141 protein-coding genes and 1 pseudogene (1 of these 142 only partly in view) are annotated in these 164303 nt (G+C 71.5%); 54 read left to right on the top strand and 88 right to left on the bottom strand.

The window, feature by feature from the left end; all coding sequences use genetic code 11:
- The 6 genes from V6V89_RS01530 to V6V89_RS01555 form a co-directional block, all read right to left on the bottom strand.
- Window positions 1–2057, bottom strand: the 5' portion of a protein-coding gene (locus V6V89_RS01530; RefSeq protein WP_334617050.1) for a discoidin domain-containing protein. It extends 2674 nt beyond the left edge of the window; the window shows 2057 of its 4731 coding nt (coding positions 1–2057); it begins with the start codon at window positions 2055–2057; its stop codon lies off the left edge, out of view.
- Between the two features lie 60 nt (window positions 2058–2117).
- The gene (locus V6V89_RS01535; protein WP_334617051.1) at window positions 2118–4055 is read right to left on the bottom strand and encodes a glycoside hydrolase family 127 protein; all 1938 of its coding nucleotides are present in this window, start codon (window positions 4053–4055) and stop codon (window positions 2118–2120) included.
- 2 nt (window positions 4056–4057) lie between these two features.
- Window positions 4058–4972, bottom strand: coding sequence for a carbohydrate ABC transporter permease (locus V6V89_RS01540; RefSeq protein ID WP_334617052.1), 915 nt, complete (start codon window positions 4970–4972; stop codon window positions 4058–4060).
- Between the two features lie 4 nt (window positions 4973–4976).
- Window positions 4977–5894, bottom strand: a complete 918-nt coding sequence (locus V6V89_RS01545; RefSeq protein ID WP_334617053.1) for a carbohydrate ABC transporter permease — start codon at window positions 5892–5894, stop codon at window positions 4977–4979.
- A gap of 82 nt (window positions 5895–5976) precedes the next feature.
- Window positions 5977–7224 carry an ABC transporter substrate-binding protein gene (locus V6V89_RS01550; RefSeq protein WP_334617055.1) on the bottom strand — a complete coding sequence of 416 codons (1248 nt, stop codon included), beginning with the start codon at window positions 7222–7224 and terminating at the stop codon, window positions 5977–5979.
- A gap of 359 nt (window positions 7225–7583) precedes the next feature.
- Entirely contained in the window at window positions 7584–8615 is a 1032-nt protein-coding gene (locus V6V89_RS01555) for a LacI family DNA-binding transcriptional regulator (protein WP_334617056.1), read from the bottom strand.
- Window positions 8616–9063: 448 nt separating this feature from the next.
- On the opposite strand from V6V89_RS01555, the gene V6V89_RS01560 reads away from it, so the two are divergent.
- The 5 genes from V6V89_RS01560 to V6V89_RS01580 all read left to right on the top strand — a co-directional run bounded on the left by V6V89_RS01560 (window position 9064) and on the right by V6V89_RS01580 (window position 16765).
- Window positions 9064–9477 (top strand): hypothetical protein, encoded by a 414-nt coding sequence (locus V6V89_RS01560; RefSeq protein ID WP_334617057.1) that lies wholly within the window; start codon window positions 9064–9066, stop codon window positions 9475–9477.
- A 106-nt stretch (window positions 9478–9583) separates the two neighbouring features.
- Complete coding sequence (locus tag V6V89_RS01565; RefSeq protein WP_334617058.1) at window positions 9584–10312, top strand: GAF domain-containing protein; 729 nt, start codon at window positions 9584–9586, stop codon at window positions 10310–10312.
- A gap of 43 nt (window positions 10313–10355) precedes the next feature.
- Window positions 10356–11087: a GAF and ANTAR domain-containing protein gene (locus tag V6V89_RS01570; protein WP_334617059.1), complete on the top strand. Its 732-nt coding sequence runs from the start codon at window positions 10356–10358 to the stop codon at window positions 11085–11087.
- Window positions 11088–11094: 7 nt separating this feature from the next.
- Window positions 11095–13500, top strand: a complete 2406-nt coding sequence (gene hrpB / locus V6V89_RS01575; RefSeq protein WP_334617060.1) for an ATP-dependent helicase HrpB — start codon at window positions 11095–11097, stop codon at window positions 13498–13500.
- 127 nt (window positions 13501–13627) lie between these two features.
- Window positions 13628–16765, top strand: a complete 3138-nt coding sequence (locus V6V89_RS01580; protein WP_334617061.1) for an ATP-binding protein — start codon at window positions 13628–13630, stop codon at window positions 16763–16765.
- Here the strand turns inward: V6V89_RS01580 and V6V89_RS01585 are convergent.
- The 3 genes from V6V89_RS01585 to V6V89_RS01595 are packed head-to-tail and all read right to left on the bottom strand — an operon-like array spanning window position 16756 to window position 19845.
- The gene (locus V6V89_RS01585; protein WP_334617062.1) at window positions 16756–17541 is read right to left on the bottom strand and encodes an ABC transporter permease; all 786 of its coding nucleotides are present in this window, start codon (window positions 17539–17541) and stop codon (window positions 16756–16758) included. The two genes, V6V89_RS01580 and V6V89_RS01585, sit on opposite strands and share 10 nt — an antisense overlap.
- Window positions 17538–18527 (bottom strand): ATP-binding cassette domain-containing protein, encoded by a 990-nt coding sequence (locus tag V6V89_RS01590; RefSeq protein ID WP_334617063.1) that lies wholly within the window; start codon window positions 18525–18527, stop codon window positions 17538–17540. Before V6V89_RS01590 ends, V6V89_RS01585 begins: the two co-directional genes overlap by 4 nt.
- A gap of 46 nt (window positions 18528–18573) precedes the next feature.
- On the bottom strand, window positions 18574–19845 hold the full coding sequence (locus V6V89_RS01595) for an MFS transporter (RefSeq protein ID WP_334617064.1): 1272 nt from the start codon (window positions 19843–19845) through the stop codon (window positions 18574–18576).
- A 200-nt stretch (window positions 19846–20045) separates the two neighbouring features.
- Here V6V89_RS01595 and V6V89_RS01600 point away from each other — a divergent pair, with 200 nt between their 5' ends.
- Complete coding sequence (locus V6V89_RS01600; protein WP_334617065.1) at window positions 20046–21062, top strand: 2-dehydropantoate 2-reductase; 1017 nt, start codon at window positions 20046–20048, stop codon at window positions 21060–21062.
- Window positions 21063–21142: 80 nt separating this feature from the next.
- Complete coding sequence (locus V6V89_RS01605) at window positions 21143–21430, top strand: DUF4193 domain-containing protein (RefSeq protein WP_334617066.1); 288 nt, start codon at window positions 21143–21145, stop codon at window positions 21428–21430.
- Window positions 21431–21480: 50 nt separating this feature from the next.
- Here V6V89_RS01605 and V6V89_RS01610 read toward each other — a convergent pair whose 3' ends face one another.
- Window positions 21481–21690 carry a hypothetical protein gene (locus tag V6V89_RS01610; RefSeq protein ID WP_334617067.1) on the bottom strand — a complete coding sequence of 70 codons (210 nt, stop codon included), beginning with the start codon at window positions 21688–21690 and terminating at the stop codon, window positions 21481–21483.
- 251 nt (window positions 21691–21941) lie between these two features.
- On the opposite strand from V6V89_RS01610, the gene V6V89_RS01615 reads away from it, so the two are divergent.
- Window positions 21942–22307, top strand: a complete 366-nt coding sequence (locus tag V6V89_RS01615) for a hypothetical protein (protein WP_334617068.1) — start codon at window positions 21942–21944, stop codon at window positions 22305–22307.
- 370 nt (window positions 22308–22677) lie between these two features.
- On the opposite strand, the gene V6V89_RS01620 is transcribed toward V6V89_RS01615, so the two are convergent.
- From V6V89_RS01620 to V6V89_RS01640, 5 genes are all read right to left on the bottom strand, one after another.
- Window positions 22678–22893: a LuxR C-terminal-related transcriptional regulator gene (locus V6V89_RS01620; protein ID WP_334617069.1), complete on the bottom strand. Its 216-nt coding sequence runs from the start codon at window positions 22891–22893 to the stop codon at window positions 22678–22680.
- Between the two features lie 68 nt (window positions 22894–22961).
- The gene (gene rhaS / locus V6V89_RS01625) at window positions 22962–24011 is read right to left on the bottom strand and encodes a rhamnose ABC transporter substrate-binding protein (protein WP_334617070.1); all 1050 of its coding nucleotides are present in this window, start codon (window positions 24009–24011) and stop codon (window positions 22962–22964) included.
- Window positions 24012–24095: 84 nt separating this feature from the next.
- A complete protein-coding gene (locus V6V89_RS01630) occupies window positions 24096–25082 on the bottom strand; it encodes an ABC transporter permease (protein ID WP_334617071.1) in 987 nt (328 codons plus the stop codon).
- Window positions 25075–26118: an ABC transporter permease gene (locus V6V89_RS01635; RefSeq protein WP_334617072.1), complete on the bottom strand. Its 1044-nt coding sequence runs from the start codon at window positions 26116–26118 to the stop codon at window positions 25075–25077. The genes V6V89_RS01630 and V6V89_RS01635 overlap by 8 nt, the downstream gene beginning before the upstream one ends.
- Complete coding sequence (locus V6V89_RS01640) at window positions 26115–27632, bottom strand: sugar ABC transporter ATP-binding protein (protein ID WP_334617073.1); 1518 nt, start codon at window positions 27630–27632, stop codon at window positions 26115–26117. The genes V6V89_RS01635 and V6V89_RS01640 overlap by 4 nt, the downstream gene beginning before the upstream one ends.
- Before the next feature lie 182 nt (window positions 27633–27814).
- Here V6V89_RS01640 and V6V89_RS01645 point away from each other — a divergent pair, with 182 nt between their 5' ends.
- Complete coding sequence (locus V6V89_RS01645; RefSeq protein ID WP_334617074.1) at window positions 27815–28861, top strand: LacI family DNA-binding transcriptional regulator; 1047 nt, start codon at window positions 27815–27817, stop codon at window positions 28859–28861.
- Here V6V89_RS01645 and V6V89_RS01650 read toward each other — a convergent pair.
- Window positions 28838–29020: a family 1 glycosylhydrolase gene (locus V6V89_RS01650; RefSeq protein WP_334617075.1), complete on the bottom strand. Its 183-nt coding sequence runs from the start codon at window positions 29018–29020 to the stop codon at window positions 28838–28840. The two genes, V6V89_RS01645 and V6V89_RS01650, sit on opposite strands and share 24 nt — an antisense overlap.
- 160 nt (window positions 29021–29180) lie before the next feature.
- Here V6V89_RS01650 and V6V89_RS01655 point away from each other — a divergent pair, with 160 nt between their 5' ends.
- The 8 genes from V6V89_RS01655 to V6V89_RS01690 all read left to right on the top strand — a co-directional run bounded on the left by V6V89_RS01655 (window position 29181) and on the right by V6V89_RS01690 (window position 35849).
- Window positions 29181–30218, top strand: coding sequence for a LacI family DNA-binding transcriptional regulator (locus tag V6V89_RS01655; RefSeq protein ID WP_334617077.1), 1038 nt, complete (start codon window positions 29181–29183; stop codon window positions 30216–30218).
- 29 nt (window positions 30219–30247) lie between these two features.
- Complete coding sequence (locus tag V6V89_RS01660; RefSeq protein ID WP_334617078.1) at window positions 30248–30730, top strand: MarR family winged helix-turn-helix transcriptional regulator; 483 nt, start codon at window positions 30248–30250, stop codon at window positions 30728–30730.
- A gap of 100 nt (window positions 30731–30830) precedes the next feature.
- Window positions 30831–31637, top strand: coding sequence for an MBL fold metallo-hydrolase (locus V6V89_RS01665; protein ID WP_334617079.1), 807 nt, complete (start codon window positions 30831–30833; stop codon window positions 31635–31637).
- 3 nt (window positions 31638–31640) lie between these two features.
- Window positions 31641–32051, top strand: coding sequence for a nuclear transport factor 2 family protein (locus V6V89_RS01670; protein WP_334617080.1), 411 nt, complete (start codon window positions 31641–31643; stop codon window positions 32049–32051).
- 166 nt (window positions 32052–32217) lie between these two features.
- The gene (locus V6V89_RS01675) at window positions 32218–33006 is read left to right on the top strand and encodes an SDR family NAD(P)-dependent oxidoreductase (protein WP_334617082.1); all 789 of its coding nucleotides are present in this window, start codon (window positions 32218–32220) and stop codon (window positions 33004–33006) included.
- A gap of 10 nt (window positions 33007–33016) precedes the next feature.
- Window positions 33017–33763, top strand: coding sequence for a FadR/GntR family transcriptional regulator (locus V6V89_RS01680; protein ID WP_334617083.1), 747 nt, complete (start codon window positions 33017–33019; stop codon window positions 33761–33763).
- Window positions 33760–34908: a galactonate dehydratase gene (gene dgoD / locus V6V89_RS01685; protein WP_334617084.1), complete on the top strand. Its 1149-nt coding sequence runs from the start codon at window positions 33760–33762 to the stop codon at window positions 34906–34908. Before V6V89_RS01680 ends, dgoD begins: the two co-directional genes overlap by 4 nt.
- Window positions 34902–35849 carry a sugar kinase gene (locus tag V6V89_RS01690; RefSeq protein WP_334617085.1) on the top strand — a complete coding sequence of 316 codons (948 nt, stop codon included), beginning with the start codon at window positions 34902–34904 and terminating at the stop codon, window positions 35847–35849. The genes dgoD and V6V89_RS01690 overlap by 7 nt, the downstream gene beginning before the upstream one ends.
- Before the next feature lie 99 nt (window positions 35850–35948).
- Here V6V89_RS01690 and V6V89_RS01695 read toward each other — a convergent pair whose 3' ends face one another.
- Entirely contained in the window at window positions 35949–38117 is a 2169-nt protein-coding gene (locus V6V89_RS01695) for a CBM35 domain-containing protein (protein WP_334617086.1), read from the bottom strand.
- 252 nt (window positions 38118–38369) lie between these two features.
- Between V6V89_RS01695 and V6V89_RS01700 the strand changes: the two genes are divergently transcribed.
- Window positions 38370–39461 (top strand): Lcl C-terminal domain-containing protein, encoded by a 1092-nt coding sequence (locus V6V89_RS01700; protein ID WP_334617087.1) that lies wholly within the window; start codon window positions 38370–38372, stop codon window positions 39459–39461.
- Window positions 39462–39568: 107 nt separating this feature from the next.
- On the opposite strand, the gene V6V89_RS01705 is transcribed toward V6V89_RS01700, so the two are convergent.
- Both V6V89_RS01705 and V6V89_RS01710 read right to left on the bottom strand, forming a co-directional pair.
- On the bottom strand, window positions 39569–42376 hold the full coding sequence (locus tag V6V89_RS01705; RefSeq protein ID WP_334617088.1) for an AfsR/SARP family transcriptional regulator: 2808 nt from the start codon (window positions 42374–42376) through the stop codon (window positions 39569–39571).
- Window positions 42377–42578: 202 nt separating this feature from the next.
- Window positions 42579–43568 (bottom strand): pirin family protein, encoded by a 990-nt coding sequence (locus tag V6V89_RS01710; RefSeq protein WP_334617089.1) that lies wholly within the window; start codon window positions 43566–43568, stop codon window positions 42579–42581.
- A 145-nt stretch (window positions 43569–43713) separates the two neighbouring features.
- Here V6V89_RS01710 and V6V89_RS01715 point away from each other — a divergent pair, with 145 nt between their 5' ends.
- Complete coding sequence (locus tag V6V89_RS01715; RefSeq protein ID WP_334617090.1) at window positions 43714–44181, top strand: MarR family winged helix-turn-helix transcriptional regulator; 468 nt, start codon at window positions 43714–43716, stop codon at window positions 44179–44181.
- A gap of 27 nt (window positions 44182–44208) precedes the next feature.
- Here V6V89_RS01715 and V6V89_RS01720 read toward each other — a convergent pair whose 3' ends face one another.
- The 5 genes from V6V89_RS01720 to V6V89_RS01740 form a co-directional block, all read right to left on the bottom strand.
- Window positions 44209–46446 (bottom strand): beta-galactosidase, encoded by a 2238-nt coding sequence (locus V6V89_RS01720; RefSeq protein WP_334617091.1) that lies wholly within the window; start codon window positions 46444–46446, stop codon window positions 44209–44211.
- Between the two features lie 177 nt (window positions 46447–46623).
- Window positions 46624–47643 carry a hypothetical protein gene (locus V6V89_RS01725; protein ID WP_334617092.1) on the bottom strand — a complete coding sequence of 340 codons (1020 nt, stop codon included), beginning with the start codon at window positions 47641–47643 and terminating at the stop codon, window positions 46624–46626.
- Between the two features lie 529 nt (window positions 47644–48172).
- Window positions 48173–49798 carry a LuxR C-terminal-related transcriptional regulator gene (locus V6V89_RS01730; protein WP_334617093.1) on the bottom strand — a complete coding sequence of 542 codons (1626 nt, stop codon included), beginning with the start codon at window positions 49796–49798 and terminating at the stop codon, window positions 48173–48175.
- Window positions 49799–49813: 15 nt separating this feature from the next.
- Window positions 49814–50938, bottom strand: a complete 1125-nt coding sequence (locus V6V89_RS01735) for a flavin-containing monooxygenase (RefSeq protein WP_334617094.1) — start codon at window positions 50936–50938, stop codon at window positions 49814–49816.
- 114 nt (window positions 50939–51052) lie between these two features.
- Complete coding sequence (locus V6V89_RS01740) at window positions 51053–52042, bottom strand: hypothetical protein (protein WP_334617095.1); 990 nt, start codon at window positions 52040–52042, stop codon at window positions 51053–51055.
- A gap of 88 nt (window positions 52043–52130) precedes the next feature.
- On the opposite strand from V6V89_RS01740, the gene V6V89_RS01745 reads away from it, so the two are divergent.
- From V6V89_RS01745 to V6V89_RS01765, 5 genes are all read left to right on the top strand, one after another.
- Entirely contained in the window at window positions 52131–52874 is a 744-nt protein-coding gene (locus V6V89_RS01745; RefSeq protein WP_334617096.1) for a bestrophin-like domain, read from the top strand.
- 34 nt (window positions 52875–52908) lie between these two features.
- Window positions 52909–53364 carry a protein-tyrosine phosphatase family protein gene (locus tag V6V89_RS01750; protein ID WP_334617097.1) on the top strand — a complete coding sequence of 152 codons (456 nt, stop codon included), beginning with the start codon at window positions 52909–52911 and terminating at the stop codon, window positions 53362–53364.
- 57 nt (window positions 53365–53421) lie between these two features.
- Window positions 53422–54300 (top strand): LLM class flavin-dependent oxidoreductase, encoded by an 879-nt coding sequence (locus V6V89_RS01755; protein WP_334617098.1) that lies wholly within the window; start codon window positions 53422–53424, stop codon window positions 54298–54300.
- 222 nt (window positions 54301–54522) lie between these two features.
- Window positions 54523–55572 (top strand): TerC/Alx family metal homeostasis membrane protein, encoded by a 1050-nt coding sequence (locus tag V6V89_RS01760; protein WP_334617099.1) that lies wholly within the window; start codon window positions 54523–54525, stop codon window positions 55570–55572.
- Window positions 55573–55653: 81 nt separating this feature from the next.
- Window positions 55654–56010, top strand: a complete 357-nt coding sequence (locus V6V89_RS01765; protein WP_334617100.1) for a VOC family protein — start codon at window positions 55654–55656, stop codon at window positions 56008–56010.
- Window positions 56011–56023: 13 nt separating this feature from the next.
- On the opposite strand, the gene V6V89_RS01770 is transcribed toward V6V89_RS01765, so the two are convergent.
- The 4 genes from V6V89_RS01770 to V6V89_RS01785 form a co-directional block, all read right to left on the bottom strand.
- Window positions 56024–57229, bottom strand: coding sequence for a glycoside hydrolase family 3 N-terminal domain-containing protein (locus tag V6V89_RS01770; RefSeq protein ID WP_334617101.1), 1206 nt, complete (start codon window positions 57227–57229; stop codon window positions 56024–56026).
- A gap of 178 nt (window positions 57230–57407) precedes the next feature.
- Window positions 57408–59492 (bottom strand): family 43 glycosylhydrolase, encoded by a 2085-nt coding sequence (locus tag V6V89_RS01775; protein WP_334617102.1) that lies wholly within the window; start codon window positions 59490–59492, stop codon window positions 57408–57410.
- Between the two features lie 126 nt (window positions 59493–59618).
- A complete protein-coding gene (locus V6V89_RS01780; RefSeq protein ID WP_334617103.1) occupies window positions 59619–60101 on the bottom strand; it encodes a hypothetical protein in 483 nt (160 codons plus the stop codon).
- The gene (locus V6V89_RS01785; protein WP_334617104.1) at window positions 60098–60451 is read right to left on the bottom strand and encodes a winged helix-turn-helix transcriptional regulator; all 354 of its coding nucleotides are present in this window, start codon (window positions 60449–60451) and stop codon (window positions 60098–60100) included. Before V6V89_RS01785 ends, V6V89_RS01780 begins: the two co-directional genes overlap by 4 nt.
- A 75-nt stretch (window positions 60452–60526) precedes the next feature.
- Between V6V89_RS01785 and V6V89_RS01790 the strand changes: the two genes are divergently transcribed.
- From V6V89_RS01790 to V6V89_RS01805, 4 genes are read left to right on the top strand one after another with little or no spacing between them, the layout of a single operon-like run.
- Complete coding sequence (locus V6V89_RS01790) at window positions 60527–61489, top strand: NAD(P)-dependent oxidoreductase (RefSeq protein ID WP_334617105.1); 963 nt, start codon at window positions 60527–60529, stop codon at window positions 61487–61489.
- Window positions 61490–61500: 11 nt separating this feature from the next.
- Window positions 61501–62583, top strand: coding sequence for an S-(hydroxymethyl)mycothiol dehydrogenase (locus tag V6V89_RS01795; protein ID WP_334617106.1), 1083 nt, complete (start codon window positions 61501–61503; stop codon window positions 62581–62583).
- Window positions 62583–63212, top strand: a complete 630-nt coding sequence (locus V6V89_RS01800; RefSeq protein WP_334617107.1) for an MBL fold metallo-hydrolase — start codon at window positions 62583–62585, stop codon at window positions 63210–63212. The genes V6V89_RS01795 and V6V89_RS01800 overlap by 1 nt, the downstream gene beginning before the upstream one ends.
- A gap of 47 nt (window positions 63213–63259) precedes the next feature.
- Window positions 63260–63928, top strand: a complete 669-nt coding sequence (locus V6V89_RS01805; RefSeq protein WP_334617108.1) for a hypothetical protein — start codon at window positions 63260–63262, stop codon at window positions 63926–63928.
- Between the two features lie 55 nt (window positions 63929–63983).
- On the opposite strand, the gene V6V89_RS01810 is transcribed toward V6V89_RS01805, so the two are convergent.
- A complete protein-coding gene (locus V6V89_RS01810; protein ID WP_334617109.1) occupies window positions 63984–64811 on the bottom strand; it encodes a SigB/SigF/SigG family RNA polymerase sigma factor in 828 nt (275 codons plus the stop codon).
- A gap of 590 nt (window positions 64812–65401) precedes the next feature.
- Between V6V89_RS01810 and V6V89_RS01815 the strand changes: the two genes are divergently transcribed.
- Entirely contained in the window at window positions 65402–66472 is a 1071-nt protein-coding gene (locus tag V6V89_RS01815) for a hypothetical protein (protein WP_334617110.1), read from the top strand.
- 21 nt (window positions 66473–66493) lie between these two features.
- Here V6V89_RS01815 and V6V89_RS01820 read toward each other — a convergent pair whose 3' ends face one another.
- Complete coding sequence (locus V6V89_RS01820; RefSeq protein WP_334617111.1) at window positions 66494–66661, bottom strand: hypothetical protein; 168 nt, start codon at window positions 66659–66661, stop codon at window positions 66494–66496.
- Window positions 66662–66688: 27 nt separating this feature from the next.
- Complete coding sequence (locus V6V89_RS01825; protein WP_334617112.1) at window positions 66689–67165, bottom strand: hypothetical protein; 477 nt, start codon at window positions 67163–67165, stop codon at window positions 66689–66691.
- Here V6V89_RS01825 and V6V89_RS01830 point away from each other — a divergent pair.
- Window positions 67155–67412: a hypothetical protein gene (locus V6V89_RS01830; protein WP_334617113.1), complete on the top strand. Its 258-nt coding sequence runs from the start codon at window positions 67155–67157 to the stop codon at window positions 67410–67412. The two genes, V6V89_RS01825 and V6V89_RS01830, sit on opposite strands and share 11 nt — an antisense overlap.
- Window positions 67409–67672, top strand: coding sequence for a dTMP kinase (locus V6V89_RS01835; protein ID WP_334617114.1), 264 nt, complete (start codon window positions 67409–67411; stop codon window positions 67670–67672). Before V6V89_RS01830 ends, V6V89_RS01835 begins: the two co-directional genes overlap by 4 nt.
- Window positions 67673–67781: 109 nt before the next feature.
- Here V6V89_RS01835 and V6V89_RS01840 read toward each other — a convergent pair whose 3' ends face one another.
- Window positions 67782–68420 carry a cutinase family protein gene (locus V6V89_RS01840; RefSeq protein WP_334617115.1) on the bottom strand — a complete coding sequence of 213 codons (639 nt, stop codon included), beginning with the start codon at window positions 68418–68420 and terminating at the stop codon, window positions 67782–67784.
- A gap of 148 nt (window positions 68421–68568) precedes the next feature.
- Between V6V89_RS01840 and V6V89_RS01845 the strand changes: the two genes are divergently transcribed.
- The 3 genes from V6V89_RS01845 to V6V89_RS01855 all read left to right on the top strand — a co-directional run bounded on the left by V6V89_RS01845 (window position 68569) and on the right by V6V89_RS01855 (window position 74772).
- The gene (locus tag V6V89_RS01845) at window positions 68569–69783 is read left to right on the top strand and encodes a helix-turn-helix domain-containing protein (protein WP_334617116.1); all 1215 of its coding nucleotides are present in this window, start codon (window positions 68569–68571) and stop codon (window positions 69781–69783) included.
- 287 nt (window positions 69784–70070) lie between these two features.
- Window positions 70071–72917, top strand: coding sequence for a helix-turn-helix transcriptional regulator (locus V6V89_RS01850; protein WP_334617117.1), 2847 nt, complete (start codon window positions 70071–70073; stop codon window positions 72915–72917).
- Between the two features lie 262 nt (window positions 72918–73179).
- The gene (locus tag V6V89_RS01855) at window positions 73180–74772 is read left to right on the top strand and encodes a discoidin domain-containing protein (RefSeq protein ID WP_334617118.1); all 1593 of its coding nucleotides are present in this window, start codon (window positions 73180–73182) and stop codon (window positions 74770–74772) included.
- Window positions 74773–74966: 194 nt separating this feature from the next.
- On the opposite strand, the gene V6V89_RS01860 is transcribed toward V6V89_RS01855, so the two are convergent.
- The 4 genes from V6V89_RS01860 to V6V89_RS01875 all read right to left on the bottom strand — a co-directional run bounded on the left by V6V89_RS01860 (window position 74967) and on the right by V6V89_RS01875 (window position 77319).
- Window positions 74967–75677 carry a VOC family protein gene (locus tag V6V89_RS01860; RefSeq protein ID WP_334617119.1) on the bottom strand — a complete coding sequence of 237 codons (711 nt, stop codon included), beginning with the start codon at window positions 75675–75677 and terminating at the stop codon, window positions 74967–74969.
- Window positions 75678–75706: 29 nt separating this feature from the next.
- Window positions 75707–76843: an alpha/beta hydrolase family protein gene (locus V6V89_RS01865; protein ID WP_334617120.1), complete on the bottom strand. Its 1137-nt coding sequence runs from the start codon at window positions 76841–76843 to the stop codon at window positions 75707–75709.
- A gap of 135 nt (window positions 76844–76978) precedes the next feature.
- Window positions 76979–77149, bottom strand: a complete 171-nt coding sequence (locus V6V89_RS01870; RefSeq protein ID WP_334617121.1) for a hypothetical protein — start codon at window positions 77147–77149, stop codon at window positions 76979–76981.
- Window positions 77146–77319, bottom strand: coding sequence for a hypothetical protein (locus tag V6V89_RS01875; RefSeq protein WP_334617122.1), 174 nt, complete (start codon window positions 77317–77319; stop codon window positions 77146–77148). Before V6V89_RS01875 ends, V6V89_RS01870 begins: the two co-directional genes overlap by 4 nt.
- A gap of 285 nt (window positions 77320–77604) precedes the next feature.
- Here V6V89_RS01875 and V6V89_RS01880 point away from each other — a divergent pair, with 285 nt between their 5' ends.
- Entirely contained in the window at window positions 77605–78624 is a 1020-nt protein-coding gene (locus tag V6V89_RS01880) for an acyl-CoA dehydrogenase family protein (RefSeq protein ID WP_334617123.1), read from the top strand.
- Window positions 78625–78838: 214 nt separating this feature from the next.
- Entirely contained in the window at window positions 78839–79450 is a 612-nt protein-coding gene (locus V6V89_RS01885) for a hypothetical protein (RefSeq protein ID WP_334617124.1), read from the top strand.
- On the opposite strand, the gene V6V89_RS01890 is transcribed toward V6V89_RS01885, so the two are convergent.
- From V6V89_RS01890 to V6V89_RS01930, 10 genes and pseudogenes are all read right to left on the bottom strand, one after another.
- Entirely contained in the window at window positions 79415–80563 is a 1149-nt protein-coding gene (locus V6V89_RS01890; protein WP_334617125.1) for a DegT/DnrJ/EryC1/StrS family aminotransferase, read from the bottom strand. The two genes, V6V89_RS01885 and V6V89_RS01890, sit on opposite strands and share 36 nt — an antisense overlap.
- Before the next feature lie 9 nt (window positions 80564–80572).
- A complete protein-coding gene (locus V6V89_RS01895) occupies window positions 80573–81604 on the bottom strand; it encodes an NAD-dependent epimerase/dehydratase family protein (RefSeq protein ID WP_334617126.1) in 1032 nt (343 codons plus the stop codon).
- On the bottom strand, window positions 81601–82128 hold the full coding sequence (locus V6V89_RS01900) for an adenylyltransferase/cytidyltransferase family protein (protein WP_334617127.1): 528 nt from the start codon (window positions 82126–82128) through the stop codon (window positions 81601–81603). The genes V6V89_RS01895 and V6V89_RS01900 overlap by 4 nt, the downstream gene beginning before the upstream one ends.
- Complete coding sequence (locus tag V6V89_RS01905) at window positions 82125–83471, bottom strand: hypothetical protein (RefSeq protein WP_334617128.1); 1347 nt, start codon at window positions 83469–83471, stop codon at window positions 82125–82127. Before V6V89_RS01905 ends, V6V89_RS01900 begins: the two co-directional genes overlap by 4 nt.
- An 11-nt stretch (window positions 83472–83482) precedes the next feature.
- On the bottom strand, window positions 83483–85735 hold the full coding sequence (locus V6V89_RS01910) for an ROK family protein (protein ID WP_334617129.1): 2253 nt from the start codon (window positions 85733–85735) through the stop codon (window positions 83483–83485).
- Window positions 85736–85739: 4 nt separating this feature from the next.
- Complete coding sequence (locus V6V89_RS01915) at window positions 85740–87641, bottom strand: 3-dehydroquinate synthase family protein (RefSeq protein WP_334617130.1); 1902 nt, start codon at window positions 87639–87641, stop codon at window positions 85740–85742.
- Entirely contained in the window at window positions 87641–88285 is a 645-nt protein-coding gene (locus V6V89_RS01920) for a hypothetical protein (protein WP_334617131.1), read from the bottom strand. The genes V6V89_RS01915 and V6V89_RS01920 overlap by 1 nt, the downstream gene beginning before the upstream one ends.
- Before the next feature lie 3 nt (window positions 88286–88288).
- Window positions 88289–88693: pseudogene (locus V6V89_RS41585) on the bottom strand (alcohol dehydrogenase catalytic domain-containing protein); the annotation flags it as partial.
- A gap of 101 nt (window positions 88694–88794) precedes the next feature.
- On the bottom strand, window positions 88795–89436 hold the full coding sequence (locus V6V89_RS01925; protein WP_334617132.1) for a DUF402 domain-containing protein: 642 nt from the start codon (window positions 89434–89436) through the stop codon (window positions 88795–88797).
- A gap of 50 nt (window positions 89437–89486) precedes the next feature.
- Window positions 89487–90305 (bottom strand): HAD-IA family hydrolase, encoded by an 819-nt coding sequence (locus tag V6V89_RS01930; RefSeq protein WP_334617133.1) that lies wholly within the window; start codon window positions 90303–90305, stop codon window positions 89487–89489.
- On the opposite strand from V6V89_RS01930, the gene V6V89_RS01935 reads away from it, so the two are divergent.
- The 4 genes from V6V89_RS01935 to gntD all read left to right on the top strand — a co-directional run bounded on the left by V6V89_RS01935 (window position 90248) and on the right by gntD (window position 94779).
- Window positions 90248–91420, top strand: a complete 1173-nt coding sequence (locus V6V89_RS01935) for a glycosyltransferase family 2 protein (RefSeq protein ID WP_334617134.1) — start codon at window positions 90248–90250, stop codon at window positions 91418–91420. The genes V6V89_RS01930 and V6V89_RS01935 overlap by 58 nt on opposite strands.
- 36 nt (window positions 91421–91456) lie before the next feature.
- Window positions 91457–92359 carry a glycosyltransferase family 8 protein gene (locus V6V89_RS01940; RefSeq protein WP_334617135.1) on the top strand — a complete coding sequence of 301 codons (903 nt, stop codon included), beginning with the start codon at window positions 91457–91459 and terminating at the stop codon, window positions 92357–92359.
- Window positions 92356–93630 carry an MFS transporter gene (locus V6V89_RS01945; protein WP_334617136.1) on the top strand — a complete coding sequence of 425 codons (1275 nt, stop codon included), beginning with the start codon at window positions 92356–92358 and terminating at the stop codon, window positions 93628–93630. Before V6V89_RS01940 ends, V6V89_RS01945 begins: the two co-directional genes overlap by 4 nt.
- Before the next feature lie 114 nt (window positions 93631–93744).
- On the top strand, window positions 93745–94779 hold the full coding sequence (gene gntD, locus V6V89_RS01950; protein ID WP_334617137.1) for a guanitoxin biosynthesis L-enduracididine beta-hydroxylase GntD: 1035 nt from the start codon (window positions 93745–93747) through the stop codon (window positions 94777–94779).
- A 47-nt stretch (window positions 94780–94826) separates the two neighbouring features.
- Here gntD and V6V89_RS01955 read toward each other — a convergent pair whose 3' ends face one another.
- The 17 genes from V6V89_RS01955 to V6V89_RS02035 all read right to left on the bottom strand — a co-directional run bounded on the left by V6V89_RS01955 (window position 94827) and on the right by V6V89_RS02035 (window position 109910).
- Window positions 94827–96101 carry a cytochrome P450 gene (locus V6V89_RS01955; protein ID WP_334617138.1) on the bottom strand — a complete coding sequence of 425 codons (1275 nt, stop codon included), beginning with the start codon at window positions 96099–96101 and terminating at the stop codon, window positions 94827–94829.
- A gap of 10 nt (window positions 96102–96111) precedes the next feature.
- Window positions 96112–97662, bottom strand: coding sequence for an AMP-binding protein (locus V6V89_RS01960; protein ID WP_334617139.1), 1551 nt, complete (start codon window positions 97660–97662; stop codon window positions 96112–96114).
- 8 nt (window positions 97663–97670) lie between these two features.
- Entirely contained in the window at window positions 97671–98447 is a 777-nt protein-coding gene (locus tag V6V89_RS01965; RefSeq protein WP_334617140.1) for a class II aldolase/adducin family protein, read from the bottom strand.
- Window positions 98448–98465: 18 nt separating this feature from the next.
- Window positions 98466–99179 carry a 2-hydroxychromene-2-carboxylate isomerase gene (locus tag V6V89_RS01970; RefSeq protein ID WP_334617141.1) on the bottom strand — a complete coding sequence of 238 codons (714 nt, stop codon included), beginning with the start codon at window positions 99177–99179 and terminating at the stop codon, window positions 98466–98468.
- Window positions 99176–100096 (bottom strand): thioesterase, encoded by a 921-nt coding sequence (locus tag V6V89_RS01975; protein WP_334617142.1) that lies wholly within the window; start codon window positions 100094–100096, stop codon window positions 99176–99178. Before V6V89_RS01975 ends, V6V89_RS01970 begins: the two co-directional genes overlap by 4 nt.
- Window positions 100093–100899 carry an alpha/beta fold hydrolase gene (locus V6V89_RS01980; RefSeq protein ID WP_334617143.1) on the bottom strand — a complete coding sequence of 269 codons (807 nt, stop codon included), beginning with the start codon at window positions 100897–100899 and terminating at the stop codon, window positions 100093–100095. The genes V6V89_RS01975 and V6V89_RS01980 overlap by 4 nt, the downstream gene beginning before the upstream one ends.
- Window positions 100892–101725 (bottom strand): beta-ketoacyl synthase N-terminal-like domain-containing protein, encoded by an 834-nt coding sequence (locus V6V89_RS01985; protein ID WP_334617144.1) that lies wholly within the window; start codon window positions 101723–101725, stop codon window positions 100892–100894. The genes V6V89_RS01980 and V6V89_RS01985 overlap by 8 nt, the downstream gene beginning before the upstream one ends.
- Window positions 101707–102846, bottom strand: a complete 1140-nt coding sequence (locus V6V89_RS01990) for a beta-ketoacyl synthase N-terminal-like domain-containing protein (RefSeq protein ID WP_334617145.1) — start codon at window positions 102844–102846, stop codon at window positions 101707–101709. Before V6V89_RS01990 ends, V6V89_RS01985 begins: the two co-directional genes overlap by 19 nt.
- A complete protein-coding gene (locus V6V89_RS01995) occupies window positions 102824–103924 on the bottom strand; it encodes a beta-ketoacyl synthase N-terminal-like domain-containing protein (protein ID WP_334617146.1) in 1101 nt (366 codons plus the stop codon). Before V6V89_RS01995 ends, V6V89_RS01990 begins: the two co-directional genes overlap by 23 nt.
- On the bottom strand, window positions 103921–105126 hold the full coding sequence (locus V6V89_RS02000; protein WP_334617147.1) for a beta-ketoacyl-[acyl-carrier-protein] synthase family protein: 1206 nt from the start codon (window positions 105124–105126) through the stop codon (window positions 103921–103923). The genes V6V89_RS01995 and V6V89_RS02000 overlap by 4 nt, the downstream gene beginning before the upstream one ends.
- Before the next feature lie 3 nt (window positions 105127–105129).
- The gene (locus V6V89_RS02005; protein ID WP_334617148.1) at window positions 105130–105384 is read right to left on the bottom strand and encodes an acyl carrier protein; all 255 of its coding nucleotides are present in this window, start codon (window positions 105382–105384) and stop codon (window positions 105130–105132) included.
- 37 nt (window positions 105385–105421) lie between these two features.
- On the bottom strand, window positions 105422–105904 hold the full coding sequence (locus tag V6V89_RS02010; RefSeq protein WP_334617149.1) for a 3-hydroxyacyl-ACP dehydratase FabZ family protein: 483 nt from the start codon (window positions 105902–105904) through the stop codon (window positions 105422–105424).
- Window positions 105897–106379: a 3-hydroxyacyl-ACP dehydratase FabZ family protein gene (locus V6V89_RS02015; RefSeq protein ID WP_334617150.1), complete on the bottom strand. Its 483-nt coding sequence runs from the start codon at window positions 106377–106379 to the stop codon at window positions 105897–105899. The genes V6V89_RS02010 and V6V89_RS02015 overlap by 8 nt, the downstream gene beginning before the upstream one ends.
- On the bottom strand, window positions 106376–107107 hold the full coding sequence (fabG, locus tag V6V89_RS02020; protein WP_334617151.1) for a 3-oxoacyl-[acyl-carrier-protein] reductase: 732 nt from the start codon (window positions 107105–107107) through the stop codon (window positions 106376–106378). Before fabG ends, V6V89_RS02015 begins: the two co-directional genes overlap by 4 nt.
- 140 nt (window positions 107108–107247) lie before the next feature.
- Window positions 107248–107442 carry a ferredoxin gene (locus V6V89_RS02025; protein ID WP_334617152.1) on the bottom strand — a complete coding sequence of 65 codons (195 nt, stop codon included), beginning with the start codon at window positions 107440–107442 and terminating at the stop codon, window positions 107248–107250.
- Between the two features lie 17 nt (window positions 107443–107459).
- Window positions 107460–108719, bottom strand: a complete 1260-nt coding sequence (locus V6V89_RS02030; RefSeq protein ID WP_334617153.1) for a CaiB/BaiF CoA transferase family protein — start codon at window positions 108717–108719, stop codon at window positions 107460–107462.
- Between the two features lie 9 nt (window positions 108720–108728).
- The gene (locus V6V89_RS02035) at window positions 108729–109910 is read right to left on the bottom strand and encodes a steroid 3-ketoacyl-CoA thiolase (protein WP_334617154.1); all 1182 of its coding nucleotides are present in this window, start codon (window positions 109908–109910) and stop codon (window positions 108729–108731) included.
- Between the two features lie 161 nt (window positions 109911–110071).
- On the opposite strand from V6V89_RS02035, the gene V6V89_RS02040 reads away from it, so the two are divergent.
- Genes V6V89_RS02040 through V6V89_RS02050 form a run of 3 tightly spaced genes read left to right on the top strand, consistent with a single transcriptional unit; the run spans window position 110072 to window position 113212 of the window.
- Window positions 110072–111292, top strand: a complete 1221-nt coding sequence (locus V6V89_RS02040) for a cytochrome P450 (RefSeq protein WP_334617155.1) — start codon at window positions 110072–110074, stop codon at window positions 111290–111292.
- Window positions 111285–112538, top strand: coding sequence for a cytochrome P450 (locus V6V89_RS02045; RefSeq protein WP_334617156.1), 1254 nt, complete (start codon window positions 111285–111287; stop codon window positions 112536–112538). Before V6V89_RS02040 ends, V6V89_RS02045 begins: the two co-directional genes overlap by 8 nt.
- Before the next feature lie 2 nt (window positions 112539–112540).
- Window positions 112541–113212 (top strand): PIG-L deacetylase family protein, encoded by a 672-nt coding sequence (locus tag V6V89_RS02050; protein WP_334617157.1) that lies wholly within the window; start codon window positions 112541–112543, stop codon window positions 113210–113212.
- Window positions 113213–113252: 40 nt separating this feature from the next.
- Here V6V89_RS02050 and V6V89_RS02055 read toward each other — a convergent pair whose 3' ends face one another.
- From V6V89_RS02055 to V6V89_RS02065, 3 genes are read right to left on the bottom strand one after another with little or no spacing between them, the layout of a single operon-like run.
- The gene (locus V6V89_RS02055; protein ID WP_334617158.1) at window positions 113253–114485 is read right to left on the bottom strand and encodes a nucleotide disphospho-sugar-binding domain-containing protein; all 1233 of its coding nucleotides are present in this window, start codon (window positions 114483–114485) and stop codon (window positions 113253–113255) included.
- Window positions 114482–116023, bottom strand: a complete 1542-nt coding sequence (locus V6V89_RS02060) for a carboxylesterase/lipase family protein (RefSeq protein ID WP_334617159.1) — start codon at window positions 116021–116023, stop codon at window positions 114482–114484. Before V6V89_RS02060 ends, V6V89_RS02055 begins: the two co-directional genes overlap by 4 nt.
- A complete protein-coding gene (locus V6V89_RS02065) occupies window positions 116017–116817 on the bottom strand; it encodes an alpha/beta fold hydrolase (protein ID WP_334617160.1) in 801 nt (266 codons plus the stop codon). Before V6V89_RS02065 ends, V6V89_RS02060 begins: the two co-directional genes overlap by 7 nt.
- A 192-nt stretch (window positions 116818–117009) precedes the next feature.
- Here V6V89_RS02065 and V6V89_RS02070 point away from each other — a divergent pair, with 192 nt between their 5' ends.
- Genes V6V89_RS02070 through V6V89_RS02080 form a run of 3 tightly spaced genes read left to right on the top strand, consistent with a single transcriptional unit; the run spans window position 117010 to window position 120688 of the window.
- The gene (locus tag V6V89_RS02070; protein ID WP_334617161.1) at window positions 117010–118728 is read left to right on the top strand and encodes a carbamoyltransferase family protein; all 1719 of its coding nucleotides are present in this window, start codon (window positions 117010–117012) and stop codon (window positions 118726–118728) included.
- Window positions 118725–120401 (top strand): AMP-binding protein, encoded by a 1677-nt coding sequence (locus V6V89_RS02075; protein ID WP_334617162.1) that lies wholly within the window; start codon window positions 118725–118727, stop codon window positions 120399–120401. Before V6V89_RS02070 ends, V6V89_RS02075 begins: the two co-directional genes overlap by 4 nt.
- Complete coding sequence (locus V6V89_RS02080) at window positions 120398–120688, top strand: acyl carrier protein (protein WP_334617163.1); 291 nt, start codon at window positions 120398–120400, stop codon at window positions 120686–120688. The genes V6V89_RS02075 and V6V89_RS02080 overlap by 4 nt, the downstream gene beginning before the upstream one ends.
- Before the next feature lie 18 nt (window positions 120689–120706).
- On the opposite strand, the gene V6V89_RS02085 is transcribed toward V6V89_RS02080, so the two are convergent.
- From V6V89_RS02085 to V6V89_RS02130, 10 genes are all read right to left on the bottom strand, one after another.
- Window positions 120707–121792: a class I SAM-dependent methyltransferase gene (locus V6V89_RS02085; protein ID WP_334617164.1), complete on the bottom strand. Its 1086-nt coding sequence runs from the start codon at window positions 121790–121792 to the stop codon at window positions 120707–120709.
- Entirely contained in the window at window positions 121789–122805 is a 1017-nt protein-coding gene (locus V6V89_RS02090; protein ID WP_334617165.1) for a methyltransferase, read from the bottom strand. Before V6V89_RS02090 ends, V6V89_RS02085 begins: the two co-directional genes overlap by 4 nt.
- Window positions 122802–123566, bottom strand: coding sequence for a thioesterase II family protein (locus V6V89_RS02095; protein ID WP_334617166.1), 765 nt, complete (start codon window positions 123564–123566; stop codon window positions 122802–122804). The genes V6V89_RS02090 and V6V89_RS02095 overlap by 4 nt, the downstream gene beginning before the upstream one ends.
- The gene (locus tag V6V89_RS02100) at window positions 123563–124723 is read right to left on the bottom strand and encodes a Gfo/Idh/MocA family oxidoreductase (RefSeq protein ID WP_334617167.1); all 1161 of its coding nucleotides are present in this window, start codon (window positions 124721–124723) and stop codon (window positions 123563–123565) included. Before V6V89_RS02100 ends, V6V89_RS02095 begins: the two co-directional genes overlap by 4 nt.
- Window positions 124720–125823, bottom strand: a complete 1104-nt coding sequence (locus V6V89_RS02105; protein WP_334617168.1) for a saccharopine dehydrogenase NADP-binding domain-containing protein — start codon at window positions 125821–125823, stop codon at window positions 124720–124722. The genes V6V89_RS02100 and V6V89_RS02105 overlap by 4 nt, the downstream gene beginning before the upstream one ends.
- Window positions 125820–130994, bottom strand: coding sequence for a non-ribosomal peptide synthetase (locus V6V89_RS02110; protein ID WP_334617169.1), 5175 nt, complete (start codon window positions 130992–130994; stop codon window positions 125820–125822). The genes V6V89_RS02105 and V6V89_RS02110 overlap by 4 nt, the downstream gene beginning before the upstream one ends.
- Entirely contained in the window at window positions 130991–137497 is a 6507-nt protein-coding gene (locus V6V89_RS02115; protein WP_334617170.1) for an amino acid adenylation domain-containing protein, read from the bottom strand. Before V6V89_RS02115 ends, V6V89_RS02110 begins: the two co-directional genes overlap by 4 nt.
- A gap of 197 nt (window positions 137498–137694) precedes the next feature.
- Window positions 137695–138648, bottom strand: coding sequence for a ferritin-like domain-containing protein (locus V6V89_RS02120; RefSeq protein WP_334617171.1), 954 nt, complete (start codon window positions 138646–138648; stop codon window positions 137695–137697).
- A 13-nt stretch (window positions 138649–138661) separates the two neighbouring features.
- Window positions 138662–139114: a VOC family protein gene (locus V6V89_RS02125; RefSeq protein WP_334617172.1), complete on the bottom strand. Its 453-nt coding sequence runs from the start codon at window positions 139112–139114 to the stop codon at window positions 138662–138664.
- A 5-nt stretch (window positions 139115–139119) separates the two neighbouring features.
- On the bottom strand, window positions 139120–140532 hold the full coding sequence (locus tag V6V89_RS02130) for an NtaA/DmoA family FMN-dependent monooxygenase (protein WP_334617173.1): 1413 nt from the start codon (window positions 140530–140532) through the stop codon (window positions 139120–139122).
- Between the two features lie 152 nt (window positions 140533–140684).
- Between V6V89_RS02130 and V6V89_RS02135 the strand changes: the two genes are divergently transcribed.
- Window positions 140685–141839 (top strand): acyl-CoA dehydrogenase family protein, encoded by a 1155-nt coding sequence (locus V6V89_RS02135; protein ID WP_334617174.1) that lies wholly within the window; start codon window positions 140685–140687, stop codon window positions 141837–141839.
- Between the two features lie 7 nt (window positions 141840–141846).
- On the opposite strand, the gene V6V89_RS02140 is transcribed toward V6V89_RS02135, so the two are convergent.
- The 3 genes from V6V89_RS02140 to V6V89_RS02150 form a co-directional block, all read right to left on the bottom strand.
- Window positions 141847–143313: an aldehyde dehydrogenase family protein gene (locus V6V89_RS02140; RefSeq protein WP_334617175.1), complete on the bottom strand. Its 1467-nt coding sequence runs from the start codon at window positions 143311–143313 to the stop codon at window positions 141847–141849.
- 27 nt (window positions 143314–143340) lie between these two features.
- A complete protein-coding gene (locus V6V89_RS02145; RefSeq protein ID WP_334617176.1) occupies window positions 143341–144774 on the bottom strand; it encodes an NAD(P)/FAD-dependent oxidoreductase in 1434 nt (477 codons plus the stop codon).
- Window positions 144775–144888: 114 nt separating this feature from the next.
- Complete coding sequence (locus tag V6V89_RS02150) at window positions 144889–146181, bottom strand: glycosyltransferase family 2 protein (RefSeq protein ID WP_334617177.1); 1293 nt, start codon at window positions 146179–146181, stop codon at window positions 144889–144891.
- Between the two features lie 134 nt (window positions 146182–146315).
- Here V6V89_RS02150 and V6V89_RS02155 point away from each other — a divergent pair, with 134 nt between their 5' ends.
- Window positions 146316–147515 (top strand): cytochrome P450, encoded by a 1200-nt coding sequence (locus V6V89_RS02155; protein WP_334617178.1) that lies wholly within the window; start codon window positions 146316–146318, stop codon window positions 147513–147515.
- On the opposite strand, the gene V6V89_RS02160 is transcribed toward V6V89_RS02155, so the two are convergent.
- From V6V89_RS02160 to V6V89_RS02170, 3 genes are read right to left on the bottom strand one after another with little or no spacing between them, the layout of a single operon-like run.
- Window positions 147411–148520: a methyltransferase gene (locus tag V6V89_RS02160; protein WP_334617179.1), complete on the bottom strand. Its 1110-nt coding sequence runs from the start codon at window positions 148518–148520 to the stop codon at window positions 147411–147413. The two genes, V6V89_RS02155 and V6V89_RS02160, sit on opposite strands and share 105 nt — an antisense overlap.
- Window positions 148521–148522: 2 nt before the next feature.
- Window positions 148523–149056 (bottom strand): NADPH-dependent FMN reductase, encoded by a 534-nt coding sequence (locus V6V89_RS02165; protein WP_334617180.1) that lies wholly within the window; start codon window positions 149054–149056, stop codon window positions 148523–148525.
- A gap of 5 nt (window positions 149057–149061) precedes the next feature.
- Window positions 149062–150159 carry an LLM class flavin-dependent oxidoreductase gene (locus V6V89_RS02170; RefSeq protein WP_334617181.1) on the bottom strand — a complete coding sequence of 366 codons (1098 nt, stop codon included), beginning with the start codon at window positions 150157–150159 and terminating at the stop codon, window positions 149062–149064.
- Between the two features lie 202 nt (window positions 150160–150361).
- Here V6V89_RS02170 and V6V89_RS02175 point away from each other — a divergent pair, with 202 nt between their 5' ends.
- From V6V89_RS02175 to V6V89_RS02190, 4 genes are read left to right on the top strand one after another with little or no spacing between them, the layout of a single operon-like run.
- Complete coding sequence (locus V6V89_RS02175) at window positions 150362–152743, top strand: TIM-barrel domain-containing protein (protein ID WP_334617182.1); 2382 nt, start codon at window positions 150362–150364, stop codon at window positions 152741–152743.
- Window positions 152730–153893: an acyl-CoA dehydrogenase family protein gene (locus tag V6V89_RS02180; RefSeq protein ID WP_334617183.1), complete on the top strand. Its 1164-nt coding sequence runs from the start codon at window positions 152730–152732 to the stop codon at window positions 153891–153893. The genes V6V89_RS02175 and V6V89_RS02180 overlap by 14 nt, the downstream gene beginning before the upstream one ends.
- A gap of 13 nt (window positions 153894–153906) precedes the next feature.
- Entirely contained in the window at window positions 153907–154941 is a 1035-nt protein-coding gene (locus V6V89_RS02185) for an acyl-CoA dehydrogenase family protein (protein ID WP_334617184.1), read from the top strand.
- Complete coding sequence (locus V6V89_RS02190; protein ID WP_334617185.1) at window positions 154935–156206, top strand: condensation domain-containing protein; 1272 nt, start codon at window positions 154935–154937, stop codon at window positions 156204–156206. The genes V6V89_RS02185 and V6V89_RS02190 overlap by 7 nt, the downstream gene beginning before the upstream one ends.
- A gap of 8 nt (window positions 156207–156214) precedes the next feature.
- Here the strand turns inward: V6V89_RS02190 and V6V89_RS02195 are convergent, their stop codons facing one another.
- The 6 genes from V6V89_RS02195 to V6V89_RS02220 form a co-directional block, all read right to left on the bottom strand.
- Complete coding sequence (locus tag V6V89_RS02195) at window positions 156215–157861, bottom strand: (2,3-dihydroxybenzoyl)adenylate synthase (RefSeq protein ID WP_334617186.1); 1647 nt, start codon at window positions 157859–157861, stop codon at window positions 156215–156217.
- A 15-nt stretch (window positions 157862–157876) separates the two neighbouring features.
- Window positions 157877–158686: an ABC transporter permease gene (locus V6V89_RS02200; protein WP_334617187.1), complete on the bottom strand. Its 810-nt coding sequence runs from the start codon at window positions 158684–158686 to the stop codon at window positions 157877–157879.
- Window position 158687: 1 nt separating this feature from the next.
- Window positions 158688–159476 carry an ABC transporter permease gene (locus V6V89_RS02205; RefSeq protein ID WP_334617188.1) on the bottom strand — a complete coding sequence of 263 codons (789 nt, stop codon included), beginning with the start codon at window positions 159474–159476 and terminating at the stop codon, window positions 158688–158690.
- The gene (locus V6V89_RS02210; protein ID WP_334617190.1) at window positions 159473–160486 is read right to left on the bottom strand and encodes an ABC transporter ATP-binding protein; all 1014 of its coding nucleotides are present in this window, start codon (window positions 160484–160486) and stop codon (window positions 159473–159475) included. The genes V6V89_RS02205 and V6V89_RS02210 overlap by 4 nt, the downstream gene beginning before the upstream one ends.
- Before the next feature lie 33 nt (window positions 160487–160519).
- Window positions 160520–161785 (bottom strand): glycosyltransferase, encoded by a 1266-nt coding sequence (locus tag V6V89_RS02215; RefSeq protein WP_334617191.1) that lies wholly within the window; start codon window positions 161783–161785, stop codon window positions 160520–160522.
- Between the two features lie 105 nt (window positions 161786–161890).
- Window positions 161891–162892: a GHMP family kinase ATP-binding protein gene (locus tag V6V89_RS02220; protein WP_334617192.1), complete on the bottom strand. Its 1002-nt coding sequence runs from the start codon at window positions 162890–162892 to the stop codon at window positions 161891–161893.
- A 193-nt stretch (window positions 162893–163085) separates the two neighbouring features.
- On the opposite strand from V6V89_RS02220, the gene V6V89_RS02225 reads away from it, so the two are divergent.
- On the top strand, window positions 163086–163703 hold the full coding sequence (locus tag V6V89_RS02225; protein WP_334617193.1) for an SIS domain-containing protein: 618 nt from the start codon (window positions 163086–163088) through the stop codon (window positions 163701–163703).
- A gap of 10 nt (window positions 163704–163713) precedes the next feature.
- A partial coding sequence (locus V6V89_RS02230; RefSeq protein ID WP_334617194.1) for a D-glycero-alpha-D-manno-heptose-1,7-bisphosphate 7-phosphatase occupies window positions 163714–164303 on the top strand: 590 nt, incomplete at its 3' end.

Here is a 164303-nt window from a genome sequence, read left to right on the forward strand (position 1 = left end):
GGGGTGATGTACTTCTGGCCCGGGTCGTAGTGGCGCAGCGCCGAGCGGACGCCGCGGTACTGCACGGTGAAGTTGATGTTGGAGAAGTTGTTCGAGCCGCCGATCCCGTAGGCGGCCCGGTCGTACTGGTTCGCGGTGTAGAACGGGAAGATCGGGAAGTTGTCGCCATAGGTCAGGAAGCGGAACCCGTCCACGTACTTCTGCCACTGGTCGAACGGGATGAGGTTCTGGGCGTAGACGTCGTAGAGGTTCGACTCCTTGGCCGGGATCAGGTCGCGAGCCGACTCGGGAAGCGGGTTGGCGCGGCCGTTGGAGGTGGCCGCGCTGGTCGCGCCGTGCGACGTCCCAGCCAGGAACATCCGGGTGTCGGGGCTCCACAGGCGGCCGAGGACCGCGTCGCGGATGCCATTCGCCTCGGCCGCCATCTGGTCCACCTTGGACTGATCGGCGCCGGAGATCTGGTACAGCTGCCGGGCCGCGTCGAACGCGCCCCACACGTACGCCGACTCGGGGCGTTCGATCGTTTCCGCCCCGGGCGCTCCGGCGTTGTCCTTGGGGAAGCCGAAGGTGATCGCGTCGGCGTCGTTGCCCGGCATGAAGTTCGTGTCGTACGCGATGAGCTTGTCGTCGTTGCCGTCGTAGTGTTCGAGCTGGCCGACACCGTCGCCCTCGAAGTAGTGCGCGAACTTCCGGGCGATCTGCGCACCACCACCGTGCACGTTGTACGCCTCGAGCCCCGCCGTGCCGATGTACTGCGAGTAGTGGTTGTTCCAGCTCGTGTGGCCGGGACTGTCCAGGAAGGCCGATGAGCCGGACAGCTCGCCGATGTTGAGGATCTGGCCGTACGGCAGATAGGGCGTGCGTAGCCACTTGGTGTCCTGCAGGTGCATCGGCTGGGTCAGCGCGACGGCGTTCTGGTAGAGGTTCACCCCCTCGATCGTCGTCGGGTACTGGTAGACGTGGCCGGTCGCGTTGGCGTCGAGACTGTTGTAACGCTCGCCCCACCAGCGGTAGACGATGGCCTTCTCCAGCGCCGGGTCGGGGACGTTGATGTACGGGACGTCCTGGGCCCAGCGGCGGTTGAAGGCGGTGATGCCGGTGCGCTTCGCGTCGGCTGGCGACAGTCCGGCGTACTCGCGGTAGCTGGCCACGCTCTGCGGCAGCGTGTCCGAGGAGACCGCGCCGACGACCGACAGCGACACCGCGCCGCCGGCGGGCACGGTGACCTCGCGGTCGAGGTTGGTCCCGGTACGCGTGAAGCCGGCGCCGGTGAGGTGCGTCCTGATCGTGTCCCACGGGGTGTCGATGGTGCCGTTGTTGGAGCCACTGGTGATGACACGGGCGCCGGTGAGCTCGGCCGGGCCCTCGCCGGCCTGGGTGGCCAGGGGCGAGGCGGCGCGGACGGTGAAGGTGGCCGCCGAGCCGCCCGGGTTGTTGAAGGTGAGGGCGGTGACCGCGACGTTGTCGTACGTGATGAACTTCGTCAGGTCGGCGGTGACACCCGTGCCGCCGATCGTGTACCGGCTCTTGGCGTGACTCGGAGCGTTGAACCGATTCGCGCTGACCTCCGTGACCGTCTGCCCAGGAACGGTCACGGTGTACAGGTTGCCGAGGTTGTTGGGGCCGCCCACGTACGCGTTGCCGGCGAAGCCCATCACCGTGAAGTTGTTGTTGCTCGCGCCGCGCATGTACAGCGAGCGGCCCCGGGTCATCAGCACCGGTGAGCCGAGCGCGCCGGGCACACCCAGGATGTGGTCGAGGTAGTAGTCGGTGCCGCCGGCGGCCAGGTCCTTGTCGAATATGGACTGGTGCATGTTTCCGGCGGTGAACGGCACGCCGGGCTTGAGCTGGTTGGCGACGTCGCCGGTGTTGCTGTAGGTCGGGTCTCCGATCTCCATGACGTGGCTTTGCCCGTCGGTGTAGACCCCGACGTCACCCTCGTTTCCGGGCAGGATCGGACTGTCGGCCTGGGCCGCGGACGGCATGGCGACCGCTCCTCCCACCACAAGCGCGGTCAGGGCGGCCCACAGAGGCACCCGCCTCACGCGTCTGGTCATGCTTCCTCCTTGCTATATGGAGTGCGTATGGGTGTGAGCGCTAACACAGCGGGCGGCGCGTCAGGCCGTTGTGGGCAGCCAGACTCGCATCGTCGAGGGCCCACGGTTGGCCCAGGCGTGGTACTCCACCAGCGGCACCTCGTCGAACTGCTCGTCCGCCACCGGAGCGGATCCGTCGGGGTCGGTCCGATATGGCCAGTCAGGCTCGTCCGCGCGCACGCGTTCGCAGCGCACGGTGACCCGACCGTCGACCAGGCGGGGCGCCTGGCTGGTGTCGACGCGGAGCTCGTCGACCGTCTCCACGCCCGGCACGTCCACGGATTCCAGGGCGAACACGAGCGGGCCGCGTTCGACGGCGACGCAGCCGCGGGCCGCGTCGATGCGGGTGTGGGGGTAGGTGAACCGGGGCGCCATCGGCAGGCACAGCACGACCTCGTCACCGCGTCGCCAGGCACGGCGTTCGGTGACGACGCCCGGGCCGACCGGACGGGTCTGCCCCGCTACGGTCAGCGTCGCGCCTTCGGCCGCCCAACCGGGCACCCGCAACGACAGCGACCATGGGTCATCAGCGTCACTGCCTGGTCCATCCGTATCGATACGGACCCGGATCTCACCGTCGTAGGGATAATTGGTCGCGACGCTCACGCCCAGGTCTCGCCCGTCGGCGCGCCGGTGCACGACGGCGCCCGGCATGTACTGGTGCAGTTGCAGGCCCTCGTCGTCGGACGTGGCGACGTATGCCGTCAGGCTGGCGAGGGTGCGGGCGACGTTGGTCGGGCAGCAGGACACCTCGAACCAGGGCGCCCGCAGCGAGGCCGCCGCCCGCAGGCTTGGCCGGTCGGCGTCGGGAAGGGTGCCGAGCTCGCGGCGGTGCAGGGTGTTGGTGTAGAAGAAGCTTCGCCCGTCCGCCGAGGGCGAGGTCGACACGACGTTGAACAGGGTCCGCTCGATGAGGTCGGCGTACCGGGGGTCACCGTCGGCGAGAAGCAGCCGCCACGCCAGCATCACCGAGCCGATACCCGCGCAGGTCTCGGAGTAGGCGCGGTCGGGAGGCAGCACCCAGTCTTCGCCGAACGCCTCGTCCTGGTGCCGGGATCCCTGCCCGCCGGTGACGTACGTACGCCGGGCGACCGCGTTCTGCCACTGGTTGCGGACGGCGTCGAGCAGGCTGGCGTCCTTCAGCTCCACCGCGACGTCGGCGGCGCCGGCGGCAAGGTAGTTCGCCCGCACGGCATGTCCACGAAGGACGGTCGCATGCCGCACCGGGAGCTCGTCCTGGAAGTACTCCCGGCCGAACTCCACGTCGCTGAGCCGGCCGTGGCCCCGCCGGTCGACGAAGAGGGCGGCCTGGGCGAGGTAGCGGTCGTCGTCGGTGACCCGGGCGAACTCCACCAGGGCGGTCTCGATCCCCGCGTGCCCGCAGAGCCCGTCGATGCCGCCGGGCCCGAACGTCTCGCACACGTTGTCGGCGGCCCGGCGCGCGACCTCGACCAGCCCGTCGTCCGCGCCTGGACGGGTGCGGGCACGGGCCACCGCGGCCTGCAGGAGGTGGCCGACGCAGTAGAGCTCGTGGCCCCATTCGAGGTCGGACCAGCGCGGCGCCTGCCCCGGACGCCCGAACTTGGTGTTGAGGTAACCGTCCGGCTCCTGCGCCGCGGCCACCCGTTCCACAATGGAGCGAAACCTCGACTCGAGCCCTTCGTCGCCGGTGCGGCCGATCTCCCACGCCATCGCTTCGAGGAGCTTGTAGACCTCCGAGTCGGAGAACTCGCGCCCGCGGCGCTCGCGGGCGATGTCACCGCTCGCGGCGAGGTCGAAGTTTCGGGTCCAGCCTGCCCGTTCGAGCCAGTACTCGACGTGCGCCAGGGTCGCCTCGGCGTTGACCGACTGCCGCTCTGCCCAGAATCCGCCCGTGATCCGGACGTCGCCCAACCCGAGCGGCCGCAGCCGGCCACGGATCGGCAGGACGGGCGCGGCCGTAGAGGCGGTGCGGCTCATGGTCATCCCTTCAGCGCGCCGGACATGAAGCCGCGCACGTAGTGTCGTTGAAGCAGCAGGAACAGGACGATGCACGGCAGGGCGAGAATGACCACGCCCGCTTCGGTCGCCCCGTAGTCGACGACACCTTGGACCTGGCCGCGCAGGTTCGACACCGCGAGCGGGAGGGTCATGCGCTCGGTGTCGTTGATGAGGATCAGCGGTGCCATGAAGTCGTTCCACGCGGCGAGGAACGAAAACAGCCCGACGGTGATCAGGCCCGGCTTTACCGCGGGCAGCAACACCCGCCACAGCGCGCCGAACGACGAGCATCCGTCGACCGTCGCGGCCTCGTCGAGCTCGCGCGGCACCGCCTCGAAGGAGATACGCATCAGGAAGGTGGAGAACGGCAGCTGGAACATCGTGAGCACGAGAGCCACGCCCACCAGCGAGTTCTGCAGCCCCACCTCGTTGAGCAGCACGTACAGCGGGATGAGCAACGTCGCGTACGGCACCATGAGGATGGCGAGGGTGAGCAGGAACAGCGCGTTCTTGCCGGGGAAGCGGAACCGTGCGAACGCGTAGCCGCCGAAGAACGAGATAGCCAGCGTCAGCGCGACCGTCAGCAGGGAGACGAACGCGGAGTTGAAAAGGTAGCGCCAGATGCCGGCCTGGTAACGGGCGAGCGTCTCGTAGTTGCCCAAACCCCAGCCGTCGACCTGGTTGGTGCCGGCCTGCGGGGAGACTGAGGCGACCGCGGTCCAGACGAGCGGCGCCAGGAAGATCACCGCAAGCGCGCCGGTGAACACCCAGTACGGCGTCCGCAACGCGATGCCGGCAATGGTGACACCACGTGGTTTGGCCCGGCGGACCGGTCCTCCGCCCGGTGTCCGCGCGCCTCCGGCGGCCGTCGAGGTGGTACGGGAAACGACGGTCATCGGGTCAGCTCTCCTCGGACCGGAAGGCGCGCAGTTGCAGCGCGTTGATGACGACCAGCGCGACGAGCACGATGACCGAGATGGCCGCGGCGACACCGAGGTCGTTCTGTCCCTGGAACGCCACGCTGTAGATGAGCTGGACGACGGTGATCGTGCTGTTGTCCGGGCCGCCCTTGGTGAGGATGTAGAACTGCTCGAAGGCGAGCAGGGAGCCGGTCACGCAGAGCACGGTCGTGAGCGCCAGCGTGGGGCGCAGCAACGGCAGCGTGACCCGCCAGAAGGTCTGAGCGCGGGTGGCACCGTCGGAGCGTGCGGCTTCGAACACGTCCGCCGGGATGCCCTGCAAGCCGACCAGCATGAGCACCATGTAGAACCCCGCGTAGCGCCACACGATGAGGAACGTCGTCGAGAACAGCGCCGCGTTCGGTGAGCCGAGGAACGTGAAGCCCCAGCTGTCCATCAGGGGTTTCAGGGGGCTCGCGTACGGCGAGTAGAACACGTAGAACAACAGCGACGCCGAGGCCAACCCGAGCGCGCTGGGGATCAGGAACGACGCCCGGAGCAGGTTGTTCCACCGGCTCGACTCCTGCACCAGTAGGGCCAGACCCAACCCCAGGACCAGCAGCAGTACGGTCGCGAGCACCGTGTACTTGATGGTGAAGACGACGGAATCGGTGAAGAAGCGGTGGTCGACCGCCTTCTCGAAGTTGGCGGGGGCGTTGACGCCCTGGTCGCCGGTGAGCAGCGGCCATCTCGACACCGACATCTTGATCACGAGCAGCAGCGGGATGGCGAACAGCGCCACCACGAAGACCGCCGTCGGTGTCGCGTAGAGCCAACCGAGCAGAGCATGCCGGCCACGGGGACGCGCGCGGCCTCGCATCGCCGCCCGGGGCGGGCGCGACGGCGCGTTGACGCTCATGGGAAGGGACCTTTCATCTCGTGCCGCAGGCGTGTGCCGGCCTCAGGAACCGGATCGGCCGGCACACGCCCGCGACGCACGTCTACTGCTTCAGGACAGCGGTGATCTCTTCGTTGTCCTTCTGCAGGTCGCCGGTCTTGCCTGCCAGCACCTGGTTACGCACGAGGGTCAGCCACGGGCTGTTCGGCGCGTTGAACGCCTGCTGGAAGTTCATCGCTACAGGCGTGTCACCCTTGCCGGCCACCTCGTTGATGGTGACCAGCCGCGGGTCGGCGGTGGCGTACTTGTTGCCTGCGAGGTCGGAACGGGACACCACGTCCTTGTTCTTCGCCAAAACCTCCACCTGGGCATCCTCGGACATCATCCAGCTCAGGAAGTTCCAGGCCTGGGCCGCCTTCTTCGAGTCCTTCGAGACACCGATGCCGTCACCACCGACGAACGTGGAGGCGCCGCCGCTGGGACCGGGGATGCCGGCGACACCGGCGTCGAACGGCGTCGAGGACAGCAGCGTGGCCGGGTAGAGCATCAGACCGACCTTGCCTTCGGTGAACGCGGCGGTCCACGTCGGACCCGTCTCGGCCGACGAGGAAGGCAGCACGGCGCCGGACTTCCACAGGTCCTGCCAGGTGCCGTAGACCTTCTGGGCGGTGTCACTGGCCAGCTCGGACTGCTTGCCGTCGGCGCTCAGCACCTCGCCACCGCTGGCCCAGATGGACGGGAACCAGGTGAAGACCAGGCAGCCGCCGCAGTTGAGGCCGGTCGCCGTGCCGTAGACACCGGGCTTCTTCAGCGCCTGGATCTTCTTGGCCGCGGCGGCGTACTCGTCGAGCGTCGCCGGCGCCTTCTCCGGGTCCAGACCAGCGTCCTTGAACAGCTGCTTGTTCCAGAACAGCATCGACAGGTCAAGCACGAACGGCAGCACGTGTGCCTTGCCGTCCACTGTGCCGGCCGAGAGGTGCCCCTTGTTGATGGTGTCCTTAAAGGAGAGACCGTCGATGTTCTTGCTGATGTCCTGGAACAACCCCTGGTTCACCCAGTTCGGCACGTACACGATGTCGGCGGCGAACAGGTCCGGCAGGCTACCCGAGCCGGCCGCCGCACCCACCTTCGCGACGTAGTCGTCGTTGGGGACCACGGTCAGTTTGACCTGGTTCTTGTGGCTGGCGTTGTAGGCGTCGACCAGGAGCTTGGCCTGTTTCTCAAGTGGTGCGCGGGTCCACAACGTGAGCTCGCTGCCGTCGTCGACGCCGTTGGGTCCGGCCTGCGCCGCGTCCGTGCCGCTCGTGTCGTCGCCGCCACACGCCGCCACGCCGATAGTCAACGTCGCCACGAGGACCCCTGCCAATGAACGCAGGGCGGTGCGCCTGCCCAAGATTGCTCTCATTGATTGTCCTCCCAGGTTTATCGCGTCTTCAGTTCATCCAAACCGGTCCATGCCTTAGGGCACCGAAAGGCGACGGCGGGCACACGACCCGCAGCCTCACCCCGGCACTCCGAAAACCTTTTCGGAATTCTGGCCGCCTGTTACGGTTGTGTCAACAGTTGATTCCAACGCCTGGCTGGGAGCCCATCGAGAGCGGCCGGCGGTGCCCGTACCGCGACGGCGCGCGCCGAAAATGTTTTCGGGATGAACGAATAGTCAGGCGGCTAAAAGCCGCGACCCGCGGCCTCATCTGGTGAGCGCGGGACTCAGCTGACGGGCGCGGTCGAGTCGCGCACCACGAGGCGGCCGGGATACTGGTCCGAGGTGGACCGTTCGCCGCCGTCGATGGCCGCGAAGAGGCGCCGGCCAGCCGCGGCGCCGAGGTGTTCGAGGTTCATGTCGATACTGGTCAGACGCGGCCGGGAGTGCGCGGCGACAGCCTCCCAGTTGTCGAAGCCGGTCACGGATATGCTGCCCGGCACGTCGCGGCCGAGGTCGCGCAGGGTTTCCAGGACGCCCCGGGCGATCTGGTCGCTGCCACAGAAGATCGCGTCGACCTCGGGGTGCGCCTCGACGACGATGTGCGTCGCGGCCCGCCCCCACGTCTCGTCCCAGGACCCGAAGTACGGCTTGCCGCCCAACATGGTCCGGCCCGCGTCGGCGAGCGCGGCCCGGGCACCGTCAGCGCGGTCCCGGGCCGCCTGATAGCCAGCCTCGCCGGTGATGTGCGCGACGTTGCGCCGGCCGCACGCCAGCAGATGCTCGACGGCGAGCCGCCCGCCGCCCACGTTGTCGACCGTGATCGAGATGTCGTCGGGGTTCGCGGAGGGGGCGTAGACGTACACGACCGGCACGGGGATCGGGCCCGCCAGCGGCGGTCGGGGGTCGGTGCGGGAGCCAACGACGATCAAGCCGTCGACGCGCCGGGACAGCAGGGCACGGACGTGGTACCGCTCCCGGATCGAGTCGCCGCGCGCGTCGCACAGGAAGACCGAGACCTGCCCGGCCCCGAAGGCGTCCTCCGCCCCCATGAGAATGGGGATCGAGAAGCGCCCCTCCAGGTCGCTGGTCAGCAGGCCGACGGTGCCGGTCCGCCCGCCGAGCAGCCCACGAGCGAGGGCGTTGGGCGCGAAGGACAGCAGCTCGGCGGCCTCCAGGACCCGTTGCCGCGTGGTCGCCCGGACGTCGTCCCGCCCGTTGATGGCCTTGGACGCGGTCGCCACCGACACCCCGGCGAGCTTCGCGACGTCGGTCAGCGTCGCCGCCCGGTTGAGGGGGATCTCCGGCTCAGTGCTCATGTGACGCTCCCTCGGCTACCGGCATGTGCGGTGCGCTGCGACAAGCCGTGGCCGGAAGCGTCCTGACGTCCACTCCTTACGGCGATGCAAACCTGAAAACCTTTTCGCCAGATTTCAGCATGATGTGCGGCCTTGCTGGAGCGCCCTCCAGTCTCTAGCTTGCAGGGAAGACTACACCGAAGGGCCCTGCCCGCCCTCGGCCACGGACGGGACCTCGACCCACTCCCCGAAACCCGCCTCGAAAGCGCAGGCGGCAGAAGATACTGCGCCGCTGGTGAGGTACGCCGGTAGGACGTCCCGACGATCCAACACACAGATTTCCGTTCGAGTGAACCGTAGTTCGGCAGCCGTCAACTCCGTACCGGACAGGTACGCTGACAATCGTCTAATCGTTGCCGCTCCGGCCCTTGGCGGCGCGTCCGCATGGTCGAGACGCACCGGAGCGAATATGTCGACCCGCTTGATCCCGGCGACGAAACACGCCAGGCACGTCCACAGCGACCGGCTACATGTCCTCGTCACCCGGATCGCGGCCGGCGACTGCGCGGCGTTCCGAACCCTCTACGCCTTCCTGGCCATGCGGGTCTGGCGCGATGCCATCCGGCTGCTTCCACCGGTCGATGCGCGAGCCGTGACGCGGTCGACGTTCGTCGAGGTGTGGCACCTTGCCCGGCACCACCGCGACCACGAAGCGCAGGAGACGTGTGCCTGGATCTTGGGGATCACCGCCCGTCGCACCGACGACCGGATCCGCTCCGCCGCCGCACCGTCCCTCGGCCGTGCCGGCTACGACGACCACACACACCGCGAACTCGCCGCGCTGCTGAGCAGAGTCACGATCGATCTCCACCTTGATCGCTGAGGCATGCGTCCGCCGCGCCCCCCGCGGCGCGGTAAGGTCTAATGCGAACGTCGACCCGCGGCTGCTCTGGCCTCCGGCAGCACCTGACCTGCGGAAGGGTGCAGCCATGATGGATGACCTTGCCGCTCGCACCAAGGCGCTCATCGCGCGGCAGCCGGCAGGCCCCCACGTGGAAACCAGCATCGTGGGTTTCCTGCAACGGCTGTGTGCGGCCGCCACCCGTGCGCTGGCCGTGTCCGGGGCCGGCGTGACCCTGATGGCCGAAGACGGTGTGCGTGGCCTGGTAACCGCCTCTGATCCGGCGACCGAGCGGATCGAGGACGTGCAGTTCGTGTTGGGCGAAGGGCCCTGCATCGACGCTTTCGAAGCCCGCCGCCCCGTTCTGGTGCCCGATCTCGCGGACGGCGCGCTGAGCCGGTGGCCGGTCTATACGCCCACCATCCACGACAGCGGAGTACGTGCGGTGTTCGCGTTCCCGTTGCAGGTCGGCGCGGGCCGCCTCGGTGTACTGGACCTGTTTCGGACCCGGCCGGGGCCGTTGACCGCCGAGGATCTGGCACAGGCGTTGGTTTTCGCCGATGTCGCGGTGGGCACCCTACTGGATGGGCAGGAACGCGCCGGCGCTGGCGCGGCCGCCGACGGGTTGGTCGAGGCGATGGACAGCCGCGCTGAGCTGTTCCAGGCTCAAGGCATGGTCATGGTCCAGCTCGGCGTTCCGCTGATCGCGGCGCTGGCCCGGCTACGGGCCTACGCCTATGCCGAAAACCGCCCGCTGGCCGAGGTGGCCCGCGACGTGGTCGCCCGCCGGCTACGGTTCGACCGGGACCAGCCATGAAGGCACGCACCAACCCACATCTGGAAGGGGCCGTGAGGCAGTCATGACCACCGTTTCCGCTGAACGGCTCGCGCAAGTCTTCGTCGAGGTCGCCGACACCATGATCGACGAGTTCGACCTCATCGACTTCCTGCACATGCTCACCGATCGCACCAGCACCCTTGTCGACGCCGCCGCCGTCGGGTTGCTGCTGGCCGACCAGCGCGGCCAGTTGGAGTTCCTGGCCGCGTCCGACGAAAACACCAAGCTCCTCGAGCTCTTCCAGGTGCAAAACAGTGAAGGCCCGTGCCTGGACGCGTTCCGCACCGGGACGCCCGTGGTCAACGCCGACCTCGCTGAGGCCGCCGGCAGGTGGCCACGGTTCGCGCCCCGCGCCACCGCGGCCGGGTTCCGCTCGGTGCACGCCTTCCCGCTGCGGCTACGCAGCCAGGTGATCGGCGCGCTCAACGTCTTCGGCAGCCAGCCCGGGCCGAGCCTCGACGACGCCGACGTGCCCATCGTGCAGGCGTTGGCGGACATCGCCGCGATCGGCCTGCTCCAGGAGCGCGCCATCCGCCGCGGCGAACTGCTCACCGAGCAACTGCAGGGAGCGCTCAACAGCCGGATCGTCATCGAACAGGCCAAAGGCGTGATCGCCCAGGCCCGAGGAGTGAGCGTCGACGAGGCGTTCACCCTCATCCGCGACTACTCCCGGGCCGGAAACCACCGCATCAGCAACGTCGCCCGCGCGATCCTCACCGACCCGGCCCAGTTATCCGAGCTGGTCAACCCCTAAGCCCGCTGTGCTGCCCATCGAGAAGGTTCTGCCCGCGATCGGCGATGCCCTGCGGAACGCGGGGGCCGCCGTTCTGGTGGCGCCGCCGGGTACCGGAAAGACGACGATCGTGCCGCTCGCCCTCATGGAACGCATACCTGGCCGCATCGTGGTCGCCGAGCCGCGCCGGGTCGCCGCCCGTGCCGCGGCGCGCCGGATGGCGGCCCTGCTCGGCGAGCGGGTCGGCGACCGCGTCGGATACGCCGTAAGGGGCGATCGCCGGGTCAGCGCGTCCACCCGGGTAGAGGTCGTCACGACCGGCGTGCTGGTGCGGCGGCTGCAACGCGACCCGGAGTTGCCCGGCACCGGCGCCGTGATCCTGGACGAGTGCCACGAGCGGCACCTGGACTCGGACCTCGCGCTCGCGTTCTGTGTCGACGTACGCGCCACCCTCCGGCCCGACCTGCGGCTGCTCGCCACCTCGGCGACCGCCGACACCTCCGTGCTGGCGCGAGCGCTCGCGACCAAGGAGATCGTCACCGCCGACGAGGCGCTGCATCCGGTCGAGGTGGTGTGGGCACCGCCGCCCCGGCCGGTAAACGCGGCACACGGCCTGCGAGTCGACCCGCGCCTTCTCGACCACGTTGCCGCCACCGTGCGGCGGGCGCTGGCCGAACACGACGGCGACGTACTGGTCTTCCTGCCCGGAGCCGGCGAGATCACCGCGGTCGCGTCCAGGCTGGGCGAGGCCACCGTACTGACCCTGCACGGTCGCCAGGACGCCGCCTCCCAGGACGCCGTCCTTCGCCCCGGCACCGGCCGGCGGGTCGTGCTGGCCAGTGCGGTCGCGGAAAGCAGCTTGACCGTGCCCGGCGTCCGGGTCGTCGTCGACGCCGGCCTCAGCCGGGTGCCGCGCACCGACCACGCCCGCGGGTTGGGCACGCTGGTCACCGTGCCGGTGTCGCGGTCGACCGCGGACCAGCGTGCTGGCCGGGCCGGGCGGGAGGCGCCGGGCGTGGTCTACCGCTGCTGGTCGGCGGCTGCGCACGACCGGCTGCCGGCCCAGCCCGAGCCTGAGATCGCGGTGGCCGACCTGACCGGCTTCACGCTCGACCTCGCCTGCTGGGGTTACCCGGACGGCGCCGGGCTGGCGCTACCGGACCCGCCCCCAGCCGGCGCGCTGCAGGTCGCGACCCAGGTGCTGCGCGCGCTCGGCGCCGTCGACGCCGGCGGGCGGGTAACCGCGCGCGGACGCGCCATCGCCGCCGTCGGCGCACACCCGCGGCTGGCCCGGGCACTGCTTGACGGCGCACCCGCCGTCGGCACGGACCGCGCCGCGCAGGTCATCGCGTTGCTCACCGAGCAGACGCCCGGTGAGGACCTGGTCGCGGCGTGGCGCCGGCAGCGCTCCAGCACCGACCGCCACTGGACGACGGAGGTACGCCGGCTGCGTGCCGAGGCCGGCGACGTGGCGAAGACCGACCTGCCCGACGATCTGGCCGCCGGGCTGGTGGTCGGTCTGGCGTACCCGGAGAGGCTGGCCCGGGCCCGGCAACCGGGCGGCACGGCGTACCTGATGGTCAACGGGACCGCGGCGGACCTGCCGCCAGGGTCCGTGCTGGCGGGCGCGGCGTGGCTGGCGATCGCCGCCGCGGACCGCGACCCGAGCCGGCCCGCGGCCCGAATCCGGGTGGCCGCCGCGATCGACGAGGCGACGGCCCGGGCGGCGGGCGCCGACCACCTGACGCGTGGTCAGGAGGTGGCCTGGTCCGGCGGCGATGTGGTGGCCCGCGCGTTCGAGCGGCTCGGCGCGGTGACGCTGGTCGAACGACCGCTGCGCGAGCCGGACCGCGACGCGCTCGAGCGTGCCCTGCTGGAGGGCCTACGCCGCGAGGGTCTGGCGCTGCTGCGGTGGGACCGCGACGCGCGTTCGCTGCGCGAGCGGCTGGCGTTCTGCCGGCACGCGCTGGGTGCGCCGTGGCCGGACGTGTCCGACGACGCCCTGCTCGACACGGCTGAGCAGTGGCTCGGTCCGGAGCTTCACGCGGCGCGGCGCCGGGCCGACCTGGAACGCGCCGACGTCGCCACCGCGCTGCGCCGGCTGCTGCCCTGGCCGCAGGCCGCGGCGCTGGACCGTGTGGCGCCGGAGCGCCTGCCGGTGCCGGGCGGGTCGCGGCTGCGGGTGGACTACGCCGATCCGCAGGCGCCCGTGCTGGCGCTGCGGGTGCAGGAGGCGTTCGGCTTGCGGGAGGCGCCGGTGGTGGCGGACGGACGGGTGCCTGTCCTGCTGCACCTCCTGTCCCCCGCACGCCGCCCGGTCGCGGTCACCAACGACCTGCCGTCCTTCTGGCGTACGGGATATCAGCGGGTACGCGCCGAGCTGCGCGGCCGATACCCACGTCACCCGTGGCCCGAGGACCCGAACACGCCCTGAGGTTGTTGCCGTTTGCCGGCACTTGGCCGCCCGCACGGTAGGTGGCCTCCGCGCTGGGCGCACCAACCCTGGCCAGGGCGAAGGCCGCGATCGGACTCATACCCGGCCGGTTGCCTAACCTGGTGGGGTGAGCGTTGATCTGGTCCTCCTCGACGGGGTGTCCTATCGGGGGCAGGAGGTCACCGGGCAGCGCATGCGGGGCCTGCTCGCGCTGCTGGCCGGCGATTTGCGGACCGGCTGCAGCATCGCCCGGCTCGTGGACGGACTGTGGCCGGACGAGCAGCCGGGAAACCCGGTCAAGGCGCTTCAGGTGCTCGTGTCGCGGGCCCGGGCGCAGCTGGGCTCGGGCGTGATCGCCAGTACGGCCACGGGGTACCGGCTGGCTCTGGACGAGGACCAGATCGACAGCAGCGCCGTGCTGCTGCGCGCGGCGGCGAGTACCCGGCAGTTGCGCGCCGGGGACCACGAGGCGGCGCTGGCGCACGGGGAGGCGGGCCTGGCGTTGTGGGACGGCACACCGCCCGGTGGTGTCGGGTCGGCTGACCCGGTGGAGGCGCTGCGAGCCGAGCGGGTGGCGGCGCACCGGTCGCTGCTGCGCACCCGGGCATTGGCCCTTGCCCGGCTGGGGCGGCAGGGCGAGGCGGTCGAGCCGCTCACAGCGCTCGCCGGCGAGCTGCCGCGGGACGAGGAGGTGCTGCTGGAGCTGCTGCGCTGCGAGGCGGCCACCGTCGGGCCCGCGGCGGCGCTGGCCCGCTACGAGGCGTACCGGCGGTCGCTGCGCGACGAGCTGGGCACCGATCCCGGCGCGGAGTTGCGGGCCGTGCACCAGCGGCTGTTGCAGGGCGACACGCCGACGGTCCGGCACGGTGTCGCGTCCGAGCCGAATCCGCTGCTGGGCCGCGCCGAGGACGTGACCGCGGTGGCCGCGATGGTGCGCCGGTCCCGGGTCACGTCGATCGTCGGGCCGGGCGGTCTGGGCAAGACCCGGCTGGCGAACGTCGTCAGCCGGGACGCCGAGCAGCGGGTGGTCCATGTCGTCGCGCTGGCCGGCGTCACCGCCGACGACGATGTCGTCCGGCAGGTGGCGACCGTCGTCGGCACCGGCGAGCCACGGCTGTCGCCGCCGGCCGTCCCGCCGGACGCGCTTGCCGGTATCGCCGCCGCGATGGGCTCGGGTCCGGCCCTGCTGGTCCTGGACAACTGCGAGCATGTGATCGGCGGCGCCGCGCAGCTGACACAGGCGCTGGTGTCGGTGCTGCCGCAGCTGCGCGTGCTGACCACCAGCCGCACGCCGCTGGGTCTGTCGTCAGAGTCGGTGTACGCGTTGCCGGAGCTGAGCCTGCCGACCATGGTGGAGCTGTTCACCGAGCGGGCCAGAGCCGCCCGCCCGGGCGTCGAGCTGCCCGCCGACACGGTCGCCGAGCTGTGCGGCCACCTGGATGGGCTGCCGCTGGCGGCGGAGCTGGCGGCGGCGCGGGTGCGGGTGATGACGGTGGCCGAGATCGCCGGCCACCTGACCGACCGGTTCGGACTGCTGCGGGGCGGTCCGCGCGACGCGCCCGCGCGGCACCAGACCCTGGACGCCGTCGTCGGCTGGAGCTGGAACCTGCTCGATCCGGCCGGCCAGACGGCGATGCGGGCGCTGTCGGTCTTTCCCGGCGGGTTCGCCGCCGACGCCGCCCGGCGCCTGCTGGACGGGGACGTCCTGCGGACCCTGGAGGACCTGGTCGACCAGTCGCTGCTGAAGGTGGTCGACACCGCTTTCGGCGCGCGGTTCTCGATGCTGGAGACGGTACGCGAGTTCAGCGCGGCGCAGCTGGCGAAGGCCGGCGAGGAGCATCGGGTCGCCGACGGGTTCCTGGCCTGGGCGCGGGACTTCGGGCTGGCGTACCACGAGGCGACGTTCGGGCCCGACCCCGTCCCCGCTTTGGAGCGGATCAGGGCCGAGCAGGACAACCTCGTACAGGCGCTGCACCAGGCAGTTGCCCGCGCGGACGGCGCCACGGTCGCGGCGACGACCGCGGTCGTGGCGGGCCTGTGGATGACCGAATCGGACTACGCCCGGATGGTGGCGTTGGTCGGCGAGTGCGGCTGGGTCCTGTCGCACTACCGGCCCGAGCCGGACTTCGTGGAGGTGACGCGGACCGCGGCCGCGCTGTGCACCGGGTTCCTGTTCACGACCGAGAAGCCGCGGGCCGTACGTTCGCTGGTCACGCTGCGCCGGCTCCCGCCCGCGCCACCGGACACCCTGATCCGTGCCACGGCGGCCGTGCTGGGGGCGGTGCCGGAGCTGCTGGCGGCGGACGGCGCGGGGCTGCTCCAGCTGTGCGATAGCGACGAGCCCTTGCTGGCAGGAGTCGCCAACGCTGTCGCCACCTACTTCTGGGAGTACCAGGGCCAGCCTGACCGTGCCCTCGCCACCGCCGGACGCATGCTCGCGACGGTCCGGGACCAGCCGGTGCCGTGGGCGCGGCTGCTCTCCCATGCCCGGATCGCCGACCTGCACCTGCAGGCCGGGCGCGGCGCGGCGGCTCTGCCCCACCTCGAGGCCGCGATGCGGGTCCTTACCGAGGCCGGTGTCCGGGACGAGACGCTGGGCGTCCGGCTCGGCATGGTGCTGGCGAACCTGCAGGTCGGCGACGTCGACGTGGCCGAGCGGCAGCTGGGCCTGCTGGAGCCGGATCAGCCCGAGGACGCGGTGGAGCTGCGCTCCTTCACCGCCGCCGTACGCGCGGAGATCCTGCTCGCCCGCGGCCAGGTCGAGGCCGGCCTGCGGACGTGGCGGCGGGTGGCCGGGCTGATGCGCGAGGCGGTGGACCGCGGCGACACGCCCGGCCTCGATGGGTGGGCCCTGGAGGTCGAGGCGGCGACCGTGATCGCCCACGTCCACCACGACCGGCTCGACCTCGTCGCCCCGCTCGCCGCCGCGCTGCCCGAGCGGCTGTCGGCGCTGCTGACCACGCTCACCGCGAACCGCACGTACCTGATGGGGTTTCCGGTCGGCGGCGCGCTGCTGCTGGCACTGGCCACAGTGGACCTGGCGCGGGGCGCGGCAACCTCCGGTACGCGGTTGACCGCACTGGCCGAGCGGTTCTACTTCATCCGCAACTACCGGCCCACCATGTCACCCGACGACGCCCGGCGGGCCGCGGAGGAGGCCGACAAGGCGGCGTACCTGGCAGCCGTGTCCAGGTACGCCGCCCTCAGCAGTGACGAGCTGCCCGAAGCCGCGCTGGCGGCACTGCGCGAACGGGCTCAGTTCTGACGGTTGTACAGCTTCCTCGCCCACAGGTAGCCGATCAGCGCGATACCGGCCGACCAGGCGACGGCGGCGATCCCGCTGGCGCCGATCCCGGTGCCCAGAAGCAGCCCGCGGAGCGTCTCGATGACCGGTGTGAACGGCTGGTACTCGGCGAACCAGCGCAGGCCGACCGGCATCGAGTCGGTGGGTACGAACCCGCTGCCCAGGAACGGCAGGAACATCAGCGGCTGCGGCGTATTACTGGCGCTCTCGACGGTCTTGGCCGCCAGGCCCAGCGCCACGGTCAGCCAGGTGAGGGCGAAGGCGAGCAGCCCCAGGACGCCGGCCGCGGCGATCCACTCCACCACGCTCGCGTCGGGCCGGAACCCGATGGCCAGCGCGACCGCGACGACCACCGCCACCGCTAGGAAGGTCTGCGCCATCGCACCGACGACGTGGCCGGTCAGCACCGATACCCGAGCGATGGCCATGGTCCGGAACCGGGCCACGATGCCCTCCGTCATGTCCATCGCGACCGATATCGCGGTCCCCATCGCCACGGCGGCCACCGCCATCAGCATGATGCCCGGCGTCACGTAGTCGACGTACTCGCCGCGACCGCCCGAGCCGGAGCCCAGCCCGTCGCCCAGCGTGGCGCCGAAGACGTAGACGAACAGCAGCAGGAACACCACCGGCGTGCCCAGCAGTTGCAGGGTCAGCGACGGGTATCGCCGCATGTGCTTGATCTGGCGGCGCACCATGGTGGTCGAGTCCCGCAGCGCGAGTGGCATGGTGCTCATCGCACGGCCTCCAGCTTGTTCTCGTCGGTCAGGGCGCTCTCGTCGGTCAGGGCGCTCTTGTCGGTCAGGGCGAGGAACACGTCGTCCAGGTCCGGTGTGTGCACGGTCAGCTCCTCGACCTCGATCGAGGCGTCGTCCAGCCGGGCGAGCAGCCCGCGCAGCGAGTGGACCCCGCCGTCGTGCGGCACCTGCAGCACGAGCGCCTCGTCGTCGCGGCCCGTGCCACCGAACGCCCGGGCGGCCAGGTCGAGCTCGGCCGGGTCGGTGAACCGCAGGTTGACGTGCCCGCCCGGGATGCGGCGCTTGAGCTCCGCCGGCGTGCCCTCGGCCACCAGCCGGCCCTGGTCCAGCAGCGCGATCCGGTCGGCGAGCTGGTCCGCCTCCTCCAGGTACTGGGTGGTCAGGAAGATCGTCACTCCGCCGGCCACGAGCTCGCGGATGATCTGCCACATGCCGCGGCGGCTGCGTGGGTCCAGGCCCGTGGTCGGTTCATCCAGGAAGATCACCTGCGGGGCGCCGACCAGCGTCATCGCCAGGTCCAGCCGGCGCTGCATGCCACCGGAGTAGGTAGCGGCCATCGTGCCGCCCGCCTCCACCAGGTCGAACCGCTCCAGCAGCTCCGCGGCCCGCCGGCGACCGTCCCGCCGGTCCAGGCGATGCAGGTCCGCCATCAGCAGCAGGTTCTCCTCACCGGTCAGCAGCTTGTCCACCGCCGAGAACTGCCCGGTCACGCCGATGGCGGCGCGTACCGCGTCCGGCTCCCGGACCGGATCGTGCCCGGCCACCTGTATTTCCCCGCCGTCGGCGCGGATCAGGGTGGACAGGATCTTCACCATCGTGGTCTTGCCGGCACCGTTCGGGCCCAGCAGCGAGAAGATCGTCCCCTTCGCGACGGACAGGTCGATGCCGTCGAGCACGACCTTCTCGCCGTACGACCTACGCAGCCCACGCACCGCGATCGCCGGCTGGTTGATGTTTGCTGTCATGCCCCGGACCATCCCCGGAGCCGGTTTCACCGCGGCAACCTGACGGCTACACCGGCTGCCGGTCCGGCGTTACCTGGGCGCCGCGGGACTGCTCGTCGGTGTGGATGATGTGGGTCAGTTGCCGCCAGAGCATGACGACGAAGATGGCAGAGCCGGCGAACGCGAACCAGAACGGTGCCGTGACTCCGTAGTGGGTGGCCAGGCTGCCGCCGGCAGCCGAACCGATCACCAGACCGCCGTACACGCAGATGGTGTTGACACTGGTGACGCGGCCTTGCAGGTGCGTCGGGACCGCGCGCTGCCGGACGGTGATCGAGGTCGTGTGCCAGACGAACGCGTGGGCGCCGAAGACGAAGAAGATCAGCATGGCGACCCACGCCGAGGTGGTCACGGCGAGGGCGCCGTGGGTGAGGGTTTCGATGATGAGTCCCGCACGCATCACGTTGCCCAGGCTCACCCGGCGGGTGAGCCAGCCGTAGATACCGGTCCCGAGCAGGCCGCCGACCGCCGAGACCGTGGTGAGCAGGCCGAACCCGATGGCGCCGAGGCTGAGCCGCTGCGTGGCATAGAGCACCAGGACGGACCAGGCCGCCCCGAACGTGAGATTGAAGATCAGGATGGTCAGCACCAGCGTACGGACCGCCGGGTTGTGCACCACCCACCGGAAACCCTCGGCGATGTCTCGGCGTACCCCGTTCCGCACCTTCGACCTGTCGCGGCCATGTGCGGGTAGCGCGACTCTCGATACCAGGATCACGCCAGCGGTGACCAGGACGAGCTCGGTCGCGAACGGCCACACGACGCCGGCGGCGAACAGGACGGCTCCGATGGACGGGCCGAGCAGTTGGTTGAGGGTTATGAACCCGGTCTGTAGGCGGGAGTTGGCGGTCGCGAGGTCGTCGCGGTGGACGAGCATCGGCGTAAGAGTCGTGACCGTGTTGTCGGCGAACACCTCGGCGGTGGCGAGCAACCCCAACGCCACCAGCGCGCCGGTCACCGAGACGGTGCCGGTGACCAACGCGATGGTCAGCCCGCTAAGCACCACGGCACGGACGAGATTCGCGGCGATCACGACCCGACGGCGGTCGCGTCGGTCGGCCAACACTCCGGCGTAGAGGCCGAACGCCAATGGCGGCGCCCATCGCATCATGGCGGCCAACGAGATCAGGAACGGGTCGTGGGTCAGCGACGCGACCAGCAGCGGGCCGGCCGCGGCCGCGACACCATCGCCGAGATTCGTCGACCATGACGACGCCAGCAGCCACCGGAAGCCTGTCCCGAGACGGGCCGGCACCAGGATCTCGGCCGCTCTGCTCACAAGCAGAGGACCCTACTTTCGCGGGCCGTCGAGCCGCACCCCGTTTAAGCCCTGTCCTGTCGATCATGTCGAGCCGCATGGCTGGAACGCCGCGAGCCGCTGCCGGGTAGGTCCACACCTGGCGGCAGCCGATCGACCAGGCGCACGCGCCCGCTCAGGTTGCACGCGATTCGGCGTCGGTGCACTACCATGCCCGTCAAATGGTGATCTGTGTTTACGGTGCCGGGAGCATCGGCTGCTACGTCGGCGGCCGGCTCGCCGCGACCGGCAGCGAGGTGGTCTTCGTCGGCCGGGAGCGGCTGGCGCGGCAGATCGCTGGGCACGGGCTCACCCTCACCGACTGGCGCGGCGCCGCACTGCGTGTGCCTGCGCCGCGATACGAAACCGTTTCGGACCCGGTCGCGGACGCGAACCTGGTGCTCGTCACCGTGAAGTCCGCGGCCACCGCGGAGGCGGGCGCCGAGCTGGCGGGGCGCCTGAAGCCGGGCGCGGTCGTCATCAGCTTCCAGAACGGGTTGCACAACGCCGACCTGCTGCGCGAACGGCTACCCAGCGTAACCGTCCTGCCGGGAATGGTCGCCTTCAACGTGGTCAACCAAGGTGACGGTAGACTCCATGGTGCCACCGAGGGCGGGCTCGAAGTGCAACGGCACGCCGCTCTGGCCGGATACACCGCGGCGTTCCAACGGGCTGGCCTGCCACTATTGCAGCACGACGACATGACGGGGGTGCAGGCGGCGAAGCTGCTGCTCAACCTCAACAACGCGGTCAACGCCCTGTCTGGCCTGCCGCTGAAGGCGCAGCTGTCGCGGCGACCGTACCGGCGGTGTCTGGCGATGGCACAGCGGGAGGCGCTGGCGGCGTACGCCGCAGCCGGTCTCAGCCCGGCGAAGCTGACGCCGTTGCCGCCGAGCTGGATACCGTCGCTGCTCACCATGCCCGACGCGGTGTTCACCCGGGTGGCCGGCCGGATGCTCGCCGTCGACCCGCTGGCACGCTCCTCGATGTGGGAGGACCTGGAGGCGGGGCGCACCACAGAGGTGGACTACCTCAACGGTGAGATCGTGGCGCTGGCCCGCGGCCACGGCACCCTGGCACCGGTCAACGAACGGCTGGTCTCCCTGGTCCGTGACGCCGAGGGCGGCGGGCGGCGAAACTGGACGGGTGAGGAACTGCTCACCGAGCTCAACGACGCTGCTCGACAGTGGCCCGGGTGACAAAAAACCGACCATCCGTAGGCGAGCGGAATAAGCCCGGTAGGGCGGTTGTTCCCCTACCGCCCAGAGGAGATGAGTAAATGGCAACGACAGATTACGACGCGCCGCGAACCGCCGCCGTCGAGGAAGACAGCCTGGAGGAGCTTCAGGCCCGGCGTGCCGCTCCGCGTTCCGGCGCGGTGGACGTGGACGAGGCCGAGTTGGCGGAGGCCTTCGAGCTACCCGGCGCCGAGCAGCTCGACGACGAGCTGTCCGTCACGGTGATCCCGATGCAGGTCGACGAGTTCCGCTGCTCGCGCTGCTATCTGGTACGCCACCGCAACCAGCGGGCGGCAGCCGGGATCGACGTGTGCCACGACTGCGCCTGATCGCGGCACTCTAGGTCGACAAGACGATGCTCGGTGGCGGCGCTCGAAGGTCAACGACCGGCGAACCGGTAGGCCAGGCGGGCGTGTAGCAGCCGCGTCACCGGCGCGGCCGACTCGTGCCCGCCGCGGGAAAGCGCCTGCTCGACCCGTGACAGGTCGGCGGCGCGCAGCTGGTGTGGTGGTCGTTCGACGAGGGCGCGTAACCGCGCCGGGACGGCCAGCCGCCGCATCCCGTGCGGGCTCAGGTCAGCCGGGCGCACGGCGGCGAGGCCCTCGAAGAGGGCACGGTCGCGCTAGCTGGCACAGTTCGTCCAGACTCAGGCGCGCTTGCCGCAACGCAACGCAACCAGCTCGGCGAGGCGCGAAGCCAGTCAGCCAGCAGGAGGCCGGCTCCCGAGAAGACCCAGATGGCCACCCGTTCGGAATCCACGCGCGGGTCCGCTCGCACGATCTGGACCGCCGCGGTCAGGTCGTCGGCGGCCTGCGGGTAGCCGGCCAGGGCGTGTAGCCGGTGGTCGACGACGACGCCGACGACGCCGCGGGCCGCGGCGATCGACCCATATCCGCGATAGACGGGCCAGTCGCGAGGTGTCGGACGTGCGTCCGGCGGGACGAGGCCGTGGGCGAACACGAGCGCCGGGCGAGGCTGCGACGCCTCCGGCAAATACAGGTCTACGGCGCCGCGGCGTTCAGCGGCTCGAACGTCGACTGGCAGAACGAACGGCCTCAGATGCGCGGCATCAGCCATTCCGGAAGCATACCGATCGATGCCGCAGAGCCTTCCTGGATCTGGCGCGGGTGCAACCCTGGGCGGCTGTGGGTCACCGCTCGCGGCTGGCGGGACATCATGTCCGCCGGCTCCCCGGTGTACGCGTGATCGTCCGGCCTGAGGCGGAATGCGCAGCCCCGTCCACTTGTTGTATGAAGTGGTGGAGCGTATCCGCGTACGCGGTTTTCGGGCTTCACGATCGTCAATCGCGCTGGGGTGCCAGCGTTCCTCGCATGGAGATGGCGCGGTGCCACCGCTGCCACAACTGGCCGGCGGACCGCGATGCGGTTCACGTCCATCTCGACACGGAGACCCGGGTACGATCCCCCAACGGCGCGGGGTCGTACCCGCCCCAGCCTGCAGCCCCTCATACGGCAACCCGTTCGGGGGGCTGCAGCCGTCCCGTCGGAAGGCGACACGAAACTCCCAACTAGGGAAACTGATCTCGATCGAGCGGGCAGGGTCTCGATGACGACGGTCAGAGCATTCCCCGACGCACCGCCCAGACCACGGCTGGCACGATCCCGGGCACACCGAGCCGGTCGCAGATGGCACGTGTGCGGCGGCGGACGGTGCGCTTGGATACTTCGAGCCGGCGTGCCATCGCCTCTACCGGCAGTCCCTGCGCGACGAAGCTGAGCAGCACCAGGTCATCGGCGCTCAGCACCGGCCATGGACCGGGAGGTGAGCTCACGGGACTCACTCCTGTTCTTGCCAACCCCGGTGCCGGCCCGGCTCGGCGGGCTGGCACCGGGCGATGGATCAGAAGTCGAACTGGTCGATGTTGGAGGTGTCGAAGACGGTGGGTGGGCCGAGCACGACCACGCTGTCCGCGCCGATCGTGTACTCGCCGAGCTTGCCCGCGGTGAACTTCTCACCCTCCTTGCCGGTGATCATCCCGGAGGCGAGGGCGGCGCCGGCGTACGCGGCCAGGTAGCCCAGGTCGGCCGGGTTCCACAGCGCGAAGTTCTTCACCGTGCCGTCCTTGACGAACTCACGCATCTGGTTCGGGGTGCCCAGCCCGGTCAGCGCCACCTTGCCCTTGTACTGCGACCCGGACAGGTACCGGGCCGCCGCGGCCACGCCCACGGTGGTCGGCGAGATGATGCCCTTCAGGTCCGGGTACGAGGAGAGCAGGCCTTGTGTCTCCTGGAACGACTTCTGGTCGTCGTCGTTGCCGTACGCAACCGTGACCAGCTCGATCTTGCTGTACTCGGGCTTTTTCAGCTCGGTCTTCATCAGCTCGATCCAGGCGTTCTGGTTGGTCGCGTTCGCCGTCGCCGACAGGATCGCGATCTTCCCCGCCCCGCCGATCTGGTCGGAGATCAGCTTGACCTGGTTTTCCGCGATGCCCTGCGCGGTGACCTGGTTGACGAACAGGTCCCGGCAGTCCTTGTTGGTGTCGGAGTCGAACGTGACCACCTTCGCGCCGCCCTGCCGGGCCTGGTTGATGGCGCCGCAGATGGCGTTCGGGTCGTTGGCGGACACGACGATGACGTCCGAACCCTGCTGGGTCAGCGTGTTCAGATAGGACACCTGCGAGGACGCCGACGCCTCCGACGGGCCGACCTCCTTGTACTCCCCCTTGAACTCCTCGACCGCGGCCTTGCCGCCGTTGTCGGACGTCGTGAAGTACGGGTTGTTGACCTGCTTGGGCAGGAACGCGACGCTCAGCCCTTCCTTGATCTTTCCGGACGCTCCGGCGCTGGCGTCGCCGCCGGTGGCTGGGCTGTCGTCGTCACTGGCGCAGGCGGCGGTCGCTAGCAGCGTCATCAGGGTGAGGAGGGATACGCCGTTCCTTATGGTTCGCATGGTTGGTCCTTTCTTCGCATTTCGGGCGGCTCATGGGATGCGGGTCGGGGAACCGAACTATCTGTGTGGCGTACCGGTGGCGACTCAGGCGCCAGCCGCTGGGGTTGTTGCGGGTCGTCGCCGGCGCAGTCGGGCGCGCAGCATGCTGGCGGCGTTGGGACCGACGACCGAGATGATCAGTAGGGTGCCGGTGACCACGGTGAGCGTGTCGGCCGGCACGTCGGCCAGTTGCAGGGCGTTGCGCAAGGTGATCAGCAGCAGCACGCCGGCCAGGACACCGCCCAGCGTGCCGCGGCCGCCGAAGATGGACACGCCGCCGAGCAGCACGGCGGCCACGACCGACAGTTCCAGGCCGGCGCCGTTGTCGGCGCGGGCGGAGGCGTACCGCATCGTCCAGAAGAACCCGGCGAGGGCGGCGACCGCGCCGGTGACCACGAACAGCCAGAACTTCGTCTTGGCCACGGAGATCCCGGAGAACGTGGCGGCCTGGTCGTTGTTGCCGATGGCGAACAGCGCCCGCCCGATCGGGGTCGCGTGCAGAACGACGCCGAAGCCGACCGCGAGCGCCGCGACCACGAGGGCGACCCACGGGACGGTGGTGCCCGGCAGGGCCTCGATCATGTTGCCCGTCCAGCTAAAGGGAAAGTCCGCCACGGCCCGGTCGCCGAGGACCACGTAGGCCAGGCCGCGATACAGCGCGAGGGTGCCGATCGTAACGGCCAGCGACGGCAGGCCGAAGCCAGCGACGAACAGCCCATTTACCGCCCCGAGGACGGCGCCGAGCACGAGGACGATGGGCAGGATCAGCGGCAGCGGCACGCCGGACAGCCACATCTGCCCCATGACCGCGCTGGACAGACCGAGGACGCTGGCCACCGACAGGTCGATCTCCCCGGTGATGATGACCAGGGTCATCGGCAGGGCGATCAACGCGATCGGGATGACGTCGAGCAGCAGGAAACCCCAGAAGCGGGAGGTGGCGAAGCCTTCCACCAGTACCGACGAGGCCACGACCACCAGGGCCAGCACGACGATGACCAGCACGTCCCACGTGCCCAGGCGCTTAGGCACCACGAGCCCTCCTTCCCCTCAGCCGGCTGGCGATCCGGGCGTTAAGCGCCCGGTCCAGGCCGATCGCGGCCAGGATCAGCGCGCCGACGACGGCCTGCTGCCAGAACGGGTCGATGCGCAGCACCGGCAACGCGGCGCCCATTGTGGACAGCAACACCGCGCCCAATGCAGCCCCGTACACCGAGCCGCTACCGCCGAAGATGGCGACCCCACCCACCACGACCGCCGCGACGACGTTGAGCTCGATGCCGGTGCCGGCGGCGGCGTCGAGGGTGCCGAAGCGGGCCGCGTACAGCACGCCCGCCAGCCCGGCCAGGGCACCGGAGACGGTCATGGCGGTGAAGACCCGCCACCCGACCGGGATCCCGGACAGGCGGGCGGCGGCCGGGTCCGAGCCGATCGCGTACAGTTCCCGGCCCGACCGGTACGAGCGCAGGTAGAAGCCGGCTATCACCAGCACGGCGACCGCGAACAGGGCCAGGACGGGCACGCCGAGCACGACGGCGGTGCCCATCCGCTTGAAACCGCTGGGCATGTCGGCCGCGTTGATCTGCTGGCCGGCCGCCCACGAGTAGTCGATGCCCCGAAACACGTACAGGGTGCCGAGGGTGACCACGAGCGCAGGCACCCGGGCGAGTGCGATCAGGGCGCCGTTGACGGCGCCGCACAGCACACCGAGCCCCACCCCGGCGGCCAGGGCCAGGACGATGGGCGCGTCCGGCATCGCCAGAAACAGCTTCCCGGTCGCGAACGCCGACAGCCCGAGCACCGAACCCACGGACAGGTCGACGTTGCGCGTGATCACCACGATCGTCTGGCCGACGGCAAGGACCACCAGGATGGTGGCCCCGAGCATCAGGTCCTTGCGGGACTGCGCGTTCAAGAACCTCGGGTTCGAGATCGTCGTGACCGCGACCAACAACACCAGGGCGAGGGCGATGCCGAGCTCTCGGATCACGAACAACCTGTGAGCCCCGCGCACGTCGCCGCGCGTGCGGGGCGGCGACGCCTCGGGAGCCGGCTTGGTCGTGGTCATGCGCCGCCTCCGTGACCGGTGGCGGCGAGCATCACCGACTCCTCGTCGGCCCGCTCCCGGCTTATCTCGTCGACGAGCCGGCCCTCGTGCATGACCAGCACCCGGTCGGCCATGCCGAGCACCTCGGGCAGTTCGCTGGAGACCATCAGCACCGCGACGCCCTCACCGGCCAGTCGCGACATCAGCCGGTGCACCTCGGCCTTCGTTCCCACGTCGATCCCGCGGGTCGGCTCGTCGACGATCAGCACCTTCGGGTCGGTGGACAGCCACTTGGCGAGAACCACCTTCTGCTGGTTGCCACCGGACAATGTGGACACGGGATCGGACAGGTGGCCGACCTTCACCTGTAACAGCCGCGTCCACCGGTGCGCGTCCGCGCGCTCCGCCCGGCGCCCGAGCAGCCCCAGCTTCGACAGCGACCACCGGCGGGTGAGGGTGACGTTTCGCTCGATGGGCAGCTCCATCACCAGGCCCTGCTGCCGGCGGTCTTCCGGTACGAGCGCCACACCCGCCGCCATCGCGGCTGCCGGCCGGCCGCGCGGCAGCCGCTGGCCGTCGACCAGAACCTCGCCGGAGTCGTACCGGTCGACGCCGAACACCGCACGCACCACCTCGCTGCGACCAGCGCCGACCAGGCCCGCGAGGGCGACGATCTCCCCGCCGCGCACGTCGAAGCTGACGGCGTCGAACACGCCGGCACGGGTCAGCTCGCGCACGCTCAGGACCACGTCGCCGACCTGGGTGTCCTGCTTGGGGTACAGCTGAGAGACCTCCCGCCCGACCATGCGGCGCACCACCTGGCCGACGGATAGCTCGGAGACCGGATCGGTGGACACCCAGCGCCCGTCGCGCATGACGGTGACCCGCTCGCACAGCGCGAACACCTCGTCGAACCGGTGCGAGATGAACAGGATCGCGGCACCGGACTCGCGCAGCGACCGGACGACCGCGAACAGCCGCTCGACCTCCACACCGGACAGGGCGGCGGTCGGCTCGTCCATGATCAGGACTCGGGCATCGAACGACAACGCCTTGGCGATCTCGACGAGCTGCTGGTCGGCGATGGACAGCCCCCGCGCCGGACGGTCGGGGTCCAGCTGCACGCCGAGCTGGGTGAACAGCTCCCGGGTACGTCGCCGCATCGCCGCGGTGTCGATGCGGCGCAGGCCGCGCAGCGGCTGCCGGCCCATGAAGATGTTCTCCGCGACCGACAGGTCCGGAAACAGCGTCGGCTCCTGGTAGATCACCGCGATCCCGGCCGCGCGCGCGTCCGCCGGTCCGCTCAGCCAGAGCGGCTGCCCGTCCAGCGTGAGCGCGCCCTCGTCCGGTGCGTGCACGCCCGCGAGGACCTTCACCAGCGTCGACTTTCCGGCCCCGTTTTCACCGACGAGCCCGTGCACCTCGCCCGCGCAAAGCTCCAGCCGAGCCTCGGTGAGGGCCTGCACGGCGCCGAAGGACTTCCGTACCGCGGCAAGAGCCAGCACCGGCGTGTCGTTCGTGGTCTGCTCGGGCATCCAGCCTCCAAGCGGTGATGAAACGATTCATCGACCCTGCGCGTAGAACGTTAAACACGCACCTCCGGTCGGGTCAAGAGTTTCGTGCGGGTTACCGAATCGTTAGGCAGACACCCGGCATTGGCCACATGGGGACACGCCTCTAAAAGGAGCCCCGACGCACGACTACCCTTGAACGATTCATGGAGCTGCGGGACAGACACTTGCCCAAGCCGGCCGCCAGCGTGCGCGATGTCGCCATTCGCGCCGGCGTGTCGGTCGGCACCGTGTCCAACGTCCTCAACCGGCCCGACATCGTCACACCGACGACCCGCTCGCGCGTCCTGGCGGCGATCCAGGAGCTGGGTTTCGTGCGCAACGACGCCGCCCGGCACCTACGGCGAGGCCGGGGCCGCACGCTCGGCCTCGTGGTACTGGACGTGGCCAACCCGTTCTTCACGGATGTCGCCAAAGGCGTGGAGTACACGACGGCCAGGGCCGGGATGGCGGTCATCTTCTGCAACAGCGACGGCGACCGGGCGAAGGAGGACGCGTATCTGGACCTGCTCGAAGAGCAACGGGTCCGGGGCGTCCTGATCACGCCGATCGACGATGCCAGCGAACGCCTGCACCGGTTGCGTGAACGCGGGGTGTGCGTGGTCGTGCTGGACCGCACCTCAACCAACGCCGACGTGTGCTCGGTCTCGGTCGATGATCACCTCGGCGGGCAGCTGGCCCTCAGGCACCTGATCGAAAGCGGGCACCGGCGGATCGCCTTCGTCGGCGGCTCCACCCTGCAACAGGTTCGGGACCGGCACCGCGGCGCCCAGCAGGCACTCGCCGACGCCGGTCTGGGGCCACGGTCGCTACAGCGGATCGACACCCCCGCCCTTACCGTGGCCGCCGGTCGCGACGCCGCTGCCCGCATCCTCGGGTTGCCTCGACAGGCTCGCGCCACCGCGGTGTTCTGCGCCAACGACCTACTGGCGCTGGGCGTGTTGCAGGGCCTGACCCACCGGCGCGTTCGCGTACCCGATGACGTCGCCCTCGTCGGCTATGACGACATCGACTTCGCCGGGGCCGCCGCCGTTCCACTGACCTCGGTGCGTCAGCCTCGCCAGCGCCTTGGCCAGACGGCCGCGACGCTGTTGCTGGAGGAGGCCGACAACGCGGATGCGCACCGCCATCAGCAGGTGGTCTTCGAACCGGAGCTCGTCGTACGCGAGTCAAGCCTGCGCAGGCTCCCTTGAGGACAGTCGCCCGGTGGCCGCGATCCTGGCGAAGGCGCGGGCGCTCGGCTTGGCAACCCGGGTGAAGTCGGACTCCACGGCGACGAGACCGAACTTCGGGCGGTAGCCCTCGCTCCACTCGAAGTTGTCGGAGGCGGACCAGTGCAGATAACCGTGCACGAAGCCGGGGAGTCTTGTGGGTAACGTTTTACAGAAATGTTGCGCCCGACCCTAGGAGGTCATCGTGGCGTCGTCGAGAGCTCACGCTGTCCACCCAGCCGAAAGGCGGTCTAGACTCGCGGGCAACGTTGCACGTGCGCCCGCACCGATGAGGTAGCCGATGGAGAAACCGTCACCGCCGTCTCGACGCATCACCATCGTCGACGTCGCGCGGCACGCCCAGGTCTCCACGACCGCGGTGTCGAAGGTGCTGCGCAACGCGTACGGCGTCAGCCCGAGGATGCAGACCAAGGTGCGCCAGGCCATCGCGGAGCTCGGCTACCGACCCAACGCCACCGCTCGCGGGATGCGCGGGCAGACATACACGATCGGCGTGATGCTACCCAACATTCGCAACCCGTTCTTCGCGCAGATCCTCGACGGCCTCACCGACCAGCTCGCCGACACCGACTACCAAGTGCTACTCGGCCCTGCCTGCAACGGCGAGGCCGAGGAAGCCCGCGTCACGCACGCAATGATCGACCGCAGCATGGACGGGATGATCCTCATCGCGCCCATCTCCCCCCGCACGCACCTCGAAGCCGTCGCCGCCACCGTGCCGACCGTCGTCGTCGGCCGCCACGGCCACTCCCCCGCGTACGACACCGTGGCCGACGACGACCTCACCGGTGGCGCCCTGGTCGTCAACCACCTCGCCGATCTCGGCCACCGGCGGATCGCTCACATCGAGCACCACGAGACCGACCCCGACCGCCTCGCCGAGATGCCCAACGCCATCCGCGCCGTCGGCTACCGGCACGCCATGCGGGCCCGCGGGCTGGCCGACTACATCGACATCGCGTCCACCACCTACACGCAGGAAGGCGGCTATCTCGGCGCTCAACAGCTCCTTGCCCGGCCGACCCGACCCACCGCGATCTTCGCCGGCGCGGACATCGTCGCCATGGGCGCCCTCGACGCCATCGCCGAGGCCGGGCTGCGCGTGCCAGAGGACATCTCCGTCGCCGGATACGACAACACCACCTTCGCCGCCTTCCGGCCGATCTCCCTGACCAGCGTCGACCAGGCGGGCTACCAGATCGGCGCCAACGCCGCCCGCCTGCTGCTCGACCGCATCGCCGACCGAGACCGACCCACCGCGCAGATCAAGTTGTCTCCCACTCTCGTCCCCCGGCGCAGCACCGCATCGCCACAATGAGATGACTGCCCGTCGTGCATCATCGAGGCGTGGAGATCTCGACGGCTAAGGACGCTGGGGAGCATGAGCTGATCCTGGCCTTCGGCCGGCTGCAAGGCGCGGCCAACCGGCTGGAGTACATCCTGGGACGAGCGATCGAACAGGAGTGCGGCATCAGCCACCTGATGTACGAGGTGCTGTTGATTCTGGGGCGGGCCGGCGGTCCCGGGCTGTCGATGCGGGCGATCAGCCAGGAGCAGGTGCTCACCACCGGTGGCGTGACGCGGTTGATCGACCGGATGGAGGCTGCCGGGCTGGTGGAACGCACCGAGGCTCCCGGCGACCGGCGGGGCCGGCTCGTGCGGCTCACCGCTCTGGGCGAGCAGACGGTCGTGCACGCCTCCCGGGTGCACCTGGAAAACATCGAGCGGTACTTCCTCGAACCACTGCCCGCGGGTGACAGAAAGCGATTCATGGAGAACCTGCGGATTCTCAGCCACGCGGCCCGCGACATGCTGCCGCGCCTTCGCTGAGGTCTGCGATCCAGGTCACTTGGTCCAGCGAAACCGCGCCATATATCTGACTGATCAGATACTGTTCCGTCAGATAGATCGGATATCGCGAGGAGGACCCATGAGCACGCTCGACTTCACCGTCCTGGATCTGGACTTCCCGGCTGGCAGCAAGAACAAGACCGCCACCCTGGTCACCGGCGACAACGACGCGCTCCTGGTCGACGCCGGCTTCACCCGCGCCGACGGCCACCGGCTGGTCGCACAGATCCTCGACAGCGGCAAGCGGCTGACCACGCTGTTCGTCAGCCACGGCGACCCCGACTTCTACTTCGGCGCCGAGGTCGTGGCCGACGCCTTCCCCGACGCTGCGGTCGTCGCCACCCCGCAAACCATCGAGCACATCCACCACTCGTACGAGGGCAAGCTGAAGGCCTGGGCCGCGCTCGGTGCGAACCTGCCCACGCGGCTGGTCGGCCTCGCCCCGCTGACCGGCGACCTCACCCTCGAAGGGCACCGGTTCGAGCTGCGCGGCGGCCCGGCGGCGCTGCCCGACCGGCACTACCTGTGGCAGTCCGAGCACCGCGCCATCCTCGGCGGCGTCGCGCTGTTCCAGCGCGAGCACGTGTGGGTCGCCGATACCGCCAAGCCGGAGCAGCGCGCCGCCTGGATCGCCCAGCTGGACGAGATGTCCACCCTCGAACCGCAGCTCGTGGTGCCCGGTCACCGGCTGCCCGACACGCCCGCCGACGCCAGCGCCATCGCCGCCACGCGCGAGTACCTGACGGCGTTCGAGGAAGAACTCGGCAAGGCCGCCGATGGCGCCGCGCTCACCGCCGCGCTCATCCGGCGGTACCCCGACCACGGCATGCAGATCGCCGCGCAGATCGGCGCCAAGGTCGCCAAGGGCGAGATGGCCTGGGGCTGACCGATGACCGACTTCGCTACCTCCACCGCACCCGGCGACGTGGTACGCCGCCAGTACCTCGCCTCCGCCACCGGCGATCTGGAAGCCCTGCGCGCCACCCTCGCTCCGGACGTGGAGTGGACCGAGATGGCCGGCTTCCCGCTCGCCGGCACCTACCGAACGCCGGCAGGTGTCACCGCCAACGTGATGGAGCAGCTCGCCGCCGACTGGGACGACTGGATCGCCCACGACGACACCTACATCGTCGACGGGGAGAACGTCGCCGTCCTGGCCCGATACACCGCCACCAACAAGGCCACCGGCAAGGCCATCGACGTCCGCGTCGCGCACCATTTCGTCGTACGCGGCGGCCAGATCGTGCGCTTCGAACAGTTCGTCGACACCGCCAAGATCCGCGAAGCCATGACGTCGTGAGTGCGTGCTCGGCGACCTGGATGACCGGCAGACCCTGCGTGGTGTCTGCCGCATCCGCCACCTGCGGCAGCCCGTAACCAACCAAACCAGTGGCCGTCGGCCGCGGCGACCGCGCCGCGGCCCGGCAGCAATTGTCATAAAAAATGCATTAATCTAAGATGAGCGCGTGACAGCGGGTACGGACACGACCGCCACGACCAGCCGATTCGCCAATCGGGTCGCCGTGGTCACCGGAGCGGCCTCGGGGATCGGCGCGGCCACAGCCCGGCGGCTCGCTGACGAGGGTGCGACGGTCGTTCTGACCGACATCGACGCCGGGGTCGAGCGGGTCGCGGCCGAGATCCGAGCGGCCGGCGGCCGAGCTGACGCCCTACACGCCGACGCCTCAGACGAGCGGCGCTGGATCGATGTCGTCGCGCACGCCGAGCGTTCCGGCCCAGTCGACGTGCTGGTGAGCAACGCCTTCGCGGTCGACATCGCGCCCGCCGGTGAACTCAGCCCCGCCTCGTGGAACCGGCAGCTCGCGGTCAATCTCAGCGCGGCCTTTCTGGGCTTCCGCGCTTGCCTGCCTGGCCTGCGGAAGTCGGCCGCAACCGGTGGCGGCGCTGTCGTCCTGGTCTCCTCCGTGCACGCCACCGTCGGCGTGCCCGGCCACCCCGCCTATGCGGCGGCGAAGGGTGGACTGACCGCCCTGGCCCGCCAGCTCGCGGTCGAATACGGCCCGGCCGTGCGGGTGAACAGCGTGCTGCCAGGGCCGGTGATGAGCCGCGCGTGGGACAGGGTGCGGGAGGCCGACCGGCGCAAGAGTGTCGCTGCCACAGTGGTCAAACGCTTCGGTGATCCGGCCGAGGTCGCGGCCGGTATCGCGTTCCTCGCCTCCGGTGAGGCGTCCTTCGTCACCGGCGCCAGCCTCGTGATGGATGGCGGTTGGAGCGTCGTGAAGGATTCGGCATGAACGGGCAGCCATGATCGGGAGAAGGACGGCCGGCAGCTACCAGGGACGCGGCCTGAACGGCGATGTGGTCGAGGTGCTTGGCCGACGCATCCTTTCCGGGGAGTTCGCCGACGGGCAGACCCTCGACGTACCGGGGCTGGAGCGCGAACTCGACATCAGCCGGACCGTGCTGCGCGAGGCACTGCGGGTGCTCAAGGCCAAGGGCCTGGTCGACGCGCGGCCGAAACGAGGCACGTTCGTGCTGCCACGTTCCGAGTGGCGGCTGCTCGATCCCGACGTCGTGCGGTGGCAGTTCGAGGGGCGCGACGACAGCCAGTTCCTCGACGACCTGGCCGAGGTGCGGGGCATCATCGAACCGGCCAGCGCCCGCCTCGCCGCGCTCCGGCGTACCGACGAGGATGTCGCCGCGCTGGAGCTGGCGATCGGCCGGATGGCCGCCGCGGCGCGCGGCGACGGAAACGCCGTCGACGCCGATGTCGCGTTCCACCGGGCCCTGCTCGCCGCGACCCACAACGAGCTGCTGGTCCGCATGGAGGTGGTGCTGGAGACCGGCCTGGCCGCCCGGGACCGCCTGGTCCACGGCGCGGTGCAGGACGACGACCCGACGCCGGCACACGCGGCGGTGTTGAGTGCGGTCCGCGACCGTGACCCGGAGGCTGCGGGCGCCGCCGCCAGCACGCTGCTCGCGAAGTCTCTGCTCGACATCGAGAAGGTCCGCGCCGCGAATTCCGGGGTGCCCGTCGGAGACCACCTATGAAGATCACCTCAGTCGAAACGTTCCTCGTCCCGCCCCGCTGGCTGTTCTGTCGGATTGGCACCGACGTGGGAGTCGTCGGGTGGGGTGAGCCCGTGGTCGAGGGCCGCGCCGCGACCGTGCGCACCGCCGTCGAGGAGCTCGCCGAGCTGCTCATCGGCGCCGACCCGCTGCGGATCGAGGATCACTGGCAGGTGCTGACCAAGGGCGGTTTCTACCGGGGTGGTCCGGTGCTGTCCAGCGCCGTCGCCGGCCTCGACCAGGCGTTGTGGGACATCGCCGGCAAGGTTCGCGGGGCACCGGTGCACGAGTTGCTGGGCGGGCCGGTGCGCGATCGTGCCCGGATCTACTCGTGGATCGGCGGCGACGAGCCCGCCGAGCTGGAGCAAGCCGCACGGGCGCAGGTCGAGGCGGGCTTCACCGCGGTGAAGATGAACGCGTCCGGCCGGCTCGGCCCGATCGCCACCCCCGCTGAGATCGACGCTATCGTCCAGCGGGTGACCAGCGTCCGCGCGGTGCTCGGCCCGGACCGCGACGTGGCTGTCGACTTCCACGGCCGGGTCAGCCTCGCCAACGCCCGGCGGTTGTTGCCGCTGTTGGAGCCGCTCTGCCCGCTCTTCGTCGAAGAGCCGCTGCTACCGGACGAACGACACCAGTTGCACCACGTCGTGTCCGCCTCCTCGGTGCCGATCGCGACCGGCGAGCGGATGTACTCGCGGTGGGACTTCCGGTCGGTGCTGGACCGCGGGATCGCGGTGGCACAGCCCGACATCAGCCACGCCGGTGGCATCTCCGAAGTCCGCCGGATCGCGGCGATGGCCGAGGTTTACGGGGTCAGCATGGCACCGCACTGTCCACTGGGGCCGATCGCGCTGGCGGCAAGCCTGCAGATCGCCTTTTCCACGCCGAACTTCCTCATCCAGGAACAGAGCCTCGGCATCCACTACAACAACGCCGGCAACGATCTGCTCGACTACCTCGTCGACTCGTCGGTCTTCACGTTCGTCGACGGCCACGTGACCCGCACTACCCGCCCCGGCCTGGGTATCGAAGTCGACGAGAAGGCCGTTCGCAGGGCTGACGAACTCGGTCACGCGTGGCGTTCGCCGGTCTGGCGGCACGACGACGGCAGCTTCGCCGAGTGGTGACGGTGGACCTACTCACCCTCGGCGAGGCGATGGCCGCGCTGCGCAGCGGCGGTCCGCTCAAGCTCGGCGGCGACCTTCGGCTCTCCGTGGCCGGCGCCGAGTCCAACGTCGCGATCGGCCTGGCCCGCCTGGGTCACCGGGCCCGTTGGATCGGCCGGGTCGGTGACGACGAACTCGGCGCCCTGGTGCTGCGGACCCTGCGCGCCGAGGGCGTCGACGTGGCCGACGCCGTGGTGGCGCCCGGGGAGCTCACTGGAATGCTGCTGTTCGACCGGGCGCCGGGCGGCACGATCCGGGTGCACTACCGGCGTGCGGGCTGCGCCGGCGCACGACTCACGCCGGCGGACGTCGCCCCCGCCGTGGCGCGGGGTGCCCGCGTCCTGCACGTCACCGGCATCACCCCGGCCCTCGGCGACGACGCGGCCGCCGCGGTCCGGTACGCGGTCGAAGGGGTACGGGCCACTGGCGCGACCATCTGCTTCGACGTCAACCACCGGCCGAAGCTGTGGGGGCGGGCGCAGGCAAGCGCCACGCTGCGTCCCCTGGCCGCCGAAGCCCACATCGTCGTCGCCTCCGAAGACGAGTTACCCCTGGTCTGCGACGGACCGGACGAGACCACCCGCGTGCGGGCGCTGCTCGACCTCGGCGCCCGCGAGGTCGTGATCAAGCGCGGCGCACGGGGCGCGTCGGCGTACACCGGCACCGGGCGGTACGACGAGCCGGCCCTGACGGTCAGGGTGGTGGATTCCGTCGGTGCCGGCGACGCCTTCACCGCCGGCTACCTCTCCGCGCTCCTGGACGGGTTGCCCGTCCAGGAGCGGCTGCGGCGCGGCGTGACGCTCGGCGCGGCAGCGGTCGCCGCGCACGGCGACTGGGAAGGCCTGCCGACCAGAGCGGAACTCGACCAGGTCGGACACGCCCCGGACGAAACACTGCGATGAGCGTCGCGTCCCTCCAGGCAGGTCACCGTCGAGGTGATCGGGTTAGCAGGGCGGCGGAGCGGGAATCGTCCATGTCACGTCCTTGCTGGTGACGGTGTCTCAGCCGATGGGTGCGGATATGCGGATCAGGTCGAGGTCCGGTGCGTAGCCGCTGGAGGCGTTGCCGAAGGTGATGGTGTTGGCGCCGGCCGCCAGGTCCACGTCGACGACGGTGGTGCGGAATGTGGTCCAGCTCAGCGTGTTGCGGAAGTAGACCCGCCGCGAAGCGCCGCCGTTGACGCTGATGTCGGCCCCGCGGTCGACGATGTTGTTGTTGTACTGGTGGTCTCCGACCACCTCGGCGTTGGCGTACGCGACGACCATCCGGTACCGGCCGGCGGTGGGCACGGTGATGTTGTTGAACCGGAGGGTGTTGCCGGCACCCGCGCCGACGAAACCGACGTGCTGGCCGCCGGAGGCACCGGAGTTGCTCGCCCGGGCCGCGGTGCCGGACAGCGTGTTGCCGCTCGCCTCGGCCTCGTACGAGGTGATCGTGCCGGTGGTGGCCGCGACGTCGAGGTAGTCGACGTTGACCGCGTCGCGGTCGTCACCGGCGTACGCGTTGACCTCGATGCGGCTGATGCCGGCCGGTAGGAACACCTTGGTAGTGACGGTGTTCCAGGTGTTCCAGTCCGCGGTTCCGGGCAGCGCCAGGTCGGTCAGGTCCGATCCGTTGAGCCGCAACCGGATCGACCGGTTGGCGGGCGCGCCTGAGAACGGGCCGGCCGAGTAGCGCAGCCCGACGCTGTAGTAGCCGTCCGACGGCACGGTGACGACGAACTTGGTGCTGGCGGTGGTGCTGGCGCCGTAGCCCTCGACGAAGTAGGTGCCGGAGTAGCCGGTGTTGCTGCCGTAGGTGACGCGCGCGCCGCCGTCGAGGCCCGCGTACTCGGCCTGGTATCGGGAGGCGCCGCCGACCGTGGACAGATCCTTGTTCGGCGTGATGATCACGTGGTAGGCGGCCGAGCCGCGCAGCCCGGTCAGCGGGACCGTCACCTGCCCGCCGCTCGCGGTGTAGTCGCCCTCGGCCACGACGAACGGCCCGGTTGACGGGTTGAGACCGGACGAGTCCACACCCCACACCGTCGCGTGCACGGTGTTGCCGAGGAACGGCGTTGAACCCAGACCGCGTACGACGACATTCGTGTCGTACGTACCGGACACGGAGTTGTTGCCACCGAAGACGACCCGGGCCTGTTGCTTTGTCGCGTCCAAGGCGGCGAGCCCCTGCAACGAGCCACCGGCCGAGGGCGGCGTGACGGCCACGGTGTTGCCGGTCAGCTCGCCGTACCACTTGTACAGCCACCAGCCGCCGGTGGCCTGGTTGTTGCGGGTCACCAGGTCGTTGAGTCCACCGGCGGTGGTCCAGTAGGCCAGGCAGGCGTCGACCTTGCTGGCCTCGAACTTGGCCACGTACTGCACCAGGTTGCCCGGTACCCCGAGATCGCCGCTCTGCCGTGCGTACTCGTCAATGGTGATCGGTCGCGGGCCGATGCCGAGGCTGCTCTCGATCGCACGGAAGTCGTTGTAGTGGTTGTTCCAGTCGGTGAAGAAGTCGTTTCCCAGCTCGTGCCAGGTCGCCACGTCCGGCAGCACGTTGTTGTTCTTGGCGAAGGTGAAGAACGCGCGCATGTCGCCCGAGCGGTAGTGGGAGAAGCCCGGCCCGGCGATACGCGCACTCGGGTCGATGGACTTGATCCGCTGGTACACGGTGCGCCAGTCGTTGAGGAATCGTCCCTGGAGCTGTCCGCTGTACCAGATCCAGTCGGGTTCGTTGAACGGGACGTACACGAAGAAGCCGCGATTGGGGTCGGCGACCACCTTGCGGGCGATGGTGTCGACCTTGGCGAGGTAGTCGTTGAGGCCCAGGTTGTCGTACGGCCAGTTCGGATAGATGTCCTGCATGTAGATCTCGATCTGGCGTCCGCCGGCCCGCTTGAACATCGGCGCGACCTTGAGGGCGTCGCCGTTGGGATGCTGAAGGCCGTCCGGGGCTTTCTGCGCGGCGACCTGCGGCTTGATCGCGGCCAGCATCGTCTCGTTCGGTATGCCCTCGTCGCCGAGGCCATACAGGAATCCAGTCGCGCCGTAGCGCAGGGCACCCGTGTTCGCCGACAGGTCCACGGTGAGCTGTGAGGGTGCGGCGCTTGCCGTTCCGACCGGCAGCACCGACGCGAGTGCCAGCGTCAGCACGGCGACGCCGATGATCTTTCGACTTGTCGATCTCATGTGGGGAGCTACCTCCAGGGGTGCGAGCAGCGGTCAGCCGCACAGCGGTGCGCCAGACCGCGGAGCCATGGGGAGATGGGCTACCCGGCGCCCAACGGCATCCGGTGTGCTCGATGCCGCGAGAGATAGTGTGACCGGTCACACGAATCGACAGAAGCCGCTGTGATCGTTTCGTTATAACTCTCTGGGTACGTTCACTCGGATCGATCACGCCGCCGTCTGGCGTTAACACGATGAGGGAGCCACGCCGCCGTGCCTCGTGCCATCCGGGACAGCCTTCCCGTCACCATCCACCTGCTCGCGGTGATGGGCCTTGCCCTGGCCGGTTGCGCCGCGCAGCGACCAGCCGAGACGCCACACGCCGACGCCTTGGTCGCCGCCGAGACCCCGACCGTCACGAGCAGCCCGACGGCTGATCCGACCGCCGCCCCGACGCCGGCGAAGTCGAGCCCGGCGAGCGCGTCAGTCCGGCCCGGCACCCGGAAGCAGACCACCACGCGATCCGGCGCGACGGCCAAGTGCGGTCCTGCGCTCAGTCAGGCGTGGGCGAGCTGGCCCATGCCCAACCCGAAGGGTACCGGTTTACCGAACGCGGCCAGCTACACCGACCTCGGCGACGGCAGCGTCCGCGACAACGTCACCTGCCTGGTCTGGCAGAAGGCGTACTCCGCCGAGAAGCTCACCTGGTCGTCGGCGAAGTCATACTGCGCCGGGCTGTCGATCGGCGACAGCGGCTGGCGCCTGCCCAGCCGCATCGAGTTGACATCGATCATGGACTTCACGCGCAGCGGGCCCGCCATCGACACGACCGCCTTCAAAGGACTGGCGAACTTCTTCTGGACAGGCTCGCCATGGGCCGTCGCACACGACCCGCCCTACGCCTGGGTGATGAACTTCTACGAGGGCCTGGCCAGCAACGCCGGCAACACCACCGCGACATACCATGCGCGCTGCGTCCGCGCAGCGACCGGCACGGGCGCCGCCACATACACCACCGTGGCCGCCGGCGAGGTTCGGGACGACCACACCGGGCTGATCTGGCAGCGGGCCACCTCGGCCACGACGATGTCCGCCACGGCGGCGGCGAGCTACTGCGCCGCACTCGCCCTGGGCGGTCACGCGTGGCGACTGCCCAGCATCAAGGAACTGGCAACCACGGTCGACGAATCGCGGGTAGCCCCCGCCATCAATCCTTCCGTGTTCCCCAACACGGCAAAAAAGACGTACTACTGGTCGGCCTCGAAATCCCATCCACAGCCCGACAAGACGTGGGGCCTCAGCTACGACGACGGCTACACCAACTACCGGAACATCCCCCAGGGATACGCACGCTGCGTGCGCTGACCGCGAGTCGAAATACATGCATCTGGACCACGCCCTCGTCCACCCTCGTGGCAGCGCGGCGCGGTGACCAGTGCTCACCGGCGATGCTCACTTTCTGGCCCGGACGACTACGCCAGGCGTTTCCGTAGGTTGCCGGCCTCCGGGTGGCCGACGTCCGCGAAGATCTCCAGCGCCTGCTGCCAGGACTGACGAGCGGCCTCGATGTCGCCGACGGTCTCGTGGACCTCGCCCAGCCGGGTGAGCCGGTTAGCCTCGTTGATGCCCCCGCCGAACCTCCGGTTCCAGTCGATGGCCTGTTGATAGCAGTCGATGGCCCGCTGGTACTGCCCGAGGCCGCGGTGGGCGTGGGCGAGGGTGTCCCAGACGTCGGCCATGCTTGCGGCGTCGCCGATCTCGGTCATCTCGGCGATGGCCTGCTCGCCGTGGGTGATGGCCAGTGCGTGGTTCCCGAGCCGCGTATGGCACCAGCCGATGGCGTTGTGGGCGAGCGCCCGCATGAGTTGGCTGTTCCCCGCGTGGGCCGCGTCGAGGCAGCCCTCGGCGTGCGCCAGCCCGTCCTGGTAGCGGTCCTCCCGCGTGGACAGCCATGCCAGGGTCATGTGCCCCCGCGCCTCGCCAGCGTGGTCACCGATCTCGCGGTAGATGGCCAGAGCCCGCTGGGCGTGGGAATGCGCATCGTCGCGTCGGCCGAGCAAGGCACACGCGACAGCCACGCGACGATGGATCTCCGCCTGCCCGAACGCGTCCGCGCACCGGCTGGCCGCGCGCAGCCCGATGGCCTGGACGGTGACCTGGTGGTGCCAGAGCCCGCGCCAGAGCAGGTAGGTGCTGAGCGCCCGGGTCAGGTGGTGGATGTGGTGGTCGAACCCGGCCTCGGCGTTCTGATCCAGCACGGCCAGCAGAACGGGAAACTCGATGGTCAGCCACGCCCGCGCCGCGGCGTTGCCGGAGAAGGCTTCGGGAACCACCTCGGGCTGGGGCAGGTCGAGCACTGGGTGATGCTGGCTGGCGGGCAGCCATCGGTCCGCGGCGTGGGCGGAGTGCAGGTAATAGTCGAGCATCCGCTCCAGTGCGGCGCGCCGTTCGGGCTCGGTGTCGACGCCGCCGGCCAGTTCGGCGGCGTAGACGCGCACCAGGTCGTGGAACGCGTACCGGCCAGGCGTGTGCTCGATGATCAGGTGGGCCGCGATCAGCTCGGCCAGCTGTCGCCGTGTTCGCGCCGCCGTCAGGCCGGCGAGGCTGGCCGCGGCGGCGAGCCCGAGGTCCGGACCGGGGTGCAGCCCCAACAGCCGGTACAGGCGGGCCGCCGGCGGGCTCAGGGCCTCGTACGACCCGGAGAAGACCGCTCGCAGGTCAGTGGCCGCATCCGGGCCCGCCAGCGCGTCGAGCCGGCCGCGGGCATCGGCCAGCTCGCCAGCGAACACCGACAGCGGGAACCCGGGATTGGTGGCCGCGCGGGCGGCGACGATGGCCAGCGCAAGGGGCAGCCCGGCACACGCCGCCACGATCCCGTCCACCGCCGCCGACTCGGCGGCCACCCGCGCGGCGCCGAGCCGGCCGGCCAGCAACTGCCGTGCCTCGCTCGCGTCGAGCGCGTCGAGCCGCACCGGCTGCGCGCCGTCGCTGGCGACGAGTCCGGCGAGCTGGTCACGGCTGGTCACCAGCACCAGCACACCGGGCGTACCGGGCAGCAGCGGCCGCACCTGTTCAGCGTCGCGGGCGTTGTCCAGCAGAACCAACATCCGGGCACCGGCGAGCCGGCTACGGTACAGGCCGGCCCGAGCCTCCACAGTGGTCGGTATCCGCTCCGCTGGCACGCCCAGTAGCTCCAGCAACCTGGGCAACGCCTCCGCCGGGCTCATCACCTGACCGGCGGGATCGAAGCCACGCAGGTTCAGGTACAGCTGCCCGTCCGGGAAACGGTCGCGTACCCGATGCGCCCAGTGCACCGCCAGCGCGGTCTTTCCCACCCCTGCGCTGCCGCCGATAGCCGTCACCACCACCGTCGACGATGCGTCACCGGAGGCGGCCAGCAGTTCGTCGAGCTGCGCCAGCGACCGCCCACGGCCGCTGAAACCGGGGCTGTCGGCCGGCAACTGCGCGGGCCGGTCGGCCGGCGGCCCGGACGCGCCGGCTGACCGCGCGGGCGAGCCCCCGTCCCGGCTCCCAGCCGGGGCCACGGCGGCGAGCGTGGGGTCGTGGCGCAGGACCCGTTCGTGCAGCTGGCGCAGCGCCGGGCCGGGTTCGCTGCCCGACTCGTCGATGAGCCGGTCACGCAGCGACCGGTAATGTGCATGCGCGTCCACCTGCCGGCCGCACGCGTACAGGGCGAGCATCAACTGTCCGGCCAGCCGTTCGTCCAACGGGTACGCCGCGGCCGCGGCCGACAGCTCTGGCAGCAGCCGCGCATACTCACCACGGCGCAGCAACACCTCGTTGCGGTCCAGCACGGCGGCTAGCCGCTCCCCCTCCAACCCGGTCGCGACCGCGCGCAGCCAATCGCTGTCAACGTCGGCGAACGGCGTACCCCGCCACAGGTCCAACGCATCACACCAGATACGCGCGGCCTCCCCGTCGCCGGCCGACCTGGCCTGGCCCACCAACGCCCGGAAGCGGTGCAGATCCACCGCCGCCGGCGCCACCTGCAGCACGTAACACGACGAACGGCGCACCAGCACCGGCCCGCCCGCCCCGTCGAAGACCGTGCGCAGCCGCGACAGGTATGCATGCAACGTCCCCCGGGCCCGCTGCGGCGGCCGCTCGCCCCAAACCCGGTCCATCAATTGATCGAGCGAGACCGGAGCACCTGGCTCGACCAACAACACGGCCAACACCGTGCGCTGCCGCGCCGGCCCCAACCCGACCGGACCATCCGGCCCGTACGCCGTCACCGGCCCCAACACCTGGAACCGCAACAACGACCCCTTCCCAGCGCCCCAGCCCAGCACGCTCGGGCGCGGCGGGCTGGCCCGGATCGCCGGAGTTGTCGCGCCGTTGAGTAGGTGGATCAGGATACCGGTCGGCTACGCGCTGGGCGAACGCGGCGAGGGTTGGACGCCCTCACCGCGTGGATAGGTTCGGATCATGTCCACGCCCCACCCGCTGCCCGCGGGTGGGCTACGAACGCGGCCGATTCCCGCGGGGCATGATGGTGGCGTTGGGCAGACCGGGTGCCCGAAGCCGGTTCCCCGGGTATCCCTCGACGCCGCCGAAGCGGCCCGAGGAGGCCTCCCAGTCCTCTCTGGCCCGGACGATGTCCTCATGGGTGCGGCCGATGAAGTTCCACCACATGACGATCTGCTCCTCGAACGCGGGGCCGCCGAGCAGGATCGTCCGTGCCGGCCCGTCCGACGGGTTCGCCAGCGACAACGCGCCCAGACCGGCGGGGACATAGCCGAGTTCCGCCGGGCGTAGCAGGGTGTCGGCCACGCGGACCTGACCGCTGTCCACGAGAACGCCGTGCTCGAACGCGGTGTCCGTGGCGAGTGTGATCGCCGCACCGGGCTGGAGGGTGATCTCGGCGCCGAGCAGCGGTGTGAACGTGCGTACCGGCGAGACGTCTCCGGCCAGCGCGCCCAGGAACACCCGGATCTCGGCGCCGTCGATCCGCACGGGTTCGGGCACATGATGCTGGAAGTCCCGTCCCGCGTTGCGGTGCTCTTCGGGCAGCGCCACCCACAGCTGCACGCCGTGCAGGACCGTGGTGCGCGGCGTGGAGACCTCCGAGTGGGCGATGCCGTAGCCGCCCGTCATCAGGTTCAGCTCGCCGGGCCGGATGAAGGCGTGACTGCCCAGACTGTCGCGGTGTTCGACCTCCCCGCTGAACAGCCAGCTCACCGTCTGCAGGCCGGTGTGCGGATGCGGCGGCACATCCATACCGCCGGTCCCGGCGACGTCGTCGGGACCGTAGTGATCGGCGAAGCACCAGGCCCCGATGAGCGTGCGGGCCCGCTGCGGCAGCGTCCGCCGCACCGACATCGCCCGCGGCCCGCCCAGGGGCACCTCGCGTGGGGAAAGCACCTCGACCCGCGGCGTTTCAGGCGGCGGCCGGTCGCCTACCGGCTCGCCACACCTCATTTCGACCGGCGCGGCCTCCACGTTGCTCACCCAAACCACCTCCACCCATCCGTTCAACTATCCAGGTCGCCGACCGGCGGGGGAACAGTTACCGCTCCCGGGCGAACATGACGCGCCATGTACATTGGAAGGGCAGGTGTATGACATGTCAAGAGCCTTGCTAGACTCGTCGCGTATGAAGGACGAACCGCACTGGCTGAGCCCGGAGGAACAGCGCGCCTGGCGCGCCTTCATCCGCCTGCACCAGAAGCTCACCGCCGCCCTGGGGCGCGATCTTCAGGCGCACGCGAAGCTGTCCGGCGCCGACTTCGAGATCCTCGTCGCCCTCACCGATATCCCGGAGGGCCGGCAGCGCTTCCAGGATCTGGCCAAGACGATCGACTGGGAACAGAGCCGCCTGTCCCACCAGATCGCCCGCATGACCAAGCGTGGCCTGGTAGCCCGCGAGGAGTGTGCCGAAGACGGCCGCGGCGCCTTCGTCGTCATTACCGCGGCCGGCCGCAAGACCATCGAAGCCGCCGCGCCCCACCACGTCGCCACCGTCCGACGCCTGGTCATCGATCGTCTGAGCCCGGACGACCTCGCCGCCCTCGGCCGGATCTCCGACCACATCCTCGAACAACTCGACAACATCGCACCCTGAGCACCGTCGTGAGCGCTGGATGCCGGCCTACGTCCAGGCCGCCCTCGGCGTCGGCTCAGTGACCTCGCGCCAGGTCCGCTGCGCTTGGACCCGTACGGCATCGACGGCGAGGAGCTGCCCAGGGCTACCGGCGGCGCGCTCGCCCGCGTCGGCGGGCAGGCGCACGGGCGAGTCCGTCGACAGCGGCAGGATGTGCAGGGTAAGCGTGGAGGCTGGCTCGTAGCCGGCGTCGCGGAGGCTGACGAACCATGGTGAGCCGTCCCAGAAACGGTCGGTGACGGTGCGGCCGTCCAGGCACAACCGCGCCACGTCACCGGCCCAGTCGACGCGCAGCAGGGCATCCTGATCCGGCTCCCCCGCCCAAGCCGGCAACCGCAGCTCGTAGACCGCGGCCAGCTCATCGAACACGGCAGTCGAGGGTGCGGACTGCCGCGTGTCCCGCTTGCCGTAGCCGGCCGGAACGGCACTGTGCGCCGGCCGGTGCGGCGTCACGGACACCTCAGCGGCGGCGGGGCGGGCGTCACCCCGCAATGGCAGTGGGCGGAACCCGCGGCCCGCCGGGTCGTAGACCCGCACATCCGGGGCGGGCCGGGTGGTTCGGGCAACGACGCGTCCGTCCGCGCCCCAGGCCAGATCGTCCTCGGACAGCAGCAGCCGGCGACCGTCGGTCCCCTCACTCACCCAGGCAGCACGGGCGTCGGTCGCCGACAGGACGAGCACATCGAGTACGTCAGAGCCGCGGGCCAGCCGGAGTGGCTCCCGGCCGGGCTGGATGGTCCGCACGGCTTGACCGGGGACGGCGAGCTCGACCGGAATTCCCGGTTCAGCGCAGAGCACCAGGGTCGGAACCGCGCCCGGCAGCAGGGTCAGTACGGAGGCGGTGGCCCAGTCGACGCGTACGCCCCCCACGTCAAGTGCGACGGGCCACCAGGCCAGCGTGCCGGCGGGGATGTCGACGGGCTTGGAGGGAAGCAGGAGCTGATCGGTCTCGAGCGTCACCTGGAACTGGGCTCCCCGGTACGTCGGCAGCGTGACGTACGGCTGGTGCCAGGCCAGGAACAGGAAGCCGCCGCTGCCGTCGCTGCGCAGCGCCCAGCGCAGCGTCGTGGTGTCGTCCACGCCCTCCGGCCGCACCTCCGGCAGGCTGCTGGGCATGTCCGCCAGGCGCGAGCCGAAGGCGGACAGAAAGGCGTGCTGCCGGCGCAGCTCGGCGTGGGTCGAAGAGAGCGTGCCGGCCTCGCCGATCGGGGCGTGGAAGTCGTATCCCAGCTCCGGTAGGTCGTTCGGGTAGCCAGTGAGGTGCGACTCCTGCGTGCCATGCTCACCAGGCGGGTTCGTGCCGCCGGCGTACATGTAGTAGCCCTGCCAGGCCGAACCGTTGCCGATCTTGCAGTGGGCCACGGCGGCGATGTCCAGGGCCGAGGGGCGAGGCCTGCGGTGGTACGCGGTGGCCATGCCGCCGCCGAGCTCGCAGGTGGCCGGCGGAAACAGCTCTGAGGTGCGCGCCGCTGGCGACACGACACCGTCGGAACGTAGGTCCGCGCCGATGCCCGGGTCGTCCCACGTGTGCGAGAAGAAGAAGTGTTCCCGGAAGGAGGGGTCCCAGGGTGCGTCGGCTTCGACCCAGAAGCCGTCGCCGTAGCCGCCGTACAGCGGCATGATCTGCTCTGGAGGCAGCTGCGCGCCGCCCCAAGCCGTGGCAGTCCACAGTGGAGCGGACATCCCGGCCTCACGCGCCAAGCGTTTGAGGGTCAGCAGGTGGCCCGGCTGGTCGTAGAGCTCGTTGTCCAGCTGGATCGCGAGGATGTTTGCTGGCGTACACCGCCCGGCGAGCGCCGCGCCGAGCTGGCCGAACCACTCCCGCACCAGTTCCAGGTACGCGGGATCGTCGCTGCGGTGGGCGACCGGCGCCTGCTGCACCCAGTCGGGGAAGCCACCGTTGCGGATCTCGGCGTGGACCCAGGGTCCTATGCGCAGCGCGACCTCCATGCCGGTCGCGCGGCAGAGGTCGACGAACGCGGCGACGTCGAGGTTGCCGTCGAAGCGCGGGGCGCCCCGGCGCCGCACGTGATGGATCCAGGGCACATAGCTGGAGACCACCGTGATGCCACCCGAGCGCATGAGCCGCAGCCGCTGCTCCCACCGATCCCTGGGCACCCGGCTGTAGTGCAGCTCTCCGGAGATCGGGATCCACGGTTGCCCGTCTCGGCACAGGAACCGGCTCGTCAGCGACAGGCCCGCCCGCACGTCATCGTGGTTGCACATCTGTGGCGCCCGCTGCGGTGCCGGCCACGTGCGCGATCGGATGGCAAGCGGAGCGACGCGCGCCTGCGCAGCGGCCGGGGGCATGGCACTCCTCGTGGTCGGGCTCACCGTACGACCTTACAAAGTTCCGAAACAGGGCTCGAAACCTTCCGCGGCGATGCGCGGCCGGCGAACCACTCAGCGTGTCGGACCGAGGCGGGACCAGCTCCGCTCGTCGGACCAGCGTGAGGCCGGATCGACATAGGCGCGCAGCAACCCACCGAGTTCCGCGTCGCCGCGGCCGCGAAGTTCGTCGGCCGCGAGCCTGCGGGCGACTCCGGCCAGCACGTCGGCCACCTGGACCCGCGGATCCGTGCGCGAGTCCACCTGCCTGAACCGCAGGAAGCGGCCCGGTGGCAGCAGTTGCCGCTCGAGCCGCCTGATGCGCCCCTCGGTCAGGGCGGACTGCTCGTCGTGAACGATCGACACATCGGCCTCGCCGTCCCGGCTCCAATGCAGGATGGTCCTGGCGAGGGCTGGGATCAAGGGTTCCAGGGTCGGTTGCAGGACGTGGTGCTCGAGGATTCGGGTCCGCGCCGCGTAGGCAACCGGCCTGGCGCGTCGAAGCTCGTCGAGGATCGCGCCCAGCCGGCTACCCGCGTCGAGTTCCGCGAGCGTCTCGACCAGATTCAGGAACGCGTCCACGGGCTCACGCACGGTACGGCGTTTCCGCGTCCGGAGCACGGCATTGGACGCCGCCAGGAACGCTTGCCACCGGTCACGGCCGAACGCTTCGGGGCCTTCCCGGCTGAGTGTGGTCGCCAGTTCGGTGAGCCGCCGGTCGACGACCAGGCCGGCGCTGGTCGCGTCCGCGGACTGCCCGAGGACGAGGTCGAGGACTCTGCCGACGACGAAGTAGGACTTGTCGGTGAGGTGGACGAAGGCGTTGCCGTGGATGGGGCTGGCCGGGCCGAGCAGGCTGGTCACCGTAGACCGTGGATCCGAGCGGAGCACATGTGACGCCTTGTATTCCCGCGCCAGGTGCCCGGCGCGACCGCCGAGCTCGCGCAGGCACTCCGCGGCCGCGTCGACGCTCAGCCGCACACTGGCGTACGCGATGATGTCCGAGCTCCCGGCCACGAGGTTGGCGCCCTCCCAGCCCGACTCGTCGCAGGCGATCTCGGGAGCTGGCGTGATGGTGCGGTCATCCGTCTGCACGATGTCCGCATCATCGACCCTTGATCCCCACTTCCGCTACCGGGTTACCGCCGGTCCCGCAGGTCGGCTACCTCTGCGTGTGGTTCCTGGATGGCACCGCGCCCTGGATCGCGGCCGACCGGGGGCAATCACACCGCTGGGGTGGCGAATGCCTTGCCGGTGAGCCGCACATCCCGTTCTAGCCGCCGAGCTCGTCGATCTGGGACTTGTCGTGGATATCGCGTCCGATTCATACCCACGACAAGTCCTAAATCGACAGCGACGGCCACCGCATCGCCGAGCGGGACCGCGTCGAACACCGCAGCCACCGGCCCTACGTCGGCCAGATCCGCGGAGCGAGAGAGCACTTCCTGGGCGGCGAGACCGCGCGGACCCGGACGACCACCTGCCCAGGCTGCGCCTCAGGCTCAGGCAGCTCAGTCACCTGCAACACCTCAGGGCCGCCGAGCGCGGCGGCGATGACCCCCAGCACGTTGCCCGGTCAGCGTCGGCCGGCGGCGAGGTCGTCGCGATCGGCACGCCGAAAGGCTTATACGAGGCGGTGTTCGAAGGCGAAGGCCGCGGCGGCCGTGCGGGTGGTGACGTCGATCTTGGCGAAGATGTTGCTGAGGTGGCGGCCTACGGTCTTCTCGCTGAGCACCAGCTGCTTGGCGATCTCCGGGTTTGTCTTCCCGGCCGCTACCAGTCGCAGAACCTCGACCTCGCGTTCGGTCAGCCCGCGGGGCAGGGTGGGGTGGATGAGTGCCGCTACCTCGTCTTCGGCGGGCTTCGCGCCGAGGTCCGCGAAGGCGCGGCGTGCGGCTGCGAGTTCGGCGAGTGCGGATTGGTGGTCGCCGAGGGCGTGCAGGCATCGTCCGAGCAGGACGCGGCAGCGCGCGGTGTCGTACCGCGCGCCGAGTCGTTCCCACACGGCTCGCTCGCGCCGAAGCAGCGGCAGTGCCGCCGCTGGGTCCTGGGCGGCGAGTGCCGCGGCGGCGCAGGCGTGGTCGGCGCGGGCCTGCACCGACGGGCAGCCGAAGGCCGCGGCGATCGACCGGAGCTCGTCGGCCAACCCCGCCGCCTCGTCGTGGTGGCCGGCGACGAGCAGGATCTCGACCGCGGCGGGCAGCAGCCGGGACCGGTGCACCGGGTCGCCCGCCTCGCTGAGCGTCCGTCGCACCGCAGCGACAGCCGCCGCGACGCGGCCCTGGGCGAGCCACAACAGTGCCAGCCCTGGCTGCGGTTCGTGACCGAAGGCGGACGCCTGCTCGTACGCCGTCGCGGCCGCGTCGAGGCCTCCGCGCAGGCGCAGCACGTCGCCGCGTTCGGTCATCGCCAGCCCGGCGGCGTCCATCGTGTCAGCCTGCCGGTAGCGCCGCACCGCGAGATCAAACTCGGTGAGGGCCTCGTCGAAGGCGCCCTGGGCGCGCATGATCTGTCCGCGGTGTACCGCGCACTGGCCGGTGAACGCGACCATGCCATGCTGCTCGTCACACCAGGCCGTCAGCGCGGAGGTCCATCGGGCCGCCCGGTCGAAGTCGGCGATCTCCTGGCATCCTTCGATCATGGTGCAGTAGACGTTGCCGGCGAAGATGGTGGAGACCTCGCCGGCAGCGACGCCGACCATGGCTTCGTCCAGCAGCGCCAGACCCTCCGGTACGTGTCCGCCGTAGAGCAGGATCCGCCCCTGGCTGACCAATCCCATGGCGACCAGGTCGGGGTCCGTGAAGCGGCGGCCGTAGTCGGCCACCTGTTGCGCCAGCTCCAGCGCGGTGCCGAAGTCACCGGTGAAGATGTGCCGGAACATGACGTGGATGAGCACGTAGCCACGCTCGACGACGTCGCCCGGGACGTCGGTCAACAGGCGCTCCGCGCGGCCGATCCATCCGCCGCCGACCGCGGCCTCGCCGCTTGTCAGCAGCACCAGGGCCAGCCAGAACGCCACCCGCACGGCCGCGGTCACGTCACCGGTGTCGATGTGCAACTGGTAGGCGCGCTGCAGCGCCTGGACGCAGTCGTTGCGCTGGCCCACGAGGTACGCGGCCGTGGCCAGCCGCGTGAAGTCGTCGGCGCCGAGCGAATCGCCGCTGGCCTGGGACAGGCCGCCGTAGGCGGCCAGCCACTCCCGGCGGTCGTAGGCCGCCCTGGCCCGCAGGAGATCATCGACCACGCCCATCGCCGCCTCCATGGATCAGCGTAGGCCCTTCGCGTCCGCCACGGCGGCGCCTTCCACCGCGCCGTCCGCGCGGGCGACGATCTGGCGGGCGACATAGTCCGCGTCGCGGCCGATCCCCGGGAACACCATCGAGGCGAACGCGTACTGGAACGACAGGCCGCAGAAGAACAGCCCCGGTGCCACGTCGACGACGCCCCGGTACTCCACCGGCCAGCCGCGCTCGTCCAGAATCGGTACCCGGATCCAGTCGAAGACCTGCCGGAACCCGGTGCACCAGACGATGTTGCTGACAATCAGGACGCTTCCGTCGCCCAGCACCGGCTGGCCGTCGACCACCCCGGTCATCCGCGCCTCCGTCCGGATGACACCGCGACGTTCGAGGTCTGACGGCTTGACCCGCAGGTTCGGCCCGCCGTGAAACCGCACTTCCGGCATCGCCTTGCGTCCCATCGGCGTCCGGCGTGTCAACACGTGCCGGAATGCGAAGATTACGACCGGCAGCAACAGATGCGCGCGCCGCGACTCGGGCCGGAACGGGATGTTGCCGCGACCGGGTCCGCACAGAGTCGTCTCATGCGTCGGTGCGAGCTCGTAGGCGATGTCCTGCCCGGAGTGCGAGGCCCCCACCACCAGCACCGGTCCCGGCTGTAGCTGCGAAGGCCGCCGGTACTGGCTTGAGTGCAGCTGCTTGATCGCTGGCGCTAGCTCGCCTGCGAACTCGGGCACGTTCGGCGTACGCCCGAAGCTGCCGGTCGCCACGACGACGTTGTCGCAGCTGATCGTCGCATCGCCCACCGTCGCGTCGTACCCGCCGTCGGGCCGCCGCTGTAGGAGGTCGACGCGGGTATTGGTGCGCACCGGCAGGTCGAACTGCAGCGCATACCGCTCCAGGTAGTCGCCGACCTCGTCCTTTCCCGGAAAGTGCCAGCGCGCCGCCGGGAATGGCAGGCCCGGCAGCCCGTCGTACTTCGCTGGCGTATACAACCGCAGCGTGTCCCACTGCTGCCGCCAGTTGTCCCCGATCCTCTGGTTGCCGTCCACAATCAGGAACGACCGGCCGCGCCGCTTGAGGTGGTAGCCGGTGGACAAGCCGGCCTGCCCGGCACCGATGATCAGAGTTTCGACATGTTGGGATTTCATGGCTGGCCTCCTAGCCTGCGTTGAGCTGACGCTAGGAGTCCGGCAGGGGGCGCCGCGTCGGGCGATCCACCCATCCGTCGACCAGTCGCCGGTGCGGCAAACACCCCACTGACCTCAGCGGCCTCTGGCCACGGGCCTGGCGAACGCCACACCGCCGAGTCCGAGCACGAGCAGCACGATCCCGAAGCGGACCGTGGTCGTCCGATGGTCCTCTTGCGGCTTGACTGCGGCGGGGCTCTTGCGTGGCGCGTGCACGACCTCGACCGGCGGGGGTGGGGGCGGTGTCGTGGCTGGCGGCCTGCGGGAGGTCGACCGGATCGGACGCCGCAGCACGGGTGGCGGCCCGGGTGGCGGCACGGCGGCGCTCTGGCGGTCGGCAGCGGGTGTCGGGCTTGCCGGAGGGCTGGTGGTCGCGCTGGGCGACGGCGCGGGCGGACGCGGCAGGGCGCGGCACCACGCCGCGTCCGAGCCGAGCAGGCCGGGGCTGCGGGCGAGACGGGTAGCGGCGCCGTCCACCGTGATCCGGTAGAGCGCGCCATCGCCCGGCCGGACGTCCCAATCGCCGAAGCTCGGCAGGCGCGGCAGGTCCGTGCGGCGGATCACCCGAAGGAACGAGGTGCTCCCCGGGCGTACGTCCACCGCCACCAGGTCGCCGTCGAGCAGGAGCAGGAGACGACCATCGGCGATGGCAGCCACGTACGCCCCGGCGACCGGGATGGTCCTCTTGCTGCCCGAACCGGCCCGGACCGGACCGAGGTCCCGGGTTTCACCCTCAGGTGTGATGGCGACGATGTGCCCGCCGTCCCCGATCGGGTGACCATTTCGCCGGGTCGCCACGCCGATGAAGAGGTGCTGCGTCGCGTCGTACCCGATGGCGTTGACCGTGTGGTCGAGGCCGGTGTCCCACCTGGTCCGGCCGGTATCCGGATCGACGGCGACGAGCCGTGACGAGTGGTGTCTGCGCACTGTGTGGACCTGATGGAGCCCGCCGGAGCAGCGGGTCGTGTTCGCCTCGACGGTGGGGCGCGGGCGCGTCACGGCGGCCGGTGCGACGAGTGCGAGAGCACCCCCGGCTGGCAGCAACACGGTCAGGGACGCGATCATTCGAAAGCCGACATGTCGCTTTCGCACAGAAGACCTCATCTACCCTAGAAGTCCAAAGAGCGTCGTTTCATCCTAAGTGGAAAGCCTGATGAATACATACCTGGTTGGCACGCTCTGGCTGGTCGGCGTATCCATCGCCACCCTCGCGGTCGTGGTAGCCCTGCGGCGCTGGCGCCGCGACTCCGGCCCGCACGTCGACATCAGCGCGCTGAGTGCGATCTTCTCCCTCGCGGGAATGCTGTTCGCGATCGTGGCCGCGTTCGTCTTCATCGACGTGTGGAGCAACGCCGCGAAAGCTCGCGACGCCACCTATTCCGAGGCACAGGCCGTGCAGCTGGTGGCCTGGTCGGCGAACGGCATGCCGGAGCCCGACCGCGCCGAGATGGTGACGCTCAGCCGGGACTACCTGCGCGAGGTCGTCGGCCAGGAGTGGCCCCGGCAGGCCGCGACAGGCGTGGACGAGAACGCCCGGGGCTGGCACCTGGTGCAGCAGATGCACGAGGTGGTGGCCCGTAACGCCGAGCGGGCAGAGGACGCGCCGGCCGCCGTGGAGTCCCTACTCCAGGCCCGCCAGGAACGGCTGGCACTGGCCGACGCGCACATTGGGGAGGCCACCTGGTTCGCGCTGCTGGTTGGCGCGGTGCTGGCGGCACTGCCGATATTCTTCTTCCCGTTCGATCGGGCACTTCCGCAGCTCGCGCTGACCGCCACGGTGGCCAGTGTGATCACGTTGCTGCTGTTCACGATCCAGCAGATCGAGCGACCGTTCGCGCACGGCAGGGTGCCCGCGACCGCGTACGAGCAGACGCTGACCCGGATCACGCCGCCATAGAACGGACCACATCGCCCGCAGTTAGGCTGGCGTCATGATCCAGGAGCCGAATCCTGCTTGGGGCCCCACCGCCGCCGGCGTGCTCCGGCTGCCCTCGGGGCGCCTGGTGCGGGGCCGCGGCCTGCGGCGGCCACTACCACCCGGCGCCCCGCCGACCTTCGGCGTCTACCTGCTGGGCCGCACGCCACCACCCGTCGCGTGGGAGAGCCGGTGGCTGCGCTGGCCCGACTTCTGGCTGCCCAGCGACCGGCAGCAGGCGCGCGAAACACTGCACGAGGCGTGGGAGCGTGCCGCGACCGAACGCGTCGAGGTCGCCTGCGGCGGCGGCCGCGGCCGCACCGGCACCGCCCTGGCCTGCCTCGCCGTACTCGACGGCGTCTCACCCGCCGAGGCGGTCGCGTTCGTCCGGGAGCACTACGACAAGCACGCCGTCGAGACACCCTGGCAACGCCGGTACATCCAACGCTTCACCGCCCCAGCCATCCCGTGACTGACGGCACGTCTTCAGACCGTCTCCGCCGCGCTGTGACAGGTAGCGTCGTTGTCCATGCGGGTGGGAATTTTGATCCTCCCGGATCAGCGGTGGTCGATTGCCGCGGATCGGTGGCGGCGTGCCGAGGCGTACGGCTTCGCGCACGCCTGGACGTACGACCACATCGGCTGGCGTAGCCTGATCGACGGGCCCTGGTTCGACGCGATACCGATCTTGACGGGGGCAGCCCTCGCCACCTCCCGGATCCGGCTGGGCACGATGGTCGCCTCCCCTAACTTCCGGCACCCTGCCCACTTCGTCCGGGAGATCACCGCGTTGGACGACATTTCTGGCGGCCGGCTCGTGATCGGTGTCGGTGCCGGTGGCATTGCCGGCTACGACAACCACGTTCTTGGCCAGAGACCACTGACAGCCCGCGCCCGGGTCGACCGATTCGCCGAGTTCGTGGACCTGCTCGACGCGATCCTGCGCGGCGAGCACGTTAGCCGGCTCGGCGAGTACTACACGGTCGTCGACGCTCGTAGCACCCCCGGCTGCGTACAGACGCCACGCGTCCCGTTCGTGGTGGCCGCGACCGGAGCACGCTCCATGCACCTGGCCGCCCGCTATGGCGCCGGCTGGGTAACCACCGGCAGCCGCGCCGACAGCGTGGACGGCTGGTGGCGCACCGTATCGGAAATGGCGCACCGCTTCGACGACGTGCTCGAATCGACCGGGCGGGATCCGTCCACCGTGGACCGCTATCTGATGCTCGACCCGGCGTCACCGGTCTACTCGCTGTCGAACATCGACTATTTCGCTGAGGCGGTCGGGCGGGCCGCCGAGCACGGCTTCACCGACGCCGTCACCTACTGGCCTCGCACGACGGGTTGGTACGCAGGAGACGAAGCCATCCTCGACGCCGTCGCCACCAGCATCCTGCCGCGCCTCTGATCGCTGTCGGAAACGCTCCCACGCCACGCGGCGGCGTCCAGCGCGGCGGCCATCGGGTTCTCAGGAAACGTTCAGCGGCGGCTCATATCCTGTCCGGGAGGGGAGTACCTCACGAAGGATCGTCCGGTCAGTACGGGCACCGCCACCGCGCCCCCGGACGATCGCCCACCGATGGTGGGTGAGGGAGACCTCGGACGGTCTGACGCGTTCGAGGAGGCCCCGATGCCCGATGGCATGGTCATGTCCGCCCCACTGGAGTCGATCGGCTCACCGCTGCTGTGGACGGTTACCATCGCCGTGCTGCTCGTCTTGCTGGCGGTCGATTTTGTGATCACACGCCGGCCGCATGACGTGCCGATGCGGGAGGCCGTCGGCTGGACGGTGTTCTACCTGGCCCTGCCGATGGCGTTCGGTCTGTTCGTCTGGGCGTCGTACGGAGGCACGGCGTCGGTGGAGTTCTTCACCGGCTATGTGGTGGAAAAGTCGCTGTCGGTCGACAACCTGTTCGTGTTCATGCTGCTGTTGGCCGCGTTCGCGGTGCCACCGGTGCTGGCCCAGCGCGTGCTGCTGTACGGCATCGTCGGCGCGCTGGTGTTGCGGGCCATCTTCATCGCCGCCGGAGCCGCCGTGATCAGCACCGGCACGTGGGCGTTCCTGCTCTTCGGTGCCGTGCTGCTGGCAACCGCGATCAAGGTCATCCGGGACGCGGTCCGCGGCACCGAACGCCAGGTGGACATCGACGGCATGCGAACGGTTCGACTGCTGCGCCGGCTGATGCCGGTCACCCGCGACTACCACGGCGCCAAGCTCGTCACCCGGATCGACGGCCGGCGGGCATTGACGCCGATGGCCCTGGTCGTGGCCGCGGTCTTCATGACCGATGTGGTCTTCGCTGTCGATTCGGTGCCCGCGGTGTACGGGGTGACCGAGGACCCTTACCTTGTGTTCGCCACGAACGCGTTCGCCCTGTTGGGTTTGCGGGCGCTGTACTTCGTGCTGCGCAACGCCCTGGCCGCGTTGCGGCACCTCAACCACGGCCTCGGAATCATCCTGGCGTTCATCGGCGTCAAACTGATCCTGCACTGGGCGCACGGCGTCTGGACCTGGGTACCTGAGATACCGACGTTGCTTTCACTCGGCGTCATCATCGCCACCCTCGCCGTCGTCACCGCCACCAGCACGCGGGCCAACCGCCGCGAGGCCAGGGCGACCGCAGCGGCTGGCCGTACCTCGCCAGTCGCGGTCACGCGAGGACCGGGAACCACACCGTAGGCGAGCACGCCGGCCACATCGGCGCACGCCGCCCGCGCGATCCGGAAGTGGATCGTCCGGAACCGCCCATACGATGCCGGCATGGCCATCGCTCGCTTCCCCAGCATCGTCATCGACTGTCCTGATCCTGGCGCGCTCGCACGGTTCTACGGCGCGATGCTGGATTGGAAGGTCGACGCTTCAGCCAGCTGGGCCGAGGTTCGCGCGGACTACGGGCAGAGCATCTCCTTCCAGCAGGTGGATGGATACACCCCGCCGGTATGGCCGACCCAGGAGTTGCCCCAGCAGATGCACCTCGACGTAATCGTCGACGACCTCGATGCCGCCGAGGCGGCAGTGCTCGAGCTGGGCGCGACCAAGCACCCACACCAGCCCGGAACCTCGTTCCGGGTCTTCCTCGACCCAGCAGGTCACCCCTTCTGCCTCTGCGTCAACTGATCCAGACTGGGTACTACCTGGGCGGCCACAGCGTGTCGATGCGGGCAACCGACCGGTCGATCTGCGCGGTGGCGATCTGGCGGGTCTTGACCATCGACAGGACCTTGTCGACTGTCTTCTCGACGACCGCGGTGTCGTAGACGGCCTGGTTGCACAGGACCAGCTGGTCCACACCGGCCTGCAACGCGTACTGGATGGCCTCGTCCGGGTCGTAGCGGCTGGTGATCGCCACCGCCTGCATGTCGTCGGTAACGACGACGCCGTCCCAGCCCAACTCGCCACGCAACAGGTCGGTGACCACCGCGCGTGACAGCGACACCGGCCGGTCCCGGTCGAGCTGCTTGTTGAGGAAGTGGGTGACCATGACCGTGTCCACGGTGCCGGCGCGGATCAGTTTCTGGAACGGCTCGATCTCGGTGCGCGTCCAGGTGCCGGTCACATCGACCGCCTCGAAGTCGGTGTTGCCGGTGGCGCTGCCCAGCCCGGGAAAGTGTTTGATCGACGTCCGTACGCCAGATCGGCGGTACGCGTCGATGGTCTCGGTCGCGCGTGCGACCACGACGTCCGGGTCGGCGGAGAATCCCCTGTCGAGCAGCGCGACCGCCGGGTTGGTCGGGTTGACCGCCAGGTCGACTACCGGGGCGAAGTTGAGATTCACCCCGATCCGCACGAGGGTCTGCGCCATGCCCTCTGCCCAGCCACGGGTGACCGCCGGCGAGTTGAGCGCGCCGATCTCGGCCTGCGACCGGGTTGCCGGAAACCCGTTGGACGGCCCGAGCCTCGCGACCTTGCCGCCCTCCTGGTCGACGGACACGATCAGCTTGGCGGGCGCTGCCTCGGTCAGTGTTCTGATCAAGGCAGTTACCTGCCGCGGGGAGTTGATGTTCCGCCTGCCGCCGGACTGCTGATCACGGTCGAACAGGATGACACCGCCCAGACCCTGCTCACTGATCGCCCGCATGATCCAGTCGTTGGCTGCGACCTGAGCACCACGGAAACCCACGATCAGCATCCTGGCGATCTTCTTGCGCAGCGCCGCCTCGTCGAGTGCGGGCGACGCGGCCGGCGTGCTCGCAGACCCGGCCGGCGTGCCCGCAGACGTGGACACCGGCCCGGGAACTGGATCGTTCCCGGCGCCGCACGCGTTCAACCCGGTGGCCACCACGACCGAACCGACGCCCGTGAGCAGCCCGCGGCGCGTGACCTCACGCCCCGTCATCGCATTCACGCTACGCCCACCGGCGCCAGCGGGTTCCGATACCGGCGATCCCGCTACTGCGTCGCGGTCTGGACCGGATGGTCAAAGGAGCGCGGTCACCAGTAGTTGTCCTGCGGCGTGTAGCTGCCCATGGTCAAGGCGTCCTTCGAGTCGTTGACACGGCTTGAAGGACGCCTGCCTACATGCGGGTCGGCTTCGTGAAGGCCCATGAGTCGATCTCGAAGAGGTCCGTGCCATCGGGCCCCGTGTACGTGAAGTACACGTCGTGCACGCCCGTGATGCCATCGAGCGGAGCGGTCACCTCGGTCCACTCGCCCACTGGCGCGTCGACGGGGATGGTCGCGACCACGGGTGCGGTGCGGTCGTCGAGGCGAAGCTGGATCTTTCCGCCTTCTACGAGCGGGAGTACCTTCGCCGTGACGCCGGCGGCGCCCTTTCGGAAGTCGACCGACGCGAGCGACGTCCAATCGCCGTTGTCGACGTCGTGTACCACGAGGTTCGGCGCTCGTGCGCCGAACTCCACCGATGCGCCGTTGACCTTCTTCGTCGCGATGCCCTGCTGCCACGCGATGGTCTCGGCCTCGATCACGCGGAACGGGTTGAGGTTTCGGACGCTGTCCACCCCGTCGTAGGTGCCGGTCACCTCCTGGATCGTGCCGTCCTCGTTGAACGCCAGCTTGGCGATGTGCGGGCTACGGAAGCCCTGCCCGGTGCCGCCCGTGGCGCGGACGTTGAGCGTCTGGGCGTGATAGGTGAAGTAGAAGTGTCCCTCGAATTTAAAGACCGATTGATGATTGTTTCCGCCGACTCCGAAGTAGTTGCCGGGGTTGCGGAAGATCACGCCGGCGTACTTGTCGGGCGTCCACGGGCCCATCGGGTTGTCGGCCATGAGGTACGCGATTGCTCCGGTCGGTGGACCGTTGGGGTCGACCGGGCCCGAGAACCCGAAGTTCGTCGAGTACGAGTAGTAGTACTTGCCCCCGCGCTTGAACATGTGGCTGGCCTCGAACATGAGCGGCGCGTCGATGACCTCCGCCGAGCCGACGGTGCTGATCATGTCGTCTCCGAGCCTGATCACCCGCGTGGACTTCGGGTGGTTCGTGTTCTCGTAGCTGCCCGAACGGTCGTCCCCGCCGCCACCGAAGTAGAGGTAGCTCTGCCCGTCGTTATCGATCAGCACACCGGGGTCGAAGAGCCAGTTCCGGCCGTTCGACGCACCCGGCGTCGCACTCGTGATGAGCAGGCTGCCGCGCTCGTCGTGCCACGGGCCGAGCGGCGAATCGCCGACCAGGACACCCGTGGCGCCGCCGCTGTTGGCGAAGTAGAGGAAGAACCGTTCCCTGCCGTCGATGACCTTGCGCGCGACCGCCGGAGCCCAGGACTGGTTCGCGTAGCGGGCGATCCCGTCCGGGCCCGCGACGGGGATTTCACCGTGGTCGACCCAGTTGACGAGGTCGTTCGAGGAGATGACCGTGAGCGTGTTGATGCCGCCGTAGGTGTTCGTCGGGGAGATCCCGTCTGGACCCGGGTAGTACACCTGCGTGTCGTTCGTCATGTACAGGTACACGCGACCGCCGTGCACGAAACCGTTGGCGTCGGCTCCGAACTTGTGCGAGATGAGCGGGTTCCCCTCGCCGGGGACCTTGCCGAGCACCTCGAAGGTCCTCGACCTCGTGTACTCCTCGAGCGTCACGTCGTCCACCTTGAAGTCCATCAGGTGGGCCTCCGGAGGCGTCGGCGTCGCCGTCCACTGTGTCTCGACGAAGATTCTCGCGGTCGTGGCGTTCTGCGCCGCGGGAACCGCGAACGTGCCCTTGATGAGCCCCCACTGTCCACGCGGCACCGTCACCGAGCCGAGATTCGTGTAGGACGAGCCTCCGTAGTGCATGGTGACGACGAATGCCTTGGTCGCAGGGCTGTTCGGGTCCTCGTACTTCACCCGCGCCGTGACCGAGTAGATCTTGCCGGCCTGTACCTTGCCGGACACATCCTGCATGGGACCGGAGCTGGTGTTCGTCCGGTTCGTGACGAGCGCGGCACCGGAGCCGGAGCAGGCATCCGGCGTGGGCGACAACGTGGCGCTGCCGGCCGTGTTGGAGAACCAGTTGGCGAGGCCGTCCTCGAACCCGCCGTTCGCGATGAGATTCACGCCGTCCGCCTGGACCGGCGCCGGCGTGGCGACCAGCCCCGCGGCCAGCACGACGCCGGTCGCCACGAGCGCGGCGACCCGTCGCCGGATCCCTCTTTGCGAGCGCTGCTCCACGAGATGGTCCTCCTTGACGCTGGTGACACCCGCATCGACACGAATTACATCGACGCCTATCGTCGTCCGTAGCGGTAGGGTACCCGGCGCAGCCGATGCTGGAGACGTCCGCGGTCCCGGCGGTCGTCAGTCCAGTAGTTCGGTGCGTTCGATCTCGGTGAACGCCGCCGCGAGGTAGCCCGCGAGGGGACGCGGCGTCGGGGTCAACAGGTGTGCCACCAGTAGCGCCGCGTGCCGGGCCAGTATGTCCGGACTCGGCGGCGCCTCTTCACTCTGATCGTGAACGCCCAGTGCCCCGGCCAGCAGGACGAGCAGCACGTGGGGATCGATGGCAGGCTCCCACGCCACGACGTCACGCGCACAGCCTTCGATGATCCGGCGGATATCGTCGCCGCCCAGCCCATCCGGGTGCGTCTGCTCAAGCAGGAGCCGGACCACCGCGCCTAGCACCAGGCCGGCTCCCTCGGTGACGGCGAGGGGCGCGACGGCAGCCTCAAGCCGGTCCCGGTCCCGCTCCTGCGCGGCGGCGACAGCCTCCGAGGCCGCGACCGCGACCGCCTGGGCGGGTGGGGGCAGGTGGCGCCAGGCCTTACGATCCGAGCCGGTCACCCGACCCGCTCCCAGGAGATGGCCTCGATGCGCTCGATGTTCTCCTCGCCCCACTCCCCCAGCGGTGCCATCGCGGTGTTGAGCGAGTGACCGAACTCAGTGAGTGAGTACTCCACCTTCGGCGGGACCTGGTGATAGACCTCGCGATGCAGGAGCCCGGTGGTCTCCATCTCCCGAAGCTGGAGAATCAGCACCCGCTCGCTGACGCCAGGGACCGCGCGCCGCAGCTCCCCGAAGCGCAGGGGGCCATCCTGAAGCGCGAACAGGATCAGCCCCTTCCACTTGCCTCCCATGACGGCGATGGCAGCGTCCAGCCCGCAGGTGAACGTCCGCTCCTTGGTCTTCCTCATCGACCAATACTTACATTTTTGGCAGTACCTGGCAAAAATGTAGGTACTTGAAGGAATGTCTGTACGCGTCCCAGGATGGATCAGCCGTCGCACAAGACCACCAACGGCATCCAAGACTGGAGTACGCACGTGACTGGCAATCACCCGACCGCGGTGACCATCATCGGACTTGGCTCGATGGGCACGGCACTGGCCGAAGCGTTCGTCAAGGCCGGGCACCCGACCACCGTCTGGAACAGAACCGCCGCCAAAGCCGCACCCCTGATCGCCAAGGGGGCCACGCATGCGGAAGCCATCGAGGACGCGCTGGCGGCAAGTCCCCTGATCATCACCTGCTTGACCACGTTCGAGGACACTCGGCTGGCTCTGGAGCCGGCCGTCACATCGCTGCCTGGGCGGGTCCTCGTCACCCTGAACAGTGGATCGCCGGCCGGCGCCCGCCAGATGGGCGCCTGGGTCATCGACCACGGCGCGAGGTTTCTCGCCGGGGCCGTCAAGAATGTGCCCTCGGCCGTAGGAGCGCCGGACACCCTGCTGTACTACAGCGGTGACAAGACCGTCTTCGAGGAGTTTGAGACGACCTTGAAGGTACTGGGCGGCGACACCGTGCACCTGGGCGACGAGCCCGACCTCGCCGCCCTGTACGAGATGGCCGTGGGCGCCATCCTGCTGCCCGCACTCGTCGGTTTCTTCCAGGGCGCCGCCGTCGTTCAGTCGCGCGGGCTTACGGCAAGCTCTATGGTGCGGTTCGCCGGCAAGTGGCTGGATATGATCAAGTCTCTGCTGCCGGTTTATGCCAAGGAGATCGACAGTGGGGACTACGCCGATGCCGCCTCCTCCGTGAACCTCTTTCTCGCCGGCGCGGCCCACGACGATGACCTGGCCAAGGAGGCGAACGTCGACACGACATGGCTAGCCCCCTTGAATGACCTGGTGAGGCGGGCGGCTGAGGCGGGCCATGGCGATCACAGCATCTCGGCCCTCACCGAAGTGCTCAGAAAGTCGGTGCCGGTCCAGGGCCGCCGACTGACGGACTAAGGAGAACTGTGATGGAGCATGAGGTCCGCGGGGTGGTGGCCCGCACCAAGGGCGCGCCGGTCTCGATCGAGACGATCCTGGTCCCTGACCCCGGACCGGGTGAGGCGCTGGTGCAGGTCCAGGCGTGCGGCGTCTGCCACACCGACCTGCACTACCGCGAGGGCGGGATCAACGACGACTTCCCGTTTCTGCTCGGTCACGAGGCGGCCGGCGTCGTGGAGGCGGTGGGTGCCGGCGTCACGGGGGTCCAACCCGGCGACTTCGTCATCCTGAACTGGCGCGCGGTGTGCGGGCAGTGCCGGGCCTGCCTGCGCGGCCGGCCGTGGTATTGCTTCGCCACCCACAACGCGACGCAGAAGATGACGCTCGCCGACGGCACCGTGCTGTCACCGGCGCTGGGGATCGGCGCGTTCGCCGAGAAGACCCTGGTCGCGGCCGGCCAGTGCACCAAGGTGCCGCAGGTGCGCGCGGCGGCGGTCGGGCTGCTCGGCTGCGGCGTGATGGCCGGGCTCGGCGCGGCGATGAACACCGGCGGGGTGAGCCGCGGCGACTCGGTCGCGGTGATCGGCTGCGGTGGCGTCGGCGACGCGGCCATCGCGGGCGCCCGGCTGGCCGGCGCCTCAAAGATCATCGCCATCGACGTGGACGACCGCAAGCTGCGGTGGGCCAAGCAGTTCGGCGCCACCGACATCGTGAACGCCAAGCAGACCGACCCGGTGGACGCGATCCGCGGGCTGACCGGCGGGTTCGGTGCCGACGTGGTCATCGACGCGGTCGGCCGGCCAGAAACCTGGAAACAGGCCTTCTACGCACGCGACCTGGCCGGCACCGTCGTGCTGGTCGGCGTACCCACGCCGGAGATGACGCTGGAGATACCGCTGCTCGACGTCTTCGGCCGTGGCGGCTCGCTGAAGTCCTCCTGGTACGGCGACTGCCTGCCCTCCCGAGACTTCCCCATCCTCGTCGACCTGTACCAGCAGGGGCGGCTCGACCTGGACGCCTTCGTCTCCGAGACGATCCCACTGGACGATGTCGAGAAGGCGTTCGAACGGATGCACGCCGGCGGCGTCCTGCGCTCGGTGGTGTTGTTCTGATGAGCGCCCGCATCGAACGGATCGTCACCTCCGGCACGTTCGCCCTCGACGGCGGCGTATGGGAGGTGGACAACAATGTCTGGCTGGTCGGCGACGACCGGGAGGTCCTCGTCATCGACGCCGCGCACGACGCCACCGCGATCGCCGCGGCCGTTGGTGACCGCCGCGTCGTCGCGATCGTCTGCACGCACGCGCACAACGACCACGTCAACGCCGCGATAGATCTGGCCCGGGCCACCGGCGGCAAGATCTACCTGCACCCGGATGACGAGGTGCTGTGGAAGCTGGTCCACCCCGGCCAGGTGCCCGACCTGCCGCTGGCCGACGCAGACACCTTCACCGTCGCCGGCACCCAGTTGCGCGTCCTGCACACACCCGGCCACGCGCCCGGCGCGGTCTGCCTGTACGCCCCCGAACTCGACGCGCTGTTCTCCGGTGACACGCTCTTCGCCGGCGGGCCCGGCGCCACCGGCAGATCGCACAGCGACTTCGGCACGATCATCGGCTCCATCCGGGACCGGTTGCTCGGCCTGCCCGCCGGCACGGTCGTGCACACCGGCCACGGCGACACCACCACCATCGGCGCCGAGGCACCGCACCTGGACGAGTGGATCGCGCGCGGTAGCTGACTCCTGGGCCGTCTCGACGGGCGCGGCGAGCCGGTACGGTGTTCCGGATGATCACTCCTGCGCAGACGACGAGCCGGCTGAACAAGGACATCGGCGCCGTCGTGCGGCCGCTGGGCTTCCAGGGCACTCGCGGAAACTGGTCGGTCGTCACGACCGACGGCGTCGCACAGGTCAATGTCGGGCGGAGTGTGATGCGCAGCGTCGGCGACGGCACAATCTTCGTCTACGTGAGCATCGGTGTGGTGCCGCTCGCGTGGTGGGAGTACGTGAACTGGCGTGCCGCCCGCTGGGGTCAGCCTCCGATCGCGTTGGACAAGAACGCCACCTCCCACGCGATCGGTTTCGTCGAGCTACGCCAACGCCCGAAAGGCAGCCACTACCATCTGCGGATGGCCCCCGACAGGTACACGGCGGCCGTGACGACGACCGAGGAGCTCGACCACGCCGCGGCGCTGCTGGTCCCCGCGGCCGACAAGCTCGCACACACCGCCCTCGACCTGCTCCGGCCGGGCCGCTACCTCAAGGCGCTGCGCGCCATACCCGATCTCGGCGGTGCGATGTGGGAGCCGCTGGTCGTGCTGCTCGCCGAGCGCGGGCCGTCGGCCGAGCTCGACGCCGCGATCCAGGACATGCGTGCCGACTACGCCAACTGCGGCTTCAGCCCGCCCGACATGGAGGTCGAGTACGCCCGCACGCAGGCCGCGGCGGCGGCGTGAGCGGCAGGGTGCGCGAGGTTCGTTCGGCGGCCGGCAGGATGCCGGCCGCCTCACGTTAGAGCGTGTCGCTGAGGTGGGCTCGCAGGTGCGCGAAGGCTCTGCTGAGCAGCCGAGAGACGTGCATCTGGGAAATGCCGACCTGCTCGGCGATCTGGACCTGTGTCAGGTTGCCGTAAAAGCGGAGGATGACAATCCGCCTTTCCCGGTCCGGCAAGGTGGTCATCGCCTCGCTGAGCGCCATGCGGGCTTCGGTGGCCTCGTAGCCTGGATCGTCGGATCCGATGAGGTCGCCGAGCGACAGGGCGTGGTCCTCGCCGGTCTCGCGGGACGATAGCGACCTGGCGGCGTAGGCACGTGCGCCTTCGATGCCGTCGAGGACGTCTTCCTCCGTCACATTCAGATGGGCGGCCACTTCAGCGACGGTCGGCGAGCGTCCCAGCGTTTGATTGAGAGTGGCGTTGGCGTCGCTGATGGCCATCCGAAGTTCTTGCAGGCGGCGCGGGACACGGACCGTCCATGCCTTGTCCCGGAAGTGGCGTTTGAGTTCCCCGAGGATGGTGGGGATCGCGAAGGCGGCGAAGTCCACGCCGCGGTCCGGATCGAACCGGTCCACGGCCTTGATGAGACCTAGCGTGGCGGTCTGGACGAGGTCGTCGATCGATTCGCCGCGGTCGCGGTACCGGCGAGCCAGGTGACGAGCCAGCGGCAGCAAGTACTCGATGACCTCGCGGCGCGCTGCCGGCCGGGACGGATCGTCGGCCGGCAACGCCGCCAGAGCAACCAGGAGACCGGCGGCGGTCTCCTGGTTTCGATCGGTATAGGTTTGATCGGTATATATGGGCGTCGCGCCGCTGTTGGGCTGCGCGGCGATTGTCGTTGTCATGCTTGGCCCCCAGATCATGCGACCGCTAAGGCGGCTAGTTCCGAGGCAACGTGCCCACACCTGGATGCTTCAAACGCAGCCGCGACGGTGCGCGTCGGCGGCCGCCCTGCTGACGTGCGCGACCGCGGACCTGTCATCGGTGCGCCGGGGGCGTACGAAGCTGCCCGCGACAGGCCGTACCTCGACGCCCCCGCCTGTTGGGATGACAGGGTTGCGTCCAGCGATCCGCAAAACGGCGTCCCCGGTCAGCAGGCATGCCGTGCGGGACAGCGCCGGACTGCGGGCGAGCACGAACTCGCGCAGCCCTTCGTACCGAAGCGTGGCGCGTCTCTACCGGCGAAGGCCCTCAAGCCCAGGAGGATCAACAGTTGTCGACGACATCGAGGCGCGGATCAGATTCGGGTCGCTGTAAAGCGGCCACAGCTGCGCGATCCCAGAGCGGCAGCGTCAGGTCGAAGGACATGCTCCGATCCCGCCGCTGAGCGATAGGTGCGGCGACGCTTAGCCGAGATCGCGGGAGATCGAGAGCGGCCATCCACACATGCTACTGAGACGCCCGCGTACACCCCGGTCAAAGATAGCGTGACGCCGTGGATGACATCGCGGCTGCTGAGCCGGCTCGAAGCGTGCGCCGAGCCATCTCCGCCGGGGTCGTTGCCGCCGTCTCAGGGGCCGTGCTCGGGGCGTGTGCACTCGTCGTCGCCGTGCTTTCTGTCATCGCCGGTGAGGACCGGGCCGTCTTCTGGATGTGCGCGGCGCTCCTCTTCCCGACGTCGGGATGCGCGATCGCCTGGTCTCGACTGGACGCGGGCTGGTCGAGGTCGTCCGTGCGGGTGCGTTACTACGCCCTCAGGTCCTCGCGGTCCTTCACGCTCGTCCGCACGGTCTGCGGCTTTTGGACGCTGCTGTCGCAGATCATCGTCGTCGGCGCTCTCGTGTGGCTGGTGATTCGGCTCGTCGACGGAGCGACCGGATGGCTCTGGCTTGCGATCGCGTTCGTGGTCGGCGCCGGACTGGCCGCGCTCTCCGTCACCCTGACCGTGCTCTTCGACGGTCGTGAACAGGCGTTCCATACATTCGACATGGTCAAGTGGGTCACTGACGGATTCGTCGAGAAGGAGCTGGCGAACAGCCCCTACCGCGGCGGCTCTCCCGACTGGAACTCGTTCTGGCTGCACCGAATCAGGTACTACAAGGAGGACCCGCCCGTCGATCGCCCCGCCAGTGACTGCGTCGACTACATCATCGCTGCTCGCGCGGCCGCGGGTCTCCCGCCACTCTACGGTGCGCGCGGCGTATTCCTCGTTGATGGCCACGACCTCGGCGTCGCTGTCGACTCCGTGATCACGGTGCGCGGTCGGGTGCTGGATGCCGACCTCATCGCCGCAGAAGTTCCCGCCCGGGCCGAGGCGTGGGCACTCGCGCCGCCCCGGCTGTACTTCCACGGGCTGGACATCTCGGACAGCGACCCACACGGTCGGATCGTCATCGACGACGCGCGCCTGGAGGACTTCGATATCGCGTTCTACCTGGGTGAGCACCTCGACGTGTACGGCACTCTCGTCGTCGAGGAGACGCGGCTTCACTTCAGCGGCGAGGTCGTTCTCGCGATTGGCGATCGCTGGCCGGTCGAGATCGAGGTGGCTTTCGAGCCGGCGTGACGTGCGAGTGCCGGTGCGGGGTCATTCGAGGCTGTAGACGCCGGAGCCGGTCCTGACTGCGCCGAGCTCCCGACCGGTGTCCGCATGGTGCACATGAGCGACGGACTGGCGAGCACGCAGGAGCCTGCTTCCGTCCGGCGAGAAGGACACCTCATAAGCCGGCCCCAGATCGCTGACAAGCTCCGCCATCCGCGCAGTCTAGTAAAACCGTCGCTTCTAATTGCCGGGTAGAGGTGGCGGAGTCGGGTTCGGGCGTCGCTGGTCGTGAAGTGCCAGTCGACCTGCCGCTGGTCGGTGTTCGTCGCGTCCTGCCCCACGCGGTGAGCTCGGCGTTGAGCGTGTCGAGTTCGCCGATGCGGCGGTCGAGGCACTGCCGGGCCAGCCGGCGATGTCGAGAAGGCGGCGGACCTGGTGGGCCCAGTCCACACGGGTGCGCTGCGGCAGAGCCTGGACGCGCCGCCACCCGGCCAGAGGCTGGGTGAACACGAAGATCGCGCAGGTGCCCTGGCGGACGTACTCGTTGTCGTGCCGGGCCGCACGCCCCGGGCCAACCGGCAGCGGGTCGCGGACCTCGTCCAGGAGCTGGTACGGCTTCTCGTCCATGCACACCACCGGGAATCGGTCGTCCAGCTCGCGGACGTAGACCCCCAGCACGTCCTCCATCCGCGCGACGAACTCGCCGTTGGCGCGCATCGCACAGACCACCCAACTGGTCAACGAGCTGGCACCGCAGTGGGCCGGATTCAACCTCCTCGCTCCGACGTACGAGATCAGCGCCCGCATCGCCGCCAGCCTCGACCCGGCCATCAACATCATGGTCGGCGGCCATCAGGCAAAAGCCATGCCCACCGAGACGCTGACCGATCCCCGCTTCGCCCGCTGCCAGGCTCTCGTGCTGGGCGAGGCCGAGACCCGCGTCACCCGCACGGTGACAGCATGACCACCCGCCACGGGTTGTTCGTCGTCATCGACGGCCCCAGCGGCGTCGGCAAGACCACGGTCACCCGCCTGATTCAAGCCGAGCTGACCTGCCACGGTCTGGCCGTGGCGGCGACCCGGGAACCATCCGACTCAGCCCTGGGCGTGCTGACCCGGCACGGCACCAACGACTACCGGGTCTGTCCTGGCCTGCCTGGTCGCCGCCGACCGCTATCTCCACCTCGAACGCGACGTCCGCCCAGTCGTCCGAGGTCGCCATGACGCCGCTGTCGTAGCCCACGCATCCCTCACACCGCTGATCGGTCCCGCCGCACCGCACGCCGAAACGGCTCCCCGACCCTGCTTCGGGGAGCCGTTTGGCGCTTTCCGGCTAGACGCGGGAGGCGGCGAACTCCGCCGCCTCGTCGGCGTCACCGCGGTAGCTCAGGTGCGCGAGGACGCTGGTGCCCGTGGGGTCGCAGACCACGTCATTGTTCGCGCAGTTGTCCAGCGTCCGCTCGGCGAACTCGCCCTCGATGCCCCGGCCCAGCTTCCGCAGCGGGTACCCGAACACCAGTATCGCCGCGATCCGGGGCTGGACCGACTCCGGGATGGTGGCCACGACCGGGCCGCCGACGGCGGCGCCCGCGGAACTGACCCCGATGGAGTTGCCTACCACGTTCGCGCCCTGGGAGTAGCCGACCAGGATGAACCGCTGGTCGGGACAGGCCCGTGCCTGGCTCGACACGTGCTGGACCAGGGCGCGGTTGCCCTGGGTCGGCGACGTCGGACTGACGCTCGCCGGGTAGTCGACGGCGTGGCTGGTCAGGGTCGTGCCGACCAGCCGGTCATCGAGCGCGTCGAACACCGGATCACCCACGATGATCCCGAGCCGGCCCGGCTCGCCGGTACCCCGGGCGACGACGACCTCGACGTCGGAGCACGCGGCAGCGGACGCCGCCGGGGCGTTCACCACCGCCACGCCGCCGGCAGCGAGCAGCACACCGGCGAGCAAGACACGGGTACGCATGACAGATCACCTCAGCTCCTGCTGGTGGTTGGGACCGCACGAAGCTAACGAACAGCCCAATCTGGGCGGTACTCAATGAAATGCCAGTATTGGCGACGAGGAATATCACTCCCCTGCGCCCCGGGCAGAGCGATTGGCGGTGAGGCGGATGAGGATCACGGTGCAGACCGCGCAGTTGCTGCGCGCCGACATCCTCGAGTCGGCTGGCGAGATGGTGTCCGAGATCGACGCCCACGTTCCCGAGTACGCCGACCGGGACGGCGCGCTCCGGGTCGGCGTCGAACTCGCCCTGCGCCGCTATGTCGACCTTCTCGACCAGCAGGTCCGGTCGAACGGGTCGACGACTTCCCGCGAGTCCGGCGGTCGTGCGGTCGACTGGCGCGAGGTCTACCGCCAGGTCGGCGCGGCCGAAATGCGCGCCGGTCGCAGCCTCGACAGCCTGCACGCGGCGGTGCGTATCTGCGCGCGGGTGGCCAACCGCCGGCTGCACCTGTTCGCCGAACGCCACGCGCTCCCGTCGGATGCCCTGGCGTGGCTCGGCGAAATGATCTTCGACAACATCGACGACATCTCCGCCGCGTCCGCCGAAGGCTACGCGGCGGCGCGGGAGGCCGAAGCCGGCGAACTCGACCGGCGCCGGCGCCACCTGCTCGACCTGCTCGTCGCCGACCCGCCGCCGTCGGCACGCGCGGTCGCCGCGGCGGCTGCCGCGGCCCACTGGCGGCTGCCGCGCCGGCTGGCGGCGGTGGCAATCGCCACGCCCGGACCAGTCCTTCGGCCACCGGTCCTGCCGCCGCAGATCCTAAGTGGATTCCACCACATCAGGCCGTGCCTCATCGCGCCCGAACCGCAGAGCCCGGCCCAAGCACGGACGCTCGTGAACGGTCTGGCCGGCCACCAGGCGGCGGTCGGGCTACCGGTGTCCCCTGTGGACGCTGACAGATCGCTGCGCTGGGCGCGCCTCGCGCTCGACCTGACCGTGAAGGGACGCCTCCCGCGCCAGGATGTCGTGTGGTGCGCCGACCACCTGACCGATCTGGTCATCCTCCAGGACCAGGCGCTGACCGCCGCGCTCGTCGAGCGACGGCTGGCGCCGCTCGCCAATCTGCCGGAAGACAAGCGCGAACGGCTCGCCGACACCCTGCAGGCCTGGCTCAAACTCAACATGAACGCCAACGAGGTGGCCACCTACCTCCACCTCCACCCGCAGACCGTGCGACAGCGCCTCCGCCAGCTCACGCCGTTGTTCCGTGACCAGATCCGCGATCCCGAACAGCGCTTCCACCTGGCGATCGCGCTACGAGCCCGCCAGACGCGGACACGGCCACCCGCTACCCCAAAGGTGGTAGGTGTCGAGGAGTGACCTGGTCACTGTCGCAGCCACACCCTGGCACAGCGTCGCCTGGCGCTGCGCTTCGACCTGCTGGCCGACGCAAGCCGCTGACGGCGGCGCTTGCGCGGCGCCACCCCGGACGGGACACTGTCGGCCATCCGCGGGTCAATGTCCTGGACGAGGTCGACGCGTTCGGCGGTGTGGGGCGAAAGCCCTGAGCGGACCGATGGCGCCGGTTGGACCGAAAGGAACGAATTCCGGTTCTTCGATAGAGTGGGCGGCGAGGACTCCGGGACGGCGTGCACCTGAGGACTGTGGTGGCTGCTTTGCTGACGGATGGCGTGGTGGGCCGTGAGCAGGAGCTCAGCAGCGTCGACGCAGTGCTGTCCGCGATGGGTCGCGGCGAGTTCCGGGCACTGGTGGTCCACGGCCAGGCCGGGATCGGCAAGACGAGACTGCTTTCGGAGCTGGCTCACCGCGCATCGGCACTCGACGCACTCGTGTGCTGGGGAAGCGCCACCGAGTTCGAGCGACATGTGCCTTTCGCCGTCTACCAGGACGCGTTCGCGGGCGTGGCCGATGTGACCGGGATCGACCCCGCGACGCTCCTGGCGCTGGATGGCGAGGCCAGCGGCCCAATCCAGGACGTGGACCGGTACCGGCTCTTCCAGCAGGTTCGCCGCCTCCTCAAAGGACTGGCCGCGGCGCGACCCACGGTGCTCGTACTCGACGACCTTCACTGGGCCGACCAATCGGCGGTGGAGCTGACCGGATATCTGCTGCGCCGCCCGCCCGCCGGTGGTCTGTTGATCGCCATGGCGTACCGGCCGACGCCGGCGCCGGCCGGCGTGGCCGACGCCGCGTTTCACCTGGGGCCGGCCGCGACCGTCATCGGCCTCGGGCCGCTGACCACGGCCGACGTTGACGTGCTGCTGCCGGGCGAGCCGGAGCGGCGGCGGCGCCTGCTCTACCTCGGCAGCGGCGGCAACCCGCTGTACCTGCGTGCGCTGGCGGGCGCCGGCGACGAGACCCTGGCGCAACTGGCCGGCACCGGCGATGGCCAGGCCGCGCCCGAACGCGCGTTGCTCGACGTCTTCTGCGCCGAGCTGGACAGACTGGACCAGGAACTGCAGCACGTCGCGCGGTCGGCCGCTGTCGCCGGCGACCCCGCCGCCCTCGATCTGGTCGCCTGGATCGCCGAGCGTTCAGAGCCGCAGGTGGCCTCCGCGGTAGACGACCTTGATCGGCTCGGCGTCCTGACGACGGCCGTCGACTCCGGGCTGCGCTTCCAGCACCCGCTGGTCCGTACGGCGGCGTACTGGAAGGCCGGTGGCGGCTGGCGTAGCCAGGCCCACGCACGGGCCGCGGAGTTCCTGCGGATGCGGCACGGGCCGCTGCAGGTCGTGGCGCACCACACCGAACGCTCCGCCCACCCCGGCGACGGCCGGGCGGCGAGCACCCTCGCCGAGGCGGGAACCGCTTGTCTGCACACCGCCCCGACGACCGCCGCGCGCCTGCTCCGCGCCGCCCTGCGGATCATGCCGGAAGCACCCGAACTGGCCGGCCGGCGCGTCGACCTCCAGCTGGCGCTCGCCCGCGCCGTGGGAATGACCGGCCAGCTCGCCGAAAGCCGGTCGCTGCTGCAGGAAGTGATACGAATCGACGGCCGCCGTCGGGTGGAGGCGGTCACGTTCGCGTCGGTGGTGTGCCGGCTGCTCGGCCAGTTCGACGAGGCCAAGGCTCTGCTCGCCGGCGAGCTGGCCCGCTGTCGCGACGACGGCCGGGCCGCGGCCCACGCGCTGGTCGAGCTGGTCGCCGTCGAGCTGGCCCGCAACGACCCGGTGAGCGCGCAGCGCTACGGCCACCGAGCCCTGCTGGTCACTGCCGCGACCGGCGACCTGGCGCTGGAAGCCGCCGCGTGCGCCCTGCTCGCGTTGGGGCACCTCCAACTCGGGCGCATAGCCGACGCCGAGCGTTGTGTGGAGCGCAGCGCCTGGTTGGTCGACGGGTGCGGTGACGCCGTCGTGTTGCCGTACATCGAGCTCGTCGCGCCGCTGGCGTGGGTGGAGTGGCACCTGCAACGCAACGACGCGGCCCGCCGCCACCTCGACCGCGGCATGGCGCTGGCGTACCGGCACGGACGCAGTCACAGCCTCCCCTACCTGCTGATCACGGCGGCGGCCCTTGACATCCGGTGTGGGCAACCCGCTACGGCGTTCAGCATGGCAGCCGAGGCGCGTGAGCTGTCCCGGCTGATCCACGGCGTCGAGACGGCAGCCATGGCGACAGCCGTTACGCTCAAGCCGGTGCTCTGGCGTGACGGTCCCCACGCCGCCGTGAAACTCGCGCGCGAAATCTCTGGTGGTCGCCAGCCCCGCTCGGGCTGGTGGTCCGGGATCGTCAAGCTCGACCTCGCGACTGTCTACCTTGCCGCCGAGGACCCCGCGCGGTGCCTGGCCGAACTGTCCGAGCCGGACCCGGAGCGCGATCCCTGGCGCGCCGAGGCCGCCGCCTACCGGTCGGCGTTGTGCGCCGTGGCCAATGCGGATCTGGACCGCCTCGAGCCGGCGCGCGAGCTGGCGGATCGAGCACTGGACCAGGCCCGCGGGATCGGCCTGTCCCATCATGTCGCCGCCGCACGCGACGCCCGCGCACGGGTGCTGGCCCGCGCCGGGCTGGTGGACGAGGCGGCCGGCGAGGCCACGGCCGCCGCGGTCGGTTACGCGGACGCCGGTGCGCCGGCCGAGGAGGGCAGAGCGCGCCACCTGGCGGCCGAACTGTATGCCCAGGCCGGCCGGTCGGAGCGCGCCCGCAGCGAGCTCGGCCAGGCCAAGAACCTGTTCGCGGCGTGCGATGCCGACTGGCTCAACGCCTGCCTCGCCCGCACCGAACGGCGGCTCGCCGCGATGGGGCCGCGACGCCCCGGCCCGGCCCGGCGGCAGCCTTCGGCCGACGGCGGCATCGACCTGCTCACCGGCCGGGAGCGCGAGGTGGTCGAGCTCGCCGTGGCCGGTATGACCAACCGGGAGATCGCCGCGCGGCTCTACCTGAGCCAGAAGACGGTCGAGGCGCACATCTCCCGGTCCTTCGAGAAGCTCGGAGTGCGATCCAGGGTCGCGCTGGCACGCCGGGTGTTCGGCGCCGAGCCGGGCGAGGCCGTCTGAGGCTGCCATACACCCTCGGTTCGCGGGTGGGCGTTGCGGGTGTCTCCCGATGCTGCCGCGCGGGCGGTCGGACATTCTGCTGACGGCCGCCGGGCCGTGACGTCCGGCGGGCATCCCTCCCCACTACGGCGTCGGCCGGAGCCGTCCGCGCCCGTGGCGGAAGCGCCTCACGATCCTGAAAGGACCGTCTGTGAGTCTTCTCCCCGGTTCCCCACCCCCTCACCGTCGCGGTCGCCGACCGCGAGCCATCTGGCGGATAGCCATGGCCGCGATCGTCGGCGCGCCCCTGCTGGCCGTCGCGGTCAGCGGCCCGGTCGCGGCCGCGCCGGGAGTGCCGGCAGCGGCGCCCGCGCCGGTGCCGGCGCTGGAGCTCGCGATCGAAAGCCGACTCGATCAGCTGCTGCGGCCCGCCTTGTGGGTCGGTGCCGACGCCAACCTGCGCTGGTTGGTGCGCAATATGGCCGCACGGCAGGTCGACGGCGACACCGAGGCCCTGCTGTCGAGCGTCATCGCGGAGGCCGAGGCGAGCCACCTCGTCGACCCGAACCAGCCGTTGTGGCTGGAGCTCAAGTATCAGGTGGCCAACTTCGTGGTCGACGGCTTCCGGTACGAGCCGCAGATCTACATCCCTAACCAGGACGACGGGGTGCTCGCCACGGACCGAATCGAGATGGCCATCCGGCCAGCCGACCGGTCGGCGCAGGCGGCGCAGACCTACTGGTTCGACACCTACCTTTCCGTCGCGCCGTTGAACGTCATCGACGAGGCGTATGTGGAGGCCCACGAGGTGTGGGTGCTGTCCGTCCACGAGCGGGCCGACTACGGGAGCGGCACCCGGGCCGAGCCCGCCACCAAGCCGGCTCCTAAGCCCGCCGAGCCCGCCGCCAAGCCCGCCGCGCCCGGCAAGCCGGCCCCGATGGCCGCCCCGAAGGTCATGGGCGCACTCGCCTGCAACCCCACCGGCATCCGCAACAACCGGGGTGAGGAGTACATGCACGTCTGGAAGGCGACCGCCAGGGACACCTTCGACACGTTCCTGGGCGGCAAGCGGGAGATGAGACTGGTCGTGATCAGCAGGTCGGGCCAGGTCGCCAACGTCTTCTTCCCGAAGGTGAAGCGCAAGCACCTGACCACGTGGCAGATCGTCGACCGGTTCCTGACCACCTGGGACGAGGCCGTGTGGGGCGACGCGCTGGGATACCAGTGGTACGAGGTGAACGGTGGTGAGACGAAGTCCCACGAGATCAGCTATACGGTGCCGAATGGCGGCCCCACGCTCAAGACCACCGTCTCTTACCAGGAGCGCGACTCCGACGGCGGGATGATGCACGTCCTGCACACCGATTCGACCTACAAGGAGTACAACACCGGAAAGGTGCAGTTCCAGACGTGCAGCGTGGGCGGCGACGGCGGCACCGGGATCGACAACCTGGCCTGCGGGGCGCTCGCGGCCGCGTCCAGCACCTACGCGCGCGAAGGCTACGCGCCTGGGCGGGCAACCGACTGCGACTCCAACACCGCCCTCGGTGGCTCGCACAGTTGGGCCAACTCCGCCGGCGTGTACCCGCCGACCAACCCGCAATGGCTACAGGTCGACCTCGGGGTCAACAAGACCTTCCGCCGCATGGTCCTGTACACGAGCCAGGGCTATCCGATCCGGGACTTCGACGTGCAGGTCTGGAACGGCGCCACGTTCCTGACGGTCGGTGGCGCGCGGGGCAATACCAACACATCGGTTGAGCTCCGCTTCGGCAACGCGCAGACGACCCGGCTCGTGCGCGTCATCGGCATCCACGGACCCGACCATCAGCCCGGCTTCGTTCGGATCAACGAAGTGGAACTGTACGCGGGGTAACGCCCGCCGGCACGTGCGGCCCTGACCAGGTTCTGGCTGGTCAGGGCCGCACGTACGTCGGGACGGCGGAACGGCGCGCGGGGAGGCCGTCGCGATCCTCGGCCCGCCCGACGCCGGACCGCGCGACCTTGCGAGGGTGATCTCGTCGCCGGCGTGAGCATGACCTACCCGGAGCGGGCTATTTACCGGGCTCTTTAGTCCCAGCAGAGGCAGAAGGGTTTGCCTGCGGGGTCGGCGTAGACGCGCCAGTTCTCGCCGTCGCCGGGCAGGCGGGTGGCGCCGATCGCCAGCGTGGCCCGCTCGGCCGCGTCGACGTCGTCGACGGTGACGTCGATGTGGAACTGCTGCGGGTGCTCCGGATCCCGCCAGCGCGGCGGCACATACCGCTCGACCTGCTGAAACAGCACCGGCTGCGCGCCGTCCTCGCCGATCATGGCCATGCCGTCGCCCTCGTAGGTGACCGGCTTGCTGAGCAACTCGCTGTAGAACGCGCTCAGCTCCTTCGCGTCCGGGCAGTCGAGCATCACACCCATCAGAGTGGTACCCGGGTTGTCGGCCTTGAGGCACAGGTCGAACGGGTGTCCGGCCGGGTCGGCCAGCGTGTGCCAGGTCTCGGTCCGGCGCAGCAGTGTCGCGCCGAGCGCGATGGCGCGCTCGGTCGACGGCTCCAGCTCGGGTACCCGCAGGTCGAGGTGCGCCTGCTGCGGGTGGTCCGGGTCAGGCCACTGTGGGGGTGCGTCTTCCGGCGCGTGCTGCATGCAGATCCGCCAGCCGTCATCGGTGGTGAGGGCGACCCACTCGTCGTCGGCGCGGTACTCGGCCCAGCCGGCCAACTCACGGTAGAACGTGGAGAGGCCGACGATGTCGCTCGTGTCGAGCACGACGTTCCGCAACGTCCCAATCATTCCCCCATCATGTCCCACTCCCTTCATGATCATGGCGTGTGCCGGATGACTTCCGGGTAGCGAGGATCGGCACCGTCCAGGATCGGTCGTGGGATGCCGCGCAGGTGCGTGTCGAAGAACGCGGCGACGTACGCCCGCGTGATCTGGTCAATGCGGTCACCGTCCAGTGGGGCAGACGGCAGCCCAAACCGCTTGCCTAGCGGGGCGAAGTCAGAGAACGACATGTGCGCGGTGCCGGTGACGGTGAACCACCGGCGCCACCCGGTCAGAAGCTGCCATGCGGTGTCCCAGGAGGTGTCGTGCGCGTCGCCGGGCGTGTGTAGCCCGGGTTCGCCGAGCATCAGGAACGGCCGGTCCAGCCCACCTGGCGGCAGGTCGGTGTAGAACGAGCCGTCCATGTTCACGCCGGCGTCGACGCGCGGGTCGGTGCGCATTGTCTCGGCCGCGGAGTTGCCGCCGATCGAGTGCCCGGCCATCCCGATCCGGTGCGGGTCGATCATCCAGCTGCCCCGCCACGTTCGCGACCGTGTACGGGTCAGTTGATCGATGACGAACGAGGTGTCCGCGGCGCGCACCGGCGGCACCTGGACGGGCTTCGCCTTCTCGCACGCGACGCAGGTGGCGAGCCGGCCGCCGGGCAGCTCGACGCCGCTGGACTCGTAGGTGTGGTCGATGCCCGCCACTACGTAGCCGCGGCTGGCCAACTCCTCGGCCAGACCGGTCAGGGTGGCCGCCGGCAGCGAGAACCCCGGCGACAGCACCACCAGCGGGTGGCGGCGCGGCGCGGGCCGCGGCGGGCTGTCCAGCCCCGCGCTGGTCCGGATCGCGGCCACGTCGGCCGGATCCAGCGGCAACCGCCGAGCCGCCGCCAGGGCGGCGGCCTCACGCTCGGTCAGGTACGCCGCCGGCCGGCCGATGGGTAGTGACGCCGGGTACCACACGGACACCATCAACTCGCGATGACCGGCCGGCGGCACCCACGGATCGGTCCGGGAGGCATCGATCATGTGCAGCCGGCTCATCCCCACCGGGAACGGGCCAGAAGGCGCTGGCAACGCGACCGGTCTGGTGGCGGCGACGGCGGAATCAGAGGCGGGAACCGTTACGGCGACGGCAGCCAGCACGCTCGCCAGTACACCTACAGCCAGCCGGAGAGGTCGGATCATGTCGAAAACGCTAGGCAGCCAGCAAAGCCGCCACTACTGCCGATCGTCAGCCTCCAGCCGCCACTTTCGTCACTCCCCCATGTCCGTGAGCAGCGCTCCGATCCCGAAGGCTGACGGGCGCCACACTCTGCGTGATCAGGCCACGCCGGCGAGCCAGTGCGGCAGCCGCAGCAGCAGGCTGACGGCGAGCAGCGCCGCGCCAGCGTAGATCAAGACGCGGGGTAGGGACCGGGTGTCGGCCGCTGCGGCGCGCGCGGCCGCGCGGAGCTGATCGACTGTACGTTCGGAGACACCGCAGGCCCTCATCGTCCGCCCCAGCATCGTCTTGTGTCCGGTCCACTGTGGCTGGCAGCCTTTGCCAGTGTGTGGCGGTGCAGGGCGACCAGAAGCAGCACGCAACCGAGCGCCAGCGCCCCGATCGCCGGCAGGGTCATCGCGGAACCGACAGCGAAAATGGCCCGCAGCGGGTCGTCCACGCCCAGGATGATAGCGTCGAGCTGACCACATTGGACGGCTCGTTCTCCGGCGATGTTTCCGTGGTGCGTCCGGTAGATCGTGCGGACGCGGCACGCGAAGCCACAACACCGACGCCCGCGCCGGAAAGACGCCATCCACAGCAAAGACGTTGCCTGATGCGGACCGAGCGTCGCAGACCGTGCCTGTAGTATGGCCGGGTTACTGAGGACGGTGATCAATGAAGGCTCATGCTTATCAGACAGCCACCAGCCCAGCACCAGCCCCGATCCGCGATGGCGGGATAGATGCCTGACGCGGCGTGGTTTCTAGCCCGGACCGACGAGATCGTCGAGGATGTGCTGTTTCCGTCGGCCGCCCAGGTCGACCGGGCCGATCGGATCCCGGAGGAGCACCTCGACCTCCTGGCCAGCGAGGGTTTCTACGGTGTCGCGGCGCCGCCTGAGGAGGGCGGGCTAGGTCCGGACATGACGACGGCGGCATACCAACTCGAGGCGCTCGCCAGCGGCTGCCTGGCCACGACGTTCGTGTGGATGCAGCATCACGGCGCCGTGCTCGCCGCCGCCTTCAGCGACCGGCCGGGGGTGCAAGAGCGCTGGTTGCGACCGCTGGCGCGTGGTGAACGGCGGGGCGGGATCGCACTCACTGGGCTGCGGCCGGGTGCGGCCTTGCTCAAGGTGCGGCCTGTAACGGGCGGCTATCTGCTTGACGGGCAGGCGCCGTGGGTCACCGGCTGGGGAATGATCGACGTCCTGTACCTGGGCGCTCGTGATGACGCCGACCTTGTCCATTTCTTCCTGATGGACGCGGCGCCCGCCGACACCCTCTCCGTCGTGCGCCAACAGCTGACCGCGGCGCATGCCAGCAGCACCGTGACGCTGCGATTCACGGGCCATTTCGTTCCCGAGGACCGATTGGTCGCTACGCAGCCACATGAGGCGTGGGTAGGTGACGATGCCGCGGGCTCGGCGCTCAACGGCTTTCTCGCGCTAGGTGTGGTTCGCCGCTGTTGCCGGCTGCTGGGGCCAGGCCCGCTGGACGAGGAGCTGCCAGCCGCGCGCGCGGCGCTTCTCGCCGCCGACGCCGCCACGACGGCGGTCGCCCGAGCGGCCGCGTCGGAGCTTGCGCTGCGGGCGTCTGCGATGTTGAGCGTGCGCCGGGGCAGCCGGTCGGTGCTCGCCGACGACCCGGCGTCACGGTCGATCCGGGAAGCCGCTTTCCTCCTTGTCTTCGGAACGCGGCCGACGATCCGCGACGCGCTGCTCGACCGTTTCGGCGCGTCCACCATCTCGTCGGGGACGGGATGACGCATAGAGACGGGCGGTGCCCTCGGCATCACACGGCGACTTGACCGCGAGCCAAGAATGTTCATGCCTTTCCTGGCTACACGGGGGTCACCGCCCGTAGGTACTTGCGGTTTCGGTCGCGTAATCTCACACTGCTCAACATGCGGATGGTGATTGGTGCTCGTTGCGTGGAGCGACGAGCCGGCGATACAGGGCCTCAGGGCCAGGAGGACCGATGAATAGATACGTCATCACGATCACGGCGGACAACGACGGCGCGGCCGGTCCGGGCGTGTCACACACGACGATCCGCATCGACACCTCCAGCGGCCAGGCACGCATCACCGAAGTGACCATCTCCGCGCCGAGCGGCGGTGGTCTCGCTCCCACGGACCTGCCCGCCATGGATCTCAACCTGCTCGTCCGGGCCCTCACGGCGGCCGAGCCCCGCGCTGTCAACCGTGGACAGTCCCAGCAGCAGCGCCGCGCGGCGGGCGCCGAACCGGACGGCGCGGCGCCAGCGCCCTCAGCGCCACCGCGGGTGCCGGAGTCAACGGCGCCATCGTCGCGTTCGCGAGTGCGACAGCCGTCGAGTGGAAGGGCCGCCGCGCGCACTTCCCGCACCGTGAAGAGCACCGCCAGCGGTGCGACGCGTACCCGCGCCGCGACGGCGGGCTCCGGCGTGCGGGCGTACCGCCGGATGCCGGCCCCCGAGCAGGTCATGGATGTGTACCGCGAGGCCGGCACGATCACCGGCGTCGCCGAGCATTTCGAGGTGCCCCGGCACACCGCCGCCGGCTGGGCCCGCCGCCTACGTGCGCTCGGATACACCATCGGCCGCCAGTGACCAGGCCGCGGCGGCGGCCCGATAGTGCTCACGTACGGCGTCGATCACGATGCGGACCTGCTCGTCCGACAGCGCCGGGCTGCACGGCAGCGAGACGATCCGGCCGGCCTGCTCCTCAGTGCGGCGCAGCTCACCGGCCAGCGTCACGGCACCGGTGAAGGCGGGCTGCTGGTGTGCCGGCACCGGGTAGTGAATCCGCACGTCCACACCGGCGGCGCTCATCGATTCGAGGAAGGGCGTCCGGTCCGAAACCTGCATGACGTAGTGGTGATAGACGCTCTCCACGCCGTCGGTGCGGGCCGGAAGGACCACGGGCAGTTCCGTGAAAGCCTCGTTGTAGGCGTCCGCGATCGAGCGCCGGCGGGCGTTGTCCCGGTCCAACCGGCGCAGCCGCACGCGGAGGGTGGCCGCGTGCACCGTGTCGAGGCGGGCGTTGTCGCCGAGGGCAACCGCGAACCCGCGATCGGCCAGCCCGTGGTTGCGCAGTGTCCGCAGCCGCTCGGCCAGATCGGCGTGGTTGGTGACGATGACGCCCGCGTCACCGGGCGCCGGCAGGTTCTTCAGTGGGTGCAGCGAGAAACACCCCAGGTCACCGAGGATGGTGGCGCGCTCCGCGTCGATCCGGGCGCCCTGCGCCTGTGAGCAGTCGGCCACCACATGAAGGTCATGCTCGCGTGCGAGATCGATCAGCTCCGCCATGCGCGCCGGTCGCCCGCGCAGGTGTACGGGGAAGATCGCCTTGGTCCGCGGCGAAATCGCCTGCCGTACGGCGTCGACATCGATGTTCTCGTCGTCGGCGACGTCCACCAGGACCGGCCGCGCCCCCACCAACAATATGGACGACACGGTGGACAGGAACGAATTGGCCACAGTGATCACTTCGGCGCCTGGTCCGACACCCAGCGCGCGCAGTGCGAGCACCAACGCGGACGTACCGGAGGACACACCGACCGCGAAACGGGCTCCACAGTAGGCGGCGAACTCCTGCTCGAACGCCGTCACCTCGGCACCGAGGATGTAGTCTCCCCGGTCCAGTACAGCGCCGATGGCGGACAACAACTCGGCATGCAGGGTCTGGTCACGTACGGCAAGGTCGACGAAGGGTACGCGCACATTGGCCTCCTAGTCGGTGGTGCCTTGGGCGGCGTCGGGCGGCGGATCGCTCAGCCGCTTGAGCCGACGCACGTTGTAGTAGCGGTCGTCGACGAGCGGATCGGGCACCAGACCGCGGTCGAAGGCGTCGCACAGGTCGTGCACCCCGTGTTCCAGGGACAGCCGGGGCGCGAAGCCGAACATGCGGCTCACCTTCCTGGCGTCGATGGTGTACGAGCGCCGGTCGGCGGGCGGCGTCGCGGCGAACTCCCTGACGGCGCGGCCATCGCCGTACCGCTTGTTGACCAGTTGGGTGACGCGGTCCGCGATCTCCGAGACGGTGAGGTTGTCGCGGACGGCGTTGAAGGCCTCGAAGCCCGACCACGGCCATGGCCGGTCCACCAACTCGGCGCACAGCCGGGCGGCGTCGGTGACGTGCAGGACCGGCCGCCGCTGCTCGCCGCCGAACACGGTCACCCGGCCGGCGGCGAGGGCCTGGGCGGTGAACAGGTTGACGGTCAGGTCCAGGCGCAGTCGGGGTGAGTAGCCGCACAACGCCGCTGGACGCACCGAGACCGCGCGGAACCGCTCGTCAGCCACAGCGCGCAGGTGCTCTTCCGCGCGGCACTTCGTGACGCCGTATTGGGTGATCGGGTCGGTGGGCGTCGTCTCGTCGACCGGTTCACCGCCGGCGATGCCGTACACGCTGGCCGAGGAGACGAACACGATCCGGCGAGCGCCCGCGGCCCGGGCGGCGTCCACCACTGTCCGGGAACCCGCCACGTTCGTGGACTCCGCCAGGTCGGGTGCGAGGTCGCAGCTCGGGTCGTTGGCGATCGCGGCGAGGTGTACGACCGCCTCCGTGCCGGCGACGCACCGGGCGACCGCTTCCGGGTCCCGCACGTCGCCGTCGAGCAGGGTGAGCCCATCACGCGGCGACAGGGCGGTCCGGCCGTACACGAACAGGTCCAGCACGCGTATCTGGTGGCCGCGCGCGAGCAGCATGGGCACCAGCATCGCGCCGATGTAGCCGGCGCCTCCGGTGACCGCCACCGTGGTCATGACAGGCTTTTCTGCAGTCGCGTGGACGAAAGCACGAGCGGGTCATGGGAGAACGCGACGGCGCCGCCGTACCGCGCGACGACTTCCTGCTCGGCGAGGAACCTAGGGTCCGCGGCGCCGCGCGTTTCGTACTCCGCGCCGCGCACGTAGACATCTGGCCGCAGCGCGCGCAGCACCGGTATCGCCGTGGCCGTAGGGCTTGGTATGACGAAGTCGACGCACTCCAGCTCTGCCAGGAACTCCATGCGCTGGGCCAGCGGAAACAGCGGCCGGTCCGGCCCTTTGGTGACGTACCGGTCTTCGGTCACCGCGACGACGAGCAGGTCACCCATCGCCCGCGCCTCCCGGAAGTGCCGGACGTGTCCAAGGTGGACCAGGTCGAAGCACCCCTGGCTCAGCACGACCCGACGGCCCGCCGCGCGCGGCGGCGCCACGCGTGCCCTGATCGCGTCGAGGTGGCAGATCTTCTCCTGTCGGGTCGGCGCGGCCCATCGGGACGCCGTCTCCCGCGGGTGGACGCTCATGATGCCCGTGCCTCTCCAGCGCCGACCGCCGGCGCCAGTCGTAGTAGCAGTGCCCGCTCACCGAGCGAGGCGCACGTGGCCGCGGCGATGTTCGCCTGTGCGCGTGTCAAGGGGTCCAGGGCCGCTGGCGGTGCGATCGCGACCACTCCCAGGTCGGCCGCGGGATACGCGGCCTGGTAGCTATGGTGGTTCCAGGTACTTCCGCGATGCACCTCCCAGCCACCGCGGGAGAGGGTCGCCAGCCGGGGCACCGCGCCGGCCAGCCGGGGCCAGGCCGCCGGGTCGTAGCAGACGAGGTGGGCGCGGGCCAGCTCCGGGCGGCGCCGTAGCCACGCCGCGGCGTGTGGCAGGAGCTCGCCAGCGGGCACCGGCAGGGGATCCGGCAGCGCACCCCCGAGCAGTTCCTTGTAGTGGCGGACTGCCGGATGGTCCGCGAAGCGGATCCCGCGTTGCAGCCCGACGCACGCCACGAGTGCGGCGGCGGCGTGGCAGTGGGTCATGAGCCGGGTCAGCGTCGGCACCCGGCCGCGCGGGGCGGGCAGGCGCAGCGTGACCGCGCCTTCGGCCGGGGCCGTCCCGACCTCCCACCACGGCTCTTCACGCGTCGAGGCCACTTTCCCGCCCAGGCCCTGCCTGATGGACTGGAGCACGAACAGGACAAGTCCGGCTCCGCTGCCGTGCGGCAGCACCAGGCGTACCCGCGAGGGCGTCTCGGGTATCCGGCGAGAGGCTGCGGCCGCCCACCGGCCGGTGGCCCACGCGAGGCCGAGGAATCCGCGGTACGCCTCCCCCAGCGCGCTGAGATCGCCGCCCGCCAGCGCGGCGGCCAGGAGGAACGGGCGGCTCACCGGGGCTCCGAACAGCGCCACCGTCGGCCGGCGCGGGTCGATCGGAATGTCGGCGCCGCGCAGCCACCGTGGCGCCAACGCGAACCGGTCGCGCAGCGCCTCCGCGAGCAGCGCGGTCTCCGTCGTACGCCCCGACTCGGACACCGCGACGACGACGGTGGCCGCGGGCGCGTCGTTGAGGGCCTCGGCGACCGCCGCCGGGTCAAGGCGGTCCACAATTCTGAGTCGCCCCGCCGGATCGGCGGTCTCGGCGACAGCGCGGAGGCCGAACGCCCACCCGCCGGTGCCGACGAACACCACGCGGTCGGCCCGCAGCAGATCGCCGAACGGCAGTAGGGCGCGGCGGACCGCTCGCCACGGCGGCGGCGCCGCCCACCCGAGCCGCGGTACACCGTCCACTGTGGCGAGTTCGGCGGCGGCGCCGGCCGTGCCCCGCCGGTGGCCCGCCGCGGCTGCGCACACCGCGTCCCAGAGCGCCGTACCACGCCGGTTCACCGCCACCGCCGCTACCCGCCGATCGCCGGAAGCGTGCCGGTGGCGGGGCGTACGACCTCACCGTCGAGGCGGAGGTCGACCACCACTCGCAGCGCCGGTGTGCCGCGAACGGTGCCGGTGCCGGCCAGCTCCGCCGCCACCCCGGGCAGCGCGGGCAGCGAGACGACGTGGCTGACGAGCTGGTCGAGGCGCAACCGGTGCGGTTTTTCCAGGTCGCACAGCGCGGCCGCCGCCAGGAAGTCCGCTCGCCGCCCGCCACGGCTGCCGGTCACCAGGGCCTTGCGCCCGGCCGGTGTGGTCACGATCTCGCTGCCGGCGCTCGCGCGAAGGGAGCCTACGGCCAGCTCTCGCCCAGCTGCCAGGGGCAGGCGGCAGCCCGGGGGAAAGCCTCCGAACAGGTGCATGGCAGCGCCGTCGGCCAGGCCCTGCCAGACCAGGGCGGCCACCGCCGGGCCGGCACCCGCGCCGACCGCGACGAACGCGACGTCCGCGCCGGCACCGCCTGTCGCCTTCCGGACGGCGGGCGCGAGACCATCGTCGAGCGGAAGCACGTGCTCGGGCTGACACAAACCCAGCTGGACGGCGCGCCGCCGGGTCTGCGGAGAACGGGTCGCGAGCAGGACGGTGCGGGCTCCGCGATGCCGCGCCAGGAGCATGTGCAGCAGGCCGGCGACGCCGCCTCCCACGACCAGCGTGTCCAGGCCGGGCGACGCCTGGGCGGTCAGATCCTGGGCACGTATCACTCCAGCCAGCGGCTCCAGCAGGACCAGTTCGGCCCCGGCCGGCCGGGGCAGCTGGACGACCTGCCCCCGCAGCGCGACGGCCGCGTCCAGCACGAGCAGCTCCGCGAACACGCCAGGCCGGTTGTGCCCTATCTTGTCGTCGTCGTCGCGCGGGCTGTTCGGGTTGATGCCGACCACGTCGCCGGGTGCCAGGTCCGGCACGTCCGCCCCGACCTCGACCACCTCGGCGACGCACTCGTGCCCGGGTACGCCGGGCTCGCAGCCGCGTTCGCCGCGCAGGATTTGCAGGTCGGTGCCGCAGACGCCGACGAACGCGGGGCGCAGCAGGAACTGCTCGCGGCCGCACCGAGGGCGGCCGCCATGGCGCAGGACGAGCCGCCCTTCGCCGACGGGCTTGACCACGGTGACGCTCTGCGCGTTCCGCTCGGCCATGTACGCGGCCATGCCGGCGAGCGACGCGTCCTCGGCATCGGCCGGCACGTGCACCAGTCGCTCCTTGTCGGCTGCCGTCCAGCCCGCGTACCAGCCGGTGCTCGGCATCAGTGCGGCGATGTTGCGCCGGAGGGCGGCGAACCATGGCGGCCCTACGCCGTGGGCGAAGCCGCCCACCACGACGGCGGTACACAGGCCCAGGTCTGCGCAGATGTGGATGAGGCGCGCGGCGAGCGCGCGTGTACCCCGGCGCAACACCTCGGCGGTGAACGGGTCCGCGTCGGCGGCCGACCGCGCCAGCAGCTCGGCGGTTATCCGGTTTGGGTCGCCCTGGCACAGTTGGGCCAGTAGACCGCCAGCGAAACGTCCCGGCGCCCGCCGCGCCAGCGCGGCCGCGTCACGGATCACGGCCGGTCCGCTGGTGTAGGAGCAGAGGTCCGCTACCGCGCCGCACTCGCACCACGGGACGCCACGGGCCTCGAGTTCGGCGCGCGCGGCGGCGTCGCCCGCCGCGGCCGCTGGTCCGAGGCCGGCCGGTACCGACTGGAGCAGCGACGGCTCGACGACGGTGTGCCCGCTCTCGCCGCCCAGCCCATCCGGGTCCAGCAGCAGCCGCTGGCCGGCTGGCAGCGCGGCGTCGAACGCCTTTACCGCCACCCCGGTGCTGACCGTGACGAGCGCGTAGCGGCCAAGTCGCCGGTAGTGCCACGCCGACGCCGCGACATCGTTCAGTACCCGGATCCGCGCCCACGGCAGCCGCGCGCCGAGCGCGCCCACGACGTCGTAGCCGGCGCTCGGCGAGAGCCACAACACGCTCGCGTCGCGCACGACACCCGCGGTGGTGATCACCGCTCCGAACGCGACCCCGATATCGTCGACCGGCTCGGCGGCCTCTGCCCGCATGCGGTCGACGTGGCGCGCTACCCGGTCGAACAGCTCCTCCCGGAGGGTGTCAAGCCCACGGAACCGGTCTCTGCGCGGCGACGGGGTCGGGAAACGCGTCACCGCACCGGCGAGGTGGCCGCCGCGGTGGAACGCGACCCGCGTGGTCGTGCCCCCCACGTCGACGACGATGCCCACACCGCTCATCCGGTCACGCTCGAAGCTCGGCGCACGCCCGGCGGACCGTGTCGAATGTGAGGCCGTCGTCGGGTTCCAGGAAGCCGCCGGCGCCCGTGCCCGTGGGCGCGACGAGCACTGGAACGCCTCCCTTGTGCGATTTGATGTCCACGCACAGCCATCGCCACAGCCGTTCCGGCTCGCACAGCCGGTCGAACGTTGGCAGTCCGACCCGGTTGAGCAGCCGGATCATCCGCTCGTGGACCGACGGTGAGAGCCGGCCGGCCAACACCGCGAGCTGACTGGCGAGCGCCATGCCGATCGACACCGCCTCGCCGTGGCGCAGCCGGTATCCCGACTCTGCCTCAAGCAGGTGGCCGTACTCGTGCCCGAAGTCGGGCAACCGCCGCAGCTCCCGCTCGAACGGATTGGTGGACAGCTCGCCGAGCATCGCGGCGATCGCCCCTTCCATCACGCGCCGGCTCTCCGGACTCTGCCGGCGGGTGAGGACGCTCTCGTGGTGCCGCTCGATGAGCCCGAAGAGCTCGCCATCGGTGACCATGGCGATCTTGATCGCCTCCGCCAGCCCGCAGCGCACCTCCTGCGACGGCAGTGTGGCGAGGAACGCCGGGTCGCACAGGCAGGCCAGCGGCGCATGATACCCGCCCAGCAGGTTCTTTCGCGTGCCGACGTTGACCGCGACCTTGAGGCCGATGCCCGCGTCGATCATGCCAACCAGGGTGGTCGGGACGCGAAGGTACGGCGTGCCGCCGCGGTACATCAACGCCGCCGTGCCGACGAGGTCCAGCACGGTGCCGCCGCCGACACCGAGCAGCACGTCCGTGGGGCCGAAATCCATCCGATCAGCGGTGCGGACCAGGCGATCCAGCCGTCCCAACGTCTTGACCGCCGGGGAACTTTCGACGCAGAAGATCTCGAATCCAGCGATCAGGCTCCGCTCCTGGCAGGAGGACAGGTAGCGGCGCACGTCGTCGACGATCCGCGGCGCGTACGCGTCCACCACGGCAAGGACGCGACCGCCGCGCGGCAGCCATTCGGCGAGCCGTCCCGCGCCGGGCTCGGTGTCCGCCGTGTCGCGCTGGCCCCGCCCGTCCGGGCGGCTGGTCGTGCGGAACACGTCGTGGACCGCCTCCACCTGATACGACACAGCGCGTCCAGTTGGCGCGCCGGCGTACCGGGCGGATCGGGTCGTCCAGGCGCGACCGAACCACCGGAACATGGCGGCCAGCGCCGCACGCCGCACGGCCGTCAGGGCCTCGCCTTCAAGCGGCGAGCCGAGGAGCGCCTCCGCCACCCCGGAGTCCATTGTGGCCAGTTCCTCGAGCGCCGCCTCCTCTTCGGGTGTGCACGCCGCGGCCAGCAGCACATCCTCGTCGACGACCACCGTGACCTGCTGGCGCCGCACGGCGAAGGGTCCCGGCAACGGCACGCTCGCGGCCGTGCGCACCGCCGCGAGCAGCGCCGGCAGGTCGGACACCACCTGAACCGCCATGGTCTGCCGGCGCAGCAGCGCCGCGGTGGCCACAGCGGTGAGGACCTCGCTGTCGTGCCCGTACACGAGGATCGCGTCGCGGCGGCCCAGCCCGCTCGTGACCGCCGCGTCCGCCAGCCCGGCGATCGCGCTGAGCGGCGAAGCGGCGACCAGCTTCGCCTCGGGCGCGAGGCAGTAGCCGTCGAGTAGTCCACCGGCCTGCTGGCGGTCGAGGTAGCGCACCAGGCGCTCACGCTCCGGCGCGCCGGCGACGACCAGAACCCGCCGTACCCCGGCGAGGTGACCGAGCAGCGCCCGGTTGTCCGGGTCGAGCAGGCCCGGTACGACAGCCAGTCGCCACTCCGCTTCATTGTGCGCGGCGAGTCGGCCCAGGACGACAGGAGATGAAGAGGCGGGCGTCACCACCCGGATGACCCGCGCCATCAGGCGGCCGTGGTGAGGTCGACGACCACTTTGACGTCGTCCGGGCCTCGCCGTAAGGCGTCCGGCCAGGTGGGCAGCGGCACCCGTCGGGTGATGAGCCTCGCCAACCAGTCGGGGTCCGCGCCGGCCAGCGCCGACGCCGCTTGCTCGTAGTGATGGCGGGCGGCGTTCACCGTGCCCATCAGGACCAGGTTGCCGCTCACCAGCCGGTCGATCAGTGCCGCTAGTGGCGCGGGATCAGCCGCTCCGGCCGCGAAACCGGCGAGGCACACCACGCCGTTTCGGGCGACGAGGCGCACCAACTCGGCAACCACGGCGGGCGCACCGGTCGTGTCCAGCACCACGTCGGGCGCCGGGAGGCCGCCAGCGCGCGCCGGCTCGACCGGAACCGCGCCCAGCTCGCCGACGAGCGCCTCGCGACGCTCGGTCCACCGTCGGGCCAGAACGTACGTCTGGTAGCCGCGCCGCACCGCGAGCAGCGCCGCCAGCAGGCCGAGCGCTCCGGCGCCGGAGATGAGCGCGGTCGGCCGGCCAGCCGGTACGCCAGTTTCCGCGATCCGGACGATCCGCTCCCACGCCTTGACCAGCACGCTGGTCGGCTCGACGAGGACACCTGACACGCCCAGCCGGGCGGTGACGGGCACGGCGTACTCCAGCGGGACGCACCACCGCTGTGCACCGTACCCGTCCGCACCGGTGATGCCACACGATGTGTAGTCACCGTTACGGCACGAATCCCACCTCCCGGCGGCACAGCTCACGCATGGCTGAGGGTCTGGCCGCCGCACGACTCCGACCACCAGGTCGCCGGCACGGAATGTGCCGTTTCCGGGAGTCTGGAGCACCCTCCCGAGCGATTCATGACCCACGACGATCCGGTCCGCGCCCCGCGGCGAACGTCCGCGGCGGCCCTCCACGACTTCTCGATCGGTGCCACAGATTCCGACGTACAGCCCTTCGACCAAGAGATGGTCTTTTAACGGCTGTGGATCATGTCGAATTTCGACAGTCGCTGACCTGGGCTCACCTGGACGCACTGACATGACCAGCATTCACACACCCCCGAATGGTCTTTCTCCACGGGGAGGGAACACGCGCTGGATTCCCCCGTTACGGGGAGATAGAAACATCCCATTACGGCGGTGTCAACCCTTCACTGGGCACGCTCGCGGTCCCATCCAGCAGGGAGATCGACCGGCACAGTCCACAGTGGATCGGGGCGGAACTTACACCACGAGCCGTCGAACGGGAACGCTCCGGACTCGACCAACTCGATGGCTCGCGCGCCGGCCGCGCGGACCGCCGTCTCATCATCCACCCAGTAGTGGCTATAGCGCATGTGGCGGGCGAACTGCTCCTCGTCCTTGTACTCCCACGAGCGGTCGGGGCGCACCACGATGTCGATATCATGATCCACAGTGTCGATCCCGGCGAGGTCGCCGTCGACCCACCTGACCGCCGGATACTCCAGGTTCACATACCAACCCCGGAAGTCGCAATCTTCTCCAAAGAACCACCACAGCGAGTAACGCTCACCCGGCGGATGGAGCATCAGGGCGTCACCCGCCCACCGCATCTCGGCCAGCTTCTTGGGGATCCTTCCCCAGTCTTCGAACGGCACCTCGTGGAACAGGCGCCCATCAGCGGCGATGACGTCTCGCGCGGGGCTGCCATCGGCGATCCAGATCAGCAGGCCACGTTCGTCGTCGGCGGCGACCCGCCCCACCCACACCCGGCTCAATTCGTCGTGCTCGAACTGGCGACGCAACACGACACTTCCGACCTTCAGCGACATGCCGGTTGACTGTAGCCCGCGACCGCCAGAAGCGACACCCTCGCGCCGGATCAGCGGTGACCAGAAACGACATCCACGCCTCCGGACGCCGCGTCCGGGACGAATGTCACCGCGGAAAGGTCGGCGATCCAGGGCAAGCCGTCGGCTGGCACACCGACGGCCACGGCGGCGGCGCCGGCGGTTCGGGCCGCCTCGATCCCGGCCGGCGCGTCCTCGAAAACCACCACCCGGCTGGGCGGCACACCGAGCCGCGCGCAGCCCGCCCGATACCCGTCCGGCGCCGGCTTCGGGCGCGCGACGTCGTCGGCGCTCACCAGCACGGCCGGAGCCTTGAGGCCGGCCGCGTCGAGCCGGTCGAGGGCCGCCGGCCGCGGGCAGGAGGTGACGACTCCCCACGGTAGCCCGGCGGCGGCTAGCGCGGCTAGCGCGGTGACCGCGCCGGGCTGTGCGGTCACCGCCTCGACGTAGGCGTCCTCGAGTGCGGCCACGGCGCCGGCGTGCGCGGTCGTGGCAAGCTCGGGCGCGGCCAGCCGCAGGTGATCGAGTGTCGTGCGTCCGAGGCCAAGGGGGTATGTCGCCCTCCCGTCGACGCCGTGCCGTGCGGCCCACTCGTACCACGCCCGACGCACGCACTCTGTGCTGTCCACGAGGACTCCGTCGAGATCAAACAGAACGCCGAGCGCCGGCAAACGCCACATGCTGATCAACATCCTCGCGAGTGAAGATTCATTGACTGCCCTCAGCGACGGGTGGCAGACTTCCAACGGACGGGGGTGCGGTTGTCGCATCCCCCCACGGGGGAGTGTCACACATGGTCCGCGACAAAAGCACCATGCCGCGTGGGCGGCGGCCGTCGCCACATGAACCATCCCCCGGCCACGACGACGGCCGGGAGCCGGACGGGATCAGCGTCGTGACACCCACGCTGGGGAACCCGGCGCGGGTGCGGGCACTTCTGGAGTCGACCCAGGTAGCGGGCGAGAAGGCGGCGATACCGTGGGAGCACATCGTCGTGGACTCCACGCCCGGTGCGCAGGGCCGCGCGATCGCCGAGACCTGCCGGGCACATGGGGCGCGATACGTGCGTGGCCCTGACCGGGTCGGCGCCAAGCGCAATGCCGGCGCCCGGCGGGCACGGCACCCAGTGGTGTTGTTCGTCGACTCCGACTGCGTGGCCGATCCGCAGCTGTTCATCGAGCACCTGCATGGCTACGCCGACCAGCCTGACGTCGGCGGTGTCGGCGGCCCGCACGATCTGCTCGGCGAGGTGGACACATTCGCCCTGTGGGTGCTCGACCGCGCCAAGCGCTACGACTTCCGCAACAACCTCCCACGCCGGTACCGCGAACTGGGCTGGAACCTGACGGCGAACCTCTCGGTGCGTGCCGCGGTGTTCCGCGAGATCGGCGGGTTCGACGAGCGCACCCTCACGGTGGTCGGAGGCGAAGACGTCGACCTGGGCATCCGGATCCGCAAGGCCGGATACCGCATCGTGGCCAACCCCGGCGCGCTGGTCCGGCACGATCCGGACGTGGCCAGCGGGCTGCGCCGGGCCGCGCGGCGGGTCTTCGTGTACGGCCAGGCATCCAGCTGGCTGTGCGGGCGGCATAGCGAGTTCGCGGTACGGCACGCCAACCCTGTGCTGGTCGCCGCCGCGGCGGGGTTGGCCGGGTCGTTGCTGCGCCGGCTTCCGGCCGCGGTCCGCGTCGGCGCGGGACCGGCTGCGCTCGCCGCGCTCGTGTTGCGCGAGGCCGTCACCCGTCACGAGCCGGGCTCCGGCCGCCGAGGTGCGTTGCGGGATGTGCTCTCCGCTCTGGTCGACATCGGCTTCGACGCCGGCCAGGTGTATGGGGCGTTGCGGTCCCGCCAGCTCTGGACCGCCGCCCGGACCTTCGAGTTCATCCAGCCCGGATGGTTCACCCGCTACCCCGATGCCACCGGAGGATGCGGTCGCGCCGGCTGCCTCTGCGTCTCCTGCGACTAAAGACCGCGCCGGCGCACCGCAGCGAAGGAGGAGAACGTGGAACAGCTGCCACCCTTGGTCTGCGCCGTGGATGACGGGTACGCCGGCACCCTCTGCGTGCTGATGGAGTCCTTGGCCGCCGCGCACGGCACCGAGTTGCCGGCATTGCGCATGATCGTGCTGCACCACGGACTCAACGGCGACAGCGACCGGCGCATCCGCACCCACGCCGAGCGGATGGGCCTGCCCATCGAGTTGCGAGTGGTCCCGCGCCCATCGGCCGACTTCCCGGTCTCCGAGTGGGTCAGTGACGCGGTGTACCTTCGGCTGGCCGCGGGTGAGGCGATCACGGACCACCCGGTCGTGCTCTACCTGGACGCCGACCTGCTGGTGCTGGACGACCTTCGGCCACTGCTGCGTACTCCGGTGGCCCCCGTGCTGCTGGCGGCGGTCCGCGACGCCCAGCATCCGGTGATCGGACGCGGCATCTCGCTGCCCGGCTGGCGCGAGCTCGGAGTGCCCGCCGGCCGAGACTACTTCAACAGCGGCGTGATGCTGCTCGACCTGGATGGCTGCCGCCGCGAGGGGTTGTTCGAGGCCTGCCGGCGGTTCCTCGCCGAGACTCCCCAGCACGCCCGGTTCTGGGACCAGGACGCGCTCAACTGGGCGGCCCACGACCGGTGGCTGCGGCTGGATCGGCGGTGGAACACCTTCCCGCTGTCCGCACTCATGCGGATGCCGGACTACGAGAACTACGCCGAGGACATCATCCCGGTGCGGCAGCTCATCGCCGACGAGGACACCGCGGCGATCCTGCACTTCGCCGGGCCGGACAAGCCCTGGCGGCCGGGGTACGCGCCGAGCCGCGCCCTCGACCTCTACCGTTCCTTCGCGGCGGCGGCACGGGCCCGGCAGGACGGCGTGCTGACCGGGCCGCCGCAGGGAGCCGCCGCCCAATGACCGCGGCCGCGAGGTTCCAGGCGCGCTCCCCCGGGCCGCCACTGATCGCCGTCGGCGGCGCCTGGGGCGCCTTCTGGGGAGTCTGGGGCGGGCTGCTGCCGGCCATACCGGAACGGATCGGAAGCCCGCTCAGTGACCTCGGAATCGCGCTGGTGGCGGTGCCGGTGGGGGCGATTCCCGCGATGGCGCTCACCGGACGCCTCGCCCGCGGCCGGGAACGGCTGTCGCTGGCCGCCGCGACGCTGGCCTTCGCCGCCAGCATCGCCGCCCTGGCGACGGTGTCTTCGGCCGTGGCGCTGGGCGTCGTGCTGATGGCGGTCGGAATGACCAGCGGCGCGCTGGACGTGTGCCTCAACATGGCGGCCGGACGGGCCGAGCGGGAGACCGGCCGCCGTCTCTTCCAGCCGGTGCACGCGGCTTTCCCCGTCGGGGTTGTGGTTTTCGCCCCGCTCGCCGGGCTGGCCCGCCAGGTCGGGGTGGGCGTGCCCATCATCCTGGGAATCACCACTGTCCTGGTGCTTGCCGCGGCCGCCGCGTCCCTCACGCTCCCGTTGGGCGCCGCGCCGGAGCCCGCCACCGTGGACGCCCCCGTGCGAGACGGCCGGGGAAACGCCGCGTGGCGCGCCGCCGGGCGGCGACTCGGGCTGGGCATCGGCCTGCTGGGCGCCTGCATGCTCATCGTGGAGAACGGCGTCGAGCACTGGTCGGCGCTGCTACTGGAGGACTTCCGGGACGCGCCGCCGGTTCTGGCCAGCAGCGCGCCCGCCCTGTACTACCTGGCGCTCACCGGTGGCAGGCTGCTCGCTCAGGCGGTGCCAGGGTTTCCGGTGCGGGCGATCGTCGGCATCGGCGCGGTCGGCGGGGGCGCTGGCATCGTCCTCGCGGCGTTGGTGCCCTCGGCCTCGATGACGCTGCTCTGCCTCGCGGTGACGGGCCTCGCGTTCGGCCCGCTGATTCCGGCCCTGCTCAGCCACGCGGCGCGGCACGACCCGGACGGCCGGCTGGTGGCACTGGTGACGACCACCTCCTACGGCGGTTTCGTCGCCAGCCCGCTCTTCGTAGCGACCTTGAACCGGTGGCTCTCACTGCCGGCCGCGGTCGCTTGCCTCGGCCTGCTGACCGTGCCGCTGCTGGCCGCCGCGGTGTTCGGCCGGTTCGCCGTGCCGGCGGGAAGTGTGCCTGACGCCGTCCACGCTCGTCGAGAACGAGCACACGCAAATGGTGAATCGTCAGTGAGCGGGATAGACATTGACCGGCGAATTGACCAATGAAATCATCATTCCTCGGATGCTCAATCGAGAGCGCTGGCGTATCTGGCATCGAGAGACCTCGCGACGCCACACCGTGCCGGTTCCGCCGCGCAGGACGGGGGAAGACGATCCATCATGGCAGTATTCGAGATCACGCTCGGGCCGGCCGACCGCAGGCAGATCGATGACGTTCTCGAGCCCCTCACCAAGCAGTACCAGTCCGTGGAAGACGCCGAGTTCCAGCGGAGGGCGGCCGTCGCCGCGCACGAGCTGCCCAGCGGGCTGCGTGACGCGCTCATCGAGTTCAAGCTGACCGAGCCGGCCGGCGCGTGCCTGGTACGCGGGTTCGACGTCGACGACGCGGCAATCGGTCCGACTCCGAAGCATTGGAACGACCGTTCCACGGTGTCGTCGGCGCTGCGCGAGGAGATCTTCTTCTGCCTCTGCGCCCAGTTGCTCGGCGACCCGGTGGCCTGGGCCACCGAGCAGAACGGCTACGTGATGCACGACATCCTGCCGATCATCGGTCACGAGCGGGAGCACATCGACTCCGGCTCCGAGATCCTGCTCACCTGGCACACCGAGGTGGCCTTCCACCCGTATCGCGCGGACTACATCGGCCTCATGTGCCTGCGGAACCTGGACGCGGTGGAAACCACCTACGCGGATGTGGGCGACCTGTCCCTCGACGAGAACGACCGGGAGGTCCTCCGGAGGGACCTGTTCGTCACCAGGCCGGACGAGATCCACCTGAACCCGGAAAGGTCCAGTGTGGACCGCCAGTCGGACGAGCTGAGCACCCTGATCCAGGACAGCTACCAGTGGGTGCGCGGGATGAACGACAATCCGGTGCCGCGGCCGGTGTTGTTCGGCAGCAAGCAGAAGCCGTACATCTGCCTCGACCCGTACTCGATGGACGAGCCGGGCACACCGGAGGCGCGTGCGGCCTTCGAGAAGATCTGCGCCGAGGTGGAACGGAAGATCACCGGCATCGCACTACGCCCCGGCGACATCCTGTTCATCGACAACTTCATGTCGGTACACGGGCGTAAGCCTTTCCAGGCCCGGTTCGACGGCACAGACCGCTGGCTGAAGCGGCTGAACCTCGTTCGCGACCTGCGCAAGTCGCGCAGCGTGCGGGTCGGCTCAGACAGCCGGGTCATCTACTGAGGCGGCGGGGTGGCGGGCGGCGCCCAGCGCACCGCCGGCCACCCCCGTCAGGCGCGAACGCGGACCGGCATCGACTTGATTCCGTTGACGAAGTTCGACTCCAGCCGCACCTGTGGCCCGTCCAGCTCCACGGCGGGCAGGTGCGGCAGCAGCTCAGTCAGCACCGCGCTGAGCTCCAGCCGCGCGAGATGGGCGCCGAGGCAGAAATGCGGCCCGATGCCGAATGACAGGTGCGGGTTGGGATCGCGCGCCAGGTCCAGCCGGTCGGCGCCGGGGATGGCGTGGCCGTCGCGGTTGGCGGAGGCGTAGTACAGGACGACCTTGTCCCCCTCCGCGATCGGCTGCCCGGCGAGCTCGGTATCGCCGGTCGCGGTCCGGCGGAACTGCATGATCGGCGTCACCCACCGCACCAGCTCCTCGACGGCCGTCGGCAGCGCGTCCTGGCCAGCGGCGTGCAGGCGATCGCGCTCGCCAGGGTGCTCGACCAGGGCCTGCACGCTGCCCGAGATCAGGTGCCGGGTGGTCTCGTTTCCGGCCACGACGAGCAGCAGCCAGAACTGGCAGAACTCCCGATCGGACAGCCGGCGGCCGGCCACCTCCGCGGTGGCGAGCCGCGTCACCAGATCGTCCCGGGGCGCCCGCCGGCGCTCCTCCGCCACCCGCAAGGCGTACTGGAAGGCCTCGGCGAACGCCTGCCGGTACGCCTCGACGTCCCCGCCACCGTACTCAGGGTCGTCGAAGCCGACCAGCCGGTTGCTCCAGCCGTACAGCAGATGACGGTCGGCGCGCGGTATGCCGAGCAGGTCGGCCAGGACCAGCAACGGCACCTCGGCGGCCAGGTCCGTGACCACGTCGAAGCGGTCCTTCTCCAGGCACCCGCGGATCACCGTCCGGGCGTGGTCGGTCACCTGGTCACGCAGCCGCCCAACGGCGCGTGGCGTGAACACCGCCGAGACCACTCGGCGGACCGCGGTGTGCTCGGGTGCGTCCATGTTGATCAGTAGCTGCCGGACGAACTCCAGATCCGCCTTGGTGCGCGGATCGTTGAGGAACGCTCCGCGCCGGCCCGACGAGAAGGTGCCGGGCTCGCGGGACGCGGCCACGACGGCGGCGTGGGTGGTCACCGCCCAGTACCCGCTGCCGCTGTCTACGATCGGCCCGGCCGAGCTGGGACGGACGCGGGGTTGCTCGGCCACCCAGCTCACCGGCGCCTCCCGCCGGCGGCGGGCGAACTCGGCGTGCGGTACGCCGACCCGGTAGGTCGCCGGGTCCGCGAGCTGGACCGGAGCGGCGCGGGCCGTCCGGTCGGGAGCGATAGCCATTGTCGGCTCCTCAGGTGGGGTGTCGGCCGTACTGCTCGCGCAGCAGGCGTTTGCTCAACTTCCCGCTGGGGTCGCGCGGCAGCGCCGCGGTGACGCGGTACACGCGGGGGACCTTGAACCCGGCCAGGCTTTCGCGGCAGTGCCGCTCCAGCGCCGCCGGCGCGTCGACCTCGGCCAGCGCTCCCGGGCGCAGCTCGACGACCGCGAGCGGGCGCTCACCGAACACCTCGTCGGGCACGCCGACGACCGCCGCGTCGCGCACCGCGGGATGGCTGAGCAGTACCGCCTCCAACTCAGCCGGGTAGATGTTCACGCTGCCCGAGACGATCATGTCCTTGGCGCGTCCGGTGAGGAACAGGTAGCCGTCCTCGTCCAGGTAGCCCAACTCGCCGTACGTGAAGACCCCCGGCGCCAGGTGGGCCCGCCTGGTCTCGTCGGGCGCGTTGTGGTACTCGAACCCGGCCCGGGAAGCGCGCCGGAGGAAGACCCGCCCGACCACGCCCGGCGGTACCGGCCGGTCGTTGTCGTCGACCACCAGGATCTCGGTCGCGGTGGCCGCGCGGCCCACACTGCCCGGCCGGCGCAGCCACTCAGCGGAGTCGATGAGCGTGGCCACACCGCCCTCCGTGGCACCGTAGTACTCCAGGAACACCGGGCCCCACCAGTCGATCATGCGGCGCTTGGCGGCGGCGGGACAGGGACCGCCGCCATGCCAGACCAATTCGAGACGCGAGCCGTCGAAGGCGCGCCGGACTGGCTCGGGCAGCGCCAGGAGCCGAACCATCTGCGCCGGCACGAGGTGGCAGACCGCGATGTTCTCCCCCTCGATCGCCGCCAGCGTGGCGGCCGGGTCGAAGCGCTCGTGCAGCAGCACGGGGCAGCCGCGCAGCAGCGGCATCACGAGGAAGAACAGCTGCGCCGAGTGGTACCAGGGGCCGACGTGGAGCACCGGTCGACGGCGGGGCACCCGCAGTGCGGCGCCGGCGTACTCCAGCAACCCGCTGACGCGCCGCAGCGGCGCCCCGAGGCGGAACAGATTGTTCCGCACGCCCTTCGGGCTGCCGGTCGAGCCCGACGTGTACATCATGACCGTGCCGCAGTGCTGGTCGGCGGGCTCCGCCGGGTCGGCGCCGGCGAGCAGCGGCTCCACCGGCACGAGGCCACTGCGGCTTACGTCGCCGGTGACCAACCCGAACCGCGGCGGAGCCGGGCAGAGCTGCCGCGCGGCGGCGACCGCTGGGGCGGTGCCATCGTCGGCGAGCACACCCACGCTGCCACTGTCGGCGAGGATCGCCGCCATCTCGCGCGGGGTCAGGTGCCAGTTGACCGGTACCGCGACCACGCCGGCGTGCAGGCAGGCGAGTAAGGCCTCGACGGTCTCCCGGCGGTTGCCCAGCGCCATGGCTAGACAGTCCCCTGTGGACAGGCCCAACCCGCGCAACACGGCGATCCACCGGTTGACCCGCTCGTCCAGCTGAGCCCAGGTGCGGGCGCCACGCGCGTCGCGCAGGGCAGGCTCCCCGCCGTACTCGCGCGCCGTACCGGCCAGCAGTCCCGCCATCGTCCACCTCAGTCGAGCAGGTCGGGTTGGCTGCGCGTGATGTCGGCGTACAGCACGCGGAAGTTGACCCGCCCCATGCCCGGAGTGCCGATCTGCGCACGCGTCGCGCGGGCGCTGTCGGGCTCGATCAGCAGCGCCTTGCCGGCCGCCTCGGCGAGCAGCTGCACCTGGCAGCAGCGGTCCATCGAGATGAACCACCACGCCGCCTCCCCCACCGAGTGCCCGACCGTGAGCAGGCCGTGATTGCGCAGCACCACCGCCTTGTGCCCGCCGAGGGTGCGCGCGATGTGCTTGCCTTCCTCGCTTTCCAGCACCACGCCGCCGTAGTGGTCGAACACCTCGTGGTCCTCGTAGAAGGCGCAGGCATCCTGGGTCAGTGGGTCGAGCCGCCGCCCGGTCGTCGACCACGCCCGGCCGTACACCGAGTGCGCGTGTGCGGCGGCGACCACATCCGGCCGGGCCTCGTGAATCTGCGAGTGGATGGCGAACCCGGCCGGGTTCACCGTGCCGGCGCCGGACAGCACCTCGCCGGCGCGGTCCACCAGCAACAGGTCGCTGGCGCGCACCTGGGAGAACGGCTGGCCGAACCGATTGACCCAGAAACAGTCGGGGCGTTCGGTATCGCGAGCGGTGATGTGCCCGCCCGCGCCCTCGTCGAACCCGTAGCGCGCGAAGACGCGCAACGCGGCGGCGAGCTGCCGCTTGCGGTGCAGCCGCTCCTGTTCCGGGCTCCGCTCCTGTTCCGGGCTCCGGCGGGGGGCGGTTCTGGTGTCCTGGTCGCTCACACGTCCTCCTCTGTGCGGTCAGCCGCAGCCGCCCGCGGTGTCGGTGTCGTAGCCGGCCAGCACCTGGCCCGGCGCGGCGGGGCGCGGCTCGGCCAGCGGTGGCTCCGGCGGCGACCAGACAGCCAGGAAGTCGGCCAGCCGGTCGAGCCCCCAGAACCGGTGCTGGCCCCACCGCAGGTACGGCACGCCGAAGACGTCGTCGTGGTACGCCTGTACCAGCCCCGCGACGGCCGCCTCACGGACCTCCGGATCGTGCGGCGCGGCCAGCGCCGCCTCCGGGTCGACACCGGCATCGAGGGCGACTTGCCGCAGCACCCGCGGCGTGCAGATGTCTTCGCCGCGCTGCCACCGCGCCGCCGTCACCGCGTCGTAGAACTCCAGCGCGCGGCCCTGCTCCCGGGCCGCGAGCCAGGCCAGGTGCGGCAGTTCCCACCAGGGGTCCACGTCGACCGGCCAGGCCATCCGCAGGCCGTGCCGCTCCGCCTGCCGCCGCGTGTCCATCAGGATGTACCGGTGCTTGGCGCGGCTCATCTGCACGTAGTGGAACTCGGCCCCGCGCTCAGTCAGCATCCGTTCGGTCGTCTGATCCGGATCGAAGTACGGCACCCAGTCGATCCGCCGCATCGCGTCGGGCACCGCTGCCCGCAACCGCAGCACGGTCATCCAGCTGTACGGGCTACGGAACGAGAAGTACAGCCGAGCCCGCGACTTCGGGCGACGCAAACCAGTCATGCCGACACTCCCACGCCGACCGGGGCAACCGCTCGGGTGCCGGTCAAGGCGGCGATGACCCCGTCGTCCAGGGTGGCCAGGCTCCCGGCCGCCGGTCCCGCGCTCACCGCGTAGGCGTGCAGGATCGACGCGGTCGCCACCGGCACCCATGCTCCCCGGCGCTCGACGTGGCAGGTCATCCGGCCGCCGAACATCATGTCGCGCACCATGTCGTCGACCGCGAACGTGGTGTGGACGGTCTCCTCCATGCGGGCGGGTGCCAGCATGCGCACCCGGGCCCGCGACACCACCGGGATCCACGACCGTTCGGCGAGCATCCGACCGACCGAGATGCCCACGCTGGCCAGGAAGCGGTCGACGGTCACCTCGAGGGCGCGTACGTAGCCGGAGTGCTGCACCCGATCCGAGAAGTGGCACAAGACGTAGCTCGCCGGCCAGGACCACCGGAACGCGCCCGGCGACGGCGCTCCGACGCCATCGACGCTCGCGTCGAGACCGGGCGGGACCCGCGCGGTCGTCACCAGTGCGGCCAGCTCCGGTGGCGGGGCCGGCGGTACGCCCGCGGTGCGCTCGGGAATCAGGGCCACCGCGACCTTGCCCCGCAACACGGTGACCGGCTGCCCGTCCCGCTCGACCCGCAGGCGGACCGCGAACAGCCGGTCCGCCACCCGGTCGACCTCGGCCTCGACCTCGTCGTCGACCTCGAGCACCGCCGGCAGCTGCACCGACTCGTCAACGATCTCCAAGCCGAGGCCGTGTTCGTGGTACAGCCGCTGCGGGCCGTAGCCCCGGCTGCGGAACCAGTGCAGCACGGCCTCTTCCACCAGGTACATGAAGTGCTTGAAGCCCACCCAGGTGCGGATGTTCGCGCCCTCGTAGCGAGGCCGGCACCGCAGCACGGCCGCGTCCCTCGTCATCGGTCCTCCCCTTCGAGTGCCGGCACTGGTCGCAGCCCGGCGGTCATGGCGAACGAGCTGACGTCGGCCGCGACCTGGCCTGCGCGCCGGACATGGCAGAAGTGGTCGTATCCCTCGTGCACGCGTACGGTCGCCGCGGGCATATCCCGCGCGAGAGCGGCGGCCGCCGCCCGCGGCAAGGTGTGGTCGGCGGCGCCGGCGAGCACCAGCACTGGTACCTCTACTGTGGACAGTGTCAGCCCGCCGCTGGCCACGAAGTGCTCGAAGACGGTGAGGAAGCCGCCCGGCCCGATCCGGTCCACCGCTTTTGCGGTCACCACCTCGAGCAGTTCGGCGTCCATGACCTCGGCGCGCCGGCCGAGCCGCGCCCGAACACCGTCCCGCACGTGCCGCACGAACCCGCTGCGGGACCGCTCGAACACGCGCCACGTCACCGGCAGCTCAGGAGGCCGGTAGAGCGGGCACAACAGCACCGCACCTCGTCTCGGCGCCGCCCCACCGGCGACCAGCTCCAGGGTCGCGTTGGCGCCGAACGAGTGCGCGACGACGAGGTCGGGGCGTGCGCCCACCAGGTCCAGGGCCGCGGCCAGCCAGGCGCGCGCCGGCCGGCCGCGCCGCCACCGGTAGTCGTTGCCCGCTCGCCAAGGGAGGTCGAGGGCGACCACCCGCCACGCCGGGTCGAGCCGCGCGGCCACGGCGCGCCAGCTTTGCCAGGAGTCCTCCAGGCCGTGGACGAGCACGGCGAGCGGGCCGCCCGGGACGCCCGCCCCAAGCACGCGCACCGCGCCGGCCAGCTCATCCATCGCCGCTCCCGGCGACCGTCACGGCCCGCCAGCCGTCGGCTGGATCGCCGCAGACCACGCCGACCGGCCCGGCGCCGCCTTCGGCGAGCCAACGCGCGGCCGTGGCGAGCCCCACCACGCCCTGCGCGCCGTAGCAGTCGCCCCACGGTGGCGGCCCGTCCGCGCCGCCGAACACCAGCGCCGGCCGGTCCGGCTGATCCGGCCACTTCGGATAGCCGGGCGCCTCGCGCACCCGGATCGCCGGCCGTCCGGGCGCGAGGGCGAGCACCACGCAAGCGGCTCCGGCGCGCAACGGAGTCGCCGGCGCGCCGCACCGGTACAGCCGCGTGGCGACCTCGTCGGCGGGCTCGGCGCCCACCAGAACCACCCGCCGCGCCCGGCCGGAGCGCAGCAACAGGCCGCCCAGCGCGAAGCCATCGAGCCCGGCGGTGGCACCGGAGCACACCATCAGGTTCGGGCCGCCGAACCTGAACCACCTCGCCACCGTGCTGGCCACCACGTTGCTGGAAGCGTTCGGGGCAGCGAGCGGGCTTACCTCGCGCGCCTGGCCGGCCGCCACCGCTCGCGCCGCCTGCGCCACCGTCTCGACGTTGCCCAGGTTGCCGCACGCCACCACGGCGGTGTCCGGGCGCACCGCGCCCTCCGGGCGCACCTTGGCAGGCAGTCCGAGCGCCCGGTGTACCGCGCAGAGCGCGAGCCGGGTCGCCGGTTCCTTGTACAGCAGGCCCCGGCGGCCGAGCAGTTCCATGGCCCGGTCGGCGGGCACCGCCTCGGCGCATTCGCCGGGCAGGTGCACGCTCCAGCCGGTCAGGTAGACGCCGGCCATCGGGCACCTCCCGGCAGCGGTTCGAGCAGCGTCACCGCGTTGACGCCGCCGAAGCCGAACGCGTCGACCTGCACCAACCGCGGCGACACGCGTACCGGCTGCAGTGCGAATCGCAGGCCGTCGCCCTCCGGCAGCACGGTACGCAGACCCACGACGGGCGGCACCACGCCGCTGGCCAGGCAGCGCACCGCCACGTCGAGGCTGACCAGGCCGGCGCTGCCCGAGGTGTGGCCGACCGCACCCTTGATGGCGGTGATCAGCGGATCCCCGCCGCCATCGCGGAGAACCTGGCGCAGCGCGGCGCACTCGGTCGGGTCGTTGAGGGCGGTGCCGGTGCCATGCGCCACCACGAGGTCGACGTCGGCGGCGGACCGGTCCCCCCGCGACAGCGCGTCCCGCATCGCGCGGCAGATGCCCGCCACGTCCGGTGCCGTCTCGTGGTACGCGTCGCAGGACAGGCCGGTGGCCAACAGCCGTGCGAGGCCGGAGCGGGCGGTCGTCTCGGAAACCACCACGGCCGCGGCCGCGCCCTCGCCGAGCAGGACTCCCTGCCGGGCGGCGTCGAAGGGCCGCACGCGCTCGGTCGGTACGTCCGCCACACGGCCGATCATCGCGAGCATCGAGGAGGTCATACCGTCGGCGGCGGCGGCCACCACCGCGTCCGCCTCACCCATCTCGACCAGATCCTGCGCCAGCGCCAGCGCGTGGCCACCCGCGCTGCACGCGTTCGCGATCGTGATGATGTCGGCCAGCCCCGGCACCGCCTCGGCGAGCGCGTCCCGGAAATGCAGCCGGTGCCGCGGCACCTCTCGGCCGGCCACCGCCCACTCCTCCACCGCCGCGAGCTCACGCAACCCGGTGCCCACGAGCGCGACCACCCGCTGCCGCCCAGGGCGCAGGTCAGCCTCGGCCACCGCCCGGCGTACGCAGTCGACAAGCCACCGGCTGGCCAGGAACGGGCCGCCGCCGTCCCCGTGGTAGCCGTACCGCACGTTGATTCCCGCCGGGTCGGGGTGCCGCAGCGGCGCCACCCCGCTGTCGCCACGGCACAGCGCCGCGAACGTCTGGTCCCCGTCGCCGAAGCAGGTGCGTACCTGACTAGCCGCGAGAACGACCGCCACGCCCCCACCCCCGAACCAGCGCGGCGGCCGCCGCGCCATCGCCACCGCGCGCGGTCAGCAGCGTTACCGTGCCGTCCCGCTCCGGCTCCGCCCGGTGCAGGCCCAGCAGGACGGCGAGCCCTAGGGCGCCATGCGCGGCGTCGCACTCGCCGAACAGCGACTTGGGCAGCAGCCGGCGCGGCCGCCTGCCGAGCACCGATACCACGGCGTCGTACTCGCTGCGATCGCCGGTCTCCCACTCGCCCGAGACCACGAGGCTCGGCTCGCCCTCGGGCAGCCGCACCCGGGCGAGTACCCGGCGGACGCAGGCGGCCAGCGCGTCCGCGCCGCCGCCCGGTCCAGGGCCGAACCCGGTCGCCACGGCGAGCACCTCGGCATCGTGGTGCGCACCGCGCCGCGGCACACCCGACCGCTCGATCGTGAACACCGCGGCGCCTTCGCCGGCGGCCCGGCTCGACCCGTCCGGCCCGGTCAGGTGGACCGTCCAGGCTCGGTGGGCGCTGAACTCCTCGACCGCGCCGACGAGGATCGCGTCGGCGTAGCCGCGGGTGAGCGCGTTGTCGGCGTACCGGAGGGCGCTGAGGAACGCCGTCGGTCCGCCGGCGATGGTGGCGTTGACGCCGCGCAGGCCGTGCCGGATGGCCGCCTGACCGGCCGCGCAGTTCATCACGGTATTGGGAAACAGGACCGGGTTGACCAGGTAGGGCTTGTCCTGCACCAGCGTCTCGCGCGTGAAGTCGCTGGTGGACTTGAAGCTGCCGAGCGTGGTGCCCAGCACCAGGCCGACCCGGGACCGGTCGCCGTCGTCGGTGAGCGGCAGCGCGCTGTCCCGCAGCGCCTCGCCGCACGCGACCGCCGCAAGCGCGGTCGCTCGGTCGTAGAAGCTGGTGCCCTTGCGGCCGAGCTCGCGGCGCGGGTCGAAGCCGGCGTACGCGTATCCGCTGGGCTCGGGCGGATCGCCGGCGGGCGTCAGGGCCGGCGGCGTCCCGGCGGCGTGCCGGTCGACCAGGGCCGGCACGCCGATACCGTCCGGGCTTACGGCCCCCCAGCCGCTGATCACCAGTCCGCCCGTGGTCACCGCACCGCTCCCAGCATGACGATCGCGTTGTTCCCGCCGAACGCGAAGCCGTTGTTCTGGGCGATCCGGACCGTGGCGGGACGAGGTTGGTTGGGCACGACGTCAAGGTCGCCGAGGGCCGGATCCGCCACGGTGAGGTTGACGGTGGGTGGCAGGAACCCGCGGTCGATCGCGATGGTGGTGGCGATCGCGCCGAACCCGCTCGCCGCGCCCATGGTGTGGCCGATCATCGACTTGATCGAGCTGACGGGAGGCATCCGGGCGCCGAACACCTCGCGGATGGCCTGCGCCTCGGTCGCGTCGTTGGCCGGCGTGCCGGTGCCGTGTGCGCAGATATAGTCCACTTCGGACGGTTTGACGGCGGCATTGCGATGCGCGATACGGATGCATTCGGCCACGCTCGCCCGGTCTGGCGCCACCGGATGGCTGGCGTCGCAGTTGAGGCCGTAACCGAGGACCTCCGCGTAGGCGCGGGCGCCGCGCGACTGGGCATGCTCCAGCGTCTCCATCAGCAGCACCGCACCGCCTTCGCCGGTCAGGATGCCCGCCCGGTCGCGGTCGAACGGCGTGCAGCGATCCGGCGCCAGCGCGCCGAGGCGGAAGAAGCCGGCGTGCGCCCAGCGGCACACCGAGTCGGCCCCGCCGGCCAACATCACGTCGGCCTCTCCGCTGGCGAGCAGGTCGTACGCGTACCCGATGGCGTAGTTGCTGGCCGAACAGGCGGTGGCGATGGTCAGCGACTCGCCGGCAAGGCCGAGCTCGGCGCTGACCGCATGGGCGAGCCGGCTGGCCGGCACCTGGCGGAGCAGGTCGGGCGCCACGGCAGAGAAGCCCTCGGCCACCAGCTGCGCGGTCACCGCCTCGACGGCGACCGACTCGCCGCTGGTGGTGCCGATCACCGCGCCGGCGCGCTCCGGCGACAGCTGGGCAAGGTCGAGCCGGCCGTCCGCCACCGCCAGGCGCCCCGCCGCCGCGGCGAACTGGCTGGACCGGCCCCACCGCCCTGGGGCGATCCGGCGCAGAATGGCGCCGGGCTCGAAGTCACGCACCTCCCCGCCGCGGTCGTGGGGGAAGCCGGTGGTGTCGAAGCTGGTGATGGGCGAGATTCCGGAACGGCCGGCGCGGAGCGCGGCGGCGAACGCCTCCGCGCCCACGCCGATGCTCGACACCGGACCGAGCCCGGTCACCACCACCCGTGGCATCTCTCAGCCCTGCCCGCCCGCGTACCGGACCAGCGCGTCATGTACCAGCTTGAGATTGCGCAGGGTAGCCAGTTCCGACTGCGGGATCTCGACCTTGTAGACCTTGTCGATGCGGGCCAGGATCTCGATCGCGCGCAACGAGTCCGCCTCGTACTCGTCGATGAAGTCGCCGGTGTCGGTGAGCTCCTCGGGCTCCACTTCCAGTACCTCGGCGACGATCGCGCGAAGCTCTTCCAGGCGCGGGTCGGTCTGCGTCATGGCGTCCTCCTCGGCTCGGTTCGGTCAGGGTGGTCAGTCAGGTCGGGCGTGCGGCGCGTCCGGCCAGGTCGGCGCGCGGCCGGCGGGCCGCGATCAACGTGTCGACCTGGGCGACCCTGCGGTCGCCGATCCAGGTCTCGCCACGGGCGAACGCGGTCTCCGCCACCACGCGTTCGATCTCGACGTGATGGCGCAGCACGTCGCCGGGGAAGGCCCCGCCCTCCACGCGGTAGTCACGCACTCCGGCGAACAGCAGAACCGAGGCGGTGGCGGCGGGTTCCTGTCCGCGCAGCCACAACAGTGCGGCGGTCTGGCCCAGGGACTCGAGCATGAGCGAGACGGGGTAGGCGTAGTCGGCAGGCGCGGCGCCGTCGCCCATTCCGGCGTAGCAGGGCTCGTTGACGGTGACCGCCTTCAGGGCGCAGATCGAGAGCTCCGGCACCAGGCTCACCACTCGATCAACCAGCAGCAGCGGGTAGCGCTGCGGCAGCAGGGTCCGGATCCAGCTCTGCTCACTCATCCGGCACGACCTCGTCGAACATGGCCACCGCGCGCGCCACCACGACGCCGTCGCGGCGCCGCCACTCGGCGGCAACCCGCCACCGGCCGGGAGCCTCGGCCGTGGCCCCGGCCACCAGGCTCAGCTCGTCGCCAGGCAGCGCCGGCGCCAGGAACCGGGCGGACCGCACGACCCGCAGCAAGGCCGCCCGGCCCTCCTGCCGGCTGAACGCGGCGTCGACCGCCTGCCGGAGGCACTCCACCAGGAACACGCCGGGAAACACCGGGAAGCCTGGAAAGTGGCCGGCCAGGTTGGGGTCGCCGGCCCGGACCGCGGTGCGGGCGTGGATCTCGATCCCGTACGTCGAGTGGCGCACCCGCAACGCGTCCAGCGCAGGCAGCGGAGCGGCGAACGCCGGCACCGGCACTGGCGCCCAGCCGGTGTCTGTCTGGGCGGTCTCGGCGGCCTCGGCGGTCTGGGCGGCCTCGGCGCTCACAGCGTCATACCCCCGTCCACGCCGAAGACCTGGCCGGTGACGTACGCGGCGCGCTCGGACAGCAGGAACGCCACCATCTCGGCAACGTCGTCGGGTTGGCCGAACCGCCGCAGTGGAACCTGGTCGAGGGCTCGGGCCCGCTGCTTGGCGGTAAGGGCGCCGGTCATGTCGGTCTCGACGAAACCGGGAGCCACCACGTTGACTCGGATGCCGTAGCGCGCGACCTCCTTGGCGAGCGCCTTGCTGAGCCCGATGATCCCGGCTTTGCTCGCGGCGTACGCGGTCTGGCCGGCGTTGCCGTAGATGCCGGCGATCGAGGACATGTTGACCACCGCGCCGGCGTGCCGCTTGATGAAGCGAAAGGTGACCGCGCGCGAGACGTTCCAGGTGCCGGTGAGGTTCACCTCGTGCACCGCACGCCAGTCGGCGGGCGCGGTCAGCACGAGCGGCGCGTCCCGGGTGACGCCGGCGTTGTTAACCAGGCAGTCCAACGGACCGAGCCGCTCCTCCACATCGCGCACGAACGCGTCGACCGCGGCCTCGTCGGCCACGTCGCAGGCGGCGAAGTGGCACGGCACCCCGAACGATCGCACTTCGGCCTCGGTCTTGCTCGCGGTCTCCGAGGGGGTCGCGTAGCACCCGGCGACGGCGTAGCCCTCCCTGGCCAGGCGCAGCGCGACCGCCCGGCCGATGCCGCGCGACGCTCCGGTGACCAACGCACGGTGCATGTTTCAGCAGTCCCCCGTCCAGCTACCCCAGCCTCGATGCGAAGCAGAATCACCATTCCCGTACCCGTCCATGGTGTATGACATGGCGCGATTCAGCAAGAGGCCGCATTCACAAATGTTTGTCCATTGAGGACAGCACATCAGTCGTCGACCAGCGTGATGGCCAGCTTCGGGCAGGCGCGAGCGGCTGCCTCCACGTCCGGCCAAAGCCGCCGTTCTGGCTCCTTCGTGAGCACGTGCAGCATGTCGTCGTCACCGACCCGGAAGACCTCCGGCGCGACGCTCGCACACATGGCGTTGCTTTCGCACAGGTCGAAGTCGACCTCCACGCGCATGGCTACTCCCTCCTTCGCTATCCCCCACCGGCCGCACCGCCCGCCGGCGCGGTGGGCGACCCGGTGGCGCCCGCGGCGTGCAGCGCACCCCGCTCGTCAGCACCGATCCCGATCTCCGCCAGCACCTCGTCGGTGTGCTGGCCGGGCGCCGGGGCGCCCATACGCACCCTCGTCGGCGTCCGGGCGAACTTGGCCGCCGGGCCGACCAGCGGAGCCCTCGTGCCGTTCCAGAGCACGGTCTGCTGGAGCATGTCCCGCTCGCGGATGTGCGGATCCGCGGCCACGTCCGCCAGCTCCCGCACCTGGCCGGCCACCACGCCCGCGCGCTCCAGCGCGGCGAGCACCTCCGCCACGGGGCGCTCCCGGCACCACTGGGCGACCAGCCGGTTGACCTCGTCCCGGTTGGCGCGCCGCTCGTCGTTGCGGGCGAACCCCGGCGCGCGGGCCAGGCGCGGGCAGCCCATCGTCTCGGCCAGCGCCCGCCACTGGCGGTCCAGCGCGACCACGAGGTAGACCCGCCCGTCGGCGCAGTCGTAGGCGTTGCTAGGCACCACGAACTCCGTCTCATCACCGAGCCGGCGCGGCGCCGCGCCGGTGGCTGCGAGCGTCAGGTACCCGTTGCTGGAGTAGAGCAGCGCGTCGAGCATCGCGACGTCGACGTGCTGGCCCTCGCCGGTGCGATCCCGGTGGCGCAAAGCCGCGAGCGCCGCGATCGCGCCGTGCAGGCCGGCCATATCGTCAGCGAGGAAGGTCGGCGCCTTGACCGGATCGTCGCCGCGCCCGCCGTTGAGCGCCATCCACCCGCTCTCGGCCTGCACGACCGGGTCGTACCCGCGCCGTGCCGCCGCCGGACCGAACTGCCCCCATCCCGAGATGGAGACCACGACGATGTCCCGCTTGACCGCGCGGCAGTCCTGGTAGCCCACCCCCCAGCCGTCCAGCGTGCCCGGGCGGAAGTTCTCCACCACGAGGTCTGCGGTCGCGACGAGGGCCAGGAACACCCGCCGGGCCGGCGGCTGGCGCAGGTCGAGGCAGATGCCGCGCTTGTTGCGGTTGACCGTCTGGTGAAACCAGGACAGCCCGGTGCCGGGAATCTCCGGCGGCGGCTGGCCGCGCCCGCCCGGCAGCTCCACCCGGATGACGTCGGCGCCGAGGTCGGCCAGCACGCAGTTGGCCATCGGTCCGGACCAGACGGTGGTGACATCGAGGACGCGCAGGCCGTGCAGCGGGCCGTCGACGTCGTCGCGTGCCTCGCGGTAGAACTCGGCCTTGTCCACCCGTCCTCCTCACAGCCGCTGGAGCAGGGACGCGGTGCCCAGCGAGCCGCCGCAGCACATCGTCACGAGCGCGTACTCGCCGCCGCAGCGCTCCAGCTCGTGCAGAGCGGTGGCGATGAGGCGGGTACCGGTAGCGCCCAGCGGATGCCCCAGCGCGATGGCACCGCCCGAGACGTTCAGCCGCTCGGCGTCCGCGCGGTACCGGCGGGACCAGGCCAGCACCACGGCGGCGAACGCCTCGTTCACCTCGTACCGGTCGATGTCGCCAAGCGCCATCCCGGACCGGTCGAGGAGCTTGGCGGTGGCCTCGATCGGCCCGTCCAGCAGGTAGTACGGGTCGGCGCCGGTGACGACCTGGTGCACCAGGCGAGCGCGCGGGCGCAGCCCTTCGGCGCGCGCGCGGTCCTCCGACATCCACAGCACCGCAGCCGCCCCGTCGGAGATCTGGGAGATCGTGGCGGCGGTGTGCAGACCATCCGGAAGCACCGGCGCGAGCGCCGTGAGGCCTGTGGCCGTGCTCGGCCGCACCCCCTCGTCGCGGGTCACCTCGACCTGGCGCGGCTCGCCGGGCTCGCTGGGCTCGGCCTCAGGGCCCGGCACGGGCCCCTTGAGCGGGACGACCTCGCGGTCGAACCGCCCCTGCGCCCAGGCTGCCGCCGCCCGGTCCTGAGACAGCAACCCGTACTCGTCCAGCTGCGCCCGGCTGACGCCCTCCCGGCGGGCGATCCGCTCCGCGCCGCCGAACTGGCTCTTCGGCGGATCCTGCCACGGATAGTCCGCGGTCTTGTAGTGGCCCGGTCCATTGTAGAGGTTGACGCCGATGGGTACGCGGCTCATGGACTCCACGCCACACGCGATGCCGACCTCGATGACGCCAGCGGTGATGAGCGCGGCCACGAGGTGGTTCGCCTGCTGCCCACTGCCGCAGGACGCGTCCACCGTGGTGGCCGGTACTCGGTAGTCCAGGCCGGTGCTCAACCAGGCGTTGCGCGTGACGTTGAGGCTCTGCTCGCCGGCCTGGGTGACGCATCCCCCGATGATCTGATCCACCTCGCCGGGCGCCACACCGGCCCTTTCGATCACCGCGCGCTGCACCGCCCGCAGCAGCTCGACCGCCTTGAGCCCGGACAGTGAGCCGCCGCGCCTGCCGATCGGCGTGCGTACCGCCTCGACGATCACCGGTGTCGCCATACGCTCCCCCGCCGATGTCGACTTCCACCAATGGTCTCTTTCACTCTCCACGGCTGCGGCCAGAAAAACAACACTCTTCGACCACGGGAGAATCCACCATGATGGTGTATCGTCGCGGTCGAGTCGCAGTCGCTTCGCCGGGGCGTGATCGGGGGGTCTCGATGCCCGAAGCCGTCACGGTCCTGCCGCCCCGATTCGACGGCACGGACCCCGCCACAATGTCCAACCCGTATCCGGTCTACGCCAAGCTGCGCGCGGCGGGGCCGCTGTGCCGCTTCGGGCCGATGCAGTACGGCGTGACCCGCTACGCGGACGTCAACGCGCTGATGCGCGATCCGCGGCTGCACAAGCACCTGATGCCGGAGGCCTTCTACCAGTTGGTGACCGGCCGGGGCCCGGCCAGCGAGTTCGTCGGCCAGATGGACAGCGTCCGTGGCGGCCCCGCCATCCAGCAGGCGATCGCCCACGAGTTCGGGCCCGCGGCGATACGGGCCCGCGCCGTCCGGATCGCCGCGGTGGTCGACGATCTGGTGGCGGCCATGCTGGCCGCGGGCCGCGCGGACACGGTGGCGGCCCTTGCCCGGCCGCTGCCGGTGGCGGTGCTCGGCGAGTTGCTGGGCGTACCGCCGGCCGAGCGCAGCGAGGTGGCGGCGCGGGTGGCGCCCCTGTCGGTCCTCGGCGACGCGCCGACCGCCGCCGGCCGGGCGATGGAGGCGGCCGACGCCGCCGTGCTGTGGCTGCGCGACTACTTCCGGGCGCTGCTGCGCGATCGGGCGCGGGCGCCACGCGATGACCTGCTGAGCGGGATCGCCGCGGCGGCCGACGACGCCGCGGCACGCGACCGTGGCGCCGACGACGCCATCCGGCTGCTCTACGCCGGGCTGGACACCACGACCAGCCTGATCGCCAGTGGGTGCGCGGCGCTCGCGGCGCACCCGGACCAGTACGCGCGGCTGCGCGCCGATCCATCCCTGGCGGCCACGGCGGTGGAGGAGTTCCTGCGCTACGACGCGCCGATCCAGACGACGGTGCGGATGGCCCGCGAGCCGGTGCAGGTCGGCGGCCGGTCGGTGCGCGCCGGTCGGGTACTCGTGCTCATGCTCGGCTGCGCCAATCACGACGACCGGCGGTTCCACCGGCCAGACCGGCTGGATGTCGGCCGGCGCCCCAACCCCCATCTGAGCTTCGGCGGCGGCCCTTACTTCTGCGTCGGCGCCGCGCTGGCCCGCGCGCAGGCCACCGCGGTGTTCGACCGGCTGGCCCGCGGCTGCGCGGCGCTGGAGCCGGACGGCGAGCCGATCCGCGCGCCACAGTTCAACTTCCGCTCGCACCAGCGCGTCCCGGTCCGGCTCACGCCGAGCGCGGGAGGTACGCGTGCCTGAGCCGACCATGCTTGCGCTGACCGGCGATCCGCTGTACACCTTCGCGACCTCGCGGCAGTACCGGGTGGACCCATACCCGTTCCTCGCCGGACTGCGGCGCACATCACCGGTGCACCGCTCGACCGCCGGCTTCTGCCTGCTGACCCGGTACGAGGATGTCGCGCGGGCATTGCGCGACCCTGCGCTGGGCACCGCCAGCGTCACCGACTCGCCGCAGGACGGCGCGGTGGCCGGGATCGCCGAGGCGATCCGGCGCGGCGTCACCCGGCCGGTCAGCGCCCTCGATCCGCCGGAGCACGGCCGGGTCCGCCGCGCGCTCGCCGGCGCCTTTCCCCGCGACCTTTTCGAGACGCTGCGCGAGCCCGTGGAGCGGCGGGTCGACGAGTTGCTCGACGGCCTGCCCGCTGGCGAGGTGGTCGACGCGGTAAGCGCCTTGGCACTGCCGCTGCCGCTGGCGGTCGTCTGCGACCTGCTCGGTGTGCCCGACCGGGACCGCGAGGCGCTGGCTAGCTGGGGCAGCGCGCTCGCGGCCAACGGCGACCCGGGCTTCCTGCTGGCCGAGGAGCACCGCGGCGCGGCCCTGCGTGCGGAGCGCGACCTCGGCGCCTACTTCGGACGGCTGCTGGTGCGCCGGCGGCACCGCCCGGACGGCGGCCCCTTGGCCGCGCTGATCGCCGCCGGCGACGGCACCGACCGGCTGGCCTTCCACGAACTGATGGCCAACAGCGCGTTCCTGTTCGTCAACGGGTATCACAACACGGTCAACCTGATCTCTCTCGGGCTGCTGGCTCTGCTGCGCAATCCCGACCAGTACGCGCGGCTGGGCGCCGAGCCGGACCTGGCGCCGGCCGCGGTGGAGGAGTTGCTGCGCTTCGACAGCCCGATCCAGTCCATCGCCCGGGTAGCGCGCGAGCGGTACGAGGTGGGCGGCGCGGTGCTGCCACCGGGTACCCAGGTCATGGCCATGGTCGGCGCGGCCCACCGCGATCCGGAGGCGTTCGAGGAGCCGGACCGGCTGGATCTCGGGCGCCGGTCGTCGCGGCGGGCGCTGTCCTTCGGCGGCGGCGTGCACTACTGCCTCGGCGCGGCGGTCGCGCGGATGGAGGTCGAGGTGCTGCTGCGGGAGACGGCCCGCAGGTTTCCCGACCTGGCGCTCGCGGGGGCGCCGGAGTGGTCGTCGACGTTCACGCTGCGCGGGTTGGACCTGCTGCCGGTGCGCCTGGGCAAGCGGAGGCGGGAGGGCTGACGGTGACGCTGCTGGTGCTCTCGCCGCATCTCGACGATGCCGTGCTGTCCGCCGGCCAGTTCGTCGCCGCGCATCCGGACGCGGTCGTGGCGACGGTCTTCGCCGGCGTACCGGACGCCGGGGAGAACGGCGGGTACGACCGGCGTACCGGCTTCGCGAGCGCCGCCGAGGCGATGGCTCGCCGGCGCGACGAGGACGCCATCGCGCTCGCGCTGCTGCGCGCCCGCCCGGCACACCTGGATTTCCTCGACCGGCAGTACCGGCGGCCGAGCCCGGACGAGGCGATAGCGGATCGGCTGCGAGCGCTCATCGTGGCGCACCGCCCGGCTACCGTGCTGGGGCCCATCGGCCTGATCCACCCGGACCACCGGCAGGTTGGCCGGGTGTGGCCAGCGGTGGCGCGCGAGTTTCCGGCGATGACCGTGCTCGCGTACGAGGACCTGCCGTACCGGGTGCAGTTTCCGCTGCGCGCCGCGGACGTGGTGCGGGCGTTCGCGGCGGCCCACGGTGCGGTCGAGATGGCGCCGGACGGCGGCCCGTTGGGTGTCAAGGCGCAGGCGATGCTCGCATACGCGTCGCAGCTCGCCACGGTCCAGCCGCTGGCCTGCCTGGCGCCGGAGCGGCTGTGGCGCCTGTTCGCGCGGCGCGACCGCGACCCGTCACCGACGCCATGATCGAAACGCGTGATCGAGACTTCAGCCCGCGGATCCTCGATCACCGGGCGGCCCCGGCCGCCATCGCCAGCAGCTCACCGGCCGCCACGCGGTAGCCGTCCTCGGCCCGCAGCCGGGTGCCGAGCGCACTGGCCGAGTCGGCGAGCGTCAGGGCCCGCACCAGCGCCGACTCCAGCCGTCGCGCGGAGAGCCGGTGCCAGTCCAGCCGGACACCGGCCCCGTGCGCGGCGACCACCTCAGCACTCTCGAACTGGTCCACAATGGAGGGCGTCACGACGGCTGGCACGCCGGCCGCCGCGAAAGCGGTCGACGTGCCCAGACCGCCATAGTGGACGGCGGCGCGAGCGCGGGGCGCGATCACCGATAGGGGGATGTAACGGTCCACGTAGCAGCCGCCGTCGGCACCCACCCGGTCGGCGCTGTAGTCGATGACCACAGACCGCAGGCCGAGCCGGCGGCAGACCTCGGCCGCCGCCGCCCGGAAGCCGCCGGTGGGCAGGTGCGGCGGCGCCCGGAAGACCAACGGCGGCTCGCCGTCGTCAAGGAAACGCTCCAGCGGCCGCCGGTTGCGCCACATGCGTGTGGTGTCCCAGCTGGCCAGGCCGGTGGCGACCACGGCCGGGGCGAGCCGGCGGGAGTCCAGAAACAGCGGGGAGGTCAGCAGCAGCGTCCGCTGCGCCGACCGGTTGAGGTCGAGGAAGGAGCTCGGCTCGCCGGGCAGCCCGCAGCGCTGCCACACCGCGCGCACCGCCGGCAGGAACCGCCGGTCGAGGCGGCGCTCGAACAGCCACCACGCGAGCCGGTTGGCAGCCGTGCCGAGTGAGCGGCGGGGCAGGTACAGCGGCATCCGCTCGGCGTTGCGGAAAAGCCAGGTGGCCGGGCTGACAGTCACGCACGGCAGGCCCCGCGCGCGCGCCAGAATCGGTGCGGCGAGCTGGATGGGGTGGGCGACGACGATGTCCCGATCGGTCAGCACCGGTGCCAGCTGCGTGACAGTCTGGTCCAGCGGCTCGACGACCCGCCGGAGGGTCAGGCCCAGAAACGTGGCCATCCGCCGGCCCGGCCGCGGGTCCAGCGACAGATCCGACACCCGCGCCGCGGCGAGCGTGTGCTGCGGCAGCCGCTCCGCGCGCGCCAGCGTCTCGACCTCCGGTCCGGCGGCGAGCAGCACCTCGGCGCCGGCAGCGGCGAGCGCCTTGGCCAGCCCGACAAAGGGCAGCGTGTCGCCGAACGAGCCGCCGGTGACCAGGACGTACCGGGAACCGCCGGTCATGCCAGCGAGGCCCAGAAGGCGCACCGGTGGTCGGCGGTGAAGGCGTCCGAGGGCGCGGTCCGGTCAGGTGCCAGCCGCTGGACCGGCCCGCCGGACCCGTGTGCCGGCCACGGCGCCACGCCGATCGCGGCGGGACGGCCGGTGCGGGCGAACGCCAGCCAGTAGTGGGCCATCTGTCGCGACAGCCGTTGCTGTGCCGGGCTGAGCCGCACGTCGACCCCGACAAGCCGGAACAGGTACGGCAGCTCCGCCGCGTGGTACGCGCCCAGCGGGAGGCTGTCCGGCAGCGGTACGACAGGCGGCGCCTGCGGGTCGTCGAATTCGTACCCGTAGACGGTCGTGCGGCTGGCCAGCAACGCTCGCGACTGCGCCGCCGGGCAGGAGAACCAGGCGTCCGTGGTCAGCGCCGAGTAGGCGAGGCCCGGCGAGCCGAACGCGGCCGAGGGGTACTCGGCCAGCACCTTGGCGGCGGCGCCGCCAAACTGGGCGCCGACCACGGCCCGGTACGTCTCCTCCGACATCGGGGTGCCGGCGGCGTCGAACTGAAGGGCGGTGAAGATCCGCGTCTCGTCGTGCGTGGTCCCTTCCATCACCGGCACCCGGTGCACCCGGCCGGCGGCCACCGCCTCGGGGACCGATGTGGGCAACACGGCGCCGTCGACGGCGGGTCCCCACTCGGTGCCGGCCGCGGCGGCGAGCAGCTCGGTCACAGGGGCGGCGCGCAGGCAGGCCGCGCTGTCGCAGCCGAGCTGGCCGGCGAAGGCGCTGCCTGCGGCGAGCGCGTCCGCCGCTGGCGCCGTCGGGGTCACGCACGAGCCGCTCTGGACGATCGCGCGGGTGAAGAGCCCCGCCGCGCGTGGCGAGGCCAGGTGGGCGCAGACGGCGACCGCGCCGGCCGACTGCCCGAAGAGGGTCACCCGGCCGGGGTCGCCGCCGAACCGGGCGATGTTGCGCCGCACCCAGGCGAGCGCGGCCTGCTGGTCGAGAAGGCCGTAGTTTCCGGCCGATCCGGTCTTCATCTGGCCGCCGAGCTGCGGATGCGCCAGGAAGCCGAGCGCCCCGAGCCGGTAGTTGACCGTGACCACCACGGCGTCGCCGGCGGCGAGCAGCGGGTCGGGCCGGTACCGGTCGCTCGAGCCGGTGACGAAGCTGCCGCCGTGCAGCCACACCATCACCGGTAGCCGCCCGGTGGCTCGGCGGGGCACGTGCACGTTGACGGTGAGGCAGTCCTCTGCGGTGCTGCCCGTGAAGCCGTTGAAGACGTCCGGGCTCTGGGCGCACCACGGCCCCGCGGCGGTGGCGGCGCGCACGCCGGTCCACGGCACGGGGGCGGCGGGCGGGCGCCAGCGCCGCTCACCGGTCGGGGGCGCGGCGTACGGCACGCCGAGGAAGTCGATCGACCGGGCCGCCACCACGCCGCGGACGGCACCGGCCTCGGTGCGCACCACGTCTGGCCTGGTCGTCGCCGCGGCGGCCGGGCCGACGCCGGCGCCGACCAGCGCGACCGCCAGCGCCGCCGCCACACGGAACCTCAACATGGCCGTTCCTCTCGGATGGGTGCCAGGTCGGGGCATGCCTGGCTGACGAACGCGGACAGGTAGGCCGCCACGAGACCGGCCTGGTCGATGTGGCACATGTGGGACAGCGTGGGTTCGCGCAGGATGGTGGCGCGCGGCAGCTCTTGGGAGAGCACGTCGACGCGCCCATGGGTCAGGGAGTCGTCGTCCAACCCCGACATGATCAGCGTCGGCACCGAGACCGTGGACAGGGCGAGGTCGCCGCTGGCGATGAACTCGTCGAACAACGCCAGCACGTACATCGGGCCGATCCGGTCGATCATCTTGTCCAGTCGGGACTCGATCGCGGCCTCGTCGGTCCGGCCGCCGCGGGCCAGCAGCCGCCGGCGCAGCTGCTCGCGGACCACGCCCTGCAACCGGTCCCGGAACGTGTCGAACAGCTCCCAGTCAACCCGCCATCCGGCGGGGCGGTACTGGGGCGCGAGCAGCGTCGCGGCGCGCAGCGGTGGCTTGCCGCTGGCGAGCGTCTCGAGCACCGCGGAGGCGCCGAGGGAGTGCCCCACCAGGACATCCACCGGATCGGGCAGCCCGTCCAGGGCCCGGCGCAGCCAACCGCCGCTGTTGGCTTCCCGGCGCCAGCGGTGTCCGCTGTCGGTGCCCCATGGCATGTCGAAGGCCACCAGCCGCCAGGATTCCGGCAGGCGCTCGGCCAGCACCTGCCAGGTTCCCCACGTGTCCTGGATGCCGTGCACGAAAGCGACCAGAGGGCCGGAGCCGGTCTCTGGACGCAGCGGATGGGCCACGGGTGCGGTCATCTATCCCTCGATCCACAGTGGATACACCATCGTGTTTGTCGGGTTGCCGTCGCAGTATATCGGCATGTGGCGCCTCACCGACACCTCGAATGGTGGTTGTTGGGGTTCCTTTCACTCACCGCGTTGGTTATTCTCCATGGCTAGCAGCTTGGATGTTTCGGTACCGTCGCGGCTCACGGGGGTTCTGCTGACATGACGACCGCGCAGCCTGCGACGCCGAGATACACGCTCGGTGTCAACATAAACCTTCACGACTCGTCAGCCGCGCTGCTGCGCGATGGCGTATTGATACGCCTGGTGGAGCAGGAGAAGGTCGGCCGCCGCAAACACGCCCTCGGCCAGCCGCCGGCGCTCGCCATCCAGCAGTGCCTGGCCGCCGAGTCGGTGTCGCCGGGTGACCTGGCCGCGGTGGCGATCGGCTGGGACCACCGCGGGTCACGGTTCGGCCAGAGCCGCCGGTTCACGCCCGACGGCCTGCGCCGGATGCTCTTCCCGGACCAGCCCGACCTCGCCATGCCCCCGGTCACCTGGGTGCCGCACCATCTGGCGCACGCGGCCAGCGCGTACTATCCCTGCCCCGCCGACCCCGTGGCGATCATCGTCATCGACGGCGCCGGCGAGACCCAGTGCTCCACGATTGCCCGCGGCCACGGCGGTGCCATCGAGATCCTTCGGGAGTGGCCGATCGCCCAGTCACTGGGCTTCTTCTACGCCGCGGCGAGCAGGTGGGCCGGCCTTAGCGAGTGGGGCGCGGGCAAGCTGATGGGGCTGGCCGCCTACGGGCGCCCGCGCGGCGGGTTGCCGCTGCACCGCCGCCCCGACGGCTACGAACTGGTGGTCGCCGGCGCGCCTGGCGACGCCGACGACCCGGGCCGGCGGCGGCCGCTGCTCGGGTTCGACCCCGTGTACGAGCGGCTCCTGTACGCCACGTTCGGTTGCCACTACCCGTACGCCGAGCGCCGAGGCGAGGAGGCGATCGCGTACGCCGACTTCGCCGCCACCGTCCAGGACGCCCTGGAGGAGGCGGTGCTCGGGCTGGCCGAGCAGGCCCGCCGACTGGTCGACTCGCCGGTGCTGGTCCTGGCTGGCGGTGTGGGGATGAACTGCTCGATGGTCGGCCGGCTGGTGCGCAGCGGGCTCTACGACCGGGTCTACGTGCCGCCCGTTCCCAGTGACGTCGGCGTCTCCGTCGGCGCCGCGCTGTTCGAGGCGGAGCGCGCCGGGGTACGGCAGCAGACCCGCTTCGACCACGCGTACTGGTCGCTGGACGTCTCGGCAGACCAGGCGGCCGCCGCCGCGGCCGGCGCCGGACTGGTGTCGCGCCCGCTGCCGGAGCCGGAGCTCGCCCGGCAGGCCGCCGCGGCGCTGTCGGCGGGCCAGGTGGTGGCCTGGGCGCGTGGGAGGGGCGAGATCGGCCAGCGGGCGCTCGGCGCGCGCAGCATCCTCGCCGACCCTCGGGACCGGCGCAACCACGAGCGGCTCAACCTGATCAAGGGCCGGGAGATGTGGCGGCCGGTGGCCCCCAGCGTGCTCGCCGAACACCTCGACGAGGTTATGGCCACGCCGGTGGGGCAGCCGGCACGGTTCATGCTGGCCGCCGGCGTGTTGCGGCCGGAGCTGCGCGCCCGGATGCCCGCGGTGACCCATGTGGACGGTTCGGCCCGCCCGCAGGAGGTGGTCCGGGACACCAACCCGGCGTACTGGACCCTGATCGAGGAGTTCAGGCAGCGTACCGGGGTGCCGGCGGTGGTCAACACCTCGTTCAACCTCGCTGGCGAGCCGATCGTCAACACGGCAGGCGAGGCGGTCGAGACGTTCGTGCGGGCCAAGGACATCGACCTGCTGGTGCTCGCGGACCGGCTCGTCGCGCGCGGCGAGAGCGACCTTCCGGCGACGGCGGAGGCGACGTGAACCCTTCCTTGCTTTCCTGGCTCGACGCGCCCAGCCCGCGCCGGGGCATCCGGTTCGCCGGCCTGGACGACAGCTGGGACTTCTGGAGCTACCAGCGGCTCGCGGACCTGACCGAACGCTTCGCCGACGGCCTCGCCGGCGCGGGCGTCCCGCCGGACGCCGCGGTTACCGTGATCAGCCACGGCGGTCCCCGATTCGTGGCCGCGCTGTTCGGCACGATGCGGGCCGGCGCGACACCGTCTCCGCTCGCGCCGCCGATGCTGTTCGGCGACCCGGACGGCTACGCCGAGCACGTCCACGCCGCGCTCACCGCGGTACGCCCCGCGGCGGTGCTCGTCGACGCTCGGCTCGCCGCCACGGTGGCGCCCATCGCCGCCAGCGCCGGCGCGCCCCAGGTGATCGAGATCGAGTCGCTGCTGGCGGCGGAGGCGACCGGTGCGGCCCGTGACCGTCCGCTGGCCGAGCTCGCGCTCGTGCAGTTCACCTCGGGGTCGAGCGGGCGGAGCCGGCCCGTTCGGGTGCCGCACAGCGCGCTCGCCGCGAACGTGGCCGCGATCCGGGCGTGGCTCGGCATGCGCGGTGAGTACCCGACGGCCTCGTGGCTGCCGGTCCACCACGACATGGGGCTGACCGGCTGCCTCATCACACCGGTGGTCGACGGCAGCGACATCTGGCTGCTCTCGCCCGAGCAGTTCATCCAGCACCCGCTGCGGTTCCTGCGCTGCTTCGGCGCGCTGGGGGCGCGGCACACCGCGATGCCGACCTTCGGGCTGGCGCACATCGTCCGCCGGGTACGGCCGGAGCAGCTCGCGGGCCTGGACTTCTCCCGTTGGCGTGCGGTGATCGTCGGTGCCGAGCGGGTCGATCCGGTCATCCTGGACCGGTTCCTGAACCTGCTGGAACCGTATGGCCTGCGCCGGCGGGCGGCGCTGCCCGCGTACGGGATGGCCGAGGCCACGCTGGCGGCGACCGGTCTGCCGGTACCCGAGGAGTGGAGGGCGCTGCGCTGCGAGCCGGCGAGCCTCACGGTCGGCGCGCGGATCCGCGTCACCGGCGCCGCCGACGCCCAGCCGGTGGTGGGCTGCGGGCGCCCCCTGGACGGTGTCGAGGTGCGCGTCGAGGACCCCGACGGGCAGCCGCTGCCCGAGGACACCGTCGGGGAGATCGTCGTCCGGGGAGTCTCGGTCGCCGCCGGGTACGCCGGACCACCGGCCGCGAGCGGCTCGCTCACCACGTTCACCGGCGACCGGCTGCGCTCCGGCGACGCGGGCTTCCTCCACGGCGGCCAGCTGTTCGTGCTCGGCCGGCTCGGCGACAGCCTCAAGATACGGGCCCGCACGGTCTTCGCCGAGGACCTGGAGGCCGCGATGGCCGGGCACGGCGTGCCCAGTCACCGGTTCGCGGCGGTGCTGGGCGTCCGCGAAGGCACCAGCACCGCGGTCGCCATCGTCGAGCACCCACGGGACGGCTGGCTGGCCGCGGCCGCCAAGGTGCTGCGTCACCGCGCGCCCGGTGCGGAGGTCGTCGTGGTCGACGCGCCGCGCGGCACGATCCTGCGCACTACGAGCGGCAAACCCAAGCGCAGGCTGCTCTGGCAGCTCTTCGTCGCCGGCCGCCTGGCCGGGAACCCCGTCTCCAGCACCGGGGCGGGCAGTCTCAGGAGGTCTGAATGAGCAACGCACCCGACACACTGGTCGATGGCCGGCCCGAAGACGAGATCCGGGCCGGCGTCCGGTCGATCGTCACCGAGCTGGCCCCGGAGACCGAGTCGGAGGCATCCGACGACGCTCGACTGGTCGACGACCTCGGCTACCATTCGCTGGCGCTGCTGGAGCTGGCCTTCACCCTTGAGGACCAGTTCGACCTGGACCCGATCGAGCAGGAACGGGCGCAGGACATCAGCACGGTGCGGGACATCGCCAACCTCGTCATCGACGAGCTGCGCAAGCGGTCGCAATAGGACGGATGGATCCGGCGTCTAGGCGAGCCGGTACAGGCGGTGGAAACGCTCCTGTACCGGCACCTCCGCCACCTCCGTGAAACCGGCGGCCAGCGCGTAACGCCGCACCACCGCCGGCCGCAGCACGGTGCCCGTGCCGGCCGAGTCCGGGCCCGACAGGCAAGCCGGTAGGCAGTGCAGCACGCTCGTGGCGTACTGGAAACGTTCGACCTCGTCACCCGGCGCGGTGAACTCCTCGGCGACGCGCGCGTCCATCAGCAGCACCGCGCCGCCGGCGGTACGCATCTCGCGGCAGGCCCGCAGCACCGGCACCGGCTGCGCCATCTCGTGCAGCGCGTCGAACACGCACACCAGGTCGAACCCGGCGCCGGGCGGCGGCTCGGCACAGTCCCGTACCTCGAAGGTCACCCGGTCGGCCACGCCCGCGGCCGCGGCGTTGCGCCGGGCGTCGGCCAACGCGTCCGGCGCCAGGTCGAAGCCGCAGACGCGCGCCAGGGGGTACGCCTGCGCGATCGCGATGCCGGCCCAGCCTGCGCCGCAGGCGACATCGGCCACCCGGCTTGGACCGGCGCACAGCCGGTGGTGTAGATCCGGCATCGCCTGGCGGAGCCAGCCCGCGAGCGAGTGGCGGTACAGCGCGCGGTTGGCGCCGGAGTGGCCCCGCAGCCAGTCCTCGCCGTACACCTCGTCCGGCACCCCCGCGCCGCTGCGGTAGGCGGCCCGCAAGTCCGGCAGCGCCCGGGCCACGCCGCCCAGCGGCAGCACCGCGAGCGCCGCGAGCGACAGCGGGTGGTCCGATTCGGTCAGCACCACCCGGTGCGCCTCCGGCAGCGCGAAGCGCCGCCGCTCGGCGTCGAAAGCGCCGCCGGAGGCGATGAGGATTCCAGCGACCGCCTGCTGCTCCAGCCACTCCCGCGCGTATCGGGGGGCCAGCCCGGCCCGTTCGGCCAACTCGGCCGCGGTGGCGGGGCCCCCGGCGGCGAGCGCCTCGTAGAGGCCGAGCCGCACGCCCAGGTAGATCGTGAGCAGCTCCTGAGTCGCGAGGCAGGTACGCCACATCCGCACGGCGAAGGCGGTCGCCGCCGCCTCCCCGGGCCCGGTCACCGCGGCGCCGCCTCGATCAGCGGGAACATCGCCGTCTGGACCACCCGCGTGACGGCGAAGCCGGCCTCGCCACACAGAGCGACCACCTCGTCCTCGGTACGCGCCCGGCCGCCCAGCATGGTGAGGCTGAGCAGGTCGTACGTCTTGCTGATCGCCAACTCGGGGCGCGGGTCCACGACCGGGTCGAGAACCAGCAGGCGGCTGTCGGGCCGCACCGCCTCGCGCACGCTCCGAAGTAGACGCCCGGCGTCCGCGTCGTCCCAGTCGTAGAGCACCCGTTTGAGCACGTACGCGTCGTGGCCGGCCGGCACCCCGGCGAAGAAGTCGCCGGCGACCACCTCGCAGCGATCGGCGACGCCGGCCGCCGCCAGCACCGCCTCGGCGCCCTTCGCCACGTGTGGCAGCTCGAACAGCACGCCGCGCAGCCGCCGGTACCGCGCGAGCAAGCCGGCCAGGAACGCGCCGTTGCTGCCGCCCACGTCCACGACGCTCGCCAGCCGCCCCCACTCGTACGCCCGCAGCGTCGCCCGCAGCTCCAGCCGGCTGCCCGCCCCCTGGATGCCGTCGAAGCGGGCGCTGTCGTCCGGATGGGTGGCCAGGTGCTCGTAGTACGGGACGCCGTGCACGTGAGGGAACACCGGCTCGCCGGTGCGTACGGTGTGGGCGAAGTGTGCCCACGCCTCGAAGTTCGCCGGGATCATCGGGTACGCGTCGCGCAGCGACAACGGATGGTCGCCCCGGAAAAGCTGCGCCGCCGGGGTGAGGCCGAAGACCTCCGGTTCCACCTCGACGAAGATCTCCTTGGTGGCGAGCGTACGCAGCACACGACACAGGGTCGGCGGGTGCGTGCCGGTGGCCGCGGCCAGCTGCGCCACCGGGCGTGGACCGTCCGTGAGCAGGTCCGCGACGCGCAGCTCGCAGGTCATGCGGATGGCGAACGGGACGATGTAGTCGGCCAACTCCTGGATCCGGTAAACGAGCTCCAGTGCGGTCCGCGGTCGCGGATCGGTCATCGCGTCCCTCCCTGCCGGATACCGATGCTGTCCATCACCTCGCGCACCACGGCCGGCCGGTGTGGCACGAGGTAGAAGTGACCGCCCGGAAACAGCCGGGTGGCCACCGGGCCGGTCGTCGTCGCCGCCCAGCCGCCCAGGTCGGCCACCGGCGCTTCCGGATCGTCGTCGCCGCCCAGCACAGTGACCGGGCAGGACAGCGGCGGGCCGGGCCGGTGGCGGTAGGTCTCGACCAGCCGGTAGTCGTTGCGCAGGACCGAGAGCACCAGGCCGCGCAGCTCCGGATGGGCCAGCGCCGGCTCGTCGGTCCCGCCGAGGCGCCGCAGCTCGTCGGCGAGGGCGCCGTCGCCCGCCCGGTGCCACGTCCGTCCACTGTGGTAGGCGGGTCCGGGCCGGCCGGAGACCATCAGCCGCGCGAGCGGTGGCCCGCCGGGCGCCGCGCAGAGCCGCCGGGCGACCTCGTACGCGATCACCGAACCCATGCTGTGCCCGAAGAGCGCGACCGCCGCGCCCGGTGTCGCGGCGAGCGCGGCGAGGATCCGGCGCGACATCTGATCCATGTCCGTCACGCACGGCTCGCCGAGCCGGTCCAGGCGGCCCGGATACTGCACCGCGACCAGCTCCACCTCCGGTGGGACCAGCTCCAGCCAGGGCCGGAAAAAGGCCGCGCTACCGCCGGCGTGCGGGAAGCAGACCAGTCGCAGCGCCGCGTCGGGGCGTGGCCGGAAGCGGATCAGCCAGCGGCCGGCGTCCTCGGTCATGGCACCGCCCCGGCACCCGCGCTTGCCACCGCACCGACCTCGGCGGGCGACAGGGGTCGCGGCGGAGCCTCGCTGACCAGCTCCGGCGGCCCCAGGCGGGCGGTGACGTCCTGCCAGAGCCGGCACAGCGTCAGGTGGTACTGGCCGGCGGCGAGCGGGTCTTCACCGGCCTCGGCCGCCCGGCGTAGCTCTACCACCGCCTGCCGCACGCCCGCCGGCCACACCGACCGGAACACCTGCCGGTAGCTCGGCGCGTCGGCCGTGCCGAGGACTCCCCCGCTCGGCACGTCGAGGTGGTCGTCGCCGGCGTACGCGCGGTCGTAGTGCGGCGCCGCGGCGGCTTCGTCGCGCACGTCCCGCGGGAAGTCCGGCCGCGGCGACCACACCACGGGGCCGTGCGTGCCGACCAGGGTGAGGCTTCCGCCCTCGGTGCCGAGCGTGACGCGGTGCAGCAGATGGGCGTAGTTGTCCGGGTCCGCCGGATCGAGCTGGTTCTGCACCCGCAGCGTCAGCGGTATCCCGGCCAGCACACCGTCCAGGCTGCGGAACGGGACGCGCAGCCCGGTGAGGGCCGACACCTCCGGCGGCAGCGGCGCCGGCCCGGCCAAGCCCCACGGCCGGAGCCGGCCCAGCGCCGCGCCGAGGATGTCCAGCAGCGCGTACGCCACCTGGAACCCGCAGGCCGCGTCGACATAGAGGGCCGGCTGCCGGCGCAGCAACTCGCGGGCCGCGCCGAGGAACCGCCGCACCGGTGCGGTGTGCACGTAGAACGAGTTGAGCCGGTAGACGACCCGGTGCCGCCGGGCGGTGCGCAGGCACGCGGCCAGCTCGTCGTGGTGCAGTGGATGCTCCTGCAGGACATGCAGGCCACGGGCCAGCAGGGCCTGGGCGAGGTCGGCGCCCGGCCCGCCGAGCAGCCCGCCACGTACCACCACGCAGGCGGCGTCGACGTCCGCGGGCAGCTGCTCCACGCTGGTGAACAGCGGTACGCCGTAGTGCCGCGCGCAGGCCCGCGAGCGCTCGCTGCCGCGGGCGAGCACGCCCGCCAGCTCGTACGCCGGGTCGGGCGCGGCGAGGCCTTCCAGGTAGACCTGGCCGAACTTGGTACCGCAGACCACGACCCGCATGGGCCGCCCGTCGCTCCATCCGGTCGTCACAGCGCGCCGTCCTCCGCGTCCAGCGCACCGGCCGCGGGTCCTACGAGCACCGCGAACGCGGCCAGCGCTTCGCTCTTGTGCAGGCGCCGCACAGCGGCCGCCGCGTCCAGCACCTCGGCGGCGTAGTGGACGCCGGGCGGGCACTCCCCCGCCACCACCGCGGCGGCGGCCATCGCGGCGGTGACGCCGGTCAGCGTGCTCGCCTCCCCGCCGCGCACGACCAACGTCCGGGTCACCGGCGCGCCGCCCTGGGCACCGGCCAGCTCCAGCACGAAGATTTGGTAGGGGGCGCGGCCGAACACGTCCAGCTCGGCGGCGCGCACCAGCTCCGCCACGGCCCGCGCCGGGTCTGCCAGCGACCGGGCCCGCTCCAGCGCATCCAGGGTCCGCTCGCCGGCGAACACGTTGTACCACCGCGCCTCCGCGAGCCTCAGGTCGCGAGCCAGCCGCACCGTCTCCGGCGCCAGGTATGGCCGCACCGCGGCGGGCTCCGGGAAGAACGGCAGCCGCGCGCCGGCCTCGGCGGCGAGCGCCCGCGGCAGCACCGCGCCGTCGCGCCACACCCCACCGGGCTCTCCACCGCCACCGTCCACTTCGGCCAGGTAGTCCGCCGCGCCGGCCGGTGTGAAGCGGTCCCGGCCGCCGTGATGGGCGATGAGCCGGTGCACCTGATCGAATCCTTCGCCGGCCAGGTACCGGGGCAGCAGCCCGGACAGGCCCGGCGTCATTCCGGCGGACAGCACGCAGGCGCCGGGCGCGCTGGCCGGTGCGGCGCGCAGCATGGTGGCCAGCCGCTCGTCGCCGGCCGCGTCCACGTAGTCCGCGCCGGCCGCGGCGGCGGCGCGGGCCACCCGGTCCAGCACCACGACGGACGGGCCGGCGCAGTTGACCACCGCCTGGCACCCGGCGCAGAAGTCGGCGAGGCCGGCCGGGTCTTCGACATCCACCGGCCGGACCGCCAGCTCCGGCCCGGCCGCCGCGGCGAGCCGCTCCAGGCGTACCCGGCTCCGCCCGCCGGCCCGTACCGGGTAGCCCCAGGCGGCGAGCTGGCGCACCGCCGCCGCGCCGACCGCGCCGGTCGCGCCGACCACGCCAATCACGCGCGACCACCTAGGGCAGCGGCCGCCGCCGCGGCGGCGGCGGGGGTGAGCAGGCCCGCCTCCAGCCCGGCAGCCGCGCCGTCGGGCAGCGGCCGGACCACCACGTCGCCGAGGCACACTTCCCGCCAGTACGCCTCCTGCGCGGCCACCTCCGCAGCGGCGCAGAACACCGTGAGGTCACCCGCGTACGGCTCCGGCTGGTACCGCTCGGCCGCGCTCAGGCTGTGCGCCGGCACGGGATCGGCGGCCTCGGCACCTGCCGCCGGCCGACCGATCACGGTGAGCCCGGCCACCGGGGCGCCGGCTTCGGCCAACGCGCGCGCGGTCTCCACGGCGACGATCGCCCCGAAGCCCGAGCCGACCAGGTGCACCGGTGCACCGCCAAGCTCCTGAGCCAGGGCGTCGGCGTACCGGACGGCCAGGTGCCCCACCAGCGCGGCGGGTTGGACCGCCAGGTAGCGGTCGCGGTCGGGCGGAGCCAGGCCGAGGACCCGGCCCCGCCCGGCGAGCGCGTCGCGCACCGGGCCGTACGCGCTGAGGTCCCCGCCGCCGTCCGGCACCAGTACCCAGGCGACCGGCCCGTCGCCGCCCAGCGCGGTGACCACGGCCGCCGGGCCGCTAGCCGCCTCCGCCTGGACCGGCGGATCGTCCGCCGGTCGTTCGGTGCGCAACGCCGCCGCGAACGCCGCCACCGTACGGCCCTCCAGCATCAGCCGCAGCACCTGGTCGAAGAACATCGACGCGGCGTACCGGACCTCCTCCGTCACCCGCCCGACGAGCTGCGCGGCGAGCAGCGAGTCGCCGCCGAGCCCGTAGAAATCGTCGTCGCGACCGACCTCTGGCACCTGGAGGACCTCGGCCCAGATGGCGGCGATCTCGCGCTCCAGGTCGTCGGCCGGCGCGGCGCCGTCCTGCCGTTCCCGGACACCGGCGGTGGCCGGTGCGACAAGGCTCGCCACCCGCGCGCGGTCGACCTTGCCGTTGCCCGTCAACGGCAACGCGTCCACGACCCGCACGTGGGTCGGCACCATGTACTCCGGCAGCCGGCTCGCCACGTGAGCGCGAATCTCCTCCGCCTCCACGTGGCACCGGTCGCTCTTGAACCGCGCCGCGAACACGTGCAGCCCCAGTTCAGGTAGCACGCGCTCGGTGGCTTCGGGCAGGCACACCGCCAGCTCGCCGCCGGCCTGCGCGACCACTCGCGCCCACTCGGTGCGGTCGAGAAACGTCAGGTCTCGGCCGGACCGGCGGTCGGCCTGTTCGGACCCGGTCTCCTCGGGCCGGACGAGCAGCTCCAGCGAGGTCATGATCTGGTAGTGGTCCCGGGTCATCTCCAGGAAGACCAGCCATCCGCCGGGCACCAGCAGGTCGCGTAGGCGCCCCATGGTTGCGTCCACGTCGCGGGTGGCGTGCAGCACGTCGCCGGCGACGATGATGTCGTACTGGCCGGCGACCACCGGGTCCCCGCCGGGCCCGCCGTCCAGATCCAGATCGAGTGGTGCGAACCGGACGCCGGCCCGGCCGCCGAACCGCTCCCGTCCGGCGTTCAGGAAGAACGGCGACAGGTCCGTGTAGAGGTAGTCGACCGGCCAGTCATCCAGGCCATCGAGGACCGCGGCCGTCGTGCCGCCCCCGCCGGCGCCCACTTCGAGCACCCGCAACGGGGACCGCGGCTTCCCCGCTCGCGCGATCGCCCGCACCACCGCCCCGGCGGCCGCATTGGCCCACCGGTTGAACAGCGCCTCCTCGTAGAGGTTCGCCGACACCTCCAGCCGCCCTTCGGGAAACAGCAGCCGCAGCGGATCGGTGTCCCCGCGAAGCAGCGCCGGCAGGTGCGCGGTGCTGGCCCGGAAGTAGTCGACCAGCGGCGCCTCGGCCGGCGGGACGGGCCCACCGTCCACGCGTCGCCAGGCTTGGGCCAGGGCCAGCTCGTTGACCGGCTGCGCGAGCCGGTACTGGCCGTCCGGCTCCACGCCGAGGACGCCCTCAGCCACCAGGGAGCGCAGCCAGCGGCGTACCAACCGGTGATGGCGGGGGGCCACCGCCGAGGCGGAAAGCACCTCGTCCAGGCCGTGCGTCGCGCCCGGTGCACCGAAGAGGCCGGCGCGCTGTAGGGCACACACCATCGCCACCAGCGCCGCCCGGTCCAGATCCCGGGTGTACCGCAGGTAGCCGTCGAGGTCTACATCGGACAGCACCGCGGCGCCAGCGGAACTCGCCGCCGCGGCGAGCCCGTCCGGTACCGGCTCGGGGTCGCGCCGCGCCGGTTCCACCACCGCGGCGAGCCGGCGACCCAGCGGCGGCTCGCCGTCGGCGAGCGCGACCGCGGCGCCGACGCCGGGACAGCTCGCCACCGCCGCCTCCACCTCGGCCAGTTCGATGCGGTGGCCGCGGATCTTCACCTGGAGGTCTTCCCGGCCCAGAAACTCGATGACCCCGTCCGGGCGGTACCGTCCAAAGTCGCCGGTACGGTACCGCCGCTCGCCGGTCGCCGGATCGCGCACGAATCGCCGCGCGGTGCGCTCCTCGTCACCGAGATAGCCGAGCGCGACACCGGCACCGCCGATGTACAGCTCGCCGGCCACCCAGTCCGGGCAGGGCCGGCCGGCCGCGTCCAACACGTGGAACGTCTGGTTCGCCAACGGCGTACCGTACGGGACGCTCCGCCAGTGCGCGGGCACCTCGGCGATGGGGTATGCGATCGACCAGATCGACGCCTCGGTGGCGCCGCCCAGGCTCACCAGATCGACGCCCGGCAGTACGGCCCGCGCCTGGTCCGGCAGGGCGACCGGAATCCAGTCTCCGGACAGCAACGCCAGCCGCGGCGCCGGGCGGGGTCCGGCTGGCACCGCGCGCAGGTAGTCCACCAACATCTGAAGCTGGGCGGGGACCGAGTTCCACAGGGTCACGCCGTTGGCCGCCATCAGCTCGGCCCAGTGCGACGGGTCCGCCTGCCGTCCGGGGTCGGGCAGCACCAGGCATCCGCCGGTGGCGAGCGGGCCGAAGATGTCGTACACCGACAGGTCGAAGCCCAGATGCGCCAGGCCCAGCACCCGATCCTCCGGGCCGACCGCAAACCGCTGGTTGATGTCGACGATCGTGTTCACCGCGGCGGCGTGGCTGATCATCACGCCCTTGGGACTGCCGGTGGACCCTGACGTGTAGATCACGTAAGCGAGGTCGTCCCGGGCGCGGAGCGCCGGATCCGGTGGACCGCTGGCCGGCTCCACCAGGTCGACCGCGATGGCCTTGTCGACCGCGCCGGCGATCCACGACTGGGTGAGCCGGTAGCGGGCGCCCGCGTCCGCGACGATCGCCTCGCGCCGAGCGGGCGGCTGCGTGGTGTCGACCGGCAGGTAGACCCCGCCCGCGATGAGCGTGCCCAGCGCCCCCACGACCTGTTCGACGCCCTTGTCCATGACCAGCGCCACGAGGTCGCCGGGCCGGCATCCGCGCTCGCGCAGCACCGCCGCTGTCGCGGTCGCGCGCGCCACCACCTCGCGGTACGTGTAGGAGCGACCACCCCCGATCACGGCGACGCGTTGCGGGCTGCGGACCGCCTGGGCCAGCACCGGCTCGTGGAGCAGCACGTCGGGCACCGGCGCGGCGGTGTCGTTGACCCGCTCGCGGCACGCCACGGTGGCGGCCGGCAACCGGACCGGGTCGGTCTCGCGCCAGGCGGCGTCGCTGGTGGCCAGCGCGCCCAGCAGGGCGGTGTAGGCGGCGAACATGTCGTCCACGACCCCGTCGGGGAACACGCCTTCCCGCACGTCCCAGTTCGTCGCGAGTGTGCCACCTCGCTCGATGTTCTGGCAGTCGATCCACACCTGCGGGGTCTGGCTGATGCCGTACAGCGGCTCGCCGCCGAACGTCGAGGCGTCCCCGCCGGCCCCGGCGAGCCCGATGGCGCTGGTGAACACCACCGGCATGAGCGCGTTGCCGGCACCGCGCCGGCGGCCGATCTCGCGCATGACCTCGACACCCGAACAGAGCCGGTGGTCCAGGTCTCGCCACAACTGGTCGCGCAGCGCGCCGGCCCGCTGTGCGAAGGTCTGCGCGAGGGCGCCGGCCGCGCCCGGATCCACCTCCAGCAGCGTCACCGAGGTGAAGTCGCCGACCAGCCGGTCCACGTCGGGGGCCAGGGGCTGGCGGTCGAGCAGCGTGACGTCGAGGGTGAACCTGGGTTGGCGGCTCCACCGGCCCACCACCTCGGCGTACGCGGCGAGCACCGCGCCCGCTGGGCTCACCCCGTGCGCGCCGGCCCGCTGGCGCAGCGCCGCCCACCGCTCCGGCTCCAGCACCGCCTGCCAGCGCCGGAACCGCGGCGGCGAGGCAGCGTCGGCCCCGGTGCGCAACGGCAGCTCGGGTGCCGGCGGCAGGGTGTCCACTTTGGACCACCAGTAGGCCCGGTCGCGCTCGTACCGCGCGCCGGTGCGCGAGCGCCGGTCCGCCGCCAGATAGTCCCGGTAGGTCACCGCGAGTGGCGCCGGCTCCACGCCCCGATACATCTGGTCCAGCTCGCGCAGCAGCACCTGGATGCTGACGAAGTCGCAGATCAGGAAGTCGATCGAGAAGTGCAGCAGGTCGCCGCCGGCGGTACGGGACACCCGCAGGTCGAACAGCGGCCACCGGTCCGGCTCGTACACCCGGTGGTCCATCTCGGCGCGGTTGCGCAGCACCGCCTGCTCGGCCCGCTGCTCGGGCTGGTCGCGCACGTCGGTCACCGCCACCCGGTACGGCGGCACCTGCGCCAGCACCCGCTGGGTGCCGTCCGGCGACACCACGGCGCGCAGCATGTCGTGGCGGGCGATCAGTGCCCGGAACGCCTCCTCCAGGCGCGCCGGATCCAACTCGGCGAAGGCCAGTTCGCCGTAGCCATGGCAGCCGACGCCGCCGAGCGCGAACGTGGCCGAACGGCCGAGCAGGTAGGCCGCCTGCACGTCGGTCACCGGGAATGGTTCGTGGCGCCGGTACGGCTCCGGCGTCAGCGCCGGCGCGCCGTTCTCCCGCAGGTGCGCCAGCACGGCCTGCCGGTGGTCGCGCAGCTCGGCCCGCCGCTCCGGGCTCAGCAGGCCCTTCGGGCCGCGGAACCGGAGCCGGCCCTCGTCTTCCCAAAGCTGGAAGCCGAGCGCCTCCAGCTCGGATACCAGGTCGCCGGCGCGCGTCGTCACAGGTCGCCCTCCTCAACATCGGGGTCCTCGATGGCCGCGGTGACCAGCGCGGCGAGCTGCGCCACCGTCGGCGCCGCCAGCAGCTCGCGCAGCGGCAGCGCGATCCCGTACCGTCGCCGGACCAGCTCGGCCAGGCGGGTTGCCGAGATGCTGTCGCCGCCGAGCGCGAAGAAGCTCGACTCGCGGCCGACCGGACTCACGCCCAATAGCCGCGACCACATCTCGGCCAGGTCGTGCTCGACCGGTGTCCGCGGCGCCGCGCCGTCGTCGGGCCCCGCCGCGAGGCCGGTGTCGTGCCGGGCGGCGAGCCGCCGGGCCAATGCCCGCCGGTCCACCTTGCCGTTGCTGGTGAGCGGGAACTCGTCCACCGCGAGCAGCGGGTCCGGCACCGCGTAGGGCGGCAGCCGGTCGGCGGCGAAAGACCGCAAGGCGGCCGCGTCGACCGGTCCACCGTCCGCCAGGACCGCGGCGGCCACCCGGCGTCCGGTCCCATCGCCCACCACCGCCGCCACCGCCGCGCTCACCGCCGGATGTGCGGCCAGCGCCGCCTCCACCTCGCCCAGCTCGATACGGTGGCCGCGCACCTTCACCTGGGTGTCCGCTCGGCCGAGGAACTCGAGGGTGCCGTCCGGCCAGTACCGGCCCAGGTCGCCGGTGCGGTACCAGCGCTCACCCTCGTGCCGCACGAAGCGCTCGGCGGTGCGCTCGGGGTCGCCGCGGTAGCCGCGCGCGACGCCGTGGCCGCCGATCCACAGTTCGCCCGGCACCCAGTCCGGCCGGTCCCGGCCGCGCTCGTCGACGACCCGGAACCGCTGGTTGCGCAGCGGATACCCGTACGGCACCGAGCGCCAGGCGGCCGGCACCTCGGCGGGAACCTCGTATGCGTTGGACCAGATGGCCGCCTCCGTGGCACCGCCCAAGGCAATGAACCGCGCCTTTTGGGCCGCCGCCGCCAGGCGCTCCGGCAGGTCCAGCCCTACCCAGTCACCGGAGGCGAGCACGCACCGGAGGGTGGCGAGGTCGCCGGGCCGGGCGGCGACGAGGATCATGTCGAGCAGAGCCGGCACGGAGTTCCAGACGGTGACGCCGTGCCGCCGCACCAGCTCCGCCCACCGTCGCGCCTCGCGCCGGTCGTCCTCGGCGACCAGCACGACCGCGCCGCCAGCGCCGAGCAGGCCGAAGATGTCGTACACGGACAGGTCGAAGTCGAGCGCGGAGACGGCCAGCACCCGGTCGGCCGGCCCGATGCCGTAGCGCTCGTTTACGTCGTCGACGGTGTTGGCCGCCGCGCGGTGTTCGATCTCCACGCCCTTGGGGTCGCCGGTGGACCCCGAGGTGTAGATGACGTACGCCAGCGCGTCCGGCGTGACCGGCACCGTGGCGGGCAGCGGGTCGACGCCGGCGGCCTCGCCGATCGGGAGGGCGGTGCACCCCGCCAGGACGTCCCCGGCGCCGGTGAGCGCGAGCCGGACGCCGGCGTCGCGGTAGATCCGGTCGCGCCGGTGAGCCGGCTGCTCGAGCCCGACGGGCACGTACGCACCGCCGGCGGCCAGGATGCCGAGCACCGCGGCCACCTGGTCCGGCCCCTTGGGCAGGGTCACACCGACCACGTCACCGGGGCACACACCATGCTCGCGCAGCAGGGCGCCGACGCGAAGCGCCCGCCCCACCAGCTCCCCGTAGGTCACCACCGCGCCCCGATCGCCGGCGTCCCAGATCAACGCCGGCCGGTCCGGGTCGCGCGCCGCCACCGCGAAGAGCCGGTCGTGCAGGGCGCGTGCTCGGGATGGAGCGGCGGTGTCGTTGACCCTGGCCCGCACGGTCGCCTGCCCGGCGGGCAGCAGCGACGGCACCGGTGCGGCCCAGTCGCTGGCGGCCATCCGGCGCAGCAGCGCGACGTACTGGTCGAACATCGCGTCCAGCACCCCGGGCTGGAAGAGCTCCTCGGCCGCGTCCCAGTTGACGGCGAGGCCACCGGCGCGCTCCATCACCTGGCAGTCCAGCCACACCTGGGGCGTCTGGGAGAGCCCCCAGACCAGCTCGCCGAACGGGAACGTGAGATCAGCCAGCTCGCGGGCCACACCCAGCGCGCTGGTGAACACGACCGGCATGCCCGCGGTCGGATCGCCGGTGTGGCGGGCCAGCTCGCGCAGCACCCACAGCGCGGACACCGCTCGATGCTCCATGTCGGCCCAAAGCTGGCCCTGCGTGCGCCGCACCGCGTCGAGGAAACCCTCGCCAGCGGCCGGCTGATAGGCGACCAACAGCAGCGACGTGAAGTCGCCCACCGCGCGGTCGATGTCGGGGTGGACGTCGCGCCGGTCGAACAGGGTCAGGTTGACGGTGCACTCTGGACGGTCGCCGTAGGCGGCCAGGACCTCGGCGTACGCGGTGAGCAGCACCGCCGCCGGCGTGAGGCCGTACGCCTTGGCCCGCTCGGTGACGGACCGCCACTCGTCCGGTGACAGCCTGGCCTCTCGCCGGACGAACCGGGGCGCGGTGACGTGCGCCGGATCCACCCGCAGCGGCAGCCGGGGCGCCGGCGGCAGCCCCGACAGCCGCGCCGTCCAGTACTTTCCGGCCCGTTCCACCTCGTCGGCCGGCGGCGCGGCCAACACGTAGTCGCGGAAGGACATCCGCACCGGTGGCAACTCGGCGTCCAGATCGCGGTACAGGGCGGAGAGCTCGGCGAAGACGATGACGATGCTGAGCGCGTCCAGGGCGATGTAGTCGAAGCTGAACCCGATCCGGGTCCGGCCCTGGCCGTAGCGCGCTGCCCACACGTGGGTCAGCGGCCAGCGGCTCGGATCGGGCACCCGGTGCGCGACCGCCTCCCGCCGCTCGGCCAGCGCCGCCTCGTCCGCGCCGACAAGCACGGGGATCTCGAGCCGGGGGACGGTGGGCAGGATGCGCTGCCGCCCGTCGGCGTCGAACACCACGCGGAGCATCTCGTGCCGCGCGACGAGGCGGTTGAGCGCCTCCTCCAGCCGCGCCAGGTCGACCGCCTCGCCGTCGAACTCCCAGTACCAGTGCGAGCCCACCCCGCCGAGGGCGAAGTCGTCCTTGCGCCCCATCCAGTACGCACGCTGCACGTCCGTCGGCGGGAAGGGTTCGTGCCGGCGGGCCAGATCGGCGGTGAGCGGCGCGTGCGGCGCCGCCGCGCCCAGCCCCAGCGGCGCCGCGAAGTCGGCGAAGACCGGCGCCGCGAAGAGGCCGGCGAGGGTGGCTCCGGTGACGCCGGCCGCCGACAGGCGGGACACCAGCCGGGTGGCGAGCAGGCTGTCGCCGCCAAGCGTGAAGAAGTTGCCGTCGCGCGACACCTCGGGAACGCCGAGGACGCCCGCCCAGGCGGCGGCGACAGCGGCCTCGACCGGCCCACGCGGCGGCTCGGCGGGGCGTTCACCGGTCTGGCCGGCGACCAGCGCCGCGACCGCGGGCCGGTCCACCTTGCCGTTGGACGACAGCGGCAGGCGCTCGAGCACGCCGATCCGCTCCGGCACCATGTATCCGGGTAGCTGGTCGGCGGCGAGCCGGGCGACGGCAGCAGGTTCCACTTCGGACCCGGCCGCGGGCACGACCGCCGCGGCCAGCCGTGGCGACGGGCCGTCGACGAGCACCGCCACCGCCTGACCGACGCCGGGGCACGACCGCAGCACGGCCTCCACCTCGCCCAGCTCGATCCGGTGACCGCGCAGCTTGATCTGGAAGTCCGCACGGCCGAGGAACTCCAGCGTGCCGTCCGGCCAGTACCGGGCAAGATCGCCGGTGCGGTACCACCGCACGCCGTCGCGAGCCACGAAGCGCTCGGCGGTGCGGTCCGGGTCACCCCGGTACCCCTCGGCGACCGAGTCTCCGCCGATCCACAGCTCCCCGGCGACCCAGTCCGGGCAGTCGCGCCCGCGTGCGTCCACCACCCGGCAGCGCACGTTGCGCAGCGGTACGCCGTACGGGACGGCCCGCCAGTGGGCGGGCGCCGCGGACACCTCGCAGAAGGTCGAGTGGATCGCCGTCTCCGTCGTGCCGCCGAGGCCGGCGAACCGGGCGTCCGGGCAGAGCGCGGTGAGCCGGCCAGGCAGGTCGGTGCCCACCCAGTCGCCGCCGACCAGCGCCAGCCTTAGGCTGCCGCCGAGCGTGCCGCTGGCCCCGGACGCGGCGGTGAGCAGCATGTCGAGTAGCACCGGCACGGATTGCCAGATCGTCACCCGGTGCCTGCGTACCAGTTCCAGCCAGCGGCCCGCGTCCCGCCGCTCGGCCTCGCCGACGAGCACTATTGCCCCGCCGGCCGCCAGGAGCCCGAAGATGTCGTAGACCGACAGGTCGAAGTCGAGGGCGGAGACAGCCAGCACCCGGTCTTCGGGGCCGACGCGCCACCGGTCGTTGATCGCGTCGATGGTGTTCGCGGCCGCGGCGTGGCTGACGACCACGCCCTTGGGTTCGCCGGTGGAGCCGGACGTGTAGATGACATATGCCGGCTGGCCGGGATCGCACGGTTCGGGCGCCGGCAGCGGATCGGCCGCCCGAGCCTCCGCCGGGGTGACGGCCGGCGGAGCACCGTCCACCGTGGACTCCGCGACGAGCAGGCGCGGGCCGGCGGCCGCGTAGACGCGCCGCAGGCGGGCGGCCGGCTGGTCTACGCCGACCGGGACGTAGGTACCGCCGGCGGCCAGTACGCCGAGAACCGCGGCTACCTGGTCCGGCCCCTTGGGCAGGGTCACGCCGACCAGGTCGCCCGGGCGCAGGCCGCGGCGGCGCAGCGCGCCCGCGAACCGCAGGGAGCTGGTTGCCAGCTCCGCGTAGCCGCACCGCCCGCCGTCCCACAGCAGCGCCGGCCGGTCCGGCTCGCGGGCGGCCAGGGCGAAGAACGCGTGGTGCAGGCTCCGCCGCGGCGCGGGGGCGTCGGTGGCGTTGATCGCGGCGCGCGCGCCGCGCTGATCGGCTGGCAGCGGGTCGGGCACCGGACGGGTCCAGTTCGCCGCGTCCGCCTGTAGCCACTCCAGGATCCGCAGGTAGGCGCCGAACATGGCGTCCACCGAACCCGGCGCGAACAGCTCCTCGACGACGTCCCAGTTGAGAAACAGCCCGCCCTCCCGCTCGGTGACCTGGTAGTCCAGCCACACCTGCGGGGTCTGCGAGCTGGTCCACCCCGGCGTGCCGAAGCAGCGCCGCACGTGCGCGTCGAACAGCTCACCCAGGCCGAGGGCGCTGGTGAAGACCACCGGCACCAGCATCGGACGGCCGCCGGCCCTGGACAGGTCACGCAGCACCTCGACGCCGGAGTACGCGGCGTGCGCCACGTCCGCGCGCAGCCGCTCCTGTAGGCGCCGGGCCTGTTCGGCGAACGGCAGCGGTGCGCTCAGGTCGGCGTCGAGCAGCAACAGGTTCGTGAAGTCGCCGACCAGTTGCGGGACCTCGGGATGTACCGACTCGCGGTCGTAGAGCGGCAGGTTGAGCAGGAAACGCGGGCGGCCGCTCCACGCGGCCAGCACCTCGCAGAACGCGGTGAGCAGCACCGCCGGGAGGGTGAGCCCGTTGTGGTGGGCCTGGTCGCGCAGACCGGCCCACTGGTCCGGCGCCAGCAGGTGGTGCCGCCGGGTCACCTTCGGGCTGGCAACCTGTTCGGGTGCGGCGGCCAGCGGCAGCTCCGGGGCGCCCGGCAGCTCGGCGAGGCGGCCGCGCCAGTACGCCCGGTCCCGCTCCCGGGCGGCCTGCCGCCGGGGGCCGAGCGCGGCGAGGTAGCGCGGATAGCTGTAGGACAGCGGGGGCGGCGGTTCGTCGGGGCGCTCGTACAGCCGGGCCAGGTCGGCGAGCAGGACGCGGAAGCTCTGAGCGTCGGCGACCAGCATCTCGATGTGCACGTGCGTGCGGCAGCGCCCGCCGGGAAGCAGCGAAAGCTGGATGTCGAAGACCTCGCCGTCGGCCACGCGTAGCCGGCGGTGCGAGATGCGGTCCCGGCATTCGGTCAGCCGGCGGTCGACCTCGGCCGGGTCGAGCCCGCGCAGGTCGTGCACGATGAGCCCGGGCCACAGGCTGTCCGGCATGATCTGCTGCCGACCGTCGGCGGTGAACCGCGCCCGGAGCATGCCGTGCCGGCGCAGCAGGGCGCGCACCGCCCGGTCCAGGCGGTCCGGATCGACTTCGCGGCCGTCGAACTCGTTGTAGAAGTGGGCGCCCACGCCGCCGAGCGGCTGCCCGTCGGCGCGGCCGACCCAGTAGGCGTACTGCATGGTGGCGAGCGGGAATGGCTCCTCGCCGTCCGCGCCCGCCTGCGGCTGCGACGCGTCCGTGCCCAGTGCGCCGGCGGGTGCGCCGGACAGCACCCGCCACCACTGCCCGAGTGTTCGCCACTCGATCAGCTCGGCGAAGGAGACGGCGGCGCCGGCGCGCTGCCACGTGCTGGCAAGCCGCATGACTCCTATGGAGTCCAGGCCGAGTGCCACCAGATCGTCGTCGTCGCCCACCTCGGCCGGCTCGACGCCGGCCAGCTGAGCCACCTCCGCGCGCATCGATTCGAGAGTCACCATTGATGGTGTATCAGTCGCCGCGCGTCGCTCCATAGTCAACAGACGCTCCCCCGTCGGAGCCGGCTCAATCCGGCCTTTCGTAGCGCGATCAATGAGTCGACGGTCAATCAGGACCGTACCAGCGCGCGAGGCGCGCGGTCCAGACCATGGTGCTTTCGCGATGGCGTATTTGCCGCCCGCTACACGCGGCGGGCGCCGAAGTCGAGCAGGCCGAGCTGCTCCAGGCCTTCACGGACCCGCGGGGTGAGCAGTCCGATGTTGTCCAGCGCGGTGACGACCTTGGCGAAGATGGCCTGGCGGTACTTCACCATCAGCGGATTGTTGGCGGCGTACCGGACACCGTCGTCCATGCCGACATCCAGCCGCTCCCAGATGTCTTCGAGCAGGAACCGCCGCCGCATGAGGCTCGCTGCGTCGAGCACCATCTCTTCCCGGTCGGCGCGTTCCGTGGTTGTCATCTCGCGGTAGACCCGCTCCAGGGATAGCACCCCGAACGACACGTGCCTGGCCTCGTCACGGGCCACCAGGCGGGCGATGTGTTTGATGAGGTCGTCGTGGAAGGTGGTGTCGGCGAGCCGGAACGCGGCCATCGCCAGAGCCTCCACGATGATCTGCATACCGAGCGCGGTCACGTCCCAGCGGGAGTCGGCGAGCACGTCGTCCAGCAACGCGCCCAGCGATGCGGTGACCGGATACATCTGCGGCACCTTCTCGCGCAGGTAGCGGGAGAAGGCCTCGACGTGGCGCGCCTCGTCCATCGCCTGGCTGGCCGCGTAGAACTTGCTCTCGACGTCCGGCACGACCTCGACAAGGCGCGCCGCAACCACCAGCGCCGCCTGCTCACCGTGCAGAAACTGGCTGACCATCCAGGACTGGAGCTCCCAGCGGAACGAATCCCAGGCCGGCCGCCCCCGCCGGGCGAGCGGTGAGGCCTCGAAGGAGGCCATCGCGTATCGCGAGTCGTCCGGCAGGGGCGCCCCGAACGGCACCTGGAGCGTCCAGTCGACGTCCGTGGCCGCGTTCCACTGCGCCTGCTTCGCGCGCTGGTAGAGCGACTCGATCCGCGGGTTGGTAGGCCGGTAGTCGCTGCTCAGCTGCGCCAGTACGGTGGCTGGAACCCTCCATTCCCCCATGCATACCTCCGGTTTACGTTGGCCGCTGGAGGAACATCCACCGGTGACCCTCGAGGTCCTCGGCCCGGTACAGCCGGCCGTACGGGGCGTCCTCTGGCTCGGAAAGGATCGTCGCGCCGGCCTGCTTGGCCCGCTCGAAGTGGGACTCGACGTCGTCGACGTGCACCAACACACCGTCCACGATGTACGGGACAGCGGACCACGCACGAGCCCGCTCGCAGTGCTCCCGGTGCCGTTTCGGGCCCTCGTACTTCGGGGTTGCGGTGCCCAGCATGATCAAGCCGCCAAAGGCGATCATCTCGCCGTGGCTCAGCTGGCCGTCGTCGTCGAGCAGCCGGGTGCGCTCCACGAAGCCGAACGCCTTCGCCAGCCAGTCCAGGGCGGCGGGACCGTCCGCGTAGTCGATCATCGGGACGACCGCCTGCTCGTCAACCGACGGCTTGTTCACCACAGTGGACTCACTCATGCCCGTCACTCCTTCTCGGTAGTCGCGACACGGCCGGCCGCGACCGCTTCGCGGCCGGCGGGCGGTTCGGCCGCCATCGGCAGCCTCGACCGTCCGGCCCCAAAGTACCGTTCTCGCAGAGTCTTCTCAGCCGGGTCGTAGGCGGAGCGGAACAGGCCACGCTGGCGCAGCTCGGGCACCAGCAGGTCGCAGATGTCATCGATGCCGGCGGTGGGCGGGCACGGGTAGAGGTTGAACCCGTCGATGTCGGTTCGCGACATCCACTCCTCCATCCGGTCGGCCACCTGGGAAGGCGTGCCGAACAGCACGGTCCGCGCGTAGCGATGCGGCCGCTGCGGCGTGGCGATCAGATCGCGGAGGTCGCGAACGGTCCAGGTGCGGTCGCCGGAGAGCTGGTCCAGGAACTTGGTGATCGACACCCCGTCTTCGCCGATCACCTCGAACGCGTCGGCGTCCGGCGGGTACCGGTCGATGTCCACCCGGGCCCAGGTGCACCACTTGGCGAGCTGACCCTCGCGGCTGGTCAGCTCGACGTACGCGTCGGCCTTGGCGCGGGCCTCGCGGTCGTTCTCCGCGATGATCACCGGCGAGCCCTGCAGCACCTTGAGATCGGCGCGACCGCGGCCGTGCTCGGCCGCGAGCGCGCGCAGCTGGGCCACCTGGGCGGCGCCGGCGCGCGGGCTGCCGAGCGTGACGAAGGCGACCTCCGCGTGACGCGCCGCGAAGGCGAGACCCCGGCTGGACGCGCCGGCCTGGTAAAGCACCGGCGTGCGCTGCGGCGAGACCTCGCACGAGTGCGGGCCGCGCAGCCGGAACCACTGGGAGTCGTGGGTGATCTCGCGTACCTTGCCGTCGTCGGCGAAGACGTCGCGGGCGGCGTTGCGCACCACCGCGTCGTCATCCCAGCTCTGCTCCCAGAGTGCGCGCACGAGCGCCACGTAGTCGTCGGCCCGGTCGTAGCGCTCGTCGTGGGGCAGGTGCTCGCACAGCCCCACCGCCTCGCCGAGGCGGATGTCTGAGATGACGATGTTCCACCCGATCCGGCCGGCGGCCAGGTGGTCCAGTGTGGAGAAGAGCCGAGCGCACTGGTAGGGCGCGTGGTACGACGTCGAGTAGGTGACCGCCAGACCCAGATGCCGGGTGGTGGCGGCGAGCGCGGCGACGACCGGCACTGGGTCGATCACCGGGACCTGCACCCCGTGCCGCACGGCGGGACGCCACGACCCCTGGTACACATCGAAGACGCCATGGATGTCGGCGAAGAAGAGCGCGTCGATACACGCTTCCTCAAGCCGGCGGCCCATCCAGACCCAGTAGTCGAGCGAGCGATAGCCGGTGCCGCTGCGATCCGACGGGTCGCGCCACATGCCGTCCAGGAAGGGCGCCGGCGAACACTGTGTCAACACGTTCAGATGCATGGCCCAAGCCCACTCCGAGAAGCCAGCAATCCCGTCGCCTCCCTCGGTCACGAGTGAGCACTGTCCACGGCATCATTCCACAAAAGCACCATCGTCGCCAGGCGGCGAATGAATGAACATTCTGCGCGGTGAACCCGCTACCATCGGCGATTGTGAGCACGACGCTGTCCCGGGTCACGGAGTTGAAAGCCACCATTGCCGGCCGCGCGGAGCAGATCGAGAGCGAGCGGTGCCTGCCGGCGGACCTGCTGAGCGATCTCGCCGCGGCGGGCGCCCTGCGCATGCTGGTCCCGCGGGAGCGGGGCGGCGCCAACCTGCCACTGCCCGAGACGCTACGGGTGGTGGAGGCGCTGGCCACCGCGGACGCCTCGGTGGCGTGGACGGTTGCCCAGGCCAGCGTGGCGCAGCTCGTCTTCCGGCATTTCCCCGCCGCGGCACTGGACGAGGTATACGCCAGCGGCCCGGACGTGGTCGGCGCCGGGGCGGTGGCGCCGAAGGGGCGTGCCGAGGCGTGTGACGGCGGCTGGCGGGTGACCGGCGACTGGCCGTTCGTGACCGGGATCCCGCACGCCCGCTGGGTCTACCTGCAGTGCCTGGTCGTCGACCGGGGCCGTCCCCGGCTGCGCGACGGCGACCTGCCCGAGCTGCGACTGGTGCTGTTGCCGGCGGCGGAGGTCACGGTCCTGGACACGTGGCACTCGGCCGGTCTGCGCGGCACCGCCAGCCACGACGTGCGCGCCGCGCGGGTGTCGTGCCCACCGGAGCGCACCTGCTCGTTCGACGCCGAGCCGGCACTGGACGGGCCGCTGCGCCGCCTCCCGGCGCGGGACCAGGGCGGGCTGTTCGTCGCGGCGGTCGCGGTCGGTGCGGCCGCCGGCGCCCTGGACGACGTCGCGACGCTGGCACGGGGCGGCAAGCGGCCGGCGTTCGCGCTCGACAAGTTGGCCGACGCGCCGGTGTTTCAGGACCGGCTCGGCGAGGCCCACATGCTGCTGCGCAGCGCGCGTGCCCAGCTGTACGCCGAGGTGGACGCCGCCTGGGAGGCGGCGCTCGCCGGCACGCGCCCCACCGACCTGGCCAGGGCGCAGCTGCGCGCCACAGCGCCAGTCGTGGTCGGGCTCGCCCGGCGCGTCGCCCGGCACGCGTTCGAGCTGGGCGGTGGGGCCGCGGTCTACCAGCGCTCGCCGCTCCAGCGCCGGCTCCGCGACGTCCAGACGGCCGGTCAGCACTTCAGCGCCGGCCGAGACTTCTACCGCACCGCCGGCGCCCTGCTGGCCGGCGCCGATCCCGGTATCGGGCTGCGGTGAGGCCCCGTCAGACCGCCATCCAGATGTTCTTCGGCCGCAGGAACTCCCGTACCCCGGCGAGACCGCCGATCCGCCCGTACCCGCTCTGCTTGGTGCCGCCGAACGGCGCCGACGGCAGCCCACCCGGCTCGCCGTTGACCCAGACGGTGCCGGCCGTCAACGCCCGGCTGACCCGGTGCGCCCTTCGCAGGTCGTTGGTGTGCAGGTAGGCGCCCAGGCCGTACCGGGTGTCCTCGGCGAGCCGGAGCGCCTCGGCCTCGTTGCCGAACCGCATGATCGAAACGACCGGCCCGAAGATCTCCTCCTGCGCCAGCTCGCTGCTGGGGTCGACGTCGGCGAACGCGGTGGGGGCGATGAAGTAGCCGCCGGCCAGGTCGCCGTCGAGCCGGTGTCCACCATGGACGAGCCGGCCGGACTTGGTGGTCCGGGCCCGGTCGATGACGGCCAGGATCCGGTCGCAGGCGCGGGCCGAGACCACCGGCCCCATGATGGTGCGCTGGTCGAGCGGGTCACCCACCGCCACCTTCGCCATCCGAGCGGCGATGATGTCGACGACCTCGTCGTAGACGGAGGCGTGCACCAGGACCCGGGTGCCATTCGCGCAGCCCTGCCCGGACAGCGCCACGGCTCCGGCCATCGCCAGCCGCGCCGCCAGCCGCAGTTCGGCGTCGGGGAAGATGAGGTGTGGCGACTTGCCGCCCAGCTCCAGCGCCACCGGAGTGAGGTTTCGGGCGGCCGCGGCCAGAACGCTGCGCGCCGTGTCTGCGCCGCCCGTGAAGTGCACCTTGTCGACGCCGGGATGCCCGACGAGCGCCTCACCGGCGGCCGGGCCACCGGGAACCACGTTGACCACGCCGGGCGGAAAACCAGCGGCGAGCATCAGCCCGCCGATCCGCAGCGCCACGAACGGCGCCAGCTCCGGCGGTTTGAGCACCACGGTGTTGCCCGCGGCCAGCGCCGCTCCCAGCATCTGGCCGAGGGACACCAGCGGCCCGTTCCACGGGATGATGATGGCGACCACGCCGTACGGCTCGTCGAGCGTGTAGTCCAGCGCCCGGACCGGCCAGGTCGTCACGACCTCACCGCCGATCTTGTCCAGCCAGCCCGCGTTGTAGCGGAAGTAGTCCGCCGCCACCGCCGGCATCTGCCGGGTGAGCTGGCAGGGCAGCCCGATCTCCAGGGTCTGAAGCTGGCTCAGCGGCTCCGCCTCGGCCTCGATCAGGGCGGCCAGCCGCAGCATCAGGTCACGGCGCTGGTTGGCCGGCATCGCGCGCCACGCCGGCAACGCCTCGCGGGCCCGCGTCACGGCCAGGCCGACCTCCGTGGCACCGGCGACCACGACGTCCGCGGTCGGCTGGCCGGAGGCCGGATACACGTGGGTGACAGTGCCGCCGGACGAGGACCCGTGCCAGTCATCGCCGATCAGCAGACCGGCTGGGGGCAGCAGCGACAGCGGGGGCTCGGTGACCGCCATGGTGACTCCTCCTCCCCCGCCGGCCTGTCACGCCGCCGCGCCGGCGTGACGCAGGTACCGCAGCAGCGACACCAGGCGTTCGCGATCCGCGTGCGGCCCGGTCAGGTACATCAGGATCTCCGGACCGAGCCCCACGCCGGCCGGCATCATCTGGCAGACCGCGCTCGCCTGTGTGCGGAACAGGTCGCCCAGCGTGGCCGCGGTGACCTCGGGCGGCGACACCGCGCGCGCCTCGAACCACCCGGCCATCATGTGCAGCGCGAACTCGTCGGCCGAGCCGTCCGGGCTCCACGTCCAGATCGGCGAGCGGTCCGGCGCGAACGGCATGTCCAGCGTCCCGCCGGTGCCGAGCACCTCGCCCGCGACGTGCTCGGCGAGCACCGGCGCGCAGTGGAACCCGTCGCGGTAGGTCCCGGTTAGCAGGTAGAGGCCGGCTACCGAGGTCCAGCCGACGGCCGGGAAGCCGTCGAGCGTGACCGGGCGGTTGCCGGTGCGCCACTCGACCACCTTGTGGAAGCAGATCCGCTCGTCGAGTTGCTGCATGGCGCACTCGCTGAGGAACCGGCCCATGCCGACGTCTGCCTCCAGCTGCGGTTCCTCGTAGAGGATGTTGGTGGCGCCGAGGTACTCCCGGCCGTCACCGAACGGCACCAGGTGCAAGCCGCACGAGCCCGAACGGTTGGGCGAGCGGACCACGCTGGTGAACCCTTCGCCCCGCTCGCGCCGACCGACGAACGCCACGCCGGCGCCGGCGAACATCGGCAGCAGTTCGTCCCGGCCCAGAACCGGCCGGACCAGGTCGGCGCTGCGCACGCCGGCGGCGACGACGACGGTGCCCGCCGACAACACGGTGCCGTCGGCGAGGCGCACGCCGGTCACCCGGCCGTCGGCGACCTCCAGCGACCGCACCTCGCCGGGCACCAGCCGCGCGCCGGCCCGCTCGACGCTGGTCTCCATGAGGGACAGCACCTGGTTGCCGTCGACGGCGCCCTCGTTCGGCAGGTGCACCACGCGCAGCGCGCGGGCGTCGGTGCGTGGCTGGTAGGACCGGATGTCGCCTGGCTCAGCCTCGGACCACGGCTCGCCCATCTCGTCCATCGCCGAAAGCATCGCGGCGAAGTTCAGCGAGTCCAGCTCACCGCCGCACGCGTTGAGGATGACGAAAGTGTCGGCGACCGCGCGGAGGCTCTCGCCTCGCTCGGTCGCGAGGTGCCGCAGCCGCTCCAGCACCTCCGGCCACCGCTTGTGCGCCGCGAGGCTGATGCCGAACTTGGCCCGGCCGGCGGGCGTGCGCAGCGTGTCCTTGGTGACCTCGCCGAAGCACCCGAGCATCGCGCCGGCCGCCTTGCTGGCGCCGCCGGGCCGGCCGGGTGCCCCGACGACGGTCACTTTGCCGGCTCCGCGCGCCGCCAGCTCCTCGGCGAGGAACAGCCCGAGTGCGCCATTGCCGACGACGAGCACGTCAACGTTTGCAGTATCTGACCCTGGTGGAGAAACCACGCCCCCGTCCGCCTCTCTCGTTGGAGTGGACGCCCTTAACGTCCGTGGCATCGTCTCATAGAAAGCACATCGTCGCTAGGCAATGGACACTCTTATGGTGCTTTCAGGTTCCGGGTCGGTGAAGGCGACACGGACGTGGCGGCCGACGCGCCGCGCCTCGGCCGCCACCCGGTCGCCCCAGCGGTCCCACACGCCGCGCAGGCGTGACGTGACCACCACGAGGTCCACGCACTGGTCGGGCAGCCCGGTGGACAGCCCGATGGCGTGGATGGCGCGGTGGGCGCCGCCGGCAGCCGCGCGGGCGAGCAACTCCGCGTCGAAGTCGACCAGCACAGAGGGCGGCCAGCCAGCGGGCACCCCGCCCCCACAGCCGAGCACCGCGACCCGCCCGGCCGCGCGCGCGTCGGCCGCGAGCCCGGCGAGTTCGGCGGTGACGTCCAGATTTCTGGCACGCTCCTGCCACCCGCACAGCACCGCGTGCTCGCGCTCGAAGTCCGTGACCGGTGAGCGGGTCCGCAGGATGGCGTACAACTCCACGTCGGGGTGGCGGTGCTTGGCCAGGAACCGGTTCAGGTTACGGCCACTGCCGTGCGAGTTCGCGACCAGCACCGGCCGCGGGGTCGGCCACTCGATCCCCCACGCGCGGCGGGCGACGGCCAGCCGCAGACCGTACCGGAACAGGCGGTATCCCAGCTCCATGTACTCGTAGCCCCAACCGCGGAAGTCCTCGTCGAATCCACCAACCGCCCAGAAGGCCCGCGCCGGCACGGAGGCGTTCATCGCCCAGAAGTTGATCCAGGGTGCGGCCAGTTTCCCCAGATCCCAGCCGTACGCCTCGAAGGCGTCGTGCCGCAGGTCCAACCCGCGTGGGCCGTCGCCTATGTCCGCGGCCACCTCCTCCGGCGTCCGGCTGCGCAGCAGCTCCGCCAGGCCCGGAAACGGCTTGAGCTTGTAGGTGCCATAGCAGTAGCCGAGCACGGCCCCGCCCGGCTCGCGGGCGTGGGCGGCGAGGTGCTCGGCCACGAGATCCCGCCCGGCGATCACACCCGTGTCGAGAAACAGCAGCAGCGGGGCGCGCGCCAGCCGGGCTCCGGCATTGCGGACCCGCGATACGCAGTAGCCGTTCGTGGCCACGCCGGCCTCGTCGCGTTCCAGCCGGGTGTACGCCAGCCGCAGGCGGTCGCGGAACTCGGTGACCACCTCGTGGGTCGGATCCGACGACCCGTCATCCACGACGAGCACCTCGTAGGAGTCCGGACGGAGGGTCTGCCGGACGAGCGCCCGGAGCGTGTGTCGCAGCTCGTCGCAGGCGTTGTACGTCGGAATCACGATGGACACCGCGGGCTCCACGATAGTGTTTTTGGTCATGCTGACTCCTCGCCGATTGCCATGATGGCGCATGTTCTACCCGATGGGCCTTGCGCGGGACGGCTGAGAAATACAACATTACCCATGGCGGGTAATGCGGCACCGGCCGGCGGGAGGGCACCACAGTGACCTTGGTGGACAGTGAGACGGCGCGGCCGTTCGATCCCACCGATCCGCAGGTGGTGGCCGACCCCTATCCGACATACGAGCGGCTGCGCGCCGCCGGGCCGGTGGTTCGCGCCTCGGACCCGGGCGTGTGGGCGGTGTCGCGATACGACGACGTGGCCCGACTGGCCCGCGATCCCCGGCTGCGCAACGAATTCCCGCCGCGGTACCACCACTACTCGGTGGGCGAGGGCGAGGCGGCGGCGTTCCTGCAGCGCATCGTGCTCAACCGGGATCCGCCCGAGCACACCCGGCTGCGCCGCCTGATGGCACGGGGGCTCAGCCCGAGCGCGGTCGGGCGGCTCCGCGAGCACGTCACCCGGGTCGTCGACGAGCTGCTCGATCCGGCCCTGGACAGCGGGGAGGTCGACCTGGCGTCCGGGGTGGCGCTCCCGCTGCCGGTCATGGTGGTGTGCGAGATGCTCGGCGTCGCCGACGCCGACCGCGACGAGACGAGCCGCCGGGCGGCCACCCTGGTCCACCTGCTCGGCATGATCCGGCCCACGCCGCAGCAGCTCGCCGAGAGCGGCGCCGCGCTCGCCTGGCTGCGTGACTACCTCGGCGGGCTGATCCGCCAGTACCGCCGCCGCCCGCAGCCCAACGAGCTGTCCGCGATGGTCGGCGCGGCCGACCCGGCGCTGTCCGAGGAGGAGATCGTCGACAACGCGGTCTTTCTGCTGCTGGCCGGCTTCGAAACCACGATGGGCTTCGTTACCAACGGACTGGCCGCCCTGCTGGACCGCCCCGAGGCGGTGGCGCGGTTGCGCGCGGAGCCGGGTCTGCTGCCGAGCACGGTCGAGGAGCTGCTCCGGTTCGACCCCTCCGTGCAGTGGGTCGCGCGGTACGTGGCCGAGCCGCTGCGGGTGGGCGGCACGCTGCTGCGCCGCAACCGCGTGGTGTTGCTGCTGTTGGCCTCGGCCAACCGGGACGGCCGGCGCTTCGCGGACCCGGACCGGCTGGACGTGGGCCGGCACCCGAACCCCCATCTCACCTTCGGCGGCGGGGCGCACCACTGCATGGGCGCCGGGTTGGCTCGCCTGGAGGGCCAGGTGTTGTTGCAACGGCTACTCGCCCGGACCACCGCACTGGAGATCGGCGGCCGATCCCGGCGGCGCCACCCGAGCCTTCGCACCTTCGACCGGCTCGTCCTCCACCTGCAACCGGCCTGACACGCGCGGGCGGGCCTCAAGCACGGCCAGGGTGGCGGTGGGTACCGCCGCTACCAGATCGAGGTCGGCCGCCGCGAGCAGCGCGGTCAGCTGGTCCAGGTCTCGGTCCGGGCCGCCGACCAGTACGAGCGAATGCAGGTCCAGCAGCTTGCCCACGTGGTACTCGTCGCCCGGCGGCAGCAGCGCCTCCAGCACGATGAGCCGGCTGTGCGGGTGCATCGCCGCCCGGACCACCCGTAGGATTCGCACCGCCCGCTGGTCATCCCAGTCGTGCAGGATCGTCTTGAGCAGGTACGTGTCATGCCCCGCCGGCACGCTCTGGAAGGCATCGCCGGCCACCACCTCGCAGCGGTCCGCGACGCCCCGCTCCGCCAGCGGCGCGAACGCCCGGGCCACCACATGGGGCCGGTCGAACAGCACGCCGCGCAGGCTCCGGTAGCGCGCCAGCAGCCCGGCCAGGAAGGTTCCGGTGCCGCCGGCGACGTCGACCACGGTGCCGCAGCGGGCCCACTGGTACGCGGTGAGCAGCGTGCGCAGCACCAGCCGGTTCTGGGCCTCCACCGACCGGTCCACGCGCGCGCTGTCCTCCGGTACGGCGGCCAGGTGCGCGTAGTAGTCACGGCCGTGGACTCGCGCAAACGCCGCCTCGCCGGTGCGCAGGGTGTGCTCCAGGGCCGCCCACGCGGTGAGGTCGGCCGGAATGAGTGGATAGGCGTTTCGCATCGAGAGGGGGTGGTCGGCGCGCAACAGCTGGCCGACCTCTGTCAGTGCGAACACGCCCGGGTCGACCTCGGTGAAGATTCCGCGGCAGGCGAGGGCGCGCATCGCGCGTACCAGGGCGCCGGGATGCGCGCCGACGGCCTCCGCGACCTCCCGGCCGGCTCGTGGCCCGGCGGCGAGCGCGTCGGCCACACCCAGCTCGCACATCGCCCGGATGGTCAGCGGCACGGTGTAGTCGGCGAGTTCCTGGAGGCGGACGATGTTGTCGTACAGCCTGGAGGCCACGGTCAGCCCTCGCCCGGACCGAGCAGCGCCGCGAGCGTGGGTATGGCCGATACCGACCACTTCGCGAACACCTCGTCGATCACTTCGAACTCCGCCTCCAGCACGGACAGTCCGGGCGTTGGCACGACCGCGCCCAGCTCCATGAGCACCGGACGCAGGTAGGTGTCCACGGCGTACCGGTGGCCCGCCGAGGCCGCCGTCATCACCGGCACGGCGACCGCGCCGGACAGCCCGCGCGGCGGCAGCACGTCCAGGAACACCTTGAGCAGGCCGGCGTAGCTGGCCTTGAAGGTCGGGCTGGCGACCACGAGCAGCCCGGCCGCGCGTACCAAGCCGAGGGCGTCGTCGACGGCGGCTCGATCGCCGCTGGGATCGAGCAGGTGGCGGGCCAGGACGGACAGGTCCACCACACCGGCGTCCGCCACCGCCGCGCCGTGCCGGTGCAGCGCTTGCCGCAGCGCGTCCGCCACGCGCACCGCCGCCGCGGCCGTGCGCGAGCCGACCTTGGGGTTTCCGATCAGCACCACCGAGCGCATCGCGGTCACCCCGCCACGAGCGACGACGAACGGGCAAGCAGCGGCATGACACCTTCCCCGAACCAGTACGCCTCCTCCAGGTGCGGCTGACCGGAGAGGATCAGGTGCTCGACGCCGAGAGCGCTGAGCTCCTCGATGCGCTCGGCCACCTGCTCATGGCTGCCGACCAGGGCCGCACCCGCTCCCGGGCGCAGCAGTCCGTAGCCGGCCCAGATGTTCGGATACACCTCCAGGCGGTCGGCGCGACCACCGTGCAGGGCGGCCATCCGCCGCTGCCCCTCCGACTCCGTGGCCTGGAACCGCCGCTGCGCCGCGGCGACCATGCCGGGATCCATGCCGGCCAGCAGCCGGTCCGCCTCGGCCCACGCCTCCGCGGCGGTGTCCCTGGCGATGACGTGGAATCGCGTGCCGAAGCTGATCTGCCGCCCCTGCTCGGCCGCCTGCTCGCGCACCGCGCGCAGTAACGGCGCCATCCGGTCCGGTGGCTCGCCCCACGCCAGGTAGACGTCGACGTGCCGGGCGGCGACCCGCTGCGCCGCGGCCGACGACCCGCCCAGGAACAGGGCCGGTGGCGGCGCCGGTCGGGCCACCCGGGCGCCGGCGACCCGGTAGTGCTCGCCGGTGAAGTCGAACGGGTCGCCGCTCCAGGCGCCGCGCAGCACGCTGAGAAACTCGTCGGCGCGCTCGTAGCGCCGGTCGTGGTCCAGCCAGTCCCCGTACCGCCGCTGCTCGTCCGGGTCGCTGCCGGTCACGACGTTGAGCAGCATCCGGTTACCGGTGATCCGCTGGGCGGTGGCGGCCATCTGGGCCACCAGCGGGGGCGAGACCAGCCCCGGCCGCAGCGCGACCATGAATTTGAGGCGGCTGGTCTGGGCCGCCAGGGCCGCGGAAACCAGCCACGCGTCCTCACAGAACAACCCGGCCGGCACCAGCGCGCCCGCGAAACCTAGGCGGTCCGCCGCTGCGGCGACCTGCGCCAGGTAGCCGATGTCAGGCTCCCGGCGGGAGGCGCGAGCGGCGTGCTGTGCGCCGTCGCCGGCGACCCGGGCGATGGCGCGCCCGTCCCCGTGCGAGGGAAGGAACCAGTACAGCAGCAGCGGCACCTGCGGCCTCCTTCGGTGTCCGCGGCGAAAATCACCATAGCGTGTCGAGCGCGCGACGCGGCACGCGAAAACACACCATCACCGTCACAGGAGTGTCCGCATCTGTCAACCTCACACATTGACTCCCAGCCGCTGGAAAGCCAGACTGGCCGTGCGGCGCGTGAACCGTGCGACCGAATACGCCATACGGGGGAGGCGCTCGATGCCGTATCAACAACCGCTTACACCCTTCATTCTGCACTGCGCCGATCCGGTGGACCTGCCGGTGCGCCCTCTCGGCGATGGTGATTCTCGCGGCGACGGGGTGCTGAGCCGGGTGACCCGAGCCGGCCTCGTGGCGCAGGATGGCGGTGGCGTCGCGCTGAAGGCCGACACCTCCGACGGCCAGAGCCTGGTGGTCGACGTGCGGGCGGCCGCCGAGGGAGTCATCCGGGTGCGGCTAGGACCGGACGCCGAGACCCGGACCCGTTCGGCGCCGGCCATCACGCTGATCCACGCCACCGGCTACGACGGCGGGCGGGTGGAGGTCGAGCCGGGGCGGATCCGGGTACACGCCGGCGCCGTGAGCGCGCACATCGAGCTGGACCCCTGGCGGTTACGCTTCCTCGACCCGGACGGCCGACTCCTGGTGGAGCAGAACACGTACGAGATGGACATCAGCGACCGGCTACGGAACCTTCCGTTCGGCCGATCCACTGTGGCCGGTGAGGTCGCCGCCTACCACGAGACGTTCGCGGCACCGGGAGACGAGCATTTCTTCGGGCTGGGCGAGAAGTTCACCATGTTCGACAAGCGTGGCCAGCGGATCATCATGTGGAACTACGACGCCTTCAGCGCGGAGTCCGAGCGGTCGTACAAGAACGTCCCGTTCTACCTGTCCAGCCGCGGCTACGGGGTACTGGTCGACAGCGGCACGGCCACCGAGTTCGATATGTGCCACTCCACGCACGCCTGCGTGCAGATCACCGTGCCGGACGACGTGCTGGACTACTACCTCATCGCCGGCCCGACTCCGGAGCGGGTGATCGACCGCTACCACCGGCTCACCGGCCGGCCCTACGTCCCACCGAAGTGGGCGCTGGGCACCTGGATCTCCTCGGGGTTCTCTCCCGACAGCCAGCGCCGGGTGCTCAAGCGGGCCAGGAAGATCCGCGATCACGGCATCCCCTGCGACGTGCTGCACATCGACGCACACTGGATGCCGACGCGGCACTGGTCGGACCTGCGGTGGGACGCCAAGCGGTTTCCCGACCCCGAGAGCATGCTGGCCGAGTTGGCCGGGATGGGCTTTCGCACTTGCCTGTGGCTCAACCCGTACGTGGGCCGGGAGAGCCCGCTGTTCGCCGAGGCGGCGGCGAACGGCTACTTCCTGGCGCGGGCGGACGGCACGGTGTACGAGGCGGACGTGTGGCACACCTACCTGCCGCCGTGCGGCATCGTCGACTTCACCAACCCGCGAGCCGTCCGCTGGTACCAGGGCTTGCTGCGTGACCTGCTGAGGCAGGGCGTCGACTGCTTCAAGACCGACTTCGGTGAGGGCGTGCCGGTCGACGCGGTCGCCGCCAACGGCATGCGCGGCGACGGGCTGCACAACGTCTACTCGTTGCTGTTCAACGACGCGGTGGCGGACGTCACCGAGGAAGTCACCGGCCACCGGCTGGTCTGGGCCCGATCGTCGTTCACCGGTGGCCAGCGGCACAGCGCCCAGTGGGCCGGCGACACCACCTCGTCCTTCCCCTCGATGGCAAGCACCCTGCGCGGCGGACTGTCGTACGCGCTGTCGGGCGTGCCGTTCTGGAGCCACGACGTCGGCGGCTTCACCGGCGAACCCACTCCCGAGCTGTTCGTGCGCAGCGCCCAGTTCGGAGCGTTTTCGCCGTTGACCCGGTTCCACGGCAACACGCCGCGCCACCCGTGGTCCTTCGAGCCGGCGGTGGAGCAGGCGGTGATCGAGGCCCTGCGGCTGCGCTACCAGCTGATGCCGTACCTCTATAGCGCGTCCGTCACGGCGGGCGCCTCGAGCCTGCCCGTGCTGCGCCCGCTGCTGCTCGCCGCGCCCGACGAGCCGGCCACGTGGTCGGCGGACCTGGAGTACCTGCTCGGTCCGGACCTGCTGGTGGCGCCGATGACCACGCCCGAGAACCAGCGGCACGTGTACCTGCCCGTCGGGCGGTGGATCGACTACTGGACCGGCGAGGTGCACGACGGCGGCCGGCACATCCGGGCGGTCAAACCGCTCGAGCAGGTGCCGCTGTACGTGCGCTGGGGGGCGTTGATCCCGACCACCCGAGCCGCCGACACCGTCGGTTCCGGCCCGTTCACCGACCTCACGCTCGTCTGCTGGGGCGACGGCGACGGCAGCGTGGTCGTCCACGACGAGGGCACCAGCACCGCGGTCACGGTCCGGCGCCAGGGCGGCCGGTTCGAGGTGGCGTGCGACGGGCCGCTCGCGATCGACCGCGTCGCGTTCCCGCCGGTCGCGGGAGCGGCGACGCCCAGCGAGGTGCTCCTCGACGGCCGGCCGACGGCGCTGGAGACAGTCGACGGATGGCAGACGGCGGCGGTGCGGCATGGACCTGCGTGAGACCGCCGAGCAGGTACGGTTCCGGGCTGAGCTGCGCGCGTGGCTGTCGGCACGGCTGCCGGCGGCCGCCGACGGGCCCGCGCCGGTCGGCGGCTGGACCGGGCCGGCGACCCGCGCGTGGTTGGCCGAGCTGCACGGCGCCGGGTACGCGGGACTCACCTGGCCGGCGCGGTACGGCGGCCGCGGCCTGCCGATCAGCTTCCAGGCCATCTACCTGGAGGAGGCCGCCCGGGTAGGCGCAGGCGAGCACGGTGGCGTCATCGGCCTGGGCATGGTGGGACCGACCATCATCGCGGTCGGCACCGCCGGGCAGAAGGCGCGGTACCTGCCCGGCATCCTCTCTGGACAGGTCTTGTTCTGCCAGGGCTTCTCGGAGCCCGAGGCCGGTTCCGACCTGGCCGCCGTGCGGACGCAGGCGACGCTGGACGGCGACGCGTTCGTGGTCACCGGGCACAAAGTGTGGTCGTCCTACGCGCACCTCGCCGACCGCTGCCTCCTGCTGGCCCGGACCGGACCGGCCGATAGCCGCCACCGCGGCCTGACCTGCCTGCTGGTCGACCTGCGCGCGCCCGGGGTGACCGTGCGCCCGCTACGCCGGCTGCCCGGCGACGCGGACTTCGGCGAGATCGTCCTGGACGAGGTCCGGGTGCCCCGCGGCGATGTGCTCGGCACCGTGGGCGCCGGCTGGTCGGTGGCGATGACCACGCTCGCCCACGAGCGCGGCACCTTCGGTTTCGCCCTCACCGCCCGGCTGGAGTCCCAGCTGCGGCGCCTCGTGGCGACCGCACACGCCGCCGGGCGGGCCGGCGACCCGCTGCTGCGCGACCGGATCGCCTCCGTCTACGTGGACCTGCTGGCCCTGCGCTGGACCAGCCGCCGCGCGCTGAGCCGGCTGGGCGCGTGCGAGGCGCCGAGGCCGGAGTCGTCGATCGTCAAGCTGCGGTGGTCGCAGGCGAACCAGCGGCTGACCGCGCTGGCCCTCGAAGTCCTGGGGCCGGACGCGGCTCTGGACGGCGACGCCGCGTACTGGTCCGGCTTCTGGCAGTACCACCAGCTGCGCAGCCGGGCCAACAGCCTGGAGGGAGGCACCTCGGAGATCCTGCGCGACGTGCTGGCCGAGCGAGTACTCGCCCTGCCCCGGGCGCGCTGAAGGAAGGTGCACAGTGGACTTCTCGTTTACGGAGGAACAGACAGCGCTGCGCGACGTGGCCCGGCGCCGGCTCGCCACGCCCGTGCCGCCGTCATGGCGCGAACTGCACGACCTGGGCTGGCTGGACAAGGACCTCGACGCGGTGGACACCGCGTTGCTGGCCGAGGAGGCCGGCCGCGCGCACGCCCCCAGCGAATGGCTCATCACGCAGGCACTGGCCCAGGACGCCTGCCACGCCGCCGGCCGGCCGCTCGCCCAGCCCACGACGTTGGCGTGGCGGGAGCCCGAGCCGGGTCCGAGCCGCCTGGATGGTCCGCTGGACGCCCTCGCCTGCCGCGCGGAGCGGGCACCGGGCGGGGCGGTCCGGCTGTACGGCATCAAGACCCGCGTGCCGTACGCGACGGGTATCGAGGTGGTGCTCGTGCTGGCCCGAGGCGCGGACGGCCCAGGGCTGTACCGGCTGCCGCTGGCCGCCCTGGAGGGCGAGCCCCGGACGCTGTCCGGTGTGGACACCGGACGGCCGTGGCTGGAGCTGGACCTGGCCGGCGTACCGGCCGAACCGCTGCTCACCGGCGCGGCCACCGGCGCGCTGATGCGCCGGATCCGGCACCGGGCGTTGACGCTGCTGGCGTGCGAAGCGGTCGGCCTGGCACGCGCCGCCCTGGACAGCGCCGTGGCGCACGCACGGTCACGTTCGCAGTTCGGCCGCCCGATCGGCGCGTATCAGGCTGTCTCACACCGGCTCGTGGACGTCTACTCCGACATCGAGCTGGCCGCGTCGCTGGCGTACGTGGCCGCCTGGCGGCTCAACGACACCGGTGACGAGGACCAGACCGCCACGGCGGTGGCGGCCGCGACCATCGCCGCCCGGGACGCGGCGCTGTTCGCCTGCGAGGCGGAGGTGCAGACGTTCGGCGCGGCCGGCTTCCTCTGGGAGCACCCGGCCACCCACCGGTACCGCCGAGCGCGCTGGATCTCCTGCTTCGACGGCACGACCGACGAACACCGCGGCGCTCTCGGCACGGCGGTCCTGGACGCCCCGTGGTGACCGGGCTCGCCGCGCCGGCATCTGTCGGCCAGCGTCTACTGTGGATGGTCCAGCGGCACCGCTCGCAGACCACCACACTCAGCTGCCCGCTGTTGTGCCGGATGCGCGGGCCGCTGGACGTGGCTCGGCTGGCCGCCGCGATCGACGCCTTGGTCGGCCGGCACGAGGCGCTGCGCACCACCTTCGCCGGACGCGGGCACCAGCTGACCCAGATCATCGGCGACCCGGCCCCGCTGCGCCCGCGTACCGTGGCGGCGACCGAGGCCAGCCTGCCGGACGAGGTGGCCCGGGAGCTCGGCACGCCGCTGGACCCGCACGAGGAGCCGGTGCGCGCCACCCTATGGCGGCTGACCGCGGGCGACCACCTCCTGTGCCTCAACATGCACCACCTGGTCACCGACGCGTGGTCGTGCGGGGTGCTGTTCCGGGAGCTGCGCGCGCTGTACAGCGGGGCGCCCGTCGGCGCGCTCGGGCCGGCGCCCTGGCAGTACCGCGAGTTCGTGACCTGGCAGGAGGAGCTGCTCGCCGGCGACGGTCTCGCCCGCCAGCGGCAGTACTGGCTGCGCAGGCTCGACGGCGCCCGCACAGTCGCGCTGCCCGGGCCAGCGGCGGCGCCAGCGCCAGCGGGGCCCGCGGGAGTCGCCCGCGCAGACATCCCGCCCGCGGTCACCGCCGCGATCCGCGAGCTGGCGCGGGCCCGCGGCACCACCCCGTTCACCGTCCTGCTCGCCACCTTCTACGCCCGGCTGGCGCACCTGACCGGCCAGCGCGACCTCGTGGTGGCCTCGCTGTTCGCCAACCGCGTCCGGCCGCCGGCGCGCGGCACGGTGGGGTTCCTGGCCAACATGGTGCTCCTGCGCGGCGCGGTGCCGGCAGGCGCGAGCTTCGCCGAGCTCGTATCGCAGGCGCACGGCACCGTGGTGGGTGCCTTTGCCCACCAGGAGCTGCCGTTCCAGCTGCTCCCGCCGGACACGGTCACCGCGGCCGGCGGTGCCCGCCCCGACGACGTCGTCTTCCAGGTCATGACCGATACCCCACACCGGGGTGCTGCCGGAGGCGTGGACTTCGAGCTGCTCGTGCCCGAGGGCATCGGCAGCCGGTTCCGGTTCGAGCTGACCGTCGTACCGGTGGCCGACGGGTTGCGGGCGTTGCTGTTCTACGCGACCGACCGCGTCGACCCGGTGACCGCCGAACGCTTCGTGGCGGACTACGCCGCGGCGGCCGAGGCCGCCGCGGCGCATCCGAACGCGCCCCTTCCCCGCTAGGGGCCCGGTCATCCTGGCTGCGCCAGCGCCGCCCGCAGCGCCCGCTTGTCGAGCTTGCCCAGCGTGGTCCTGGGCAGCACCGAACTGGTCTCCACCCGATCCGGCAGCTTGTACTCGGCGAGCCCCTGGCCGATGAGGAACTCCCGCACCTCCGCCAGGGTCGGCGGCTGCCCCTCCGGCACCACGACGGCGCAGGTGCGCTCGCCCAGGACGGGATCCGGCAGGCCGACCACGGCGGCGTCCCGCACCCGCGGGTGCGCGGCGAGGAAACCCTCCACCTCCTCGGCCGGGACCTTCTCGCCGGCCCGGTTCACCACGTCGCGCATGCGGCCGGTCACCACCAGCCGGCCCTCCGGCGTACGCCGGACCAGGTCGCCTGTGCGCAGGAAGCCGTCCTCGGTGAAGGTCCGGGCGTTGTACTCGGGTGCCCGGTAGTACCCGCGCAGCGTGCACGGCCCGCGCACCAGCAGTTGGCCCTCCTGCCCGGGCGCCACGTCACGGTCGTCCTCGTCCACGACCCGGAACTCGTCCGCCGGCGAGAGCGGGTGTCCCTCGGTCGTCACGCGCACATCCTCGCTGTCGTCCAGCCTGGTGAACGACAGCACGCCTTCCGCCATCCCGAACCAGCGGGTCAGCGTGCATCCCAGCGCGGGGCCCACCAGCGCGGCGTCCTGCGGGCTGAGCCGGGCGCCGCCGACCTCCACCACCAAACCGCTGAGGTCCGCCTCCAGCACGGGAGCCATCTCGCTCCACAGCTTGAGGAAGGACGGCATCAGGGTGGTGAGCGTGACGCCCTCCCGCGCGATCAGCGGGAAGACCTCGTCCGGGCTGGGACTGCCGGCCAGCACCACCCGCCCGCCGGCCCACAGCGCGCCGAGTACGCCCGGGCAGCCCAGCGCGGCGTTGTGCGCGATCGGCAGGCACGCCAGGTACACGCCCCGCTCGTCGAAACCCATCGCCGACGCGGTCTCGCGCAGCTGGTACGCGTAGTCGTCGTGGGTCCGCGGGATCAGCTTGGGCAGCCCGGTGGTGCCACCGGAGAGCAGGAAGAACGCGACCTCACCGGGGTCCGGCGCGGTCACCGCCGCGGGCACCTGGGCCGAGCTTGCTGACGCTCGCTCCTCTCGCGCGGGCCTCTGGGCCGTGGCCAGATCGGCGAGCGCGATGAACTCCTCGGCCTCGCCGGCCACCACCACGTGCTTGAGTGTCGGCACCGCCGCCCGCACCTCGCGCGCCAGCGACCGGTAGTCGAAGCGGTGGTAGGTGTCCACCGCGACATAGGCCTTGGCCTCGGTGTGCGCGCACAGATACGTGATCTCGTTGCGCCGGTGCGCGGGCAGCGCCAGCACCGGCACGACACCGATCCGGAACAGTGCCACGCAGACGGCTACGAACTCGGGTGAGTTCGGCAGTTGCAGCACCACGCGGTCACCCGGGCCGAGGCCGAGCGCCGACAGGCCCGCGGCGAGCCGGTCGGCCCAGGCGTCCAACTCGGCGTAGCTGTGCCGGCGTGCCCCGCTGACCACGGCGGTGCGGGACGGGTCGGTCCGCGCCCACGGCCGCAGCAGCTCGCCCAGCCCCGTTCCCAGCCAGTAGCCCTCCCGCCGGTACCGGTCGGCGAACTCGGCCGGCCACTCCACAGAACCTGGCAACATCGCTGCCCCCTTCGATCAGTGCCCAGCACTCTCGTACCGGCGTAGCCCCCTGCGGAAGACCAGAGCGGCGACCCCCACGCAGTACAGCGCCACCACCGGCGTGAGCAGGCCAACCCACGCGTAGCCGTCGCGCCCCACCAGCCAGGCGGCGGGGAAGAAGCTCGTGAAGGCGAACGGAAGCACGCCGGCCAGCAGCACCCGCAGCACCACCCCGTACACGGTCAGCGGGTACCGCGCCAGGTCGCCGAGCTGGTTGACGGAGACCGCGAGCATCGAGGACGGCGCGGTCAGCCAGAACACCGCGGCGTTGCTGACCACGGTGACCGCCACGCGGATCGCGACGGCACTGGCCACGAGAACGACGCCTACCGCCACGGTGATCGGGGACCAGTCGAGGTCGACCCGCCACAGGGCCCAGCCGAGCATCGCGCCGGCGCCCACGATCTCACCGAGGCTCTGCATGCCGACCGCCGTGCCGGTCACCTGAAGCACCACCGGGTACGGCCGGACGAGCAGGTAGTCGAGCTCGCCCTGGTTGACCATCCACGGCAGGCGCCAGACGCCGTCGAACAGCAGGGCGCCTATCCCGGCGGCCAGGTTGGCCAGCGCGTAAATCAGCACCACCTCGGCGAACCGCCACCCGTGCAGCTCCGGGACCTGGCTGAACAACGCGCCGATGAAGACCAGCCCGACCAGCTGCGCGGCAAGAGCCGCCGCCACCATGATCCAGAAGTCGGTCTCGTACTCCAGTACCGCGCGCAGGTTGGCGCCCAGGCTCCGCCGGTACAGCCAGAGCAGGCGCCGGACACCCGTCGGACCGGCCATCTCAACCCCCGTGCACGGTGAGCTTGCGGACCGCGCCGCGCCACGCCAGCCGGGCGGCGTACCACAGCACCACCGCCCATGCCAGCTGTAGGCCGACGAGACCGAGCGCAGCGGCGCCCCGGACATGGCCCAGGTAGATCAGGGCCGGCACGGAGGTGATGCCCGCGAACGGGAGCACCGCCGCAGTGGCCTGGAACCAGCCGGGCAGCAGCGCGAGCGGCACCAGCGCGCCGGAGAACAGCGACACGACCACGTCGCGAGCCCAGAACACACCGAGGTAGTTCTGGGTCCAGAAACAGAGCAGCGTGCTGAGGTAGACGACCAGGAACTTGAGCGGCACGACGGCCGCCACGCTGACCGCGAACAGCAGGCCCTGCGGCCACCCGGGTGCGGCAACCGGGCCGGCGAAGGTCACCACACCGACCCAGACCACCGCCACCGCGCCGACCTCGGCGACCACGCCGCCGGTGGACTCGGCCAGGCGCGCCGCCTGATAGTCCACCGGCTTCACCAGATCAAGGGCGACCATGCCGCTGTGGATGCGGCTGGCCATCCGGAAGTCCCCGAAGATCGAGACGAGAAATCCGGTGCCGAACGCGATCAGCAGGTACGCCTTCATCTCCGGCAGCGTGAAGCCGGCGACGCTGCGACCGGCGTCGAGCAGCGCGCTCCACAGAGCCAGCATCGCCACCAGGTGAACGACGAGCGCCCCGGTGCCGAACAGGAAGTTCAACCGGTACGTCAGCACGCTGCGCGCCGCCGCCCGAGCCAGGCCCGCGTACGCCCTCACGCCGGGTCTCCGTCGAGGCTCAGCTCGCCGGCGTAGACCTTGCGCACCACGTCCTCGATCGCCGGCTCGTCGATGCGCAACTCGACCACCTCGGCGAGGGGCAGCAGCGCGGCGATGACCTCGCCGGCGGTGTGGCCGAACCGGTCGAAGACCACCGTGAACTCCGTGGCGGTGCCGCCCGCCACGACCTCGGCGCGCGGCAGCCGCGCGGCGACCACCGCGTGCGGCACGGGCTCGGCCAGCACCAGGTGCATCCGCCGGTCTCGGGCGAACCGGTCCTTTACCGCGGCCAGAGCGCCGTCGTAGATGATCCGCCCGCGGTCGATGACCACCAGGCGCTCGCAAACGTCTTCCATGTCGCCCAGGTCGTGTGTTGTCAGCATGATGGTCGTGCCGCCCGCGCGCAGCTCGCGCAGGAACGCCCGCACGCGATCCTTCACCGCGATGTCCAGGCCGATCGTCGGCTCGTCCAGGTAGACCACCCGGGGATCGTGCAGCAGGGCCGCGGCCAGGTCGGCGCGCATCCGCTGGCCCAGTGACAGCTTGCGGGCCAGCACGGGCAGGAGGTCGCCCAGGTCGAGGACGGCGTCGAAGCGCTCGAGCCGCTCGGCGTACTCGCGCGCGCCGAGGCCGTACATGTCGCGCAGCAGGGCCAGCGACTCGCGCACCGGCAGGTCCCACCACAGCTGGCTGCGCTGGCCGAACAGCACGCCGATCTGGCGGGCGTTGGCTCGCCGGTCGCGGTGCGGCTCCACCCCGTCCACCAGTACCCGCCCAGCGGTCGGCACCAGGATTCCGGTGAGCAGCTTGACGGTGGTGGACTTGCCAGCGCCGTTCGGGCCGACGTAGGCCACCGCCTCGCCGGCCTCGATGACCAGGTTCACGCCGTCGACCGCGACCACGTCGCGGTGCCGCCGGACGAACAGGTGCTTGACCGCGCCACCCAGCCCCGGCTCCTTCACCGGCAGCCGGAAGACCTTCCGGAGCCCTTCAGCCTCGACCAGGGCCACCGACGCCCCCTCCCTCGTGCCATGCGCCGGCACTCATCGCGACGCCGCGACCAGGGCCGGCGCCCGTACCTGCGCGCCGACCCGGTGCGCCTCGGCCATCAGCTCGTTACCCCACCGGTCCCACAAGCCGGCCAGCCGTGACGTCACCACGACCAGGTCGGCCGCGCCGTCGGGCAGCCCGGTGTGCAGCCCGAGGCCGCGCAGGGCGGTGTGTCCCGTGCCGGCCGCGGCGCGCGCCAGCAGCTCGGCGTCGAAGTCGATCAGCGTCGACGCGGGCCAGTGCCGCGGGACCACGCCGCCGCAGCCGACGACCGCGATCCGCGCCGGCAGCGTGCGCAGGTCGCGCTCGACGGCCTCCAACTCGGGCAGGACATCGATCGGCGCCGCGCGCGCCGCCCACTCCTCCAGCTCCGCCCGGCGCAGTTCGAACTGCTCCAGCGGGTACCGCGAGCGCACGTTCACCGTGATTTCGATCTCTGGGTCGCGGTGCTTGGTGAGGAAGTGCTGGAAGTTACGGATGCTGCTGCGGTCGTTGCCGGCGACGTCCGGCCGCAGCGGCCACTCGATCGCCCAGGCTTCCCGCGACAGCGACATGCGTACGCCGTGCCGTGCCAGCCGGTAGCCCAGTTCGGTGTCCTCGAAACCCCAGCCGCGGAACGCCTCGTCGAAACCGCCAACCGCGAGGAAGTCCGACGTGGACACCGACGCGTTGAGGGTCCAGAAGAGCGTCCAGGACCCCGAGTAGCCGGTGATGTCGAACCCCGACCGGCGAAGCTGCGGGTGCCGCAGGTCCAGCCCGCGAGGGCCGGCACCGATGGCGGCCACCACCTGCTCCGGTGTCTGACAGCGCAGCAGCTCCTCCAGCGAGCGCAAGGGCATCAGCTTGTGCGTGCCGTAGGTGTAACCGAGGACCGCCTCTCCCGGGCCGGAGGACTCCACCCGGTGACCGGCGAGGTGCGCGGCCAGGAAGTCGTGGCCGGCGACCACCCCGGTGTCCATGAACACCAGCACCGGCGCGGTGGCCAGGGCCGCGCCCCGGTTGCGCACCCTGGACACGCAGTATCCCTTCGCCGCGATCTCATCCTCGTCGCGCGGCAGGAACACATAGCGCATCCGCAGTGACTTCGCGAACTCGGAGACCACATCGCGGGTCCCATCCGAAGACCCATCATCCGCGACCACGACCTCGAACCGCTCCACCGGGAGGCTCTGTCGAAGAAGCGACTTGAGGGTGTAGCCGAGCAGGTCACTACGGTTGTAGGTCGGAATCACCACAGTGAGCTTTGCGCGCTCCGCCATCTGAGGCATGGTGTCTCTCCGGATTCTCGGTCAACGGAAACAGCCTAACCGAATACTTCATCGAAGTCTGCCCTCGCTGACCCGCCGGCGGCGAGGGTCGAAGTATCACAGCGGCCAGGAGGTCGCGCGCGAACCCGCCTCAGCCATGCCGAACGGGAGCTCCACCAGCGCTTCGGCCCGCATCGCGGCGCGGAGGTCGGCCACCGCGCCGCGCTTGGCGCTGAGCAGAAGAAAGCCACCGCCACCGGCGCCGAGCAGCTTTCCGCCGTCGGATCCAGAATCGATGGCTACCCGGTAGAGCGCGTCGATTCGTCCATTGGAGACGGCACCCGACAGGCGAGCCTTGTGCCGCCAGTGTTCGTGCATCGCCGGCCCGATGTCGTCGACGCGTCCGGCGGCGACGATCTGGAGCATCTCATCGGCCAGGCCCCGGATGCGGTGCAGAGAACGCACCGTCTGCTCCTCTCCGCGCTTCGTCAACTCGGCCTGCGCCGCCAGGGTACGACCAGCGTCCCGAACGACTCCGGTGTGAAAAAGCAACAGCCGTTCGCGCACGTACTCGCCGACCCGTGGCGGCGCCTCCAAGGTCTCCACGCGCACCCGGCGCGCCCGGTCGACGCGCAGCACCCGCAGCCCGCCGTACGCGGCTAGGTAGTGATCCTGCTTGCCGACCGGCCGGCTCAGGTCGGCCATCTCGATCTGGCTGGCCTCCTCGGCGAGCGCGTACTCCCCTGGCCTCTCGGCGTGCCGCAACGCGTGCAAAAGCGCCACGGTGAAGGCGCCGGAGCCGCCGAGCCCGGCACCGCTGGGCGCGTCCGACCACGTCGTCACCTGCACGTTGCCCGGTACGCCGGCCCGGCGCAGCGCCGCTCTGGCGTACCGGTTGCGCACGGCGGCCACCTCCGCCGCCACGTCCACGTCGTCGCCGCAAACCCGCACCACACCACCGAAGGCTCGCGGGAACACCGTCACGCCGACGTACCGGTCGATGGCCGCGCCGACCACCAGTCCGCCATACCGATCGGCGTAGCTGGGCAGGTCCGTGCCGCCGCCCGCGAGCGAGACCCGCAGCGGGGCGCGGGCGACCACGACGGCGGACGAGGACATCAGCTCTGCTCGATTGTGATCCGCAGTGCCGGAGATACACCATCCACCATGGGCCGAAATGCTAGCACCCATCATCGACAATGAACGTGTATCGTGTGCAGACACTTCAGTCGATCCGTCGGTCTCTATGGACTGTCTGCGCGGGCACGGTGCTGGATCCCGGGAGGCCGGACGCCACGAACGGGGGATTAGCATGTCCGAGCAGCTTCCGGGGCCCCTCGACCCCGTACGGATGAGCACCGACTACCTGGCCGGTGTCACCCAGTTCATCACGATGGTTTCTCAGACCGAGCTCGGTGACGTATTGCGAGCCGTCGCCGAGACCTACCTCGCCGGGCAGACGATCTTCCTCGTCGGCAACGGTGGCAGCGCCGCGACGGCCGCCCACCTCGCCGTCGACCTCATGAAGAACAGTAGGCATCCCGGTGCGCCGCCGGTGCGGGCCATCTCGCTGACCGACAACGCCGCCGTTGTCACCGCCTGGTCCAACGACGAGGGGTACGAGCACGTGTTCGCCGGCCAGCTGGCGGCCCTCGCAGTGCCCGGTGACCTGGTAATCGGGATCAGCTCAAGCGGGCGCTCCCCCAACGTGCTGGAGGCGTTTCGGTGGGCGCGGTCGGCGGCGGTGCGCTGTGTGGGCATCCTGGGCGGCTCGGGCGGGCCGGCACGCGGCCTCGCCCACAGCTACGTGTTGGCGCCGGCACCGACGATCGAGCAGCAGGAAGACATCCACCACATCATCGCGCACGTCATCGCCACGTACCTGCGGCAGGTCGCCAGGGAGCGGGCGCTGGCCGGCACGCTCAGCTGACGGAGCGGGTATGCCGCACCCAGCCCGTTCGATGCCCCGGCCGCCGCGGCTGGCTGTCCTCGACCGCGATGGCGTGCTCAACGTGAACCGGCACGACCACGTCACCCGGCCGGATCAGTGGGTCTGGATCCCCGGCTCGCGCACGGCCTGCGCGCGGCTCGCGGCGGCGGGCGTCGCCATCGCCGTGGTGACCAACCAGGCCGCGGTTGGACGCGGCCTGATCGACGAGACGACGCTGAGCCGGATCCACGCACGCCTCGTCGGCGACCTGGCGGGGTTGAGCGTTCCGGCGCCCCTGCTGCTGCACTGCCCGCACCCGCCGGCATGGCGCTGCGCCTGCCGGAAGCCGCGCCCCGGCATGGTGCTTGCCGCGCTGCGCCACTACGGGGTGGCGCCCGCCGACGCGGTAATGGTCGGCGACCACGTCACCGACGTGGCCGCCGGCGCGGCGGCCGGCTGCTGGTCGCTACACCTGCGCTCCGGCCGGGGCGCGCCACCGCGCCGGCCGCCGGCCGGGTACCTCGGCAGCGCGCCGGACCTGGCCGCGGCCGTCTCCCGGTTGCTCGCCACATCGCCGGCGGGCCGCGCCGGCGCCGGGCG

This window comes from Micromonospora sp. CPCC 206061 (genome assembly GCF_036906915.1).
In the GTDB taxonomy this organism is placed as follows: Bacteria; Actinomycetota; Actinomycetes; order Mycobacteriales; family Micromonosporaceae; genus Phytohabitans.

What these genes read in the sequence shown, in the direction of transcription:
- V6V89_RS01535 (WP_334617051.1), bottom strand. Translation starts at nt 4,055, where the DNA reads ATGAGCCGCACCGCCTCTACGGCCGCGCCCGTCCTGCCGATCCGTGGC.
- V6V89_RS01540 (WP_334617052.1), bottom strand. Translation starts at nt 4,972, where the DNA reads ATGACCGTCGTTTCCCGTACCACCTCGACGGCCGCCGGAGGCGCGCGG.
- V6V89_RS01545 (WP_334617053.1), bottom strand. Translation starts at nt 5,894, where the DNA reads ATGAGCGTCAACGCGCCGTCGCGCCCGCCCCGGGCGGCGATGCGAGGC.
- V6V89_RS01555 (WP_334617056.1), bottom strand. Translation starts at nt 8,615, where the DNA reads ATGAGCACTGAGCCGGAGATCCCCCTCAACCGGGCGGCGACGCTGACC.
- V6V89_RS01560 (WP_334617057.1), top strand. Translation starts at nt 9,064, where the DNA reads ATGTCGACCCGCTTGATCCCGGCGACGAAACACGCCAGGCACGTCCAC.
- V6V89_RS01565 (WP_334617058.1), top strand. Translation starts at nt 9,584, where the DNA reads ATGATGGATGACCTTGCCGCTCGCACCAAGGCGCTCATCGCGCGGCAG.
- V6V89_RS01570 (WP_334617059.1), top strand. Translation starts at nt 10,356, where the DNA reads ATGACCACCGTTTCCGCTGAACGGCTCGCGCAAGTCTTCGTCGAGGTC.
- V6V89_RS01585 (WP_334617062.1), bottom strand. Translation starts at nt 17,541, where the DNA reads ATGAGCACCATGCCACTCGCGCTGCGGGACTCGACCACCATGGTGCGC.
- V6V89_RS01590 (WP_334617063.1), bottom strand. Translation starts at nt 18,527, where the DNA reads ATGACAGCAAACATCAACCAGCCGGCGATCGCGGTGCGTGGGCTGCGT.
- V6V89_RS01600 (WP_334617065.1), top strand. Translation starts at nt 20,046, where the DNA reads ATGGTGATCTGTGTTTACGGTGCCGGGAGCATCGGCTGCTACGTCGGC.
- V6V89_RS01605 (WP_334617066.1), top strand. Translation starts at nt 21,143, where the DNA reads ATGGCAACGACAGATTACGACGCGCCGCGAACCGCCGCCGTCGAGGAA.
- rhaS (WP_334617070.1), bottom strand. Translation starts at nt 24,011, where the DNA reads ATGCGAACCATAAGGAACGGCGTATCCCTCCTCACCCTGATGACGCTG.
- V6V89_RS01635 (WP_334617072.1), bottom strand. Translation starts at nt 26,118, where the DNA reads ATGACCACGACCAAGCCGGCTCCCGAGGCGTCGCCGCCCCGCACGCGC.
- V6V89_RS01640 (WP_334617073.1), bottom strand. Translation starts at nt 27,632, where the DNA reads ATGCCCGAGCAGACCACGAACGACACGCCGGTGCTGGCTCTTGCCGCG.
- V6V89_RS01645 (WP_334617074.1), top strand. Translation starts at nt 27,815, where the DNA reads ATGGAGCTGCGGGACAGACACTTGCCCAAGCCGGCCGCCAGCGTGCGC.
- V6V89_RS01655 (WP_334617077.1), top strand. Translation starts at nt 29,181, where the DNA reads ATGGAGAAACCGTCACCGCCGTCTCGACGCATCACCATCGTCGACGTC.
- V6V89_RS01665 (WP_334617079.1), top strand. Translation starts at nt 30,831, where the DNA reads ATGAGCACGCTCGACTTCACCGTCCTGGATCTGGACTTCCCGGCTGGC.
- V6V89_RS01670 (WP_334617080.1), top strand. Translation starts at nt 31,641, where the DNA reads ATGACCGACTTCGCTACCTCCACCGCACCCGGCGACGTGGTACGCCGC.
- V6V89_RS01680 (WP_334617083.1), top strand. Translation starts at nt 33,017, where the DNA reads ATGATCGGGAGAAGGACGGCCGGCAGCTACCAGGGACGCGGCCTGAAC.
- dgoD (WP_334617084.1), top strand. Translation starts at nt 33,760, where the DNA reads ATGAAGATCACCTCAGTCGAAACGTTCCTCGTCCCGCCCCGCTGGCTG.
- V6V89_RS01695 (WP_334617086.1), bottom strand. Translation starts at nt 38,117, where the DNA reads ATGAGATCGACAAGTCGAAAGATCATCGGCGTCGCCGTGCTGACGCTG.
- V6V89_RS01715 (WP_334617090.1), top strand. Translation starts at nt 43,714, where the DNA reads ATGAAGGACGAACCGCACTGGCTGAGCCCGGAGGAACAGCGCGCCTGG.
- V6V89_RS01720 (WP_334617091.1), bottom strand. Translation starts at nt 46,446, where the DNA reads ATGTGCAACCACGATGACGTGCGGGCGGGCCTGTCGCTGACGAGCCGG.
- V6V89_RS01730 (WP_334617093.1), bottom strand. Translation starts at nt 49,798, where the DNA reads ATGGGCGTGGTCGATGATCTCCTGCGGGCCAGGGCGGCCTACGACCGC.
- V6V89_RS01735 (WP_334617094.1), bottom strand. Translation starts at nt 50,938, where the DNA reads ATGAAATCCCAACATGTCGAAACTCTGATCATCGGTGCCGGGCAGGCC.
- V6V89_RS01740 (WP_334617095.1), bottom strand. Translation starts at nt 52,042, where the DNA reads ATGATCGCGTCCCTGACCGTGTTGCTGCCAGCCGGGGGTGCTCTCGCA.
- V6V89_RS01745 (WP_334617096.1), top strand. Translation starts at nt 52,131, where the DNA reads ATGAATACATACCTGGTTGGCACGCTCTGGCTGGTCGGCGTATCCATC.
- V6V89_RS01750 (WP_334617097.1), top strand. Translation starts at nt 52,909, where the DNA reads ATGATCCAGGAGCCGAATCCTGCTTGGGGCCCCACCGCCGCCGGCGTG.
- V6V89_RS01755 (WP_334617098.1), top strand. Translation starts at nt 53,422, where the DNA reads ATGCGGGTGGGAATTTTGATCCTCCCGGATCAGCGGTGGTCGATTGCC.
- V6V89_RS01760 (WP_334617099.1), top strand. Translation starts at nt 54,523, where the DNA reads ATGCCCGATGGCATGGTCATGTCCGCCCCACTGGAGTCGATCGGCTCA.
- V6V89_RS01765 (WP_334617100.1), top strand. Translation starts at nt 55,654, where the DNA reads ATGGCCATCGCTCGCTTCCCCAGCATCGTCATCGACTGTCCTGATCCT.
- V6V89_RS01770 (WP_334617101.1), bottom strand. Translation starts at nt 57,229, where the DNA reads ATGACGGGGCGTGAGGTCACGCGCCGCGGGCTGCTCACGGGCGTCGGT.
- V6V89_RS01785 (WP_334617104.1), bottom strand. Translation starts at nt 60,451, where the DNA reads ATGAGGAAGACCAAGGAGCGGACGTTCACCTGCGGGCTGGACGCTGCC.
- V6V89_RS01790 (WP_334617105.1), top strand. Translation starts at nt 60,527, where the DNA reads ATGGATCAGCCGTCGCACAAGACCACCAACGGCATCCAAGACTGGAGT.
- V6V89_RS01795 (WP_334617106.1), top strand. Translation starts at nt 61,501, where the DNA reads ATGGAGCATGAGGTCCGCGGGGTGGTGGCCCGCACCAAGGGCGCGCCG.
- V6V89_RS01800 (WP_334617107.1), top strand. Translation starts at nt 62,583, where the DNA reads ATGAGCGCCCGCATCGAACGGATCGTCACCTCCGGCACGTTCGCCCTC.
- V6V89_RS01805 (WP_334617108.1), top strand. Translation starts at nt 63,260, where the DNA reads ATGATCACTCCTGCGCAGACGACGAGCCGGCTGAACAAGGACATCGGC.
- V6V89_RS01810 (WP_334617109.1), bottom strand. Translation starts at nt 64,811, where the DNA reads ATGACAACGACAATCGCCGCGCAGCCCAACAGCGGCGCGACGCCCATA.
- V6V89_RS01820 (WP_334617111.1), bottom strand. Translation starts at nt 66,661, where the DNA reads ATGGCGGAGCTTGTCAGCGATCTGGGGCCGGCTTATGAGGTGTCCTTC.
- V6V89_RS01825 (WP_334617112.1), bottom strand. Translation starts at nt 67,165, where the DNA reads ATGCGCGCCAACGGCGAGTTCGTCGCGCGGATGGAGGACGTGCTGGGG.
- V6V89_RS01835 (WP_334617114.1), top strand. Translation starts at nt 67,409, where the DNA reads ATGACCACCCGCCACGGGTTGTTCGTCGTCATCGACGGCCCCAGCGGC.
- V6V89_RS01840 (WP_334617115.1), bottom strand. Translation starts at nt 68,420, where the DNA reads ATGCGTACCCGTGTCTTGCTCGCCGGTGTGCTGCTCGCTGCCGGCGGC.
- V6V89_RS01845 (WP_334617116.1), top strand. Translation starts at nt 68,569, where the DNA reads ATGAGGATCACGGTGCAGACCGCGCAGTTGCTGCGCGCCGACATCCTC.
- V6V89_RS01855 (WP_334617118.1), top strand. Translation starts at nt 73,180, where the DNA reads ATGGCCGCGATCGTCGGCGCGCCCCTGCTGGCCGTCGCGGTCAGCGGC.
- V6V89_RS01860 (WP_334617119.1), bottom strand. Translation starts at nt 75,677, where the DNA reads ATGATTGGGACGTTGCGGAACGTCGTGCTCGACACGAGCGACATCGTC.
- V6V89_RS01865 (WP_334617120.1), bottom strand. Translation starts at nt 76,843, where the DNA reads ATGATCCGACCTCTCCGGCTGGCTGTAGGTGTACTGGCGAGCGTGCTG.
- V6V89_RS01870 (WP_334617121.1), bottom strand. Translation starts at nt 77,149, where the DNA reads ATGAGGGCCTGCGGTGTCTCCGAACGTACAGTCGATCAGCTCCGCGCG.
- V6V89_RS01880 (WP_334617123.1), top strand. Translation starts at nt 77,605, where the DNA reads ATGCCTGACGCGGCGTGGTTTCTAGCCCGGACCGACGAGATCGTCGAG.
- V6V89_RS01885 (WP_334617124.1), top strand. Translation starts at nt 78,839, where the DNA reads ATGAATAGATACGTCATCACGATCACGGCGGACAACGACGGCGCGGCC.
- V6V89_RS01895 (WP_334617126.1), bottom strand. Translation starts at nt 81,604, where the DNA reads ATGACCACGGTGGCGGTCACCGGAGGCGCCGGCTACATCGGCGCGATG.
- V6V89_RS01900 (WP_334617127.1), bottom strand. Translation starts at nt 82,128, where the DNA reads ATGAGCGTCCACCCGCGGGAGACGGCGTCCCGATGGGCCGCGCCGACC.
- V6V89_RS01910 (WP_334617129.1), bottom strand. Translation starts at nt 85,735, where the DNA reads ATGAGCGGTGTGGGCATCGTCGTCGACGTGGGGGGCACGACCACGCGG.
- V6V89_RS01915 (WP_334617130.1), bottom strand. Translation starts at nt 87,641, where the DNA reads ATGGCGCGGGTCATCCGGGTGGTGACGCCCGCCTCTTCATCTCCTGTC.
- V6V89_RS01925 (WP_334617132.1), bottom strand. Translation starts at nt 89,436, where the DNA reads ATGTCGCTGAAGGTCGGAAGTGTCGTGTTGCGTCGCCAGTTCGAGCAC.
- V6V89_RS01935 (WP_334617134.1), top strand. Translation starts at nt 90,248, where the DNA reads ATGGTCCGCGACAAAAGCACCATGCCGCGTGGGCGGCGGCCGTCGCCA.
- V6V89_RS01930 (WP_334617133.1), bottom strand. Translation starts at nt 90,305, where the DNA reads ATGGTTCATGTGGCGACGGCCGCCGCCCACGCGGCATGGTGCTTTTGT.
- V6V89_RS01945 (WP_334617136.1), top strand. Translation starts at nt 92,356, where the DNA reads ATGACCGCGGCCGCGAGGTTCCAGGCGCGCTCCCCCGGGCCGCCACTG.
- gntD (WP_334617137.1), top strand. Translation starts at nt 93,745, where the DNA reads ATGGCAGTATTCGAGATCACGCTCGGGCCGGCCGACCGCAGGCAGATC.
- V6V89_RS01955 (WP_334617138.1), bottom strand. Translation starts at nt 96,101, where the DNA reads ATGGCTATCGCTCCCGACCGGACGGCCCGCGCCGCTCCGGTCCAGCTC.
- V6V89_RS01960 (WP_334617139.1), bottom strand. Translation starts at nt 97,662, where the DNA reads ATGGCGGGACTGCTGGCCGGTACGGCGCGCGAGTACGGCGGGGAGCCT.
- V6V89_RS01970 (WP_334617141.1), bottom strand. Translation starts at nt 99,179, where the DNA reads ATGACTGGTTTGCGTCGCCCGAAGTCGCGGGCTCGGCTGTACTTCTCG.
- V6V89_RS01975 (WP_334617142.1), bottom strand. Translation starts at nt 100,096, where the DNA reads ATGACGAGGGACGCGGCCGTGCTGCGGTGCCGGCCTCGCTACGAGGGC.
- V6V89_RS01980 (WP_334617143.1), bottom strand. Translation starts at nt 100,899, where the DNA reads ATGGATGAGCTGGCCGGCGCGGTGCGCGTGCTTGGGGCGGGCGTCCCG.
- V6V89_RS01985 (WP_334617144.1), bottom strand. Translation starts at nt 101,725, where the DNA reads ATGGCCGGCGTCTACCTGACCGGCTGGAGCGTGCACCTGCCCGGCGAA.
- V6V89_RS02000 (WP_334617147.1), bottom strand. Translation starts at nt 105,126, where the DNA reads ATGCCACGGGTGGTGGTGACCGGGCTCGGTCCGGTGTCGAGCATCGGC.
- V6V89_RS02005 (WP_334617148.1), bottom strand. Translation starts at nt 105,384, where the DNA reads ATGACGCAGACCGACCCGCGCCTGGAAGAGCTTCGCGCGATCGTCGCC.
- V6V89_RS02010 (WP_334617149.1), bottom strand. Translation starts at nt 105,904, where the DNA reads ATGAGTGAGCAGAGCTGGATCCGGACCCTGCTGCCGCAGCGCTACCCG.
- fabG (WP_334617151.1), bottom strand. Translation starts at nt 107,107, where the DNA reads ATGCACCGTGCGTTGGTCACCGGAGCGTCGCGCGGCATCGGCCGGGCG.
- V6V89_RS02025 (WP_334617152.1), bottom strand. Translation starts at nt 107,442, where the DNA reads ATGCGCGTGGAGGTCGACTTCGACCTGTGCGAAAGCAACGCCATGTGT.
- V6V89_RS02035 (WP_334617154.1), bottom strand. Translation starts at nt 109,910, where the DNA reads ATGGCGACACCGGTGATCGTCGAGGCGGTACGCACGCCGATCGGCAGG.
- V6V89_RS02040 (WP_334617155.1), top strand. Translation starts at nt 110,072, where the DNA reads ATGCCCGAAGCCGTCACGGTCCTGCCGCCCCGATTCGACGGCACGGAC.
- V6V89_RS02055 (WP_334617158.1), bottom strand. Translation starts at nt 114,485, where the DNA reads ATGACCGGCGGTTCCCGGTACGTCCTGGTCACCGGCGGCTCGTTCGGC.
- V6V89_RS02060 (WP_334617159.1), bottom strand. Translation starts at nt 116,023, where the DNA reads ATGTTGAGGTTCCGTGTGGCGGCGGCGCTGGCGGTCGCGCTGGTCGGC.
- V6V89_RS02065 (WP_334617160.1), bottom strand. Translation starts at nt 116,817, where the DNA reads ATGACCGCACCCGTGGCCCATCCGCTGCGTCCAGAGACCGGCTCCGGC.
- V6V89_RS02070 (WP_334617161.1), top strand. Translation starts at nt 117,010, where the DNA reads ATGACGACCGCGCAGCCTGCGACGCCGAGATACACGCTCGGTGTCAAC.
- V6V89_RS02080 (WP_334617163.1), top strand. Translation starts at nt 120,398, where the DNA reads ATGAGCAACGCACCCGACACACTGGTCGATGGCCGGCCCGAAGACGAG.
- V6V89_RS02090 (WP_334617165.1), bottom strand. Translation starts at nt 122,805, where the DNA reads ATGACCGATCCGCGACCGCGGACCGCACTGGAGCTCGTTTACCGGATC.
- V6V89_RS02095 (WP_334617166.1), bottom strand. Translation starts at nt 123,566, where the DNA reads ATGACCGAGGACGCCGGCCGCTGGCTGATCCGCTTCCGGCCACGCCCC.
- V6V89_RS02115 (WP_334617170.1), bottom strand. Translation starts at nt 137,497, where the DNA reads ATGCGCGCGGAGGTGGCTCAGCTGGCCGGCGTCGAGCCGGCCGAGGTG.
- V6V89_RS02120 (WP_334617171.1), bottom strand. Translation starts at nt 138,648, where the DNA reads ATGGGGGAATGGAGGGTTCCAGCCACCGTACTGGCGCAGCTGAGCAGC.
- V6V89_RS02125 (WP_334617172.1), bottom strand. Translation starts at nt 139,114, where the DNA reads ATGAGTGAGTCCACTGTGGTGAACAAGCCGTCGGTTGACGAGCAGGCG.
- V6V89_RS02130 (WP_334617173.1), bottom strand. Translation starts at nt 140,532, where the DNA reads ATGCATCTGAACGTGTTGACACAGTGTTCGCCGGCGCCCTTCCTGGAC.
- V6V89_RS02140 (WP_334617175.1), bottom strand. Translation starts at nt 143,313, where the DNA reads ATGGCGGTCACCGAGCCCCCGCTGTCGCTGCTGCCCCCAGCCGGTCTG.
- V6V89_RS02150 (WP_334617177.1), bottom strand. Translation starts at nt 146,181, where the DNA reads ATGACCAAAAACACTATCGTGGAGCCCGCGGTGTCCATCGTGATTCCG.
- V6V89_RS02165 (WP_334617180.1), bottom strand. Translation starts at nt 149,056, where the DNA reads ATGCGCTCGGTGGTGCTGATCGGAAACCCCAAGGTCGGCTCGCGCACG.
- V6V89_RS02175 (WP_334617182.1), top strand. Translation starts at nt 150,362, where the DNA reads ATGCCGTATCAACAACCGCTTACACCCTTCATTCTGCACTGCGCCGAT.
- V6V89_RS02180 (WP_334617183.1), top strand. Translation starts at nt 152,730, where the DNA reads ATGGACCTGCGTGAGACCGCCGAGCAGGTACGGTTCCGGGCTGAGCTG.
- V6V89_RS02195 (WP_334617186.1), bottom strand. Translation starts at nt 157,861, where the DNA reads ATGTTGCCAGGTTCTGTGGAGTGGCCGGCCGAGTTCGCCGACCGGTAC.
- V6V89_RS02200 (WP_334617187.1), bottom strand. Translation starts at nt 158,686, where the DNA reads ATGGCCGGTCCGACGGGTGTCCGGCGCCTGCTCTGGCTGTACCGGCGG.
- V6V89_RS02215 (WP_334617191.1), bottom strand. Translation starts at nt 161,785, where the DNA reads ATGGCGGAGCGCGCAAAGCTCACTGTGGTGATTCCGACCTACAACCGT.
- V6V89_RS02220 (WP_334617192.1), bottom strand. Translation starts at nt 162,892, where the DNA reads ATGTCCTCGTCCGCCGTCGTGGTCGCCCGCGCCCCGCTGCGGGTCTCG.
- V6V89_RS02225 (WP_334617193.1), top strand. Translation starts at nt 163,086, where the DNA reads ATGTCCGAGCAGCTTCCGGGGCCCCTCGACCCCGTACGGATGAGCACC.